This window comes from Microbispora rosea (assembly GCF_044460045.1).
Taxonomy (GTDB): Bacteria; Actinomycetota; Actinomycetes; order Streptosporangiales; family Streptosporangiaceae; genus Microbispora; species Microbispora rosea.
Genome location: NZ_JBITJO010000004.1, coordinates 797,093 through 1,023,833 on the forward strand (window position 1 = coordinate 797,093; position 226,741 = coordinate 1,023,833).

Here is a 226,741-nt window from a genome sequence, read left to right on the forward strand (position 1 = left end):
TTTCGAGCTGCGGAAACGTCTCCCAGACGCGTGGCAGCGACGCGAAGCCCGGTGATAGGGAAGATCACGTGTCCTACGGTGAACCCTCGCCAAGCCAGTCACCGGTGACCTCCACGACGGCGTCGCCCACCGGCTCGGTGAGCGCGACGCCGAGCGTGCCGGCCTCCCCGGCTCCGCCCGCCTCGACCGCACCGCCGACGACCGCACCGGCGTCCACGGCACCCCCCTCGGCGGGGCCGTCCACCATGCCGTCCACCATGCCGTCCACAGCACCGTCGACCGGCGCGCCCACGGTGACGGCGACGGCGACGCCGTCCGTGCCCTCGATGGTCAGCCCGTGCCCGCACACTCCGCCCTGCCCGCCGCCGGGCCCCTGCCTGCCCGACTCGCTGCGCGTACGGCAGGCAGGGACGGCTCAGGCCCCGGCGCCGCCCGCGACTCCGGTCACGTCCCCCGCCGGCCCAGGCGGTGGTACGGGCTCGTCGGGCCTGCCCGGCTACGAGGTGGCCGCGAATTTCATCAGGAAGTTCGCCGGCACGGTGGGCGGCTCCGCCGACGGCGTCCGGCGGCTGGGGGACACCACGCCCCGCTTCCAGGGCTGGAACCTCGCCCCGCTCGCCGGGATCCCCATCGTCGGGCTCACCTTCGTCCACCGGTTCAACGCCGTCTCCGACACCTGGTCGAACGCCGCGGGCATCCTCGGCGACGCCCTGCACAGGGACGGCGAGACGCTGGTCAGGGCCGCCGACAACTACGTCGCGGCGGAGAAGGCGAGCAAGGCGGCCATCCAGCAGACGCGCCCCTGAGAGGACACGCATGTCGACCCCGCCCAGCGAGCCGGGCACGCTGTTCGTTCCCAGCGGGCCCGCGCCGGGCCCCAAAGAGCTCTACATCACGGACTCGAGAGGCAACGTCCAGCGGGCCGTTTCCGTGGCGCCGGCAGACACGGCCGCCGCTTCCGCCGCCACCCGCACCGATCCCGGCTTCTTCAGGAACCTCATCAAGGCGCTGAATCCTTTGCGGCAGCAGACGCGTACGGCATCGGCCATGTCCGGACTGGGAATCGCGGCCCTCGCCCTGGACGTGGCCGCCACGATGAACCTCGGCAACCCCTTCCTCTTCTACGACCGGCGGGAGCTCTGGAAGGAGATGGGCGGCCGGCTGGAGAGCGGCAGGTCCGACATCTGGTTCTCCTACTTCCAGGACGTCAGCCCGAACTGGAAGGGCCAGGCGGCGGACCTGCTCGGGCGGCGGGTCCGCTTCAACACCACGGTCCTGTACGAGAAGCTCCACGGCGTCACCGGCGAGATGAGCGGCGCGATGCACAGCCAGTTCAAGGAGGTCCTGGAGTACGACCTGTCGGTGTTCGGCCTCTACGCGGCCTCGGCGCCGGTCCTCCGCACGCTGGCGGCGATGAGCGCGCACCCGGCCGGGCGGGTCGCGCTGATCTCGCAGGCGGGCGTGTTCGTCAGCGCGCTGGGCAACCTCGTCAAGCAGTTCGCCGACATCTACATGGCCTACGAGAGCGACCTCAACAAGATGGAGCAGAAGCTCAACGACGTGCGGGCCGCCTTCTACGAGCAGGGCGACCCGGCGCGGGGCCGCCGGGACCTCACGCTCACCCCCGCCGTGGCGGACCGCGCGCACATCCACGACTACTGGCAGCCGGCGAGCAAGGACCTTCGATGAAGAACACGGCCGCGTTCAACAACGGCAGGGAGGGCGACGTCGCCGGCCTGGTGCGGGAGGTCCAGGGCCGCGTCGGCGCGCTCGCCGACCTGCTCCACGGGCTGAGCGAGGAGGTGATCGAGGGGACCGACGCCACGGGCGCGGTGGTGGCCCGGGTCAACGGCGCGGGTCACCTGCTCGGGCTGAGCATCGACCCGCGGGCGATGCGCGACCTCGACCACGTCGCGATGTCCGCCGCGATCCGGGGCGCGATCGGCGCCGCGCGGAGCGAGACGGGTGAGCGGCTGGCCATGGCCATGGAGGGCTTCACGGCGGACTCCACAGGGGACTCCACGGCGGACATCACGAGGGACATCACGGGGGACTTCGCCGATTCACCCTCGCCCGGCGACCCGCTCGCCCCCTACGTCCAGGCCCTGCTTCGCGAGGGGTGAGCGTGGACGAGATGCGTGAGCTCCGCGCGCGCATGGAGCGGCTGACGGCCGCGGCCGCCTTGATGGACGAGCTCGCGACCGAATGGAGCACGCGGGAGCACACGGGCAGGGCCGACGAGGGCCGGATCACGGCGACCGTCGACGCCGTGGGCACGCTCCGCGCCCTCGACATCCACCCGCTCAGCATGCGCAGGCTCGACGGCCGCGCACTCGCCGAGGCCGTCCTGATGGCCGTACGGCGGGCCGAGGCGGCCGCGGAGGCGGCGAAGGAGGAGCTGCTGCGCGGCGGGCTGGAGGCGGCGGGAGTGCCGCACGTGGCCGGTCTCCTCGGCGACGCCCGCCGCGCGTTCGACGAGCGGGCGTCGTCCCGAGGCGCCGATCGGCCCTAACCGGCCCGCCGCTCCCGAAGCCGACCCCCGCCCGCGCCGCGGTCATCGGGCCAGGGGGATGATTCTGCGGAACTTGCCGCTGGCCGACTGCTCCGGCGGCTCCTCGGCGCGTTCCAGCGCGATGTGCTCGGCCTTGTGCTCGGCCAGCAGGCGCGAGATCTCCTCGCGCACGCTCCGCCACACGTGATCGGGATCGGCGCCGTCCGCCTGCTGCAGCCGCACCCGCAGCGTGGCCGGCGCGCTCTGCACGACCTGGAACTGCGCGATGCCGGGGACGCGGTCCAGCAGCGTGCCGAACGCCATGGGGGAGATGCGGACGTGCCTGTCGCCGCCGGCGGGGAACTCGAGCAACTCCGCCGCGCGGCCCTGCACCTGGACAGCGGGCAGCGGGCTGCCGCACGGGCAGGCGTCGGGCCGCACCAGGACGTTGTCGCCCAGGTCGTAGCGGAGGATCGGCTGGACCCGGTTGGCGAGATTGCTCAACAGGACGGTGTGCGAGGGCCGCCCCGGCGGGACGGGCCGGTGGTCGGCGTCGACCGGCTCCAGCACCGCCCAGTCGGTGTTGACGTGCAGCCAGTTGTGCGCGCAGCCGTAGGCGAGGAAGCCGCACTCGGTGGCGGCGTAGGCGGAGCGAACCTGGGCGTGGAACGCGGAGGCGATCCGGGCGCGGTTCTCCGCGGTCAGCGCCTCGCCGCCGGCGAGGACCATCCCCGGGTGTATGTGCAGGCGGCCGGCCTCCTGCTCTCCGGCCAGCAGCCCGAGCATGCTGGAGAAGCCGGCGAGCGAGCTGGGCTTGTATCGGTTCAGCTCGGCGACCAGTTGCGGCAGCGGCGTGCGGATGGAGAACTCCCGCAGCATCCATGCGAGCCGCGGGTGGTCGCGCCGGAACCGCGCGGCCCCGGCGACGGTGGAGAAGTGGCCGGGCGGCGCGGAGACGATGGCGGTGCGACCGGCGCCGCGCATGAGGCGCACGAGGTCGCCGAACCCCAGCCCGGCTCGCGCGCGCTGCCCGACCGCGTTGCCCACGGCCAGGCTCCGTTCGTCCTGCAGGAAGATGCCGCGCAGCCCGCTGGTGCCGGACGTGGTGGCCACGAGGTACCGCCCCTGGAAGCGCTCGCCCACGAGGGCGGGGTCGGCGACGAACTGCCGGGCCTTGGCCAGCGTCACGTCCGGGTCGGTGACCCACTCGTCGAAGCGCGCCATGAGCGCCTGCTTGCCGGTGACCGGGAGCCGCGCCGGGTCGTCGATGTCGTCGGGCAGCCCCCGGTACAGCTCGCGGTAGTAGGGCGAGTGGGCGCGGGCGTAGGCCACGGCCCCGGCCAGGCGGTCCCGTTGCCGCCGCGCGATCCCCTCGGGGCCCTCGCGCAGCGCCCGCCGCGCGTCGCGGGCGAGGCTCCGTTCGTTCTCCGTCATGATGGGTCGTTCCCTTCTGCGGCGTGCGCCGGTTCGTCGTCTTCCGCGGCGTTCGCACGGACCGAGAGCAGGCCGCGCGCGGCGACGTCGAGGCCGTGCCGCGCGGCTCGCCACAGCTCGTCCTGTGACCGGCCGAGTTCGACGCTCGCCAGGCTCGCCTGCTGGACGGCGCCGATCAGGGAGCCGATCATGGCGGCGGCGGTGATCGGATCCAGCCGGCCCGGGAACGCCTTGAGCAGTTCGCCGGCCATCCTGCGCTGCAGGTCCAGCATCAGGTACAGCCCCTTGGCCTGCAGCGCCGGCGTCGTCATCATCAGGCGGACCCCCGCCGACAGCTCCTCGGGCTCCTTGCGGGGCACCTCGGGGCGCCGCCGGGCGGCGTACTCCTGCACCGCCCTGGCCAGCAGCTCGCCCGGGCCCTCCTTCGGCCGCGGCGCCGCCAACGCGCCGAGCAGCATGCCGAAGATGTGCTCGGTGTCGGCGAAGACGACCTCGTCCTTGGCGCGGAAGTAGTTGAAGAACGTCTTGGGGTCGACGTCCGCCGCCGCGGCGATCTGCGCCACCGTGGTCTGCTCATACCCCTGCTCGGCGAACAGCCTCATCGCCGTGGCGATGATCCGCTGCCTGGTCAGCCGCTTCTTGCGGTCGCGGCGCGATTCCTCCATGCGCAAAATATACAGAACATAGAATTTTCCAGATACTGGACGAATTTTCGGGTCGGCCGACGTGCCCGCGCGCGGCCCTCGACTCACTTGACCGAGCCCACGACTTCGTGGATCTCCTGATACTCAGGTCGTTGAATAGTCATATCCTTGACTATGGGAGAGCGAAGGGAGCGGTTCATGGCACTGCGGCACGCCGTCCTCGCGGCGTTACTCGACGGGGAGCTCAGCGGCTACCAGCTGGCCAAGGCGTTCGACGTCGGCGTGGCGAACTTCTGGCACGCCCTGCCCCAGCAGCTGTACGCCGAGCTGGCCAGGCTGGAGAAGGAGGGGCTGGTCGCGGGGCGGCGGGTGGTCCAGGAGACCCGGCCCGCCAAGCGCCTCTTCCACGTCACCGACGCCGGGCTCGCCGAGCTGGAGCGGTTCGCGGCGGCAGCGTCGAAGCCGTCGTTCGTCCGCGACGACCTGCTCGTCAAGGTGCAGGCGGCCGACCACGTCGACGCCGGGCCGCTGATCCGGCAGGTCGAGGAGCGAGCCGCCGTGGCGGAGGCCAAAATCGACCTGTTCCGGCGGATCCTGCGGAAGATGCGCGGCGACCTGGGCGAAGAGGAGTTCCTTCGCTCGGGCCGGCGCGTAGGGCCGTACCTCACCTGCCTGCGCGGCCTGGCCTTCGAGGAGGGAAACCGCGACTGGTGCCTGCGAACCGCCGCGATCCTGCGCGACAGGAACGCGGCCGTCGCAGGCGCGGGAACCCCCGCCGTGCCGGGCGAAGGGACCGTACCGGCATCTCGCCGCCCGGAGGTGGCCCGTGCCGAGCGGTGAGCGCCTGCGTTACGTCGCCCTCGGCGACAGCCAGACCGAAGGGCTCGGCGACGGCGACCCCGCCCGCCCACGGGGCTGGGCCGACCGGCTCGCCGAGCGGCTCACGGCCGTGGACCCGGAGGTCACCTACGCCAATCTCGCGGTGCGCGGGCGGCTCGCCGGGGAGGTGCGGGCGGAGCAGCTCGCACCGGCCCTGGCCCTGCGCCCCCATCTGGTCACCGTCGTCGCGGGCGTAAACGACCTGATCAGGCCGCGCTTCGACGCCGCCGGGGTGGCCGGGCACCTGGAGGCGATGTTCGCCGCTCTCACGAGGGCGGACGTCCGCGTCGCGACCCTCACGTTCCCGGACGTCGGGAAGATCGCACCGATCGCCCGGCCGCTCCGGTCGCGGGTGTTCGACCTCAACGACCGCATCCGGGCGGCGGCGGCGCGACACGGGGTCGTGGTCGCCGAGACGGCGCACCACACCGTCTGCACCGACCCCCGGCTCTGGAGCGCCGACCGGCTCCACGCGAGTCCGCTCGGCCACGAGCGCATCGCCGCGGCCGTGGCCCACGCCCTCGGCCTGCCCGGCAGCGACGACGGCTGGACGCTGCCACTGCATCCCCCGATCGACCCGGCCGGCTGGCGTGCCGTGGGCGCCGAGGTGCGCTGGGCAGGCTCGTTCCTCGGGCCGTGGCTGGTGCGGCGCCTCCTCGGCAGGTCGTCCGGCGACGGCCGGACCGCCAAGCGCCCCGATCTGCTCCCCGTACGACCGGCCGCGTGACCCCCGCGTCCCCGCCCCCGCGAGACGGCCCTCAGCGCGGCTCGAGACGGTCAGCCTGACAGGCCGCGCACCCAGGCGTACAGGTCGAGCACGCCCAGCGTGAGCGGGACCAGCGCGACGATCAGCAGCACGTCGAGGATGTCCGCCGCCCGCCCCCAGAACGGCGAGGGCCTGCCCGAGGGCAGCCAGAGGCCGAGGCCGAGCACGAGCAGGGCCGTCCACAGCACCCCGATCGTCACGGCCACCTCGGCGACGGCGTCGGCGCCGGTGCCCAGCGCGAACGCCAGGGTGGCGGCCCCGGCCGCGGCGGTGAGGACCATCCACAGCCGCTGGGCGACTCCCGCGAACACCCGCGCGCGCATGGCCAGCGCCAGCGCCAGCGTCGCCGCCGTGGCGCGGGCGACCCAGCCGCCGTGCTGGACGAGCAGCAGCTCCGCCGCGACGCAGGCGAGCGCGATCGCGATGACCATGCCGGTGGCGTACCGGTGGGCCTGGGCGGTCCGCTGGAGCACCAGCGGGCCGTCGATCCGCTGGTTGTCGCTGCGCAGCTCCTCGGCGCTGGTGGGCAGCGGCGGCAGCGGCACCCTGGCCATCCGGAACGACAGCGTGGGGATGAGCGGGCTCAGCGCCAGCAGGGCCGTCGCGACCACGGCCGCCGCCCCGGCGCCCGATCCCCCGAACACCATCACGCACCCGGCTCCCACGGCCCCGGCGACGGACGCGACCGCCACGCCGAGGAAGCCGGCCACGCCGTCGGCGATCAGCACGCCGCCGACCGTCGCCACCAGCGCGGTGTACGCGAGCCCGGCCAGCAGGTTCGGCGCCCCGAGGACCAGCACGGCGCCCGAGGCGCCGGGCGTGAACAGTCCGGCGAGGAAGGCGTGTGGCAGGGCCGCGTAGCCGACGAGGGCGCCTGCGGTGGGCTGGCCGACGGCCCTCGACACCACGGCCCCGGCGGCGACGAGCAGCACCGCGACGGCTCCCGCCACCCCTGCCGTGAGCCGCGGCGGGGCCGCCGCGAGGGCGAGGACGACGGCGCCGAGCGCGAGCAGCCCGGCGGCCACGCCCATGCCGAGCAGCCTCGTGTGCCGCGGCTCCCACCTGCCGCCGCCCTCCTTGGTCCCGGTGGCGACGACGTCGGCCACGTCGTCGTACACCGCGGGCGGCATGACCGCGTCGCGCGGGCGCAGGTAGAGGACCTCCCCGTCGAGGACGCCCAGCGCCCCCAGGCTCTGGCCGAGGTCGAGCGGCGGCCCGCCGAGACGCTGAAGCACCCAGCCGGGGGCCGCGGCGGCGTCGCCCCCCGCCTCGCCGACCGCGCGGAGCAGGCCGGGCATGACGTGCGGCAGCGGGATGTCCGACGGCAGCGCGAGGTCCGCCTTCCTGCGCGGGGCGACCACGGTGACGTGGCACAGGGGCGGCAGCGGCACGGTCGCCTGCGGCAACGCGCCCTGCTGGGCCGGGCCCTGATGACCTGGGCCCTGATGACCTGTGCCCTGATGGCCCGGGCCGTGGTGAATCATGCCCTGCTGGACGACACCCTGCTGGACGTGAAGGGGGACCGGCGATGACACAGCGGGAATCCTCTCGCGAAGATCTCTCTGACAGCCCGAAAATATCGGCAAACCTGGTAGAAAAGTCAGTCAGATGAGCATTGTCGTGGTCTCGCGTCCCGAGCGCCGCCCGGGCCCCAAGCCACCCCGTGGCGAGATCCTCCTGGAGTCCCCGCCGGAGATTCCCGAGGTCCAGCCGCAGGGTCTGATGTCCATGCTCACGTACGTGCCGATGCTGGCCGGCGGCGCGGCGATGGGGCTGATGTTCACGGCGGGCGGCACCGGCAACCCCCTCATGTACGTGGCCAGCGGACTGTTCGCCGTCTCCATGGTCGGCATGAGCGTCGGCCAGCTCGGGCGCAACGCCGGCGAGCGCAGGAACCGGCTCAACGGGCTGCGCCGCGACTACTTCCGCTACCTGTCGCAGATCCGCAGGAAGGTCCGCAGGGCCGCCGTGCAGCAGCGGGAGGCGCTGGAGTGGAGCGGGCCGCCGCCCGACTCCCTCTGGTGGATCGCGATGGGGCCGCGCCTGTGGGAGCGCAGGCCGCGCGACGACGACTTCGCGACCGTACGGCTCGGCACCGGCGTGCAGAAGCTGGCCATCCAGCTCGTCCCGCCGGACACCAAGCCGGTGGAGGACCTCGACGCCCTGTCGGCCGGGGCGCTGCGCCGGTTCGTCCGCGCGCACGCCACGGTGTCGGGGCTGCCCGTCGCGGTCGCCCTGCACTCCTTCGCCCGCATCCACCTCACCGGCGACCCCACCGCGATGCGCGAGCTGGTGCGGGCGGTGATCGCCCAGCTCGTCGTCTTCCACTCCCCCGACGACATGCGGATCATGATCTGCGCGAGCAAGGAGTGGATGCCCCACTGGGAGTGGGTGAAGTGGCTGCCGCACGCCCTGCACCCGGAGCAGGCCGACGCCGCGGGCCAGGTCAGGCTCATGGCGGAGAACCTCGCCCATCTCGACGCGCTGGTCGGGGAGGAGCTCAGGGAGCGGGCCAGGTTCCGGCCGGGCGCCTCCGCCGAGGCCCTGCCGTACCACGTGGTGATCGTGGACGGCGGGCACGTGCCGCACGACAGCCAGCTCGGCTCCGACGCCATCCAGGGCGTGACGGTGATCGACCTGTCCGCGGCGACCGGACCGGTCCCCGAGGCGATCACGCTCCGGCTGGACGTCCAGGCCGACGGCTTCCACATGGTCAAGATCGACCACACGGGACGGCGGTCGAGCAACCGGCTCGGCGACCCCGACCTCCTCGGCTTTCCCCAGGCGGAGGGCCTGGCCCGGCAGCTCGCGCCGCTGCGCGCCTCCGCCGGCGCCCAGGGCGAGGCGCAGGACGTGCTCGGCGTCAACACCTCGCTCACCGACCTGCTCGGCGTGGGCGACCCCGTCCATCTCGATCCCGGGGTGATCTGGCAGCCCCGCGCCGGGCGCAACCGGCTGCGGGTGCCGATCGGCCTGGGCGCGGACGGGCGGGTCGTCGAGCTCGACATCAAGGAGTCGGCGCAGGGCGGCATGGGGCCGCACGGCCTGGTCATCGGGGCGACCGGCTCCGGCAAGAGCGAGCTGCTGCGCACGCTGGTGCTCGGCCTGGCCATCACGCACTCCTCCGAGATCCTCAACTTCGTGCTGGTCGACTTCAAGGGCGGCGCCACGTTCCTCGGCCTGGAGTCCCTCTCGCACGTGTCGGCGGTCATCACCAACCTGGAGGACGAGCTGCCGCTCGTCGACCGCATGCACGACGCGCTGCACGGCGAGATGGTGCGCCGCCAGGAGCTGCTGCGGGCCGCGGGCAACTACGCGTCGCTGCGCGACTACGAGCGGGCCAGGGAGCAGGGCGCGGATCTCAGGCCGATGCCGACCCTGTTCGTCGTGATCGACGAGTTCAGCGAGCTGCTCAGCGCCAAGCCGGAGTTCATCGACCTGTTCGTGATGATCGGACGGCTCGGCCGCTCGCTCGGCGTGCACCTCCTGCTGGCCTCCCAGCGCCTGGAGGAGGGCCGGCTGCGCGGCCTCGACACCCACCTGTCGTACCGGATCGGCCTGCGCACGTTCTCCGCCATGGAGAGCCGGGTCGTGCTCGGCGTCGCCGACGCCTACGAGCTGCCGCCCGCGCCGGGCAACGGCTACCTGAAGTACGACACCACGGGGATGACCCGGTTCAAGGCCGCCTACGTGTCCGGGCCCCACCACGCCGACCCCGGGCGGTCCACGCCCGGCGACCCCGGCCGGCCGGTGCGCGACGTGGTGGAGTACGGCACCGCCTTCGCGCCCGTCGAGGTGACCGAGACGACCAGGGAGCTGGCGCCCGCCGAGGAGCACGGCGGACCGCGGCACAGCCTGCTCGACGTCGTGGTCGGCCGCCTCACCGGCCACGGCCCGCCCGCGCACCGGATCTGGCTGCCCCCGCTGGCCGAGCCGCCTACGCTGGCCCACCTGCTGCCGCCGCTGTCCGTCACCCCCGAGCACGGCCTGACCACGGCGGGCTGGGGCGGCCGGGGCATGCTCCACGCGGCCGTCGGCATCGTCGACCGGCCGTTCGAGCAGCGCCGCGACCCCTACTGGCTGGACCTGTCGGGAGGCGCGGGCCACGTCGGCGTCGCGGGCGGCACGCAGAGCGGCAAGAGCACGGTGCTGCGGACGCTGATCACGAGCATGGCCCTGATGCACACGCCGCGCGAGGTGCAGTTCTACTGCCTGGACTTCGGCGGCGGTTCCCTGGCCTCGCTGGAGGCGCTGCCCCACGTGGGCGGCGTCGCGAGCCGCCTCGACGCCGACCGCGTCCGCCGTACGGTCGCCGAGATCTCCACGATCCTGGAGCGGCGTGAGGCGGACTTCGCCGAGCACGGCATCGAGTCGATCGCGGCCTACCGGCGGATGCGGGCCGAGTCCGGCCGCGACGGCGACGGCTGGGGCGACGTGTTCCTGGTCGTGGACGGCTGGCTCACGCTCAGGCAGGAGTTCGAGTCCCTCGAACCCGTCGTCACCGACATCGCCGCCCGGGGCCTCGGATACGGCGTCCACGTGGTGGCGGCCACCAACAAGTGGTCGGAGTTCCGGGCGAGCATCCGCGACCTGTTCGGCACCAGGGTCGAGCTCAAGCTCGGCGACGCCTACGAGTCCGAGGTGAACAGGAAGGCGTCGCTGGCGGTCCCCGAGGGCGTGCCGGGACGCGGCCTCACCAAGGACGGGCTGCACTTCCTGTCCGCGCTGCCGCGCATCGACGGCGTGCAGAGCTCCGAGGACCTCGCCGCGGGCGTCCGCGGTCTGGTGCACGCGGTCAGGGAGGCCTGGCAGGGGCCGCCCGCGCCGGCGATCCGGCTGCTGCCGCCGGTGCTGCCCGCGACCGCGCTGCCCGCTCCCGGGGAGACCGGCCCGAAGATCCCCATCGGCATCGACGAGGCGACGCTGTCGCCCGTGCTGCTCGACTTCGACGCCGACCCGCATTTCGTCGTCCTGGGCGACACCGAGAGCGGCAAGTCGAACCTGCTGCGGCTCGTCGCCGAGGGGCTGGTGGCCAGGCGGGAGCCGCACGAGGCGATGATGATCGTCGTCGACTACCGCAGATCGCTGCTCGACTCGGCCGCGACCGCCCACCGCATCGGCTACGCGGCGTCGAGCACCGCCGCCCAGGAGCTGGTCAACGACGTGCGCGGTGCCCTGCTCAAGCGGCTGCCGCCGGCCGACCTCACCCCCGAGCAGCTGCGGACGAGGAGCTGGTGGCAGGGTTCCGACGTCTACATCGTGGTGGACGACTACGACCTGGTCGCCACCTCGTCCAACCCGCTGCTGCCCCTGGTGGACCTGCTGCCGCAGGCGCGGGACATCGGGCTGCACCTGGTGCTGTCGCGCCAGATGGGCGGCGCCGGCCGGGCCATGTACGACCCGGTCATCCAGAAGCTGAAGGACATGGCCAGCCCCGCCGTCATCCTCTCCGGCAACAAGGACGAGGGTTACCTATTCGGCAACGTCCGGGCGCATCCGCTGCCACCCGGCCGGGGCTACCACGTCGACAGGAGGTTCGGCGCGCGGCTCGCCCAGACCGCGTTCCTGCCTCCTCCGGACGGTGAGTGACGGACGGAAAGGAGCAGCACGTGACCGGTTTCGACATCCACTTCCAGGCGCTCGAAAGCTGCCGTACGGCGGTGAGCAAGGCCTGGGGCCAGTACGAGAGCCTGCACGGCGGCCTGCCCGAGACGCCCGGCACCCGCGCGGCCTCCTTCGGGCACGTGGACGGCGCGGCGGCGCTGGCGGCGGCCGTCGACGCGGCCTACTCCGCGCTCACCGCGGAAACGGCCGACGCGAGGACCAAGCTGAAGGGCGTCGAGCGGGCGCTGGAGAGCGTGCAGGACAACGTCCGGACGGCCCACAAGGCCACGTCCACCTCGATGCAGGTATGAGCGGCGTGGCGGACCTGCCGGGGGGTGCGGAGCTGGCCTCCATGGCGCAGAAGGTGAGCGGCGACCCCGGCGCGATCCGCGACATCGCCGGGAAGTGGCGCGGCGCGGCCGGCGACGCGCAGGACTACGCGGGCGGGGTGGGCCGGGCCGTGCGCACCGTGGACGCCGCGTGGCAGGGCCGCTCCGCCGACGCCTTCGTCTCGTACATGAACAGGTACGGCAAGGCGGCGGACGGCCTCCACGACGCTCTGGCCGCGTGCGCGGGCGCGCTGGAGAAGGTCGCCACCGCGCTGGAGAGCGCCAAGTCGAAGATCGACGGCATCTGCGGTGACGTGGTCGCCGAGGCGGCGGCCTACCGGGGCCGGCATCAGGACGCCACGGACAAGGAGCTGGAAAGCGGGCTGCGGGCCATCGTCTCCCGGGGCGTCGAGGACGCCCGGCCGCATCTGGAGCAGGTGACCACGGCCGTCGGCGACGCCACGAAGACGCTGGGCGCCCGCCTCGGCGGTGACTACCGTGACGGCGCGCTCACCTTCGCCAAGATCCCCGACCCGGGCGGACAGGAGTTCGTGCCCCGGCACGGGCACACCGTCGACTGGCAGCGCACCCCCGGCTACACGGGCGCCCCCGGTGACACGGCGCACCCGACGTACGCCTCGTACAACCCGACGAGCCTCAGCGGCGCGAGCGGCCCGGGCGGGAGCGGCGGCTCGGGCGGCTACGGCCCCAGCGGCCCGCCGCCGGCCGGCGGCGGGCCCGCGCCCACGGGACAGGTCAAGGACTGGATCGAGCAGGCCGTCGCGATACTCAAGGCCCAGGGCTACCCCGTCGAGAAGATGAACCGGGACGACATCTGGATGATCATCCGGCACGAGTCGGGCGGCAACCCGCACGCGATCAACAACTGGGACTCGAACGCGGCCGCCGGAACCCCGTCGAAGGGACTGATGCAGACCATCGACCCGACGTTCAGCCGCTGGTCGCTGCCCGGGCACAAGGACATCTGGAACCCGGTGGACAACATCATCGCGGGCGTCCGCTATGCCATCGAGCGCTACGGCTCGGTCTCGGCCGTGCCCGGTGTGGTGGGCATGAAGACCGGCACCGGATACCGCGGATACTGATCGTTCAGGCGGCCGGGAAGTCCGTGGCGGGCGCGGTGCCCGCGGCGGCCTCGACGTTCGCCCGCAGGGCCTCGACCTTGGCGCTGGCGTAGGAGTGGGCGTCCGAGCCGAGCAGCAGCCGCAGCGGGCCCTCCCCCGCCAGGACCCGGCCGATGATCGCGGCGGCGCCCTTGACCGGGTCGCCGAGCTGGCCGCCCTGGAGCTTGAGATGGTCGCGGACCATCGCGCGGATGGCCGGGTAGTGCGCGGTCGTCTCGGCGGGCAGGGCGAGCGAGTCCTCGGTGAGGAAGTCGGTGCGGAAGTAGCCGGGCTCCACGACGGTGACCCCGACGCCGAAGTCCGCCACCTCGGCGGCGAGGGCCTCGCTCAGCCCTTCCAGCGCGAACTTCCCGGCGCAGTAGAGCGCCCAGCCAGGGACGGCGGTCAGGCCCAGGATCGAGGACACGTTGACGATGTGGCCGCCGCGCTGCTCCCGGAGGACGGGCAGGGCGGCGCGCAGCACGTTCCAGACGCCCACGACCTGGACGTCGAGCATGTCGCGGACCTCGCGGTCGCCGGTCTCCTCCACCGCGGCCAGGAAGCCGTAGCCCGCGTTGTTGACGACGACGTCCAGGCCTCCCCACCGTTCGGTGGTCTCCTGGACGGCCCGACCGACCGCCGCCTCGTCGCGCAGGTCGACGGTGAGCGGGAGAAGCCGCGACGGGTCGATCCCGTCGCCGAGCGCGGCGAGCAGCCGCTCGGACGACCGCGTCGTCGCGGCCACCCGGTCACCGCGCGCCAGCACCTGCCTGACCAGTTCGAGGCCCAGGCCGCGGGAGGTGCCGGTCACGAACCATACGGCCGGTCGATCTGTCGGGAAGCTCATGGTCATCCTCTGCATGTCGAAGGCTGTGCTTGTCGAGTGCTGTGCTCGCCGAAGGCTCTGCTTGCCGAAGCCCGTGCTCGCCGAAGCCTGTGCTCGCCGAAGCCCGTGCTTGCCGATTCGGCGGCGGCGCCGGCCGGGAGGTCCCGGTGACCGGCACAGCACCAGCATCCTTCGCCGCGACCGGCTGCGGACGCCCATATCGCGCCCTGTGCGACCGCGCACCGGGCAACCTGGGACGCACAGGACCAGTCAGGATCCGGCGGCGAGAGAGACACTGGATGTCATGGCCGAGACCAACCGCGAACTCGCCGACTTCCTGAGACGCGCCCGGAGCCAGGTCGACCCGTCACGGGCCGGCCTGCCCCCCGACGGCCGCGTGCGGCGGGTCCCCGGCCTGCGTCGCGAGGAGGTCGCCCTCCTGGCCGGAGTCTCGGCCGACTACTACGCCCGCCTCGAACAGGGCCGGCGCATCACCCCCTCGCCGGCGGTCGTCGAGGCCGTCGGCCGCGCCCTCGGGCTCGACGACGCGGGACGCGCGCATCTGCGCGACCTCATCGGAACGACCGCGGCGCCCGTCCGGCGACGCGCCCGCGGCGTCCAGCGCGTACGCCCCGGGCTCTACCAGTTCCTCGACGCCCTCGACGGCGAGCCCGCCCTCGTCCTCGGCCGCCGCACCGACGTGCTCGCCGCCAACCGGATGGCGAAAGCGTTGTTCACCGACTTCGAACGGATGCCGCCCCGGCACCGCAACTACGCGCGGTGGATGTTCCTCGACGACGCCGCCCGATCGCTGTTCGTCGACTGGGACCTCCAGGCACGGGCCGCGGTCGAGAGCCTGCGGCTCGACGCCGGCCGCGACCCGGACGACCAGGCCACCGCCGCCCTCATCGCCGACCTGCGCGACCACAGCCGCGAGTTCGCCCACTGGTGGGAGCAGCACCGCGTCCACCAGCGCACCCACGGCTCCAAGCGGCTGCGTCACCCTCTCGTCGGTGAGCTGACCGTCGAGTACGAGACGCTCTCCCTGCCCGGAGACCCCGACATGACGCTCTTCGTCTACACGGCGGAAGCCGGCTCATCCTCGAAACGCGCCCTGGACCTTCTCGCGAGCTGGACCCTCTCCGGCCATTCACGCAACCCCGAGCACATCAGTCCCTCGTGATGTCGGCGCGGCATCGCAGGCCGTCGAAGAGGAGTGCGGTTATCCGTGCGGCGTCCTCACGCCAGCCTTCCGCGGCGCGCAGGTTGCAGACGCCTCCCATAGCGCGCAGGAGAGTCTTGCCGTCGACGTCGGCACGGATCGTGCCCGCCCCGGAGCCTGCGGCGAGCAAGCGGTCCAGACAGGCGGCCATCTGTGCGCGCGCGTCGACGAAGACCGGCGAGTCCGTCGCCATGATGCTCGCGAGCGCGGCGGCCATTCCCTTGCCGACCGCGGCATGCTCCACGAGCAGGAGCAGGAACTGCCGTAAAGCCTCGTCCGGGGCGTGCTGTTCGAGGAGCGCCGAGGGCGCGGCACACAGCTCGGCGACCTCCTGCCGGTAGACCTCCTCCACGAGGGCCTCACGCGTTTCGAAGTGGCGGTACAGCGTGCCGACAGCGACGCCGGCCCGTCGGGCGATGTCCTCGACGTGCGCATCGGCCTCGCCGGCGAGGAACGCGTCGCGCGCCGCGGCGAGGAGGGCGTCCCGGTTGCGCTGGGCGTCGGCGCGCAGCGGTCGTGACGATGGCAACAGTTGCTCCTTAAGGTGAACCGGGTTCAGTATAGTTCCGGAGTCCGGTTCACCTTACTGAAGGAGCAGTAGTCATGGCAGTACCCGAAGAGGGGCTCCGCGGCTTGCGCGTGCTGGTCACCGGCGGAAGCCGCGGCCTGGGGGCGGCCACCGCGCGCCGTTTCGCCGATGCCGGCGCGCAGGTGCTGACCGCCTCACGCAGTGCGCCCCCGGACGACTTCCCGGCGACGTTCATCCCTGCGGATCTTGCGACCGAGCAGGGCGTGGCGGTGCTCGGCCGACGAGTGATCGACGCTGTCGGCGGGGTGGACGTGCTGGTCAACAACGCGGGCGCGACGACCGGCGCGGTGCCCACGCTGCGCCGTTCCGACGAATCCTGGCGCTCCGAACTCGACATGAATCTGCTCAGCGCGGTGCGCCTGGACCGGGTGCTGGTGCCGGGGATGGTGGAGCGGGGCTCCGGCGTGGTCGTGCATGTTTCCTCGATTGCCAGCCGGGTGCCGCAGCCGTCCGAGGCGCCGTACGCGGCGGCGAAGGCGGCGCTCAACGTCTACAGCCGTGAGTTGGCCACCGACGTGGGCAAGCACGGCGTGCGCGTGGTGTGCGTCCTGCCGGGTTTCGTCGTCACTGAGGGGTCGACGGAGCACCTGCAGAGCATCGCGGACCACCAGGGCACCGGACTGGAGGAGGTCAAACAGCAGATTGTGGACCACCTGAACGTGCCGATGGGGCGGCCGGGCGAGCCCGAGGACGTCGCGGAGATGATCGCCTTCCTCGCCTCGCCGCGCGCGAAGTGGCTCACCGGTGCCGAATTCCGGGTCGACGGGGGCATCATCCCGGCGGTGTGACCGATCACCGCCGGCAGTCCTCGAAGCTCACCCGCACCACGTACGACCACGAATCCCGAAGTGAGGAAGTCATGAAGTTCACCCTGAGCGCGGTGCTCCTGGAGGCTGCCGACCTGGAGCCCGAGAGCGCCTTCTGGCACCAGTTGCTGGGCGGCACCGTCACCCGGACGCAGACCCATCATTTTCTCCGGATCGACGGGTTTCCGGCGTTCGTGATCCAGCTGGCTCCAGAGCATCTTCCACCGCAGTGGCCCGGCGGCCGTTCACAGCAGATGCACGTCGATCTGGCGGTCGACGATCTGGAGGCCGCGGACCGTCTGGCGGTCTCCGCCGGGGCCCGTCGTCTCAGTCCCGTGGGCGATGTCGCCGTCTCACCGCCCACGGGCTCCCGGGTCTACGCCAGCCCCGCCGGGCACCCCTTCTGTCTCCGCGCCGGATGAGACGGCATGACCGCCTCCGGCACTGGCGTGTGCCACTCGCGGTGCCGGGTCTCGTGACCGTCGTCATCGACACCCTGGACGGCTGGACCTCAGTCGGAACGCAGACGAAAGGCCGGGCGGGTGTCCCCGCCCGGCCTTCGTGTGAATCGGTCAGCCGCAGTGTCAGCCGCAGTGTCAGTCGCGGTGTCAGCCGCAGTTGGCCCAGCCGGCGCTGGCGCCGGACGAGCCGACGCTGCCGGAGTACTTGACGCACTTGCCCTTGGCCTGCAGCTTCACCGGACCGGCGTAGTACTCGTAGTTACCGCTGTCGGTCCTGCTTCCGCCGCCCTGGACCTCCAGGGTCGCGGAGACCGGCGTCGCCTTGCCGACGTCGGCCGTCTTGATCGTGACGACGCAGTTCTCCCCCGTGCCGGGGTTGTACAGCTGGTAGGTGGTGCCACCCGCCAGAGCGCTGCTGCGCTGCACGGAGAAGCCCGCCCCGCAGACCTGGACCGGGCTGTAGGGGTTCCGGACCGGCGCCGCGGTCGTCGGCTTCGGGGTCGGCTTGGGCGCCACCGTGGTCGGCTTCGGTGTCGGCTTGGGCGCCACCGTCGTCGGCTTGGGTGCCACCGTGGTCGGCTTGGGCGCCACCGTCGTCGGCTTCGCGACCGGAGTGCTCGGCGCCGGCGTCGCCGTCGTGGGCTTCGCCGCCGGAGTGCTCGGCTGCGCGGACGCCGTCGGCTCCTCGGTGGGCCTCCGGGTGTGCCTGTGGGCGGGCCTCTCGGTGGGCACCCAGGAGGGAACCCAGCTGGGCCTCTCGACCGGCTTGTCTGTCGGCTTCTCTGTGGGCTTCCCCGTCGGCTCCTCGGAGGGCTCGGTGGGCTGTGGGCTCGGCACCTGCTCCTGCCTGTCCGTGGCCGCCGGGCTCGGCGACTGCGTCGGCGGGGGCTCGGGAGTCGGCTGCGTCGGCACCGGGCTGGGCGGCGCGGTGACCGTGGCGGTGGTCGTCACCCGGGCCGTCGGCTGCGTCGTCTGCCCGGGCGGCTGCGCCGGCGGCGGAACCACCGGCTGGGTCGGCACCGGCACGATCGGGCCGGGGGTCGGGACCGAGGTGAGCTCAGGCGTCACCGGAGCGTCCGTCGGCCACTCGCTCGGCAGCACCAGCGGCTGCACCGGCGAGTCGGGGTCCTCGGACGACAGCGCCCACGGCACCGTCACCTGCGGCGCCGCCGTCGGGGCCTGCCCGCCGCCTCCGGTCCCGCCACCCGTGGTCCCGCCACCCGTGGTCCCGCCGCCCGTGTCTCCGCCGTTCGCGTTTCCGCCGTCCGCGAGCACGCGCCCACCGTTCCCGTGCTGGCCCGCGGCGCGCTCGGCGGCGGCCGGCGACAGCTGGACCTGGGAGTAGTGGCCGGCGCCCCACAGACCCACTCCGGAGAGCAGGACCACGGCGCCGACCGCCGCCGCGAGGCCGACGGGGAACGGCCTGCGCTTCACCGTCTCGACCTTGCCCTGGGTGGTCGGCGGCCCCCACGTCTGCTGCTGGGGCTGCTCCTGGGGCATGGCGGGCGGCTGCCAGGAGGCGCCGGACGCCTGCTGGAGTTGCTGCGGGACGGGCGGCGGACCCCACGTCTGCTGCGGAACCGGCGGAACGGGGACTCCCCCGACCGGCGGCTGCGACGGCTGCGCGGGCGGTAGCACCACCGTCGCGCCGGGGCCCGGCGCCGGTTGGGCGCCCGCGGCACCGCCGCCGAGCAGTTGCAGCATCGCGGTGTAGGCGGTCGGCCGCTGCCCCGGCTCCTTTGCCAGCGCGGGCAGCACGACCTGGCGCAGCCGCTCCTCCAGGCCGCCGAGGTCGGGCGGCGCGTTCAGCACCGCCTGCGGCTCCTGCGGGAACGGCGGACGCCCGGTCGCGGCGAAGACCACCGTGGCGGCCCAGGCGAACATGTCCGCGTACGCGTCGTACCGCTCGCCCCTGATCTGCTCAGGAGCCCGGTAGGCCGGCTCGCCCACCGGCGGCCCGACGGCGACGTCGGTCAGCTTGACGCCGTCGTCCGCGACGATGACGTTGTGCGGGGCGAGCGAGCCGTGCGCGAGGTCGGCGAGGTGGACGGCGGTCAGCGCGGTGAGCACGCCCACCGCGACCCGTTCGAGCGCCTCCCCAGAGAGCGCGCCCTCGGCCGCCACGACGGCCGCCAGGCTGCGCCCTTCGACGTGTTCCCTGACGACGTAGGGTCGATCCCCGAGCAGGCCCGCCGTGATCGTGCGGGCCACGTATGAGCTGGACACACGCGTGGCCACAGTGAGCCGGTCGAGGACGGCCTGCCCCGAACCCGGCTCAGCGGCCAACAGCTTGATCACCCGCACAGGGGCGTCGTCGCCGGTCTCCTTGCCGACATAGACGTCGCCGCGGGGCCCCTCGTCCAGCCGTCCCAGGATGGCGTACTCGCCTATCTGCTCGGGATCACCCGGCCGTAAAGGGTGCATCTCAGTCCTTTCTGGAAGTGACCTGATTAGGATCATTCAACCAAGAGGACGCGGAGCAAAGCAGCAGTTTCCGGCAGACCAAAACATTTAACCGTCAATTACCCAAAGCGTACGAGTCAACCTTCACGGCCGGGACGCCACCTTCTCCGCCTGCCCATCGGCACGAACACCCGCACGGCCACGATCAGCCCCACCGCGCACAGCGCCGCCGCCGCGATCGTCAGCGCCAGGTCGATCGCCTCCCGGTCCACCGGGGCCGCCCTGCTCACCGCGTTCTCCGACAGCGGGGCAGGCGCCGGCGGCGCGATGACGGGGGCGTCGGCGGCCTCCAGCGGCAGGATCGCGGTGACGGCGAGCAGCGGATTCACCATCCCGGCGCCCGTGCCCGTCCCCGCGCCGCCGTCCGCCGTGGCGGTGATGCGCCAGCGCACCCGCTCCTGGTTCAGCTCCGGATGGCGGGCACGCACCAGCGCCGCCACCCCCGCGACGTACGGCGCGGCGAAGCTGGTGCCTTCGAGCCCGCTCATGTACGACCGCCCTGGCCAGGTGGAGGTGATGTCCTGGCCCGGCCCCAGGACGGAGACGGGAGTGACGGTGTTGGAGAAGTCGGCACGCCTGCCGTCCGGGGTGGCCGACCCCACGGCGAGCACCCCCGGATAGGCGGCGGGATAGGAGGCCTCCGGCGTGCCGTCTTCCGCGGTCGTGTTTCCCGCCGCCGCCACGATCACCACGTCCTTGCCGAGCGCGTACGCCACGGCCTGCCTGAGCTTCGGGTCGTCGCGGGCGTCGATCGACACGTTGATCACGTCGGCGCCGAAGTCGGCCGCGTCGACGATGGCCCTGGCGAGTATGTCCGGGTCGCCGTGCTCCTCGTTCGTCTGCTTGAGCGAGATCAGCCGCACACCGGGCGCGACTCCGTGGAAGGGGACGCCCTTCAGATACTGGGCGGCGATGACGCCGGCGACCGCCGTGCCGTGCCCGACGCAGTCGCGGTGTCCCGTGCCGGTGTAGTTCACCTCCTTGGCCACCCGGATCTGCGGATGCGTCAGGTCCACCCCGCTGTCGATGATCGCGACCGTGACGCCCTCGCCACTGGTGAGCGGCCACACCCGCTTCGGGTCGAGCCTGCGCTGCGCCCACGGCTCGGCCACCTGCATGCTGCCCTTGCGCGGCGTGCACCGCACCGGCGCGGCCCGCGCCTCGGCGGGCGGCGCGGGCGGTGCCACGAGAAGCAGAGCCAGCACGGTCGCCAGAAGGCCGGATCCCCGCATAAGCGATCAGCCTAACGAACTCCACCGGCAATACCGCTTCACAACATGAAGGTTCAAACCAGACATACCGGCGATGGGGACGGGGGAACGTCGCCGACGAGGCACGACGGCGGTCCCACTCAGTAAGGGGGCGGACGCCGTCCAGCGCCGGCAGGTGCATAAAATCCACCACAGCTCGTAACCCAGGGGCCCGAGGGAAGGATGCACGCGGTGCACAAGGTCCTGATCGCCAATCGCGGTGAGATCGCCGTACGGATCGCCCGGGCCTGCGCGGACGCCGGGATGTCCAGCGTCGCGGTCTACGCGGACCAGGATCTGGACGCGCTGCACGTGCGGGTGGCCGACGAGGCGCACGCGCTCGGCGGGCAGAGCCCCGCCGAGACCTACCTCGACATCGACAAGATCCTCTCGGTGGCGCGGAAGACGGGCGCGGACGCCGTCCACCCCGGATACGGCTTCCTCGCCGAGAACGCCGGCTTCGCCCAGGCCGTGCTCGACGCCGGCCTGATCTGGATCGGCCCGCCGCCCTCGGCGATCACCGCGCTGGGCGACAAGGTCCAGGCCCGGCACATCGCGCAGCGCGTGGGCGCCCCGCTCGTCGCCGGAACCCCCGACCCGGTCTCCGGGGTGGACGAGGTCGTCGCCTTCGCCGAACAGCACGGCCTGCCGATCGCGATCAAGGCGGCGTTCGGCGGCGGCGGGCGCGGGCTCAAGGTGGCCCGCACCATGGAGGAGATCCCCGACCTGTACGAGTCCGCGGTGCGCGAGGCCGTCACCGCCTTCGGGCGCGGGGAGTGCTTCGTGGAGCGCTACCTCGACCGGCCGCGGCACGTCGAGACCCAGTGCCTGGCCGACACCCACGGCAACGTCGTCGTGGTCTCCACCCGCGACTGCTCCCTGCAGCGCCGCCACCAGAAGCTGGTGGAGGAGGCCCCGGCCCCGTTCCTGACCGGCGAGCAGCTCGAACTCCTCTACTCCTCGTCCAAGGCGATCCTGCGCGAGGCGGGCTACGTCGGCGCGGGCACGTGCGAGTTCCTCGTCGGCCAGGACGGCACGATCTCCTTCCTGGAGGTCAACACCCGGCTGCAGGTCGAGCACCCGGTCAGCGAGGAGGTCGCGGGCATCGACCTGGTGCGCGAGATGTTCCGGGTCGCCGACGGCGAGGCCCTGGGCTACGACGACCCGGTGCTGCGCGGCCACTCCATCGAGTTCCGGATCAACGCCGAGGACGCGGGCCGGGGCTTCCTGCCCGCGCCGGGGACGATCACCTCGATGCGCGTCCCGTCCGGTCCCGGTGTGCGGCTGGACGGCGGTTACGAGACCGGCATGAGCGTGCCGCAGGCGTTCGACTCGCTCGTGGCCAAGCTGATCGTCACCGGAGCGACCCGGCAGCAGGCGCTGGAGCGGTCGCGCCGCGCCCTGGCCGAGTATGAGATCGACGGCATGCCGACCGTGCTGCCGTTCCACCGGGCCGTGGTGAACGACCCCGCCTTCACCGGCGAGCCGTTCTCCGTGCACACCCGGTGGATCGAGACCGAGTTCGACAACACGATCACGCCGTACGACGGTGAGGTGGGCTCCACGGAGCCGGCCGAGCGTGAGCGGATCACGGTCGAGGTCGGCGGCAAGCGCCTGGAGGTCGTCCTGCCCGCCGGGCTGGGCTCGTCGGGTCCGACCGGCTCCGGCCCCGCCAGGAAGGCGACGCCCCGGCGGTCCGGCGGCGGCGCCAAGAAGACCGCGGCGAGCGGCGACTCCCTCGTCAGCCCGATGCAGGGCACGATCGTGAAGGTCGTCGTCGCCGACGGCGACACCGTCGAGCCCGGCGACACGGTCGTCGTCCTCGAGGCGATGAAGATGGAGCAGCCGCTGACCGCCCACAAGGGCGGCACGATCACCGGCCTCGCGGCCGCCGTCGGCCAGACGGTCACCGCCGGGGCCGTCCTGTGCGAGATCAAGGACGCCTGAGCCTCACCGCCGGCCGTGGAGGCCGGCGGTCTCCGGTGGCAGGTCTCGCCGGACAGGCGAGATCGCGCGCGGACGGTTCGGCGACCGACGCCACCGTCATTCATCGGCAGGAAGACGCATGCCGGCACCCAGGTGCGGAACGATAGGTGTTCGTGGAGGAACCATCGCGCCCTGCCGTTCGTCCAGTAGGGCGAAGGAGGCTTGAAGCCGTGACCATGAAGACACCGCTCGGCCGGGTGGGGGCCGCCCTGGCGGCGCTGCTCGCCGGACTCATCACTGTGCTCGCGCTCGCGCCGTCCGCCCTGGCGGCTGCTCCCCCGGACCCGGCCACGGTCCTGTCGTCCTGGAAGAGCGGCAATCCGCTGTTCGTGCAGAGCGGCGCCCCGCTGACGTCCGACCAGCAGTCGGGCATGCGCGACGCGCTCGAGAACGCGAACACGAAGATCTACGCGGTCGCGCTGCCGGACGGGACGATCACCTCGTCGCAGCAGGCCGGCGCGTACATCACGCAGCTCGGCAACTCGCTCGCCCAGGCGGGCAGGACCGCGGCGACCGTGGCCGTGATCGACGGCACGAACCTGTTCGCCGGGTCCAGCGCGCTCGGCAGGAACTCCCAGGGCGCCGCCGGCCAGATCGCGAACCTGGCCGCCGCCAACAACAAGGGCGACCCGGTCGCCGTGATGGAGGACTTCGTCCACCGGATCGACCAGTTCGCGGGCGGCAACCGCAAGGAGCCCCTGACCCCGGGCAGCAAGACCGGCGGCGGTGGTTCGGGTGTGCTCATCGGCATTCTGGGCATCGCGGTTGTGGGAGGTGCCGGTTTGTGGATCATCGGACGCCGCAACAAGCGCAAGCGCGAGGAGCGCGAGGCCGCCGAGCTCGCGGCCGTCAAGCAGACGGTCGAGGAGGACGTCACGAAGTTCGGTGAGGAGATCACCGCCCTCGACATGGACGTCAGGATGCTCCCGCAGAGCGAGTCGACGAGCGACTGGCAGCGGGCCCTCGACTCCTACGAGCGGGCCAAGACCGAACTCGTCGCGATCAAACGTCCGGAGGACCTGCGCACGGTGACCTCCACGCTGGAGGACGGCCGCTACGCGCTGGCCTGTGTCAAGGCGCGCGTGAACAACCAGCCGCTGCCCGAGCGGCTGCCCCCGTGCTTCTTCAACCCGCAGCACGGCCCGTCGGTGCGCAACGTCCGGTGGGCGCCCCCCGGCGGCGCGGTGCGCGACGTCCCCGCCTGCGCGGCGGACGCCGAGGCGGTGGAGCGCGGCTTCGACCCGCAGATGCGCGAGGTCATGGTGAACGGCCAGCGCAGGCCCTACTGGGACGCCGGTCCCGCCTACCAGCCCTACGCGTACGGCTACTACGGCGGCTTCGGCGGCGGCGACCTGCTGACCGGCATGCTCGTCGGCACCATGCTCGGCGGCGCGTTCGGCGGCTGGGGTCACGGCGGATACGGCGCCGGATACGACTCCGGTTACGCCGCGGGCGTGGAGTCCGGCGGAGGCGGCGACTGGGGTGGCGGAGGCGACTTCGGCGGCGGAGGCGGCGACTGGGGTGGCGGCGGAGGCGACTGGGGCGGCGGCGACTTCGGCGGAGGGGACTTCGGCGGCGGCGACTGGTGACGCCCGAGCGCATTCGGCGCAGAAGCGCCTGAGCGCTCTCGGCCGGCGCAGAAGCGCGTAAGCGCTTTCGGCAGAGCAGAGCTCTCGGCACAGCTTCGGCACAGCGCGGCTCTCGGCACGGCGCAGCTTGCGGCACGGCGCAGACGAGGGGCGGTGCAGACGAGGGGCGGACCCGAAGGTCCGCCCCTTCGTCGTGTCCGCACCCGGCCCGGCCGGGTCGTCCACCATCGTCCACCACCCTGGAAACGCCGGGATGAGGGCCGGTCAGCGGATTGCAAGTGCGATTAAAGATCGCATGGGAGACTCGGGGCGTTCCCCTCAGGAGGCCCCCCGTGCGTCGCTTCGCCCCCCTGTCCGTCGCTGCCCTGTTCCTGTCGCTCGCGTCTCTGTCGCTCGCGTTCCTCACCCTCGCGTTCCTGGCAATCCCCGCGACCGCCGTGCACGCGGCCTCCGCTCCCTGCAAGCCGGGCAGCGGCGTGAAGCTGCGCGGCAAGGACCTCACCGGCGCCGCCCTGCCCCCCGTCATGCGGTGCGCCGACCTCAGCGGCGCGAAGCTCGACGGGGTGGACCTCACGGGCAAGGACCTCACCGGGGCCGTCCTGCGCAAGGCCTCGCTGAAGGAGGCCGACCTCGGCCAGGCACGTCTCGATTACGCCGACCTGCGCGGAGCCGACCTCAGCGAGGCCGACCTCGGCCAGATGCAGGCCAAGCAGGCGAACCTGCGCGGGGCGGTCCTCACCGACGCCGACGCCGTGCAGGCCGAGTTCCCGCACTCCGACCTGACCGGCGCGGTCCTCACCCGGGCCGTGCTCACCCAGGCCAACCTCACCGACGCGAAACTCGTGGACGCCGACCTGAAGGACGCCACGCTCGGGCAGATCAAGGGCCGCACGGCCGACTTCACCCGGGCCAAGCTCGGCGAGGCCAAGCTCGGCCAGGCCCACCTGGAGCACGCCGTGCTGAGGGACGCCGACCTGTCCGAGGCGGAGTTCACCCAGGCCGAACTCGACGGCGCGGACTTCCACGGGGCGGACGTCGACAAGGCGTCCTTCACGCAGGCCGACGACGTGGACCTGACCGGGGCCCGGGGCACGCCGGAGAACCTCCCCGACGACGCCGTCGCGCCGGGCGCCGCCGGGGACGAACCGGCCGAGGACGCGACGCCCACCTGGGGGCGGGACGTGCCCGGGAACGCCGTCGGCCCGAAGGGCCCGTCCGCCGCGCTCGTCCTCGTCATCGTGTCCGGGCTCGGCCTGAGCCTGACGCTGATCCTGTGGGGCGTCGCCCACCGGCGCAGGGAGCGTTTCGTGGCCGAGATGGCGGTGGCCAGGCACGCCGCCGAGGAGGACGTGACCCGCTTCGGCGAGGAGATCGACGCCCTCGACTTCGAGATGAAGATCAACCAGGTCAGCGGGCCGACGCACGAGTGGCGCGCGGCGCTCGACGCGTACGAGGCGGCCAAGCAGGCGCTGAACGTCGCCCAGACGCCCTACGACCTGCAGGCGGCGGCCACGGCGATCGGGCGGGGACGGCAGGCCCTGCACGTGGTCAGGTCACGGCTGTCCGCCACGGACGGTCACCGCTGACCTCGGCGGGTTCACGGCCGGCCCTGCCCGAAGACGGCGTCGCGGGCGATCGAGAGGGCGGTGGAGACCGCACCCCGGAGGACGGGATTGTCCGGGATGCCGCTCACGCGTACGTGCACGGGCACGGGTGAGACCTCCGCCAGGCGCTCGGCGACCAGGGCCGCCAAGGGCTCGCCGCCCGTCAGGCTGGTGGCGCCGCCGAGGACGACGAGGCCGGGATCGAGCACGGCCACGAGCGTGAAGGCGGCCGTCACGACCCTCTCCGCCAGGGCGGGGAGGTCCAGTCCGCGTACGGCCTGTGTGCCCAGCAGGTCGCACACCCTGATGTCGAGCCGGCCGAGGAAGCCGATCTCGCCGGCTCCGCCGGAGGCGCCCCGGCGGAGCCTGCCGTCCAGCACGACGGCCGCGCCGACGCCGTCGTCCAGCCAGAGCAGGACGAAGTCGTCCCGCCCGGCGGCCGCCCCGGTGGCGTGCTCGGCGACGGCGGCCAGGTTGACCTCGTTCTCCATGCTGACCGGCGCGTCGACCAGGGTGCGCAGGGCCGGGAGGAGCCCGGGCCGCCACGCGGGCTCGACGTTCCCCGCCGCGAGGTCTCCGGTCTGCGGGTCGACCATCCCGGGGGCGCCGACGACGACGGCGTGCAGGGGACGTGAACCGGCCGCCTCGGTGAGCGCCTCCGCGACCAGCGCCGGCAGGTTCTCCCCGATCGGCCGCGTCGCCGCGCCCACGGTGGCGCCGGTGATGTCGGCGACCGTCACGTTGACCACGTCGCGCCGCACGTCCACTCCGCCCACGAAGGCTCGGTCGGCGACGATGCCGTAGAGGCGGGCGTTGGGGCCGCGCCGGTCGCCGCCGCTCTCCCCGGTGACCCGGATCAGTCCGTTCACCTGCAGGCGCTCGATCAGGTCCGACACGGTCGGGCGGGACAGGCCGGTGAGCGCGCGCAGCTGGGGCGCGGTCAGCGGGCCCCGTTCCAGGAGCAGGTCGAGCGCGAGCCGGTCGTTGATGGCCCGTGCGAGCTGGGGTGTCGCGGTCTTCACGAAAAAACCTCTTTTTATCAGGAACCCTGCCTGTTAATTTAGCCGTATGCGAGACAGACATCAACGGGCCATCGCCCTCGTCTTCGCCGTTCACGGAGCGGTGGCGGGCACCCTCGCCACCCGGATGCCGTGGCTCCAGGACCACTTCGGCCTGGGCACGGCCGCCCTCGGGCTCGTCCTGCTCTGCCCGCCGATCGGCTCGTTCCTCACGATGCCGGTGACCGCCCGGCTGGCCTACCGGTTCGGGCCCAGGATCACGACCCGGACCCTCCTCGCCCTGTGGTGCGCCTCCCTGGCCCTCCCCGTGCTGGCGCCGGGCCCCCTGTGGCTGATCCCCGTGTTCCTCACGTCCGGCGCCGCCGCCGGGATGTGCGACCTGGCCATGAACGCCCAGGGCGTGCTCGTCGAACGGCGCCTGGGCCGCTCGGTCATGTCCGGCCTGCATGGCATGTGGAGTGTCGGCAACCTGTGCGGCGCGGGCGTCGGGGCCGCGGCGGCGCAGGCGGGCCTGGACGCGCGTGCGCACCTCGCCCTCATGGCGGCGGCGCTGATCGCCGTGGGTGTCGCGGGAAGCCGCGCGCTCCTCGACGACGGGCCCGCACCGGACGAGAAGCCGCCGTCGCGCTTCACGCTGCCGCCGAGGGCCGTCCTGCTGATCGGCCTGATCGGCTTCTTCGCCACCTTCGCGGAGCGGGCCAGCGGCCAGTGGGCGGCGATCTACCTCACGAACGTCGCGGGGGCGGGAGCGGGCGTCGCCGCGGCCGGCTACGCCGTGTTCACCGCGTGCATGGTCACGGTGCGGCTCGGCGGGGACTTCGTCGTGCGCAGGCTCGGGCCGGTCGCGACCGTGCGCGCCGGGGCCGTCACCGCCCTCCTCGGTGGTGTGGTCGTGGTCGCGTTCCGCACGCCCGCGCCGGTGATCGCGGGGTTCGCGTTGTTCGGCGCCGGTATCGCCGTCGTCGTTCCGCTGGTGTTCGCGGCGGCGGGTCAGGTCGCCCGTACCCCGGCCGAGGGCGTCGCGGGGGTCGCGACGATCACCTGGATGTCGGGGCTCGTGGCGCCGTCCGTCATCGGCTGGCTGGCCGGCACATTCGCCTTCCCGTTCGCCTTCGCCCTGGTGACGTGCACGGTCGGGGCGATGATCTGGCCGGCGCGCGCGCTGAGCCCGCGCACCGCCGCCACCCGCGTTCCCGTGGGCGCGGCGTGCGCGGACTGACCCGGCCGTGGAGAGGGGAGCCGGTCAGATGCCGGCGGTCAGCGGGGACATGAGACGGCGGGCCGCCTCGGTGATCGAGCCCGACAGCGACGGGTAGACGGCGAAGGTGTGAGCGAGCTGGTCCACGGTCAGGCGGTGCTGCACGGCCACCGACACGGCCAGGATCAGCTCCGACGCCCGGGGCGCGACCACCACGCCGCCGAGCACGATGCCGGTGTTCGGACGGCAGAACAGCTTCACGAAACCGTCGTTGAAGCCCTGCATCTTGGCCCGGGCGTTGGTGGCCAGCGGCAGCTTGACGACGTTCGCCTCGATCTCGCCCGCCTCGATCTGCCGCTGCGACACGCCCACGGCGGCGATCTCCGGGTCGGTGAAGATGTTGGCGGCGACGGTGGCCAGCCGGATCGGCTGCACGGCCTCTCCGAGCGCGTGCCAGACCGCGATCCTGCCCTGCATGGCGGCGACCGAGGCGAGCATCAGGACGCCGGTGCAGTCTCCCGCGGCGTACACGCCGGGCGCGGAGGTCCGCGACACCTTGTCGACCTCGATGAAGCCGTTGCGGTCGAGCTTCACGCCGTTGTCCTCCAGCCCGAGCCCGGAGGTGTTGGGCACCATGCCGACGGTCATGAGGCAGTGGCTGCCCTCGGCGGTGCGGCCGTCCTCCAGGGTCACGACGACGCCGTGCTCGGTGCGCTTGACCGAGGCGGCGCGCGAGCGGCCCATGACGTTCATGCCGCGGCGCCGGTAGACACCCTCCAGCACCTCGGCCCCGTCGGCGTCCTCGTTGGGCATCATCCGGTCGCGCGAGGAGACCAGCGTGACCTCCGACCCGAGCGACCGGTAGGCGCCGGCGAACTCGGCGCCGGTGACGCCGGAGCCGACGACGATCAGGTGCTCGGGCAGCTCTTCCAGGTCGTACAGCTGGCGCCAGCTGAGGATGCGCTCGCCGTCGGGCTCCGCCCCCGGCAGCACGCGGGGGTGGGCGCCGGTCGCCACGATGACCACGTCGGCCCGGATCGTACGGTCCCCCGCGCGCACCACCTGGGGATCGACCAGACGGCCCCGGGCGCGGATGACCTCGACGCCCTCGGCGGCCAGCCGGGCGGCGATGTCGTTCGACTGCGCGAGGGCGAGCTCCTTGACGCGTTTGTTCACGTCGATCATGTCCACGCTGACGCCGCCGGTGTCGTGGTCAGGGCCGCCGTCGAAGCGGACGCCCAGCGACGACGCGTCGAGAAGCGCCTGCTTTCTGACAGAGGAGGCGATCAGGGTCTTGGACGGCACGCAGTCGGTGAGCACGCACGCCCCGCCGGGTCCTTCCTCCTCCACGACGGTGACCTGGGCGCCCAGTTGCGCGGCGACCAGGGCCGCCTCGTATCCGCCGGGGCCGCCACCGATGATCACGATCCTTGTCACGTGCTCCATTGTCCCGCATTCTGGTTACGTATTCCCGGCGAGGTGCGCGTAACGGGCCGACTACGCGGATTTTCTCGCCACACCCCCGTACGCGCGTACCCGTCCAACTTTCGGGATCTTGGTTTAGGCTTGTGTGCCGTGCCTGTTTACGCGGCCTACGGCAGCAACATGGACCCCAAGCAGATGGCGGAGTGGGCGCCCCACTCGCCCATGCGAGGAACGGGCTGGCTCCCGGGCTGGCGGCTCACCTTCGGCGGCGAGGACGTCAGCTGGGAGGGCGCTCTCGCCACGATAGTCGAGGACGCCGACGAGCAGGTATTCGTCGTCCTGTACGACGTGCCGGAGTGGGACGAGGCGTCCCTCGACCGATGGACGGGCACCGACCTCGGCCTCTACCGGAAGCTCCGGCTCCGGGTCGCGACACTGGAGGGCGACGTGCTCGCCTGGTCGTACGTGCTGGACTCCTACGAGGGCGGGCTGCCGTCGGCGCGGTACATCGGCATCCTGGCCGAGGCCGCCGAGAAGGCAGGCGCACCCGACGACTACGTCGCCTGGCTGCGCACCCGTCCCTGCAAGAAGCTCGGCGACTGACACGGGCCCGGCACTTATCCGCCGGGTTCATGCTCTTCTGTACCCTCAGCAAAGTGACCCCATATGACCTGGCGGCCGAGGCCGCGACCACGCTGAGGAACCTCACCGGCATCCCTTCCTTCGACGTCGCCCTCGTCATGGGCTCGGGCTGGGTCCCGGCCGCGGACGCGATCGGCGAGACGGTCGCCGAACTCGCGGTGACGAAACTGCCGGGGTTCTCCCCTCCCGCGGTCGCGGGTCACGCGGGAACGGTCCGCGCGGTGCGCACGGCCTCCGGGCTCAACGCCCTGATCTTCCTTGGACGCACGCACCTGTACGAGGGCCGCGGGGTGGAGCCGGTGGTCCACGGGGTGCGCACGGCCGTCGCGGCCGGGGTGCGCACGGTGGTGCTGACCAACGCGGCGGGCGGGCTGCGGCCGGAGACCCAGAAGGTCGGCGACCCGGTCCTGATCAGCGATCACATCAACCTCACCGGCAGCAACCCGATCACGGGTGCGACGTTCATCGACCTCACCGAGGTGTACTCCAAGCGCCTGCGCGACCTGGCCCGCGCGGTCGATCCCTCGCTGTCCGAGGGCGTGTACGTCGCCTTCCGCGGCCCGACGTACGAGACGCCCGCGGAGATCCGCATGCTGCGCACGCTCGGCGGCGACCTGGTGGGCATGTCCACCGTGCTGGAGGCGGTCGCCGCCCGGGAGGCCGGGGCCGAGGTGCTCGGGATCTCCCTGGTCACCAACCCCGGCGCGGGCCTGGTGGGCGAGCCGCTCAACCACGAGGAGGTCCTGGAGGTCGGCCGGGCCACGGCCGCCCGCATGGGCGTCCTGCTCGCCCAGGTCGTCGACAAGCTGTAGGGAGCCCATACGTGATCGACCCAACGACCGACTTCGTACGGCTCGCACAGGAATGGCGTGACCAGGACCCCGACCCGGAGACGCGGGCGGAGCTCGACGCGCTTCTTGAGCACGGGGATCCGGCCGCACTGGAGGACCGCTTCGGCACGAAGCTGGAGTTCGGCACGGCGGGCCTGCGCGGCGCGCTGGGAGCCGGGCCGAACCGGATGAACCGGGTCACGGTGATGCGGGCGGCCGCCGGCCTGGCCCGCGTCCTCGGCCCGGGACGCCACGTGGTGATCGGCTACGACGGGCGGCACAAGTCCGACGTGTTCGCCGCCGACACGGCCCGCGTGCTGACCGGGGCGGGCCTGCGCGCCTCGGTGATGGCCGCCAAGTGGCCCACCCCCGTCCTGGCGTTCGCCGTGCGTCATCTGGGCGCGGACGCGGGCGTCATGGTCACCGCCTCGCACAACCCTCCCCAGGACAACGGCTACAAGGTCTACTGGGGCGACGGCGCGCAGATCGTGCCGCCGATCGACCGGGAGATCTCCGCCGCCATCGACGCGGTCGGCCGGGTGGACGCGCTGCCGCTGGGCGACGACTGGCAGACCCTCGGCCACGACGACATCGTCGTGCCGTACCTGCGGGCCCTCACCGCGCTCCCGATCGGCGACGCCCGCGAGATCGCGGTCGCGTACACGCCGCTGCACGGCGTCGGCGGCGCGACCGTGTCCGAGGCGTTCCGCGTGGCGGGCTTCGAGGTTCCGGTCATGGTGAGCCGGCAGGCGATGCCCGACCCGGATTTCCCCACCGTGGCGTTCCCCAACCCGGAGGAACCGGGCGCCATGGACCTCGCGCTCGAACTCGCCGCCGCGACCCGCGCCGACCTGGTGATCGCCAACGACCCGGACGCGGACCGCTGCGCCGTGGGCACCCCGCTGCCGGGCGGCGGCTACCGCATGCTGACCGGCGACGAGGTGGGCGGCCTGCTGGCCGAGCACGTGCTGCGGCACACCGCGGGCGGCGACCGGCTGGTCGCCACCTCGATCGTGTCGTCGTCGCTGCTCGCCAAGATCGCGGCCGGTCACGGCGTGCGGCACGCCGAGACGCTGACCGGCTTCAAGTGGATCATGAAGACGGGCCCGGGGCTGGTCTTCGGCTACGAGGAGGCGCTGGGCTACAGCGTGGGATCGGACGCCGGCCTGCCGGTCCACGACAAGGACGGCGTGGGCGCCGCCCTCACCGTGGCCGGGATGGCCGCCACGGCCAAGCGGGACGGCAAGTCGCTGCTCGACCTGCTGGACGACCAGGCCCGCCGCTACGGCCTGCACGCGACCGCCCAGCTCTCGGTCCGGGTCGAGGACCTGTCGCTGATAGCCAAGGCCATCGAGCGCCTGCGTACGCACCCGCCGGTGCAGCTCGCGGGCAGGACGGTGGAGTCGGCCGAGGACCTGTCCCAGGAGGTGGCGGGGCTGCCGCCGACCGAGGGCCTGCGCTACCGCCTGTCCGGCGACGCCCGGATCGTCGTACGGCCCAGCGGCACCGAGCCGAAGCTCAAGTGCTACCTGGAGGTCGTCGTGCCGGTCGAGGGCGAGGACGTCGCACCCGCCCGCGCCCGGGCCGCGCAGGAACTGGAGGACCTGAAGAAGGACCTCGCCGTCGCCCTCGGCCTGTGAGCGCGCCTACCGGAAGATCGACTTTCCGGCCGGTCGCTCGCCGGTGACCGGGAACCTGGTGACGGTGCCGTCGCCACAGGCGTCGCCGTCGACCGGGTGGGGACCCGTACCCGCCCGAGTCGACGGCGACCGCGCGCGCCCGGCTCCCCGATGCCTCGCGCATCCGCGGGGCTACCTGTACGGCGTCGCCGGGTCGCGCGGGTGCCGTGTTCACTGGCGGGCGCCGACGGCCTCGGCCGGGCGGGCGCGCAGCGCGAGGCGCGCGGGGAGGCTCGTGGCGGCCAGGGCGAGCGCGGCGACGGCGGCGATCACCAGCGCATAACCGGCCGGGGGGATGTACGGCAGGGCCGACCCGGTCATCCCCCTGCTGAAGGCCGACAGCGTGATCAGTGCGATGCCGGTCCCGGCGACCACGGAGACGATCAGCGCGGTCAGGGTCTCCAGGCGGAGCATGCGCAGCACCTGCCGCCGGGTCGCGCCGACCAGGCGGAGCAGGGCGAGCTCCCGCGATCGGTCCGTGGTGGACATCGCCAGAGTGTTGACCACGGCGATCGCGCTGAACGCGATGATCAGGCCCATGGCCACGTAGTTGACCTCGGCGTTCGGAGTCTCTCCCCCGGCCCCTCCCATCGGCGACACCACCGGCGCCGCGGCGGCCAGGGCCGCAGGCGAGACCGAGGGGGCCTCGACGAGCAGAGCGCCCGACGGATCGTCGACATGACCGGCGACCAGCGCGTACGGCAGAGTCAGGTCGCCGAAGCCGAGGCCGCGGGAGTAGATCGCCAGGACCTCCAGCTCCACAGGGGTCCCGTCGCCCAGGGTGAGCCTGACCGCGTCACCGGTCGACAGCCCGAGCCTGGAGGCCGCCGACTCGCTCAGCGCGGCCGACCGGGCGCCGAATCCGTCGAGCGAGCCGGACACGACCCCGAGGTCCACGGCCTGCCCGATCGGCCGCCCGCCGCCGTCGACGCCCTGCGCGCCGTACTTGTCCAGCCCGATGCGCACGGAGGTGCGCACCACCGAGGTGACCGCCTTCACACCCGGCACCCGGCGCACCGCGTCCGCCGTCGCTCCGCTCACCACGTAGTCGGCGTGGGTGCCTGCGGCCACCTGCGCGGCCGACGCGTGCCCCATCGTGGTCTGGGTGAACAGGATCGTGCAGGTCATGGCCACGAGAAGGGTCAGCGGCGCCATCACGGAGGCCATCCGTCCCGGGCCCGACCGCAGGTTGCGCGCCGCCAGATATCCGGCGCGGGAGGCGCGCAGCGCGACGCCGAGCAAAGCGGTCGCGACACGGGCGAGCACCGGCCCGAGCAGGGTGACGGCCACCGTCCAGACGAGCGCGGTCAGCATCGTCACCGGGCTCGACGCCGCCTCGGTCTCGAGTCCCGAGAGCACCAGCGTCAGCGTGATCCCGGCGGCGACGCAGAGGACGCCCGCGATCGACCGGCCGAGGGGCAGGCCCCCGCCCATGGCGGCCTCGCCGAGCGCCTCGACGGGGCGGATCCGCGCGGTGCGGCGGACCGAGAGGCGGGTCGCGGCCCAGGCCGCCGCCACGGCAGCCATCAGAGCGGCGGCCGCCGGGAACGGGCTCACCACCAGGCGCAGGTTCGCCGGCATGGCGCCCAGCTCGACGAACCGGCCGCGCAGCCAGAACCCGAGACCGACGCCGGCCGCCGATCCGATGACGCCCGCCGCCAGGCCGACCAGCAGCGCCTCGCCGCCCAGCAACCTGCGCACCTGCCCGGGTGTGGCGGCGACCGCGCGAAGGAGGGCGATCTCGCGCCGTCGCTGCTGGACCGCCAGGGCGGAGGTGCCCGTCACGACGAGGATCGCCACCAGCAGCGACGTGCCGCCCAGGGCGCCGCCCATGCTGATCAGCCGCACCCGCGCCTGCTCCGCGTCGAGGAACTCCACCGTGCCGCGCTCGTCCCCGCTGTAGGCCGCAAGACGCTCTCCTGCGGACAGCACCGACGACGCGTCCACCGGCATCCCCACCCGGGGGAACACGCCGATCGCGGTCACCAGCCCGGGACGCCCGGCCAGGCGGCGGGCCTCGGCCGTCGAGAAGAACACCGTGTCCTGGCTCGGCGGAGCCTGCGCGGTGACCCCCACGACCCGGTACGACCGCCCTCGCACGCCGAGAGCCGCGCCCACGGACAGGCCCGAGCGGCCGTCCACGACCACCTCGCCGTCCGCGCGCGGCGGGCGTCCCCGCGCGATCGTGAACGGCGTGAGCCCGGCCGACTCCCACCCGTGGCCGAGAGCGTGTCCGTTCACGGGGAACGTCACCTCGGTCAGCACCTTCGCAACGCCCGGCAGGCCGCGCAGCTTCGCGGCGGTCGCCTCGGGGATCCAGACCCGCTCCGAGAGCGGCTTGGCCTTCGTCTTGACCTTCCCGGAGGACTTGGTCACGGTCTCGTGGACGTTCTGATCGCCGGCGACGATCAGCGGCGCCCCCGCGTAACGCTCCGGCGCGACCCCGCCCCGCAGGCCGGTCTCCAGCAGCATCAGGCACGCGCAGACCAGCGCGGCGGCGCACACCAGCGCCACGAACGCCCCCGCGAACGCCGCCCTGCGGTGCCGCAGGGTCTTCAGTGCGAGTCCCGTGATCATGCCGCGTACGCCCCCAGCCTCGTCATGCGCTCGGCGACCTCCTCGGAGCTCGGCGAGGTCATCGCGTCCACGATCCGGCCGTCGGCGAGGAACAGGACGGTGTCGGCGTAGGAGGCGGCCACCGGGTCGTGGGTGACCATCACCACGGTCTGGCCGAGGCCGTCCACCACCTCCCGCAGCAGCCGGAGCACGTCACGGGCCGTCATCGTGTCGAGCGCGCCGGTCGGCTCGTCGCCGAAGACCACCTGCGGCCGGGTCACCAGCGCCCTGGCGATGGCCACCCGCTGCTGCTGCCCGCCGGACAGCTGGGCGGGGCGGCGCCCGGTGCGGCCCGCCAGTCCCACCCGCCCGACGATCTCCTCAAGCCACGCCCGGTCGACCCGCGCCCCGGCCAGCCGCATCGGCAGCGTGATGTTCTCCAGCGCGGTCAAGGACGAGACCAGGTTGAACGCCTGGAACACGAAGCCGATCCGCTGCCTGCGCAGCTCCGTCAACCGGGTCTCGTCCATGCCGGACAGCTCCGTGCCGCCCAGCCGCACCGACCCGGAGGAGGGCGTGTCCAGCCCCGCCGCGCAGTGCAAGAACGTGCTCTTGCCCGAGCCCGACGGTCCCATCACGGCGGTGAAGCTCCCACCGGGGATGGTCACCGAGACCTCACGCAGGGCGGCCACCGCGCCCTGTCCCTTTCCATACACCTTGCTCACCGCGTCAAGGCGAAGCACCTCTGTCATGTGCTCAAGCCTGCTGATCAGCGGTGTCGCTTCCCAGAGACGGCCTCACCTCGTGACCATGACCTCGTCATGATCCGGACACTGGTAGACATATCTGCGTGATTCGCGTACTCCTTGCCGAGGACCAGCACGTCATCAGGAGCGCCCTCGCCGCCCTGCTCGGGCTGGAGGAGGACCTGGAGGTCGTCGCGACCGCGGAGTCCGGAGAGGCCGCCCTGGCCGCCGCGCTGGTCCATCTCCCCGACGTCGCCGTCCTCGACATCGACATGCCCGGCAGGCTGGACGGTCTGGCCGCCGCGGCCGAGCTCCGTACGCGCCTGCCCGCCTGCCGTGCCCTGATGCTGACCGCGTACGGCAAGCCGGGGCACCTGCGCCGCGCCCTCGGCGCCGGTGTCGCCGGATTCGTGCTGAAGACGGCGCCGCCGGACGAACTCGTGGCCGCCATCCGCAGGGTCGCGGCCGGTGAACGGGTGCTCGACCCCTCGCTCGCGGTCACCGCCTGGGACCTGGCCGACAATCCGCTCACCCCGCGCGAGGCGGACGTGCTCCGCCTCGCGGCCGCGGGCGCGGACGCGGCGGACATCGCCGCGCGGCTCCACCTTGCGGCGGGCACCGTGCGCAACTACCTCACCGGGATCGTCACCAAGCTCAACGCCCGCAACCGGACCGACGCCGTGCGCATCGCCACCGAGGCCGGCTGGATCTAGGGGCCGACGGGATCCAGCGGCGATCGGATCGATCGAGGCGCCGGGCGAGTGTGTGCGAATGGCGGGCTGCCCGATCGGCCTAGGCGGGCACCGGCGCGCGGTGCGGCACGCAGGCCTCCAGCGTGAACCGGTCGCCGTCGACGTGCGAGGTCAGCCGGCCGTCCAGGGCGGCGAGGCGGGTGGTCAGATTGCCGATGCCGGACGACCCCGGCCGCGTCCTCCCTGGGTGAGCACCGGCACTGCTCACCCCGTCGTTGCTGACCCGCAGCAGCAGCCCGCCCTCACCGGCCCGCAGCGTGATCGCGCAGTGGCGGGCCTCGCTGTGCCTGAGCACGTTCGTCACGGCCTCCCTGAGCACGGTGCCCAGCACGGTCTCGACCTCGGCGGGCAGGTTCAGCTCGGCCGGTTCCACGGTCACCCGGATCCCGGCGGCCGACAGCACCGTGCGCGCCGACTCCACCTCGTCCGCCAGGGACAGCTCCCGCTGCTCGCCCGACACCGAGCGCAGGTCCGCCCGCGCGCCCTCCGCCATGGCGACGATCTCCTCGATCCGCTCCCGCGGGCACTTCAGGCGGCGGGCCAGCTCACAGGTGAGAAGGATCGCGGCCAGCGAGTGTCCGAGCAGGTCGTGCAGGTCGCGGGCGGCGCGCAGGCGTTCCTCGACGATCGCGGCGCGCGCCAGGCTCTCCCTCGCGGCCTGGAGCTCCTTCACGATCTGGGCCAGGCGGAGCAGAGCGTAGACCACCAGCCCGGTGACGAGCGTGCTGAGCGTGCTGTTGGCGAGGACGGGGGCCGGCAGGCCGAACAGCATTCCGGCCGCGGCGACGCCTCCCACGATCGCCGCCGTCATCGGCCAGGCGGCCGGCCATGGGAACGCGAGCAGGACCGGCCCGGCGAGGAAGCCCGCCGTTCCCAGCCAGACGGGCCCGAAGACCGGGATGGGCGCGTACGTGAGCACCGCCATCACCCCCAGCGCCACCATGTGACGCCCGTTGACGGAGCGGAGCTGCATGACGACGATCACGGCGAGGCACGCCGCGGCCGGGATGACGAGGGCGCCGGGGAGCAGGAGCAGCGCCTTGACGCTGAAGCCCACGAGGACGGCCGCGAGCACCGCCACCGACACCACGTACGACGCGTCGTGCGTGAGCGTCGGCAGGGGCCGTCGCCGCCTTCGGCCCGCCGGGGGTTCCGGAGCACCTGCGCCGGCCGTGCCCGTCTCACCGGGCAGGGCCGCGGGGGAAGGGCCCCGGGGAAGGGTCGCCTCCACCACGAAGTGTCCGGTGGGGGACAGACCGGCGACGAGGGTGCCGCCCGCCTCCTCCAGCCTGAGTCCGTCGAAGTCGGGGCTCTCGGCGGTGCGGTGGCCGTCGTCGATGACGCGCAGCCGCACCGTGTTTCCTGGCTTGTCTCGCTGCTCGCTCGTCTCGGTGGCTCCCTGCTCGTCTCCCTGCTCGCTCGTCTCGATGACGCACAGCCGGGCGGTGCCCCGCCGTACGACGTCGGTGACGGCCTCGCGCAGCACGTTCGCCAGCAACGCCCCGCCGGGACCGAGGGGCTCGGTGTGGCCGCCGCGCACCTCGACGGCGATCCCCGCGGCGTCGAGCATCACCCGCGCCGTGACGAGCTCCGGCGCGAGGGAGGTGGCTCGGTAGTCGGCGGAGGCGGCGCGGGCGTCGGCCAGTGCCGCACGCGCGGTGGCGGTCACCGAGGCCAGCACCTCGCCCGCGCGGTCCGGCTCCGCGAGCGCGCGGCGGCCGCCCTCGACGATCACCTCCAGGCTCCGCCCGAGGCCGTCGTTCAGCTCGGCGGCGAGACGCAGCCGCTCGGCGGCCACGGCCGCGGCGGCCAGCGAGAGCCGGGCGGCGTGCATCTCGCCCGCGCGCTCCACGAGCCGGGTGAGGCCGAAGACGACCAGCGAGACCAGCACCATGGTGATCGTCGCGTCGGCCGTCGCCCCGCCGCGGGCGGCGTCGATCAGCGCCGCGCTCGCCACCACGAGCGGCGCCAGCACGCGCGCGGTATCACGATGGGCAGGGGTCAGCAGCAGTGAACCGGCCAGGAATCCCAGGATCCCGGTGGAGACGCCGCCGGCGACGCTCGCCGTGTAGACGAGGACGGCCTGCGCGGCGAGCAGCCACCACCTCCTGAGCTTCAGCAGATAGAGGACCTGCACGCCGAACACGGCCAGTGCGATCGGCGCACCCGCGACCACGTAGACGCTCGCGAGCGCGGCGAGCACAACGACGACGATCACTCGCGCCAGACGCACTCAGACCCCTCCGGCAAACGACTGCCGCCTCGACGTCGCACGGGCGCCGCGAGCGGCCCCCGCTCCCGGTCCGTCCAGCTGATCAGGAGACGACGAGAGCGGCCACGACCAGGACGACCGCGGCGGCGACGGCCGCGAGGGCGGACGGCGACCAGGTGACGCGGGTCTCGCCGGAGGAGCTCTCCCGGCGGGACCGGCTCATCTCGGTGAGCTGGTCGGCCACCCAGTCGGCGTGGGTGCGGGCGCCGACGGCCTCGGCCGCCGCCCGCTCGGCCTTGTTCGCCGACTTGGCCGCCTTGGCGGCCCGCCCGGCGGCTCTGACCCGCTCACGGGCCGTCGCCTGGGGCGTCCAGCACCGCACGGTGGTGTCCCCCGACTCGATGACGACGGCGTTGGTCACGGACACGTCGTCCACGGCGTTCCAGGGGACGTAGGCGTTCCTCAGCACGTTGCGCACGCGGACGCCGCCCTCCTCGACGACGACGGCGGGCCGCAGCGCCATCACGAAGACCAGCGCCGTGATGACGCCGAGCACCGCGCCCGCGATCAGCGCGCTCGGCATGTGGCCGTGGGCCGTCAGGTCCCACACGTTCCAGGCGGCGAACAGCATCCAGACCCAGCCGAGGAGCCAGGCCACCTTCGACCTGAAGACCTGCGGCTTCACGCTTGCCACTTCATCTGCGCGTACCCGGGCTTGATCACGCCGTTGATCAGCGCGAGCCGTTCGTCGAACGGGATGAAGGCCGACTTCATCGCGTTCACCGTGAACCACTGCAGGTCGTCCCAGTCGTAGCCGAAGGCGTCGACCAGCGTGGCGAACTCCTGCGACACGCTCGTCCCGCTCATCAGCCGGTTGTCGGTGTTCACCGTCACCCGGAAGTACAGGCGGCGCAGCAGGCCGATCGGATGCTCGGCGATCGACGGGGCCGCCCCGGTCTGCAGGTTCGAGGTCGGGCACATCTCCAGCGGGATCCGCTTGTCGCGGACGTACGCCGCCAGCCTGCCGAGCTTGGCCTCGCCGTCGTCGGACACCGTGATGTCGTCGATGATCCGCACGCCGTGGCCGAGCCGGTCGGCGCCGCACCACTGGATGGCCTGCCAGATGGACGGCAGCCCGAAGCCCTCCCCCGCGTGGATCGTGAAGTGGGCGTTCTCCCGCTGGAGGTACTCGAACGCGTCCAGGTGCCGGGTGGGCGGATAGCCGGCCTCGGCTCCGGCGATGTCGAACCCGACCACGCCGAGGTCCCGGTAGCGTACGGCGAGCTCGGCGATCTCCATCGAGCGGGCCTGGTGGCGCATGGCCGTCAGCAGGGTGCCCACGCGGATCCGCGGCTTCCCGTCCGGCCCGGCCGAGCCGAGCCGGAAGCCTTCGAGCACGGCTTCGACGACCTCGTCCAGCGACAGGCCCTGGGAGGTGTGCTGCTCGGGCGCGTAGCGCACCTCCGCGTACATCACGCCGTCGTCCGCCAGGTCCTCGGCGCACTCCGCGGCCACTCTGACCAGCGCCTCGCGGGTCTGCATCACCCCGACGGTGTGCGAGAACGTCTCCAGGTAGCGCTCCAGCGAACCGGAGTCGGCGGCGTCCCTGAACCAGACCGCGAGCTCAGCGGGGTCGTACGTGGGCAGGGTGTGACCGCAGTCGCGGGCGAGGTCGACGATCGTGCCGCTCCGCAGCCCGCCGTCGAGATGGTCGTGCAGGAGCACCTTGGGCGCCCTGCGAATCTCCTCCAGCGTGGGCAGCCTGGTCATGCCCCCTCCTCGCCGTCGTTCTTCCGGCAATCCTAAGCCTGGCGGTCCTACTCCTCGCGGTTGGCGGTGTCCGGGGAGAACGCGGGCAGGCACACGGCGACGTACTCCGCGCCGGACGGCCCGGAGCTGTAGCGGATCTTCTCGCCGGGCTCGCTGACGAACGCCTGGCCCGCCTCGACCACGGTCGTGCCGCCCGCGTGCTCCACGACGACCGATCCCTTCAGCACGAGCGTGTACTCGGCGAACTCCGGGGTCTGCGCGGGCTCCTCCCAACTGGGCGGGGCCACCATGTGCGCGATGGAGAGCTGCTCGTCACCGCTGTTGACGCGGCCCACGTATTCGTCAATGACCTTGCCGCCCGGCACCGGAATGCGGGTGGGGCCTTCGATCCTCCTGACCATGCCGCCTAGTGTGGCAGTTGATCCGAAATAACGTCATATGAGCACATCCGCACTACGCTTGAGCGGCTGCAGGGGCGGGAGAGACCGCCGGGCCGGGAGTGCGAACGTGAACCAGACACGACGCGGGCCTCGCCGCCGTACGGACGAGGAGCCGCGGTGAGAGATCTGCCGGGATTCGACGCCTTCGCCGCGGATCAGGCGCAGCCGCTCGCCCGTACGGCCCTGTCGCTGACGGGTGACCCGGAGGCCGCCCGCGCCCTCGTGGTGACCGCCCTCTCGGTCGTGGCGGCCAGATGGCGCACCGTACGCTGGTCGTTTCCCACCCACGCCGCCCGCGAGGCGCTGTACGCGGCCTACCTCAAGCGCCCGCGGGCCCGTAGAGCGGCACGCGGGCCCGGCCGCCTCGCTCCCGGCCGCCTCGCTCCCGGCCGTCTCGCTCCCGATACGGACGCGGCGGCCCTCGCGGAGGCGCTGACCGGGCTGACACCGCGGCGCCGCGCCCTCGTCGCGGCCTGCTTCCACGACGGGCACACCACCTGGCAGGCGGCGGGCCTGTGCCGCATGGACGCCCGGACGGCCAACACCGAGACCGTGCTCGCCGTCGCCGAACTGCGCGATCGCCTTCCCGCCTCCTTCGTGACGGGAGGGCCGCCGGAGCCGGGGGCGGAGCCGGCCCCGGACGAGACGCCCCAGGAATCCGACGCGAGTCCCCCGGCCGGCGCGGTTCCGCAGGAAGGACCCGCGCCGGAGGGGCCCGGCCCGGAAGGGTCCACCTCGTGGGCGTCGCCGTCCGCGGCCGGGCCCGCCGAGATCACGCCGTCCGCGGCGCCGTTCGTCCCGCCCGCCGCCTCCGTCTCTCTGCCGGGGAACAGCGGTCCCGGCGACCGCGGCGAGGGTCCGTGGGAGGCGGCGCTGCGCAGGGAGCTGGCCGTCCTGTCCGCGCGGATGCCCGCGCTCGACCCCGTCCCGCTCACCGCCGAGGCCACGCGGATCGGCCGGCGGCAGGGCACACGACGTCGCGCCCTGGTCACCACCATGAGCGTCACGCTCACCGCCCTGGTCGTCGTCCCCCTCGCCTTCGGCGCCGCCGGCCTGTTCGGGCGCGCCGGGCAGAGCGCGAACGGCGGCTCCCTCGGCGTGCTCGACGAGAACGCCGCGGTTCCCACGCTCCCGCCCTCCCTGCCCGCCCCCGTGCGCTTCGCCTACCGGGGGTTCTGCACCGCCGACGACTGGGACGTGCTGGCCGACGAGTTCGCGGGCAGCGGCTGTGCCCAGTGGCGGGTGGTGGCGACCACCGGCGAGCAGTGGCGCGTGGCGGACGTGTCCCCCGTCCTCAGCGACGGCTGGCAGCCCCTTCTCGCGATCAGCGGGGACGGCAACCGCCTGGTCTACTTCAGCGCGGCGTCGTCCGACTTCGTCATGATCGATCGGCTCGACACCACGACGAGGAGGACCGACATGGTCCCGCTCGCCGAGGAGGTCTCACCGGAGGACACCCACGTCGTCATCTCGCCCGGCGGACGCTGGATGGCCGCCGACTTCGGCCCGGCCGCGGACGCGCTCCGCCCTCGGCTGCAGAACCTCACCACCTATCGGGTCAGGACGTTGCCGCGGCGGATGCGGGTCCTGGCCGTCTCGGACGACGGCACGGTGACGGGCACGGCCTCGTGGGACAGCGACGCGGTTCCCGGCCGGATCACCACGACCGTCCTGCTGCGGGTGGGGCCGGACGGGCGCACGCTGAGCCGTACGCCGGTCGACTCCGCGCTGTTCGAGGACGGTGCCGCGGTCTCCCCGGACGGACGGGCCGTGGCCGTGGCGGTCGAGCGCGCCCACCCGGCCAAGGGCGACCACGGCCTGCTGGTCACACTCGACTCCACGACCGGCCGGGTGCTCACCCGGCGCGAGGCGGCCCTTCCCGAGGACGCGCACGTCTTCGCCGTACGCGGCTGGGCGAACGAGCACGAGGTGATCGTGGAGGTGGAGCGGATCCTCGACGACGCGGACGAGGAGGAACCGGCGGCGGAATACTCGGTCCACGCCGTCGACGTGCGCACCGGGGCCGCCCGGCCGATCATGCTGGACCAGGCGGGCGTCGTGCCCGCCCTCTGGGTCCCCGGCACGCTGCGCTGACCCGGACACGCCAGCCGGACACGCGAGCCCGGGCACGCCGCTCCAGGCCGCGCCGCTCCGGACCGCGGGAGGGGGCGCCCCGGCCACACCGGGACGCCCCCTCCTCAGACGGCGGCAGGAGCCGAAGGACGGGTCAGACCGTCTCCAGCGCCGGCTCCTCCCGTGCCTCGACCGGCTGCCGGCCGGACCGGAGCCCGGTGAGGGCGACGGCCAGGCCGACAAGGGCGAACCCCGCCGAGACCACGATCGCGGCCCGGAAGTGGGCGATCGGGTCGCCGCCGTCCGCCCCCGATGTAAGGACGGCGGTGACGATCGCCAGCACCACGGCTCCGCCGACCTGGCCGGAGGTGTTCAACAGGCCCGAGGCGAGCCCCTGTTCCTCGTCGTCGACCCCGGCCGTCGCCTGGATGTTGAGCGAGGGGAACGACAACGCGAACGCGATGCCCAGCAGGACCATTCCCGGCAGGACCATCCAGAGCAGGCTGGGGTGGAGATCCACCCGCAGGAACACCGCGTATCCCGCGAGCAGCGCCACCGAGCCCACCACGATCAGCCGCGCGGTGCCGAAGCGGTCGGCGAACCCGCCCATCGTGGTGGAGGTCAGCGCGACCAGCAGCCCCGCCGGCAGGAATGCGAGGGCGGTCTGCAACGCGCTCCACCCCAGCAGGTTCTGGAAGTACTGCATCGCCACGAACTGGAAGCCGACGTACGAGCCGAACAGGATGACCAGGCCGATGTTGGCCCGTACGAGCGGCGCGGAGCGCAGGATGCCGAGCCGGACCAGCGGGTGCCGCACCCGGCGCTCCAGCCAGACGAACAGCCCGATCAGGGCGGCAGCCCCGGCGAGCGACAGCACGGTGCGCACCACGCTCACCTTGGGCGCCTCGACGACGGCGAAGACCAGGAGCAGCATGGCCGCGGTGATGGTCGCGGCGCCGAGGAGGTCGTGGCCGCCCTCGCCGCGCTCCTCGCTCCGCTGGAGCAGCCGCGTCCCGGCCACGAGGGCGATGATCGCGACGGGCACCGGCATGAAGAACGTCCAGCGCCAGCCGATCTCGGTGAGCAGGCCGGACAGGACCAGCCCGAGCGAGAAACCGCTGGCGCCGCAGGCGGTGAAGATGCTCAGGGCCCGGTTGCGGGCCGGGCCCTCGGCGAAGGTCGTGGTGATGATGGACAACGCGGCGGGGGCGGTGAACGCGGCGCTGACGCCCTTCACGAAACGGGCCGCGATCAGCAAGGTCCCGTCGCTCATCAGCCCGCCGAGCAGCGAGGCGACGGCGAAGACGACAAGCGCGGTCAGGAACACCCGGCGGCGGCCGAGCAGGTCGGCGGTCCGGCCCCCGAGCAGCAGCAGACCGCCGTATCCCAGCACGTAACCGCTCACCACCCACTGCAGCGACGAGGTGGTCATCCCGAGATCGGCCTGGATGGACGGGAGCGCCACCCCGACCATCGACACGTCAAGAGCGTCGAGGAACACGACGGCGCAGAGAACGGTGAGGGCACCCCACAGGCGGGCCCCCCAGCGCTCGTCCTGAATGGAGGAAGTCATGGAACGGGAACTTACATGCACATGCATTCAATGCACAAGCAAATAATGCGTTTGCATCTAATGTGTGCGCATGGTATGGTCGCGGCCGAGAAAGGCGGTCTCGCATGAACGACATCGATACCGGCTTCGTGGTGATGGCCTGGCGCGAGCTGCTGGCCCGGCACGCGGAGGTGTCGTGCGCGCTGGAGCGGGAGCTGAGCGACAGGCACGGGCTCGGCGTGAGCGAGTTCGAGGTGCTGGAGCGCCTCGTGGAGGCCGGCCAGTCCTCCTCCTGCGCCGGGCCGGAGGCGGCCAAGTTCCGCGTGCAGGAGCTCGCCGGCCAGGTCCACCTGAGCCAGAGCGCGCTGTCACGGCTCATCGCCCGGCTGGAGCGTGAGGGTCTGGTCGCCCGCGCACTGTGCGAGGCGGACCGGCGCGGGGTGTTCGTGCACGTCACCGAGGAGGGCCGGCGACGGCACGCGGAGGCGACCCCCACTCACCGGGCCGTCCTGTCCGCGCACCTGTTCCCCCACCTCGTGAACGCCGGCTACGCGCCGCCCGCGCCGGACGAGGCGCCTCGCCCCATCTGACGGAGGGGCGCCGGCCTACGGCACGCGCCGCGCAGGCAGGCCCCCCTCTCCTCGGTCTCGACCGGACGGGACGAATTCCCATGCCGGAGAGGACGGCGGGGTCAGACGATCAGGAGCGGCACGCCGTCCGCGTCCACGAGCACTCCGTCGGCGTCCTTCAGCACACCGTCCGCGGCCATCAGCACAGCGTCCGCGTCCACCGGCACACCGTTCCCTGCCACCCTCACGCCCGCCTCCACGAGCCGGGAGGCCACCTCCTCCGGGTCCTCGGCGGCGATGGCGACACGCCGGAAGCCCCGGCGGCACGGGTCGGGGCTCCACGGGCTCGCGGTCGTGGGAGCGGTGAACGTGAACAGCTCCAGCACCGCGTTCCCGGCCAGCAGGTACGTGATCAGGAAGCCTCGCGGGTCCTGGTCCTGCGATATCTGGCCGATGACCTCGTAACCGAGCCGGTCCCGGTAGACGGCGAGCGCGGCGTCGAGGTCGGCGGACGTGACCGCCACGTGGTCGAAGACCGGCGGCGCCGTACGCGGCCTGCTCAGGGTGGCCTGCCGCTCCCGCTCGGCCAGTTCCGGCGAGGCGACCCGGTGATACCGCAGGTAGTTGTCCGTGATCTCCAGATGGGTGCCGTCCGGGTCCTGGAAGAACGCGATCCGCACACCGCCGACCGCGTCGAGCGGCGGCAGCGTGAAGGGCACCCCGGCGTCGCGCACGCGCTCGGCCCGCAGATCGACGTCGCCGACCTTGAAGCCGATGTGCCGGATGCCGCGCTGGAGGTCGTCGTTCACCCAGCCGCCGAGATCGCCGTCGCCCGTCTCGACCAGTTTCAGCAGTACGGGCCCGGCCGACAGCCACGCGACGCCCGGCCCCACGGCCGGGCCCTCCGCCGGAGCGAGGTCCAGCAGGTCGCGGTAGAAGTCGAGCGAGCGGGCCAGATCGGCGACGCCGATCTCGACGTGCCGGATGCCTTCGTGATGTGACACGGTGCTCAAACCTACTCCCGGCCTCTCCGCGCGCCGAGCGGTCCCGTACGGCGGGACGCGCCGGCGCCCGTGACCGTGGCGGAGCGGACCTCGGTGGCCGTGCCGGCCCGCAGGCCGGGCGCCAGCGCGAGGGTTACCGCGACGGAGGCCACCGCCATCACGCCCATGGCGGCCGCGGGCGAGGTGAACTGGGCCACCGCCCCCGCGATCGCCGCGCCCACCCCCTGCATGGTGAGCACGCCCGACGACTGCAGCCCGAGCGCCTGCCCGCTCATCTCCTCAGGGGTGACGGACATGAGGCGTTCCTGGAGCAGCAGGCTGGCCGAATATCCGGCCGAGGCGAGCACGACGGCGGCGACCGCGACCGGCAGGGCCGGGTGGAGGAGGAAGACCAGGTACGGCACGGCGAGCAGCAACCGCAGCGGAGCGCTCAGCCGCTCGCGCCACCGCTTGGGCACGAACCGCCCCATCAGCGTGTCCCCCGCGAGCATCCCGGCGGCGGCGCAGCCGAACAGCAGCCCGGCGTGCCGGGAGTCGTAGGCGACGTACAGCGACTCGCAGCCCACGATCAGGCCGTTCGGCACCCACAGAGCGAGGTAGAGGCGGCGGCGCAGCCCTGACGACCAGAGCGCGCGGTTGATCCGCCAGGTCTCCGCGGGAGAGGGCCGTCCCTGCGCGCGGGGCGCGCGGGCGGCGAGCCCCCACCGGGCGACGGCCGCGGCGACGAGATACAACCCCGCCCCGGCGATCAGGGTGCCGCGCGGGGACAGCGCGGTCACGAGCACGCCTCCGGCGACGAAGCCGACGATCTGCTGCACGCCGACCGACATGCTGAGCACCGAGCGGCCGAGCAGATAGCCGTCCCTGGGCAGGATCTCGTTGAGCAGCCCGAACCGGACTCCGCCGCCGAGGGAGGCGGCGAGCCCCATGCCGAGGACGGCGGCGAACACCGCCCACAGCGGCAGCCCCGGCACGGCGAGCACGGCCGTGGCGGCGCAGTGGACCAGCGCCAGCGCCGTCATCGCGGCACGCGGGGGAAGCCGGTCGGCGGCCGACAGCAGCACCGTCGCCCCGAACACCTGCGCGAAGGACGCGCCGAACATGCTCAGGGCCGACAGCAGCGGCGACCCCGTCGCCCCGTAGACGAGGGTGCCGAGCGCCAGGCCGCTCACGGTCGAGGCCGCCACCTGCGCGGACGCGACGGTGAACAGAGGTGTGAACTCGGGGGTGCGGAACAGTTCCCCATATGTACGCATGACGGGAGCCTCGATCACCGCCGCGCTCCGCCGTTATTGTTTCGCGGGGAGGCGAAACATGGGCTGGTGGCTGATCAACGCCGACACTCTCGCGGAGAGCAGGTTCGTGATCTCTCCGCTGGCCGAGGCCACCGCATGCCTGTTCACCCTGGAGCGGGCGTCGGCCGCGCACCCGGGCGAGCGGGAGTGGCTCGACGCCCACCTGCCCGCCTACCGGTCCCGACTGGCCGGCGACCCGATCACCGCGCTGCTGCTGAGGGCCGCGCGGGGACGCAACTGGACCGCCGACTTCCTCACGCTCGCTCCGACCGGCGAGGGCGAGCCCGCCTTCGAGGAGGAACTGGCCCGCGTCCGCGCGACCCCGCCCGAGACCGCGCACGCGGACATCGAGGTGGCGCTGCGCGGCCCGTTGCCGGAGCCGCTGCGCCGTCCCGACCTGCCGGAGCGCGCGGCCGACCTGCTGGAGTGGGTGTGGACGCGCACCGTGCTGCCCGACTGGCCGCGCCGCCGGCGGATCATGGAGGCCGACGTCGTCGCCCGCGTGGGTCACATGAGTCAGGGCGGCTGGGCCGCCGCGCTGAACGACATGCGCAAGGGGATGCGCTGGCTCGGCGGCAACCGGCTGCAGATCAACACCTACGACTACCCGCCGAGGCAGATCGGCGGGGCGAGGCTGGTGTTCGTCCCGGTCACTCCCCGCCAGGCGTGGACCGCCTGGACGGCGGGCCGGCACTACGCCCTGATCTACCCCTGCTCGGGAACGCTGGCCGAGCCCGATCGGGCGCCGGTGCCCGAGGCGCTCGGCAGGCTGCTCGGCCCGGCGCGGGCGCGGGTGCTCGTGCTGCTCGCCGCGCCGAAGAGCACGACCCACCTCGTGGCGCTGACCGGCCAGGGCCTGGGGTCGGTGGGCCGCCACCTCAAGGTGCTCCTCGACTCCGGCCTCGTACGGCGGCGCAGGGCCGGGCGGTCGGTCCTGTACTACCGCACGCCCCTGGGCGACGCCCTCGCCGCGAACGACCCGGATAGCCGTTCGGTATAGTGAACGTCTGGTTCCATGTAAGATGCCATCATGAGCGGAGCGGCGGCGGCGATCGGTGCGCAGATCCGGCTGCGCCGGGCACAGCGCGGCATGAGCGCGGCCGAGCTCGCCCGCCGGGCCGGTCTCGGCAAGGCGACGCTGTCCAGCCTGGAAGCGGGCACCGGCAACCCGACGATCGAGACGCTTGAGGCCGTCGCCCTGGCGCTGCACATCCCCCTGACCGACCTGCTGACCAGGGACACCGACGCCGGTCCCGTCCACCTGCCCTCGACGCCCGCGGCCGCCGACGGCCCGACACGCGAACTGCTGCGCCGGATCGGCAGCGGCCACAGCCTGGAGCTGTGGCGGCTGCGCATGCCGCCGCACACCGACCTCGCCGGCGTCCCGCACGCGCCCGGCACGGTCGAGCACCTGCTCGTCGCCGCGGGCGAGGTCACGGCCGGCCCCGACGACGATCCGCGCCTCCTCGGGCCGGGCGATCTGCTGGCGTTCGCGGGCGACCGCCCGCACCGCTACCGCACCGGCGACGGCCCGGCGGACGTCACCGTCGTCATCGCCTCGCCCGTGGCCGGCTGAGCCGTGTTTCCCCCGCCGCCCTGACATCCCCGTCCGCCGCCGCCCGCACATCCCCCGCCTCTCCTGCCGAACCCGTCCACGGCCGGCCGAGCCCGGCCAGGAAGGACCCACCCATGTCGTGGTTGCCGTTGCTTCCCCTGCTCGGCGTCTGGATCCTGGTGGTGATGAGCCCGGGACCGGACTTCCTCATCGTGCTCAGATACTCGGCAGGCGGGTCGCGGCGCAGCGGCGTACGCGCCGCCGCGGGCGTCGTCACCGGCATCGGCGTGTGGGCGGTCGCCGGTCTGTTCGGCGTCACCGTGCTCGTCCAGCGGTACGAGTGGCTCTACACCACCGCCCGCGTCGCCGGCGCCCTGTTCCTCGTCGCGTTCGGCGTGGCCACCATCCGCGCCGCCCGCAGGCAGGCGCCCCCTGCCCACAGCGACACGGCCGACGGCGACACGGCCTCGGCCGACGACGCCGCCCCGGCCGTCAACCCGCACGGTCCGGGCAGGCTGCGCGAGTGGCGCGCCGGACTGCTGACCAACCTCGCCAACCCCAAGGCCCTCGTCTTCTTCGGCGCCCTGTTCGCCAGCCTGCTCCCGCACCGTACGGACCTCGTCATGCGGGCGGTCACGCTCGGCGCGATGCTGGCCGTGGCGTTCGCCTGGTTCTCCGCCGTCGCCTTCCTGGCCGGCAGCCCGTGGATCACCAGGGGCTACCGGCGGCTGAAGAAGCGGCTCGACCTGCTCACCGGCGGCCTGTTCGTCGGGATGGGCGCGTTGTTGATCCCGCGCTGACGCTCAGGCGGTGAGGCGGTCGATGACCAGCGGCAGCAGGTCCGCGCCGCCGTCCTCGCCGATCTCGTACGCGCCCTCCAACGCCTGGAGGGCCCGGTCGAACCTGGCGGCCTCGTCGGCGTACAGGGTCATCAGCGGGGCTCCGGCGCGGACCGTCTCGCCGGGCTTGGCGTGCAGGACGATGCCCGCACCGGCCGACACCGGGTCCTCCTTGCGGGCCCGTCCGGCCCCGAGCCGCCAGGCCGCCACGCCGACCTTGAGCGCGTCGAGTGTGCGCAGCGTGCCCGAGGCGGGGGCGGTGACCACGGCCGACTCGGCGGCCACCGGCAGCGGCGCGTCCGGGTCGCCGCCCTGAGCGGCGATCATGCGCCGCCAGGCGTCCATCGCCGAGCCGTCCTTGAGCGCCTCCTCCGGGTCCCTGGCGCCCGGGACGGCGGCGGCCTCCAGCATCTCCCTGGCCAGCCGCACGGTGAGTTCGACCACGTCGGCGGGGCCGCCGCCGGCGAGCACCTCGACGGACTCCTCGACCTCCAGCGCGTTGCCCACCTTCAGGCCCAGCGGCCGGTCCATCGCGGTGAGCAGGGCGACCGTGCGCACCCCGGCGTCGGTGCCGAGCTCGACCATCGTCCGCGCCAGCTCCCGGGCGTCGTCCACGTTCTTCATGAACGCGCCCGAGCCGGCCTTCACGTCGAGCACGAGCGATCCCGTGCCCTCGGCGATCTTCTTGGACATGATCGAGGAGGCGATCAGCGGGATCGACTCGACCGTGCCGGTGACGTCGCGCAGCGCGTAGAGCTTCTTGTCGGCCGGGGCGAGGCCCGCGCCCGCCGCGCAGACGACCGCACCGGCCGAGCGGATCACGTCCAGCATCTCGTCGTTCGACAGCGACGCCCGCCAGCCGGGGATCGACTCCAGCTTGTCCAGCGTGCCGCCGGTGTGCCCGAGGCCCCGCCCGGACAACTGCGGCACGTACGCGCCGCAGGCGGCGACCAGCGGGGCCAGCGGCAGAGTGATCTTGTCGCCGACCCCGCCGGTGGAGTGCTTGTCGGCCGTGGGCCGGTCGAGGGAGGACCAGTCCATCCGCTCCCCCGACCTGATCATGGCCTGGGTCCAGTCCGCGATCTCCCTGCGGTTCATGCCGTTGAGCAGGATCGCCATCAGCAGCGCCGACATCTGCTCGTCGGCCACCTCGCCCCGCGTGTACGCGTCGATCACCCAGTCGATCTGGGCGGTCGACAGCTCACCCCGGTCACGCTTGACGGTGATGACCTCGATCGCGTCGAACCCCACGCTTCCCCCTCTATCTCGACAGATCGTCGGGCCCGAAGGCGAACGGCAGGAAGTCGGCCATCCGCATCGGCCCGTCGGGCGTCTCCACCAGCAGGTCCCGCCCGCCGTGCTCGAACAGCAGCTGGCGGCAACGGCCACACGGCATCAGCAGCTCGCCGTGGCCGTCCACACAGGTGAAGGCCACCAGCCTGCCGCCGCCGCTCGCGTACAGCGCCGAGACGAGCCCGCACTCGGCGCACAACCCCACGCCGTACGACGCGTTCTCGACGTTGCAGCCGGTCACGACCCGGCCGTCGTCGACGAGCGCCGCCGCCCCCACGGGAAACTTCGAGTACGGCGCGTACGCGCGGGTCATGGCCTCGCGGGCCGCGACCCGCAGCGCCTCCCAGTCGATGCTCATTTCGCCTGCCCCCTTCGATACGGGACGCCGTCGGCCGCCGGCATGCGCAGCCGTTGCGAGGCCAGCGACAGCACCAGCAGCGTGGTCAGGTGGGGGGTGAACGAGGTGAACTGCTCCGGCACGGTGTCCGTCAGGGCGAACACCACGAACACCGCGATCGCCACGACCGCGGTGATCAACGCCGCGCCCCCGCGCCGCTGCCGTACGAGCTGGTAGACCGCCACGGCGACGAGCAGCAGCGCGACGACCAGCAGCAGCGCGTGCACCGAGATTCCGCCCTGCCGGAGCTGGAGCGCGTCGGTGTAACCGAACAGCGCCGCGCCGCCCGCGAGCCCGCCGGGACGCCAGTTGCCGAAGATCATCGCGGCGAGGCCGATGTAGCCGCGCCCGCCCGTCTGCCCGTCGCGGTAGATCCCCGCGGCCACGAGCGACAGGAACGCGCCGCCGAGCCCGGCGAGCACGCCGGAGACGATCACGGCGGCCCACTTGTACGCGTAGACGTTGACGCCCAGCGACTCCGCCGCGACCGGACGCTCGCCGCACGCCCGCAGGCGCAGGCCGAACGGCGTGCGCCACAGGATGTAGAACGACAGCGGCACCAGCAGGATCGCCAGGATCGTGAACCAGGACACGCCCTGGGTGATGCCCCGCAACACGCCCGCGAAGTCCGACAGCACGAACCAGTGCTTGGCCTCGACGGTCCGCAGCGGGTCGTCGAGGAAGCCCAGGCTCACCGTGCCCATCTTGGGCAGCGGCGGCGAGTTCTTCGTCCCGCCGCCCGGCATGCCGTCGAAGACGAGCTGGGACAGATACTGGGTGAAGCCGACGCCGACGATGTTGATCGCCACGCCGGAGATGATGTGGTCGACGCCGAAGGTCACGGTCGCGACGGCGTGGATCGCCGCGCCCAGCGCCCCGCCGACGGCGCCGGCGACCACGCCCGCCCACGGGCTGTGGAACTGGAGGGCGCCCCAGGCTCCGAACCAGGTGCCCAGCACCATCATGCCTTCGAGGCCGATGTTGACCACGCCGGCCCGTTCCGACCACAGGCCGCCGAGACCGGCGAGCCCGATCGGCACGGCGAGGCCGAGCGCGGCGCTGACCGTGCCCGCCGAGGTGATGTCGTTCGCCCCGGTCACCAGCCGCGCGATCGACAACAGCACCACGAGCCCGGCCAGGCCGAGCAGGAGCACCGGCGCCGACAGCCGGAAGCGCCGCGCGGGGGGCGTCTCGACCGGGCGTTCGACCGGGAGGTCCGTCGCCGTCATGCCGTCTCCTCGATTCCGTCCGGCCTCGTTGTCATGCCGCCGCCTCCGCCTTCGGCGCCTCCTGTGGCGCGGCGAGCTCGCGGCTGACCCTGCGCTGCTCCGCGACGATGCGGTAGCGGTGGACCAGCTCGTACGCGATGATCACGGAGAGCACGACGACGCCCTGCATGATCTGGACGATCTCCTTGGAGATGTCGAGCAGCTGGAGCTGGTTGGACGAGTTGTCCAGGAAGCTCCACAGCAGCGCGCCGACCGCCATGCCGACCGGGTTGTTGCGGCCGAGCAGGGCGATCGCGATGCCCGTGAAACCGAGGCCGGCCGGGAAGTTGTTGCTGTACTTGTAGGAGGCGCCGAGCAGCTCCGGCATGCCGATCAGACCGGCGACCGCCCCCGACATGACCATCGTGACGACGATCATCTTCTTCACGCTGACGCCGCTGGCCACCGCCGCGGACTCGGACTTGCCGGTCGCCCGCAGCTCGAAGCCGAACCGGGTGCGGTTGAGCACCACCCAGTACGCGATACCGAGCAGGACCGCGACCACGATGAACCCGTTGACCAGCACCGGCGTGCCGGCGATGAGCGGGATGCCCGGCATGTGCGCGTCGTCGGGGATGGGCCTGGTGCCGAGGTCGTTGCCGGTCAGCACGCCGAAGTGCTCGCTGACCAGCCACGAGCCGAGGCCGGTGGCGATCGCGTTCAGCATGATGGTCGAGATGACCTCGCTCACGCCCCGGTAGACCCGGAGCAGGCCGGCGATCGCGGCCCACAGCGCGCCGACGACCACCGCCACGACGATCACGAGGACGATGTTGAGCACGCCGGGCACCACGGCGGCGCCGCCGAGCCCGGCGGCGACCACGGCCGCGAGCCGATACTGGCCGTCCACGCCGATGTTGAAGAGGTTCATCCGGAAGCCGACGGCCACCGCGAGCGCGGAGATGTAGTACATGACCCCGGTGTTGAGGATCATGGCCATCGACCGCGGCTGGGTGCCGTACTCGGCGAGGGTGGTGAACGCCCCGACGGGATCGCTGCCCGCGATGAGCAGGACCACCGAGGTGATCAGCACCGCGAAGGCGACCGCGATGACCGGCGCGGCGACGGCGAGCCAGCCGCCGAGGCGCACCCGGCCGAGCAGCCGGTCGACGAACCCGTTCATACGCCCTCCCCGGCGCCGGTCATCGCCGAGCCCAGTTGCTCGGGGGTCACGTTCGCGGGATCGACGTCGGCGACGATCCTGCCGCGCAGGATCACCTTGAGCGTGTCGGACAGCCCGATCAGCTCGTCGAGGTCCGCGGAGATCAGCAGCACGGCCAGCCCGGCGGCGCGCGCGGTGCGCAGGTGGTCCCAGATCGCCGCCTGGGCGCCGATGTCCACGCCGCGGGTGGGATGGCTGGCGATCAGCAGCACGGGGTCGCCGCTCATCTCCCGCCCGACGATCAGCTTCTGCTGGTTGCCGCCGGACAGCGTGGCCGCGTCCACGTCGATGCCGGGGGTGCGCACGTCGTACTCCTCGACGATGCGCCGCGTGTCGGCCCGCGCGCCGGCGCGGTCGATCCACGGGCCCTTGACGTTGGGCCGGCGGGTCTGGTGGCCGAGGATGCGGTTCTCCCACAGCGGCGACTCGAGCAGCAGGCCGTGCCGGTGGCGGTCCTCGGGGATGTAGCCGATGCCGCCCGCGCGCCGCTTCAGGGTCGACCACTGGGAGATGTCGGCGCCGCCGAGCGTGAGCGCGCCGGCCTCGCAGGGGCGCATGCCCATGATCGCCTCGACGAGTTCCGCCTGGCCGTTGCCCTCGACGCCCGCGATGCCGAGCACCTCGCCCTTGTGGATGTCGAAGCTCACGTCGTCGACCACCGGCCGCCCGTCGCCGGTGCGCACGGTCAGGTCGCGTACGGACAGGGCGACGACGTCGGTGACGGTCGACTCGCGGGTCTCGGGGCTGGGCAGCTCGCTGCCGACCATCAGCTCGGCGAGCTTGCGGGAGGTCACGTCCTTGGGGTTCACGGTCGCCACGGTGGTGCCGCGCCGGATCACGGTGATCTCGTCGGCCACCCGGAGGACCTCGTCCAGCTTGTGGGAGATGAACAGGATCGTCAGCCCCTCGCGGACCAGGCCGCGCAGGTTGTCGAACAGCTCGTCCACCTCGTGGGGCACGAGCACGGCGGTCGGCTCGTCCAGGATCAGGATGCGGGCGCCCCGATAGAGCACCTTCAGGATCTCCACCCGCTGGCGGTCGCCGACCCCCAGGTCCTCGACCGGCACGTCCGGCCGTACGCCCAGGCCGTACGCGTCGGAGATCTCCTGGATCTTCTTGCGTGCGGCGGCGAAGTCGAGGGCGAGGCCGCCGCGGCGCGGCTCGCTGCCCAGAACCACGTTCTCCAGCACGGTCAGGTTGTCGGCCAGCATGAAGTGCTGGTGGACCATGCCGATGCCGGCGCCGATCGCGTCGGCGGGGGTGTGGAAGCCCACGGGCTTCCCGTTGACGCGGATCTCACCCTCGTCTGGACGCTGCATCCCATACAGGATCTTCATCAGCGTGGACTTCCCCGCTCCGTTCTCGCCGACGAGGGCGTGGATGTGCCCCTTGACGACGCGGAGGTGGATGTCGCTGTTGGCGACGACTCCCGGGAACCTCTTGGTGATCCCGGAAAGTTCTACTGCGGGTTCCGTAACGGTCGCGGCGGTAATGTCGGCCTCCTCCTCGCGGAGTGCCCGGTGACGGTCAAGTGATAGTGAGGGTAGAGCAAAGGGCCCGGGGCGGGTGCCTCCGGGCCCCTCGATTGCGCAGGTCAGGACGTCGGGACCGTGATCTCGCCGTTGATGATCTTCTGCTTGTACTCGTCGATCTTCGACTTGATGTCGTCGATCTTGCCGCCGGTCGTGGAGTAGTCCACGCCGCCCGCCTTGAGGTCGTAGACCGACGGGCCCGACTTGACCGTGCCGGTGGTGTAGTTCTTCAGGAAGTCGAAGACCGCCACGTCGACCTTCTTGATCATCGAGGTGATGATCACGTCCTTGAAGTCGGCGTACGCCGGGAGCGCCGCCTGGTCGGAGTCGACGCCGATCGCCATCGCGTTGGCGGCCTTGGCCGCCTCGAAGACGCCCGCGCCCGAACCGCCGGCCGCCTGGTAGACCACGTCCGCACCGGCGTCGTACATGCCCTGCGCGGCCGTCTTGCCCTTGGCCGGGTCACCGAAGCCGCCGAAGTCCGGGGGCTGGGTGAGGTACTTGCTCTGGATCTTGATGTCCGGCTTGACGGCCTTCGCACCGGCCTCGAAGCCCGCCTCGAACTTGTGGATCAGCGGCACGTCGACGCCGCCCACGAAGCCGACGTTGCCCTTCTCGGACTTCATCGCCGCCGCGGCACCGACGAGGAACGACCCCTGCTCCTCGGCGAACATCAGATTCGTGATGTTGTCGCCCTTGGCCGCGTCGTCGTCCACGATGGCGAACTTGACGTCCGGGAACTCCTTGGCGACCTTCGCCACGGAGCCGGAGTAGGCGAAGCCCACGGCGATGACCGGGTTGTAGCCCCCGGACGCGAGCAGGCGCAGCCGCTCCTCCTTCTGGGCGTCGGTCTCGCCCTGGGTGGCCTCCAGCTCCTTCTTCTCGACCTTGAGCTCCGACTCGGCCTTGTCCAGGCCGGCCGCGGCCGCGTCGTTGAAGGAACCGTCGCCGCGGCCACCGATGTCGTACGCCAGGCCGACCTTGACCTGGGAGGCGGCGGGCGCGCTGGACGCGTCTGCCGAGGCTCCGGTCGTGGTGGTCTCGTCGCTACCCCCACACGCCGCGGCGGCCATGAGCAAGGCGCCGCTCGCTGTGGCGGCGGCCAGTTTGCTAACTCGATTGCGGAGCAAGGTCGTGACTCCCCTTCCGTTCCCCGCCCGTCTGACTCTCGTCGCACGCACGCAGGAACGCACGGCAACCCTGCACGGAAGATAGTTGTTTGACCTGCATAGACCAAACCCGCGCACGAGTCCGCAACATGTCCGTTATTGAGACCAGTCCGCACCGTGACCAGGGGGTCAGCCTGGGGAAACCTTGACCCGGCCGTGGATGATCTCCTGCTTGAGCTGCTCCAGGCGCGGCTGGATGTCGGTGATGTGGCCGCCGGTGAGGCTGTAGTCGACGCCGCCGCGCCTCAGGTCGTACACGACCGGGCCGCTGGTGACGGTGTGGTCGGCGACACTGGCGAGGTAGTCGTAGACCGCGACGTCGATCCTTTTGATCATCGAGGTAAGGATCACGTGGCGCACGGCCGGGTCGGCGCTCTTGGCCTGGTCGTAGTCGACGCCGATCGCCCACGCCCCGGCCTTGTCCGCCGCACGGAACACCCCCGCCCCCGAGGCCCCGGCCACCTGGTAGACCACGTCGGCGCCCGCCCGGTACATGCGCTGCGCGGCCTTCCGTGCCTTGTCCGGCCGATCGAAGCCGCTCAAATCGTGGGGGGCGGTGAGGTAGGCGATCCTGATCCGCGCCCGCGGCTTCACATGCTTCACGCCCTGGACGTAGCCGACCTCGAACTTCCTGACCAGCGGCGAACGGTTGCCCCCGACGAAACCGACGTCCTCGGTTTTCGACTTCATCGCCGCCACCGCGCCCATCAGGAACGAGCCCTCCTCGGAGGCGAACAGCAGGTTCGTGATGTTGGGGCCGGACACCGTCGGCTCGTCGACGATCGCGAACCGGGTCTTGGGGAACCTCGGCGCGATCCGCGCCAGCGCCGGCGCGTACGAGTAGCCGACGGCGATGACCGGGTCGTAGCCGGCCTCGGCGAGCGCCCGCACCCGCTCCACCTTGCGGCCCGCCGGCTCGCCCGGCGCGGCCTCGACCTCCCGCACCCGCAGACCGGTCAGGTTGCGCTTGGCCTCGTCGACTCCGGCCGCCGCGGCGTCGTTATACGACTGGTCGCCCCGCCCGCCGATGTCGTACATGAGCCCGACCTGCAGCGGGCGGGTGCGCGGCGACGTCGTACTCACCACGCCGCCGCATCCCGCGACGACGGTCACGGCGGCGACGACGGCGCCCGCGATCACCGCCCGGAATGTCCGCAATCGGACCCCCAACCCGGAATGACCCCATGTGCGGGATACCCACTGGACGCGCGAGAGAACGCGCCACACAAAGGCCCTGACAGATTTATCCCATTTGAGTCAATTCGTACGGGTAAGGGATCCCGAGTATCGGGCGTCCTGTTCCCCTTCGCGTGTCACCGCGAAGTCGGCCGCGCTCTCGCCCCGCCATGTGATCGAGACGCTTCCGGGATAACAGGCGTCGCCCTTCACCTGGTCGAGGCTCAGCACGAGCACCTCATTCGACCCGCTCGCGGGGGTGAGACGGCCGGAGCAGTGCAGGTCGGCGCCCCACCTCATCCGCGCCGGGGCGGCCAGACGGATCTCGACCGGGAAGACACGGCCGGCCGAGGGATAGCGGGCGACGCCCGTCCACGTGCCGCCGGGCTGCACGGATTCGCGGGCCGTCAGGACCCACGCGGCGCCCGCCGCGACGGCGACCGCGACGAGGGCGGCGAGCGAGGCGATGGCCACGCGCGCTCGCCCGCGACCGCGCCCACGGGTCCCGGCCTGCTCAAGGCCGGTCGGCCCTGGACCGACCGGCAGTCCGGTGGGATCAGGGCCGGTGGGATCAGGGCCGGTGGGATCAGGGCCGGTGGCATCAGGGCTCGTCGGCTCGGTGTCGGCCCCCGGCAACGTGTCCTCCACCTCTCGCCGTGGCCGCGCCGTGGAGCCGGATAAGTTCGGCGCGGTCAGGCCCCGCGCCGCCTGGCCCGGCCGCCCGGCGGACCGGTCGAGCAGGGCGCTCAGCACCTGTCCGGCGTCCGGCCTATCGGCCGGCTCCGCGGCCAGGCACGCCACGACGAGGTCTTTCAGCAGGCCGGTGAGCGGCCCGAGGTCCGGCGTGCCGTACAGGATGCGGGCCATGACGGCCGCGTGCGTGTCACCGGTGTACGCGTGCCGTCCGCTCGCCGCATAGGCGAGCGTGAGCGCCCAGCAGAACACGTCCGCCGCCGGTCCCGCCGGCCGTCCTGCGAGCTGCTCCGGCGCGATGTAGGCCGGGGTGCCGACCAGGCTTCCCGTCGTCGCGGTGGCGTCGGCGAGGCGGGAGATGCCGAAGTCGACGACCCGCAGCCCGTCGGAGCCGAGGAGCACGTTGCCCGGCTTGAAATCACGGTGGACCACCCCAGCCCGGTGGATCGCGGCCAGCGCGGTCGCCGTCCCCACGGCGACCCGGTCCAGGTCGCCGCCCGTCCGCGGGCCCGCCGCCGTCACGTGCTCGCGCAGCGACGGCCCGTCGACGTACTCGCTCACGATGTACGGCCGGTCGCCGTCGAGGTCGGCGTCGAGGACCTGCGCGGTGCAGAAGGGCGCGACCCGGCGCACCGCCTCGATCTCACGGGCGAAGGCGCGCCGGGCGGAGGTGCCGTCGACCCGGGCGTGCAGGAGCTTCACGGCCACCGGCCCGCCCGACCCGGCGGCGCCGCGGAAGACGACGCCCTGGCCGCCCACGCCGAGGCGGCCGTCGAGCCGGTAGCTCCCGAGTTGCCGGGGATCCTCGGGACGCAGGGGGGAGACGTCGGGCACGGCGGCGTACGGCTCAGCGTGCTCGGCCGGTTGGGCGGTCGAGGTTCACCGGGCGCGGGTTCGGTGGGCGCGAGTTCATCAGGCGCGGATCAACGGGCGCCGCCCCACAGCGCGGTCAGCGCGGTGGCGGCCATGACCTTGACGCCGATCCCGATCGCCCTCTCGTCCACGTCGAACAGCGGCCGGTGGATGTCGACCTCGTCGACGACCCCCGGCGGCCGGGTGCCCAGCCGGGCGAGCGCGCCGGGCACCGACTCGAGATACCAGGAGAAGTCCTCGCCGCCGAGGCTCTGCGGCGTGGGCACGGCCGCCCCCTCGCCGATGATCTGGGTGACCGCGTCGTGGAGCATCTGGATGCTGGTGGCCTCGTTCACCGTGGGCGGCGTGCCGCGCCGGTAGTCGATCTCGGCGTCCACGCCGTACGCGCCGGCGACCGAGTCGAGCAGGGCCTTGACCATGTCGGGAGCCTGGTGCCAGGCGTCCTCGTCGAGCGACCTGACCGTGCCCTGAGCCACCCCGACGTCCGGGATCGCGTTCGCCACCGAGCCCGCGGAGATCTGGCCCCACACGAGGCTGAGGCTGGAGCGCGGGTCGACGCGGCGGGACAGCGCGGCAGGCAGCTCGGTGACGATCTTGCTGAGCGCGTAGACGAGGTCGACGGTCAGGTGCGGCCGGGCGGTGTGCCCGCCCGGGCCCGCGACGCGGATGCGCAGGCTGTCGCAGGAACCGGTGATCGGGCCGGTGCGCAGGCCGATGTGACCGACGTCGAGGCGCGGATCGCAGTGCACCGCGAAGATGCGGTCGACCTGGTTCAGGCCGCCGTCGCGCATGACCTCCAGCGCGCCGCCCGCGACCTCCTCGGCGGGCTGGAAGATCAGCCGCACCCGGCCGGGGAGCGCTCCCGCGTCGGCCTGCGACGCCAGGAACAGCCCCGCGCCGAGGACGATCGAGGTGTGCACGTCGTGGCCGCAGGCGTGGCACGCGTTGGGGTTCGTGGAGCGGTAGGGGACGTCCTTCTCGTCCTCCATCGGCAGCGCGTCGATGTCGGCGCGCAGGGCGACCGTGGGCCCCTCGTCGCGGCCGAGGTCCACCCACAGGCCGGTGCCGCGCGACAGCGGGTGCGGGGTGAGCCCGGCGTCCGTCAGCCGCTCAGCGATCTTCTCTGTCGTGCGATGCTCGCTGAAGGCGATCTCCGGATGCGCGTGTACGTCGCGCCGGAACTCGATCAGCTCATCGTTGTGCTCGCGAAGGAATTCCGCCAGCTGCCCGGCCAGGCCGTTGCTTCCTGGCACGGCCGCGTCCGGCGTTGCGAGCTTCGATGAGGTGGCCACGGGGTCTTCCCTTCTCCGGTGCGCCGTCCCGCCACGGATCGCCGGATCGTCCATATGATCACGAAAAGTCACGAAAAAGCCCAAAAGGGTCGCGCGGGCGTGTCTCGCCTCCACCGACCCTTCATTCACAATCCTTCCATGCCGCGACCCTCCGATACGCCGGATTGCCCAGTATTTACACCGGGCACCGCGCGTTGTCAGAACTGAGGCACTGTTACCGGACATATCAGGCCTACCCCGTCAGGTGGCCGATTGTCCGATCTCGCGGTTGGGGTTCGAGGTGACGAACCTGTCCTCGGCGAGCTCGATCACCGTTGCGTCGACCACGTCCTGGAGGGTCCCTCCGTCGGCGAGGATCGCCCGCTGGCGCTCGGATGAGCTCCCCTGCTCCAGCACCTCGGTCACGACCGCCAGTTCGTCGGCACAGCCGAGCCGCTCGGCGACGGGTTCGAGTTCACGCTGAAGTTCATACAATACGTCGCGCATCGGCGCCGTGGAGCCATGGTCGTCGGTGATGACGTCCGCGTCGAGGCCGTAGCGCGTGGCGCGCCACTTGTTGTCGCGCACCACCCACGCCGCGGGGTGCGGCAACTTGTATCCCCGGTCGAGCTGCTGATCGAACTGCTGCACGAGGCACTGGGTCAGCGCGGCCACCATGCCCACCTCGCGCGGCGTCGGGATGCCGTCGAACATCCGCACCTCGATGGTGCCGAAGTCGGGATGCGGCCGGATGTCCCACCACACCTCCTTGATGCTGCGGATCGTGCCCGCCCGCAGCAGCGTGTCCATGTACTCCTCGAACTCGGCCCAGTCGGCCAGCAGGTGCGGCGGCCCGGCCGTGGGCAGCGAGCCGAAGACGATGGCCCGGCTCGACGCCAGCCCGGTGTCCTGCCCTCCCCAGTAGGGGCTGGAGGAGGTGAGCGCGAGGAAGTGCGGCAGGTATGCCGCGAGGGCGTTGACGATCGGAATGACCTTGTCCCGTTCCTTGACGCCCACGTGGACGTGCACGCCGAACGTCTGGATCCGCCAGGCGAGCCACTGCAGGTCCTCGACCAGCTCCACGTAGCGCTGGCTGGGGGCGTAGACCGCGTCGCGCCAGTCGCTGATCGCGTGGGTCCCCGTGCAGGCGAGCGCGATGCCGCGCGGCTCGACGGCCTCGGTCAGCCGGCCGATGCTCTTCTTCAGGTCCTGCACCGCCTCGGCCACGGTGTGGCAGACGTCGGTGACGATCTCGACCTGCGACTGCATGAGCTCGTGCATGGCCTTGGGCCGCTGTCCCTCACTGAGATCGGGAACCGCGCCGAGCACCTCCTTGGCGTCCTGGCGGAGATGACGCGTATGCCGGTCGACGAGCTGAAGCTCCCACTCCACGCCGAGGGTCGCGCCACGCGAGGGGTTGAAGTCGATCGCCAAAGCTTGCCTCCATCACGTTCGGTCCCTGCCGACCTGTGGGTCGCAGCGGACAAGGTCGTTCCAGGCTCAGGCCCTACCCTTCATCCATCCCCGCACGCCGACCGCCCCCAGCGCCAGTGCCAGGAGGATGTTCACCGCGATGAGTACGCCGTGGACGACGTAGAAGGACGTCTCGTGCCCGTCGGCGAGATTGAAGCCGAGGTTGATCCATTCGAAGATCATGAAAACGGCGAGTGCCACAAGAAAGATCGATACACGTCTCGTCATGTCCACAGTATCGGCGGCCGCCTGCGTGGCCCTGTGGCATATGGGGCATATGTCGCTTCATGCGAAGGCAGTCGAGGGCTAGGCTGAGCGACCTGTGACTCCTCCGCTCCCTGAAGGGAGCGGCTTCTCGCTAAGCCGCTTCCGCCGCGTCGCGAAGGGCAAGCCCTGCCCTGAGAATGTTCTTGGCCGCGTTCACGTCGGCGTGCGCCTCGTGGCCGCACACCTGGCATCGGAACTGGGCTTGGGTGAGGCGGTTGTCCTTCGCGCAGTGCCCGCAGCGCGAGCAGGTGCGGGAGGTATTGGCGGGGTTCACTGCGATCAGCTCTCGACCGGCGCTTTCAGCCTTGTGCGCGAGCACACGCAGGAACACCCCCCAACCCGCATCCAGGATGCTCCGGTTCAGCCCCGACTTGGCCGCGACGTTCCGCCCAGGCTGGACGATCGTGCCAGCGGCCGAGCGGGTCATGTTCACGATCCGCAGATCCTCATACACGATCACGTCATAGTCGCGGACCAGCGCGAGCGCCGCCTTGTGCGCGCCGTCCAGGCGCTGACGGCGCACCTTCGCGTGCAGCGCCGCCACCCAAGCAACGGCCTTACGCCGCCGCCTGGACCCCCGCTTCTTGCGGGCGAGAGCCCGCTGGGCCGCCGCCAGACGGCCAGCGGACGCGGCCAGGTGGCGCGGGTTGTCCAGGGGGTCACCGTCACTGGTCGTGGCCAGCGACGCCACGCCCATGTCCAGGCCCACGGCCGCACCCGTCTGCGGAAGCGGCTCGGCAGGCACATCATCGCAGGACAAGATGACATACCAGCGATTGCCTTCCCGCTTGACGCTGATCGTCTTCACCCTGCCGCGCACCGGGCGGTGCCGGTGCACCCGCACGTGGCCGATGCCCTGCAATCGGACGTAGGCCGTGGAGGGGTGTTCGGGCTGGGAGTCCCACCGGCAGCCGTCGCCGTCCTTGGGCCACTCGACTGTGTCGAACCAGCCGCGCCCCTTGAACCTGGGGAATCCCGGCGTGCGGCCCTCGCGGACCCGTGTGAAGAACGCCGCGAACGCCTTGTCCAATCGCCGCAGCGTGGCCTGCTGAGAGGAGAACGACCACCGGCCCTGACCCTCGGCGTCATCGGCACGGATGTGCTTCAACTCTGCGGACTGGTCACCGTACCGAACCGTCACCCCCGCCTTGCGGTAGGCGGTGCGCCGGTGCTCCAAAGCGGCGTTGTAGAGGACCCGGTGATCCTCAAGGCAAGCGGCGAGCGAGGCGGCCTGGTTGCTGGTGGGGCGCAGCAGGAATTTAAACGACCGGCGCACACCCACCCCTCGCTCTCGGTAATCAGATCACCACAGTACTGGAAGGCGCCGACAGCACCAGAGACAGGAAGCGCGGAATCACCGGTCAGCAACAACAGGCCTTCTTCCCGCGCGACTTCGATGGACGTGACCTCCTGGTATCTGGACCAGACCAGCCGGCCTGCAGCCGGGACGGCCGCCCGCAGTCCCCGCACCACGCGGTGGCCGAGGTCACAAACCCCACCGGAGGCGTCGCGCACCTGACGATTCACACAATCATCATGAACGCACCGTCCATCCAAGCCACCGGTGAAAGGCAGCCGCGATGAGCCCAGAGAGAACACCAGACAGGGACGGCATTCCCCCGTCGCCAAAAGACGACGGTCCCCTTGCCGAGGTTCTGTTGGGGATGAACCTGCGGGCTCTCGCCGCGACCGTGACGACGGTGGGAGTGCTGACGACGGCGCTGCTCGGCGCCCCTCCCGCCGCGGGCGCGCCGGCCGCGCCCGGCCTGGCGCCGTGGGAGACCGGCGCGGCCGCGGCCGGCGCCACGGTGGCCGAAACCGCGATGGCCGGAACCGGCAGGGGAAACGGCACCGTGGGCGGAGATCTGCTCGCCGGCCACGGAATCGTCCGGCCCGCCGGGATCAACCCCCCGCCCAAGACCGAGGCCAGCGCGTACGTCGTGGCCGACGCCGACACCGGCGCGGTGCTCGCGGCCAAGGACCCGCACGGGCACTACCTGCCCGCGAGCACGCTCAAGACGCTGACAGCCGTCACGCTGATCCCCAGGCTCGACAAGAACCGCAAGATCAAGCCGAGCGAGGAAGCCTGCAACGTGGAGGGCAGCGCCGTCGGCATCGTTCCCGAGCCGATCTACAAGGTCGACGACCTCATGCGGGCGCTGCTCATGGTCTCCGGCAACGACGCGGCGATCGCGCTCGCCGAGGCCAACGGCGGCGTGAAGAAGACGCTCGCCGACATGAACAAGGAGGCGCGCAAGCTCCAGGCGTACGACACGGTGGCCAAGACGCCGAACGGCCTGGACGCCCCGGGCCAGCGCAGCTCGGCGTACGACCTCGCCCTGATCGCGCGGGCCGGGCTGGCGATCCCGGACTTCCGCGAATACATCAGCACGAAGGTCGCCAAGTTCCCCGCGCCCAAGGAAGACCCGAAGAAGAAAAAGAAGAAGAAGCGCGGTGACGACTCCGAGGCCAGTGAGTCTCCCGCGCCCGCCTACTACGAGATGGCCAACCACAACCGGCTCCTCGGACGCTACAAGGGCATGCTCGGCATCAAGAACGGCTGGACGTCCAAGGCTCTGGGCAGCTTCGTGGGCGCCGCCCGGCGTGACGGCCACACCATCCTCGTCGTGATCATGCATCACCCCGGCGGTTTCTGGGACGAGGTCGCCAAGCTGCTCGACTGGGGCTTCGCCGCGAGGAGCAAGGCGGCCCCCGTGGGCCAGTTGGTCGGCCCGGCGCCCGACCCCAAGCCCTCCTCCTCCCCCCTGGCCGTACGGCCCTCGCCGACGCCGGGCGCGGCCGACGCGGGGGCGGCCAAGGCACGCGGAGAGGACCCGGCCTCCACGGGCGCGACCACCCCCCTGCTGATCGGCGGCGGCGTCCTCGTGCTCCTCGCCCTCGGCGCGTACGGCCTGCGCCGGCGCCGCAGAACGCCCGGCGACTCCTCCGGCTAGCGGGCAGGAGGGGCGGGGATGGCGTGCTCGGCGGCGCGGCTGACCTCCTCCCAGCGTGCCCACGTCTCCATGCGCCGGCGGGAGACGTCGAAGGCCAGGTCGTAGGCCGTGCCACCCAGCAGCAGCCGTAGCGGGGGCTCGTCGCTGCCGACGAGCGTCAGCACGGCCTCGGCGGCCAGCCGGGGATCGCTGTCCACCGACCCCTCGGCCCACTGCTTCTCCAGCTCGGCCCGCAGAGGGGCGTAGCCCGGGATCGGCGTGGTCGCGGTCATGCTCGTGTACAGGTCGGTCCAGTAGCCGCCGGGCTCGACGATGGTGACCTTCACCCCGAACCGCGCGGCCTCCATCGCCAGGGCCTCGCTCATGCCCTCCAACGCGAACTTGCTCGCGCTGTACAGCCCGGTGGTGGGGAAGCCCCCGAGCGCTCCGATGCTGGAGATCTGCACGATGTGACCCGCCCCCTGAGCACGCAGGCAGGGCAGGACGGCCTGGCTGACCCACAGCGCGCCGAAGAAGTTGGTCTCCATCTGGGCCCGGGCCTCGGCCTCGGTGAACTCCTCGATCATCCCCATGGACATGATCCCGGCGTTGTTCACCACGACGTCGAGCCGGCCGAAGCGCTCGGTCGCCCGGTCGACCGCGGCGTGGACCGCCGCGCGGTCGGTGACGTCCAGAGGGAGCACGAGCAGCCTGTCCTCGTGTCCGGCGGCCAGGCCCTCCAGCGGCGCCACGGTCCTGGTCGCGGCGACCACCCGGTCGCCGTTGTCGAGCGCGGCCCTGGTGAACGCCCGGCCGAGCCCCCGCCCCGCACCGGTGATGAACCAGACCCGTCCCGAAGCGGCGGTCGTCGTACGCATGGACACTCCATTCGCTTACCTCAATGAAACGAGACGTATCGTCTCGATTGGCCAATCATGGCGTCGCTCCGAACCCTTGTCAAGACGGATCGTCTCGTCTCGTTTTTGGTAGGTTCGGCGGCATGACGGCACAGCACGGCACGACTCCCGGCACGAAGCGCCGCAGCGAGACCTCACGGCGGGCCATCCTCACCGCGGCGTTCGAGCTCGTCGGCGAGGTCGGCTACGCGAAGCTGAGCATCGAGGGGATCGCCGCCCGGGCCGGGGTCGGCAAGCAGACCATCTACCGCTGGTGGCCCTCCAAGGGGGCGGTGCTCTTCGACGCGTTCCTCATGCTCTCCGAGGGGGAGGACGATTCGGCGGCCCTGCCCGACACCGGCGACCTGGAAGCCGACCTCAAGGCGGTCCTGCGCGCGACGGTCGCCGAGCTGAACGACCCGCGATACGACGAGCCGATGCGCGCGCTCAACACGGAGATCCTGCACGACCCCGCGCTCGCCGCCGCGTACGCGGAACGGCTCGACGGGCCGATGAAGGAGCTGAAGAGGCAGCGGCTGCGCAGCGCGCAGCGGGCCGGGCAGCTGTCCGGCGACCTGGACCTCGACGTCGCGATCGAGATGCTGTGGGGACCGCTGCTCAACCGATGGCTCCAGCGCGGCGGCCCGCTCACCCCCGAGTACGCCGACACGGTCGTGGAGACCGCGCTCCACGGGTTGCGCCCCCGTTAGGGGCGCGTCGGTAGGTCAGGCGGGGCCGGTCGTGGGCGTGATCGCGGGCGACGGCAGCGGGGTGGGCTCGGGCGGCGGGCCGAGCGTGGCCGTCGCCGTCCACGCGGCAGCGTAGAGGATCACCCGGGCCGACAGATTGATCCACAGCAGCAGCCCCACGACCACCGCGAACGTGCCGTACACCGGGTTGCGCAGGGTGAAGGACAGGATCAGCGCCGCGAGCTGCTTCAGCACGCCGAAGCCGACCGCGCCCAGCAGCGCGCCCTTGAGCACGACGAGGAACGGCTGCGGCGGCTTGGCCAGCCAGCCGAGGATGACCAGGAAGAGCAGCAGGTCGGCGACGAGGCTCGCGGCGATCCCGGCGAACCAGACACCGAAGCCGGCCAGTGGCGAGGAGCCAAGGCCGAGCCATCCCGCGACCGTGCTCGTGGCCCCGGTGGCGAACCCGCTCGCGATCACCGAGACCAGCATGGCCAGTCCCATCAGCACGAGCGCGACGAGGTCGCGGAGCTTGCCGACGAAGTAGTTGAGCGGCGGCGCGCAGGTCATCCAGACGGTGCGCAGGGCCTCACGCAGGGCGTTCATCGCGCCGAGCCCGGCGTACAGGAGGCCGAGCAGGCCGATGACCCCGGCCCGGGCCCGGGCGCCGGCGAGCTGGTCGATGTGGAGCTGCCCGGCGAGCCCGGGAAGCTGGCTGTTGATCGCCTCGGTGAGCGTGGCGAGCGCGTCCGGGCGGACCGTCACGACATACCCGAACAGGGCGAACGCCAGCGCGATCAGCGGGAAGAACGACAGGAACGCGAAGTAGGTGATGGCGCCGGCCAGCCGGTCCCCCGTCTGCACCTGGTAGCGCTGCACGGTCCGGAGGAGGTGGTCGAACCAGGGAAAGCGGATCCGGTCACGCTCGATCCGCATCCGGCCCCACGCCCTGACCTCGTCGACCCGCCGCGTGACCTGGCCGACCATCGCCATTCCCATCGGCATTGTGTACCCGGAGGAGGCGTCTCGATGCGTGCGGCGACCGCGGCCCGGGGCGGGGCCGCGGCCTCAGGCGTGGTCTCGGACGCGGCTCAGGCGTGGCTCAGGCGTGGCTCAGTCGAAGTGCGGCGTGGGAAGCAGGCCCAGGCGCTCGCGGACCTGCTCCATCGTCTCGCGGGCCACCGCGCGGGCCTTGGCGGCGCCCGCGACCAGCAACCGGTCGAGCTCGGCCTCGTCGGCCAGCAGCTTCTCCGTACGCTCCCGGATCGGGGAGAACGTCTCGATGACGGCCTCGGCGACCTCCTTCTTGAAGGCGCCGTAACCCTGCCCGGCGAACCGCGTCTCCAGCTCCGGGATCGGCGTGCCGGTCAGCGCGGACAGGATCCGCAGCAGGTTGGTGACGCCCGGCTTGTTCTCCTCGTCGGCGACGACCTCGCTGCCGGTGTCGGTCACCGCGCGCATGACCTTCTTGCGCAGGACGTTCGGCTCTTCCAGCACGTCGAGGATGCCCTGCGGGCTCGACGACGACTTGGACATCTTGGCGATCGGGTCCTGGAGGTCGGTGATCTTCTCGACCTCCTTGAGGATGTAGGGGCTCGGCACCTTGAACGTCTGGCCGTAGCGGCTGTTGAAGCGCTGCGCGAGGTCGCGGCTGAGCTCCAGGTGCTGCTTCTGGTCCACCCCGACCGGCACCTGGTCGGCCTGGTAGATCAGGATGTCGGCCGCCTGGAGGATCGGGTAGGTGAACAGGCCCACGCTGGCCGAGCTCTCGCCGTACCGCGCGGACTTGTCCTTGAACTGCGTCATCCGCCCGGCCTCGCCCATGCCGGTCTGGCAGATCAGATACCAGGCGAGCTCGCTGTGCTCGCGCACGTGGCTCTGCGCGAAGACCGCGGCGCGCTCCGGGTCGAGCCCCGCGCCGAACAGCTGGGCGGCGGCGATCCTGGTGCGCCGGCGCAGCTCCTCGGGCTTGGGCGCGACGGTCAGCGCGTGCAGGTCGGCGATGAAGAAGAAGGCCTCATGGGTGTCCTGCAGCGCGACGTACTGACGGATGGCGCCGAGGTAGTTGCCCAGGTGGAACGAGTCGGCGGTGGGCTGGATACCGGACAGGACGCGAGCAAGAGCCATACCGCAATTCTGTCAGGCGTCGCGGGCTGCCCGCGACAGACGCGGCCATGGCGCGGGCGCCGTCCCCGCCGGGGGACGCCTCCCTCTGGCGCGGCCGTGTGAAGCGCCGCATCGGCCCCCCACACCGGCCCCGCATCGGTCCCCGCACCGCCCGTCGCTCAGCCGATCGCCTGCCCAGCCGCTTGCCTGCTCAGCCGGTCGCCGCTCAGCCGGCCGCCGCGGGCGCCGCGTCTTCGGGAGGAGTGCGGGTGACGCGGACGCGGGAGACGCGGCGGCCGTCCATCTCCGTCACGGTCAGCTTCACGCCCGGCGCCTCGGCGATCTCACCGCGCTGGGGCAGGTGGCCGAGGAAGGCCATGACGTATCCGCCCAGGGTCTCGTACGGCCCGGTGGGCAGCCGCACACCCGTCTGGGTGTGGAACTCGTCCAGGTTGACCAGCCCCTCGACCTCCACGTCCCCGGCGATCACGCGTACGGCGTCGCCGCTCTCGTCGTACTCGTCGCGGATGTCGCCCACGAGCTCCTCGACGAGATCCTCCAGTGTCACGATGCCGTCGGTGCCGCCGTACTCGTCCACCACGATGGCGAGGTGGTGGCCCTCGTCGCGCATCTCCGCGAGCGTGGCCAGGACCCGCTTGCTCGCGGGCACGAGCTTGACCGGGCGGATCGGCACGACCTCGCTGATCGGGTCGAGCCGCCCGGTGCGTACCGGGTCGAGCAGGTCCCGCACGTGGACGAACCCGATGACGTCGTCGTAGGTGTCGCGGTAGACGGGGAACCGGGAGTGCGGCATGGCCGCGGCGAGCACGGCGGCCTCGGCGAGCGGGGTGTCCGCCGCCATGAACTCGACCTCCGTGCGGGGCAGCATGACCTCCCTCAGCTGCCGCTTGCCCGCCGCGAACACCTCGGCGATCACGTCGCGCTCGTCCTGGGTGAGCTCCGAGTGGCCCACCACCATGTCGCGCAGCTCCTCGGTGGTCATGGCCGCCCTGTCGGCGGACGGGTTGCCGCCGAGCAGCCGTACGACGCCGTTGGTCGACTTGGACAGCAGCCAGATCACCGGCCTCGACAGCGTGGCGATCCGGTCGAGCAGCGGGGCGGTCACGAGCGACAGGCTCTCCGCCCGCTGCCGGCCGAGCCGCTTGGGCGCCAGCTCGCCGAGCACCAGGGTCACGTACGAGATGGCCAGCGTGACGGCCACGAACGCGACGGGCGCGGCCACGCTCGGCCGCAGGCCCCACTGCTGCAGGACAGGGGCGAACCGCGGGCCCAGCGCGTCCGCGCCGAGCGCGGCCGACAGCACGGTCGCCACGGTCACCCCGACCTGGATGGCGGACAGGAAGCGGTTGGGGTCGCGGGCGAGCTTCTGGACCCGCGCGCCGCGGCGTCCCTCGTCACGGCTCAGGCGGCGGATCTGGCTCTCCCGCAGCGAGACCATCGCCATCTCGGCCGCGGCGAAGAATCCGCCGATCACGATGAATATCAGGACCAGGGCGATGGTCACCGCGACGTTGCTCAACGTCATCAGTCCGTTCGGGTGTCAGGCAGGCCAGGCCGGTCGTCGCAATCTCCTGCGGCTTGCTGAGATTGCGGTACTGGTGGCATTTAACCCGCTCCTCCTGGGAACCGCGTAAGCTAGGCCCTGGACGTACATAATCAAACAAGTTTGAACAGGAGCAAACAGTGAAGCTGCTGGTTACTGGTGGAGCCGGGTACATCGGCAGTGTCGTGGCGGCGCAACTCCTGGAGGAGGGGCACGAGGTCACGGTGCTCGACGACCTGTCGACCGGGCACGCCGACGCCGTGCCGCCGGGAGCGGCCTTCGTGCAGGCGTCGATCACCGAGGCGGGCGGGGTGCTGTCCGAAGGGTTCGACGCCGTGCTCCACTTCGCGGCCAAGTCTCTGGTGGGCGAGTCGGTGGAGAAGCCGGGGCTGTACTGGTCGCACAATCTCGGCGGCACGCTCGCGCTGCTCGACGCCATGCGGCAGGCCGGGGTGAACCGGATCGTGTTCTCCTCCACCGCCGCCACGTACGGCGAGCCGGAGCGCACGCCCATCCTGGAGACCGACCCGACCCGCCCGGGCAACCCCTACGGCGCGTCCAAGCTCGCCGTGGACACCGCGCTCACCGCCTTCGCCGGGCTGTATGGCCTGGGCGCGGTCAGCCTGCGCTACTTCAACGTGGCCGGAGCGTACGGCGAGTTCCGCGAGCGGCACACGGTCGAGACCCATCTGATCCCCAACATCCTGAAGGTCGCCCTCGGCGAGCGCGAGTCGGTCAGCGTCTTCGGCACCGACTACCCCACTCCGGACGGCACCTGCGTCCGCGACTACGTCCACGTCGCCGACCTCGCCCGCGCGCACCTGCTCGCCCTGGACGCCTGCACACCCGGCGAGCACCGGATCTACAACCTCGGCAGCGGCACGGGCTTCTCGGTCAAGGAGGTCGTGGACGTCTGCCGCGAGGTGACCGGGCACCCCATCCCGACCACCGTCGCGCCGCGCCGTCCCGGTGATCCGGCCGTGCTGGTGGCGTCGTCGGAGAAGATCCAGCGCGAGCTGGGCTGGAAGCCGGCCCACGCGTCGCTGCGGGACATGGTCGCCGACGCCTGGACCGCCTCCACGACCCCCGCCTGAACCCGACGCCCGCCTGCACACAAGGCTGCTTGGCACTCGATGTCCGCCGTCAACGAAGACCGGCCTGAACCCGCTGCTCCGCCGATCTGCGGTGTCCGGGCCGGCCGCCGACCCGGCTGACGGCCCGTCGCCGGGTCAGGCGCGGCGCAGGGCCACCCGTACGCTCGCCTTGTTGTTGGCCGGGCGGCGGTCGCCGTAGCGGCGCGAGTAGACGGTGGCCATCGTCGCCACGGCGTGCGAGGCCCGGGACGGCACCCGGAACACGAGTTCGATCAGCCCCCGCGACCCCGACCTGATCGGCGGCAGCGAGCACCCCACGAACTGGCGGTTTCCCCGGCAGCGCCCGCCTCGCGCGGACAGCAGCCGGGCCTCGCGCGGCTGGAAGAACACGTAGGCGTCCCGCACGACGCGCGGCCCCCGGTTGCGCACCTCCGCGCGTATGGAGAACCAGTGGCCCGGGCGGATGAACCTGGTCGAGGAGCGGAACCGCATCGCCAGGTCGGCCCCCTCGTCGACCCGGGTCACCGCCTCGGCCGTGTTGTCGGCCTCGTCCTTGTCGAGCACCTCGGACGTCAGGTCGGCCCGCGCCCGCAGCGGGCCGTGCGCGCCCGGCGCGATCACTCCGGTGATCGTCATGTCGCCCGAGCCGCCGGGCAGGACATCGTCGGACGAGTGGCAGACGACCCGGTTGCGCGCCTTGCCGGGCTCGCACTCGGCCACGCCCACGTTGACGATCCTGAAGTCCTTCGGCAGCGCGACCCGCAGCGTCGGCAGCACGGCGTCCCCCGGGCCCTTGTTGTGCACGGTGACGTGGTAGGTCAACGGCTGCCCCGGCTGCGCCACCTTCGGTGAGGCGGTGATGCCGACCGCGAGGTCGGTCATGCCCCAATGATCCTTGACCGGCGCCGGCCGGGGTGGCTCCCCGGAGAAGGCGAGTGCCGGATGCGGCGCTCCGGCGACGAACACACAGACCAAACCCGTGACGACCCTACGACCCACTGCCGCTCCCCCGAACGCTTGAGATCAATTCAACCGTGTCGGACGGGCCCCGCGCACCGTCCGACACGCCGCTCGGAGCACCGCTGACGTGCCGTCTCACGCCGCGACGAGGTCCTGCTGCGGCGCGGGCCTGTCGAGCCGCACCCCACCCCGCGGCAACAGGGCGAGCGCGAGGAGGGCGACGACCGCGCCCACGACCCCCAGCCAGGGGATGACGGTCGCGGTCGCGGCGGCGTGGGCGGCGGGCAGGCCGTGCACGGGCGCCTCCCGCGTCACCACGGACGCGTACGCCGTGCCCGCGACGGCCAGCGCGACCGAGCCACCGATCTGCCGGAAGAACGTCAGGTTCGCACTGGCCGTGCCGATGTACCGGGGCGGCACGGAGGTCTGGATCGCCACGGTGAGGCCGGACAGCATGGGCCCCATGCCGAGCCCGATCAGCGCCATCCACACGACGAGCAGCGGAGTCGAGGTGCCGGCCTCGAGGTTCGCGCACAGAGCCGTGCCCGCGACGAGGAAGACCGGCGCGATCACCAGCCAGGGCTTGTAGCGGCGTGTGCGCGAGATGAGGGCGCCGGTGACCGCGCTGCCCACGACCATCGCCAGCATCAGCGGATAGATGTGCAGCCCGGAGGAGGTCGCGCTGAGGCCGTGCGCCTCCTGGAAGTAGCGCGGCAGGAAGACCACCCCGGCGTACATGCAGAACGCCGTGAAGAACGACGCGACGTTGACCAGCGAGTACGTGCCGTTGGCGAACAGGTGGAGCGGCACGATCGGCTCCGCGGCCCGCCGCTCGACGAGGACGAACACCACGAGCAGCGCGAGCGCGGCGCCGATCGGCCCGGCCACCGGCCCGCTCGTCCAGGTGTGGCCGTCGATCCCCTTCTCGGTCAGGCCGACGAGCAGGGCGCTGATCGCGGCGCTGAACACGGCGATGCCCAGATAGTCGGGCCGTGCCCCACCGTGCCCCGGCCGATACGGCAGCCGCCACACGATGATGGCCACGAGGACGGCGCCGATCGGGACGTTCACGTAGAAGGCCCAGCGCCAGCTCGCGTGGTCGGTGAACAGGCCGCCGAGGAACGGCCCGGCGATGTAGCTCAGCGCCATGACGCCGCCCAGGGCGCCCTGCACTCGTCCGCTGCGCTCCGGCGGGAACAGGTCGATCACCAGCGCCAGCGACAGCGGCAGCAGCGCGCCCGCGCCGAGCCCCTGCACGCCGCGGAAGGCGATGAGCTGCCCCATGCTCTGCGCCGCCCCGGACAGGATCGAGCCGAGCAGGAACAGCACCACCCCGACCAGCAGAAGCGGCTTTCGCCCGTACGCGTCGGAGAGCCGGCCGTACAGCGGGACCGTGACGGTCGAGGTGAGGAGGTAGGCGGTCACCACCCAGGTGTAGAGGCCGGAGCCGCCCAGCTCGGTGGTGATCGTCGGCAGCGCGGTGCCGACGATCGTCTGGTCGAGCATCGCCAGGAACATGCCGCCGAGCACGGCGAACAGGAGGAGTCCGTTTCTGGATCGCATATGTCGAAGGTGACATGTAGCGAATGACATGTCAATCCATAGGTATAGTGAGGGGCATGTCCCTGCGCATCGCCCTTCTCGGTCTGCTGACGGCGTACGGCTCGGCGAGCGGCTACGACCTGACCAAAGGGTTCGAGAAGTCGGTGGCCCACGTCTGGCAGGCGGGGCACAGCCAGATCTATCCCGAGCTGGCGAAGATGACCGCCGACGGGCTGGTCACGGTGGAGGCGGAGGGCGCGCGGGGCCGGAAGATCTACTCGATCACGTCGGAGGGCCGCGCGGAGCTGCGCGCCTGGTTGATCGGGCACGACCCCACGGGCCCGGCGCGTAGCGAGGTCGCGCTGCAGGCGTTCCTGCTCCCGCTGCTCGAACACCGCGAGGCGCTCGACGTGCTGGAGCGGCTGAAGACGTACGCGGAACGCAAGCTGGCCGAACTGGAGGCCCTCTGGGCGGCCAAACACGCCTCTCCCGTCCCGGAGGGCGCGTCCGGGGTCAGGTTCGGCGACCTCGCCCTCGATCTCGGCATCCGGCAGTCCCGCACCACCGTGCAGTGGACGAAGGACGCGATCGCTCAGCTCGAACGCCAGGCCTGACCCATCCTGATCCACGGCCGGGGACGGGCGGCAGCGTCAGCCGCGGCCGGGCTCAGTGACAGGGCTCAGTAACACGGCTCAGTTGCAGGCGAGCTTGGGCGGCGCGTCCCGTTCGGGATCGAAGTCGACGTTGCCGAAGTGCTTGCGCAGCAGGTCACGCATCGTGCCGTCGCCGTACATGCGGCTGATCGCGTCATCCACGGCCCGGCAGGTGCGCACGTCGTTCCTGGGCAGGCCGACGGAGTAGCGCTGGTCGGCCAGCCGCAGGCCGAGCACCGACAGCTTGAGGCTCGCCACCCGGTTGGCGAAGCCGGCGATGATGAGGTCGTCCCCCGGGACGGCGTCCACCTTGCCGTATGTCAGCAGATCCATGCACTCGGCGTAGTTGCCCGCCCGGACCTGCTCGACGTCCACCTTGCCGGCGACGAGCCGGGCGGTGCCGCTCCCGGCGGGCGCGCACATCCGGCGCCCGGCCAGATCTTCCAGCTTTTTGATCCGCGAGCCGGAGAGCACCAGCAGGTCGGTGTGGGCCGTGTAATACGGCCCGGCGAAGGTGACCGCGTCGTCGCGGTTGTCGTCATAGGAGTAGGTCGCCACGACCATGTCCACGGTGTGATCGGTCAGCGCGCGCACCCGGTCGTTGACGCCGACCCGGCGGAAGGTGATCCCGCTCGCCGGAACCTTCATGCTCCTGGCGATGGACGTCGCCACATCCACGTCGAACCCGCTGAACCCGCTCGCCTGCTCCAGGCCGACCCCCGGCACGTCCCACCGCACGCCGATCGTCAGCCGCTTGGTCCGCTGCGCCTTCTCGTACACCGATGCGTACGTCGGGCTCGGCCGCGGCGTGACCTCGCCGGTGCCGCCGTCATCGGTCGCGCCGCCGAAGGCGAAGCCGGTCTTGGCGGCGATCAACGCGCCCCCGGCGGCCAGGACGGCGAGCACGGCTGCGAGCGCGCCGACGAGCCCCCTCCCACGACGCCGCACCCGGCCGGTCGTGTCCGGATCCATCCCAGGCAGCCCGGTTCCAGTCAACGCGGTGGCCTGCGACCCGCCACCGCCCGGCGCGGTCCCAACCGACCCGATTCCAGCCGGCCCGATTCCAGGCAGCCCGGTCCCATGCGAGCCGCCACCGCCCGACCACATCTCAGCCGGCCCGGTCCCGCCCGGCACGGGCTCCACCGGCCCGGGTGTGGCCTCGGATCCCCCCGCCCCGGGCCGTACGGCGCCGGGACCGCCGGGACCCGCACCCTCGCGCGGGACGCCGCCGAATCTGAGGTCGGTGGGGACGGAGGACGACAGGACGGACCGGAACGCCTCGGTCGGCACGTCGCTCTCGGGGTGGCCGCCTGTGCCGGCGCCACTCCCGGCCCCCGCGCCGGTTCCGGCTCCCGTGCCAGTTCCAGCCCCCATGCCGGCTCCGGTCCGCGTACCGGCTCCGGCACCCACGCCGCTCCCGGTCCTCTCGCCCGCTCCGGTCCGCGTGCCGTCCCCGGCCCCCGCACCAGTTCCGGTCCGCATGCCGGATCCGGTCCGCATGCCGCTCGCGGGCAGCGGACGCGCGCCGCCCGTCGTCAGGGCACGGTGCGGAGCCGTGCGTGCGAGGCGCGTGGCGTCCGGGTCGGCCGCGTGCGCGGCCCCCTCGGACAGCACGACCGCCGACGCGTCGTCCGACACCGCGCGGCCCAGCAGGCGCAGCAGGATCTGGTCGGCCGCCGGGCGCTCGTCCGGCGACTTGCGCAGGCACGCCCGGACCACTCCGCCGAGCGGCTCGGGAAGCATCCCGGTGTCGATGTCGTGGTTGAGGATGCGGTTGAGCACGACCGCGATCGAGTTGCCGCCGAACACGACGTCGCCGGTCGCGGCGTACGCGATCGTGGAGGCCCAGGAGAACACATCGGCCGGGGGCCCGACCGTGTCGCCGGAGATCTGCTCGGGCGCCATGTAGGCGGGTGTGCCGATCGCCCGGCTGGTGATCGTGGCGGTCGAGTCGAGGATGCGGGCGATGCCGAAGTCCACCACCCGCGGGCCGTCCACGGCCAGCAGCACGTTGTCGGGCTTGAAGTCGCGGTGGACGATGCCCGCCTGGTGGATCGCGGTGAGCGCGGTGGCCGTGCCGACCGCCAGCCGCTCCAGGCCCGAGCCGGTCAGCGGCCCGTTCTCCTCGACGGTCTCGCGCAGCGACCGCCCGTCGATGAACTCGCTCGCGATGTAGGGCGTGTCGCCCTCCAGGTCTGCTGCCAGGACCCGGGCGGTGCAGAAGCTCGCCACGCGCTGGGCGGCGCGCAGTTCCCGGGCGAAGCGGGACCTGGCCGTCGTGTCGCCGGAGAACTTGACGTGCAGCAGCTTGACCGCGGCACGCTCGCCGGCCTGGTCCTGGCCGAAGTAGACCACGCCCTGCCCGCCCTCGCCGAGACGGCCGGACAGCACGAAGGGACCGAGCCTGGTCGGATCCCCCGGTTGCAACGGCGCGATCTGCGGCATCCCGTTCCCCACGATTCGGCAAAGTACCGGCCCAGCAGAACTTTACGGCCCCGGTGCGACGGTTCCGCGGCTCGATACCGCGCCGTGACGTCAGGAAACCGTGACAAAGCAGCGAGCGGTCCCTACCTCCGAGTGACGGGAAAGGGCCGCCCGGAAGTCTCGGACGACCCTGGGTGTGATCGCCCGGCACTCCGGGCCGCCACGCCCTCGCACTCGGCGCGCCGTCTCCCGGGCCCTGCGACGTCTCACGGCCCGCAGACGGGCCGGAAGAGCGGACGGGCCTCTGCCACGGCGGTGAAACCGCAGGCAGAGGCCCCCGTTCCGGCTACAGCGCCATCTTCTTCTTGAGGTTCTCGTCGAGCGCCGCGAGGAAGTCCTGCGTGGTCAGCCACTCGGCGTCGCCGCCGACCAGGAGCGCGAGGTCCTTGGTCATCTGGCCGCCCTCGACGGTCTCGACGCAGACCTGCTCCAGCTTCTCGGCGAAGTCGATGACCTCGGGCTGGTTGTCGAGCTTGCCGCGGTGCTGCAGGCCGCGGGTCCACGCGAAGATCGAGGCGATCGGGTTGGTGGAGGTCGGCTTGCCCTGCTGGTGCTGGCGGTAGTGACGGGTCACCGTGCCGTGCGCCGCCTCGGCCTCGACCGTGCGGCCGTCGGGGGTCATGAGCACGCTGGTCATGAGGCCGAGCGAGCCGAAGCCCTGCGCCACCGTGTCCGACTGGACGTCGCCGTCGTAGTTCTTGCAGGCCCAGACGTACCCGCCCTCCCACTTCAGGGAGGCGGCCACCATGTCGTCGATCAGGCGGTGCTCGTAGGTGATCCCGGCGGCCTCGAAGTCGGCCTTGAACTCGGTCTCGTAGACCTCGGCGAAGATGTCCTTGAACCGGCCGTCGTACGCCTTGAGGATCGTGTTCTTGGTCGACAGGTAGACCGGGTAGCCGCGGTTGAGGCCGTACCGCATGGAGGCGCGGGCGAAGTCGCGGATCGACTCGTCCAGGTTGTACATCGCCAGGGCGACGCCCGAGCCGGGGAAGTCGAAGACGTTGAGCTCGATCGGCTCGCTGCCGTCCTTCGGCGTGAACGTCAGCGTCAGCGTGCCCTCGCCGGGGATCTTCAGGTCGGTGGCGCGGTACTGGTCGCCGAAGGCGTGACGGCCAACGACGATCGGCTTGGTCCAGCCGGGGACGAGCCGCGGGATGTTCGACATGATGATCGGCTCGCGGAAGATGACACCGCCGAGGATGTTGCGGATCGTCCCGTTCGGGGACTTCCACATCTTCTTCAGGCCGAACTCCTCGACGCGGGCCTCGTCCGGCGTGATCGTCGCGCACTTCACGCCCACGCCGTACTGCTTGATGGCGTTGGCGGCGTCGATCGTGACCTGGTCGTCGGTGGCGTCGCGGTGCTCAATGCCGAGGTCGTAGTACTTCAGGTCGACGTCGAGGTAGGGAAGGATCAGCTGGTCCTTGATGAACTGCCAGATGATCCGGGTCATCTCGTCGCCGTCGAGCTCGACGACCGGGCCCGCTACCTTGATCTTGGGCATGCGTGGGGTTCCCCTTCTGAATTAACTGGCCAGCACGTCCTTTTTGAGGCTCACTGGCCGTTGAGGCTATCGGACGGGTGTGGTAAGTCCGCGACGAGGTCGTGTTCCTACGAGTCGTGCAGCCGCAACAGCATGAGCAGCGAGCCGACGAAGAGCGCCGCGCCGAACGCCGCCAGCGTGAGCGCGTCCATCCGTTTGCTGCGGACCGCGAGCGCACCCGCCCGCCGTTCGGAGACCGTCACCCGGACCAGGGATCCGGCGAGAAAGCCACATCCCATGATCGCACCACCCACGGGCACCGACACACCCAGGCCGATCACACCCAGCCCGGCGGCCGCACCCGCCACCACCAGCAGGTACGGCCCCCAGGCCGTACTCTCGCTCGTTCTCACGTCTCTCCCATGCCTGCAACTGCGGTCCCGGCGCGTCCCTCGCTGTCACCGCTCGTCGATGGGCACCCACTTCTGGTCGCGCTCGCCGATGTACTCGCTGTCCGGCCGGATCAGCCGGTTGTCGGCGTGCTGCTCGATCACATGGGCGGTCCACCCGGACATCCGGCTGACCGAGAACACGGGCGTGAACAGGTCCGTGGGGATGCCGAGGTAGTGGTAGACGGTCGCCGCGTAGAAGTCCACGTTCGGATACAGGTGCTTGTCCGCGAAGACGACCTCCTCCATCTCCCGCGACATCCGGTAGTAGGTGTCGTCGCCCGAGGCCTCGGCCAGCTCCTGCGACATCCGCCGCAGGTGCGTCGCCCGGGGGTCCTCGGTCTTGTAGACGCGGTGCCCGAAGCCCATGATCTTCTCGCCCGCCGCCAGCTTGTCCCGTACGGCCTGTGCGACGCCACGCGGGTCCAGCGCTTCCAGCGTACGCATGACCTGCTCGTTCGCCCCACCGTGGAGGGGGCCTTTGAGCGTGCCGATGGCGGCGACGATCGCCGAGTGCATGTCGGACAGCGTTGCGGCGCACACGCGGGCGGCGAACGTGGACGCGTTCATCGTGTGGTCGGCGTGCAGCACCAGGCAGGTGTCGAAGATCTCGACCTCGCGCCGCTCGGGACGGCGGCCGGTGATCTGCAGCAGGAAGTTCGCTGCCGTGCTCAGCTCGGGGTCGGGCGCCGGAATGTCCACTCCCGTCCTGGCCGCGTGGTAGCGGGCGACGAGGATCGGCTGCTGCGCGGTGAGCCTGGCGGCCTTGCGGCGGTTGGCGTCGGCGGAGTTGGAGTCCTTGTCCGGGTCGTCGGCCCCGGCCAGCGAGACCAGGGTGCGCAGCGCCTCCATGGGCGCCTGCCTGCCGGCGATCTCGGCGACGTTGCTCTCGACGAGCGTGCCCAGGGTGCGGCCTTCGGCCAGCTCCGCGCCGTAGTCCGCGAGCTGCCGTCGGGTCGGCAGCGTGCCGCGCTGGAGCAGGTGGGCCACCTCTTCGAAGGTGGCGTGGCCGGCCAGATCGTGGATGTCGTATCCCCGATAGAAGAGACGGCCGGCCTGGCCGTCGATGTCGCTGAGCGCGGTGGACGCGGCCACGACATCGGCGAGGCCTTTGGTGGGCTTGTCCGCCATAAGTGTTTCCTCCACTTATCTCCGCCCGAAGTCTACCCGTGAGCAGGTAAAGCGCCCCTCAAAGGTCCAGACCAATTTCAGGATTGATTCTGCTCCTGGCAAAGGCGATTCCCCCTCGCCACGGGTGGGTAAGCCGCAGCTATAGGGAAAGTAACGGCGGGCTACCTGGGGAGGAACTGCCGTGGAGGGGCCGTTCATACGGATCGAGGACAGCGGCGAGGTGGTGCCGCTGCGCCCCGACGTCACCACGATCGGCCGCGGCCGAGGCGTGGACATCCGGCTGACGGATCCGAGCGTGTCACGGCTGCACGCCGAATTCGTCCGTCGCGGGCCCTACCTGTACGTCGTGGACCTGGGCCTGTCTCGCAACGGCACCCGGGTGAACGGCAGGCCGATCGCCAGGAGGGTGCTGGACGACGGCGACGTCGTCTCCTTCGGGGCCGCCCGGGCCCGGGTCGGTGGGATCCCGCGGGAGGACCTCGCCCCCGAGGTCGAGCTGCGCCGCGCCGCCGCGCCGGAGCTTACCCGCCGGGAGGTCGACGTCCTCACCTCGCTGTGCCGTCCGGCGCTGTCCGACGAGGCGTTCGTGGCGCCCGCGACGGCCCGGGAGATCGCCGACGACCTCGTGGTCACCGAGGCTGCGGTCAAGCAGCATCTGCTGCGGCTTTACCAGAAGTTCCGCATCCCGGAGGGCACCAACCGGCGCACCCGGCTCGCCAACGAGGTCGTCGCCCTCGGCCTGGTGCGGCCCACGCCGGTCGTGCCGCCACAGCGGGCGACCGGACCGGCCGAGCCGGAACCCCAGCCTCGCACCAGCGCGGGCCGCCGGGCCTCCTGAACCAGCGGCACACCGGCCGCCGGGGGCGGAAGCCATTCCACCCCCGGCAGCCAGTGGAGCGTTCCCAACGGCCCGTGGCCGGCGTCCCTCCTTGACACGAGGAGCACGGCGCGGAGCGCGATGAGCGGGCGCACAGCGCTCAGGACATGCCGAGCCACAGCTTCGGCTGCCGGGCCGTTCCGCACGGACGAGCGCGACGTCAGACATCGCCGTGCCCCGGGTACAGGTACGACAGGACGCCGAAGACTGCCGTCTGCGTGAGGGTCAGCCCAGTCCTGTCGGCGCCTTGCAGGACAAGGGCCAGTGCGAGGTCGATGGAATCGGCGGCCGACAGTACGGTCACTCCGACCGTAGATCTGCCGAAGCGATTGCGCTGACGCACGAGCGGGCCGCGTTCGGCGTCACGCAGTTCTTCCTCTCCCGTGCCGATCCGAAGGTATGCGTAGTCACGGTCTCCCAGCCCTATGCGGATGCCACGGCCCTTCTTGCCGAGAGAGCGCCGATTCCACGTGAGGGTCGCCTGGAGCCCGCCCACCCTGAGCCGTGTCCGCTCATCGATGAGGATGAGACCCTGCTTCAACTCGTCCGGATGAGAGACCGACGCCTCAGGCAGCCCTGGTGCGGCGAGCGTGGCCTGCCGGGGAACCGCCCCCACGGTGACGGTCACTTCTCCCTATTGCCCGGCCGTACCGGTCAGGGAGAGGTATGTGCGCTGCCGCTCGGCGGAGCGCGAGGGCATGCGCCGTACGAGATTGAAATCGAACCCGTGCACGTCGTTCACCGTTTCGTCGAAGCGGCCAGTCGATCGAGGCTGGGGAGGAGCTCGGTGATCAGCTCCCAAACGCGCGGCATCTCGATGGCCGACAAGCGCTGCGACTTCTCCGGCAACTGCTAACAGCGCCAACCTCGCAACGGCGCTACATGTTGCCTTGCCCGTTGTTGAACACCGACATAATGCCGGAAACGATCATTCCCGGCACGGTCAGCTGGGTGGTGTCGGTAGCCAGCAAAAGCATGGCCAGGGCCAGGTCGGTGCCATCGGCTGGCGGCAGGACGACCATGACGGCCCTCGATTCGCGAAAGGGGCCGCGCCGCCGCGTGACCGCACCTCGTTCGCTGTCCCGCAGTTCCTCCTCTCCAGAGTCCAGGCGGAGGTAGGTGTATCGGCGATCATCCAGGCTGATGCCAAGCCCACGTCCTTCCTTACGCAAGGCGCGCCGATTCTGAGTGACAGTGGCAGTCACTCCCCCGACAGCCAGTCGCGTCCGGACATCGACGGCGATGAGCCCTTCCGCGGGATTGTCAGGATGAGAGATGGAGCCGTCCGGCAGCCCCTCCGCGAGGAGCGTGGCTTCTTCGGGATAGGTGGTGATTTTCAAAGACACCTCCCCATACGGCCCCGCCGTGCCGGTCAGAAGCAGGAAGGTGGTCTTCCGTTCGGATCGAGAAGGCTTCTGCGGCACAAGCTCGAAGGTGAAACCCGACATGGCACATCACCGTCCCGCAGGAGCAGGAAGTTGATCGAGGCTGGGGAGGAGCTCGGTGATCAGCTCCCAAACGCGCGGAGTCTCGCTGAACACCAACCGGAGCTCGCTGTCGGGCGTCACCGCCCCCGGCATGATCGGCTCGGCGGGACGTTCCCGCAGCCAGTAGCCCAAGGGACCGCAGTCGAACACGGTGATCCCTCGGATGTCGGCGCCCCTGCCCTCGCGGTTGTTCCACGCCGCGGTCATTCGCCAGTTGCCGTTGAGCTGAAGCAGCAAGTGGGTGAAGACCGTCAGCTCGGGGTCGGCGAGCCCACCCTCGGCGGCGAGCGCCGCACGCAACCGCTCGGCGGTCTCCTCCACGTCGTCGGTGTTCGCTGCGGCAAGCGCCACGAATCCCGCGTCCATGAGACCGACCGTCGTGGTGATGGTCGTCGCCGCCGGAGGCTTGGCGCCCCTGTCACGCAGCCCCACCGCCCGCGCGAGTGACCACACGAGGGTGCTGAGGTCGGTGCGGACATACTCCGACTCCAGTTCGCCGGGCCACCCCTCGTACACGTAACAGGCATCGTTGCCGATGACCGCGCCATGGTTCGTCATGCCCTGGCCCCCGGTCATCTCGATTCCGACGAACACAACCGGTACGGCGAGGGCGTCCGCCAGATCGGCAAGTTCGGGGACGACGGCGTCATCGTCATTTATCAAGCCGACTTCCCGCAACTCGTTCCGGGCAGTCACCAGGTCAGCCGTAACCGCCTTCCCCTCGTACAGACAACCCAGGACCCCCAAATGGGCCGGGCCGAGCCGGAACCGGCCACGTGCGCTGTCGAAGGACGGCATCACGATCTCCCTGCGCTAGTCGAACGGATTGAGGCTGCTGAAGACCTTTCTGGCACCCTCGCCGATCGCCTTACCCGCCTTCTTCGCACCGGCCTCGATGTCGTCCCAGTGTTCGACGACCTTCGCACCGACGTAAACAGCGCCCGTGACGACGGTAGCGCCAATGGTGAAGGGATTGGGGCAGACCATCGCGACGGTAAGTGAAGCGTTGAAACCCATCTCGGCAACATCCGCGATATAACCGGCGCCATTGCGTTCGAAGGCCTCTCTGGGATCACCCTGTGAGATGACGTTGGCCACGCTGTAGCCGGTGGAGGCGACCGCGCCCAGGACGCCCAGCGACCGGACGGCGCCGGCGGTCCGGGCCACTGCTCCAAGCCGGGTGAGAGCGGTGGGCTCGACCTTCAAGATTGCGGCGGCGGCCTCCATCTTCTTCGGGTCCGCGGTGGCCGACCAGACCTTGAGCAGGTTCGCCTCTCCGGAAACTTGCACCTTCACACCGGCACGTGTTCTGCCGGCCAGCAGCTCGGCAAGCCGGTTGTCGCCGAAGGCGAGATTGAGAAGGTTGTTCACCCGGGTCCCGGCGAGCGCTCTGCCCGTTGTAACCGCCTTGGCGACGCCGTCCATCTCCAGCTGATGAGGAAGCAGGGACACATAGTCGCGGTAGAGCTTGCTCTTCATGAAGAGCTGCCGAGTGAGACCGGCGAGACCGGTGCCCGGAGCAGCGACAGATCTGGTGCGCGGTATCAGCTTTTTCGCCAGGGCGTTCGCTTTGCCCTGCACGGCTGTGTCGATCAGTGTCCTGAGCGCCGGTTTCAGGACCTGATTGTTAAACAGCACGCGGCTGAGGGATACGGCCTGAGTGGTGACGATCGGGACGGTAGCGGCGACCCCTTTGACATCACCCACGATCTTGAGGATGTTGGCGACCGTCGCCTCGTGCGGCGTGAGGGCCGGGATCGCCTTGCTGATCGCGGCAGCCTCGAGTCGCTTCAGGTAGTCGTCCAGCGACTCACCGGGCTTGCGCTGGAAATCCGAATTTCCAGTCTTGTTCGCCCAGTCCGCGACCGAGTTGACGGAGATGAGAGTCGCCGGGTCGATCTTGTTGCCATTCGCGACGATTTCCAGCGGTGGAAAGCCGGCCCACGCGAGCCCGGCGAACGGGTCACCGGTCTGCAATCGTCCAATAGCCGCCCGCTGCCTCAGGTCCTTGGCCGTGTCACTCCCCCAGCGCGGCATTTCCCCCAGCGGTGTGACGAATTGGGACGCCTGCAGGGGCCAGGCACGCTTAAAAACCTCATCCGCCGACCTGTTCAGGTCGTCCATAAGGCCGGCCAGACGTTCAAGCTCTTCTGGCCTGAAGCTCCGCGTCACGCCTTCCCCCATGCGGCGGGAGCCTACCTGTAACTTATCCTCTGATAAAGCGCTCCGAGAGGAGAAAAGGTGTCGTCTCCGCCCGAGGTGCAGGAACTCGAGAACAGGGCCGCCAAACTTCGGGAATTAGCCGGCGACGTGGAAAAACTGGTCGACGGCGTGAACGGTATGGCGGCCACTATGGAGTGGTCGGGCCCGTTGACCGACCGGGTACGCGGTGAGATCGGAACCTGGAGAACGCGCTGCGGCACGGTGGCGGCTCGGCTTCTCGACGAGGCCGATCGGCTGCAACGCGAGGCCCGCGACCTGGCGAACAGGCGCTGACGGGCGACATGCCAGACAACGTGCAGAACAAAATCTGCGAAGGCCCCGTCGAACGGGACGTCGACCGATCGGCAAGGGAGCATGCGATGCGCAGGGTTCTGACGTCCGTGGCGGCGGCTGCCGCGGTGACGGCTACAGTGACGGGCGCGAGTCAGGCACAAGCGGCGCCAGTCGCGCGCGTGACGGGCACGGCGGCGGACGCGAGCCAGGCGTCCGCTCCGGCCGTGCTACCCAAGGGTTTCCTGCTGAACGAGGCCAAGGTGAACGGCCCGCGCAGGCCGTGGGAGCACCTGAAGCTCACCGACAGCCTGAAGAAGCCCCTTGAGGTGAACCCGTGCGGACGCAGGGCCGCCCGCGACGGCCGCACCGCGAGCCGTACGTTCACCTATGTGGCGGAGACCGTCTACCGCGGCGAGCAGGTCGTGCTCTACCCGTCGGAGCAAGACGCGAAGGCGGCGATGCGGTCCGTACGCGCCGACCTGGCCGAGTGCGCCGCGAGAGGCCGCGGCGCGAACCGTCACTCGTACATGTGGAAGAGCACCGGCATCGGCGACGAGGCCCTCAGGATCGGCGGCTTCTTCTTCGAGAACCGCTCCCGCACCGTCGTCGTCCGCAGGGGAAGCGCGGTGGCGGTATACGTCAGGACCGGTCTGGTGACCAAGAGCCTGCCGGTCTCCCAGTTCCGGCCGCTGATCAAGGACGCCCGGACGATGGCCGCCAAGCTCTGCGGCCTGCCCGGCGTCTGCCGCCGGTGACCACGTCGGAGACGGCCTGCGGGTGGCGCCGCCGTCGGAACAGGCCGCTCCCCCAGCCCAGGCCGGGCAGCGTGAGGAACGCCTCGGCCTGGAGCGCGGAGAGGCCGATGCGCGGCAGATCACGGGCGGTCGGGTAGACCAGGAACCTCGGCTCCCACACCGGCCGGAACTTGGCGTTGAAGCGATACAACGACTCGATCTGGAACCAGCGGGACAGGAAGACGAGGATGCCGCGCCACGCGCGCAGCACCGGCCCCGCCCCCAGGCGCTCCCCCCGCGCCAGCGCGGAGCGGAACATCGCGAAGTTCAGCGACACCCTGGTCACGCCGAAGTCCGGCGCGGCCTGCAGGGCCCGGACGATCAGCAGCTCGTTGAGCCCGGGGTCGGCCTCGCGGTCGCGCCGCATGAGGTCGAGAGAGATGCCGTCGGCTCCCCAGGGCACGAAGTGCAGGACGGCCTGGACGTCCCCGCCCGGCGTCTGCTCGCCCTCGGGCGCCGCCCGGTGGGCGGTGACCACCAGGCATTCGGCGTCGGCGGGGTCGCCGAACCGGCCGAGCGCCATCGAGAAGCCCCGCTCAGTTTCGGTGCCGCGCCAGGAGTCGGCCGCGGTGCGGATACGCTCGCGCTCGGCCTCGCTCAGGTCCCCCGACCGCCGCACCCGGCAGGTGTAACCGAGCCGCTCCACCCGCTTGACCATCTGGCGCACGTTGCGCATGGCCCGGCCCTCCAGCGTGAACCCGGCCACCTCCACGACGGCCTCGTCCCCGATCTCCAATGCGTCGAGGCCGCCTTCCCTGGTCCACACCTCGCCGCCGGTCTCGCCGCAGCCGATGACGGCAGGGACCCACGCGTGCCGCCCGGCCTCCTCCAGGAACCGCCTGATCGCACCGGGCCACGCCTCCGGGTCGCCGATCGGGTCGCCGCTGGCCAGCATCACCCCGGCCACGACGCGGTAGGCCACGGCGGCCTTGCCGCTGGCCGAGAAGAGCACGCTCTTGTCCCGGCGGAGCGCGAAGTATCCGAGCGAGTCCTGCCGGCCGTAACGGTCGAGCAGCGCCCGCAGCCGCCGCTCGTCGTCCCCGGAGAGCGCCGCGACCGGTCGTTCCGGCCGGAGGGCGAGGTAGATCGTGGTGACGGCGGTGAGCGCGCCGAGCCCCGCGAGCGAGAAGTAGACCAGGTCGCCGGTGCGCTCGGACGTGAACACGACCGGCCCCTCCAGGCCGACCAGACCGAGCACGACGTGCCACACCTTGTCGCCGAAGCCGGGGCTGCCCGCGACCGTCCGGTGCTGCGCGGCGACGAGGATCCACCCGATCACGACGTCGAACGCGCCGAGCACCAGCAGGTTCCACAGCGCCCGCCAACGCGAGCGCGGGTCGGACAGGGCGTAGAACTCCCGTCTGCCGACCAGCAGCACCACCCAGAGAAGCAGCGAGACCGACGCGGCGACCGGGTGCCGGTGCAGCACCTCGAGCACGGCGCCCACCGGCAGCAGCACCACGACCGCGCGCCAGGCCCGCGCCTTGCGCCGCCTGAGAGCGTGGGCAAGCATGATCAGCAATATCCCGACCAGCAATGAGGCCGTCTCGGCGAGCGTGGTGACGCCGCCGGGCAGGACGCTCGCGATCTCGCTGATCCTGCTTCCGCGCAGGCGCGGGAACACGCCTTTGGCGATGTCCAGGATGCCGATGAACAGGGCGGCGTACGCTGCCGCCGCGGGCACCCATGGACGCGCTGTCCCGCTGCGGGAGATGTGGGTCCGACGGCTCACGGACGAGACCTTAGATGCTGATATCCGCTCCGGGAGCAGGGATCGCAGTCCTTAACCACTCCCTTACGCCCCCAGAGTACCTTTGCATGAACCGGCACCACGGGGGACTTCAGGAGAGGCCGGATTTGGAACTCACAACGGCATACGTGCAGGTCCTGTTCGTCGCGCTCGCCGTCGGGGGGCTGGTCGCGACGGTCTGGCTGTGGCCCCGGCTGAGCGGGCCGTCCTGGCGCTCCGTCGCCGCGCGAGCGGGCGTGCTGGTCGCCGACCAGACCCTGCTGCTGCTCGCGACCGCCGTCGTCGTCAACGCGTACTTCGGGTTCTTCGGTTCGTGGGGCGACCTGCTGGGCACGGACGCCACCGAGGCGCCGGCGATCATGGCGGGCTCGGCCGGTACGGCGGCCGGCGGGGCGGGCCTCGTCCGGGTGCTCGGCAGCAGGCCGGTGGAGGTCACCAGGCCGAAGGCGGGCCTGCCCGCGGGGCGTCTGGAGCAGGTGACGATCGCCGGGGCGAGGACCGGGCTGAGCTCGCCTGCGTACGTGTACCTGCCGCCGCAGTATTTCGACGCGAAGTACGCCGGTCGGCGCTTCCCTGTGATCCTCGGGCTGACCGGCTATCCGGGAGACGCGGAGAACCTGGTCACCCGGCTCGGCATGCCCGCGCTCACGGCGACCTCGATCCTCACCCACGAGATCGGCCCGACCGTCCTGGTGCTCATGCGCCCCACGGTCGCGCCGCCCCGGGACACCGAGTGCGTGGACGTGCCGGGCGGGCCGCAGGCCGAGACGTACTTCGCGTCGGACGTGCCGCGGGCGGTGGCCGCGGCGTTCCGGGTCGGCACCGAGGCCGCCAACTGGGGCGTTCTCGGCGAATCGGCCGGGGGCTACTGCGCGCTCAAGCTGACCATGCGGCACCCCGAGGCGTTCTCTGCCGCGGTGTCCCTGTCCGGGTATTTCCACGCCCCGGTGGACGTGACGACGGGCGACCTGTTCGGTGGGAACCGGCGGCTCCGGGACGAGAACGACCTGATGTGGCGGCTCGCCAACCTGCCGGCCCCGCCGGTGTCCGTCCTGGTGGCGAGCAGCCGTCAGGGCGAGTCCGGCTACCAGGCGACGACGGACTTCCTGGCGGCGGTGAAGGCGCCGATGAGGGCGTCCTCGTTGATCCTGCCGAGCGGGGGCCACAACTTCGCCACCTGGAACAGGGAGCTTCCCCAGGCCCTGCCCTGGCTCGCCCAGCAACTGCACGCGCCCGCGCAGACGCCGTCCCGGGCTGCGAGCGAAAAGGGAAGCAGGCGCCTCGCCCGCGAATCGCCCCGGCGCCCTCGCCCCGACCGGCACTCCCCCGCCCACAAGGTCGCGAAGAGGAGAGGCCTCAGGCCGGCGGGGAGGGCGTGAGGACGCCGCGGAGCGGGTCCCGGGCCGATCCCGCGCGACCGGCCCTGTAGATCAGCCGCGTCGATCAGCCGCGCTCGGCGGCCTCGACGACGTTGGCCAGCAGCATGGCCCGGGTCATCGGCCCCACCCCGCCGGGGTTGGGGGCGACGAAGCCCGCGACCTCGCGTACGTCGGGGGCCACGTCACCGGTGAGCTTCCCGTCGACCCTGGAGACGCCCACGTCGAGCACGGCCGCGCCGGGCTTGACCATGTCGCCGGTCACGAGGTGGGGCACCCCGGCCGCCGCGACCACGATGTCCGCCCGGCGCACGTGGGTCGCCAGGTCCTGGGTGCCGGTGTGGCAGAGCGTGACGGTGGCGTTCTCCGTCCGGCGGGTGAGCAGCAGGCCCAGCGGACGGCCCACGGTGATGCCCCGGCCGACCACGACGACCTCGGCGCCCTTGAGCGGTACGCCGTACTCCTGGAGGAGGACCACGATGCCGCGCGGGGTGCACGGCAGCGGGGCGTCGACCATGTGGACGAGCCTGCCCAGGTTGACCGGGTGAAGGCCGTCGGCGTCCTTGGCCGGGTCCATGCGCTCGATGAGCGCCTGGGTGTCCAGGTGGCGCGGCAGCGGCAGCTGGACGATGTAGCCCGTGCAGGCCGGGTCGGCGTTCAGCTCGTCGACCGCGGCCTCCACGTCCGCCTGGGTGGCGCTTTCCGGAAGGTCCTTGCGGATGGAGGTGATGCCGACCTCCGCGCAGTCGCGGTGCTTGCCCGCCACGTAGATCTGGCTGCCGGGGTCGTCTCCGACGAGGATCGTGCCCAGGCCGGGGGTGACACCCCGGGTCGCCAGGGCCTTCACCCGCTCCGCCAGCTCACTCTTGATCTTGGCGGCGGTCGCCTTGCCGTCCAGAAGCCGCGCGGTCATGGCTCTCCCTGTCCTTCCGGGGTCCTTCCGATGCTTTACTGTCCCCCCTCGCGCCGCTCGATGATCCGGCGGGTGAAGGGGATGAACTCCACGATCCGCCAGCCGAAGTAGGCGGCCAGCGCGGCGACGGGCAGCAGCGCGATCGGGCTGTTCCACACGCCGTTCATCGTCGCGAAGGAGCTCATGATCGTATCAAGGGGCATGGAGGGACTCCGTGGGGAGGATGGGGTGGGCGCTTCAGGCTAACCGCCCCACCGGGGTGATCGTGCCGTTTTCACCCCATCCATCCCGACAGTTGCCCCTCCGTGCCGGTACGTCGGCCTTCTCGATCAGTGGAAGAAGTGCCGGGTGCCGGTGAAGTAGAGCGTGATGCCCGCCTCCTTGGCCGCCTCGATGACCAGCTCGTCGCGGATCGAGCCGCCCGGCTCGACGATGGCCTTCACCCCGGCCTCCGCCAGCACCTGCAGGCCGTCGGGGAACGGGAAGTACGCGTCGGAGGCGCCGACGGACCCGGCCGCGCGCTCGCCGGCCCGGGAGACCGCCAGCCGGGCCGAGTCGACCCGGTTGACCTGGCCCATGCCGACGCCGACGGTCGCACCGCCGGACGCGAGCAGGATCGCGTTGGACTTCACCGAACGGCAGGCCCGCCAGGCGAAGGCCAGATCGGCCAGCACCTCGGGCGAGGCCGCCTCTCCCGTCTTCAGCTCCCACGTGGACGGGTCGTCACCGGGCGCGTCCACGCGGTCGACCGTCTGCACGAGCAGGCCGCCGTCGATACGGCGGAACTCCGCGGCGTTCTCCGGCCCCTGCGGGCAGGCGAGCAGGCGGATGTTCTTCTTCTCCCTGAGCACGTCGAGGGCGTCCGCCGCGAACGACGGCGCGACCAGCACCTCGGTGAAGATCGGCGCGATCTGCTCGGCCAGTTCGCGGGTCACCTCGCGATTGACCGCGATCACCCCGCCGTACGCGGAGACCGGGTCGCACTCGTGCGCCTTGCGGTGCGCCTCGACGGCGTCGGCGCCCACCGCGATCCCGCAGGGGTTGGCGTGCTTGATGATGGCCACGCACGGCTCGGCGAAGTCCCAGGCGGCCCGCCACGCGGCGTCGGCGTCCACGTAGTTGTTGTAGGACATCTCCTTGCCGTGGAGCTGCTCGGCGTTGGCCAGGCCGTCCTTGCCGCCGGTGTAGAGGGCCGCTCCCTGGTGCGGGTTCTCGCCGTACCGCAGGGCGGCCTTGCGCTTCCACGCCGCGCCCATGAAGGACGGCCAGTCGCCCTCGGGCGCGTACACGTTGGCGAACCAGGACGCGACCGCGACGTCGTAGGCGGCGGTGTGCGCGTACGCGGTGGCGGCCAGCCTCCTGCGCTCGGTCAGCGTGAAGCCGCCCTCGGCGACCGCGGCGAGCACCTCGCCGTACGCCGCGGGGTCGACGACCACGGCCATCGTGCCGTGGTTCTTGGCGGCGGCGCGGATCATCGCGGGCCCGCCGATGTCGATCTGCTCGACGCACTCGGCGTCGGAGGCGCCGGAGTTGACCGTGGCGGCGAACGGATACAGGTTCACCACCGCGAGCTGGAACGCTTCGATCTCCAGCTCCTCCAGCTGCTTGACGTGGGAGGGGTTGGCGCCGTCGGCGAGCAGCCCGGCGTGGACCCGCGGGTGGAGGGTCTTGACCCGTCCGTCCAGGCACTCGGGGAATCCGGTGAGCGACTCCACCTTGGTGACCGGCACGCCGTAGGAGGCGATCGCGGCGGCGGTGCCGCCGGTCGACACGATCTCCACGCCCGCGGCCTCGAGCCCCCGCGCCAGGTCTTCCAGACCCGTCTTGTCGTAAACGGTGATCAGCGCACGGCGGATGGCGATGCGGGTCACTTCGTGATCCTTCCTGGTTTCGGGCCGTCTGCGGCCTGTCCTGCGACTCGTCCCGTCCCCAGGCGCACGGTCCGCCCGGTCAGGGTCCAGCCTTCGCGGGCCATGCGGCCCACCGTCTCGACGAGAAGACGCCGCTCGACCGTCTTGATGCGCTCGTGCAGCGACTCCTCGTCGTCCCCCTCCCGTACGGGCACCGCCTCCTGGGCGATCACCGGTCCCGTGTCCACGCCCGCGTCGACGAGGTGCACCGTGCATCCGGTGACGCGGACGCCGTACGCGAGGGCGTCGCGCACGGCGTGCGCACCGGGGAAGGCGGGCAGCAGCGCCGGATGGGTGTTGACGACGGGAAACGCGCCCAGCACGCGAGGGCCCAGGATCTTCATGAAACCGGCGGAGACCACGAGGTCGGGCTTGTGCTCGGCGATGCGCCCGGCCAGCCTCTCGTCCCACTCCTCCCGGGTCGGATGGTCGCCCACCCTCTCCACGAACGTGGGGACGCCGGCGCGCTCGGCCCGGGCCAGACCCTCGATGCCGGTACGGTCGGCCCCGACGGCGACGACGGCCGCGCCGAACGCGTCGTCGATCGCCGCGTCCAGCAGCGCTTGCAGGTTGGTCCCCGAACCCGAGACGAGGACGACGAGCCGGGCGGACAGAGCGGAACTCCTTTGTGAGCTGCCTTCGTTTTGCAGGTGATTGCCGGGAGATGGTTCCTTAGAGAATGGTCGAGCGTGGAGGACCGTCCCTCGACGCAGCTAAAGCGTATCGGGCGCCGGCCATCACGACTGACGACGGGTTATGCGGAACGCGAGGCGAGGAGACCGTGACAACACCCCTACAGACGCCGACCCCTGCGACCGGAGGTCGCAGGGCTCTCGTGCTCGCCATCATGGCGCTGGTCTTCACGCTGATGCTGCCGGCGGCCGGGCTGGCGCTGTCGATATTCGCGATCGTCATCGCGATCCGTGACATCCGCCTGCTCAACCGCGAACGACGCGGGATCGGGATGGCGACCGGGGCCGTCGTGCTCTCGTCGCTCGCGTTCGTCCTGGGGATCGTGACCACGGGATTCCAGCTCTACTTCTCCGACGAGCTCAACGCGTACAACGAGTGCCGCAAGGGCGCGGGCACGGTAGCGGCCCAGCAGGACTGCTCCGAGCAGCTGATGCGGGCGTTCGAACGGAAGATGGGCGTGGCCTGGCCCGCCGGAGTCCCGGCCCCCGCCTGACGGCACGACCGCAGGTGAGCCGTCCGCGCCGTCGCGGACGGCTCACTGGTCTTGCCCTTGACGCGCGGGTCAGGGGTTAGCGTCGCGGGGCCGTGCGGCCGTGCCTGGTCGAGACGCCGCACGAGCGTCCCCTGTCCCGACACCGTGGGAGTTCCCATGCCCCCGACCCTGCCCCGCACCGCACGGGAGATCCGGCTCGCCGAGGTTCCGTCCGGCCTTCCCGGCCCCGAGCATCTGACCGTCGCCGAGGTCCCACTGCCCGTGCCGGGGGCCGGTGAGGTCCTGGTGCGCAACCGCTGGTTCCAGGTCTTCCCTTCGCTGCGCACGCTCATCGCCGGGGGCGTGCCCGGCACGCCCTTCCCTCCGCTCCGCCCCGGAGACGCGCTGTTCGGCCCGGCCGTCGGCGAGGTCGTCGCGGCCCCTGCCGGCGGCGATCTGCGGCCGGGCGACCTGGTCGCGCATTTCCAGGGCTGGCGTGAGTACGCCGCGGTTCCCGCGGCCGCGCCGCTGGGCGACGCCCTGCCCGACCCGGCCGCGCACCTCGCGTCCGGTGCGACCGCGTACGCCGCCCTGACCCGGGTCGCCCGCCTGCGCGCGGGCGAGACGGTGCTCGTCACCGGGGGCGCCGGAGGCGTCGGGTCGCTCGCCGGCCAGATCGCCCGGCTGCTGGGCGCGGCGCGCGTGATCGGCACCACCGGCTCGCCGGCCAAGGCCGGGCGCATGACCGCCGAGCTCGGCTACGACGCGGCGGTGCTCCGCGACGGCGGCCCGATCGGCGGGCGCCTGACCGAGGCGGCGCCCGACGGCGTCGACGTGGTCGTCGACACCGTCGGCGGCGAGCAGCTCCAGGCCGCGGTGGCCGCGGCGCGGCCCGGCGCCCGGCTCATCGTGGTCGGCACCCTGGCCGCCCAGCTGTCGCCCGCGTCCGGCGGCACGACGGCCCCGGTGGAGCTGGACGCCTTCCAGCTCATCGCCAAGAACATCACCCTGCGCGGCCTTACCGGCGTCGACGACGAGATCCACACGGAGTGGACGGAGCGCTTCGGCTCCTGGCTGCGCTCGGGCGCCGTCACCTTCCCGCACACGCGGATCGCGGGCATCGAACGCGCGCCGCTGGCGTTGCGTGAGTTGTTCGAGGGGCGGCACGTGGGGACGGTCGTCGTAGAGACGTGAAATGAAAGCAGCCGGGAGGTCTCATGCGGATCGGCGACGCCGCGGCGGCGGCCGGGACCACGCCACGCGCCCTGCGCCTGTACGAGCAGCGCGGATTGCTCCTGCCGCCCCCGCGGACCTCGTCGGGCCAACGGGAGTACGGCCCGCGGGACATCGCCCGCATCCGCCTCGTGCGCCGGCTGCTCGCCCTCGGCCTGACCATCGAGGACGTCGCCCGCTGCGCCGACCGGCTGGACCTGCTGGAGGGCGACGCGCTCCCGCCGTACGGCAGCCCCGGCTGCACCGGCGGCGGCAGCGGCAGCGGCAGCGGGGTCGTGCAACGCCGGATCGCCGCCCTGGACGCCGAGATCGCCCGCCTGACGGACCTGCGGGACCGGCTCGCCTCGGCCGTCGCCGAGCCGGACCGGACGGATCAGTCGCGGTCCCAGGCGTAGGGATCGACGTAGATGACGTGACCCCCGCGGTCGTCGGTCTCGTCCACGATGTCCTTGCGCGGCGTCGGCGGGGGGCTCGGGGCGCGACGCTTCGCGGCCGGTTTGCGTGGTCTGTCGGAGACCGGAGAGGGAGCCCCGGTCCGCGGCGCGCCCATGTCGTCGAAGGTCTCCGCCGCCGCCGCGGCGTGTTCGTCGGTCCAGTCGTCCCTGATGACCGGGATCGGCTGGGTGTCCGCCTCGGTGGCGTCCAGCCAGTGGCCGGGCAGGTGGGCGCCGCGGGCGGGCCGTACCCGCCCGGCCGCCTTGGCGATCACGGCGCCGGCCTTCCGCACCGGCTCGGGCGGGGTGGCAGGCCGCCGGGAGATCAGCCACCAGTTGGCGATGCCGGCCGAGATGCCGGCGGCCACGCCGACCTCCAGCGTGACCGACAGCGCCACCTCCCAGGGGGACGGCCCCACCGCGGCCAAGCCCGCCCCGCCGAGGGGGCCGCCCGACAGCGCGGCGAGCGTTCCCGCGACGAGGCCGGAGGTGATCCCGCAGACGAATCCCCACAGCGGCGCGGCCTCGATCGAGGGGGTCGGCGCGACCCGGGCCGTCACCACTCCGGCGACCGCGCCGGCCGCGAACGGCACCGCGATCACGCCCATGACCCAGGGGGGCGCGGCGCCGGACGGCGGCAGCGCGCCCAGCAGCGGCAGCATGGGCACCGCGCTCAGCTTGACCCCGGTGGGCGCGACCAGCGTCCCGGCGCCCACCGCGAACCCGGGCCCCGAGATGTAGGCCAGGCCCCAGACGACAGCGTTGAAGAAGTAGAGGACCTCCAGGAGCAGGAGCAGCAGGCCGCCGACCACTCCGGGGCTGAGGACCTCCGACATCTGCTGGATCCGGGCGAAGTTGACCGCAACGGCCCCTAGGACAAGCACGGCCCCGGCCACGAGCATCAACGCGGTCGCGACGGCCGTACCGGCCACGAGCGACCGCGGTCGCTCGGGCAGCAGCCGCAGCATCGACCGCCACGGCCCGATCGTGCGTGCGGTGGCCACCGACCCGGTGACGAAGGCCAGCAGCAGGTGGCTGACCAGCGCCTCTCCGAGGAACGGCTCCATGATCTCGTTGCCGGAGACGAGGGCGATCACCCCGGCGAGCAGCGCGTACGGCGCGGCCAGCGAGATGCCGGCCTGGGCGAAGAGCGCGAGCTGGGCGCGGCGCCGGGCGTTCTCGATGTCGCGCGGCGTGCCCTTGGGCAGCCGGGCCGGCATCCGCACCCGCAGGTCGGCGTCCCGCGCCATCCACAGACCGGCCCGGTAGAGCAGCACCCCCGGCAGGATCATCAGGCCGATGGGCAGCAGGCCCACCCGGCCGCCGGGGATCGCGAAACCGGCGTGGTGGGCGGCGAGCCAGAGCTGGCAGGCCGTACGGAAGACCCCCGGCAGGCCCTCGCCGAACGGCCCGCGGGGCGCGGCCATCCAGCCGATGAGGGTGAGCGTGGTGAGCACGGCGAGGCCGACGCCGAGCGTCCCGACCGCGGCCAGCATGCCGGAGACGGGCAGCGGACGGCGGGTCTCCTCGTCGTCGCCCGCCCCCATGCGGCCGAGCACGACACGGGGAGCGGTCCTGAATTGATCGAGAAGGCCCGTCACGCTACCGCATCATCCCAGCCCCACGGCCTCCCTCCACGTCGCCACGCCGTCCACCCCCCAAATCGCCGTGATCTTGTAGTTTGTTGCACATCAGCCGCCCAAGCTGGGCACGGAGCATCCGTGATCTTGCAGAAAAATCGCGGGCACCGCTGCGACCTGGGCTCATACGCATCGTGACCTTGCACTTCATCGAGAAGTGCAAGGTCACGAACGACGAAACCGCTGGCAGGAGCGCCGATCGCCCGGCGACTGCATGATCACCAACGGTGGTGGCGCAGGCCAAAGGGCCGCCTGCGACAAACTACAAGATCACGCGGACATGATGTCGCGCATCAGGCGGGCGGTCTCGCTGGGCGTGCGGCCCACGCGGACGCCGACCTTCTCCAAGGCCTCCTTCTTGGCCTGGGCGGTGCCGGCGGAGCCGGACACGATCGCGCCGGCGTGGCCCATGGTCTTGCCCTCGGGCGCGGTGAACCCGGCCACGTAGGCGACGACCGGCTTGGTCACGTGCTCGTCGATGTAGGCCGCGGCACGCTCCTCGGCGTCGCCGCCGATCTCGCCGATCATCACGATCGCGTCGGTCTCCGGGTCGTCCTGGAACGCCTGGAGAGCGTCGATGTGCGTCGTCCCGATGACCGGGTCGCCGCCGATGCCGACGCAGGTGGAGAAGCCGATGTCACGCAGCTCGTACATGAGCTGGTAGGTCAGCGTGCCGGACTTCGACACCAGGCCGACGCGGCCCTTGGTGGTGATGTCGGCCGGGATGATGCCCGCGTTGGAGGCGCCGGGCGAGGCGATGCCGGGGCAGTTCGGGCCGATGATGCGGGTCTTGTTGCCCTTGGAGACGGCGTACGCCCAGAACTCCGTGGTGTCGTGGACCGGCACGCCCTCGGTGATGACCACGCACAGCGGGATCTCGGCGTCGATGGCCTCGCGGACGGCGGCCTTGGTGGCTGCCGGGGGCACGAAGACGACGGACACGTCGGCGCCCGTCTGCTCCATGGCCTCCTTGACCGTGCCGAAGACCGGCAGGCCCTCGTGCGTGATGCCGGCCTTGCGGGCGTTCACGCCGCCCACGACCTTGACGCCGGCGGCGAGCATGCGGCGGGTGTGCTTGGTGCCCTCACCACCGGTCATGCCCTGAACGATGATCTTGCTGTTCTCGGTGAGCCAGATAGCCATTACGCACCTACCGCGGCGAGCTCGGCGGCGCGCTTGGCCGCTTCGTCCATGGTGTCGACCAGCTCGACCCGCGGCAGCGCGGCGTCGGCCAGGATCTGCCGCCCCAAGGCGGCGTTGTTGCCGTCCAGGCGGACGACCAGCGGGTGGGTCACTTCCTCGCCCCGGCTCTGCAGGAGCTGGAAGGCCGAGACGATGCCGTTGGCGACCGCGTCACAGGCGGTGATGCCGCCGAAGACGTTCACGAAGACCGACTTCACCGACGGGTCGGACAGGATGATCTCCAGGCCGTTCGCCATGACCTCGGCCGAGGCGCCGCCGCCGATGTCGAGGAAGTTGGCCGGCTTGGGCTGGCCGGGGAACTCCTCACCCGCGTACGCCACCACGTCGAGCGTGGACATGACCAGACCCGCGCCGTTGCCGATGATGCCGACGTTGCCGTCCAGCTTGACGTAGTTGAGGTGCTTCTCCTTGGCCCGGGCCTCCAGCGGGTCCTCCGCGGCCTTGTCGACGTACGCGGCGTGCTCCGCCTGGCGGAAGTTCGCGTTCTCGTCGAGGGTGACCTTGCCGTCGAGCGCCTTCACCTGGCCGTCGGCCGACAGGATCATCGGGTTGACCTCGACGAGCGAGGCGTCCTCGTCGACGAAGACCGCCCAGAGCTTCTCGATCAGCTCGGCGGCGCCGTCCAGCGCCTGCTGCGGCAGGCCGCCCGCCACCGCGATCTCGCGGGCCGTGGCGCGGTCGACGCCCGTCAGCGGGCTGACCGGCACCTTCGCCACCTTCTCCGGCGCGGTGTGCGCGACCTCCTCGATGTCCATGCCGCCGGAGGCGGAGCAGATGGCGAGGAAGGTGCGGTTGGCGCGGTCGAGGAGGAAGGAGAAGTAGTACTCCTCCGCGATCTGGCTGGCCTCCTCGATCAGGACCTTGTGGACCGTGTGGCCCTTGATGTCCATGCCGAGGATCTGCGTCGCCTTCGCGTGCGCGTCGGCGGCGTCGTCGGCCACCTTCACGCCGCCGGCCTTGCCGCGCCCGCCGGTCTTGACCTGGGCCTTGACGACAACGCGTCCGGTGAGCTGCTCGGCAGCCGCCCGCGCCTCCTCCGGTGTGTGCGCGACGATTCCGCGCGGCACCGGGATGCCGTACTCCGCGAAGAGCTCCTTCGCCTGATGTTCGAACAGGTCCACGAGGGTCCGTCCCTTTTGATGTCCGAGGCCGGGCGCCGTCGTCCCGCCCGGCGTTTCCGCGCATGAAGCCTAGTCCCCGTACGAGCGTGACCGCGTCGTCGGGTCCCACCGGAGCCTTGTCAACAACCCTGCAGTACGGCAGGGTTGGGCAAAATGCCTAAACGGTGGCTGGAACCGCCGAACGCACCCATTCCACGATCTCCTGCGTCGTGGAGCCGGGCGTGAAAATCCGGGCGACTCCCATCTTCGCCAGTTCGGGGATGTCCGCCTCCGGAATGATGCCCCCGCCGAACACGACGATGTCCTCGGCGCCCTCTTCCCGCAGGACCTCGAAGAGCCGGGCGAACAGCGTCATGTGGGCGCCGGACAGGATGGACAGCCCGATCGCCGCCGCGTCCTCCTGGATCGCCGTACGGACGATCTGCTCGGGCGTCTGGTGCAGCCCCGTGTAGATGACCTCCATGCCCGCGTCGCGCAGCGCCCGCGCCACCACCTTGACTCCGCGATCGTGCCCGTCGAGCCCCGGCTTCGCGACGACGACCCGAATCCTGCCTGCCATGAAGACCTCCCGCAGATGGTGCTCGCTGCCCGAAGCGTAACCGCCGCCCGGGGCACGGCCCCGGAACGCCCCCATACGTCAGCCGCCCATCGGCCGTTCCCGTCTTCATCTCCTGAGGGGTCATCCGCGTGCGAGTTCGGGGGGAACGCGTCCGGCCTTTTACCGCGGAATGGCAGTCGGCCGCATACCGCATCACAAATTGAAAACTCACAGGAGATGCTGATTTTCGTGACACTCCCGTGATCATGAGTCGCAATGATTTCCGGGCTGCCCTCCTGATCATGAGGGCACCTACGGGAGGAATCACTGTGAAACGAGCATTCTTGGCGCTGGCGTGCGCCGCGACGGCCGCGCTCGTGGCGCCCGCCGTCGCCGCCCCCGCGCAGGCTCAGACCTCTACTCGGGCCCAGGCCCCCGCCGCCGACCCCGTGGCGGCACTGCGCAAGCAGTTCGTCGCCGGCCACGGCGTACGGTTCGTCTCCACTGGCACGCTGAGCCTGGCAGGCGTCACGGCCATCAAATACACCTCGAACGGCGGCTACGCCTTCGGCCGGTCCGGCGTCGTCGCCTCGGACAGCACCCAGAAGTCCAAATACAGCGAGCTGCTGAAGGACGAGGACGACGACCTGAAGGACGCGGAGAAGCCTCTCCGCATGATCGTCATCGGCTCGACCGGCTACTTCTCGGGCGGGGTCTACACGAGCCTGCTCCCCGAGGGCAAGACCTGGCTGCGGCTCCCCGGGCTGCGGCCGAACTCCTCGGCGAGCCCGCTGAACCCCCTCGACTGGCACAACCTCAAGGCGGTCCTCGCCACCACCAAGGCCAAGGGCCCCGGCGGCAGAGTCAACGGCGCGAAGACCACGCTCTATCGCGGCACCATCACGCTGGGCCAGCTCATGAAGGCCAACCCGGGCGCCAAGGACAGCCTGGCCGCCATTGGGTCCAACCCCGCCAAGAACGTGGTGTCCTGGAAGCTGTGGATCGGCTCCGACCAGCTCGTCCGCCGCGCCTCGGCCAGCGTCGACCTGAAGCTGAAGTCCGAGGGCGAGTCCTTCACCTTCAACCTGTCCACCGACAGCACGTTCGCCGGCTGGGGCAGGAAGGTCACGGTCAAGGCGCCGCCGAAGAGCAAGGTCGCCAAGCTGTCCGACCTCGACGGCGACGTGCCGGAGACGTCGGGCACCGTAATCCTGCCCAACTGAACCGGGCGAGGCCGATCAGGCACTGAACCGTGCGGCCGAGCCCCTCGCACGGCGTGGCACAGCGGCGGCCGGCTCCTGGGTGATCATCGCCCGGGGACCGGCCGCTCCGTTCGTTCCGGCCGGGCGCGCGCCGCCCGTACGCCCGCCCGGCCACCCGACCGGCCGCCGCACTAACTGCGGGCGGGCGTGGGCGATCCGGCCCCTCGTGACAGCGGGAGCACGGGGATGCGCAGGGTGATCGTGCCCGCGGTGGGGAAGCGGAACGTGACGTCGATGGGAGTGGCGCCGAGCGGGCGGTGGATGCCGACGAGCTCCAGGTGCGGGCGGTCGTGGCCTTGCTGGAGGGAGACGGCCCCGTGAGGGGGGATCGTCACGTTGACGGCCTGCTGCGGAGAGGACGGCCCTTGCCGGTAGACGACCCGCTCGGCGTGGACGGTGCTGACGCCGTCGAGCGTCTGCGGTCTGTCGCTGTTGTTGACCAGGGTCAGGTACAGCCCCAGGTCGTCGCCGGCCTTCTGCTCGTTCATGGGCGGGGCGAGGATATGGACGTGCAGCAGCCGCACCTGGCCGACCTGCCCGTCGACCAGACCGCTCCTGCTCCAGGTGGCGTGGGGCCTGGCCCGCTGCTGCGGGGAGTCGCAGGCCTGTAGCGCCAACGCCAGGCAGGTCGCGAGCAGGATGCACAGCGCCGCTACTCGCCGGTGATCCGTACGACGACGGTGAGATGACGTGTTCATGCGGCGCTCCCTGGTCAGGCAGCCGAGAATGCGGCGCTGCGGGTCGTCCACCTGGCATGCGGTCCGATGACGTGAAATAAGCCGAATGCAATCGCCGGCTGCGTCGCCCACGGTGATCCCGCCGAGTTGGCCGCTGATCGCCCCCGCTTCGCGGGTCTTGCCCGGGCCCGGAAAAGCCTCCACGCGCTCCGAGAATGCCCCGTCACGATCACACGGCGACGAAGCGGCGTTCGTACGTGGCCATGGCGCATGCGCGCCAGGCCTCCCCGCGCGCGAGTGACACCGCCCACCCCGCGCGCGTGTGACATCGCTCCACGCCAGTATGCGACCGGTCCCGCGGCGGTCGCAAGACAACGGAAACGCCCGTGACCTGGGCTCTTACCTGCTCTCCAACGCGCGGGCTGCGGCCTGGCCGCGTTTCCCGCCACCTCCGCCCCCCGGGGCATGGCACCGGGGGGCGGGGCTCAGAGCTCGTCGATCAGAGCTTGTCGATGGGGGCGTAGGCGAGCAGCAGGGTCTTCTCGCCCTCGCTGCCGAAGTCGATCTTCACGCGCGTCTTCTCGGCCTGACCGTCCACCGCCACCACGGTGCCGAGCCCGAACGTGTCGTGGGTGACCCGGTCGCCCGGCGACAGGTTCGGGATCTGCCGGCCGCCGGTCTTCTGCGCGGGAGCCGTACGGGCGGCCGGGCGCGAGGTCGCGGCGGACCAGGCGGTCTTGCCCGGATCGCCGCGCCACTCGATCAGGTCGCCCGGCACCTCGGACAGGAAGCGCGAGGCGGGGTTGAACGACGGCGCGCCCCACGCCGAGCGGACCGCCGACCTGGACAGGTAGAGCCGTTCCATCGCCCGGGTGATGCCGACGTACGCCAGCCTGCGCTCCTCCTCCAGCTCCTTCGGGTCGCTCAGCGAGCGCATGTGCGGGAAGACGCCGTCCTCCATGCCGGTGAGGAACACCACGGGGAACTCCAGGCCCTTCGCGGTGTGCAGGGTCATCAGCGTGACCACCCCGCCGTGGTCGCCCCCGTCCGGGGCGCGCTCCCCCGGGGGGACGACCCCGCCAGACCCTCCCGGGATCTGGTCGGCGTCGGCGACCAGCGAGACCTGCTCGAGGAAGTCGACGAGCGTGCCCTCCGGATTGGCCTCCTCGAACTCGGCGGCCACCGCGATCAGCTCGTTGAGGTTCTCCAGCCGGCTCTCGTCCTGCGGGTCGCCCGAGGTCTCCAGCTCCGTCCGGTAGCCGGTGACGCTCAGCACCTCCTCCGCCAGGTCCGGCAGTGGAAGCTCCTTGGCGCGCAGCTCGTCGAGCATCGCGACGAAGTCGCGGATCGCGTTCAGCGAGCGGGTGGCCACCCCCGGCGCCTCGTCGGCCCGGCGCAGCGCGTCCCAGAAGGCGATGCGCTCCCGGTTGGCGAACGCCTCGACCATCGCCTCGGCACGATCGCCGATGCCGCGCTTGGGCACGTTGAGGATGCGCCGCAGCGACACCGTGTCGTTGGGGTTGGCCAGGACCCGCAGGTAGGCGAGCAGGTCCTTGACCTCCTTGCGCTCGTAGAACCGCACCCCGCCCACGACCTTGTACGGCAGGCCGGTGCGGATGAAGATCTCCTCGAACACGCGGGAGGCGGCGTTCGTGCGGTAGAAGATCGCCACGTCGCCGGGGGTGACGCCGTGGTCGTCGCTGAGCCGGTCGACCTCCTGCGCGACGAACATGGCCTCGTCGTGCTCGTTGTCGGCCGCATAACCGATGATCTTCGGACCCGCCCCCTGGTCGGACCACAGGTTCTTGGGCTTGCGGCCCTCGTTGCGGGAGATGACCGAGTTGGCGGCGTTCAGGATCGTCTGGGTGGAGCGGTAGTTCTGCTCCAGCAGGATCGTCCGCGCGTCCGGATAGTCGCGCTCGAACTCCAGGATGTTGCGGATCGTCGCGCCACGGAAGGCGTAGATCGACTGGTCGGCGTCGCCGACGACCACCAGCTCGGAGGGCTCGACGCCCTCCCGCACCACGTCGCCGTCGGCGGTGCGCACCTCGGGCCGCCCGACCAGCTCGCGGATCAGCGTGTACTGCGCGTGGTTGGTGTCCTGATACTCGTCGACCATCACGTGCCGGAACCGCCGCCGGTAGTGCTCGGCCACGTCCGGGAAGAGCTGGAGCAGCGTGACCGTCAGCATGATCAGGTCGTCGAAGTCCATCGCGCCGGCCTCGGTGAGCCGCCGCTGGTAGGTGCGGTACGCCTCGGCGAGGGTCCGCTCCAGATGGGTCGAGGCCCGGTCGGCCGCCGTCTCGTAGTCGATCAGCTCGTTCTTGAAGTTGCTGACCTGGGCCGAGAAGGACCGCGGCGGGTAGCGCTTGGGGTCGAGGTCGAGCTCGCGGCACACCATCGCCATGAGCCGCTGCGAGTCGGCCTGGTCGTAGATCGAGAAGCTGGAGGAGAAGCCCAGCCGCTTCGCCTCGCGCCGCAGGATCCGCACGCAGGCGCTGTGGAACGTCATGACCCACATGGCCCTCGACCGCGGCCCGATGAGCTTGTCGACCCGCTCCTTCATCTCGCGGGCTGCCTTGTTGGTGAAGGTGATCGCGAGGATCTCCCCCGGCTGGACGCCGCGCTCCGCCAGCAGGTAGGCGATGCGGTGCGTCAGCACCCTGGTCTTTCCGGAGCCGGCCCCGGCGACGATCAGCAGCGGGCTGCCCTGGTGGGTGACGGCGTCCCGCTGCTGCGGGTTGAGGCCGTCGAGCAACGGATGAGTGGCGGCTCGGGTGGACACTCTCCTTAGGTTATGGCCGCGCACCGACATCCGGAGCCCACTCGCCCGGCAAGTCACGTTTAAGGTGATGTGCCGGACCATGAGGAGGCTGCTCGTGCTGGACGAGGCGGATATCAAGAAGGTGCTGGTGGTCGTCGCACACCCCGACGACATCGACTTCGGCGCGGCGGGCACGGTCGCCCGGCTGACCGAGGCGGGAGCCGAGGTGACGTACTGCCTGGTCACGGACGGCGACGCGGGCGGGTTCGACCGTGCGGTGGACAACGGCGGCATGGCCGCGCTGCGCCGGGCCGAGCAGACGGCCGCCGCCAAGTGCGTGGGCGTGAGCGACCTGCGCTTCCTCGGCTACCAGGACGGCGCGGTCGAGCAGACGCTCGGCCTGCGGCGGGACATCGCCCGGGTGATCCGCCAGGTGCAGCCGGACCTGGTCATCACCTCGACCCCTGAGCGCAACTACACGCGGATCAGCCCGAGCCACCCCGACCACCGCGCGGTCGGCGGCGCCACCCTCGACGCCGTCTACCCCGACGCCCGCAATCCCTACGCCTTCCCCGAACTGCTCGCCGACGAGGGCCTGGAGGCCTGGACCGTCCGCGAGGTGTGGCTCACCGGCGGCATGACCCCCGACCACTACGTCGACGTCACCTCCACCGTGGACCGCAAGATCGCCGCGCTGCGCGCGCACGAGAGCCAGACCTCGCACATCCCCGATCTGGACGGCATGATCAGGGGCATGCTCTCCGGTCACGCCGCCGCCGCGGGCCTCCCCGAGGGCTCGTACGCGGAGGCGTTCCAGCTCGTGATCACCGCCTGAGCCGGGCGGACCGGGTCCTCCACCCCCGGGTGGAGATCGCCTGATCTCCACCCCGGTTTTCCACCCTCGCGCCGATCCGGTGCGCGCCCGATATTCCTACCGTCGAGCGCATGGAAACCACACAGATCGTCGCCCTCGCCCTCGTCGTCGTCGCCTTCGTGATCTACCGGCAGATGAGGCCGAGGCCCGTCGCCAGGCCTGTGGCGTTGATCATCGCCGCCGTGATGGTCCTGGCCGGTCTCAGCGGCGGCGGGCTCGTCGACGCCGGCCACGCGTCGCTGAGCATCGCGGTGCTCGTCGCGGAACTCCTCGTGGCCGCCGGTCTCGGCGTGCTGCGGGCCATGACGACGCGCGTGTGGCGTGACCAGCACGGCGTGGCGTGGTCGCAGGGCGGCGTCCCGACCCTCATCGCCTGGGTGGGCTCCATCGCGGTCCGGGTCGCGATGATGGCCCTGACCTCCTTCCTCGGCCTCGCCTCGTCGCAGAGCTCCGTGCTCCTGTTCGTCGGGGTGACCCTCGGTGTGCAGTTCCTCGTCGTCGCCCGGCGGGCGAACGCCCTGCCCATCGGCCCCGCATCGGGCATCCAGACGGCCCGCTAACGTCGGGATGTGCCCAGTCGTGACGGACATGTCCAGGCCGGCCCGGAGTCCAGCCGCAGGAACGCGATCGCCGGCGCGTTTCTGCGGCTGGCTGTGATCGCCCTGCTGGTCGGCGGGCAGGCGACCGGCCCGCCGGGGTTCGGCCTGACCGGCGACCGGCTCGCCATCACCGCGCTGACCGCCGCGATCGCCGTGACGCTGTCCCTCATGGTCGTCATCCGGCTGCGGCCGATCCTGCCGGGACGCTGGAACGACGGGCCGGCGGAGGCCGTCCTCGTCGGGCTCACCATCGTGGCGGCCATCGCCCTCGACATGGTCTCGGACAGCGGCCCGGCCGTCGCCGTGCTCATGTTCGCCGTCGGGGCCGCCGCCGTACGGCATCCGCTGAGATGGTCGCTGCCGCTCCTGCTGCTGGCGCTCGCGGGTCTGGGATCGAGCGTCGCGGGACTGCTGCCGCCGCCGTTGACCCCCGAAGCGCAGCAGCGCGACCTCAGCCTGTGCGTCTCGATCTGCGTGGTCTTCGCGGTCGCCTTCGCCATCAGGCAGCGCAGGGCCGCCACCGCCGCCCAGGCGGGCGAGGCCGTGCTGGCCGAGCGCGCCCGGATCGCCAGGGAGATCCACGACATCCTCGCGCACTCCCTGTCGGCGCAGATCGTGCATCTGGAGGGCGCCCGGCTGCTGCTGCGCGCCGACCGGTCCCAGGAGGCCCTCGACCGGGTCGAACGCGCCCGTGAGCTGGCCAAGCAGGGCCTCGACGAGGCGCGCAGGGCCGTCGCCGCGCTCCGCGACGACGCCCAGCCGCTGCCCGCCGCGCTGGACGCGCTCGCCGGGGAGTTCCGCGACGCGACCGGCAGGGAGTGCGCCGTCGTCGTCTCCGGTCACGAACGCCGGCTGCCGCCCGAGACCGAGCTGGCGATGATCCGCACCGCCCAGGAGGCCGTCACCAACGTGCGGCGGCACGCTCCGGGCTCCCCCGCCACCGTACGGCTGAGCTTCGGCGACCGGACGTGCGAGCTGGAGGTCGTCAACCCCCCGAGTGACGCGCCGGGGACGCCAGGAGGAGGATACGGACTCGTGGGCATGCGCGAACGCGCCGAACTCCTGGGCGGCACCCTGGAGGCCGGCGAGACCGAGGACGGTTTCCTGGTCCGGCTGCGGGTGCCGGCATGACCGCCCGCGTGCTCGTGGTGGACGACCAGGCCGTGGTGCGCGACGGGCTCGTCCTGCTGCTCGGCCTGCTGCCGGGCATCGAGGTGGTGGGGTCGGCGTCCGACGGCGAGACCGCGCTCCGCCTGGTCGCGGACGAACGGCCCGATGTGGTGCTGATGGACCTGCGCATGCCCCGCATGGACGGGGTCGAGGCGACCCGGCGGATCCGCGCCGGATTCCCGGACACCCAGGTCGTCGTGCTCACGACCTACACCGACGACGAGTCGGTCTTCGCCGCGCTGCGCGCCGGCGCGCGCGGCTTCCTCACCAAGAGCGCCGACGCCGAGGAGATCGCCCGCGCCGTGACCACGGTGATGAACGGCGACGCGCAGCTCGACCCCGGCGTGCAGCGCCGCCTTCTGAACACCGTCACCGGCACGGGCGGCGGCGTCGGCACCGCGCCGCCCGCCGAGACGCCCGCCCCGGCCGCCGCGCCGGCTCACCGGTCACGGTTCTCATCGCGCCACGCCCGCGAGGCACGGCGAGCGGGCCGGACGCCCGGGGCCGGGACGCAGCCAGACGCCGGAACAGCGGGAAGCACCGGAAGAGCAGGAAGCACCGGGACTGCGGGAAGCGCCGGCATACCGCCCGACGGGCTGACTCCGCGCGAGGCGGAGGTCCTGCGGCTCATCGCGCGCGGCCTGTCGAACGCCGAGATCGCCGCCGCCCTGTTCATCGGCGAGGCCACGGTCAAGACGCACATCAACAACCTCTTCGCGAAGGTCCGGGTGCGCGACCGCGCCCAGGCGGTCGCGTACGCCTACCGGACCGGCCTGGCCGACCCCCGCGAGGGCTGATCCAGGCGGCGGCCCACACGGGCGGCGGCGTAGCCGAGGGAGTTGGTCGCCAGGTGGAGCAGCGCGGGCGCGAGCAGCCCGGCGCGGTGACGCAGGGCGTGGAACGCGAGCCCGGCGACCGCGGTGGACGCCACCGTCCCCGCCACCAGCCGTCCCGTCTCCGCCGGCCGTCCAGCCTCGGGCCGTCCGTCCTGCACTGGCCCTCCTGTCTGCACGCCGCGTCCGGCCTGCGCGCGTCCTGCCTGTACGGGCCGTCCCGGCTCGACCGGGTCGCCTGCCTCGGCCGGGGTCTCCCCCGCGGTCAGCCGGCCGAGGGCGGGGTTGGCCCCGGCCATGTCCATGGCGGGCAACACGTGCCACAGCCCGAACAGCGCGGCCGAGGCGGCGACGGCCGCACGCGGCGGGAGCGAGCGGCCGAGCAGGGCGGGCAGCACGCCGCGGAAGCCCACCTCCTCCAGCAGCACGGTCCCGAAGGGCACCTGGACCAGGGCCTCCTCCAGCACCCGGCGGCGCGACAGCGCGAGCGCGCGCTCGTCGTGGAAGAGCACGCGGGTGCGAGGATGGGCGACGCCCGCCGCGTAGACGGCCGCGACGCCGGCCGCGAGCGCGCCTCCGGTCAGGGCCCCGGCGCGGGCGCGACGGAAGCCCAGCTCCCGCCAGGTGATCCCCTCCCTGCGGGCGACCAGCACCAGAGCGCCGGTCGCAACCGCCGAGGTCACAGGCGCCCACCGCCGCGCGACCCGGTTGTTGAGCACGTTCGCGGCCATGAGCACGCCGAGAGTGCCGCCCAGCGCCCCCGCCCGCCTCGTCCGGTTCGTCGTCACGCCGGCCATGTTCCCATCGCCGGGACGTGCGAGGCCCCCGCCGAGCACCGCCTCAGCAGGTTCCCACCCCCTCGGTGTAACCGTGGGCGAAATGCCCCTGGCGCTGCTGTGGAGTGCCGTGGGCGTCCGGAGCCCACCAGACGTCGGTGGGGTCGCCCGCCGCCTGGAGGTTCGTGAGCAGTTCCTCCTCGTCCCCCTGCTCCGCGTTCAGCGCGCCCACCCGGATGAGACCGCTCAGCGCGGCGCCCGCGTAGCAGTCGGCCTGGAGCTCCCGCTGCACGTTGAAGCCGAAGTCCTCGACGAGCTGGGCCTGCACGGCGTGGCCCAGCTCGTGCGGGATCACGACGTAGACCGCCCCATCGCCCATCTGGTCGTACATCGCCTTTAGCCAGACCGCGTCGTAGGCGATGAAATGGCCGTACGGGCAATAAAAGGCGTTTTCCGGCACCGCCGCCTGTCCGCCGCAGTCGGGACCGTCGGCGCCCCGATAGGCCACGAATCGGGTGATCGGGCGATAGGCCCCGCCGCTCTCCTGGAAGCGTTGCGACCAGAACCATTCGGTGAGGCACCGGGCGAGTTTGACGTCGCCGGGGAAGTCGTCGCCGGTGCCCTCGCACGGCGTTCCCCGGGACGCCGCGTCCCCCGGCTGTGCCCGGTCGGGCGGGGAGCCGGTGAGCGTGCCGCAGGAGGCGACGAGGACCGCCGCCAAGAGCAGAAGCACGGCGAGTGTTCGGCGAGTCATTTCCATATGAATACCCATTTAGGCGGCAACAATTTGCACTGCTGCCGAAATGGGGGAATTCACATGCCCCAGGTGTGAACGGGCTCGTTGGTGTGCATGTGCTCCAGATAGCGCAGGGTCATGCGGCGCAGCGCCTCATGGTCGCCGCCGAACGCGCGGGCCGTCCTGACCTGCCAATCCGCCCCCGTACGGCCGGTCACGCAGCGCCGCTCGATGATGCCGAGCAGGCGGTCGCGCTGGACCGGGTCGACCTCCCACAGGTCGAGCCCGTGGTAGGCCATGGGCAGCAGCCTGCGCAGGATCAGCTCGGAGGCGGGCACCTCCCCCAGGCCCGGCCAGTAGAGGCGGGCGTCGAGGCCGTACCGCGCGGCGTTGCGGAGGTTGTCCTCGGCGGCGGCGAAGGACATGCGCGTCCACACGGGCCGCTCGGCCGCCGGGAGCACCCGCATCAGCCCGTAGTAGAACGCGGCGTTGGCGGCGATGTCGGCCACCGTCGGCCCGGCGGGCAGCACGCGGTTCTCCACGCGCAGGTGGGGGACCCCGTCGGACACGTCGTAGACGGGCCGGTTCCATCGATAAACGGTGCCGTTGTGCAGACGCAGCTCGTGGAGCTCGGGCACCCCGCCCTCGTTGAGCACCCGCCTCGGGTCCTCCTCGTCGCACAGGGGAAGCAGCGCGGGGAAGTAGCGGACGTTCTCCTCGAACAGGTCGAAGACCGACGTGATCCACCGCTCGCCGAACCAGACGCGCGGCCGCACGCCCTGCGTCTTCAGCTCCTCGGGCCGGGTGTCGGTGGCCTGCTCGAACAGGCTGATCCTGGTCTCGCGCCACAGCTCCTTGCCGAACAGGAACGGCGAGTTGGCCGCGACCGCGACCTGCGGACCGGCGATGACCTGGGCCGCGTTCCAGTGGTCGGCGAACGTCTCCGGGCTGACCTGCAGGTGGAGCTGCACGCTCGTGCACGCCGCCTCGGGGGTGATGCTGTCGGCGTAGGTGTCGAGCCGGTCCACCCCCTCGATCACGAGGTGCAGGTCCTCGCCCCTGGCGGCGAAGATCTGCTCGTTCAGCAGCTTGTAGCGGGGGTTGGCCGACAGCGTCCCCTCGTGGACGTCGCTCTCGCGCAGCGTCGGCAGGATTCCGACCAGCATGAGCTGCCCGCCGACGCGCGCCGCCCGCTCCTGCGCCCGGTTGAGGCGCAGCCGTATGGACTCCTCCAGCAGGCGGCCGCCCTCGCCGGACAGCACCTGGGGCGGGATGTTGATCTCGACGTTGAACTGGCCCAGCTCCGTCGCCCAGTCGGGCTCCGCGATGGCGGCCAGCACCTCGGCGTTCTTCATCGCCGGCTCGCCCCGGGAGTCGACGAGGTTCAGCTCGATCTCCAGGCCCGTCTGGGGCCGGTCGAACCCGAACCGCGACTCCCGCAGCATCTCGGCCAGGACGTCCAGCGACAGTTTCACCTTGTCCCGGTAGCGACGGCGGTCCTCCCGGCTGAAGGAGACGGAGGGTACGTCACGGCCCATTCACCGAGCGTCGCATGCCGAGGGGCGATCGCACCAGACGGATCCGCCCAGACGGATGCGCAGACGGGGTCAGACCAGCCGTCTGGCGGTGGCCCAGCGCGACAGCTCGTGCCGGTTGGACAGCTGCAGCTTGCGCAGCACGCTCGACACGTGCGTCTCGACGGTCTTCACCGAGATGAACAGCTCCTTGGCGATCTCCTTGTAGGCGTAGCCCCGGGCGATCAGCCGCAGCACCTCGCGCTCCCGCTGGGTGAGCGAGTCGAGCTCCGGGTCGATGGGCGGGGCCTCCGTCGAGGCGAACGCGTCGAGGACGAACCCGGCCAGCCGCGGGGAGAAGACCGCGTCGCCCTCGGACACCCGGATGATCGCGTCGGTCAGCTCCGCGCCGCTGATCGTCTTGGTCACGTAGCCGCGGGCGCCGCCCCGGATGACCCCGATCACGTCCTCGGCCGCGTCCGACACCGACAGCGCGAGGAAGCGCACCTGGGAGCCGGAGCCGAGCACGCGCCGCAGCACCTCCTGGCCGCCGCCGCCCGGCATGTGCACGTCGAGCAGCACCACGTCGGGCTGCAGCTCGCCGATCGCCGTCACCGCCGACTCCACGTCCTCGGCCTCGCCGATCACCTGGATCGACGGTCCGAGCTCGGCCCGTACGCCGGACCGGAACAGCCGGTGGTCGTCGACGATCAGCACGCGTACGGTCTTCATTGCTCCCTCTTCATGGTCAGCATGACCTCGGTTCCGTCGCCCGGCTCGGTCCTGACCCGGGCGCTTCCCCCGTTGCGCTCCATCCTGCCGATGATCGACTGGCGGATGCCCATCCGGTCACCGGGGACGTCGTCGAGCACGAAGCCCTTGCCCCGGTCCCGGACGAACACCGTCACCTCGTCGGGCTCGACCTCGGCATAGACGGAGACGACCGGAGCCCCACTGTATTTGCACGCGTTGACCATCGCCTGCCGGGCGGCGTGCAGCAGGGCCACCAGGCCCTCGTTCAGCTCGCAGTCGCCCACGCAGACCACCTCGATCTGCACCCCGTGGGCGTCCTCCTCCTCGGCCGCGACCCGCCGTACGGCCGCCGCGAGGCTGGCGTCGGCGTCCTGCTTGGGCTGGTAGAGCCAGTTGCGCAGCTCCCGCTCCTGCGACCGGGCGAGCCGGGCGACCTCCCGCGCGTCGTGGGCGTTGCGCTGGATCAGGGTCAGCGTGTGCAGCACCGAGTCGTGGACGTGAGCGGCCACCTCGGCCCGCTCCTCCTGCCTGATGCGCTCGGTGCGCTCCCGCTGCAGCTCCTTCACGAGCGTGGCCAGCCAGGGCGCGGCGATCATCAGCATGCCGCCGACGACGACCGCGGTGAACACGAGCCCGGTCCTCGCCTTGGCCAGCTCGCCGCTCGCGGCCAGGAAGCCGATCGCGCCCACGACGACGAGCAGCGCCCCTATGCCGGTGCGCACCCAGGTCGTGCTGACCTGCTTGACCGCGCCCGACATCCACCGTTGCCGCCGTCCCGGGTCGGCCTGCTGCCACAGGATCAGCGCGCCGATGCCGCCGACCGCGATCGGCCACGTGCCGAACCCTCCGCTGGAGGCGCCCGTCATCCACGCGAAGCCCGCCAGCACCAGCCACAGCACGCCGTACGAGGCGAGCTGGCCCCACTCACGGGCCGGCTCGCGGCCCTTCACCTCCTCCTTGGGGGTGAACATCCACAGTGCGGCGTACGCCACGACACCCAGTCCGTCGACGACGGTGAGCAGCACGAACGCGAGGCGCAGCACGACGGGGTCGAGCCGCAGCTGGGCGGCGGCACCCTGGGCGACGCCCGCGACCACCCGGCCCGTGGCGGGCCGGACCATCCGGGGATACGCCGCGGGGGCGTTAGGCATCTCAGACATCTCGGAAAGCATCGTCACACGTCGCAAAGCATGAGCGCATCAGGGCATGCCCTGACACCACCCCTGAGGGGTCGGGGACGAGTCAGGGGTTCCCCCGATGGCAGGGATATGGCGCGCGAGGCCAGGATGGGACCATGACCGAGGCACCACCGACACCCACTCCCGACTCCGCCGGCGCGCCCGAGCCCGAGAAGGTGCTGAGCCGCTCCAGGGACGGGCGCATGATCACGGGCGTCTGCGCGGGCCTCGGCAGGTTCACCGGCATGGACCCCGTGCTCTTCCGGGTCGGCTTCGCCGTGCTCGTCCTCGCCTCCGGCATCGGCGTCCTGCTGTACGTCGCGGCGTTCCTGTTGATGCGCCAGCCGGGCGGCGGCCCCGGCCATCTGGAGCAGTGGACCCGGCGGCTGTTCGACGCCGAGACCGTGCTCGCGCTGCTGGCCGCGGTCTTCGCGTTCGGCCTGATCATCAACGTCGCGTCCGGAGGGATCAACCGCGGCACGATCGTGGTCGGCACGCTGCTGGCCATCGTGCTGATGGCGGCCCACGCGCGCGGCGTCGACCTGCTGACGATGGCCAAGTCGATGCCCGAGCGGGCGACCGGACGGCGCGGCATGACCCGGGCCACCCCGAACTTCGCGCCGTTCGCGCCGTTCACTTCGCCGCCCGCGCGGGAGCCGTACGAGGCGGGAGCGCCGATGACGGAGACACCGCTGCGGGAGACACCGGCGCCGCAGGCTCAGGCACAGCCGCCCGCTGCGGACCCGGCGGAGACGGCGAGGACGGCGGACAACGGCCCGGCCGCGGACACCGCGGCCCCCGCCGCGGAGGCCTCCACGCGCGCCGACACAGCTACGGAGAGCGCGGCGGACGACACCGCGGCCCACGACACGAAGATCCGGGCGGCGGCAGCGGACGACACCGCGGTCCACGACACGATCGTCCCGGACCCGGCGGCGCCCCCGAAGGCCGTGGACGACACGCTCGTCCAGGAGGCCTTCTCCGGGGACCCGGCGGCACCGGCGGGGCGGCCCGGCGGCGACCCGCCGACCCGGCCCTTCGAGTCCGTCGCCCGGCTGGCCGCGGAGCCCGCTCCCGGCACGCCGTACAGCCCGGATCCGAACGCCCCCGACCCGAACGCCCCCGGCTCGAACGTCCTGGGCCCGAACGCCGCGGGCCCCACCCCCCTGGGACCGGACGCGCCCGGGACGCCGGCCGGCTGGGCTCCTGGAGCGCCGGGGCCCTCCGTCTCCGCGCCTCCGGCCGGCGACGGCTACCGGCGGCTGTCCGACCTGGCCCGCGAGGCGCGGGAGGGCGCGTACGGGGGCAGCGGCGCCAGGGACGACCGGCACGGCGCGCGGGGACATGGAACGCCGGGACACGGAACGCGGGGACACGGCGCCGGAGGGCACGGCTACGGAGCCGGAGAGCCCTTCGCTCCCCACGGCCCCTATACGAGGCGGGAACAGCCGCACCAGCCCTACGGGGCGCCCTATCCCCCGCCGAGCCCCTATGCCCCGCCCGTGCCGCCACCCCCGAGGCCGGCGAGGCCCAAGCGGCCCAGGTCGTTCGTCGGCGGCCTCACCATCTGCCTCGCCCTGATCGTTGGAGGGATCATGGTCACCATGCAGCGGACCGGCTCCGGCTCGGTCGGCCTGCCGGTCGTCGGCGGGGCGGTCCTCGTCACGATAGGGGCGGGCCTGCTGGTCGCGGCCTGGTTCGGCCGGGGCGCCGCGCTGATCGCCGCGGGGACGATCGTGGCCCTCGTGCTGGTGGGAAGCTCGACGGTGAACGGCATCCCCCGCAAGGTCGGCAGCTTCGTCTGGCACCCCGTCGGCACTGTCCAGTCGCCCGGCGCCTACGAACTGGGCATCGGCGAGGGCAAGCTCGACCTGAGCGACGTGACGATCAAACCGGGCGTCCGGGTCAGATTCGACGCCTCGGTGTCGATCGGACAGCTCACGGTGATCGTGCCGACGACCGCCCGCGTGGAGGTGCACGGCTCCGCCAAGCTGGGCGAGGTGAGGATCGACCACAAGGTCGAGGACGGCAGCGACGTGCGCTTCGACCGCGTCCTCGAGCCCGAGGCGCCCGTCGAGGGCGACGTGCCGACGATCGAGCTGCACGTCAAGGCCGGGGTCGGCGACGTGGAGGTGCGCCGTGGTGCCTGAGTCGCAGCCCGAGCGCCCGCGCCGGGTGCACCGTACGAACTGGATGTCCCTGCTGTGCGGCCTGCTGTTCATCGGCATGGGGATCCGCTATCTGACCGGGCCCGAGCCCGACGCCGTCGTCATGGCGCCCGTCCTCGTGGGCGGGCTGGGCTTCGCGGCCTTCGTCGCCATCCTCGCCAAGGCCATCCGCCGCTGACACCCCTCCAGCCTCCCGATCTCACGGGCACACCCGGCCGACCGCGTTAGACTGAGCCGATGTCCTCGCTGCTGGCCCTGGAATTCGTGAGCACCATCCGGGCGAACCGGTCCGGCCCGGTGGACGCGCTGGAGGATGTCGGCGGCCTCACCGCCTGGGTCGGCGACCACGCGCCCGAGCTCGGCATCGACCCCGCCGCGTTCGTCGTCACCGCCGAGATGCGTGAGGAGGTCGTGGCGCTGCGGCAGGCGATCCGCGCGCTGTTCGCCCGGGCCGTGTCCCCCGGGCCGGCGAGCGCCGCGGACGTGGCCCGGCTGCCGGCCTTCGAGCCCTCCCTCGATCTCGTGAACGCCACCGCGGCGGCGGTGCCCGTCGCCCCCCGGCTCGAATGGCCGCAGGACGAGGCGCCCCACGCCCGGACCCTGCCGGCCCTGGCCGCCGGCGACTCCGCCCGCCTGCGGGCGACCCTCGCGTCCGCCGCCGTCGACCTGCTGGGCGGGCCGCACCGGGAGCAGCTCCGCGCCTGCCCCGCGCCCCGGTGTGTGCTGTATTTCGTCAGGGAGCACCCGCGCCAGGAGTGGTGCTCGGTGGCCTGCGGCAACCGCGCACGCGCGGCCCGGCACTATCGCCAGCACAAGAACGCCTGAACCCCGGGGCGTTCGCCCTCCCGATCGAACGGCCGCCCGAATCCCACCGGTCGCGCTCGCGCCGTCTCCATGGTCACTTCTGCCGCTCTCCCGGCGCGAGCGGCCCACTTTCTAATGGACTTCAACGGAGAAGTCCGTTAGCCTTTTCTCCATCTTCTAACGGGGCAGTCCGTTAGAATTTGCGACGAGGGGGCGGCTATGAGCTTCACCACGGGGCACGTCGGACTGAACGTCTCGGATCTCGACAGGTCGGTCGGCTTCTACCGGAAGATTTTCGGCTTCGATCTCGCCGGCGAGTCGGCCGACGAGGCGCACCGCTACGCGTTCCTCGCCCAGGACGGCACCCTGGTGCTGACGCTGTGGCAGCAGAGCGAGGGCACGTTCGCCCCCGGCCTGCCGGGGCTGCACCACCTGTCCTTCCAGGTGCCGGACATCGACGCCGTACGCGGGGCGGAGGCCGTCGTCCGGGAGACCGGGGCGACGATCCACCACGGCGGCATCGTCCCGCACCGCGAGGGCGGCTCATCTGGCGGTCTGTTCTTCGAGGACCCTGACGGGATCCGGCTGGAGATCTACGCGCCGAGCGGCGCCGACGACCGCCCCGCTCCCAGGTCCGACGTTCCGACCTGCGGATTCTTCTAGAGATGCGGCACACGGGAGAGATCGCGGTTCAGCGCCGCGCGGGCGTCCGGCTGGCGGAGCACGGATCGGCCCGCGTACGGGCCGAGATACCGGAGGCCGCCGCACGGTTCCTGGAAGCCCAGCGCATGATCGTGATCGGCGCGGAGGACCGTGAGGGCCGCGTGTGGTCCGCGCCGCTCACCGGCCGGGCGGGCTTCGTCGCCCCGGCCGGCGACCGCACGATCCTCGTGGACGCGGTGCCCGGCGCGCCGCTCGCGGGAGTGTTCGACGACGAGCACGACATCGGCATGCTTGCCCTCGAGCCGTGGACCCGCCGGCGGATGCGGGTCAACGGCCGGGCCCGGCGGGACGGCGACCACCTGGTCGTACGGACCGAGCAGGTCTACTCCAACTGCCCCAAATATCTGCAGAAGCGGACGATCGCCGAGGACCTGGAGCCCCGTGAGCGGACGTCGTCGTCCGGGGACCGCCTCTCGGAGGCCCAGCGGGAGTGGATCAAGGCCGCCGACACCTTCTTCGTCGCGACGCACGCGCCCGGGCTCGGCTCGGACGTCTCGCACCGGGGCGGCAACCCGGGATTCGTCGAGGTGGTGGACGCCGGGCGGCTCGTCTGGCCCGACTACGCGGGCAACCTCATGTACATGACCCTCGGCAACCTGGAGCTGAACCCCGCCGCCGGCCTGCTCTTCCTCGACTGGGCCACCGGGGACGCGCTGCACCTGACCGGCAGGGCGCGGGTCGACTGGGACCCTCGCGAGGTGCCGGGAGCCCAGCGGCTCGTGGAGTTCGACGTCGAGCGCGTGCTCCAGGTCGGCGGCGCGAGCCCGCTGCGCTGGGCGTTCGAGGAACACTCCCGGTTCAACCCGCCCGTCAGGGGTGCGTGAGGGACGCCCCCACAGCGGACGTGGTCGCCTACTCCAGCATCCTGAAGCGATAGCCAGGAGCATACTCAGTATGCATACTGAGTATCCATGTCGGTACGACACGGCCTGCTCGCCCTGCTGAGCCGGGGCCCGCGCTACGGCTACCAGCTCAGGGCCGAGTTCGAGGCGTCCACGGCGACGACCTGGCCCCTGAACATCGGGCAGGTCTACACGACGCTGTCCCGCCTCGAACGCGACGGCCTGGTGTCCCGCGACGACCAGGGCGGTCAGGACGGTCAGGACGAGCAGGGCCGGGTCCGCTACGCCATCACCTCCGAAGGCCGCGACGAGCTCGACCGGTGGTTCGCCAAACCCGTCTCCCGGGCCGACCGGCCCCGAGACGAGCTCGTCATCAAGCTCGCGATGGCGGTCACCACGCCCGGCGTGGACGTCGCGGCGGTCATCCGGGCCCAGCGCTCCGCGACCATGCGGAGTCTGCAGGAGCTCACCCGTGCCCTGCGGACCCTCGACGCGTCCACCGAGGCCGCCCAGCGCCTGGTCGTCGACTCGATGATCTTCCATGCCGAGGCCGAGCAGCGCTGGCTCGACCACTGCGAGGCCGTCCTCGCCCGTCCCTCCGAGGAGAACCCGTGACCGAAACCCGACCTCCGGACCGGTTGCCCGCACCGGACGGCGAGCCGGTCGTGCGCATGACCGGCGTCGTACGCGTCCACGGCGAGGGGACCGGGGCCGTCCACGCGCTGCGGGGCGTCAGCCTCGACGTCGCCGCCGGAGAGCTGGTCGCGGTGATGGGCCCGTCCGGGTCCGGCAAGTCCACCCTGCTCAACCTCGCGGGCGGGCTCGACCGGCCGACGGAGGGATCCGTCGTCCTCGAAGGCCGGGAGCTGCGGGATCTGTCCCAGAAACAGCTGGCGGAGCTGCGCCGCAGGAGCGCCGGATACGTCTTCCAGGATCTCAACCTCATCCCGTCGCTGACCGTCGCCGAGAACGTCGCGCTCCCGCGCGAGCTGGACGGCGTCCGTACGGCGAAGGCCGGAGCGGAGGCAGAAGCGGTGTTGGAGGAGGTCGGGCTCGCCGACCTGGGCGACCGGTTCCCCGACGACCTGTCGGGCGGCCAGCGTCAGCGGGCCGCCATCGCCCGGGCGCTCGTCGGGCGGCGGAGGCTGCTGCTGGCGGACGAGCCGACCGGCGCCCTCGACACCCGGGGCGGCGACGAGATCATCCAGGTGCTCCGGCAGCGGGCCGACGCGGGAGCCGCCGTGCTGCTGGTCACCCACGAGCCCCGTTACGCGGCCTGGGCCGACCGCGTCGTCTTCCTCAAGGACGGGCAGGTCGTCGACTCGTCCGACGCGGGGACGGAGACCGCCCGATGAGCCCGATCCGAGCGAGCGGGGTGCGAGCGGCGTTGCGGATCTCCCGCCGCAACGCCCTGCGGTCGAAGTGGCGCAGCGCGCTGATCCTCGCGATGATCGGGCTTCCGGTCGCCCTCGCCGTCTTCGCGCTGACCGCCCTCTTCCCTCCGGCGGGAAGCGACCGCCAGCACTTCCCGATCGGACAGGCCGACGCGGTGGTGACCGGCGCCCACGAGTGGGCGGGCCTCACCCAGGACGCGTGGGGCAACGGCGTCTCCGCACAGCCCGGCGACGTGCCGTTCACGCAGGCCGAGGTCACGGCGCTGCTCGCGCCCGGCAGCCGGGTCATCCCGGTGGCGCGGGGGACGTTCCGCTACCTGACCCCGCAGGGGTACGACACGGGAGAGATCCGTCAGGTCGATCTGCGCGATCCGATGTCCCGGGGCACCTTCCGGCTGACCGAGGGCAGGCTGCCTGCCGCTCCCGGCGAGGCGGTGATTTCCGCCGAGCGGTTGAACAGGGACGACGCTCCGGCCGTAGCCCTGGGAGCGACGCTCCTCGTCGGCGACGAACGCCGCCCGGTCCGGGTCGTCGGCGTGGCCCTGTTCGCCATGGCGGGAATCGAGCCCGCACTTGCGACCTTCCCCGGCAGCCTGCCGGCCGACGCCTTCGGGCCGGTCGACCCCGAGCTGATGTCACGCGCCTGGCTCGTGGACTCTCCACGGCCGGTGACGTGGGCCGACGTGCGGCGGTTCAACGCGCAGGGCCTCGTGGTCGTCAGCCGCGCCGTCATCGACGGGCTCCCGGCGGACGAGTCGTACGCGCGCGTGTCCGACCTCGTGCGGACCGTGCCGTGGATCGCGATCATGCTGCTCGAGGTCGTCCTGCTGGCCGGGCCGGCCTTCGCCGTCGGGCGGCTGCGCAGGTCGCGCGAGTTCGCGCTGGTCGCCGTCCAGGGCGGCTCCCCCGCCCACCTGCGGACGATCGCGCTCGCCGACGGCCTGCTGTTCGGCGTCGCCGCCTCCGCCCTCGGCGCGGCGCTGGGCGTCGTCGCGGCCCGGCTCGCGACGCCGCTGCTGGAATGGCGGGCCGGACGCCTGTTCGGCCCGTTCCAGGTCCCCTGGGTCGCGGTCGCGACGGTCGCGGTGCTGGGCGTCGTCGCGGGACTGCTGGCCGCGCTCGCCCCGGCCGTCGCGGCCGGCCGTACGGACCCCGTCGCCGTGCTGTCGGGCAGGCGCGAGCGGGGTCGTGAGCGGGCGGGCCGTCCGCTGCTGGGAATCGTGCTCGTCGTCGCGGGCACGGCGGCGACGATCGCGAGCGCGGGTCACGACATCGCCTGGACCGCGACCTCGGCCCTGGTCACCCAGCTCGGCCTGGTCGCCCTGACGCCGGCGATCATCGCGGCGGTGGCCCGGCTCGCCGCCCGGCTTCCCCTGCCGCTCCGGTTCGCCGCCAGGGACGCCGTGCGCAACAGGGGCCGTACGGCGCCCGCCGTCGCGGCGGTGATGACCGCGGTCGTGGCGCTCATGGCCGTGGGGGTGGCGGGGGACAGCGAGGTCGCGCGGAGATCGGTGTTCGACTACGCGCAGGCTCCGGCCGGAGCTCTCCGGGTCAGCGGGCCGGACCTCACTCCCGAACTCTGGGACCGCGTGCGCTCCGCCGTACGCGAGGAACTGCCCGCCCGCGTGCCGCTGATCGAGGCGCGGACGCTCACGACCGGCTCCGGTGCCCCGCTGAACACCTTTGTCCCGGACGACGCCTCGGGAACCAGCAGGGTGGAATGGTACGACGCGACCGGATCCGGCGGGCTGCTGGTGGGCGACGAGAACCTGCTCCGCTACGTGCTGCGGCGCGATGACCCAGGCGCGGTGGCGGCGCTCCGCGAGGGGAAGCTGGTCGTGCTCAACCCGGACGTGATCCGCCAGGGGCGGGTGCGCATCGAACTGACGCCCGTCGCCGGACGGGGAGACCTGCCGGCGCTCACCCTTCCCTCCGCCGGCGTGCGGGCGACCGGGCAGGGCTGGGCCCGCGCGGTCATCTCACCCGAGGCGGCGGCGAAGAACGGGTACGGCACCGTCACCTCCATGCTCGTGGTGGATCCCGCGGACTTCCGCACTCCGAGCGCGACGGCGGACCGGATCGCCGCGAAGGTGGAACGGATCACCGGCATGGCAACCGTGCGGCTCGAGACTCCCGAGGTGCCCGACGACACGCTCTTCCTGGTGGTGCTGGGCATCGCCGCGGCCGTGCTCGTGCTGGGGATGACATCCGTCGCGACCATGCTGGCCGCCGTCGAGGCGCGTCCCGACCTGGAGACCATGTCGGCCGTGGGGGCGGCGCCGCGCGTGAAGCGGGCCGTGGTCGCGGGGCAGGCCCTGGTGATCGCGCTGCTGGGCTCGGTCACCGGCGTGCTCGCCGGCCTCGCTCCGGGCGTTGCCGCGGCCCGGCGGCCCGTCTCCTACCCGACCGTGTTCCTGCGCGCCGACGGAGTGACGACGATCATGCCCGCGGACACCCCGGCGATCGCGATCCCCTGGGCGCTCATCGGCCTGCTCGTCGTGGGGCTCCCCCTGCTGGCCGCCCTCGGCGGCGCCGCGTTCACCCGGTCGCGCCTGCCGCTCCCCCGGCGCAGGGCGACCTGACGACGTCATGAACCCGGCATGAGCGCGGCGGGCCCGGGGTGTCCTCGACGTCGCGGAGGGGGCCGAGACCGGCCGCGAGACGCACACGCTCCGCTCGCGCCTCATCGTGCGGTCGTCGGTCGGCCCCCCACCGGGCGCCTGAGATCTTCGAGAGAGGGTTTCAGCGGGGGAGCAGTTCGTAGGAGCGCTGCTGGGGCAGGCCGGCGAGCTGCCGCTGCCCGTCCGTCAGCAGCGCGGCGATCGGACCGGGCTCGCGCAGCCGGGTGAGCCGGTCGCGGTTGTACTTGCGCAGCCGCGCCGCGCGGCGCTTGGCCGCCGCCGCCTTGAACGCGGCGACCTGGTCGCGGTCGGGCTTGCGCGCGCCGCTCAGCTCGTAGCCGTACGCGGTGAGCCGCTCGCCGAGCACCTCCTCGCACAGCGAGATCTCCCAGGGCTCCAGCCGGGAGGCCCACTTGCCCGAGTGGGCAGTGGTCACGTCCTCGTGCGTGTTGCTGTGCCACACCTTGTGCTTGGGCACGGCGAGTTCGGCCACGTGGCGCGGCTCGCACATCGCCGGGTCGTAGTCCTCGCCGAGGAACACGCACAGCTTCTTCAGCTCGGTCTCCGGGTCGGAGGTGAGGTCCTCGTAGCGCAGCTCGTAGAAGCTGTCGGCCGGCAGCTTGCGCGCGTGCCGGCGGCCGAAGTCGACCGCCTCGGCCCAGTTGGCCATGGCGTGCACGGCGTCCGCCTTGTACCAGGGCATCTGCTTGAGCGAGGCCACGCAGTCGCGGCCGTCCCTGACGAGGTGGACGAACTGCGCGTCCGGGAACATCCGCATCAGCATCTCGACGTGCCGGTAGTAGCTGGGCCGCTTGTCGCCCCAGCGCGGCTTGCCGAAGCGCTCGGCGTAGCACTTGAAGACCATGCCGATGACCGACCCGAAGCTGCCCGGGCCGAGCATGGCCGCCTGGACGAACTCGGGACGGCTCAGCCCGAGCTCATGGAACTTCGTGGTCCGGCCCTCGGCGATCCAGGTCGCCAGCCTGCGCCTGTTGTCGGCCAGCCGCATGTCGCCGTACGCCCGCCGGGAGAAGTAGGCCGGGACGAGGAACCGCGTCTCGGGCGGGACCGCGATGCGCGGGTGCGAGTGCAGCATGAGCTGCAGCATGGTGGTGCCGGAGCGCGGGCAGCCGACGACGAAGACAGGTCTGTCCGAATGCATGAGTTCTATCCCCCGTGGTGAAATTTCCGGACGTCAGGCCGCCGCCCGCCCCCGGGCGCGGCTCGTGACGCGGGTCCTACGGCGTCACGCCGTACAAGTTGGTGGATCGGGCCGAGAAGGCCGGTCAGACGAGGACCTTCTCTCTCTCGGCGGCGGTGCTGGGCACCTGGCGCGACGCCAGCCAGACCCGGTAGACCAGGCTCATCTCGAACGCCAGCAGCAGCGCGCCGGACACGGCGGCGACCGGCACCATGGCCCTGGGACCGAACAGCGGGCCCACGACGAAGACCGCGGCGTGGAACTCGATGCCGCTCACCACGTGGGTGCGCACCCGGTGCCGGGTCAGGAAGACGCGGAACCGGTCATACCAGGGGAAGCGGGCGTGGAACGCCTTCTGCAGGTCGACCACCGGGCGGTCGGTGCGGTCGGTGCGGTCGGTGTCGTCGGTGTCGTCGGCGGTGGTCTGGCCGAACTCCGCGGCGGCCTGCCCCAGCTCGGTCCGCGGCCTGGAGCGCAGGACGCTCTCCGCGAGGACGAACTGCCCCTCCAGCCGCGCCTCGAGCAGCGCGCGGGTGGCGTCCTTGACCCGCTTGAGCTGCGGGCCGTTGATGTAGCGGAACAGGTCGAGCACCACGACGCCGACCGCGGCGAGCACCACGTCCGTGTCGCCCGTGCGGGTGTACTCCCCGAACCCCCACCCGAAGGCGCAGCAGACCACCCGCACCCGGTCGCCGACGTAGTCGAGCCACAGGCCGAAGGGCGTCCCCGTGCCCTTGAGCCTGGCGATCTTGCCGTCCATGCAGTCGACCGTGAAACTGAGATAGAACAGCACCGCACCGGCGACGAGCATGCCCTCCGTGAAGGCCGCCGCCGAGGCGAAGCCGATCAGCATGGACAGTCTGGTCAGCCCGTTCGGGGTGATCGAGGTGTGATTGGCCACGAGCAGCGCGAGCCGGCAGGCGAGCGGATCGACCATGAAGACGGTCCACCACGAGTCTCTCGGCTTGCGCGTCGCGAGTATGTCGTCCAGCGTGAAGCCTCCCATGCAGGCAAGAATGACTACAACGGGTAGCCGTTGGCCTGCTCTTCGGTAACAGGGAGGGCATCTCATTGCCGCTTCTTGACCGTCCTCCCCATCTACGTAAACCATCCGCCAATCCGGTGGCCGATCGGTTACAGTCCGTGTTCGAGGGGGAGACCATGCCCGTTGTCACGTTGTACCGGCGGCTGCAGGGGCGGCTGCCGTCATGGGAGCCCGCACCGCGTGCCGCTCTCATCCGCGCGGACGCGGGTCCGCTCCAGGCCCAGCGCGAAACGCTGGACGTGGTGTGCGCGCTGCTGGGCGAGGCGGATGTGCCGTACTTCTGCGTGCGCCCGCTGCCCAACCGGCCGCCGGTGATCGCCGTGCCCGAGGACGACCGCACGCGCGCGCTCGCCGCGCTCGCGGCCGGCCGTCATCCGCTGTTCGCGGCGCGGCAGCCGTACGGCAGGCAGGGCGCGCGGGCACGCCAGGCGGACGCGGGCCGGATGCGCCCGGTGCGGCGCGCGGCCGCGCTGCTCGGCGACGCCAAGGTCGTGCGGCTGGCGATGTATTTCGCCAGTCCGTCGCGCACGCTGACACTCGGCCCGGAGCACGGATGCGACCTGGAGTTCTGGGCCCGGGAGGGTGACGAGCTGGTCGCCCCGAGGCCGAACCCCGCCTGCGACCGCGTCCCCGCCGACGGCCCTGACGTGGACGGCGGCGAGGAGCTGTTCACTCCGCTGGCGTGCGCCGCCCGCAGGGCCCGCGCCTACCGCACCCGGCCCGAGTTCGTCCGGCGGCTGCTGGACGACATCGACTTCCCGATCGACGTCGTCTACACGTGGGTGGACGGCGCCGACCCGGCCTGGCGGGCGCGCCGGCACCAGGCCGAACGCGCCGAGGCGCTGCGCACCGGCGCCGCGCCGAGCGAACTGGCGACCACGGAGGCCCGGTTCACCAGCAGGGACGAGCTGCGTTACTCGCTGCGCTCCCTGCTGATGTACGCCCCCTGGATCAACCGGATCTGGATCGTCACCGACGGCCAGACGCCGCCCTGGCTCGACACCACGCACCCGATGGTCGCGGTGGTCGACCACAAGGAGATCTTCACCGAGCCGTCGGTGCTGCCGGTGTTCAACTCCCACGCCATCGAGACGCAACTGCACCACATCGACGGGCTCAGCGAGCACTTCCTGTATTTCAACGACGACTTCTTCCTGGGCCGGCCGCTCGCTCCCCGGACGTTCTTCGAGGGCAACGGGATCACCCGCTTCTTCCCCAGCACGGTCCACGTACCCTTCGGCATGCCGGAGACCGAGGAGTCCCCGGTGCACGCCGCCGGCATGAACAACCGGCGCATCCTGGAGAACCTGACCGGCCGCACCATCACGCAGAAGCTCAAGCACGTGCCCTACGCGCTGCGCCGGTCGGTCATGTACGAGCTGGAGGGGCGTTTCGCGACGGAGTTCACGGCGACCGCCCGCAGCAGGTTCCGCACGTCGCGGGACATCTCGGTGGTGTCCTCACTGGCGCACTACTACGGCTACCTGAGCGGGCGGGCGGTCCCCGGCACGGTCGACTACACCTATGTGGACCTGTCGCTGCCGAAGACGCCGGTCAAGCTGCGCCGGATGCTGGCCCGGCGCAGACACGACGTGTTCTGCCTCAACGACACCGCCCCCACGACGATCGAGCAGGACGCGCTGCTGGCGCGGTTCCTGGAGGCCTACTTCCCCACCCCGGCGCCGTTCGAGCGGTGAGCGGGCCGCAGGTCGTACCTGTCCACGAACAGGCCGCGGAAGGTCCAGCGGCCTGCCGGGGCGAACGAACGGGCGACCAGGGCGCGCCTGCGGGCGGGCAGCGCGTTCTTGCCCGTGTGGCCGACGACCCAGAGCGTGTGCAGCCCGTCGAGGCGGGCGGCGAGCACCCGGGGGCCCACCTCGCGGCCCGGGAAGCTGCCGTCCCGCTCGGGTGACCGGGCCAGCGCCACGTCGCGGAGCCTGCCGAGAACCGACGGGTAGACCGCTTCGTACTTCCTGACCTTGGCGGGGACGAACAGCACCCCGTCCCCCGGCTTCGCCTCCGCCGCCAGCAGCGCCATGACCGGCCGCGGATCGTCCTGCCTGCCGTCGGGCCCCCGTGTGGCGAGCTGTCCGGGAACCGACAGGCCGAGCCAGGCGGTCAGCACGGCGGCGGCGAGACCGGGGGGCAGCGCGGCCAGGCCCGCCCCGGCGAGCAGCGCCGCCGCGGGGACGCAGCAGAAGACGTAGCGGAACACGTACACGGGATGGACGGCCCACGAGGCCGCGAGCAGCACCAGAGCGGGCACGAGCAGCCACGGCAGCGTCAGCCGCACGAGCGTGGCCGGCGTCTGCGCACGCTCTTCAGCGGGAGCCTCGGCACGCTTCGCAGCGGGCCCTTCTGCCGGGTTGTCCGCGGGGCTTTCGGCACGGCGGGCCGCGTGCGCCCGGCGGACGCCCACGATGGCGGCATACCCGAGGCCGAAGAGCGCGAGCGCCCAGGTCAGGGGGGCCACTCCGGGTCCCGTCGCCCCGCCGATGTCGCCGGACAGCTGGACGGCGAGGCCGCCGACATCGGCCGCGTCCGGCCGGGGAATCCACCCCACCTGCGCGCTCTGCCGGGAGCCGAGCCAGGCCAGCGGCGCCACGGCCGCCAGGGCCGGTGCCGCCGCGCACGCCCACCGCAGCAGCGGGCCCCTCGACAGGATCACGGCGAGGCCGTGCGCCCCCACCAGCAGGAACGCGAACAGGTTGAGGTAGGCGAGCACGGTCACCGCCGCCGCGTACGCCGCCAGGACCGCCGACGTGGGCGAGCGCAGCAGGCGCAACAACAGCAGGGTCACGCCGACGGCCGCCGCCGCCGTCATCGCGTACGGACGGGCCTCCTGGACATACCTGGAGAAGATGGGCATGAGGGCCAGCAGCGCACCGCCGTACAGGCCTGCCCGGGGCGCGCCGAGCGCGCGGCCGATCGCGCCGGTCCCCGCGGCGGCCAGCGCGCCCGCGACGACCGACGGGATCCGCAGCGCCACCTCGGCGGTGCCGGACAGCCCCGCGACGACGTGCATCAGCGCGTAGTACAGGCCGTGCACCGCGTCGACCGACTGCAGCAGGTGCGCCAGCTGGGGAAGGGTGCGGCCGGCCGCGCTGACGGTGGCCGCCTCGTCCCGCCACGGCGGCGGCCCGCCGAGGTCCCACAGCCCGGCCGCCAGCGCGAGAACGGCGGGCACGACGATCACGACGGAGGGCCGGTCCAGCCGGGAGGGCCGCTCGGGCGCCTCCGCGGGACGCCCCGCGGCTGTCGCGGGCGCGACGCGCCGCGACGGCGCCTCGGCCGTACGGCGGAGCGGACGGCCGCCGGCGGCCTGCCGGGCAGGGCGGGTCATGGCCGCAGGCGCGCGACCACGCGCGCCGAGGCGTGCCCGTCGTCCCAGGGGCAGTATCTGCGGGCGAACCGCTCGTAGCGCGCCGCGAACTGCCCGAGGTCGCCGTGCCGCAGCACGTCGAGCACGTCGTCGCCGGTCCTGAGCACGGGCCCGGGGGCCTCGGCCTCGAAGTCGAAGTAGAAGCCGCGCACCTCGTCGCGGTAGCGCTCCAGGTCGCGCGCGAAGAACACCATGGGCCTGCCGGTGCACGCGAAGTCGAACATCGCCGACGAGTAGTCGGTGACCAGCACGTCCGCGGCGGCCAAGAGATCCGCCATGTCCGGAAATGTGGAGACATCGTGAATGCGGTCGCCGTCCGGGATCCTCATGTCCCGCGCCACCAGATAGTGCGTCCGCACGAGCAGCACGTCGTCGTCGCCCAGCGCCCCGGCCGCCCTGACCGGGTCCAGCGCGAGCCGGCCGGTGGTGTCGTCGTCCCGCCAGGTCGGCGCGTAGAGGATGACCCGCCGGCCGTCCGGCAGGCCCAGCCGCCGCCGGACGGCGCGGCCACGTGCGGGATCGAAGAGCACGTCGTTGCGCGGGTAGCCCGACTCCAGGACCTCCCCCTCGTAGCCGAACGCGCCGCGCAGCGCGGAGGTGGCGAACGGGCTCGGCGACAGCAGCAGGTCCCAGGTCGCCACCTGCCGCGCCAGTTCGTCGCGCGGCACCCGCTGCGCGTACGGCATGTCGTCGAGGTCGAGCCCCAGGCGCTTGAGCGGCGTGCCGTGCCAGGTCTGCACGACCGTCTGCCCGCGCGGCTTGCGATACCAGCCCGGCTGGGTGCGCCGGTTGGCCACGACGAAGCGGCTGGTGCGCAGCGCCTCCTCGTGCTCGCGCGAGCCGAACAGGACCAGGCGCACGCCCGGCGGGACCGTGAACTGCCCGTCCCTCGTGACCCAGACGATCTCCATGTCAGGGTGGCGGCGCGCCAGCTCCTCCGAGACGGCCCGGGGATTGCACGAGTACTGCCCGCCGCCGTAGCTGTCGAACACCGCCGCGTTCCGCAGGGCCGTGCGTCGCGGCGCCGCCGCCCGCCGCCTGCGCGTCGCGTACGGCCCGCGCTCGTGCGGGCCGAGCGCGGGGCGCACGGCGAGGCTCAGGTCGCCGTCGCGCGAGGTGCGGACCGCTGTCTCGTGGAACCCGGTGACCCGCGGCCTCGGCGGGTCGGCGATCAGCGCCGGGCTGACGCGCACGCGCTCGTCCCCGCCCGCGGGTGACAGGGCGAGCACCCGCCAGGTGCCGCTGCGGAGCGGAAGTCCCTCGGCCGTCCTGCCGATGACGGCCGTCCACATCGCCTCGTCTCTGCGCACCGGCCAGGAGTGCCGCTCCGCGCCGCACTCGAGGACGATCCGGTCCGCCGGGCACCGGCCCGTCCCCTCCAGGACCAGCTCGCCGGACTCCGTCCACCGGACTGCGCTTATTGCGCCGCCGGACTCCGTCCGGCCGACCGTGCTCACGAGGCCGACGGGATCGGGCTGCGGGCCGACGGGATCAGGTTGCGGGCCGCCGCCGGCGCGGGGGCCGAGCGTGAGCCCGCGGTCGCGGGTGAGGGAGACCCGGACGTTCCCGGCGTCGAAGACGCGCTCGCCCGGGGCTCCGATCACCCGGCCCGCCCGGATCACGCCCCGCGCCCGGACCCGCGCGTGCAACGCCCACCGGCCGGCGGGCAGGGCGTCGAGGGCGATCACGGTCTCGAAGCCGGAGTCGTCGTGGCAGGCGACCGACTGACGGGAGTCCGCGGTCACGTCGGGCCTGCGGGTCCGCTGCACCGGCAGAGTGATCCGCTCCTCCCCACGCTGGAGCCACAGCTCGATCCGGCTGCGCCCGCTGTCCAGGTGGGCGATGTACGCGTGGCCGGTCAGGGCGAGCCTGCCGTCCGCGTGCCGTACGTCGTCCACACAGGCGACGAGCCGCAGGTCGCGGGTGGCGTCGAACAGCGAGCGCGGGAGCCGGGGGTCGCGGCGGAAGGGGTAGTCGAGATACCAGCGGCGGGGCCGCAGCCCCCGCCGGAGCACGCCCCGGTGCCTGATCTCCGACGCGGCGAACGTCCGCAGCTCCGACAGCTCGCCGGTCATGCCGTGCGCGGCGAAGTGGATCTGGAGCCTTCTCAGGACCGGCAGCCGTTCCACCGCGCCGGGGTCCAGGCGGCCCAGGCGGCCCAGGACCTCGGCGAGCCGGTCGGGCACCCGGTCGCGTACGGCCTCCAGCACGGCCGCGAGGTCCGGCCCCTCCGCCAGGCGCAGGTCGTAGGCCGTGCGCAGCTGCGGCGCGCGCCGTGCGAGCAGGTCCGACACCTCCAGCATCGCCTCCAGGCGGCGCAGCGGGTCGGCCGACGTCCGGGAGCCGCGCGTGAGGCAGACCACGTCGCCGAGCACGTCGGCCGAGGTGGACAGCACGTGCGCGGGAATCGTCACCGGGAAGTCCTCGCCCAGGCCCGCCGTGAAGGCGAAGCCGTGCCGGTTCCAGAACTCCCGGCGGAACACCGTGCCACCCGCCCGCGGCTCGTCCAGCAGCTTCTGGTGCCGGGTGATGTGCGTGCGCAGCCTGGCCTTCTGCGCCGGGACGGGCGTCCGGTCCCACGCATCGGGCGTCCAGGTGCGGATCCGGCCGCAGGCGAGGTCGGAGCCGGTGTGGTCGAGGGCGCCGACCAGCGCACGGTAGGCGTCCGCGGGGACGACGGAAACGGGGTCGGCGAAGGCGAGGTAGCGCCCGGTGGCGAAGGTCGCGCCCGCGTTGCGCGCCGTGCCGGGGTCGTCGCCGCCGTCGCCGAGCGTGAGGAGAGTGAACCTGTGGTCGGGCGGGCGAAGGCCCTGCGGGCGGCCGACGAGGATCACCTCCAGGTCGTCCAGGGTCTGGTCGCGCAGGGATTCGAGGCACTCCTCGGCGTGTTCCTCCCCGCCATGCAGGGGGACGACAACCGAGAGCCTGACAGGCACCGTCACGCCGTCAGGATGCCGACGGGCGGTGTCGCGCCACCGGTCCATCCCCATGGCCTTACCGTCGCTTGGGCAGCTCTTGACCTACCAGGGCGGCACGCGCGCGGCGGTCAGCCGAACAGGGCGTCCACCACGCGGCGGGCGGCCTGCCCGTCGGCCATCGGGCGATACCGCGCCAGGAACGCGGCGTACGCGTCCCGGTGCTTGTCCACGAGCTCGTCGAGGTGCGCGAGCGCGTCGAGCACCTGCCCCTCGCGCGGCAGCACCGGCCCCGGCGCCTCGGGCAGGAACCACAGGTCCCGCGGCCGGCCGGCGTGCAGGAGCACCGGGCGTCCTGTCACGGCGAAGTCGAACACCGCCGCCACGTCCCCGGCGATCAGGACGTCGGCGGCGAGGTACAGCTCGTGCGGGTCCGGATGGCCGGTGAGGTCGCGGAGCCGGGCGTCGTCCGGCCCGGCGTCCGTGAGACGGCGGACCAGCAGGACGTGGTCCTCCGGAAGCCCGGCCGCCAGGCGCGCGGCGTCGAGCGTGTCGTGCTCCCCCGCGACGTACAGCAGGACGCGGGCGCGCTCAGGCAGGCCGAGGCGGCGCCGCACCACGGCGGCGCGCTCCCGGGCGCCGGGCCCGGTCAGCAGGTCGTCGCAGGGCAGGCCGGTCTCCAGCGCCTCTCCCTCGAAGCCGAACGTCCGCCGCAGCAGCGGCGTCCACCACGGTCCCGCGGAGACGAGGTGGGTCCACTGACTCGCGCGGAAGCCGCCCGCCGCACCGGTCGCGGAACCGCCGGCAGAACCGGCGCCAGAACCGGCAGCAGGGCGCTCGCAGGAACCGCGCGCCGAGATGCCGGCCGCGTATACGGGCTGCTGCCAGGTCTGCACGACCACCTGGCCCGGCCTGCGCTCGAACCACGGCGGCAGCGGCGCGTCGGTGACGACGTAGCGGCACCGGGCGAGGGCCTCGTAGTGCTCGCGTCCCAGCATGCGCACCGATTCGACGTCGCCGGGCAGGGCGACCTGGCCGTCCCGCACGTTCCACAGCAGCGACAGGTCGGTCCCCCGACGGCGCAGTTCCTCGCAGACCGCCCTCGGGCTGCCGCCGAAGCGGGTGCCCGCGCCGCCGTCGAACAGGACGGCGTCGCGCAGCGGCCTGTCCCTCATCTGGGGGTAGGTCCTCGTGCGCAGCGCCCGCTGGGCCTTCCTGCCGCGCTCGTCGGCGGTCAGGTCGCCGCTCACGGTCAGCACGGCCCGGCCAGGACCCGACATGACGACCCCGAACGTGCGGCGGGCCGTCTGATGCGCCGCCGGCAGGTCCGTGTCGAACTCCAGCGGCAGGTCCGTCCACTCTCCTCCGGCGGCGCGCGCCCGGATCGCCAGGGCGTACCGGCCGCGCGGCAGCGGCAGCCGCCCTGAGGGCGAGGCGACCTGCTCGGGCGTCAGCCTCGTCCGGAAGCGGGTTCCCGCTCCCTCGATCGGCAGCAGCCACTCCTCGCGCCGGGCGGGGGCGCGGGTCGCGGGGTCGATGGCGGCCACGACCAGCGCCGACAACTCGTGGGGCGCCGCGATGCCGCCCTCGATGAGCAGCTCGCCGCCTCCCCCCCGGCGTGCGGGCAGCCATTCGGCGAGGTCGGCGTAGGCCGCGACGGGCTGGTCCCGCAGCACCAGGCCGCCGGTGCGGTCGCGGGTCACGACGATCTCCCGGCCGGCCAGGCCGTACCGGCCGGTGGGCACGTCCTCGGCGACGGTCACGGGCGTCACGGCGCCGTCGGCGGCCCGCACCTCGACCTCCCACCACGTCTCGGGCGCGGCGACCTCGTCCGGCACGGCGACCTGCGGGGCCGGGGACGCGGGCAGCAGGTCGCGCAGGTCGACGGCGGCCTCGAACGTACGCCGGTCGACGTGCACGGGATAGGTGCGGGGGACGCCTCCCGGACGCCGGGTGACCTGGAGCACCGGGCTCGGGCCGAGGTCGTTGACGACGTGACCCACCAGGCGCAGGCGGCCGTCCCGCACCTCCCCGGTGACGACCCGGGCGGTCTCCCGCTCGGCCCTCAGCACGAGGACGCCGGTCTCCCCGAGCAGCGGGGCGACGTAGTGGTCGGACCCCACGGCGCGATACCCCGCCTGCTCGACGGTCGAGGCGGCGGCGCGCGGGTCGGTCAGCCGCCCGCGCCGCAGGACGCCCCGGTGGAGCACGCGCAGCTCGACGTGCCACCGTCCGAGCCGGCCCGGCCTGGCCAGTGCCGCGGGGTCGACGGCGATCCGGAAACCGCCCCAGTCGCGCTCCTTCGACTTCGTGGACACCCGGGACCTGGTGACCGAGGCCGGCACCCGGACGCGCCGTCCGGTCCGCTCGTGGACGAGGGTGGCGAAGACCTGCTGATGGACCCGCCGGGTGGGGCGCAGGAACGGCGGGGCCGCGCGTCCCTCCACGACGAGCACGCCGTCCTCCCAGCGGACCGCGTCGATGCGATGGCGCGGGACGAGTTCGTCCCTGGCCCTGGTCACGGCGGCGGGGAACTCCCGGTCGGCGGAGCGGGCGAGGGGCACGTTCAGGTGGTGGCCGCCCATCCTGCGGACGAGCCGCCGGTCGGGCGTCACCTCCCGGTCCCAGGCCAGGACCTCCAGCAGATCGGCCATGCGGCGCAGGCGCACCAGGTGCCACTGGACGCGCCGCAGCGCGGGCAGCCCGTCGAGCACGGGGGACGCCACGTCCTCCAGATAGAGGCCGGCGAGGTCGACGAAGCGCTCCCGGAACGCCGGGGATGCCTGGTCGAGCACGTCGAGGAAGTTCGTGAGGTCGCCGTCGAGCACGGCGTGGTCCCAGGCGTGGATGTGCGCGGTGAAGTTGTGCTCGCTGAGGAAGCGGCGGACCCCGGTGACGGCGGCGAACCGGTCCTCCAGGTGCGCGGCCCGCGTCTTGTCCTGGGTGATGGAGCGGCCGCCGTCCTCACGCCGCCGCCACAGGTAGACCGGCGTGGGCAGCACGTCCACGGCCCGCGCCAGGAAGTGGGCGCGCAGGGCCACCGCGATGTCCTCGTACAGCACGCCTTCGGGGAAGGCGAACCCGTGGGCGTCCCAGAACGAGCGGCGCCACAGCTTGTTGGTGACCAGGCGGTCGCGCAGGAGCGCGTGCGTCCGGGTGATGTGGGTGGCCGACGCGGCGTCGGTGAAGACGGCCCGGTGCAGGGCCGACTGGCGGGCGCCGCGCCCGTCGAGGCGGAGCACGTTGCCCGTGGCGAGGTCCGACCCTGTCCGCTCCAGGGACGCCAGGAGGCATTCGAGGGCGTGCGCCGGCAGCAGGTCGTCGCTGTCGAGGAACATCAGGTGCTCCCCGGTCGCGTGCCGCACGCCCGTGTTGCGCGCCGCCCCGAGCCCCGCGTTGGCCTGGCGGACCAGCCGGAACCTGCCGTCGCGCGCCGCGAAGGCGGCGGCGATCTCGGCGCTGCCGTCGGGCGAGCCGTCGTCGACCATGACGACCTCGATGTCCTGCCAGGTCTGCGCCGCGACCGAGGCCAGGCAACCGGCGAGGTACGGTTCCACGTCGTAGATCGGGATGATCACGCTGAGGCGGGGCACGGGCGCTCCTTAGGGTCGGCGAAACGGCGGACGGAGACACGAGCGATCCGGAGGGGCGCGCCGCCGGTCTGGAGTGAGGAGCGAGCGGGGAGCGAGGAACGAGCGACTCCGAGCGACGAATGAAGACGGCGGGTGTAAGCGCCCCGATGGTGAGCGGGAAACACAGCGGCTCAGGCCGGGCGCACGAGCACGCGCAGGCGCCTGCGGAGCAGCCGGGCGGTGCGGCGCAGCGGCCGGGCGCCGGACCGGCCCTGGCGGCGGGAGCGGCGCGCCGCCCTCACGCCTCCGGCTTCGCCGGTGGCGTCCGTCACTGCGCGGCCGGGCACAGGTGGCGCGGTGGTCGCGGCGAGCGTGGCGGGCAGGAACCCCCATTTGTCGCCGGCGTCCCACACCGTGCCGTACATCTCGTGGACGAGGTCGCCGAGGTCGTCCCCCGGCCCGGCGCAGTGGCGGGCCCGGCTCATCGCGGCGGTGCGCTCCAGCCGGGCGTGCACGACGCGGCCGTCCTCGCGCTCGTCCAGCGCGAGCGAGACGATCCCGAGCCGCTGCCGGTCGGCGTGCTTGACCACCGCACCGATGGTGCCGCGCGACGGCACCCAGCCGGGCGGGCAGTGGAAGCGGAACGGCATGGGGAAGCAGTCGTCCGGCACGGCCTCGCGGAACCGCACGCGCGGCTCGCCCTGATAGCAGGCGAGCACCAGGCGCAGGTCGAGCGAGGGGTCGCCGAGCGGGTCGCGCCGCCCTCCGCCGAGCCGTCCCCACGGCCCGACGACCGTCACCCGCACGTCGGGCAGCCGCCCGGCGAGCACGGCGTCGACGGTCGCCCTGACCTCCTCGAACGACGCGTCCCCCACCTCGACCACGACCTCCACGTACGGCACGAGGTAGGTGCGGTGGGGGTGCCTGCGCAGCCAGCGGAAGCTCGGGACGCGCTCGGCGAGGTGGGGCCAGTTGTGCCGCTTCACGTCGGGCTCGCGGCGCATGACCGTGGACCGGCCGAGGTGCCAGCACCGGCTGCGGCGGTCGGGCACGAACACGGCCCCCGCCTGGGCCAGCCGGTAGCCGAGCTCGGTGTCCTCGCCGAGGACGAGCGAGCCGTCGAGCCCTCCGGCGGCGCGCAGCAGGCGTGCGGGCAGCGACGCGGTGGCCCCCACCATGACGGAGAACGCGCTGAAACCGGCCGTCCGCAGGTCGTCGGTCTGGTCCCAGCGCCGCTCGGTCCACTGCGGCGTGGCGTCCTCCTCCGAGAAGAGCTTGGGCACCGCGCCCGCCTCGACGGCCGCGAGCACCTCGCTCGCCGGGATCTCGTCGATGCCGGGCGCGAACCGCAGGTGCCCGAGCACGACCAGGTAGTCGGCCAGGTGGTGCCAGCGCATCTGGGCCTCCACGTGCTCGGGGAACAGCACGAGGTCGGCGTCCAGGTAGAGGATCACCTCGCCCTCGGCCGCCTCGGCCCCCGCCGCGCAGGCGCTCGCCCTTCCCCACGCCCCGCCGCGCGGGCGGACCACCCGCAGCCGCTCCGGCAGCGGCCCGGCCGACGACTCGGCCGGCGGCTCCATGGGCCGCTCGCCGTCGTCCACCACCACGACCTCCATGAGGTGGGCCGGGTAGGTCTGCCGGGCCAGGCTGGCCAGCGTCAGCGGCAGCGTGCGCTCCGCGCGGTACGCGGGGATCACCACGCTCACCGTGAGCGTCGGGGTCCACTCCCCCGGCGCGGGCGGCTCTCCGAGCACCCCGTAGTCGTTGAGCGGGATGCGCGCAGCCCCCGTCACGTCCTCACGTCCGCGCGCCATCGGGCACCGTCCTCCATCAGTTCGTTGAAGACCAGCCCACGCCACTGCTCCTGATAGGACGCGAGGAACGACTGCACGGGCTGGCGCCAGGTGTGGCCGTACGCGCTGCGGCGGCGCAGCACGTAACCGAGGCCGTGGGTGCGGTAGATCCGGCCGCCGACGGCCTCCACCGCCTGCAGCAGCTGGCCGTCCACCGTCCTCGCCAGGGGCCGGAAGCCGCCGGCCGCCTCGAACGCCGCCCGGGTGACCAGCATCGTGCCCCCGGCCACCAGCGGAACGAACCGCTCGGTGCCGATGCACCTCCTGATCGTCACGTCGAGCGGCTCCAGGTAGACGAACTCGGCGGCCGAGCCGACGAGGTCGGCCCCGCTGTAGCGCCGGGCGAGCAGGAGGTCGGCGAGGTGGTCCGGCCCGTACCAGTCGTCGTCGTCCACCTTGGCGAGGTACGACCCGGAGGCGGCGGCCGCCATCCGGTTCAGGACCTCACCGAACGGCGTCGCGGCGGGGGCCTCGATCACGGTGATCGGCGACCGCGTGCGGGGGATCGCCGCCTCCCGCGCGGTGAAGCCGTGGAGCCCCACGATCAGCTCGGCGCTCACGCCGCGCTGGCGCTCCATCTGCTCGACCGCGAACGGCACCATCTCCGGGCGTCGCGTGCACAGCAGGATCGAGACCCTCGGGTCCGGCGGCACCGGCAGACCGGCGCTCAGGGCCAGACGCCGCCAGCGGGCGGCGGCCCCGTGCTCGCGCAGCGCGGCCCTGCGCAGCCGGATGCTCAGCTCCTCGCGGCGCAGGTCGGACGCGAGCGCCTCGCCGGTCACGGCGGCGAGCGCGGCGGCGAGGGCGGGGCCCAGCGCCCGGTCACGGGCGGGATCCGGCGCGGCGAGCACCGGGATCCCGGCGGCCGAGAGGGCGGCCACGACGCGGGCGACCCCATTCGCCCGCCCTTCCCCTGCCTGCGGGCCGGGCACCTCGATGCCGCGCACGTCCCGCAGGCGGGCGATGTCCACGTCGGTGACCCGTCCGGAGGCCGGGAGCCGTACGAGCCGGTCCGCGCCGAGGGTGACGGCGAACCCCTCGCGGTGTGCGGCGAGCGCCGCGATCCCCTGCGCGGGATTCCGGCGGAATCCGATGGGGTTGACCACGGCCTCGTCCAGCGGCGGCAGCAGGCCGTCGACCACCGCACCGGCGACGCCAGAACCCGTAAACACAGCGCCCGTAACCACAGCGTCCGTAACCACAGAGCCGGCGACAGGGCCGTCCGGCTCTGCCCGGCGCAGCGGCAGGTCGCAGCCGGGGGCGTCGCGACGGTCCGGCACCGGCCCGCCGGGCTGCGACAGCGTGACATTGGGGTCGCCGGGCCGCCAGTCGGCCGTGGCGCCGCCTTCCAGCCCCGCCACAGGAGTGGCCGCCTCGCAACCGCCGAACAGGCCGTTCACGACGTGGGCCACGACGTCACCGGCCGGCACCGGCTCGGTGAAGGCGGCGTCCAGGTGCCAGCCGCGGCCCCGGCGGGCCACCCGCATCTCCGTCAGGTGCCGCCAGCAGGCGCCCGGCGCGGCGACCGGCAGCGGCTGGGCCGCCCAGGACGGCACGTCGGCGACGGCGATCCGCACCCGCGTCGCCGCAGGCAGCAGGCCGCGCAGCGGCACCGCCCTGCGCAGGTCGGCCGGGGAGCGCGCGGCGAGCAGGACGCATCGGATCGCGCCGGTTCCGTCCGGCGCCGCACCCTGTGCCGCACCCTGTGCCGCGTCCGCGTCGTTCGCCGGGACCACCGGCATACCGGGGACGGGAACGTCCTCCAGCGGGATCCAGGGGCCGGCGAAGCCCTCGACGAGGCGGCCGAGCAGCGCGGGACAGGACTCGAACCCGATCCACGTCCCCCATGCCGACCGGGTGGCGGTTCGCGTCACCCGCCCTCCTCACGCTGCCCGGTTCCTCTTCCGACCGGCCCAGCATCGCGAACCCCACTCGTGCGGGGGCAGCCTTAGTCCCTTCCTTGGCCGAAGGTTTAATCGCTCCCGTCCCAGGTGGACGAAGGTTTCTGGCCCGTACGAAACCGGACTGAAGAGGAGGAAGCAACCCGAAGCGCGTTACGATGCCGCGTTATAGATCCCCCCGAGGAGTACCCCATGGCTGTACGTCGTCTGATCCCTCTGGCCGTCGCGTGCGTTCTCGCCGCGGCCGCCGCCACTCCTGCGCAGGCTCGCGGGACCGATGAGCCGTACTGCGCGACCCACAAATGCATCGCCCTGACCTTCGACGACGGTCCGGGGCCGTACGTGCAGACGCTGCTGAAGACCCTCTCCGAATACAAGGCGAAGGCGACGTTCTTCGTCATCGGCTCGGAGGTGAAGAAGCACCCGAAGCTCACTCAGCTGATCGCCAAGTCGGGCCACGAGATCGGCAACCACTCGTGGGACGGCACCTATCTGACCTCGCTCAAGTACGCCGATATCAACAAGAAGATCGGCGACACCCAGCGGCTGATCCAGAAGACGACGGGCAAGGCGCCGAAGCTCTTCCGCGCGCCCGGCGGGCTGCGCAACGGCGGCGTGGAGGAGATCACCGCCAAGCTCGGGCTCATCCAGGTGCCCGGCACGACCGCCACGAAGGACTACATCAAGGACTACCGGCATGTGGACTTCCTCACCAACCGGGCCCTGGACGTGGCCGGCGAGGGCGAGGTCGTGCTGATGCACGAGACGGTCAAGGAGACCGTGGAGTCGATGCCCGAGGTGCTCCAGATGCTGACGGCGGAGGGCTACAGCTTCGTCACGGTGTCCACCCTGCTCGAAGGCCAGGAGCTCACCCCGGGACAGGTATATCCCGACCAGCCGGGCGTGGAGACGACAGCCGTCCACTGATCCGGCGGCCCAGCGCCTGGGCCGGCGCCTCCACGAAGCGATAGGTCAGCCAGCTCAGCGTGAGCAGCGCGACGAGATAGCCGAGCGCGGCGGCCGCCTGACCGAGCGGCGTGAGCGACCGCAGGTCGCCCGCGAACGCGTTCAGATACTTGAGCAGCGGGTGGTGCACCAGGTAGACCGAGTAGCTGATCAGGCCGAGCCAGGTCAGCACGCCGGGGACGCGCCGCCCGCGCAGCGCCATGCCGAGCGCGAACGTCCCGCCGGCGAGGACGATCGTGGTGATCCACACGTCGGGCTGCACCCACCACCAGCCCGCCTGGATCGACCACACCGGCGCGGCGGCCACCAGGGCCGCCGCGGCCACGACCGGGCCGAGCCCGCCCGTGCCCCGCTCCCAGCGGTACAGGGCCGTCCCGGTGAACATCACCGCGAGGATGGCCGCCCCGAACCACGGCACGAAGCTGCCGAACATGAGCAGCACGAGCGCCATCAGGCCCAGCGCGTACGCCGCGACCCTGCGGAACCGGCCGGTGATCAGGCAGGCCAGCCCCGCCACGAACAGCACGCAGGCGGCGATGGCGGGCCACGGTCCCGGCAGCAGCGGCGCCGACAGCACCAGCCCGGCGGCGACCGCCACGACGCCGAACGCGATCGCCAGCGTCCCGCTGCGCCGGTGCACCCCGCCCACGAACAGCGCGGTCACCAGCAGGTAGAACACCATCTCGTAAGACAACGTCCACATCGGATCGGCGAGGGCACCGGTGTGGACGACGTCGAGCAGCATGCTCACGTGCGCGGCCACGGCCGACGGGTGCCGGGGCACCTCCTGACGCACCGGAACCCAGAACGCCATCGCGAGCACCAGGGCGATGACCAGCAGATACAGCGGATACAGCCGGAACACCCGGCTGACCCAGAACGCCCCGACCTCGCCCCTCTTCTCCAGGGACGCGGGGATGATGTATCCGCTGACCAGGAAGAAGACCAGCACGCCGTACATGCCGAGGCTGAACCAGTAGGGGCGCAACGACGGCATGAGCCAGGGCAGCGCGTGCTCGGCGACCACCGCCATCGCGCCGATCCCCCGCAGGGCGTCGAGCCAGGCGAGCCTGGTGGCCTTCGCTCCGGACCGAGCGGTGACGGGCTGAGTGGCAATCACCGCGTTACCCTATCCAGCACGGCCGGGATCAATCCGGTTGATCCCCGCTCACATCGCCGCTCGGTGGTCCGGAGTCAGTGATGCGGGGTCACTCCCACTCGATGGTGCCCGGCGGCTTGCTCGTCACGTCGAGGACCACCCGGTTGACCTCGCGGACCTCGTTGGTGATCCGGGTGGAGATGCGCGACAGCACGTCGTACGGCACCCGCGCCCAGTCGGCGGTCATGGCGTCCTCGGAGGTCACCGGCCGCAGGACGACCGGGTGGCCGTAGGTGCGGCCGTCGCCCTGCACGCCGACCGAGCGGACGTCGGCGAGCAGCACGACCGGGCACTGCCAGATGTCGCGGTCGAGACCGGCGCGGGTGAGCTCCTCACGGGCGATGGCGTCGGCCTCGCGCAGCAGGTCGAGGCGCTCGCGGGTGACCTCGCCGATGATCCGGATGCCGAGGCCGGGCCCCGGGAACGGCTGGCGCCAGACCATCGCCGCGGGCAGGCCCAGCTCCTCGCCGGCCCGCCGCACCTCGTCCTTGAACAGCGTGCGGAGCGGCTCGACCAGGTCGAACTTGAGGTCCTCGGGCAGCCCGCCCACGTTGTGGTGCGACTTGATGTTCGCGGTGCCGGTGCCGCCGCCGGACTCGACCACGTCCGGGTAGAGCGTGCCCTGCACGAGGAAGTCCACCGGCCCGTCGGCGAGGATCGCGCGCTGCTCGTCCTCGAAGACGCGGATGAACTCCCGGCCGATGATCTTCCGCTTCTCCTCCGGGTCGGTGACGCCCGACAGCGCCTTGAGGAAGCGCTCGGAGGCGTCCACGACGCGCAGCTTGACGCCGGTCACCTCGACGAAGTCGCGCTCGACCTGCTCGGCCTCGCCCTTGCGCAGCAGCCCGTGGTCGACGAAGACGCAGGTCAGCCGGTCGCCGATGGCCCGCTGCACGATCGCGGCGGCCACCGCGGAGTCGACGCCGCCCGACAGCGCGCAGATGGCCCTGCCGTCGCCCACCTGGGCGCGAACGGCCTCCACAGCGTCCTCGACGATGTTGAGCATGGTCCACGAGGGACGGCAGCCGGCCGCCTCCAGGAAGTGCTTGAGCACCTGCTGCCCGTGCTCGGAGTGGAGCACCTCGGGGTGGAACTGCACGCCGTACAGGCCGCGTGAGGGGTCCTCCATCGCGGCGACCGGGGTGGCGGCGGTGGCCGCGGTGACGGCGAACCCGGCGGGGGCGCCGACCACGGAGTCGCCGTGCGACATCCAGACGGTCTGCGCGGCGGGCAGGCCGGCGAACAGCAGGCCCTCCTGGAGAACCTTGAGCGCGGTCCCGCCGAACTCGGCGGAGTCGGTCCTGGCGACCTCGCCCCCGAGCGCCCGGGCCATGGCCTGGAAGCCGTAGCAGATGCCGAAGGTCGGCACCCCGGTCTCGAACAGGCCGTCGGGAACCGGTGGGGCGCCCTCGGCGTACACCGACGAAGGGCCGCCGGACAGGATGATCGCCTTGGGCTTCCTGGCCAGCATCTCCGACACCGGCATCGACGATGGGACGATCTCGGAGTAGACGTGGCACTCACGCACCCGTCGGGCGATCAGCTGCGCGTATTGCGCGCCGAAGTCCACGACGAGAACCGTGTCGAACTCAGACACTGGAAAGGACCCCCATGAAGGCAGCGAGGCGGTAACGCCAGTCTATCGGCGCGGTGATGCTGCCCGCCCGGACGTGCCGCCGCGGGGGACCGATCCCGTCAGGCCCTCCGGCGGGCGTGGGTGATCACCGAGATCCCGCTGCCGGCCAGGGCGTCCGCACGGTCCCGGAGGACGGCGCCGGCGGCGTCGCACTCCGGCGCCTGCTCGACCACCTCGAAGCCGTGCTCCTCCAGCAGGTCCGCCGCCTCTCGCGGGGTCAGGAACGTCAGCCAGGGCTCACCGCTCTCGGCCACCAGCGGCATCAGGGTCTCCGCGTACGCCCGGGCACGCGGGCCGCGCAGGGCCTCGGGCAGCAGGTGGTCCATGACGATCTCGCTGCCGGGGGCGAGGCGGCCGAGCCCGGCCAGTGTGCGCGCGACGGCCTCGCGGGTGAGATAGACGGTCACGCCGAGCCAACTCGCGAACGCCGGACGAGCGAGGTCGAACCCGTGCGCGACGAGCCGGTCGACCGGGCACTCCCCGGCCTCCATGTCCGCGGGGACGTACGTGAGGCAGGGCGGCGCAGGAAGGCCCGCGCGCGCGATCGCCTCCCGTTTCCAGTGCTGGGTGCCCGGGTGGTCCACCTCGAAGACCTCCACGGGAGCGCCCCGGGAACTCGCGGCCGACCTGCAGGCGTAGGTGTCCAGCCCCGCGCCGAGGATCACGTACTGGCGGACGCCCCGCCGTACGGCGGCGGCCAGGCGGTCCTCGGTGTAGCGGCTTCGCGTGACGACGGCCGCGCGCAGCCCGGCGAGGACGGGATGGCCGGCCGTCTCGCGGTGCGCGCGCACGTAGTGCTCGGCGCACTCCCCCAGCAGGGCGTACGCGAACGGGTCGCGGAAGACCACCGGCTCCCCGTCGACGATCAGGTGGGCGGCGCGTGCCGCCGCCGCGTGGAGCGCGGTCCTGCTGGGCCCGTCGGTCTGCACCCGTCGAGCGTAGACCGCCCCAGCGATCTTGGCGATGGGTCACAGACCGTGCGCCCGCGCGCCGTGCCGCAGCAGGTCGAAGGCGGTGCCGGCGGCGGCGACGGCCTCGCCGTGCACCTCGCCGGCCGTCCGGCCGGACGCCAGCGCCGCGTAGTTGTCCCTGGCCAGGATCTGCCGGACGGCGACGTACTGCGCGGCCACCAGGCGCGACGTCAGGCGCGGCACGGGACCGGGCGTGCTCGCGGGAGCGCCGGGCGCGGGGCCCACCGCCCCGCCCATCCCGCCCATCCCGCCCGTCTCGCTCATCTCGCTCACCGGCTCACTCATGGGCTCGCTCATCGCCTCCGCCAGCGCCTCGGTGTCCGCCGCGGCGTACTCGGCCACGCGGGACGCCAGGCTGGGGGTGTCGAAGACGAGGCGGTGGTAGGCCATCACCGCGGGGTGGTCGCACAGGCCGGTGGTCGGCTCGCGGGCGTCCAGCCCGGCCATGAAGGCGTCGTGCAGCGCGTCCAGCGGGGTCCGCCCGGCCGGGCGGGCACGCACCACGGCCGCCGCCTCTCCCCTGTGGTCGGAGATCCGGTCCAGGACCAGATCCTCTTTCGAGGGGAAATACCGGAACAGCGTGGGCTTGGAGACCTCCGCCGCGGCCGCGATCTCGGCGACGCCCACCTGGTCGAAGCCGTGTTCCAGGAACATCGCGATCGCGACCTCGGAGATGGCCCGGCGGGTCCGTTCCTTCTTCCGCGTCCGCAGCCCCTCGACCATGCGCACAGGCTAGCAGCCCTGCCGAGAAAAGTTAACCCGGTTGCATTTTTAACCGAGTTGCTGTTCCATGCCCGTACGGCGACCGGGGGAAGGAGACGGCGGATGACCCCGCTGGAGGAGGAGCAGGCGTACGTCGAACGCTGCAGGGAGGGCCTGCGCCGGATGCTGGACGGCGCCCGGCACAACGTGATCACCGGGGAGACCGTGGCGGGCGACCGCTACAGCGCCGAGCGGCTGGGCCGCCATCTGAAGAGCCTGGCGAAGGAGCTCGGCGAGGACGACGGAGGGCCCCCGTTCTTCGGGCGGCTCGACTTCGGCCCGGACGTGCGCGAGCACGCCGGGCAGCGCTACCACATCGGCCGACGCCACGTCTCCGCCGGCAGCGGCGGCCGTCCTCTGGTGATCGACTGGAGGGCGCCGGTCTCGCGGACGTTCTACCAGGCGTCGGCCCGGGATCCGCGGGGCGTGACCGTACGGCGGCGCTTCGGCTGGGCAGGCGGCAAGCTGACCGGATTCGAGGACGAACACCTCGATCGCGGGCCGGTCGTCGGGATCGGCTCCGGCGGCGCGGGCCGCATCCTGACGGCCGAGATCGAACGCCCCCGGGTCGGGCCGATGCGCGACATCGTCGCCACCATCCAGCCGGACCAGGACGACCTGGTCCGCGCCGGCCTGGAGGAGTCCCTGTGCGTCCAGGGCGGGCCGGGCACCGGCAAGACCGCCGTCGGCCTGCACCGCGCCGCCTACCTGCTCTACGCCCACCGCAAGCGGCTGTCGCGCGGCGGTGTACTCGTGCTCGGCCCCAACCGGGCCTTCCTCGGCTACATCTCCGCGGTGCTGCCGGCCCTGGGCGAGGTCGACGTCGAACAGACCACGCTGGACGCGCTCCTCGCCCGGGTCCCGGTCAAGGGGACCGACGGCCCGGACGCCGCCGTGGTCAAACACGACGCGCGCATGGCCGAGGTGCTGCGCAGGGCGCTCCACGGGCGCATATGCGAGCCCCCGGAGCCGCTCGCCGTGGCCGACGGCTCCTTCCGGTGGCGGGTCTCGCAGGACGAGCTGCGCCGCGTGGCCGAGCAGACCCGGCGCGAGGCGATGCCGTACGGCGTGGGCCGCGAGCGCGTCATCGCCCGCGTGGCGTCACTCGTGCGGACCCGGGCGGAGGCCCGCGGCCGCACGATCGACACGGCGTGGACGCGCCTGACCGCCCGGGCCGTCACCGCCGCCGTGGACGCCTTCTGGCCGGCCGTACGCCCGGAGGAGGTGCTGTTCGAAGTGCTCGGTGACTGCTCGGAGGCCGCCGAGGGCGTGCTCACGACGGCCGAGCGGGCGGCGATCACCTGGGCGAGACCGCCTCGCACCTATCGGAGCGCCGCCTGGACGGCGGCCGACCTGATCCTCCTCGACGAGCTCGCCGGGCTGATCGAGCGCCCGCAGGGATACGGCCACGTGATCGTCGACGAGGCGCAGGACCTGTCGCCGATGCAGTGCAGGGCCGTCGCCCGGCGCAGCGAGCACGGCTCGCTCACCGTGCTCGGCGACCTGGCGCAGGGGACGACCCCGTGGGCCGCCCGCGGCTGGGGCGAGCAGATGGCGCACCTGGGCAAGCCGGACGCCGCGATCATGTCGCTCACCACCGGTTTCCGCACGCCCGCCGCCGTCGTGGAGCTCGCCAACCGCCTGCTGGCCGAGCTCGCGGTCGACGTGCCGCCCTCCCGCTCCTTCCGGCGCGACGGACGGCTGCGCGTGCTGCGCGGGGACGACCCCGCGATCGTGACGGCGGTGCTGGAGGCGCTCGGCCACGAGGGCTCGATCGGCGTCATCGCCGCCGACGCGTCGGCCGGCCGCCTGCGCGCCGCGCTCACCGACGCCGGCCTGACCGTCGCCGACGGCCCCACGCCCGATCCGTCCGTGCGGATCTCCGTGGTGCCCGCCACCCTGTGCAAGGGCCTGGAGTACGACCACGTCGTGCTGGCCGAGCCCGCCGAGATCGTCGCGGCCGAGGAGCGCGGGCTCGGCCGGCTCTACGTGGCGCTCACCCGGGCGGTGTCCCGTCTCGACGTGGTGCACTCCCGTCCGCTGCCCGCCCCCCTCACCGGGGACGCCGTCTAACCGGCGCGCCCTTCCGCGTCCGGGGTGGGGGCGGCGCCGTGGGTGACGCCCACGATGGGCAGGCGCAGCGCGCCCGGCGCCGACGCGGGGACGACCGGCCGCACGGGCGCGACCGGCCGGAGCCGCACGTACGCGGAGCCGAGGGCGGGGCGCGGGTCCTGCTCGCCCTTGTTGGGCCACAGCGCCATCGCGCGCTCGGCCTGGGCGGTGATCGTGAGCGAGGGGTTCACGCCGAGGTTGGCCGACACGGCCGAGCCGTCCACGATGTGCAGGCCCTCGTAGCCGTAGACCCGGTGGTAGGGGTCGATCACGCCGGTCTCCGGCGAGTCGCCGATCGCGCAGCCGCCGAGGAAGTGCGCCGTCGCGGGGATGTCGAACAGGTCGAGCCAGGAACCGCCGGGAAGACCGCCGATCTCCTCGGCCGCCAGGCGGACGGCCTCGTGTCCCGCAGGGATCCAGGTGGGGTTCGGTTCGCCGTGGCCCGGGCCCGCCCGCAGTTTCCCGCCCTTCAGCGAGAGCGTGATCGAGTTGTCCTTGGCCTGCATGACGAGGGCGATGACCGCGCGCTCCGACCACCTGCGGTGGTTGAACAGCCGGGGCAGCAGGTGGGGCCGCCGCAGAGCCGCGCCGATGAACTTCAGCCAGCGCGGCGCCCGTCCGCCCCCGTCCACGAGCAGCGTGCGCAGCAGTCCCATGGCGTTGGAGCCGTCGCCGTACCGGACCGGCTCGATGTGCGTCTCGGCGTCGGGGTGGATCGAGGAGGTGATCGCCACGCCGCGGTTGAGTTTGACGCCCTTGGCGGTGAGGCGCTCGAAGCCGAGCAGGGCCTCGGAGTTCGTCCTGGTCAGCGTGCCGAGCCGGGGCGAGATCCCGGGCAGCGTGGTCGCCCTGAGCCGGTGGAGCAGGTGCTGCGTGCCGTACGTCCCCGCGGCGAAGACCACCTGCCCTGCGGTCAGCGTGCGGGTGGGGCCGAACGGCCCCGTCCGCTTCACCGTGATCTCGTAGCCGCCCTCGACGGGCCGCACGCCGGTGACGGTGGTCTCCGGGTGGACCTTCGCCCCGGCCTTCTCCGCCAGGTAGAGGTAGTTCTTGATCAGCATGTTCTTGGCGCCGTGGCGGCAGCCCGTCATGCACTCGCCGCACTCGGTGCAGCCGCGGCGGCGCGGCCCCAGGCCGCCGAAGTAGGGGTCGTCGACCTCAACACCCGGCTCGCCGAAGAACACCCCGACGGGGGCGAGACGGAAGGTGTGGGCGGCGCCCATCCGCTCGGCCACCTTCTTCATCACCTCGTCGGCCGCGGTCACCGTCGGGTTGTCCACCACCCCGAGCATCCGCCTGGCCTGGTCGTAGTAGGGCGCGAGCTCGGCCTTCCAGTCGGTGATGTGCGCCCACTGGGGATCGCTGAAGAACGGGTCGAGCGGCTCGTAGAGGGTGTTGGCGTAGACGAGCGAGCCGCCGCCCACCCCAGCACCGGCCAGCACCATCACGCCGTCGGAGCCGCGCAGGACGTGGATGCGCTGGATGCCCTTCAGGCCGAGCGCGGGCGCGAACACGAAGTCCCTGGCCCGCCAGGAGGTCTTCGGCAGGGTCGTCTCGTCGAACCGCCGGCCTGCCTCGAGGACGGCGACCGAATAGCCCTTCTCGGTGAGCCGCAGCGCGGTCACGCTCCCGCCGAACCCCGACCCGATCACCGCGACGTCGTAGTCCAACGCCCCGCCTTCCTTCTCACTTGAGGTGCAGGCGCTTCATCGTCTTGAGCAGCCCCGCGAGCGTGTCGGCGTACTTGTCGTAGGTCATGCCGAGGATCGGCTCGAAGCCCAGCCACGTGGCCTGGCTGGCCACCGTCTGGACCTCCGTGTACTTCAGCAGGCCCTCGGTCCCGTGCCGGCGGCCGAGCCCGGACGACTTCATCCCGCCCATCGGCGCGTCGTAGGAGGCGTACGCCGAGCCGTACCCCTCGTTGATGTTGACGGTGCCCGCCTTGATCCGGGCGGCGAGGCGGCGGCCCCGCGCGACGTCCCTGGTCCAGATCGAGGCGTTCAGCCCGTACGCGGTGTCGTTGGCCGCGTGGACCGCCTCGTCCTCGTCCCTGAAGCGGTAGAGCGACACGACCGGCCCGAACGTCTCGTCCCTGCAGACGGCCATGTCCTCGCCCACGCCGTCGAGGACGGTCGGCTCGTAGAAGAACGGGCCGAGGTCGGGGCGCGGCCTGCCGCCGGTCAGCACCGTGGCGCCCTTGGCCACGGCGTCCTCGACGTGCGCCGTCACCCCGTCGAGCTGCCGCTGCGAGGTGAGCGAGCCCATCTGCGGGTCCCAGTCGAGACCGGGACCGATCCTCATGTTCTCCACCGCCCGGACGAACTTGTCGCGGAAGGCGTCGGCGACCGCCTCGTGCACGTAGAGGCGCTCGATCGAGATGCACAGCTGGCCCGCGTTGGTGAAGCAGGCCCGGATCGCGCCCTGGGCGGCCACGTCGAGGTCGGCGTCGTCGAGCACGATCATCGGGTTCTTGCCGCCGAGCTCCAGCGAGCAGCCGATGAGCCGCTTGGCCGCCTCCTCGGCGATCCTGCGCCCGCCGCGCGTCGAACCGGTGAACGCGACGTAGTCGGCGCCGTCGATCAGCGGGTCGCCGACGTCCTCCGGATCGCCGAGCACGACCTGCCAGATGTCGCGCGGCATGCCCAGCTCGGCCAGCAGGTCGATCGTCCACAGCGTGGACAGCGGGGTCTGGGTGTCGGGCTTGTGCACGACCGCGTTGCCCGCGATCAGGGCGGGGACCACGTCGGTGACGCCGAGGGCCAGCGGGTAGTTCCACGGGCTGATCACCGCGACGACGCCCTTGGGATGGCGCAGCTCGGCGGTGCGGGTCGCGACCGGGAAGATGCCCTGCCTGCGCTGCGGCTCAAGCAGGCCGGGCGCCCGCCGCGCGTAGAAGAGCGTGCAGCCGGCCACGTCCACCACTTCCTCGTACGCGTGGCGCCGCGCCTTTCCCGTCTCCCACTGCACGATGTCGAGCAGCTCCTGGCGGCGGTCGAGCATCGCGTCGTGGAGCCGCAGGAAGGGCGCGATCCGCTCCCGGACCGGCAGCGCCGCCCAGGCCTCCTGCGCCGCCCTCGCCCGGGCGTACGCCGCGCGGACGTCCTCGGGGGTGGAGATCGGGACCTCGGCCAGGACCTCGCCGGTGAACGGCGCGACGATCTCCCGCGTCTTGCCCTCGGAGGAGACGTGCGTGACGATCCGGTCGACCATGGCCGCGTCGAGCGTCCGATTCATGGCACCCATGCCGGAAGAATATTCCGGTGCCCCGCTCGTGGCTACCGGTAAGTAATGCCGGAGCCCCAATCGGCCGCGGGCGTCGAACCGGGGCGGGGCGTGAACCGTCGTGGGGGCATGAGGACATCGATCCGTACGGCGGGCGTTCTCGCCGCGCTGCTGGCCATGGCAGCCACGGGCTGCGCGGGGGGCCGTACGACCCAGGAATTCCCGTCCGCTCCGGCGAACCTGACCGACAAGGTCCGGCTCGTCGCGTACGCCGACTGCGACGAGATGACGGAGGGGCTGCGGCAGGCGGCCGCGCGGAACGTGACCCCCTGGGGCTTCGGGGACGCCATGCTCTTCGCGGCCCGCTCCGACGTCGCCACCGCCAAGCGGGCGGTGCCCGACCAGCAGTCGCACTCGACCACGAACACGCACGAGGCGGGCGTGGACGAGCCCGACCTGGTCAAGACCGACGGCGACCGGGTGATCACGGTCGCCCGGGGCGTGCTGCGCGTCGTGGACGTCAGGACCCGCGAGGTCACCGGGACGCTGCGGCTGGTCTCCGAGGATCAGGCGTGGGCCCAGGCCGACCTGCTGGTCCACGGCGACCGCGCGCTCGTGCTGTTCCAGGGCGGCGGGATCATCCCGTTCGGGGCGACGGCCAGGGCCCAGGCCGGTCCCGGCGGCCCGAGGTACGTGCTCGTCGACCTGTCCGGCGAGCCGCGCGTCCTCGGCGCGATGACCGTGCACGGGCAGCACGTCGACGCCCGGCAGACCGGCTCCACGGTGCGGCTCGTCGTCCGGTCCCAGCCGGAGATCGCCTTCCCCACCCCGAAGCAGGACGAATCGGAGAAGGAACTCCTCGAAGGCAACCGCAGGGCCGTGCTGTCCGCCCCCGGCGACGCGTGGCTGCCGTCGTACGACGTCGAGTCGGGCGGCGCGAGCCGCACGGAGCGGGTCGGCTGCGACCGGGTCAGCCACCCCGACCAGTTCACCGGCACCTCGATGCTGACCATCCACACGATCGACCTGGCCGCCGCCACGCCGTTCGGCTCGCTCACGCCGATCGCGGTCGCGGCCGACGGCGACACCGTGTACGGCACGGCGGGCAGCCTCTACGTCACCAGCAATCCCCGCTGGTGGGAGGCGCGCCCGATCGACGTGGTGCCGCTGCCCGATCCGTCGGCCGCCGCGCCTGCCCCGAAGACGCCGCCCGAGCGCACGGAGGTGCACCGCTTCGACGTCTCGGCCCCCGGCGTCCCCCGCTACGCCGCGTCGGGATCTGTGCCGGGACGGCTGCTCAACCAGTACTCCCTGTCGGAGTACGACGGGCACCTGCGGGTCGCGACGACCAGCGGCGCCGAGGTGCCCGGCGCGGGCCCGGGCGCGAGCGAGAGCGGCGTGTACGTGCTCGACGCCGGCACGCTCGCCCCGGCCGGATCGGTCACGGGACTCGGCAAGGGCGAGCGGATCTACTCGGTGCGGTTCATGGACGCCCTCGGCTACGTCGTGACGTTCCGCCAGACCGATCCCCTCTACACGCTGGACCTGCGGGACCCGGCCGCGCCCAAGGTCACCGGCGAACTGAAGATCACCGGCTTCTCCGCGTACCTCCACCCGGCGGGCGAGGGGCGGCTCGTCGGCGTCGGCCAGGAGGCGAGCGAGGCGGGCCGCGCGCTCGGCACGCAGATCTCGCTGTTCGACGTCTCCGACCCGGCCGCGCCCGCGGTGCTGTCGCGGTTCCACCAGAAGGAGTCCGGCTCGGAGGCCGAGTGGGACCCGCACGCCTTCCTCTACTGGCCCGCCACCGGGCTGGCCGTGCTCCCGCTCCAGACCTGGACCGGCGGCGGAATCGGGGGCAGCGCGGCGCTCGTGCTGCGCGTCGGCGATCGGGAGATCACCAAGCTCGGCGTCGTGACCCACCCGCGGCCCGCGGCCACGGGTGGCTTCGCCCCCGCCGACCAGGGCATCCGCCGTTCCCTGGTCATCGGCGACGAGCTGTGGACCGTGTCCGGCGCCGGCCTCAAGGTCAGCGACGCCGCCACGCTGGCCGAGCGGGCGTGGATCCCCTTCGTTTGACGGTCAGCCCGCGTCCCCGCCGGTCGTGGCGAGATCACGCGGGGGCGCGACGGGGACGATCTCCGGCGCGCCGAGGCGGATCGCGTCGGCCTCCTGGTCGGTGTCCTGCTCCTGGGAGGCCCGCTCCGCCTCGACCCGCTTGGTGTAGTACTCGACCTCGCGCTTGACCTGGTCGGCGTCCCAGCCGAGGGGGCCCGCCATGAGCTCGGCGGCCTCCTGGGCGACCGCGGTCCCCCGGTGGAAGGTCTCGATCGAGATGCGGGTGCGCCGCGTCAGCGCGTCGTTGAGGTGCCGGGCTCCCTCGTGCGTCGCCGCGTACACGATCTCGGCGCGCAGGTAGTCGTCCGCGCCGTCGAGAGGGCGCCCGAGCGAGGGATCGCGCTCGACGATCGCCAGCACCTCGTCGATCAGCGAGCCGTACCTCTCCAGCAGGTGCTCGATCCTGGCCACGTGCAGCCCGGAGGCGCGCGCCATGCGGTGGCGGGAGTTCCACAGGGCCTGGTAGCCCTCCGCGCCCGCGAGCGGCACCTGGTCGGTGCAGGACGGCGGCACACGCTGATCGAGGCCGTGCGCGACCGCGTCGACGGCGTCGGCCGCCATGACCCGGTACGTCGTGAACTTCCCGCCGGCCACCATGACCAGCCCGGGCACGGGATGCGTGACGACGTGCTCGCGCGAGAGCTTGGAGGTCTCCTCGGACTCCCCGGCCAGCAGCGGCCGCAGCCCGGCGTACACGCCCTCGACGTCGTCCCTGGTCAGGGGCACCGAGAGCACCGAGTTGACCCGGTCGAGCAGATAGTCGATGTCCGCCCGCGAGGCGGCGGGGTGGGCCTTGTCGAGGTTCCAGCGGGTGTCGGTGGTCCCGATGATCCAGTGCCGGCCCCAGGGGATGACGAACAGCACCGACTTCTCGGTGCGCATGATGAGCCCGCTGAGCGAGTGGATGCGGTCGCGCGGCACCACGAGGTGGATGCCCTTGGACGCCCGCACGTGGATCTGCCCCCGGCCGCCGACGAGCTGCTGGATGTCGTCGGTCCACACGCCGGTCGCGTTCACGACCTGACGGGCCCGCACGTCCAGCTCGGCGCCGGTCTCCAGGTCGCACACGCGCACCCCGGTGACCCGCTCCCCCTCGCGCAGGAAGCCGACCGCCTGCACCCGGGAGGCGACGTGCGCGCCGTACGTGGCGGCGGTGCGCAGCGTGGTCATCACGAAGCGGGCGTCGTCGACCTGGGCGTCCCAGTACTGCACGGCGCCGGTGAAGGCCGACCTGCGCAGCGAGGGGACGACCCGCAGCGCCTGGCGGCGGGTCAGGTGGCGGTGCCCCGGCACGCCCCGGGTGAGGCCGAAGGACAGCCCGAGCGTGTCGTAGAGCGCGAGGCCCGCCCCGATGTACGGCCGCTCCCAGCCCGCGTGCGTGAGCGGATAGAGGAACGGCACCGGCCTGACCAGGTGCGGGGCGATCCGCTTGAGCAGCAGCGACCGCTCCCGCAGGGCCTCCCTGACGAGGTCGAAGTTGAGCTGCTCCAGATAGCGCAGCCCGCCGTGGATCAGCTTGGACGACCGGGAGGACGTGCCGGAGGCGAAGTCGCGCGCCTCGACCAGGCCCACCGAGAGCCCGCGGGTCGCGGCGTCGAGCGCGACGCCGGCGCCGACCACGCCGCCGCCGATCACGACCACGTCGAGTTCCTGCGCCTCCATCCGTGCCAGGGCGGCGGTACGTTCTGCCGGACCGAGCCTCGCCGTCCCCATCCTCGCCGTCATATGGCTCCTTCTGTACCGCTTTCGCCTGGTCCGAGTAAATCTACCCGTGAGTAGTCACCCGCGAATCCAGCTTTTCCGTCGCCTTTCCCAAGGATCTCCTCAATAGTCGGTGAACATGCGGGTGCGCCCCGCGCCGTCCGGCGACGGCGAGGAACGCCGCCACACCTGCGGCGCGCGCACCAATCGGGACGGTGCGCGATCAGAGCGCAGCGCTGAGGACGTCTTCGCCGCCGAACGCGGCCGGTTCGACGGGCCGTCCCCGGCCGGCCCCTGATCTCAGGGACGCCTGCAGGCGACCATCGACGTACGGGCGTGCGGCCCGCCGTACCAGAAGCGCCAGCCGAGGTCGTAGACCTCAACGTCGGCGGCGCCGCACTCCGTGAGCACCTCGGCGTATCGCCGGGGGTTGCGGAAGTCGGCGATCCGCAGCCGGCCGCCCGGCCTGAGCACGCGGAAGGCCTCGCGCACCGCCTCCGCGCGGCCCTCCTCCTGGGGGATGTTGTGGATCGCGAGGCTGGAGACGACGAGGTCGAACGCGGCGTCGTCGAACGGAAGGTCGCGCATGTCCCCGGTGACCAGGTCGACCCGGTCGGCGACCCCCTCCGCGCGCGCGTTGGCCCAGGTGGCGTCCTGGCTGTTGCCCGACTGGTCTCTGGTCGACCACAGATCGATGCCGGTCGCCCTGCCGGACGACAGCCGCGCCGCGGCCTTGAGCAGCACCAGGCCGCGCCCGCAGCCCAGGTCGAGGACCTGCTCGTCCCCCTTCAGCCCGAGCCGGTCGAGCTCGGCGTCCCACACCGCGAACTTGCCGCGAAGAGTGGTGTGCGCGAACAGCGCGCCACCCACCACCAGCATGATCCCGCCCACGAGGAGCACGACGCCCGGAATCGTCCAGCCGATCGCGAAGAGCACGGCGGCGAGTGCCAGCTCGGCGATGCCGCCCACAATCAGTCCGGCCAGCACGCCGGGGGCGTCCACACCGTAGTTGGCACGCGGATCGATCACCGTTAGTTCTTACCGCTGACTTACGTGTCATGTACAGGTTTCTCGGGTGATGATCCGGATTTTCGGTGGATGCGCCGTGACACGTGCAGGAGCGCCGCGGCGGGCCGCCCTCGGGGGCGTGACGTGCTGTTTCTGCTTCCCTGATAGGGAGCCATAACTTTTCGACCGTTGTTCACCTCAATTGAGGACATGCCAATCCGACGGGCGCTTTCTGCTGCGATGCCCGCCCTTCCGGCGCCCACCCCGCGTCCGGCGCAGCCACCGGACCCGGAGCGGCGGGCACGCGCCGGACGCGGGAGGATGGCGGCATGAGCGTGACTCTCTCCGATGCCCGCATCGTCACTCCCGACGGCGTCCACGACGGCTGGCTCACCATCGAGGACGGCAGGATCACCCACATCGGGCGCGGGCAGGCCCCGCGCGACGGGCTCGGCCTGGGCGGGCGCGCCGTCGTCCCCGGCTTCGTCGACATCCACAGCCACGGCGGCGCCGGCGGGAGCTTCCCTGACGGCGACCCGGAGAGCGCCGCCGCGGTCGCGGCCTTCCATCGGGGCCGCGGCTCGACCACCCTCGTGGCGAGCCTCGTCACCGCCGCGCCCGACACGCTCGCGCGGGCCGCCGCGACGCTCGCCGACCTGTGCGAGGAGGGCCTGCTCGCCGGCATCCATTTCGAGGGGCCCTACATCGCCAGGTCGCGCTGCGGCGCGCACGAGCCCACGCTGCTGCGCGATCCCGACGTGGCGGAGTTCCGGGCGCTGGTGAAGGCCGGGCGGGGCCACGTCCGGATGCTGACCATCGCGCCCGAGCTGCCGAACGCGCTCGACGTGATCAGGGAGGCCGCCGCCGAGGGCGTCGTCGCCGCGCTGGGCCACAGCGACGCGACCTACGAGCAGACGATCGAGGGGATCGACGCCGGGGCGAGCGTGGCCACCCACCTCTACAACGCGTTGCCGCCGCTCGGCCACCGCGTGCCCGGACCGATCGCCGCCCTGCTCCAGGACGAGCGGGTGACCGTCGAGCTGATCAACGACGGCGTCCACGTCCATCCGGCGATGCTGCGCCTGGCCATGCACGCCGCGGGCGCGGGCCGCACGGCCCTGATCACCGACGCGATGGCGGCGGCGGGCATGGGCGACGGGCGCTACCCGCTCGGCCCGATGACCGTCGACGTCGTGGACGGGGTGGCCCGGCTCGCCTCCGACGCGCCCGGAGGCGGCTCGATCGCCGGCAGCACGCTCACGATGGACGTCGCCTTCCGCCGCACCGTGCGGGAGGTCGGGCGCTCACTGGTGGACGCCGCGCTGATGGCCTCGCTCACCCCCGCCCGCGTCCTCGGGCTGGACGGCGAGATCGGCTCGATCACGGTCGGCAAGTACGCCGATCTCGTGGTGCTCGACGACGACCTGAGCGTCGGCGGCGTGATGAAGCGCGGCGCCTGGGTCCGCCACCCCTGACCGATCCCCGGAAAGTCGAAAGCCGAAAGCCGAAGGCCGGGCCCGCCGGGCCCGGCCCTCCCTGGGTCGTGTCAGTGGCTCAGCGCTGCGGCGGGGCGACGACCACCTCGACGCGCTGGAACTCCTTGAGGTCGGAGTAGCCGGCGGTGGCCATCGTGCGGCGCAGCGCGCCGAGCAGGTTCATCGAGCCGTCGGCCAGCGACGACGGGCCGTGCAGGATCTCCCGCAGCGTGCCGATCGTGCCGAACTCCACCCGCTTGCCGCGCGGCAACTCGGGGTGGTGGGCCTCAGAGCCCCAGTGGAACCCGCGGCCGGGGGCCTCGGTGGCCCGCGCGAGTGGCGAGCCCACCATGACGGCGTCGGCGCCGCAGGCGATCGCCTTGGCGATGTCGCCGGAGCCGCCCATGCCGCCGTCGGCGACGACGTGGACGTACCGGCCGCCCGACTCGTCCATGTAGTCGCGGCGGGCCGCGGCCACATCGGAGATCGCGGTGGCCATCGGCACGACCACGCCCAGCACGTTGCGGGTGGTGTGGGAGGCGCCGCCGCCGAAGCCGACCAGCACGCCGGCCGCGCCGGTGCGCATGAGGTGCAGCGCCGCCGTGTACGTCGCGCAGCCGCCCACGATCACCGGGACGTCGAGCTCGTAGATGAACTGCTTGAGGTTGAGCGGCTCGGCCCGGCCCGACACGTGTTCTGCGGAGACCGTCGTGCCGCGGATCACGAAGATGTCCACGCCCGCGTCGATCACGGCCTTGTGGTGCTGCACGGTGCGCTGCGGCGACAGCCGTACGGCGGTCGTGACACCGGCGGCGCGGATCTCCTCGATGCGGCGGCCGATCAGCTCGTCCTTGATCGGCGCGGTGTAGATCTCCTGCAGCCGCGCGGTCGCGGCCGCCGTGTCGAGGGTGGCGACCTCCTCGAGGAGCGGCGCCGGGTCCTCGTAGCGGGTCCACAGCCCTTCGAGGTCGAGCACGCCGAGGCCGCCCAGGCGCCCGATCTCGATGGCCGTCTGCGGCGACACGACGCTGTCCATCGGGCTCGCCACGAGCGGAGAGTCGAACCGGTAGGCGTCGATCTGCCAGGAGATCGACACCTCCTCCGGGTCACGGGTGCGCCGGGAGGGCACGATGCCGATCTCGTCCAGCGCGTAGGCACGCCGCCCGCTCTTGCCGCGCCCGATCTCCACCTGTGTCATATCGCCTGTTCTTTCCGTTTCTTCCGGTACGAGCTAGCGCCCGTGGTAGTTCGGAGCCTCGACCGTCATCTGGATGTCATGCGGGTGGCTCTCCTTGAGCCCGGCCGCGGTGATCGGCATGAGCTGCGCCTTCTCGTGCAGCTCCTCGATCGTCCGGGAGCCGGTGTACCACATGCCCTGCCGCAGTCCGCCGACGAGCTGGTGGGCCACCGCGGCGACCGGGCCGCGGTAGGGCACCTGGCCCTCGATGCCCTCGGGGATGTACTTGTCCTCCCCCGACACCTCGGCCTGCGCGTACCTGTCCTTGCTGAACGACGCGCCGCCGCGCTCGCGGTTGCGCACCGCGCCCAGCGACCCCATGCCCCGGTACGACTTGAACTGCTTGCCGTTGATGAAGATCAGCTCGCCGGGCGACTCCTCGCAGCCGGCCAGCAGCGAGCCGAGCATGACGGTGTCGGCCCCGGCGGCCAGCGCCTTGGCGATGTCGCCCGAATACTGCAGGCCGCCGTCGCCGATGACCGGGACGCCGGCCGGGCCGCACGCCAGCGCGGCCTCGTAGATGGCGGTGAGCTGCGGGGCGCCCACGCCGGCGACGACCCGGGTGGTGCAGATCGAGCCGGGCCCGACGCCCACCTTGACCGCGTCCGCGCCGGCGTCGACCAGCGCCTGCGCGCCCGCGCGGGTGGCGACGTTGCCGCCGATGACGTCCACCCGGCCGTTGGCCTTGATCTTGGCGATCATGTCGCACACGCCGCGCGAGTGCCCGTGCGCGGTGTCGACGATGATGACGTCCGCGCCCGCCTCGATCAGCGTCATGGCGCGTTCCTCGGCGTCGCCCGCGACGCCGACCGCCGCGCCGACCATCAGGCGGCCGTCGGCGTCCTTGGTCGCGATCGGGTACTGCTCGCTCTTGGTGAAGTCCTTGACCGTGATGAGGCCCTGCAGGCGACCGGCCTCGTCCACGAGCGGGAGCTTCTCGACCTTGTTCTGCCGCAGCAGCCGGAACGCCTCGTCGCGGTCGACCCCCACCGGCGCCGTCACCAGCGGCATCGGGGTCATGACGTCGCGCACGGCCCGGCTCTGGTCGCTCTCGAACCGCATGTCGCGGTTGGTGACGATGCCCACGAGCACGCCGTCCGCGTCGGTGACCGGGACCCCGGAGATCCGGTAGGTCGCGCACAGCCGCTCGACGTCGGCGAGGGTGTCCTCGGGAGAGCAGGTGACGGGGTTGGTCACCATCCCCGCCTCCGATCGCTTGACCAGGTCGACCTGCTGCGCCTGCTCCTCGATGGAGAGGTTGCGGTGCAGGATGCCGATGCCGCCCTGCCGCGCCATGGCGACCGCCATGCGCGCCTCGGTGACCGTGTCCATCGCGGCCGACATCAGCGGGATCCGCAGCGTGATGGTGCGGGACAGCCGGGTCGTCGTGTCCGCGTCCCCCGGCTGCAGGTCCGAATAGGCGGGAACGAGGAGCACGTCGTCGAACGTGAGTCCCGGTTCGGTGAACTTGGCCATCTGCTGCACCCCTCCTGCGCTGTGGGTCCCTCGCGCGTAGGTCCCTCGCCAGACCCGAGGTCAGTCTAATGGCCGCCCCAAACCTCTTCCGGCCGACCTGTCAAGAGGGAGGGCACAAAAAGTGGGGGGACCGGCTTCCGGTCCCCCCACTTCCCCGCGTCGCGCCCGCCACGCCCGTCGAGCCCCCCTCCGCGCCCGGCAGACGCGGCGTTCCCGGCTAACGCTGGGTCAAGAATGCGTCACGCAGCGTCCGTGCGCAATGGCGTAACGTGCAACTGCACAAAGATGCATTTCCTGTCTCCCGGAACCGGGCCGGAAACAAATGCGAACCCTCACGTCCATACAAAAGCCGCCACCGCCGGCCGTGCCAAATGTGGGAACGGCACGGACAGCGCGGAAAATCCGAGCTATTCTCGCGACTCAGAGCGAGGGGGTGGGGCGGAAGTCGGCGCGCCGGACGCCGGGAAACGTTTTCGCCCAGCTAATCAGCGCGTGGATCAGCGCGCCCGATGCGATCGGCACGCCGCGACCGGCACGACGCGACCCGGCGGCGCGATTGACGCGGCGCGACCAGTGCGGTGCCGCAGGCGCCGCGCGACCAGTGTGACCACCCCGACGGAGCGAGCATGAGTACGACGCACAACGCCGCCTTGCAGACCGACCCGTTCGAGAGCCTCGGGCTCTCCTCCGACCAGGCGGCCCTCTACACGGCCATGCTGCGGCTGCACCGCGCCACGCTGACCGAGCTGGCCGAGGCCGTCGACCGGCCCGCAGAGGACGTGCTCGACGCCCTGGACGGGCTCGTACGGCTCGGCGCGGTGAACCGGCAGCGGGAGGAGTTCCTCGCCCGGCACCCGGCCGCGACGATCGGGCGGCTGGTGGCCGAGAGGCTGGACCGCGTGGCCCGGGAGACCCGTCAGATCGACGAGGTGCTCGCGGCGGCCGGCCGCCTGACCCACCACTACGACGCGGGCCGCGACTGGCGCAGCGGGCGGTTCTCGGTCGAGCCGCTGAGCGGCGCCGACGAGCTCTGCGAGAGCGTGATCGGCCTCGCGCTGCAGGCGCCCCCCGCCGAGCTGGTCATGGCCGTGCCGGACCGCCGCACCATGGCCAGGTTCGCGGACGGATACGGCGGCCAGTGGATCCAGGCCGCCGCGGACGGCATCCTGCGCCCGCGGATGGTCGTCGCGCTCGACGCCGTGTCCGCGCCCGCCATGCGGGAGGTGTGCGCGCGATTCTCCGCCGCGGGCGCGGGGCTGCGCGCCCTCGACACGGTGCCGAGCTGGTTCTTCGCGCTCGGCGACGGCACCGCCGGGCTGCCCGCCGAGTGGGGCGTCCCACTGCCTGAACACTCCTACAACTGCTACCTGGTCCACGCCCCGGTCGTGGTGGGGGCGCTGCGGGCGCTGTTCGAGGAGCTGTGGGCCCGGGCCGCGCCGATCTCCCCGCACAACAACGCGCAGCAGGTGCTGCGGCTGGCCGCGCACGGCCTGTCCGACGACGCCATCGCCCGCCACCTCGGGGTCTCCGTGCGCACGGTGCGGGCCAGGTTCGCCGAGGCGATGTCGGAGCTGGGGGCCCAGTCCCGTTTCCACGCCGGAGTGGAGGCGGCCCGCCGCGGCTGGCTGTGAGGCCCGCGCCCCGGATCACGGCCCGACGAGCAGTTGGGGCGCACTTTCGCTCGTGGAGGGGGCCGTGGTCATAAGGTGGGATGCGTGCTGGAAGACGTCCCCCGCGACCCGTTCGCGGATGACCCCAACGACCCCGCGGCGGAGCTTGGAGCGCCCGACGACGTGGAGCCGCTGACGCTCGCGGAACGCGACGAGGCGCTGACCGACCTCGCCGACGTGGAGGTCTTCCGTTCTCTGCTCGAGCCCCAGGGCGTGCTCGGGCTGGTCCTCGACTGCCCGGAGTGCGGCGAACAGCACTACTTCGACTGGGACCTGCTGCGCGGCAACCTGCGCCAGATGATCGACAACGGCCGGCCGCAGGTCCACGAGCCGGCCTACCAGCCCGACCCGGCCGACTACGTCAGCTGGGAGTACGCCCGGGGCTACGTGGACGGCGTGATCGACACCGAGGAGAGCCGCTGACTGTCCACGTCGGCGACGAGCGCGCCGAGCAAGCGGATGGCGGCGTCCGCGCCGCCGACCGGCTCACGGCGGGCGAGCGCGTCGAGGAGGGCGTCCGTCCGCAGTACTTCGCCCTCCACGTCGGCATCGCCGTACGACCCGAGGTGGCGAGCCGTACGACGACGTTTCGTGGTCACGCAATCGACTCCAGCTCGGCCAGCTGCCGGAGCCTGGCGAGCGCACGATGCTGCGCGACCCGGACGGCACCTGGTGACATGCCGAGTACATTACCCGTCTCCTCGGCGGACAGTCCCGACACCACCCGCAGGATGAGGAGCTCGCGCTGGGTGTCCGGGAGCCGGGCGAGCAGGTCGCGGGCGTGCTGCGCCTCGATGTAGCGCACCACCGTCTCCTCCGGCCCGGGGCCCTCGTCGGGCCCGTCCGGCAGGTCCTGCGTCGGCACGGCCGAGCGGACCGAGCTGCGCAGGGCGTCGGCCACCTTGTGGGAGGCGATGCCGAAGACGAACGAGGCGAACGGGCGGCCCATGTCGCGGTAGCGCGGCAGCGCCGACAGCACCGCGATGCACACCTCCTGGGCCACGTCGTCGGCGATGTGGTATTGACCGGACACCCTGCCCAGTCGAGCTCTGCAGTAGCGAACCACCATCGGGCGCAAATGTCCCAGCAGTGATTCGATCGCGGTGCGATCTCCCTGTACGGCAAGGCTGGTCAGTTCCCTGAGGTCGGGCTCATCCGATCTCGTCGCAAGCCTTACCCCAGTTGCGGCGTCGGCGACGCATCCCTCGGTCACGTTAGGCATGATGCCCGTCGCGATCGTTCATGTCGTCATGGTTAACGGCTACGGATTGGTCACATTGACGCGTCGATAACGGTCCGTAATCATCTGATCACTAGTCCGTTGGAACATTCCAACCGGAATGCCGAAAACAAGGGATATACGCCTGATGACTTGACAGGGAAAAAGAAGCGTGCGTCGTTCGCATTGGCCGCGATCCGGCTTCGTCCCCAGCGGCCCGCCCCGCCGCGGAAGGGGCAAGGGGCGCAAAAAGCGATGCGCCCCGCGGCCCACCCTTGCGGGCGAGCGCGGGGCGCGAGGCGCGGAAGGCGCGGGATCAGTGGCCGTGACCGTGGCCGTGACCGTGACCGCCGTTGGCGGCCGGAGCCTCCTCCTCGGGCTTGTCCACGACGAGGGCCTCGGTCGTGAGCAGCATGCCGGCGATGGACGCGGCGTTCTGCACGGCCGAACGGGTCACCTTGACGGGGTCGATGACGCCCTGGGCCACCAGGTCGCCGTACTCACCGGTGGCGGCGTTGAGGCCCTCACCGGCGTTCAGGTCGGCGATCTTGGTGGTGACGACGTAGCCCTCCATGCCCGCGTTCTCGGCGATCCAGCGGGCGGGCTCGATCAGCGCCTTGCGGACGATCGAGACGCCGGTGGCCTCGTCGCCGGTCAGGCCCAGGTCGTCGAGCTCCTTGGACACGTGCACGAGCGCGGAGCCACCGCCGGAGACGATGCCCTCCTCGATCGCGGCGCGGGTCGCGGAGATCGCGTCCTCGAGGCGGTGCTTCTTCTCCTTCAGCTCCACCTCGGTGGCGGCGCCGACACGCAGCACGCACACGCCGCCCGCCAGCTTCGCGAGACGCTCCTGGAGCTTCTCACGGTCCCAGTCGGAGTCGGACTGCTCGATCGCGACCTTGATCTCGCGGACGCGGTCCTCGATCGCCTGGGCGTCGCCGGCGCCGTCCACGACCGTGGTGGTGTCCTTGTTGACCACGACGCGGCGGGCCGTGCCGAGCACCTCGAGGCCGACGTGCTCCAGCTTGAGGCCGATCTCCTCGCTGACGACCTGGCCGCCGGTGAGGATGGCGATGTCCTGCAGCATGGCCTTGCGGCGGTCGCCGAAGCCGGGGGCCTTGACGGCAACCGAGGTGAAGGTGCCCCGGATCTTGTTGGTCACCAGGACGGCCAGGGCCTCGCCCTCGACGTCCTCGGCGATGACCAGGAGCTGGCGCTTGCTCTGGGCGACCTTCTCCAGCAGCGGCAGGAAGTCCGCGATGGAGGCGATCTTGCCCTGGGTGATGAGGATGTAGGGGTCCTCCAGGACCGCCTCCATGCGCTCGGAGTCGGTCACCATGTAGTGCGACAGGTAGCCCTTGTCGAACTGGAGGCCCTCGGTGAACTCCAGCTCGAGGCCCATCGCGTTGGACTCCTCGACGGTGATGACACCGTCCTTGCCCACCTTGTCGAACGCCTCGGCGATCAGGCCGCCGATCTTCGCGTCCTGCGCGGAGATCGTCGCGACGTTGGCGATCTCCTTCTTGTCCTCGACGTGGCGGGCGCTGCCGAGCAGCCGCTCGCTGACGGCCTGCGCGGCCTTGTCGATGCCGCGCTTGAGCCCCAGCGGCTGCGCCCCGGCGGCCACGTTGCGCAGGCCCTCGCGGACCATGGCCTGGGCCAGGACGGTCGCGGTGGTGGTGCCGTCGCCCGCGATGTCGTTGGTCTTGGTCGCCACTTCCTTGGCGAGCTGGGCGCCCAGGTTCTCGTACGGCTTGTCCAGCTCGACCTCGCGAGCGATGGTGACACCGTCGTTCGTGATCGTCGGGGCACCGAACTTCTTGTCGATGACGACGTTGCGGCCGCGGGGGCCGAGCGTCACCTTGACGGCGTCGGCGAGAGCGTTGACACCACGCTCGAGAGCGCGCCGCGCGTCCTCTTCGAACTCCAGGATCTTCGGCATTCAGGTCTCCTTGTGAGCGCGCGGAGCCCCGGGCGCATGGTCCCGGGGCTCCACAAGCCGGCGCGGCCTACTTCTCGATGATGGCGAGCACGTCGCGGGCCGAGAGCACCAGGTACTCCTCGCCGCCGTACTTGACCTCGGTGCCGCCGTACTTGCTGTAGAGGACGACGTCGCCCTCCTTGACGTCGAGCGGAATGCGCTTCTCGCCGTCCTCGTCCCAGTTGCCCGGGCCCACAGCGAGGACGCGGCCCTCCTGCGGCTTCTCCTTGGCGGTGTCCGGGATGACCAGGCCGGAGGCGGTGGTCTGCTCGGCCTCAAGCGGCTGGACCACGATGCGGTCGCCAAGCGGCTTAACGGGAACCTTGGTGGCGGTCGTCACGATCGGACCTCCCCTTCAGATTGCGATGAATGAGCTGAAGAGGCGACCAGCGGCCTGCCGTCGCGGGTGTCAGACCTGTCTCGTCGCTATTGGCACTCTCGATGGGAGAGTGCCAACACGAAACAGTATGCAAGTGGCGCGTGACAGTCAACACGAACCGGCATCGCAGGTCAGACGCATCCGGCGGCAACGTGCCCGCGATCACACGTTCAGGCGCCCGCCGCGCCGGCGTCACCGTCGCCCCTTCCGGCGGACCCGCGCCCCCTGCGGAGATCGTCAGGCGCGGGAGGCGTACGAGCCGGAGCGGACGTCGTCGAGGATGCCGGGGCGGCTCGGCCGCCAGCCGAGGACCTTCCTGGCGAGGTCGCCGCTCACCACCTGGCTCAGGGCCAGCCCCTCGGCGAAGGGACGCCCGAGCACCTCGCTCGCCTCGTCGATCGGCCACGGCACGGCCCTCCCCGTGCGGCCCGCGGCCGCCGCCACGTCGGCGACGCTCACCGCCTCCTCGGCGACGGCGTGGAAGAGACTCCCCGGCGCCGCCCTCTCGATCGCGAGCACGAGCAGGTCCGCCAGGTCGTCGACATGGACGGTCGCCCAGGTCGGCACCGGGCCGCCCGCGTGGACATACCGGCCGTCCTCCTGCCCGGGGACGGCGAGCACGGTGGGGATTCCGGCGCCCCGGCCGTACACGATGCCGGGCCTGACGACGACGCCGCCCGCGTCGAGCACGAGCCTCTCCACCCGCGGACGGTAGCGGGAGGGAGTGATGGGGTTCACCGGCGCGTCCTCGCCCGCCGCCTCGGTGGTGGCGCCGAGCACCCAGACGCCGCTGATGTAGACGAGCCGCGCGCCTCCTCCGGCCAGCGCCTCGATAACCGCGACGTCCACCTCCTCGTCCCCGGTGGGGTTGGCGGCGTGGACGACGACGTCGATGTCCGGCGTCACCGCGCTCTTGAGGGTCTCGGGTTCGTACAGGTCGCCATGGCGGACCTCGCCCGGTACGGCGGTCTCGCGGGCCTTCGGCCGGACGAGCGCGACCACCTCGTGGCCGCCTCCGGCGAGGCGCTCCGCCAGCGCCGAACCGATGTATCCCGTCGCGCCGAGCAGCAGGATCTTCATATTTCCACCTCAAACATTTCGATGTCTTACTGTTCGATACAGAAGGTAGCGCGCCTCCCGCAGATATTTCAACGTCGAAGTGTCGGCTACGATGGCTGATGGAGGAGGAGCGGCGAGGAGAACCCAGACCGCGCGCGCCATGAACGACACCCTCACGAACGAGACGCCCGGGAACGACACCCTCGCGAACGGCACCCCCGCGAACAACACCGCCGCGAACAACACCGCCGGCGACTACGCTCCCGGCAACGACGCCGTCGACCAGATCCTCGGTCAGTGGGCCCGGGCACGCCCGGACGTGGACTGTTCGGCGATGGGGGTGGCCGGGCGGATCTCCCGCGCGTCCCGCCTGATGGAGAAGGGCATCAAGGAGTACTTCACCGGGCACGACCTCGAACCGTGGGAGTTCGACGTGCTCGCGACTCTCTTCCGGTCCAACTCCGATCACCGGCTCTGCATGAGCGATCTCGCCACGGCCGCAATGGTCAGTTCCGCCGCGCTCACCAACCGGGTGGACCGCCTCGTCGCCCGGGGCCTGGTGCACCGGGAGGTCTCGCCGACCAATCGCCGCATGGTCCTGATCACCCTCACCGACGAGGGCCGGGCGGTGGTCGACACCCTGCTGGAGGGGCACGTGGCCAACGAGGAGCGGATGCTGTCCGGCCTCACCGCCGAGGACCGGGAGCGGCTGTCCGGGCTGCTCTGCAAGCTGCTCACCTCGCTCGGCGACGTCGGCTCCTGCTGACCGCCGGCCGACGTGCTGGTCCGGCAGGCGGTAGCGTCGCGAGCGTGGACCTGGACGCCTTCCGCACGCTGCTCACGCCCGCCGGGCGCGGGGCCCTGGACGAGGCCGTGAAGATACTCGCCGACGGCGCCGATCCCGTGGCCGCCGCGAGCGCGATGCGCCGCGGCCACCCGGCCGACCTGGCCGCGGCGGCGCTCACCCAGGCGTCGCTGCGGCGGCGGGCCGAGGCGAAGTTCGGCCCCGACGCCGCCGTCATGTACTTCACCCCCCACGGGCTGGAGCAGGCCACCCGTCCTGAGGTCGCCGCCCACCGTGCCGCCAGAATCCGGGCAACCGGAACCCGCGCAACCGGAATCCGCGCCGCCGGAGAGCCGGAGGGCGGCCCTGCCGTGCTGGACGTCTGCTCCGGGATCGGCGGGGACCTGGTCGCGCTGGCGAGGGCGGGCTGTCCGGTGCACGCCGTGGACCTCGACCCGCTGACCGTGGAGATCGCCCGCGCCAACGCGGCGGCGCTCGGCCTGTCCTCCCTGGTCGACGTCCGCACGGGCGACGCCGCGCTGGCCGACCCCGCCGGATACGGCCTGCTGTTCGCCGATCCCGCCAGAAGGGGGGCGAGGGGACGGACCTTCGATCCGATGGCGTACTCCCCCACGTGGCCGGTCGTGCTCGACCTGGTGGCCCGCGCCCCGGCGGCCTGCCTGAAGGTGGCCCCCGGCATCCCGTACGAGTTCATCCCGGAAGGCGCCGAGGCCGAGTGGGTGTCGTACCGCGGCGAGGTGAAGGAGGCGGCGATCTGGACCGGCCTGGGGCCGGGCGTCCGGCGCGCCACCCTGCTGCCGTCCGGGGCCACGCTCACGGCGTCCGGCGCGGAGGCGGAGACCGGGCCGGTGTGCCGCTATCTCTACGAGCCCGACGGCGCCGCGGTGCGGGCCCATCTGGTCGGCGAGGTCGCGGCCCTCATGTCGGGCCGTCTCCTCGATCCGCGGATCGCCTACATCACGAGCGACCGGCTCGTACGGACGGAATGGGCGTCCTGCTACGAGGTGACCGACGTCATGCCGTTCTCGCTCAAACGGCTGAGGGCGGCGCTGCGCGAACGGCGCGTCGGCGTGGTCACCATCAAGAAGCGCGGGTCCGCCGTCGACGTCGAACGGCTGCGCAAGGATCTGCGGCTTTCCGGCGACAATTCCTGCGTGATCGTGCTGACCCGCATCGAAGAAAGGCCGTTCGCCCTGCTCTGCCGGCCCGCTACCAGCACAGACGGGTAAAACCGGAACAATACACTGGCAATTACCGCCTTTCTCATTCCACGCCTGATGGCCGCGGGTCAGGGCCTAAAGTTGGCCGTCGGGCGTGCCGCCTGTTCGTTCATCTGCGCGAGACGGGCCGAACCGACGTTTCGGCGAGTGAAGGAGCATTCTCGGTGGAGCATTCCAGCCACAACCTCCTCCAGGCGGGCAGCCAGACCGCCATCTCCGACCGGATGCGTGAACTGCTCGCCCGGGCGGCCCAGGACCACGTCTACGAGCAGCGGACGCAGGGCGCCGTGCTCGACGAGATCCGCCAGCGGCTGGAGGGCATGGAGTGGCTCCTGCGCGAGGTGCGCGAGCGTGAGCTGGGCGGCCTCGGCGTCGCGCTTGAGGCGATCACCCAGCGGCTCGACGACATGACGGTCAGGCCGCCCGCCTGGGCGGAGGGGCTGGCCCAGCACATGGAACTGCTGCGCGACCACGTGGACGAGGTCGGCGGCCGGACCCAGGGCCTCGCCGACCGGATGGCGGACGTCTCGCATCGGCTCGGCAAGTTCCAGGGGAGCATGGAGGCCGCCGCCGGGCGGTTCACCCGGATCGACAAGGTCCTCGCCGCGCTCACCGAGCGCACCGAACGGCTGGAGGCCGTCGTCGTCGAACGGCTGGACTCGGTCGGGGGCCGGATCGAGGCGGTGGAGAGCGGGGTCGAGGCGGTCGGCGAGCGGGTCGGGAGCCTGCCCGCCGATCTCGGCATCGGGGAACTGCGCGGCACCGTGGCCGGGCTCGGAAACGCCGTCGAGGGCATGGACGCCAGGGTGACCGCGCTGGGCGCCGACGTCGGGGACGTCGCCGCCGGCGTGGACGAGATGAGCACCACCATCGCGGGCATGAACGCCGACCTCACCCTGGCGGCGGGGGCCGTGGTGCCCCTCGCGGACGCGGTGCGCAGCCGGCCCGACCGCGAACAGATCGCCGAGACCATCTCGGACGCGGTCACCCGCGCCATGGAACCGGCCCGGGGCGACGTGGCCCGGCGGCTCGCCGCACTTGAAGAGACCATGCTGGCGCTCGCCGAGGTCCTCCTGCGCCCCGCCCGCGGCCACACCGACTGAGAACCGCCCCCGGCCACCCGACCGAGAACCGCCCCGGCCACGGCCACGCCTGCCGAGAACCGCTCCCACCACCCCGTCGCCGTGACGGACGACGGAGGCGAGCGCGAGGGCGGCGCTAGACGTTGACGACGGTGATCGGAAGCGACGAGTCTGCCGGGATATCCAGAGTGGAGGGCTTCGCGCCCGCCGCCACCAGGTTCGCGCCGAGCGCCGCCACCATCGCGCCGTTGTCGGTGCACAGGCCGGGCCGCGGCACCCGCAGGCGAACCCCGGCCGCGTCGCAGCGCTCCTGGGCCATGGCCCGCAGCCGGGAGTTCGCGGCCACGCCACCCCCGATGAGCAGGTCCTTCACGTCGTAGCGGGCGCACGCCTGCAGGGCCTTACGGGTGAGCACGTCCACGACCGCCTCCTGGAACGACGCGGCGACGTCGGCCACGGGCACCGCCTCGCCCGCCGCCTCACGCGCCTCGACCCACCGCGCCACGGCCGTCTTCAGCCCCGAGAAGGAGAAGTCGAGGGTGCCGTCGTCGTACTTGCCGCGCGGGAACGCCACCGCCGTGCCCGAGCCCTCACGGGCGGCCCGGTCGATGTGCGGCCCGCCGGGGAACGGCAGCCCGAGCACCCGGGCCACCTTGTCGAACGCCTCCCCGGCCGCGTCGTCCACGGTCGACCCGAGCGAGATCACGTCCTGCGCCACGTCGGGCACCAGGAGCAGCGAGGAATGCCCTCCCGACACCAGCAGCGCGACCGAGGGCTTGGGCAGCGGTCCGTGCTCCAACTGGTCCACGGCGACGTGCGCGGCGAGGTGGTTGACCCCGTAGAGCGGGACGCCGAGCCCCAGCGCGTACGCCTTGGCGGCGGCCACGCCGACGAGCAGCGCACCCGCGAGACCGGGACCGGCGGTGACGGCGACCGCGTCGATGTCGGAGAAGCGCAGCCCTGCGGCGGCCAGCGCGCCTTCGACCGTGGGCGTCATCGCCTCCAGATGAGCCCGCGACGCCACCTCGGGCACCACGCCCCCGAAGCGGGCGTGCTCGTCCATGCTGGAGGCGATGGTGTTGGCCAGCAGCGTGTGGCCGCGGACGATGCCCACGCCCGTCTCGTCGCAGGACGTCTCGATCCCCAGCACGATCGGCTCGTCACGCCTGCTCATGCCACCTCCTCGCCTTGCGGCTCGGAGTCGCATTCGCGAATTGCACTGTGTTCACTGATTCGCTCACTACGCTCACTCATGCCACCTCCTCGCCTCGCGGCTCGGAGTCGCATTCGCGAATTGCACTGTGTTCACTGATTCGCTCACTACGCTCACTCATGCCACCTCCTCATGCCCCGTCCCCCGGGTCTCCGTGTGGTGGCCCGAGGTCCTTCACCATGGTGATGGCGTCGGTGCCGTCTTCGTAGTAGCGCCGTCGCAGGCCCAGCCGCCGGAAGCCGAACCGCTCGTACATCGCCTGTGCGGGCGGGTTGTCGGCGCGCACCTCCAGGAACACCGAGACCGCGCCGCGGCGGGCGGCCTCGGTGAGCAGCGCGTCCATCAGCGCGGTCCCGACGCCGGCGCGCCGGTGATCGGCGAGGACCGCGATCGTCTGGACGTCGGCCTGGTCGCCCGCCGCCGCCAGGCCCGCGTACCCCACGACGCGGTCGCCCACCTCGGCGACGACGTAGTGCCGGGTGCGCGGCTGGTCGGCCAGCTCGCCGCGCATCATGGCCTCGCTCCAGGCGTCCGCGGGGAACGTGGTCCGCTCGATGTCCATCACGGCGGGCAGATCCTCGTGGGTCATCCGGCGCAGCACGACCTCGGCCTGCCTCACGACGTGCCCCCGAGGCGGATCACGCCGTCACCCGCTTCGGCGCCCCGGGCACCTGCGCGTCGGGACGCCGCAGATAGATGGGCCGGGGCGGGCCGAGCACGGCCAGCTCCCGCGCCTTCTCGACCGAGTCCACGCGTCCCTCGGGCACCCGGGCGAGCTCCGCCGCCTCCTCCTCGCTCAGCGTCGCGAGGTGTTCGGCCGCGAGAGCCGCGAGGGCTCCCGCCGAGGGATGTTCGGGACCGCGCACCCGGTCGGCGCCGATCACGTCGGCGTACATGGCGCCGCCCGCGCCGATCACGGGCAGTTCCCCCGGCAGGTCGTGCGGCCGGTCCACGCGCGGCCCGTCGAGCCGCGTGCGCGGGTCGCCGTACCGCGCCCAGAAGACCTCCTTGCGGCGCGCGTCGGTCGCGACCAGGAAGGGGCCGCTCTCCCGCGCGGCGTACGCGAGGGCGTCGAGCGTGCACATCCCGAACGCCGGAACACCGGCGGTCATGGCCAGCGCCGTCGCCGTCATCAGGCCGACCCGCAGGCCGGTGTAGGGCCCGGGGCCGGTCCCGGCGACGATGGCGGTGACGTCCTTGATCGTCGCGCCGGACTCGCGCAGGACGTGCTCGACGGCGGGCGCGAGGAGTTCCCCGTGCCGCCGCGCGTCGATCGTCGTCGACTCCGCCACCACACGCGCGCCGTCGTGCAGCGCGGCGGTGACGGCGGGAGTGGCGGTGTCGAAGGCCAAGACAAGCACGAAGGTCAGCGTAGTCGCTGTGCGAAGGCGGACGACCACGCCCGGGACCGGTTCCGGGCCGCCCGGTCCTCGTCGCGGTGACCGCCCCGGCCCGCGCGCCCCGCTGGCGTCGTCAGTGGGCGTCAGGCGGCGCGCATGAGGGAGGCGTAGACGATGACGTTGTCGCGGTATTCGTGCCGCGACCAGTCGAAGTCGCCGCCGCAGGTGATCAGGCGCAGGCCGTCCTCGGTGTAGACGCGCTCGGCCGGAAAATCGTCCTTCGGCACGCGCTCCACGGAGTCGACCCGGTAGGAGACGGTCTTGCCGTCGCTGCGCACCACCTTCACGACCTCTCCCCTGCGCAGGTCGCGCAGCCGGTAGAACACGGCGGGAGCGGTCTTGGTGTCCACATGACCGATGATCACGGAGGCGCCGGGGTCGCCCGGCACGGCGCTTCCCGTGTACCAGCCCGCGGTGGTCGGCTTGTCGAACGGCGGCAGTTCGACGTCGCCCTCGTCGGACAGGCCGAGCTTCATCAGGGGGGCCTTGAGGTGCAGCGCCGGGATGTCGATCCGCTTGGGGACCACGGACGATCGGGCGGCGGGCTGGTCCGTCATCCCTTTGCCGCCGGCGACGGCGGCGAACGCGAGACCGGTGACCACCCCGGCGATGATCACCCCCCGGGTGGACATCGCCAAGGTCAGGCTCCGGAGCGCCTGCGGGCCACGCCGATGCCGACGCCGAGCGCGGCCAGCAGCACGACGACGGTCACGCCCGTCGGCAGGCCGGACTCGTCTTCGGGGCCCCCGGCCGCCGTGCCGCCGCCGCCCGCGTGCGGCGCCCGGGTGGGAATCCTCGTGTGCTCCTCGGTGTGCTCCGGCTCCGGCGCGACGATCCTGAACGACGCGCTGCCGATGTCGTTGGTGGCCTCACAGCGCACCTGCACGCGGTAGCCGCCCGCCTTGGCCCCGGCCCTGATGGTCGCGCTGCCGCGCACCATCGGCACGGTCGCGGGCGGGGTGGCCGACGGCGGTGCCGGGGCGACCAGCGTGACCAGCCCGGTGAAGGCGTCGGAGCGGGCCGTCGCCCGATATTCCGTGCCGCCCTGCGGCAGCGGGCACCTGGCGGTGATGTGGATGCTCTTGGTCGACCCGCCGACGATCCGTTTCGGATCGACCTCCACCCGCACGTCCTGCCGCGAGACCGAGACGAGCGGCGTCGGCAGGGCGGGGGTCGGTGTCATCGTGAGGTCGGCGGAGACCGTCTCGGCCGACGCGGTGCAGCCCAGCGCGCCGAACAGTAAGGCTCCCCCGACGGCGACCTGCGTGATCCTGCTCAACGGCACACCTCTTCCACGCCGGTCCCTTACCCAGAAAATCCTTACCGACTCATGACCGAGGATCTCCCTTGGCCTTGATGATCCACAGGAACGCGGACAGACGTCAAGGACTGCGCGGCGGACCGGTCTGGATCGCACAAGGACGGCGCCCGGCTTGTCCCAGCAGGTCCTTGTCGCACGTCAGAGTCCGGGTTGCGGCCTTTTATGCCGCCCAGGGCGGCTCGGGGGGACCGGGGCGGCTCGGGGGGACCAGGGCGACGATGCGGCCCCGGCGACTCCGCGGGGGCTCCGGGCGGGAGGGCGGCTCGGGGGGACCAGGGCGACGATGCGGCCCCGGCGACTCCGCGGGGGCTCCGGGCGGGAGGGCGGCTCAGGCGAGGGAGAGCTCCGACCAGCGCGGGCCCACGCCCGTCACCCGTACGCGGCGATCCTCGTCCTCGGCGCCCCGCTCGACGTGGATCTCCAGGCGGCCCTCGGACAGGCCCTCGACCAGGCCCTCGCCCCACTCGACCACGGTCACCGACTCCGCCAGCGACTCCTCGAGGTCGAGGTCGTCCACCTCCAGCGTGCCGCCCAGCCGGTAGGCGTCCGCGTGCACGAGCGCGGGCCCGCCGGACAGGGACGGGTGGACCCGGGCGATCACGAACGTGGGGGACGTGATCGGCCCGCGCACCTTCAGGCCCTCCCCGATGCCCTGCACCAGCGTCGTCTTCCCCGCGCCCAGCGGCCCGCTCAGCACGACCAGGTCTCCGGGGGCGAGCAGCGCGGCCAGCCGCGCGCCCAGCGCCCGCGTCTCCTCCGCGGTCGCGGCCCGGAACTCGGCCGTGGTCACGCGTTCCCCCTCTCGGCACGCTTCAGCAGTTCGCGGAGCGCCTCGTTCACGGCGTCGGGCCGTTCGAGCTGAACGAGATGCGACGTCTCCGGCACGATGGTGAGCTGCGCGGTCGGCACCGCCGCCGCGATCGCGGTGCTGTGGTCGAGCGGCGTCAGCCAGTCGCGGTCCCCCACGATGATCGCGGTCGGCACCTTGTTGAGCACGTCGAGCGCGGTGAGCTTGTCGTGCGTCATCAGCGCCGGATAGAAGTCGGCGATCACCTCGGAGGGGGTCGCCCTGATCATCGACTCGACGAAGTCCACGACGGTGGGGCTGACGTTCCTGGAGTCGCCGAAGCCGAGGTGACGCAGCGCGAGGAAGGACAGGTCGGTGCCGGCCTCACGGCCCCGGTCGACCAGCGCGCCGCTCCTGCGCATGATCGAGACGGCCGGCGGCACCGCGAGGTTGACGAGCTTGGAGACCAGGGCCGGCAGGCCCAGGGTGATCTCGGCGAGCTTGCCCGCCGAGGTCGCGACCAGCGACACACCGCGGATCTTGTCGCCGAACAGCTCGGGCCGCCGCTCCGCCAGCGCCATGACCGTCATGCCGCCCATGGAGTGGCCCACCACCACGCACGGCCCGGGGACGAGCTCGTCCAGCACCAGCGCGAGATCCTCGCCGAGGCGCTCGATCGTGCAGTCGCTGGCCATAGCGCGGGCGGAGTGGCCGTGGCAGCGCTGGTCCCACAGCACGAGCCGGTAGGAGTCACGCAGGTCGCGCCGCTGGTAGTGCCAGGAGTCCGAGGACAGGCAGTAGCCGTGGCACAGCACCACGGTCAGCGGCGCGTCCTCCACACCGTCGATCTCGGCATGGATCTGCACGCCGTCCGAGGTCGTGAGCGTCACCGAACGTCCGTGCAGCTCGCCGAAGGGCTCACTCGCCTCCAGGTCCGGCCGCAGACGGATGCGGCCGACGGCGTACCGCTTCGCGAGCGTGGCCGCCGCCACTCCCGCCGACGCCGCACCGAAGACCGCTCCGGCGATCCCGACCTTGCGACGTGTGCTCATGCCTGCCCTCCTCGCAGCCGCGGCTCAGCGTCCGTCCGTATGGACGCGAGGCACGCGGGATCCGATCCTCGTCACGATCTCATGGGTAATCGTGCCCAGGGAATCCGCCCATTCCTGACATGTGGGCTCACCGTTGTCCCCGGGACCGAAAAGGATCACCTCGTCCCCCGATTCCGCAGGATCGTCACCGAGGTCGATGACGAACTGGTCCATGCACACCCGCCCGGCGATTCGCCGCCGCCGGCCCGCTGCCAGCACCTCCGCCCGGTTGGTCCCGTTTCGCAGGATGCCGTCCGCATACCCGAGAGGAACGAGGCCAAGCGTGGTCTCACGTTCCGTGACGTACAGGTGCCCGTACGACACGCCCGAGCCCGGGGCGGCCCGCTTGACCTGTGCGAGCCTGGCCGTCAGCGTCATGGCGGGGCGCAGCCCGAAGTCGCCGAGCTCGGGGATCGGGCTCAGGCCGTAGATCGCGATGCCCGTACGGACCATGTCGTACCTCGCCTGCGGCAGCGTGACGGTCGCCGCCGAGTTGGCGAAGTGACGGATCGCGTCGCTCGGCACGCCCGCCTTGTCGGCGACGGCGAGCGCCTCCTCGAACGTCGCGAGCTGGCTCTCGATCGAGGGGTGGCCCGGGATGTCCGCGCAGGCGAAGTGCGACCACAGCCCGGCGATCTCGACGGCCCCGCTCGCCCGCGCGGCGAGCGCGTGCTCGACCAGCGACGACCACTCCGAAGGCGTCGCGCCGCCGCGGGAGTTGCCGGTGTCGACCTTCAGGTGCACGCGCCCGGTGCGCCCGGTGCGCCGGGCCGCCTCGACGATCTCGTCCACGACCCACGTCGCCCCGGCCGACAGCTCGACGTCCGCGAGCAGCGCGGCGTCCAGCGGCTCGCCGGGGGTGATGAGCCACGACATGACCGGCGCGGTGACTCCCGCCTCACGCAGCGCCAGCGCCTCGCGGACGAGGGCCGTGCCGAGCCGGGTCGCCCCCGCCTCCAGGCACGCCTTCGCCACCGGAGCCGCGCCGTGACCGTACGCGTCGGCCTTGACGACGGCCATCATCTGGGCGCCGGCGGCCGACTCCGCGAGCAGCCGCACGTTGTGCGTGATGGCGGACAGGTCCACGCGTGCCTCGGCCGGGGTGGCGGAGTGCACGGTTGAGAAGCTCATTTTTCCAGTGTGTCAGGTGGACCCGGGTGACTGCGCCCATCCTGACACCGCACGTCAGAGCGTGCGCAGGGCCTCGGGCAGCGCCTGGGCGACGTCGAGGGCGGCTATCGGCGCCTGTCCGCGTCCCATGACGCCGCCTCCCGCGGCCGTCCGCGCCGCCAGCCCGTGGACGTACGCCGCGCACGAGGCCGCGTCGTAGCCCGTCAGCCCGGCGGCGAGCAGGGCGCCCGCGATGCCCGACAGGACGTCGCCCGTGCCGCCCGTCGCCAGCCAGGGCGTCCCCGTGGTGTTGACCCGCACCGGCCTGTGCTCCTCCGCGACGAGCGTGGTCGAGCCCTTGAGCAGCACCGTCGCCCCGAGCTCCGCGGCGGCCCTGCGCACGTGTTCGAGCCGCCCGGCCTCGATGTGCTCGCGCGGCACGCCGAGCAGCCGTGACAGCTCCCCCGCGTGCGGCGTGAGCACGGTCGGAGCGGCCCGGCGCAGCAGCGTGCGGTCCTTGGCGACCAGCGTGAGCCCGTCGGCGTCCACCAGCACGGGCACCCCGGTGGACAGCACCGCGCGGGCCACCGCGTGCGCCTCCGGCCCTGTCCCGAGCCCGGGGCCGAGCACCCACGCCTGCACCCGCCCGACCTCGTCGAGCGAGCTCTTCAGCACCAGCGACGGGTCGAGCACGGTCGTGACGGCCTCCGGCCAGCGGGCCCTGACCAGCCGCACCGGCTCCGCTGAGCTCGCGAAGCGGACCATCCCCGCGCCGGTGCGTACCGCGCCGCCGACCGAGAGGACCGCGGCCCCGGTGTACCTGTCGCTGCCCGCGGCGATCCCGACGACGCCCCGCCGATACTTGTCGCTCTCCGCGTCCGGGCGGGGCAGCAGGTCGGCCACGTCGTCGGCGGTCAGCGCGGCCACCTCGGGGTCCGGCAGGAAGGGCCCCAGGCCTATGTCCACCAGTTCGACCGCGCCCGCGTGGGAGGCGCCGGGATCGACCAGCAGACCGGCCTTGTAGGCGCCGAACGTGACCGTCAGGTGCGCGCGGATCGCCGGTCCCTCGACCCGCCCGCTGCTCGCGTCCACTCCGCTCGGCACGTCGACGGCGACCACCAGGCCGCCGGTCTCGCCGGTCAGCTCCGCGAGCGTCGCGTACGGCTCCCGCAGCGCCCCGCTGCCGCCGATGCCGACAAGACCGTCCATCACGAGGTCGGCGCCGGCCAGCAGCTCGCGCGCCCGCGCGGCGTCGTACGGATGCGCCCGGCCGCCCGCCTCCCGCAACGCGGCCAGGCCGCCCTCGTGCGTGCGCGAGCCGGCGAGGACCGCCTCCACCCGCGCTCCCCTGCGGGCCAGCCGGGCTCCGGCGTACAGGGCGTCGCCGCCGTTGTCGCCACTGCCGATCAGCAGCGTCACGCGGGAGCCGTACACCCGGCCGCAGGAGCCGGCGAGCAGGTGCGCGCAGACCGCGGCGAGCCCGGCGGCGGCCCTGCCCATCAGCGTTCCCTCGGGGAGCCGCGCCATCAGCGCGCGCTCGGCGGAGCGGATCTGGTCGGAGGTGTAGGCGGTCCGCATGCGTCCGACGGTAGCCTGCCGGGTCGGCGATGGCGATCACCGGACGCCGGGCATCGGCGGGGGAACGCCGCCGATGCACAAGCCGCCACTGCACAAGCCGCCGCCGCACAGCCGCCGCGCAAACGGCGGTCTTCCCCGCGGCCGGGCCGTGCCGCCGTACCGTGCCGTGCCGCCGTACCGTGCCGGGCCGCCGTACCGTGCCGGGCCATGCCGCGCCTACAGCCCGTGCCGCTCCGTCCATGCGTCGATCGCCGCGGCGATGGCCTCCGGCCGGTCCTCCGGCGCGTGATGGCCGGCCGGTCCGCAGTGCTCGACCTCCAGCCCCGCGATGTTCGCCGCGCACCAGGCCGCCATCTCCGGCCCGATGAGCAGGGTCGGCGACGCGTCGAAGGTGAGCAGCAGCTTGGGGACGTCGTGGCTGCTCGCCAGCCACCCGGCGTACGCGCCGACGCGTTCGGTGACGTCGGCGGGCTCACCGTCGAGCGGCATCGAACGCGCCCACTCCAGCAGCGGGCGGCGGCTGTCGCGCGTGGGGTACGGCTCCAGGTAGGGCCGCATGTCCTCCCCGCCGAGGGGCGTCAGCACCCCTCCGGTGAAGGCGGTCTCCACCATGAAGTTCCGGTCGAGCACGAGCGGCTCGCCCTCGGGGCCTCGGATGGCCTCCGCGCGGGCGCGCGGCGCCTCGCCCAGTTCGCTCCACGACATCGTGCGGACGATCGTCTCGAAGAACGCGACTCCGCGGACGCGGCCGGGATGGCGGGCCGCCCAGTCGAAGGCGAGCGCCCCGCCCCAGTCGTGTCCGACGAGCACCACGTCCTCCAGCTCCAGCCGGTCGAACCAGGCGTCGAGGTATCGGGCGTGATCGGCGAACCGGTAGGGCACGTCGGGCTTGCCCGAGCGGCCCATGCCGATGAGGTCGGGGGCGAGCAGGCGGGCGTCGGCGTGGATCCCGGGCAGGACCTTGCGCCACAGGTGGGAGGAGGCGGGGTTGCCGTGCAGGAAGACGAAGGGAGCACCGCTGCCGGTCTCCTCGTAGTACATCTCCGAGTCGAGCACGTCGATCGAAGGCATGGGAGGTCCTCACATTTCGTTGGTCCAACTAACGTTAGTGACACGAACAAATTAGACCGTTAGTCGGACTAACGCAATCGGTAGGATGGCGGAATGAGCAGCAGCGAGCCCGGCACGTCCCCTCCCGCGGCCCCCCGGATGGACGAGAGGACCGGAGCGGCCCGGTTGCGGAGCCTGCCGACCCGGCTTCTGTCACTGGCGGCGACGCACTCCGACCGCCTCGTCAACGAAGGGCTCGCCGCCGCCGACGCCCGCAAGTGGCACTTCGCGGTGCTCGCGACGCTGGAGGAGTCGGGCCCGGCCAGCCAGGCGGAGCTGAGCCGCCGCACCGGCATCTACCGCAGCGACCTGGTCTCCGTCATCAACGAGCTGACCGATCGGGGCCTGGTGGAGCGCGCGCCGGACCCCGCGGACCGGCGCCGCAACGTCATCACGATGACCGAGCGGGGGCGCGCCCGCTTCGCCAGGCTCGACGAGCTGGTCACCGAACTGGAGGACGAGGTGCTCGCGCCGCTCGGCCCCGCCGAGCGCGACCAGCTCGCCCGGCTGCTCGCCCGCCTCGTGGACCACCACGCGCGCCGGGACGGCTGACTCCCCGGGACCCTCGCCCGGCGTTCCCGCTCAGGACTCCCTTCCCGCTCAGGACTCCCTTCCCGCTCAGAACTCCGTTCTGCTCAGGACTCGGCGACGACGTAGGCGACCGCCATGCCGCCGTCGTGGGACAGGGAGACGTGCCATCTGCGTACGCCGAGGTCGCGGGCCACCTCGGCCGCCCGGCCGGTGACCCTCAGCTCGGGCCGGCCCTGTCCGCCGCGCACGATCTCCGCGTCGAGGTGCCGCAGTCCCGGCGGAACCCCGAGGGCCTTGGCCACGGCCTCCTTCGCCGCGAACCGCACGGCCAGCGACTCCAGCGGCAGCGCGCCCTCGGCATCGGTGAACAGGCGGTTGCGCAGTGCGGGCGTGCGCTCCAGGGCCGCGCCCAGGCGCGCCACCTCGACCACGTCCACCCCGATGCCCACGATCACACGGCCAGCGTACGGGCCTTGCGTTGTTCCCCGTCGCGCGCCGAAGTAATCCATCGATTTCTGTCCACAGGCTGTGCACGACCCCGGATGGGGCCGGGGAAAGGCCATGGCTACGCTTGCCGTCGTGGCAGATGGGGACGCGTACGTCGAGCTGAGCCGGGAGCAGTGGCGTGACCTGCGCAAGAACACACCGCTCACGCTCACCGAGGCGGAGCTCGAAGAACTGCGCGGCGTCCACGACCCGATCGACCTGTCCGAGGTCACCGACATCTACCTGCCGCTGACCCGGCTGCTGAACCTGCACTTCACCGGTTCACGGCAGCGCGGCGCGGCCGTCGGCGCGTTCCTCGGCGAGCAGGACGCGCCCCCGCCGTACGTGCTGGGCATCGCGGGCAGCGTCGCGGTCGGCAAATCGACCACGGCGCGGCTGCTGCACACGCTGCTCGCCCGCTGGCCCGAGCACCCCCGGGTCGACCTGATCACCACCGACAGCTTCCTGTACCCCAACAAGGTCCTTGAAGAGCGCGGGATCATGCACCGCAAGGGCTTCCCGGAGAGCTACGACCGGCGGGCCCTGGTGAGCTTCGTGGCCGACGTCAAGGCGGGCCGTCCCTCGGTCGAGGCGCCGGTCTACAGCCACCTGGAGTACGACATCGTGCCCGGCGCCGCGCAGACGGTGGACCGGCCGGACATCCTCATCGTCGAGGGGCTCAACGTCCTGCAGCCCGCGCCGCCGGACGCCCTGGCGGTCTACGACTACTTCGACTTCTCCATCTACGTGGACGCCCGGATCGAGGACGTCCGCACCTGGTACGTGGAGCGCTTCCACAAGCTGCGCCGCACGGCCTTCTCCGACCCGAAGTCCTACTTCCGGCACATCGCGGCCCTGTCGCAGGAGGAGGCGACCACGTTCGCCGAGAACGTGTGGCGGGAGATCAACGAACGCAACCTGGTGGAGAACATCGCCCCCACCCGCCACCGGGCCGGACTGATCCTGCACAAGGGCTCCGACCACTCCGTCGCACGGGTGCGGCTGCGCAGAACTTAGGATGCGGCCGTGCTGCATCTGCGGGTCATCGCCCCGTTCCAGCGGACCGAGCAGGTCGTCGAGGTCTTCGACCGTACGCCGGGGGTCACGAACGTCGTGCTCCTGCCCAAGGCGGCCAGGAAGCCGGAGGGCGACGTCGTGCTCGCCGACGTCGCCAGGGAGGCGGCCAACACGGTCATCGACCGGCTCAAGGCGCTCGGCCTGGAGCGGGACGGCTCGATCACGGCCGAGGACATCGAGCTGTCGATCTCCCGGGGCGCCGCCGAAGCGGAGGAGCGGGCGCCCGGCGAGGGCGACGACGCGGTCGTGTGGGACCAATTCGAACAGCGTGTGGCCCTCGACAGCCGCATCACATGGGCGTTCCTTGCGTTCCTCGCCATCGCCACGCAGATCGCCGCGATCGGCGTGCTCATCCCCTCGCAGATCCTGATCGTCGGCGCGATGGTCCTGGGGCCGGAGTTCGGCGCGGTGGCGGCCGTCTCGTTCGGCCTGCTCCGCCGCAGGTGGCGACTCGTCGGCGGCGCGGCCCGCACGCTCGCCCTGGGTTTCGCGGCCGCGATCGCCGTTACCCTGGCCTGCGCCCTCGTCTCGCGCGGCCTCGGCTGGATCTCCCCCGACAGCCTGCGGCACCACGACGAGGTGCGCTTCATCGTGACGCCCGACCGGTGGTCGTTCATCGTGGCGCTGCTCGCGGGCGCGGCGGGGGTGCTGTCGATCACGGCGGGCAAGTCCTCCGCGCTGGTCGGCGTCTTCATCTCCGTCACCACCGTCCCCGCGGCCGGCTACATGGCCCTGGCCCTGGCGCTGTGGCGCTGGGACGAGGTCGGCGGCTCCGCGCTGCAGCTTCTCGTCAACATCGCCGGGATGGTCGTCGCCGGCACGCTGACGCTGTTCCTCCAGCGCGCGCTGTGGTCCCGCTACAGCGGCGGTCGGGGGAAGGGCGCGAAAGGCATACCTGAGGCGTAGGCGGGTTCCTCCATCAGGCGGAGGCCCGGCGAACGCCCCGCCCAGTAGGGTCGGGTCATGACAGCGAGCGCGACCCCATGCTTCGCGACCGAGGGGCTGACCAAGCGCTTCCCCCGCGTCACGGCGCTCGACGACCTCACGGTCACCGCCGGAACCGGCGTGACCGGCCTGGTGGGCGCCAACGGCGCGGGCAAGTCGACGCTGATCAAGATCCTGCTCGGCCTGCTCCCCCCGACCTCCGGGCGTGCCTCGGTGCTCGGCTACGACACGGCCACCCAGGGCCTGGAGATCCGGCGCGCCGTCGGCTACATGCCCGAGCACGACTGCCTGCCCCCGGACATGTCCGCGACCGAGTTCGTGGTGCACATGGCCCAGATGTCCGGGCTGCCGCGTACGGCCGCTCGCGAGCGCGCCGCCGACACCCTGCGCCACGTCGGGCTGGACGAGGAGCGCTACCGCCCGATGGGCGGCTACTCCACCGGCATGCGGCAGCGGGTCAAGCTCGCCCAGGCCCTCGTCCACGACCCGAAACTGGTCTTCCTCGACGAGCCGACCAACGGGCTCGACCCGCAGGGCCGCGACGACATGCTCGCGCTGATCCGGCGCGTCGGCACCGAGTTCGGCATCAGCGTGCTGGTCACCTCCCACCTGCTCGGCGAGCTGGAGCGGGTGTGCGATCACGTCATCGTCATCGACGGCGGGCGGCTGCTGCGCTCCTCGGCGATCCGGGAGTTCACCCGGGCCGAGCAGACCATCGCGGTGGAGGTCGAGGAGGGGCAGCAGCGGCTGGCCGAGCGTCTGACCGCCGGCGGCGAGACGGTCGCGGCGCAGGGCAGGCTGCTCACGGTCCAGGTGTCCGCGGACGACCCCGGCCGCACCTACGACGCCGTACGCGACGCCGTCTGCGACCTCGGCCTCGGCCTCCTGCGGCTGGAGCAGCGCCGGGGCCGCATCGAGGATGTGTTCAAGGAGCCGGTGGCATGACGACAGAGCCGACCGCGGTCATCCACGACATCGGATACCGCCACTACGACGGCGTACGGCTGGGGCGCGGCCGGGCGACGCTCGCCCTCGGCGTGCAGAGCCTGCGCGGCGTGTTCGGGCTCGGCCGCACGGTCCGCGCCAAGATCATGCCGCTGCTGCTGGCCGCGATCATGCTGATGCCGACGGTCGTGTCGATCGGCGTGATGGCGCTCGCCAAGCAGTTCGTCATCCCCTATCCGAACTACGCCGTCATCATGCAGGCGGTGATCGCGGTCTTCCTGGCCGCCCAGTCGCCGTACCTGGTCGCGCCGGACCTGCGCTTCCGCGTGCTGCCGCTGTATCTGTCCCGCCCGCTGACCGTGACCGACTACGTCCTGGCGAAGCTGGCCGCTCTGGCGGTCGCGCTGTTCGGGCTGCTGGCCGTGCCGCTGACGATCGAGTATGTCGGCGAGCTCCTGGTCGACCTGCCCGGGCCGCCGCACACCGCCGACTATCTCGGTGCCCTGGGCGGCGCGGTCCTCCACGCGGTGCTGCTGTCCTCCGTGGGCATCGCCCTGGCGTCGTTCACCCCGCGCCGCGGTCTCGGCGTCGCGTCGGTGATCGCCTTCTACATGTTCACCGCCGCCGTCTCCGGCATCTTCACCGGCGTGCTGATCTCGTCGGGACGCGACGATCTCGCCGGGTGGGCCCTGCTTCTCAACCCGTTCTTCCTCGTCGACTACGCCCAGTCGACCCTGTTCGGCACCGCGCCCGTCAACATCGAGGCCGCTCCGCCCGGCGTCGCGTCCTGCCTGATCCTGCTGGCCGTCGTCGCCCTGGCCGTGACGGGCGTTCTCCTGCGCTACCGGAAGGCGGCGTCGTGACCACCACCACAAGCTCCCCCGTGACCACCCGCCGGGGCGTGGTCGAACTCGCCCAGGTGTCCCGCTGGTACGGCAACGTCGTGGCGGTCAACGACGTCACGATGACCATCGGGCCCGGCGTCACCGGCCTGCTCGGGCCGAACGGCGCGGGCAAGTCGACGCTGCTGCACATGATGGCCGGGTTCCTCGCGCCGTCCAGCGGCACGGCGACCCTCGACGGCGGGCGTATCTGGCACAACCACGAGATCTACCGGCAGATCGGCCTGGTCCCCGAGAAGGAGGCCGTCTACGGCTTCCTCACGGGATGGCAGTTCGTGCTGTCGTCGGCCCGGCTGCACGGCCTGCCCTCCCCCGCCGACGCGGCCCGGCGGGCCCTCGACCTGGTGGAGATGACGGACGCCTCCGGCCGCCGCATCGAGACGTACTCCAAGGGCATGCGGCAGCGCGTCAAGGTCGCCGCCGCCCTCGTCCACGACCCCCAGGTGCTGCTCCTGGACGAGCCGTTCAACGGCATGGACCCCCGGCAGCGCCTCCACCTCATGGACCTCGTGCGCCGCATGGGCGAGGAGGGCCGGACGATCCTGTTCAGCTCGCACATCCTCGAAGAGGTCGAGCGGGTGGCCCACCACATCGAGGTCCTGGTCGCGGGACGGCACGCCGCGTCGGGCGACTACCGCGAGATCCGGCGCCGCATGGCCGACCGGCCGCACCTGTTCCGGGTCAGGTCGAGCGACGACCGGCGCCTGGCCGCCGCGCTCATCGGCGACCCCTCCTCCAGCGCGGTCTCACTGACCGAGCAGGGCGTCGAGGTCCAGGTGACCGACCACGCGCGCTTCACCGCGCTGCTGCCGCGGATGGCGCGCGACCTCGCCGTGCATCTGTGGCAGGTCTCCCCCACCGACGAGGACCTGGAAAGCGTCTTCTCCTACCTCATCTCCGGGAGCTCGCGATGAACACGGTGGTGGCGGACATCACCTACCGGGCCATGCTCGGACGCAAGCGGATCTGGCTGCTGGTCCTGCTGCCGGTGGCGCTGGTCGCGCTCGCCGCGCTGCTCAGGCTGGTCAACGGCCAGGACGAGCAGACGGCCGTGCTGCTGATGAAGAGCTTCGCGATCGGCACGATGCTACCGCTGCTCGGCCTGATCGCCGGGACGGGCGTGATCGCGCCGGAGATCGAGGACGGCACGATCATCCACCTGCTGGCCAAGCCGATCTCGCGCCCGATCATCGCGGTGACGAAGTTCGTGGTCGCGGCCTCCCTCGTCGCGGTGCTCGCGGCCGTCTCGACCTACGCCGCCGCCTACCTCCTGGCCGGCTCGGAGTCGGGCGTCGCGACCGGCTTCACCCTCGGGGCGCTGTTCGGCGGCGTCGCGTACGCCGCGGTGTTCCTGCTGCTGGGTGTGCTCACCCGCCACGCGGTCGCGGTCGGCGTCATCTACGCCCTCGTGTGGGAGGGCGTGGTCGGCGGTTACGTGCCCGGCGCGCGGAAGTTCTCCATTCAGCAGTGGGCCCAGTCGCTCGCCGACCACGTCTCCTCCTCGCCCTTCTTCTCCACCGAGGTGACACTCGGCTTCGCCATACCGGCGATGGTCATCGTCACCATCGGCGCGGTCGTCTGGACCGGCCAGCGCCTGCGCTCCCTCTCCCTGACCGGCGACGACTAGCTCTCCTCTGCCGGACGATCCGCTCGCAGGACCCGGGTGAGCCACTCGGTGCGCGTCCTGCGGGCGGTGGCCGAGATCCGCGCCTGCGGATACAGGGCGTCGAATCCGTGGAAACCGCCCGCCCAGACGTGCAGTTCGGCCTGGCCCCCGGCCGCCCAGATGCGGGTGGCGTAGTCGGCGTCCTCGTCGCGGAAGACCTCGGCGGACCCGGTGTCGATGTAGGTGGCCGGCAGGCCCGACAGGTCGTCCGCCAGCGCGGGCGAGACGTACGGAGGCACGTCGTCGCCGGTGAGGCCGCCGAGGACGGAGCTCCATCCGAACTCGTTCATCTCCCGGGTCCAGACGCCGGGCCCGCCGGAGAACTGGCGGCTCGACGTGCTGGTGTTGCGGTGGTCGAGCATGGGGCAGATCAGCATCTGCGCGGCGATCGGCGGTGTGCAGCGGTCGCGGGCCAGCAGGGCGACGCCGGCGGCGAGGCCGCCGCCCGCGCTGGCGCCCGCGACGACGATCCTGGCGGGGTCGACGCCGAGTTCCGCGGCGTGTTCGGCGACCCAGAGCAGGCCCTGGTAGCAGTCGTCGACCAGGGCGGTGCCGGTGGCCTCCGGTGCGAGCCGATACTCGACGGAGACCACGACCGCGCCGAACCGGTCGAGCCACTCCAGCGGGATGTCGATCTGGGAGAAGCGGTCGCCCATGACCATTCCGCCCCCGTGCATCCAGTAGACACAGGGCGCGGCGGTGGCGTTCTCGGGAGTGAAGATCGAAAGGGGAATCGGGGCGCCGTCCGTGGCGGGCACGGTGACCTCGCGCCGGTCGGCCCGCCGGTGGGCGAGGAGGGAGTCGACGGGTGTCGACGGGAGCCGGCGCAGGTGCGCGAGCACTTCCGGGTCGAGCTGCGGCATGAGGGGCATGCCGGCCAGCAGCTCACGCAGTTCGGGGTCCAGGGCGGGTCGTGCGGGGGTCATGGTCGCTGCCTTTCGCAAGGGAAGGTCTTTGGGTGGTGGGCGGGGTCAGAAGGCGGCCTTGCCGCGCACCGGGACGTGGTCGGCATACTCGGACTCCTTGGCCAGCAGCCCGCCGATCCGCGCCACGATGGCCTGGGCGGCCTCGCCCGCGAAGACCCGGTGGTGGTCCTCCTCACTGGTCCAGCCCTCGATGACGTGGACGACGTCGGGGTCGGACGCGGAACGGGAGACCAGATAGACGACGCAGTGCTCGCTCGCGGCGGGGCTGCCCTCGTCCAGGCCGGTCAGCAGCACGTCGACCAGCCGATCGCCCATTCCGGGCCTGGCGGTCAGGGTTGCGGCAAAGCCGTGGTTGACGGTCATGGATTCCCTCTTCTTCTTCATCGATGGAGTGAGGTGATTCCATTGAACCGCTTTGACCTGCGTAAACGTTAGAACGATGCTCGCCGCTATTTGCACGATCCTCTCATGCTCGGGAAACCGGGCCGGGAATCGTGCTGCAATGGCCGCATGTGCCTCGAAGAGCTCCGCGCCCTGCTGGCGCGGCATGCCCGGCCCGACGGGACCACCGCCATCGACGGCGTGCTCGTCTCGAAGGTCGATCGGTCGGATCCGCCGGCGCCCTCGATGTCCGGCACCGTGCTGGCGGTCATCGCCCAGGGCGCCAAGCGCCTCGCGCTCGGCGACCGGATCTTCGAGTACGGCGCCGGGCAGTATCTGGTCGCCTCGGTCGACCTGCCGGTCACCGGGCAGTTCACCCAGGCGGACCCCGAGCGGCCGGCACTGGGCTTCGGTCTCGTCCTGGAGCCGTCAGCCGTCGCCGAGTTGCTGCTGCGGGCCGCGCCCGGAGACACTCCCCCAACGAGCGGAGGCGCGGCACCGGGGATCGTCGTCACCGACGCTCCGGCGCCGCTGCTCGACGCGGTGGTCCGGCTGCTGCGCCTGCTCGACGAGCCCCGCGACCGGGCCGTGCTGGCCCCGCTGGTCAAACGCGAGATCCTGTGGCGCCTGATCACGGGCGAGCAGGGCGCCACGGTTCGCCAGCTCGGCCTCGCCGACAGCGGCCTCAGCCACATCTCCAGGGCCGTGCGCTGGATCCGCGAGCACTACGCGCGGCCCTTCCGCGTCGAGGACCTCGCACGGTTGTCCGGCATGAGCGTCTCCGCCTTCTACCGAAACTTCCACGCGGTGACCGCGATGAGCCCCATCCAGTTCCAGAAGCAGATCCGGCTGCAGGAGGCCCGGCTGCAGCTCGCCACCCACCCGGGCGACGTCATCGGAGTCGGCCACCGCGTCGGCTATGACAACCCGTCACAGTTCAGCCGGGAATACCGCCGCCAGTTCGGCGTGCCGCCGAGCCAGGACGCCGCCCGCCTGCGTCAGAGCGTCCGCGGCCCCGCGGGGGTCCTCTCCTGAGCCCGGCACCTCGGCCTCCTGGGCGTCATGCCGCCGGATGGTCCGTGCCCGGACAAGGGCGTACGGACGGCCGCCGTGGACCGGGCGGCCGTCCGTACGCCGATGAGAGGTCAGAACGGGCAGGTGCTGCGGTATTCCTCGACGGTCAGACCGCGGTCGGGGCCGGGGCAGAGGAACCCGTCATAACGGGTGTCGTCGTCGATGAACCGCTTCATCCAGGCCACGGCGTACTTGCCGATGGTGGTGTTGGTCGTGTTCGGCGCGAAGTGGGTGGCGTTGTTCAGTTCCAGGTACGCCTTGTCGAGCGACGAGGGCAGGCTGGTGTAGAAGGGCACCGCGTGCGAGGCGACCGGCGCGACCGTGTCGTTGTCCGCACCGATGATCAGCGTGGGGGTCCGCACGCCCGACCAGGTCTTGTCGAGGTTCCACGGCGTCAGCGGGACCGCGGCCCGCAGGGACGGCCGGTCGTCGACGGCCTCCAGCGTGCCGCCGCCGCCCATCGAGTGGCCCATGACGCCGAGCCTGGTCGCGTCCACCCGGCCGCGGACCGAGCTGCGCTGGGTCAGGTAGTCGAGGGCGGCCAGCAACTGCCGGCCCCGGCTGTCGGGCTGGTCGAGCCGCGTCAGCGTGTCGATGTTGAACACCACGAATCCGTGCGAGGCGAGCCGGGCGGCCAGCCACGCGAGGCTCGACTTGTCGGCCGTGTAACCGGGGGCGATGGCCACCCCGCCGAACGTCCCCTCGGACGTGGTGGCCGGGTAGTAGATGGTCCCGCCGCCGAAGCCGCTCACCAGCAGCGACGACACGTCGACCTGCGCGGTCGCGTACGGCCCGCGCGACGCCTCCAGCAGCGCGTCGGTGGGGTCGGGGCCGTGTACGGCGGCGTGGGCGGCGGGAGCGGCGAGGCCGCCGGCCAGTGCGAGCAGCACGACGAGCGCCAGCGTCGTGACCGCGGAGGACAGGCGTCGCAGGAGTGGGGTTGGGGGGTGTGTCGGCACGTCAGTGCACTCCTCGGGGGTAGGAGTGGGAACGACCACGCGGGCCGGTTCCCGCGAACGGTTTGACCGCCGTCACTGTCGCGCGGTCGCAGCCGTACGCGCATCGGTGAAATCACCGGTGCCCCCGACTCGTCTGCCTCAGGACAGGAGGCGGGTCAGTTCGACCCGGGAGCGCACGCCGAGCCTGGCGAAGATGTTCCTCAGGTGGTGCTCCACCGTGCGCGGGCTGATGAACAGCCGGGCCGCCACCTCGCGGTTCGTCGCGCCCTCCGCCACCAGGGTGGCGATCTGGAACTGCTGCGCCGTGAGCAGCCGGCCGGCGTCGGAGCGGGAACCCGAGGGCCGCACCGACTCCCCGGCCGCGCGCAACTCCGCGCGGGCGTGCTCGCTCCACAGGCGGGCGCCATACCGCTCGAACGTCTCCAGGGCGCTGTGCAGGTGCTCGCGAGCCGCACCGGGGCGGCGCGACCGCCGGAGCATGCCGCCGTACAGCAGCCGCGTGCGCGCGGTCTCGAACGCGCACGCCCCCTGACGGTGCAGCTCGAGCGCCTCGGCGAAGCGCTCCGCCGCCTCGGCCGGGGGCGCGAGCAGCGCGTGGCACCGCGCCGCCAGCGCCAGCCGGTCGGGGTCGCGGGTGCTGTCGGCCCAGCGGTCCAGCACGACCAGCGCGTCCCTCGCCTGCGCGATGTCCCCGGTGCGTACGGCGCTCTCGACGAGCAGCGGCGTCGCCATCACCCGCACGACGAGGGGGTCTCCGGTGCGGGCCACCGCGCGCAGCCGGTTCACGGCGTCGCCGTGACGGTTCGCCGCGACGTCCAGATGGGCCAGGGCCAGCGTGCCGAGCGCCTCGGCCACGCTGACGCCGTGGGCGGCGGCCAGCTCGACGGCCCGCGCCGCCCGCAGGACGCAGGTCTCCTCGTCGCCCGCGACGGCGGCGGTGAACGCGAGCCAGGCGAGATGCTGCGCGCCGCTGGTGGCCCGGCCCGTCTCCTGCGCCAGGCGCAGGCCGTCCATGGCGTTGGCCGCCACCGCGTCGTAACGGCCGCTCCAGAGCTGGGCCTGGATCAGGATCTCCAGCATCTGCGGCATGCTGGCGACCGCGCCGTGGGCACGCGCCATCTCGACCGCCCGCGACGCCAGCGTGAGCGCCTCGGCGCCGTTGCCGAGCAGGAGGTTCGCGACGCCGCCCCACACGAGCGTCGAGGGGCTGCCGGCCGAGGGCGGCGCGATCACCCCGGTGGCGACCCGGCGCAGCGAGGCGGTCGCCTCACGGTGCCGTCCCCGGAAGGTGGCGGCCATGCCCGCGAGATACTCCAGCGCCAGGCGCGTGACGTGGTCGTCGCCGGGCCGCCGCAGGGTCTCGGCCCGCCGCGCGATCGCCAGGAACCGGCGATTGTCCCCCGCCAGGTAGCTCGCCTCCCCCGCCCGGACGAGCGCGCGCACGGCCTGCTCGCGATCGGTGCGCAGCAGCCGCTCCGCGGCGGCGAGCAGCGTGTCGCAGGCGCTGCCGGTCGTGCCGGCGCGCAACTCCAGGCTGCCCCTGACCAGCTCGGCGCGCCCGCGCACCTCGACGCCGGCCGCGAGCGTGTCTATCCGGGACAGCAGCGACCTCGCCCGCTGCGGCTGCCCCGCCTGCCAGGCGTGCCGGGCGGCGGCGGCCAGCCGTGCGGCCTTGGCCTCGCCCTGCCCGGTGAGCTCGGCCGCCCGTTCGAGGACGCGGAACGGCTCGGGGAAGGCCGCCGCCGCCCTCCGCGTCGCCGCGAGCGCGCGTACGAGTTCCTCGGCCAGTTGCCCGGGGGGCCCGTCGAGGGCGGCGGCGCGGTGCCAGGCCCGCCGCAGCCGCTGGTGCTCCCCGTCGGAGACCCCGTCGAGAAGGCTCGCCAGCAGGCGGTGGGCGGCCCGCCGCCGGGCAAGGGACGCCTCGGCGTACGCCACGTGCCGCAGGATCGGGTCGGCGAGGTCGAAGCGGCCGCCCGGCGATTCGACGACGACGCCCGCGTTCTCCGCCGCCTCAAGGGGCGCCAGGCCGGACCGCGCCTCGGCCGCGCGCACCAGCGTGACCGCGTCGATGCCGGGGTCGGCCGCGATCAGCAGGACGAGGTCGGCGGTGTCGGCGGGCAGGCCACGGAGCCGGTCGGCGTACGCCCGCCACAGCCGCCCGCCGCGCGGCGGCGTCTCGGGCGGCGGAGCCGAGCCCTTGTGGTGCGCGTCCGTCAGCGCGCCGGCGAGTTCGGCCAGCGCGAGCGGGTTGCCGCGGGCCGCCCGGACCAGCGCCGCGCGCAGGTCACCCGGGAGACCTGCGGGGACGAGGTCGTCGAGCACCTGAAGGGACGCCCGCTCGTCGAGCGGGGCGAGCGGCAGCGGCGGCAGGCCGCCGGAGGCCGTGCCGGGCTCCGCGGAGGCGAGCAGCACGGCGACGGGGACCGTGACCGCTCGGCGGGCCACGAAACAGATCGCCTCCCGGCTGGGGGCGTCGAGCCACTGGAGGTCGTCGGCGCACACCAGCACCGGACGCCCGGCGGTCTGCAGGAGCCGCAGCAGCGCGGCGGGCAGCGCCAGGCCGTCCGCGGCGACGCCGGTCCGCAGCGCCTCGGCGAGCATCCGCGACCCCGCCGCCGCCGGATCGGCGTGCGGCCCCGTGCCGGCCGCCTCCAGCCGGTCGGCGAGCGGGCGGAGCAGGGCGTGCAGCCCGGCGTACGGCAGGTGGGTCTCGCCCCTGACCCCCTGGGTGCGGAGTACGAGGAACCCCTGCTCGTCCGATGCGCCGGCGGCCGCGTGCGCGACGGCGAGGTCGAGCAGCGCGGTCTTGCCCGCACCCGGACCGCCGAGGAGGAGCAGGCACCCGCCCGCACCGGCCCCGGCCTGGTCGACGAGCGCGCGCAGCGCGTGCGACTCCTTGTCACGACCCCTTAACGCCCCCGACCGACCACCGGTCAAATCACACATAAACCAGTGTTACGCGCACATTTCGCAATTGAGAAGGTCCTCCAATAAGGAACCCCGCCGGGCACGTTGCCCGGCGGGGTCCTCATGAGTGGTGACGCGGGGGCGTCAGGTGCAGACGGTGCGGACGACGTCCGCCAGGCGGTCCGCCACGGCCTTGGCCTGGTCGTGCGACTCGGCCTCGACCATGACCCGGATCATCGGCTCGGTGCCGCTCGGGCGGATCAGCACGCGGCCGGTCTCCCCGAGCTCGTCCTCCGCCTCGGCCACGGCCGCCCGCAGTTCGGGGGCGGAGGCCTTCGCCTTCACCACGTCCCTGACGTTGACGAGCACCTGCGGCAGCTTCGTCATCACCGACGCGAGGTCGGCGAGGGAACGGCCCTGCCGGGCCACCTCGGCCATCAGGTGGAGCGAGGTCAGCAGGCCGTCCCCGGTCGTGGCGTGATCCAGCATGATCACGTGACCGGACTGCTCGCCGCCGAGGGTGTAGCCGCCGTCCTGCATCGCCTCCAGGACGTACCGGTCGCCGACCGCGGTCTCCACCACGGACAGGCCGGCCTCCCGAAGGGCGAGCTTGAACCCCAGGTTGGACATGACCGTCGCGACGACCGTGTCCTTGGCGAGGCGGCCGTCGGCCTGCATCGACAGGGCCAGGATCGCCATGATCTGGTCGCCGTCGATCTCCTCGCCCGTGCCGGTGACGGCGAGGCAGCGGTCGGCGTCGCCGTCGTAGGCGATGCCGAGGTCCGCGCCGCTTCCGACGACGGCCTCCCGCAGGGCGGCCAGGTGGGTCGAGCCCACGCCGTCGTTGATGTTCAACCCGTCCGGGGCGGCGCCGATGGTCTCCACGGCGGCGCCTGCGCGCAGCAACGCCTCCGGAGCGACCATGTGCGCCGCGCCGTGCGCGCAGTCGACGACGACCCGCAGCCCGTCGAGGCTGTGGGGCAGGGTGGTCAGCAGGTGCGAGACGTATCGATCGGCCTCGCCGTACGCCTCGCGGACCCGGCCGACGGACTCGCCGACCGGACGGTTCCACTTCTCCCCGAGCCGCTGCTCGATCTCGTTCTCCACCGCGTCGGGCAGCTTGTAGCCGCCACGGGTGAAGAACTTGATGCCGTTGTCGGGTGCGGGGTTGTGCGACGCGGAGAGCATGACGCCGAGGTCGGCGCCCAGCGCGTTGGTCAGATACGCGACCGCGGGGGTGGGCAGCACGCCGAGCCGCAGGACGTCCACACCAGACGACGCGAGGCCGGCGACCACGGCGGCCTCCAGGAACTCTCCTGAAGCTCGCGGGTCCCGGCCTACGACGGCGATCGGGCGGCCGCGCCGCCCGACACTGGCGTAGAACGCCCCGGCGTCGCCGAGCACGTGCGCGGCGGCCACGGACAGGTCCATGGCCAGCTCCGCGGTGAGGTCGCGTCCGGCGACCCCACGTACCCCGTCGGTGCCGAAGAGGCGCCCCCGGGAGGGGGCGCCCACGGGGTTCCGCGACATTAACGCTTGCTGTACTGCGGAGCCTTACGGGCCTTCTTGAGGCCGTACTTCTTCCGCTCCGTGGCGCGGGCGTCACGGGTGAGGAAGCCGGCCTTCTTCAGCGGCGGGCGGTTGACCTCGGCGTCCAGAGCGGCGAGCGCGCGGGACAGGCCCATGCGCAGCGCACCGGCCTGGCCGGTCACGCCGCCGCCGTCGATGCGGGCGATGACGTCGAACGCGTCCTCGGCGCCGAGCACGACGAACGGCTCACTGATCAGCTGCTGGTGGACCTTGTTCGGGAAGTAGCTCTCCAGCGAGCGGCCGTTGATCGTCCACTTGCCGGTGCCCGGCACGATGCGGACACGGGCGATGGCCTCCTTGCGGCGGCCGGTGCCGTACGAGTTGCCCGTGGTGACGGGCTTGCGCGCGGCGCCCTCGCCGGCGGGAGCCGACTCGGTGGTGTACTCGGAGGGGAACTCCTCCGCAGTGAAGTCTTCCGGCTCGCCCTCGACGAGCGTCTCGATACCGGTGGGCTCGGCCACGGTTCTCCTCTTAACTTTCCTGGCTCGCGATTACTGGGCGATCTGGGTGATCTGGAAGGGCACCGGCTGCTGGGCCTGGTGCGGGTGCTCGCCGCCGGCGTACACCTTGAGCTTCTTGGCCATCTTCCGGCCCAGGGCGTTCTTGGGAAGCATGCCGCGGACGGCCTTCTCCACAGCCCGGTCCGGACGCTTCTCCATGAGCTCGCCGTAGGAGACGGCGCGCAGACCGCCGGGGTAACCCGAGTGGCGGTACGCCTTCTTCTGCTCGAGCTTGTTGCCGCTCAGGGCGATCTTGTCGGCGTTGATGACGATGACGAAGTCACCCGTGTCGACATGCGGAGCGAAGATCGGCTTGTGCTTCCCGCGGAGCAGGGTCGCCACCTGGCTGGCCAGCCGGCCGAGTACGACGTCGGTCGCGTCGATGACGTACCACTGACGTTCGACGTCGTTGGGCTTCGGTGAGAACGTGCGCACGGCAGTGCCTTCTGTCGGAATGTGAACTCTCGGTAGGTTGCGCAGGCACGGCGACAACCTCCGTCTCCACATGTACGGGAGAAGACGCCGGACGCGCCGTGCACCGGTCTGCGGACAGACCGATCCACACACAACGAACTAGCAGACTACCGACCCGATGCCGCCTGGTCAAAACAGCGAGAGGCGCGGGTGTTTGGAACGACTCATTTGAACGTTCATCAAATCCATACCCATTCGCCCCTTCTTCCCCATGGCGTGTATCCCTATATTTGACTGCGGTATGTGGCAGACCCCTCACAAAAAACACACCTTCCGTGGCCCCCTACGGGGGACTCAGATGGGTCTGCTGGCGTGCGCGGTGGCCATCCTGCTCACCGGCGTCGTAATCGGCAGGATGAGCGCCAGATCGAGCGTGGTCGACGGCGTCTATCTGCGCGAGGCCGAGCCGTCCCCGTCGTCGAGCGTGATGGCGGCGGGCGCGGAGCCGCGCGACCGGCCCACCCTCGACCACGTGCTGGGCACCGTGGCTCCGGTCACCCCCCGGCAGGTGCCGCAGCGCCGCCCCCGCAAGGAGAAGCCGCCCTCCACGCTGATCGACGGCTCCGACAGCGGCTCGCGGCACACCGTCATCACTCCCGGAGGGGACGGCGGCGGCGACGAGTACGACGCCGACTCGATGCGGGCCGCCTCGATGGAGGCCGAGGTCGTGCGCCTGGTCAACGCCGAGCGCCGCAAGCACGGCTGCCGGCCGCTGCGCGTGGACCCGCGCCTGGTGGAGTCCGCCCGCGCGCACTCGGACGAGATGGCGTCGAGCAGGCTGTTCCGGCACAGCTCCCCCGGCGGCGCCTCCCCCTGGGACCGCATGGGCGCGGCGGGCTACTCCGAGGGCGGTGCCGAGACGATCGCGAGGGGCTATCAGACCGCCCAGACGGTCGTACGCGGCTGGATGGCCGGGCGCAGCGACCGCGCCACGCTGCTCAACTGCGGCCTGGTCGCGACCGGGGTCGGAGTGAGCATGGGCGAGGGCGGTCCATGGTGGACCGAGGACTTCGGGTATTCCTGACCCTTCCTCATCTGTCCAGATAGCCGACTAATCTCAGCGCCATGGGTTATCCCGGCGACCAGCAACCACCTCCGCCGCATCATCCCCCGGATCCCCGCAGGCGGGACCTGCCGCCGTACTCCGGGTGGGACGACTCGCCTCTCGCCGGCCGTCGCGACGTGCCTCCCTACGGCGGGGGGCAGCCGCCGTACCAGCGCGAGCCGTCACCGTACGCCCGCGAGCAATCGCCGTATGAGCGCTCGCCGTACGAACGCTCGCCACATGAGCGCTCGCCGTACGAGCCCGAGCAGGCGCCGTCCCAGGCCTACCAGCAGCAGGCCTACCAGCAGCAGCCCGAGCAGCCGCCGTACACCGGGCGCGGGCCCTTCGAGCAGGACGGCCCCCGCGGTGCGGAGGAGCTCGCCTCCGGCCCGTACGGGGCCCCCTCCGGGGCGTACGCGTCCTCCTCGGGCGGCCAGACGGGCGGCCAGGCGGGCGGCGACTGGGATGCGCGGCGACGGCAGCCGACGGCACCGCGGGTGCCTGCGCCGCCGGAGCCCGTGTGGGATCCGGACGCGAAGGGCCCCTGGTGGCGTCGCCCCTGGGCGCTCGGCCTCGCCCTCCTGCTCTTGATCGGGGCGCTGTTCACCGGTCTGTGGTACGCCGCGCGCACCGAGAAGCCGCCGGTCGCCGCCCCGACGCCCACCGTCCGCCCCTCGGAACCGCTCGTCTCCGAGGGGCCCCCCGGCAAGTTCGGCTACACCGCCTCACGGACGACCGACAAAAGCCCGCTGTCGCTGCGAGAACTGTTCGCGAAGAGCAAATTCGTCAAGAACAAGCGTTCATACGTCCGCACCGCGTACCGCAAGGAGAAAAAGTGTGCGGACGGCGTCACCGGCGACAAAATCACCAAGGCGCTCAAGGCGGGCGGGTGCACGCAACTGCTGCGGGCGAGCTTCGCGGACTCCAAGGGCACGGTCATCGGCACCGTGGGTGTCGCCAACCTCAAGACCTCCGCCACGGCGAAGAAGGTCGCCTCCGCGGGGGGCGGCGGCGAGCGCAAGGACTACCTCAAGCCGCTGCCGGGCAAGGACGAGGCCACCAAGCACCTCGGCACCGGTGAGGCGTACGCGGGCGGCTGGACCCACGGCCACTACGCGGTGCTGCTCTGGTTCCAGTTCAAGGATGGCCACAAACCAGCCAAGAACGAGCTGAAACGGCTCTACCAGACAGCGGTGGACGTCACCGACGCGACTGTTTTCCCTGCCCTCGACACCCGTTCTTTGAACGGTGGCCCCAGATGAGGCCAGCCGTTCCCTGAGGTGGAGGACGGTGGGCGACCTGGGGCGGCACGGACCGAAACGCCCATAGGGGCACGCCGATCGCGCCCGCGCCGTTACGCTTCCGGCTATGCGTGGCAAGGATTCCGGTTCCGAGCACGAACACGAAACGGCGTGGGCCCGCCCCGAGGCGGACGCCGAGGGCTCGGCGACACCTCCGACGCCACCTCCGAGCTTCGGCCAGACCCCGCCCGGGTTCGGTCAGCCCCCGGCGGACGACGGGACGGCCTGGGCCCCGGACGCCGCGGGTGCGGCGGACCGGTCTCCAGCCGTGCCCTACCCGACCAGGTTCGGGCTGCCCGGCGGTCTCGGGGCGCAGGAACCCCCCGACAACGACCCGGAGAGCACGAACAGGTTCAGAGCCGTTCCGGCGTACGGCCCTCCGCCCGCCGCCCCCGCCGCCCCTGGAACGCCGGGGGCACCGGGAGACGCCGGGATGCCCGGCGATGCCGGCATGCCGGGGGACGCCGGAGCATCCGGTGACCACGGGGTATCGGGGGACGCCGGGAACCTTCCCGCGCCGCGCCGCCCCGGCGACGAGGCCCTCGGCCTGCCCGGCCCCGGCGAGCCGCATCCCGGCGCCGGTCACGAAGCCGGTCACGGAGCCGGTCATGGGGCCGGTCCCGGCGTCGTGCCTCCGCAGCCCGCATACGGCGCCGGCACGCCCACCTGGCAGCAGCCGGAGGGCCAGGGCATCCACTCGTGGCAGCCGCCGGGCCCAGGCGACTGGCAGCAGCCCGGCCACGGCGCCCAGGGACATCCCGGGTATGGCCCGCCCGCCTGGCAGCCCCCGGCTCCGGTCACGCCTCCATGGCAGCCTCCGGCGGAACACGCCGCCCATCCCCAGCCGCCCGCGCCGGGCCCGGGCGGGCCCTCGTGGCAGCCCGAGGGCCAGGGCGTCCACGCGTGGCAGCCTCCGGCCGACCCGAACGCCGCGCACTGGGAGCACCCGCACCAGCCCCCGCAGCACCCGCACCAGCCCCCGCAGGGCCCGGGCGAGCCCTCGTGGCAGCCCGAGGGCCAGGGCGTCCACACGTGGCAGCCTCCGGCCGACCCGAACGCCGCACGCTGGGAGCACCCGCAGGGCCCGGGCGCGCCGCCCTGGCAACCCGCGCAGAACGCGGGCGGCCCGGCGTACCCGCAGGTTCCCCCGCCTCCGGGCCCGCAGCAGCCCGTCCACGGCCCCGGGACGCACGCATGGCAGCCGCCCGCGCAGGGGCCGAACCCGGCGTGGCAGCCACCGGCCGACCCGGGAGCGCAGCCCTGGCCTCCGCAGGGTCCGGGAACGCAGGCCTGGGAGCCGCCCCCGGGCTCGGCCCCGCAGCCGTGGCAGCAGGAGCCGCCCTCGGCGGGCGGGGGAGGTCCGCAGATGTGGCCGGCCCCCGTCGGCGATCCCGGCGCGCAGCCCGGTCCTCAAGCCGGTCCCCAACCCGGTCCTCAAGCCGGCGCGCAGCCCGGCGGCGTCACCTCCTGGCCCTACTCCGGCAACGAGTCGCAGTGGCCGCAGGGATCCCCCCAGGCCGGGACGGGTGACACCGTCCCCGCACCCTGGACGGCCCCGCCGGGCGGCGCACCGGCCGGGCCCGGCGCCTTCGGCGCGTCCCCCTCGCCCTACGACGACGGATCTCAGGGCGGGGCGTGGCAGGGCCCGGCCGGGTCCCCCGCCTGGTCGCAGCCCGGCGGCCCGCCTCCGGCACCGGCCGCGTACGGGCCGGATCAGCAGAACGCCGGTGGTCCCTGGGCCGCCCAGCCCGGCGAGACGGCGCCCGGCGTGCCGACGTTCGGCGAGTGGGGGCCTGCCCCCGCCTCGGGCCAGCCGTCCGGCGGGGAGGCCTGGTCCCAGGCCCCGGCGCCCCACCAGGGGTATCCACCCGCCGCCCCGCCGCAGTACGGGCCCCAGAACGGGCCGCAGTACGGGCCCCAGAACGGGCCCCAGTACGTGCCGCAGCCCGGCCAGGACTTCGCGCCCGCGCATCCGGAGGCGTACGGGCAGGGAGCCGTGCCCCCGGAGGCGATCCGCCCCGGGGAGCCCGGAGACGTGCCCGTGTGGCCGCCGCGGCTGCCGGGCGAGCCATACCCGCAGGGGGAGCTGCCCGCAGGCACCTCCTGGCCCCCCACGAACGCCTATCAGGACGAGCCCGGCACCCTGCAGGCGTCCGAGGGCCCGTCCGGCGACAGGGCGGGCGCGCCAGGCGGCACGCCCGGCGACGCGCGCACTCCCACCGGCACGCCCGAGCACCCCACCGCATCCGACGACCCCACCGCGCCGGGCCATCTCAGCGCGCCCGACGACCCCACCGCGCCCGGCCACGTCGCCGTGCCACAGCACACCGGCGCACCCGGGGACGCGCCGCGTCACGCCGGCATGCCTGCCGACGGCGGCTCGCCCGCCGGAGGACCGGGACAGCCGGACGCCCTCGCATCGGGCGGTTCCGGGCAGGACGCTACGGCGTCGTATCCCGCCGCACCGGATCAGACGGATCAGACCGTGCCGGGTCACGCCGGGCCGGGTCACGCCGGGCCGGGTCATGCCGGGCCGGGTCATGCCGGGCCGCCCGAGGGCTTCGGGGCCGAGATCGCCCATGCGGTGACCCCCGTCGAGGGGCTCCCGCTGCCCGGCACACCGTACGAGCCCGGCCAGGCCTTCACGCATTCAGAACAGAGCACTCCGCACAGCGAACCGCAGCACCCGGCGCACGACAGGACCACGCAGCCGCTGCTCCCGCCGCAGCACGAGGAGCCGTTCCGACCGCCCACGCAGACATCGATCGCGCCTGGTCAGGCGCAGGACAGCGCACCGTACGGGACACCACTGGGGAGACAGGACGAGGCGCAGGGTCAGACCGCGTCTCCGTCACCGTCCCAGTCGCCGTCCGCGGCGTCCCCCTCGGATGTCCCGCCATCCGCCGCGCCCCCGGGTGCGGCGCCATCCGACACGCCGCCACCGGGCCCGTCCGCGAGCGACGGCGCCATCGGGGCGGACTCCCCCGACCCCAGTTCAGGACAGATGGCGACAACCTCTCCCACGACCGGTTCGCCCTCGCAGCCGACCGGTGAGACTCCGTTCGCGTTCACGCCGGTGACCCCGGCCAAGGCGGGCAAGCCGACGCCTCCACCCGGATTCGGGCCCGATCCCTCCACCCCCGGCAACCTCCCGGCGAGGCTGGACTCCGCCGGCTCTCCCCCCTCCGGCGGAAAGGTCAAGCGGATCCTGATGGCCGCCGGCGCGGTCGTCGTCGTGGGGGCCATCGGCACCGCGGCCTACTTCGCCTACGCGGGCGAGCCGGACGGCGACCAGGCCGCCCGTACGCCGGCCGCCACCACCGCCGCCCCGCCCCCCTCCGACGAGCCGACGCCGGCCTCCACGGTCTCCTCGGCCATCCTCGACTCCGAGCAGACCGATCCCAAGACCCTGAAGCCGACAGAGGCGTTCCCGGACGAGAAGGTGACGCTTGCGGGCCGGACGTACCGCCGCGTCACGGTCGACGTGACCGACGACTGCGGGAAGGCTGCGGTGGGCGCGTTCGCGCAGGCCCTCGCCGAGCAGCAGTGCCGCAGGGTGCTCAGGGCCACCTACGTGGACGGCAAGCACCAGTACGCGGTGACCGCGGGCATCGCCGTGCTGCCCGGCAAGACCGAGGCCCTCGCCGTGGACCAGGCCAAGGATCTCGGCACGAACGTCTGGTTCCGCGGCCTCGACGGCGACAAGAAGAGCCGGGCGGACAAGGTGACGATCTCCGGCGGCTACGCCGCGGGCATGGTGTGGGGACGCTACATCGTGTTCAGCTACGCCACCTACGCCGACGGGCACACCCCGGACGCGAACGACAAGAACCTCGCGCCGATCAGCGGCGCCTTCCGGGACAACATGGCGAAGGTGATCGAGAAGCGCGCCTCACGCTGACGATCACGGCGCGTGGCCTCCCGTCCGTACGGGGGTCACGCGCCGCGGGGCGGCTCCGGCCGGCCCCGGCGACCTCCACGACCGACGGTCAGGTGCTCAGAGTTCGCACGCGGCGGGTGGCGGCGGCCCGCCGCGCCAGTTCCTCCGCCCCGGGGTAGCGCACCTCTTCGAGCGTGAGACCGTGCGCGGGCGCGACGTGCACACCCGAGTCCCGTACGGCTCTCCCCAGCACCTCGGCGGGCCACTCGACGGGCCGCCTGCGCTCCCCCACGGTCAGCAGCGAGCCGACCAGCGCCCGGACCATCGAGTGACAGAAGGCGTCGGCCACCACGGTCGCGAGGAGGATCCCGTCCTCGCCCCTGACCCAGTCGAGCCGCTGCAGCTCGCGGATCGTGGTGGCGCCCTCGCGCCTGCGGCAGAAGGCGGCGAAGTCGTGCTCGCCCAGCAGGCGGGCGGCCGCCGCGTTCAGCAGGTCCACGTCAAGCGGCCGGGCGTACCACAGCACCTCACGCCGCCGCAGCGGGTCCACCCCGCCGGGGGCGTCGCCGACGCGGTAGCCGTACCGGCGCGACAGCGCGGAGAACCGGGCGTCGAAGCCCGCGGGCGCCACGCTGACGGCGTGCACCCGCACGTCGAGGGGCAGCACACCGGCCAGCCGCCTCGTCAGCACAGCGAGCCACTCAGCGCCGCGCTCCTCCCACGCCCGTTCCGGCTCCTCGGGGACGGGGGCGCGCCCGGACGACGCGGCGGCCAGCGCGGCGAGCGGGACGTCGACGTGCGCGACCTGTCCCCTCGCGTGGACGCCCGCGTCGGTGCGGCCCGCGACGGTGAGCGACGGCGGGGCGTCCAGCCGGAGGACGCGGCCCAGCGCGTCCTCGATCTCCCCCTGCACGGTGCGCCGCCCCGGCTGGCGCGCCCAGCCGGAGAAGTCCGTGCCGTCGTAGCCCAGGTCCAGCCTCAGCCGCAGTTCTCGCTCCACGCCATCCCTCGTACGGTGCCTCGTACGGTGCACAAACGAAGAGCGGGCCCAGCATCCCCGGAAGGGAAACTGAGCCCGCTCACAGAGCCTGGGATCAGGCCTCGTCCTTCTTGTCACCCTCCGCCGGAGCGGCCTCGGGGGCCTCGGCGGTGGTGCTCTCGGCGGCCTCGTCCTGCGCCGCCGGCGTCTCCTCGGCCTCCGCGGCGGCCGGAGCGGCCTCGGCGGCGGGCGCGGCCTGAGCCGTGCGGGAGACCCTGACCGGGTTCAGCTGCTCGGTGACCAGCTCGATGACCGCCATCGGAGCGGCGTCGCCCTTACGCGGGCCGAGCTTGGTGATCCGGGTGTAGCCACCGGGACGCTCGGCGTACGTCGGGGCGATCTCGGTGAAGAGGTGGTGGACGACGCCCTTGTCGCGGACGACCGTCAGCACCTGGCGACGGTTGTGGATGTCGCCCTTCTTCGCCTTGGTGATCAGCTTCTCCGCGAGCGGGCGGAGACGCCTGGCCTTGGCCTCGGTGGTGGTGATCCGGCCGTTCTGGAACAGCGCCGTGGCGAGGTTCGCCAGGATCAGCCGCTCGTGGGACGGGCTGCCACCGAGACGGGCGCCCTTGGTGGGCTTGGGCATTTCATGCTCCTCATGGATAACCCGCTCCGGCCGTGTCAGGTACCGGGGTCGGGCCGACCGGCGTACCGGTCGTGACTTGTCATCGCCGCCTCATGCCGCCCTGGACGGGCGGCACGAGACGGTGGTGCCGCTGCTCGGAGACGGGCGATCAGTACTGCTCGGTCTCGATGAACCCGCCGTCCTCGTCGTCGTACCCGCCGCCGGCGACGGCGGAGGGGTCGAACCCGGGCGGGGAGTCCTTGAGAGCCAGACCCATCTCGTGCAGCTTCTGCTTGACCTCTTCGATCGACTTGGCGCCGAAGTTGCGGATGTCCAGCAGGTCCTGCTCGCTGCGGGCGACGAGCTCACCCACGGTGTGGATGCCCTCGCGCTTGAGGCAGTTGTACGAACGGACGGTGAGGTTGAGCTCCTCGATCGGCAGCGCCAGGTCGGCCGCGAGAGCCGCGTCCGTCGGCGACGGGCCGATGTCGATGCCCTCGGCCTCGACGTTGAGCTCACGGGCCAGGCCGAACAGCTCGACCAGGGTCTTGCCGGCCGAGGCCACCGCGTCGCGGGGCTTCATGGACGGCTTGGTCTCGACGTCGAGGATCAGGCGGTCGAAGTCCGTGCGCTGCTCGACACGGGTGGCCTCGACCTTGTAGGTGACCTTGAGGACCGGAGAGTAGATCGAGTCGATCGGAATCCGGCCGATCTCCTGGCCAGGCTGCTTGTTCTGGGCGGCGGAGACGTAGCCGCGGCCGCGCTCGACGGTCAGCTCCATCTCCAGCTTCGCCTTGCCGTTCAGCGTGGCGATGTGCAGGTCGGGGTTGTGCACCTCGACGCCGGCCGGAGGCGCGATGTCGGCGGCGGTGACCTCACCCGGGCCCTGCTTGCGCAGGTACATCACCACGGGCTCGTCGTGCTCGGACGAGACGACCAGCGACTTGAGGTTCAGGATGATGTCGGTGACGTCTTCCTTGACCCCGGGCACGGTCGAGAACTCGTGGAGCACGCCCTCGATACGGATGCTGGTGACCGCCGCCCCCGGAATGGAGGACAGCAGCGTGCGCCGCAGCGAGTTGCCGATGGTGTAGCCGAAGCCCGGCTCGAGCGGCTCGATGATGAACCTGGACCGGTGCTCCTCGAGCGACTCCTCCTGGAGGCTCGGGCGCTGTGCGATGAGCATCAGGATCTCCTGGATCCGGGACGCCCCCGTCACGATGGACGAGAGGTCCCTAGGTTACGGCGACGCCCGCTATTTGACGCCGCTCGCCTACAACCATGATGCCGTACGGCCGGGAGTGTACCGGCCGTACGGCGTCATTTAATGCCGGGGCCCTACTACTTGGAGTAGAGCTCGACGATCAGCTGCTCCTGGACCAGCGTGTCGATCTGCTGGCGGACCGGGAGCTGGTGCACGAGGATGCGCATGTTGTCGGCGGAGACGCCCAGCCAGGCCGGAACGGTCTTGTCGCCGGCGGTCGCGCGGGCCACCTCGTACGGAAGGAGGTTGCGCGACTTCTCGCGGACCTCGATGATGTCGTGCTCGCGCACGCGGTACGACGGGATGTCGACCTTCTTGCCGTTCACGAGGAAGTGGCCGTGGCGCACCTGCTGGCGGGCCGCGTCACGCGACTCGGCGAAGCCGGCGCGGTAGACCACGTTGTCGAGACGGCTCTCCAGGATCTGGAGGAGGTTCTCACCCGTCTTGCCCGCCTTGCGGTTGGCTTCCTCGTAGTAGTTGTGGAACTGCTTCTCGAGGACGCCGTAGATGCGGCGGGTCTTCTGCTTCTCACGGAGCTGGAGCTGGTACTCCGACTCCTTCGGACGGCCGCGGCCGTGCTCACCCGGCGGGTACGGGCGGATCTCGATGGGGCACTTGGCGGACTCGCACTTCTTGCCCTTGAGGAAGAGCTTGGTCTTCTCACGGCGGCAGAGCTTGCAGTCCGGACCCGTGTAACGAGCCATTTCTCTCTACTCTCCTGAGCTCAGACGCGACGGCGCTTGGGCGGACGGCAGCCGTTGTGCGGGACCGGGGTCACGTCCTGGATGGACCCGACCTCGAGGCCGGTCGCCTGCAGCGAACGGATCGCGGTCTCACGGCCGGAGCCGGGACCCTTGACGAAGACGTCGACCTTGCGCATGCCGTGCTCCATGGCGCGGCGGGCGGCGTTCTCGGCAGCCATCTGCGCGGCGAACGGGGTGGACTTGCGGGAGCCCTTGAACCCGACGTGGCCGGCGCTGGCCCAGGAGATCACGTTCCCGTTCGGGTCGGTGATCGAAACGATCGTGTTGTTGAACGTGCTCTTGATGTGGGCGTGCCCGTGAGCGACGTTCTTCTTTTCCTTGCGGCGCACCTTCTTCGGTGCGCCCTGGCGGCTCTTCGGCGGCATTGAAGCGCTAACTCCTGGAAATGTGGCTGCTAAGGACTACTTCTTGCCCGGCTTCTTCTTGCCGGCGACGGTCTTCTTCTTACCCTTACGGGTGCGCGCGTTCGTCTGCGTCCGCTGACCGTGGACAGGCAGCCCCTTGCGGTGCCGGATGCCCTGGTAGCAGCCGATCTCGATCTTGCGACGGATGTCGGCCTGAACCTCGCGGCGGAGGTCACCCTCGATCTTGTAGTTCGCCTCGATGTAGTCACGCATCGGGACGAGCTCGGCGTCCGTGAGCTGGTGGACGCGCAGGTCGGGGCTGATGCCGGTCGCGTCAAGGATCTCCTTGGCGCGGGTGCGGCCGATTCCGAAAATGTAGGTGAGAGCGATCTCCAGCCGCTTGTCGCGGGGGAGGTCGACGCCAACCAGGCGGGCCATGGTCGGGCATTCTCCTTCAGTGTGGCGGAGGTCTGGCGCCACACTTCCCCTCCCATGCCCGGGCGAGGGCCCCGGCCTCCGACCGGGGGTCTCCCGCGTGGTACGGACTCCTCGCGGAGGCCGCCTGCGCGGGCGTGTGGCGCGATTTCGTTGTTCCGGCCCGCACGCGGTCGAGCCCGCCACAGGGGCGGACTCAGCAGGGGCCTGGTGGCGACGTACTGAGAGCTGGGCTCAGCCCTGGCGCTGCTTGTGGCGCAGGTTGTCGCAGATCACCATGACGCGACCGTGCCGGCGAATCACCTTGCACTTGTCGCAGATCTTCTTGACGCTCGGCTTGACCTTCATAGTCCTTATTCGTTCCGCATACGGCCCGTCCCCGCTGGCGGGGGGGCTACTTGTACCGGTAGACGATCCGTCCGCGACTCAGGTCGTAGGGGCTCAACTCCACGACCACCCGGTCGTCGGGCAGGATCCTGATGTAGTGCATCCGCATCCGCCCACTGATGTGGGCCAGGACCTTGTGACCGTTGTCGAGTTGCACCCGGAACATGGCGTTCGGGAGCGACTCAATAACAGTGCCCTCAATCTCGATGGCGCCGTCTTTCTTGGCCATGGCCCTCGCGTTTCACAGATCGGATCGTCAGAGGCTTCGGAACACTAAGCAGCCGCGACCTTCGGGCGCTTCCAGAGAGCGGCGACCAGCAAGGCCGCCTAGGCGCAAAGGTCATAGTGAACCGACAAAGGAGTGTACGACAACCCGGGCCGAATTGCGAAACGACGGCAGGGGTCCCGACACAACCAGATCACAGGGTACCCCCCGCGGGGGTATTAGGCGAATGCGGCGCCCGGCCGTTCCTCGTGCCGGCTTCCGGGGGGAAGCCGCCGCACCCCCCGCCCGGCACCGCCGAAATGCCGGGGCGGGTGGGTGCGGACTGAGCACCGCGGGGGGCACGGCCCGAGCGGGCCGTGCGTCGCGACACCGGACATCTACCCGCCCGAGGCTCCCGCGACGGCGGTCCGCCGGCAAAGAACGCTCAGGCGCCGCCCCGGGATCGCCCGCCCGCACTGGCGATCGTGTTGATGAGGAGGATGACGCCCCAGGGGCCCATGACCCACATCGGCCACGGAGGAATGAAATGACCTGAAGCGACGGTGGTGATGAGCCAGATCATCCAGCTCACGCCGCTGGCGGCCGCCCAGGCGCTCCACGCGCCCTTCAGGCTGCGGGCCTTGTCGTCAGGCCGGGCGGGATGGGGTCGTTGCACGGACTCTGTCGCGGCGGGCAGCCGGTGCAGGTCGATCTCCGGCAGATCGTAGGTGAGCCTGGCCAGTTCCCCGTACGTACGGCTCTGGTAGACCTGCTCCAGCCGCTCGTTGAACTCGTCGATGGTGAGCCTGCCCTCGGCCACGTGCTCGCGCAGTGCCGCGGCGACCCGGTCACGGTCGCCGTCGGAGGCCCGCATCTCCGGCGCTGCCGCCATCACCATCTCCTGGTCTTTCGAGCGATACGACCATTATCGTTCACGCGCCGCCGGAACGGGCGCCGGTTCAGGAGGCGCTCTCACCCGCGTCCACGGCGACGCCGGGGAAGCGGGAGGCTCCGCCGTCGAGCGCCGTGAGGACCAGGGGGCCGTTCTCCGTCACCGCGACGCTGTGCTCGAAGTGGGCCGAGGCGCGGCCGTCGAGCGTCACGACCGTCCAGTCGTCGGCCAGCACCTTGGTGCGGTCGGTGCCGAGGTTCACCATCGGCTCGATCGCGAAGCACATGCCGGCCTCGAAGCGGGGGCCGCGCCCCGGCCTGCCGTGGTTGGCCACCCAGGGGTCCATGTGCATCTCGGTGCCGATGCCGTGGCCGCCGTACTCCTGAGGGATGCCGTAGCGGCCCTGAGAGCGCACGTACTGCTCGATCTGGTGGCCGATGTCGGACAGGTGCCCCCCGACCCGCAGGGCGGCGATGCCGCGCCACATGGCCTCCTCGGTCACCCGCATGAGCTCGGTCAGCGCGGGGTCGACCTCGCCGATCCCGACGGTGATCGCCGAGTCGCCGTGCCACCCGTCGAGGATCGCGCCGCAGTCGATCGAGATGATGTCGCCCTCGCGGAACGGGCGACGGTCGGTGGGGATGCCGTGCACGACCTCATCGTTCACGGAAGCGCAGATCGTGGCGGGGAAGCCCTGGTAGCCCTTGAAGGACGGGATCGCGCCCTCGCCCCTGATGGCCTCCTCGGCGATGGCGTCGAGGTCGAGCGGCGTCATCCCGGGCCGGACCGACGTCCGGAGCAGCTCCAGCGTCCGGGCGACGACCAGGCCGGCCGCACGCATCTTCTCCAGTTGCTCGGCGCCTTTGATCTGGATTCCGTGCCGGTTCTTCTTGAACACGTGTCGCACCCCCTCTCGAAATTGTCCCATATAAGCCTGAACGCCACCCCATGCACTGGAGTGGCGTTCCCGGCTGCGGTAATGAATCAGTCGGCGAACCGCCGCAGCGCCGACATCGCCCGCTGAGTGATCTCCTCGACCGGCCCGGTCGCGTCGACCCCCTGCAGAATCCCCTCGTCGGCGTAGAACGAGATCAGCGGCGCCGTCTGCTCCTGGTAGACCTCCAGGCGCCGCCTGATGGTCTCCTCACGATCGTCGTCCCGCTGGAAGAGCTCCCCGCCGCAGGCGTCGCAGACACCCTCCACGGCGGGCGGGTCGAACACGACATGCCACACCTTGCCGCAGGAACGGCACGTACGACGGCCCGCCAGCCGCCGGACGACCTCGTCGTCCTCGACGACCAGGTTGAGGACAACGTCGAGCGCCGTGCCGAACTCGGCCAGCATCTTCTTGAGGACCTCGGCCTGGGGCACGTTGCGGGGAAAGCCGTCCAGGAGGAAGCCCTCCTGCGCGTCGTCCTCCGCCAGCCGGTCGCGGACCATGGCCACGGTCACCTCGTCGGGGACGAGGTCACCGCGGTCCATGTACTCCTTGGCGAGCTTGCCGAGCTCCGTGCCGCCCGAGACGTTGGCACGGAAGATGTCGCCTGTCGAGATTTTCGGGATCGACAGGTGCGAAGCGATGAACTGGGCCTGCGTCCCCTTACCCGCTCCGGGGGGCCCAACCAGGACGACGCGCACTATCTCAGGAAGCCCTCGTAGTTGCGCTGCTGAAGCTGGCTCTCGATCTGCTTGACCGTGTCCAGACCAACACCAACCATGATCAGAATGCTGGTCCCTCCGAACGGGAAGTTCTGGCTCGCACCGGCCACCGCCAGCGCGATGATCGGGATGAGCGAGATCACACCCAGATACGGAGCGCCCGCGGCCGTGAGCCTGTTGAGCACGTAGCTCAGGTACTCAGCGGTCGGCCGGCCCGGACGGATGCCCGGGATGAACCCACCGTACTTCTTCATGTTGTCAGCCACTTCAGGGGGGTTGAAAGTGATGGACACGTAGAAGTACGTGAAGAAGACGATCAGCAGGAAGAACGTGGCCATGTAGATGGGGTGGTCGCCCCTGATCATGTTCTGGGCCAGCCACTCGACGACCACGTTGGGCTTCTGGCTGTTGCCGAACAGCGTGACCAGAAGCTGCGGCAGGTAGAGCAGCGACGAGGCGAAGATGACCGGGATGATGCCGGCCTGGTTCACCTTGAGCGGGATGTAGGTCGAGGTGCCGCCGTACATGCGACGGCCGACCATCCGCTTGGCGTACTGCACAGGGACCCGGCGCTGCGCCTGCTCGATGAACACGACGACGCCGATCATCACGACGCCGACGACCATCACGACGACGAACTTGAACGGGCTCTGCCGGAAGATGTTCACGAGCTCCGACGGGAACACCGCGATGACCTGGGTGAAGATCAGGATCGACATGCCGTTGCCGACGCCGCGGTCGGTCACCAGCTCGCCCAGCCACATGATCACGGCGGTGCCGGCGGTCATCGTGACGACCATGGTGATCAGCGGGAAGACGTCCTGGCTGAGCAGGATCTCCTGGTTACAGTTCTGGAAGAGCTGCCCGCTGCGGGCCAGCGCGACGAACGCGGTGGACTGCAGCACCGCCAGCCCGATGGTCAGGTAACGGGTGTACTGCGTAATCCTCGCCGTACCGGCCTGGCCCTCCTTCTTGAGGGCCTCGAGCCGCGGGATCACCACCGTCAGCAGCTGCAGGATGATGCTCGCGGTGATGTACGGCATGATGCCGAGCGCGAACACTGAAAGTTTCAACAGGGCGCCGCCGCTGAAGAGCTGCACCATCCCGTAGATGTTGGCAGCGTCTCCCGCCTGGGCCTGCTCAAGACACAGGGCCACGTTCCGGGCGTTCACGCCCGGGGTGGGAAGCACCGAGCCAAGCCGGAACAGCACGATGATGCCCAGTGTGAAAAGCAGCTTCTTGCGCAGGTCAGGCGTTCGGAACGCCCGGGTAATCGCGGTCAGCACGGTCCCTCCTGCGCGCCAGTGACGCGGTAACGGTCGGCGATGGCCCGCAAGGCGTCCATCGACATGTCTTCCTGCCAGAGTGCTTGGTCGGACACGGGTGGACCCCCGTGCCAGGCGAACTCTAACGCACTACGGGCGCGGAGGCTCATAACGAACCTCCGCGCCTCGCGCAGCGTCATGCCTACAGCTCGGAAACCGAGCCACCGGCCGCGGCGATCTTCTCCTTCGCACTGGCGGAGAAGGCGTGCGCCTGCACGTTCAGCGCCACGGAGATCTCGCCGGTGCCCAGCACCTTGACGGGCTGGTTCTTACGGACCGCACCCTTGACCACCAGGGCGTCGAGCGTGACGTCGCCGCCCTGGGGGAACAGCTCCCCGAGCCTGTCCAGGTTGACGACCTGGTAGGTCGTCTTGAACAGGGCGTTGGAGAAGCCCTTCAGCTTCGGCAGCCGCCGCTGGAGCGGGACCTGGCCACCCTCGAAGCCCGGCATCACAGCCGTACGGGCCCTGGTGCCCTTGGTGCCCCGGCCGGCCGTCTTGCCCTTGGAGCCCTCGCCACGGCCCTTGCGGGTCTTGGCCTTGTTGGAGCCGGGGGCCGGACGGAGGTCGTGGATCTTGAGCGGAGCGTTCTCGGTCATGACTAGTCGACCTCCTCAACCACGACGAGGTGCGACACCTTGGCGACCATGCCCCGGATCTCCGGGCGGTCCTCCTTGACGACGACGTCGCCGATTCGCTTCAGACCCAGCGAACGCAGCGACTCACGCTGGTTCTGCTGGCCACCGATCTTGGACCGGGTCTGGGTGATCTTCAGACGAGCCATCACTAGCTCACCGCCTTCGCGGCCGCCGCAGCCTCGGCCAGGCCCTCCGCGCGAGCCTTCAGCATCGCCTTGGGAGCGACGTCCTCGATCGGCAGACCACGACGGGCGGCGATCTCCTCGGGCCTGCTGAGGCCCTTCAGAGCGGCCACGGTGGCGTGCACGATGTTGATCGGGTTGTCCGAGCCGAGCGACTTGGACAGCACGTCGTGGATCCCGGCGCACTCCAGGACCGCGCGAACCGGGCCACCCGCGATGACGCCCGTACCGGGCGAGGCCGGACGCAGGAGGACGACGCCGGCGGCGTCCTCGCCCTGCACCGGGTGCGGGATGGTGCCCTGGATGCGCGGAACCTTGAAGAAGTGCTTCTTGGCCTCCTCGACGCCCTTGGCGATCGCCGCGGGCACCTCCTTGGCCTTGCCGTAGCCGACCCCGACGAGACCGTTGCCGTCGCCGACGATGACCAGCGCGGTGAAGCTGAAGCGCCGACCGCCCTGGACGACCTTGGCCACTCGGTTGATCTTTACGACGCGCTCGATGTACGAGACGCCCTTGTCTGCGGCGCCACCGCGGCGGTCATCACGACGGTCACGCCGCTCGCCACCGCCGCCGGCACCGCGACGCGGAGCTGCAGCCATCAGTGGTTCCTCTTCTCGTTGCTCTTTGGATGGGCCGTCAGTCGCGACCCATGGGCCGGAGTCATCAGAACTCCAGCCCGCCTTCACGGGCGCTGTCCGCGAGAGCGGCGATGCGCCCCGCGTAGCGGTTGCCACCGCGGTCGAACACGACAGCGGTGATCCCGGCGGTCTTGGCCCGCTGAGCGAGAAGCTCGCCGACCTTCTTCGCCTTCTCGGTCTTGTCACCCTCGGCACCGCGCAGCGAGACCTCCATGGTGGAGGCGCTCACCAGCGTGTGGCCCTGAGTGTCGTCGACGATCTGCACGAACAGGTGACGGGTCGACCGGTTGACGACCAGGCGCGGACGCTCGGCAGTGCCGAAGACGTTCTTGCGGACACGGTGGTGCCGGCGAGCCCGGGAGACCGTGCGGGCGGCCGTGTGCTTGCCGAACGCAGTCTTTCCAGCCATGCCTACTTACCAGCCTTTCCGACCTTGCGGCGGACAACCTCGCCCTGGTAGCGCACGCCCTTGCCCTTATACGGGTCCGGCTTGCGCAGCTTCCTGATGTTGGCGGCGACCTCGCCGACCCGCTGCTTGTCGATGCCGTCCACGTGGAACAGGGTCGGCCTCTCGACGCGGAAGCTGACGCCCTCGGGAGCCTTGATGATCACCGGGTGGCTGAAGCCCAGCGAGAACTCCAGCTCCGTCGGGCCCTTGGCCTGGACGCGGTAACCGACGCCGACGATCTCGAGCGTCTTCGTGTAGCCCTGCGTGACACCCGCCACCATGTTGGAGATAAGCGTGCGGGACAGCCCGTGCAGCGCACGAACCTTGTTCTCGTCGTTCGGGCGGGTGACGGTGATAGTGCCGTCCTCGCCGCGCGAGACCTCGATGGGCTCGGCGACCGTGTGAGTGAGCGTGCCCTTGGGCCCCTTGACCTGGACTTCCCGGCCGTCGATCGTGATGTCGACACCCGCCGGTACGGGGATGGGCAGCCGTCCGATTCGCGACATGCTGAGTGCCTCCCCTCGTTACCAGACGTAGGCGAGGACTTCCCCGCCCACTCCACGCTTGCTCGCCTGCCGGTCCGTCATCAGACCGCCGGACGTCGAGATGATCGCGACGCCCAGACCGCCCAGAACTCGGGGCAGGTTGTCCTTCTTTGCATAGACCCGCAGACCGGGCTTCGACACCCGGCGCAGGCCTGCGATGGCGCGCTCGCGGCTGGGGCCGAACTTCAGCTCCATCACGAGGTTCTTGCCAACCTTCGCGTCCTCGACGCTCCAGCCCTGGATGTAGCCCTCCTGCTGGAGGATCTCCGCGATGTGTGCCTTGATCTTGGAGTAAGGCATGCTCACGGTGTCGTGATAGGCCGAGTTCGCGTTACGCAGACGCGTCAGCATGTCTGCGATCGGGTCGGTCATCGTCATGGCCGGTGGCCTTCCTCACCGCGGTTTCCCGATGGGACCTTCGGTGTGGTCGTGGGCGCTGCGATCAGCGCCCGGTTGATATGACTTCTGTACGGCTGGCCCGCGGAGGGCTTACCAGCTCGACTTCGTGATGCCGGGCAGCTCGCCCCGGTGCGCCATCTCGCGGAAGCACACCCGGCACAGCCCGAACTTGCGGTAGACAGCGCGGGGACGACCGCAGCGCGAGCACCGAGTGTACGCCCGGACCTCGAACTTCTGCTTGCGCGCTGCCTTGACCTTCAGCGACGTCTTCGCCATGATCAGGCCTCCTTGAAGGGGAAACCGAGGAGCTTCAGCAGCGCCCGGCCCTGCTCGTCGTTCTTCGCGGTGGTCACGACCGTGATGTCCATGCCCCGCTGCCGGTCCACCTTGTCCTGGTCGACCTCGTGGAACATGACCTGCTCGGTGAGGCCGAAGGTGTAGTTGCCGTTGCCGTCGAACTGCTTCGGCGACAGACCACGGAAGTCCCGGATACGCGGCAGCGCCAGCGACAGCAGGCGGTCGAGGAACTCCCACATGCGGTCGCCGCGCAGCGTCACGTGCGCGCCGATCGGCATGCCCTCGCGCAGCTTGAACTGCGCGATGGACTTGCGGGCGCGGGCGACGGCCGGCTTCTGGCCGGTGATCGCGGTCAGGTCGCGAACGGCGCCCTCGATGAGCTTCGAGTCGCGGGCGGCCTCACCGACACCCATGTTCACCTTGATCTTGGTGATCGTGGGCACCTGCATGATGTTCTCGATGCCGAACTCCTCGCGCAGCTTCGCGATGATCTCCTCGCGGTAGCGCTGCTTGAGGCGCGGAACGGTGCGCTCTTCAGTCGTGGCGGTCATCAGCTGTCCTCACCCGTCGCCTCGGCGTCGCCCTTGTCGGCGGCCTTCTTCTCGGGCTTCTTCTCGTCATCCTTGAGCTTCTTCACGTTGCTCACGTGGATGGGAGCCTCCATGGTCTGCACGCCGCCTTCCTTGGCGCCGCGCGGTCCCTGGTTGGTGACCTTGGAGTGCTTCTTGATCATGTTGACGCCCTCGACCACCACGCGCTCGTCACGCGGGTAGGCGGCGATGATCCGGCCCTTGGCGCCCTTGTCCTTGCCGGCGATGACCTGGACGAGGTCGCCCTTCTTCACGTGCAGCTTCGGCATCACAGCACCTCCGGCGCGAGCGAGATGATGCGCATGAACTTCTTGTCGCGCAGTTCACGGCCCACCGGGCCGAAGATGCGGGTGCCCCGGGGGTCACCGCTGTCCTTGATGATGACCGCGGCGTTCTCGTCGAAGCGGATGTAGGAGCCGTCGGGGCGGCGGCGCTCCTTCACGGTGCGCACCACGACAGCCTTGACAACGTCGCCTTTCTTAACGCCTCCGCCGGGAATGGCGTCCTTCACCGTGCCCACGATGATGTCGCCGATTCCCGCGTAGCGCCGACCCGAGCCGCCGAGCACGCGGATGCAAAGAATCTCCTTGGCACCCGTGTTGTCGGCGACCTTGAGCCGCGACTCCTGCTGGATCACGTCTACTCCTGTGTGTCGTGCCGGTTCTCACCCTCACGGTGAGCCTGGCCGAACCTGATGTGGTCTTTTTCCCTCGGCGACAGCCGTACGACCGCCGCCGCGGGCGGACGGGACCGATGGTCGGCCCCGCCCCTTGGACACCATCATGGGGGGCGGTCTCCCACCCCCCACGAGGCGCGTCTGTGGTGTTACTTGGCCTTCTCGAGGATCTCGACGACCCGCCACCGCTTGGTGGCCGACAGCGGCCGGGTCTCCATCAGGAGGACACGGTCGCCGACGCCGCAGGTGTTCTGCTCGTCGTGGGCCTTGTACTTGGTCGTACGGCGGATGACCTTGCCGTACAGCGGGTGCTTGACGCGGTCCTCGACGGCGACGACGACGGTCTTGTCCATCTTGTCGCTGACGACCAGGCCCTCGCGGGTCTTGCGGTAGTTCCGCTGAGTCTCCGCGGTCGTCTCAGTGGTCGGGGTCTCGGTTGCTTCAGACATCGCTCGGCTCCTTCTCGACCGTGACGATTCCGAGCTCGCGCTCGCGCATCACGGTGTAGATGCGGGCGATCTCGCGGCGGACGGCGCGCAGCCGCCCGTGGCTCTCCAGCTGACCCGTCGCCGACTGGAAGCGGAGGTTGAACAGCTCCTCCTTGGCTTCCTTCAGCTTCTGGACCAGCACCTCCTGGTCCTCGACACGCAGCTCCGCGGCGGTCAGACCCTTAGCCATCACGCCTCACCCACTTCACGCTTGACGAAACGGCACTTCATGGGGAGCTTGTGCATCGCGCGCCGCATGGCCTCACGGGCCACGGGCTCGGCGACACCGGACAGCTCGAACATGACACGGCCGGGCTTGACATTGGCGATCCACCACTCCGGAGAACCCTTACCGGAACCCATGCGGGTCTCGGCCGGCTTCTTCGTCAGGGGGCGGTCCGGGAAGATGTTGATCCACACCTTGCCGCCACGGCGGATGTGCCGGGTCATGGCGATACGCGCGGCCTCGATCTGGCGGTTGGTCACGTAGGAGTGCTCAAGCGCCTGAATGCCGAACTCGCCGAAGACGACCCGGGTGCCGCCCTTGGCGGCGCCGCTGCGGTCGGGCCGGTGCTGCTTGCGGTGCTTGACCCTGCGCGGGATCAGCATGGTCAGCTCCCTTCAGCACCCGGCTGCTCCGCCGGGCCGGTCTCGGGGGCGGCCTGCGCGGCCGCCTCAGTCCTGGGTGCACGGTCGTTACGGCCCGCGCCGCCACGACGCGGACGCTCGCCGCCACGACGCGGACGCTCGCCCGCGCCACCGCGACGGTCGTCGCGCTCACGACGCTGGCTCGCGCGGGCGCCGGCCGCGGCCGCCTCCCGCTCGGAACGGCTGGTCGGAGCCTCGCCCTTGTAGATCCACACCTTCACGCCGATGCGGCCGAAGGTGGTGCGGGCCTCGTAGAAGCCGTAGTCGACGTCCGCGCGGAGCGTGTGCAGGGGCACGCGGCCCTCGCGGTAGAACTCCGAGCGCGACATCTCGGCGCCGCCCAGACGGCCGGAGCACTGGACACGGATGCCCTTGGCCCCGCTCTTCATGGCGGACTGCATGGCCTTACGCATGGCCCGGCGGAACGAGACGCGGCTGGACAGCTGCTCGGCCACGCCCTGCGCGACGAGCTGCGCGTCGATCTCGGGGTTCTTCACCTCGAGGATGTTCAGCTGGACCTGCTTCTTGGTCAGCTTCTCCAGGTCGCCGCGGATGCGGTCGGCCTCCGCGCCGCGACGGCCGATGACGATGCCCGGCCGGGCGGTGTGGATGTCGACCTGGACGCGGTCGGTCGTGCGCTCGATCTCGACCTTGGAGATGCCGGCCCGCTCCATACCCTTCTGCAGCATGCGGCGGATCGACACGTCCTCGGCGACGTACGACTTGTACAGCTTGTCGGCGTACCACCGGCTCTTGAAGTCGGTCGTGATGCCGAGGCGGAACCCGTGCGGGTTAACCTTCTGGCCCACTAGCGGGTCCTTCCCTTCGGCTCGCGGGACTCCACGATCACGGTGATGTGGCTGGTCCGCTTGTTGATCCGATAGGCACGACCCTGGGCGCGCGGGCGAAAACGCTTGAGGGTCGGACCCTCGTCTACCCATGCGCGGCTCACGAAGAGCGTCTCCCGGTCGAGCTTGAAGTTGTGCTCAGCGTTCGCGATCGCGCTCGAGAGCACCTTGTAGACGGTCTCGCTCGCCGACTGGGGAGCGAACTGCAGCACGGCCTGCGCCTCCGAAGCGGGCAGCCCGCGAATGAGGTCCACCACACGGCGGGCCTTCCGGGGCGTGTGGCGCGCGTACCGCGCCTGTGCCCTGGCTTCCATCGCTTTCTCCTCTAACTGCTGGCTTGAAGGCGCTTACCGCCGGCTGCGGCGGTCTTCCTTGACGTGGCTGCGGAACGTCCGCGTGGGGGCGAACTCACCGAGCTTGTGACCGATCATCGATTCGGTGACGAACACCGGAACGTGCTTGCGGCCGTCGTGCACGGCGATCGTGTGACCAATCATGTCGGGCACGATCATGGAGCGCCGCGACCACGTCTTGATGACGTTCTTGGTGCCCTTCTCGTTCTGGGCGTCCACCTTCTTCTGCAGGTGGTCGTCCACGAAGGGACCCTTCTTAAGACTACGTGGCATATCGGCTGCTCCTACCGCTTCTTCCTCTTGCTCCGACGACGGATGATCAGCCGGTCGCTCGGCTTGTTCGGCTGCCGCGTGCGGCCCTCGGGCTTGCCCTTCGGGTTCACCGGGTGGCGACCACCGGAGGTCTTGCCCTCACCACCACCGTGCGGGTGGTCGACCGGGTTCATGGCGACACCGCGGACTGTGGGGCGCTTGCCCTTCCAGCGGTTGCGGCCGGCCTTGCCGATGTTGATGTTGGCCTGCTCGGCGTTGCCCACCTGGCCCACCGAGGCCCGGCAGCGCACGTCGACCTGGCGCATTTCTCCGGACGGCATACGCAGCGTGGCGTACATGCCCTCCTTGGCGAGCAGCTGGATCTGCGCACCGGCGCTGCGGCCGAGCTTGGCGCCGCCACCGGGGCGCAGCTCCACCGCGTGGATGAAGGTACCGGTCGGAATGTTGCGCAGCGGCAGGCAGTTGCCCGGCTTGATGTCGGCCGTGGGGCCGTTCTCGATCCGGTCCCCCTGCTTGAGGCCGACCGGGGCGAGGATGTAGCGCTTCTCGCCGTCGGCGTAGTGGAGCAGCGCGATGCGGGAGGTCCGGTTCGGGTCGTACTCGATGTGCGCGACCTTGGCCGGGATCCCGTCCTTGTCGTGGCGGCGGAAGTCGATGATCCGGTAGGCGCGCTTGTGCCCGCCTCCCTGGTGCCGGGCGGTCACCCGGCCGTGGACGTTACGGCCGCCCTTGCTGTGCAGTGGGGCAAGCAGCGACTTCTCCGGGGTGCTGCGCGTGATCTCGGCAAAGTCCGAGACGCTCGCGCCGCGCCGACCCGGAGTCGTCGGCTTGTACTTACGGATGCCCATCTTTTTCGTTCATCCTTCGTCGGTTCGTACCGGTCGGGGTCCGCCTCACGGCGGTCCCCCCGGTGCTCTCTTCCTCGGGGCCGGTCCCTCGCACGATGGCGAGGGGCCCCTCTCCCCGCTGCGGCAGGTGCTAGCCGATCTGACCGAAGATGTCGATCCGCTCGCCCTCGGCCAGGCTCACGATCGCGCGCTTGGTGGTCGGGCGCTGGCCGTAACCGAGCTTGGTCCGCTTGCGCTTGCCCTGGCGGTTGATCGTGTTCACGCCGGTCACCTTGACACCGAAGATCTGCTCGACGGCGATCTTCACCTGCGTCTTGTTGGCACCCTTGCGCACCAGGAACGTGTACTTGTTGTGCTCATCGATCAGGCCGTAGCTCTTCTCGGAGACGATCGGCTTGAGGATGATGTCGCGCGGGTCGGCGATCTTCTGCATCAGGCCTCTTCCTTCCCGCTGTTCGCCAGCCGGGCCACGACCTGGTCGTAGGCCTCACGGGTGAAGACCACGTCGTCGTGACACAGCACGTCGTAGGTGTTCAGCTGTCCCGCGTCCAGCAGGTGGACCTCGGGCGCGTTGCGCAGGCTGAGCCAGGTCAGCTCGTCGTTCTCGTCGACCACGACGAGCACGCTGCGGGCCTGCGTGATCTTGCGCAGCGCCTCCAGGGTGGCCCTGGTCTTGGGCGTGTCACCCGTGACGAGGCTGTCCACCACGTGGACGCGGCCGCCGCCGGCCCGGTCGGACAGCGCGCCCTTGAGGGCGGCCGCCTTCATCTTCTTGGGCGTCCGCTGCTCGTACGAGCGCGGCTGCGGGCCGTGGACGGTGCCACCGCCGGCGAACTGCGGCGCGCGGGTCGAGCCCTGGCGGGCGCGGCCGGTGCCCTTCTGCCGGTACGGCTTCTTGCCGCCGCCGGAAACGGCGCCACGGGTCTTGGTGGCGTGGGTCCCCTGCCGGCGAGCGGCGAGCTGGGCGACGACCACCTGGTGGATCAGCGGGACGTTGACCTTGGCCCCGAAGACCTCCTCGGGGAGGTCGACGGTCCCCGTCTTGGCGCCGCTGGCGTCGAGGACGTCAATGGTCGTGGTCACTTCGCAGCAACCCCCTTCTTGGCAGCGGTGCGGAGGAGAACCAGGCTGCCGTTGGCGCCGGGGATCGCACCCTTGATCAGGATGAGGCCCTTCTCGGCGTCCACGGCGTGCACCTTGAGGCTCTGGACCGTCGTGCGGACGTTGCCCATCCGGCCGGCCATGCGCAGGCCCTTGAAGACGCGGCCCGGGGTGGCGCAACCGCCGATGGAACCCGGGGAGCGGTGCTTGCGCTGGGTACCGTGCGAAGCGCCCAGACCACGGAAGTTGTGGCGCTTCATGACACCGGCGAAGCCCTTGCCCTTGCTCTTGCCAGTGACGTCGATGTACTGGCCGGCCTCGAAGGTGTCGGCGAGGAGCTCCTGGCCGACCGTGTACTCGGAGGCGTCGTCGGTGCGAACCTCGGCGAAGTAGCGGCGCGGGGTGATGTCGTGCTTGCGCAGGTAGTCGCCCAGGGGCTTGTTCACCTTGCGCGGGTCGATCTGCCCGTAGCCGAGCTGGACGGCGGAGTAGCCGTCCTTCTCCGGAGTGCGGACCCGGGTCACCACGCACGGACCGGCCTCGACGACGGTGACCGGGATCACCCGGTTCGCCTCATCGAAGACCTGGGTCATGCCGAGCTTCTTGCCCAGGACGCCCTTGATCTGCTTAGCCATGTCAGTGCGTTCCTTACAGCTTGATCGAGATGTCCACGCCGGCGGGAAGGTCGAGACGCATGAGCGAGTCAACCGTCTTCGGCGTCGGGTCGATGATGTCAATCAGCCGCTTGTGCGTACGCATCTCAAAGTGCTCGCGGCTGTCCTTGTACTTGTGCGGCGACCGGATGACGCAGTACACGTTCTTCTCGGTCGGCAGCGGCACCGGGCCAGCGACCTTGGCGCCGGTCCGCGTCACCGTCTCGACGATCTTCTTGGCCGAGCTGTCGATGACCTCGTGGTCATACGCCTTAAGCCGGATGCGGATCTTCTGTCCCGCCATAATGGCCTCGGTGTCCTTCGCTGTCGTCCTATAAAGCTTCGCGCGGCCTGTTGCCGCAGGTCTGTTTCCACATGACCGACGCCCGGATTCGGTCCGGTGTTCCGTGATCTGGCAGTGACTTCGGTCGAAGTGCGGCCGAAAGCACTGCGAGATCACGGTCTCGTCGTCCGTGGGGGGGCCGTCGCCGGCCCCTGCGCGGTGCGGCGGTCAGGCCCGGTGGACCCGACCGCCGCCCAGCGGTGCTGCTACTTGATGACCTTCGTGACGCGACCGGCGCCGACGGTGCGGCCACCCTCACGGATCGCGAACTTGAGGCCTTCCTCCATCGCGATCGGCTGGATGAGCTGGACGGTCATCTCGGTGTTGTCACCGGGCATGACCATCTCGGTGCCCTCCGGCAGGTTCACGACGCCCGTCACGTCAGTCGTACGGAAGTAGAACTGAGGACGGTAGTTGTTGAAGAACGGCGTGTGGCGGCCGCCCTCGTCCTTGGACAGGATGTAGACCTGCGCCTCGAACTCGGTGTGCGGGGTGGTCGTGCCCGGCTTGATGACACACTGGCCGCGCTCGACGTCCTCACGCTTGATGCCGCGGAGGAGCAGACCGACGTTGTCACCGGCCTGGCCCTCGTCGAGGAGCTTGCGGAACATCTCGACGCCGGTGACGGTCGTCGTGGTGCTCTTCTCCTTGATGCCGATGATGTCGACGGTCTCGTTGACCTTGACGACACCGCGCTCGATACGGCCGGTGACGACGGTGCCACGACCGGTGATCGAGAACACGTCCTCGATCGGCATGAGGAACGGCTTGTCGGTGTCACGAACGGGCTCGGGGACGTTCTCGTCCACGGCGTTCATGAGCTCGATGATGGAGTCGCCCCACTTCTCGTCGCCCTCGAGCGCCTTCAGCGCCGAGACGCGCACGACCGGCAGGTCGTCGCCCGGGAACTCCTGGGCGGACAGCAGCTCGCGGACCTCGAGCTCGACGAGCTCCAGGATCTCCTCGTCGTCGACCATGTCGGCCTTGTTGAGGGCCACGACGATGTAGGGGACGCCGACCTGGCGGGCCAGGAGGACGTGCTCCTTCGTCTGCGGCATCGGACCGTCGGTCGCCGCGACCACCAGGATCGCGCCGTCCATCTGGGCGGCACCGGTGATCATGTTCTTCACGTAGTCGGCGTGACCGGGGCAGTCCACGTGGGCGTAGTGGCGCTTCTCGGTCTGGTACTCGACGTGCGCGATGGAGATGGTGATTCCGCGAGCCTTCTCCTCGGGCGCCTTGTCGATCTTGTCGAACGGGGTCGCCTCGTTGAGCTGCGGGAAACGGTCGTGAAGCACCTTGGTGATCGCCGCGGTCAGAGTGGTCTTGCCGTGGTCGATGTGCCCAATGGTGCCGATGTTCACGTGCGGCTTGTTCCGCTCGAACTTGGCCTTGGCCACTGGTCTGTCTCCTTAGAGATTCTGACTTGACTTTCGTCTTCTACCTCAGGCTGTGCACGGCGGGAGCACTCCCCCGCCGTGCACCGAGCGGAACTATTCGTCCCGAGCCCCTCTGGCTACGGGGCGACGATCTCTACGGCGCCCCGCCACAGTGGTGCGGAACTATTCGCCCCGAGCCTTCGCGACGATCTCCTTGGCGATGCCCGGGGGCACCTCCGCGTAGGAGTCGAACTGCATGCTGTAGCTCGCCCGTCCCTGAGTGCGGCTGCGCAGGTCGCCCACGTAGCCGAACATCTCGGAGAGCGGAACGAGCGCCCTGATCACACGGGCGCCGGACCGTTCGTCCATTGCCTGGATCTGTCCGCGACGACCGTTAAGGTCGCCGATGACGTCTCCCATGTAGTCCTCGGGCGTGGTGACCTCGACGGCCATCATCGGCTCGAGGAGTACGGCGTCTGCCCTGCGCGCGGCCTCCTTGAAGGCCATCGAGCCGGCAATCTTGAAGGCCATTTCCGACGAGTCGACCTCGTGGAAGGCACCGTCCTGAAGCGTGACCTTGACGCCGACCATCGGGTAGCCGGCGAGCACGCCGAACTCGGCCGCCTCCTGCGCGCCCGCGTCCACCGACGGGATGTACTCCCGCGGGATGCGGCCACCGGTGACCTTGTTCTCGAACTCGTAACCGTCGTTGCCCTCGCCCAGCGGCTCCAGGTTGATGATCACGCGCGCGAACTGGCCGGAACCACCGGTCTGCTTCTTGTGCGTGTACTCGACCTTCTCCACCTTGCGGCGGATGGTCTCGCGGTAGGCGACCTGCGGGCGGCCGACGTTCGCCTCGACCTTGAACTCGCGGCGCATCCGGTCGACGAGGATCTCCAGGTGGAGTTCGCCCATACCCCAGATGACCGTCTGACCGGTCTCCTCGTCACGGCGGACCTGGAAGGACGGGTCCTCCTCGGCCAGCCGCTGGATCGCGGTGCCCAGCTTCTCCTGGTCGCCCTTGGTCTTGGGCTCGATCGCGACGTTGATGACCGGCGCGGGGAACGTCATCGACTCGAGGACGACCTGCTTGACCGGGTCCGACAGAGTGTCGCCGGTGGTGGTGTCCTTCAGGCCCATGACGGCCACGATCTGACCAGCGGTCGCGGACGGGCGCTCCTCGCGCTTGTTCGCGTGCATCTGGTAGATCTTGCCGATCCGCTCCTTCTTGCCCTTGACCGAGTTCACCACGGTGGTGCCGGTCTCGAGCGTTCCGGAGTAGACGCGGATGTAGGTGAGCTTGCCCAGGTGCGGGTCGCTCATGATCTTGAACGCCAGCGCCGCGAAGGGCTCGTTCGGGTCCGCGTGGCGCTCGATGGCCTCCTCCTCGTTGCCCACCGCGTGGCCCTTGAAGGCCGGAATGTCGGTGGGAGCGGGGAGGTAGGCGACGATCGCGTCGAGCAGGGGCTGCACGCCCTTGTTCTTGAAGGCGGTGCCGCACAGGACCGGGTTGATCGCGCTGCTGATGGTCGCCCGGCGGATGGCCGCGACGAGCTGCTCCTCGGTGGGCTCGACGCCCTCCAGGAAGAGCTCCATGAGCTCGTCGTCGTTCTCGGCGACGGTCTCGACGAGCTTGTCGCGCCACTCACGGGCGGCGTCGGCGTGGTCGGCCGGGATGTCGACGGTGTCGTACATCTCGCCCTTGGCCGCCTCGGCGCTCCAGAGCAGGCCCTTCATCTTCACCAGGTCGATGACGCCCTTGAAGTCGGCCTCGACGCCCCAGGGAAGCTGGATGACCGCCGGCGTGGAACCCAGCCGGGTGATCATCATGTCGACACAGCGGTGGAACTCCGCGCCGACCCGGTCCATCTTGTTCACGAAGCAGATGCGGGGCACGCCGTACCGGTCGGCCTGGCGCCAGACCGTCTCCGACTGCGGCTCGACGCCGGCGACGCCATCGAACACCGCGACCGCGCCGTCGAGAACACGCAGCGACCGCTCGACCTCGATGGTGAAGTCCACGTGTCCGGGCGTGTCGATGATGTTGATCGTGTGATCAAGCCAGCTGCAGGTGGTCGCGGCGGAGGTGATGGTGATGCCGCGCTCCTGCTCCTGCTCCATCCAGTCCATGGTGGCAGCGCCCTCATGAACCTCACCGATCTTGTAGTTGATGCCGGTGTAGAACAGGATGCGCTCAGTCGTCGTGGTCTTGCCCGCGTCGATATGGGCCATGATCCCGATGTTGCGGACCCTGGCCAGGTCAAGAGCGGTCGTGGTGGCCACTTCTTCGCGTCCTTAACTCGTCGTCGGTGCTCACTACCAGCGGTAGTGGGCGAAGGCCTTGTTGGACTCGGCCATCTTGTGCGTGTCCTCGCGCCGCTTGACGCTGGCGCCGAGGCCGTTGCTCGCGTCGAGCAGCTCGTTCATGAGCCGCTCGGTCATGGTCTTCTCGCGGCGTGCGCGGGAGTACTGGACGAGCCACCGCAGCGCCAGCGTGGTGCTGCGCGAGGCCTTGACCTCGACCGGCACCTGGTAGGTGGCGCCACCGACGCGGCGGCTCTTCACCTCGAGCGTCGGGCGGACGTTGTCGAGAGCGCGCTTGAGGGTGACGACCGGGTCGTTGCCGGTCTTGTCCTTGCAGCCCTCGAGGGCGCCGTAGACGATCGACTGCGCGAGGGAGCGCTTGCCGTCCAGGAGAACCTTGTTGATCAGAGCGGTGACCAGCGGCGAGTTGTGCACCGGGTCAGCGACCAGCTGGCGGCGGCCAGGGGAACCCTTGCGCGGCATGTCAGCTCTTCTCCTTCTTCGCGCCGTAGCGGCTGCGGGCCTGCTTGCGGTTGCGGACGGCCTGAGTGTCCAGCGAACCACGGATGATCTTGTAGCGAACACCCGGCAGGTCCTTCACACGACCACCACGCACGAGCACCATCGAGTGCTCCTGGAGGTTGTGGCCCACCCCGGGGATGTAAGCCGTGACCTCGATGCCGTTGGTGAGCCGAACACGGGCCACCTTGCGCAGCGCCGAGTTGGGCTTCTTGGGGGTCGTCGTGTAAACGCGGGTGCAAACGCCGCGCCGCTGCGGGCTCCCCTTGAGGGCAGGAGTCTTGGTCTTGCTGACCTTGTCCTGCCGGCCCTTACGGACCAACTGCTGAATGGTGGGCACCGCGTCTCCGTTTCGTGCCTAGCCGGTGATACGTAGGACCCGGTCGAGGTGGCGACGCCGCCTCTCACAGGCTTGCAGGTACTGCCGGTGTCATGACCTGCTGGTTTTCCATCCCCTTCGACCCCCGCGGTCGGGCGTGTCGCGCGCTGGTCGCATCACACCCGGGCAGATCCGGTCGATCTGGAGGAGTCACGCGGCGCCCCCCGCACGCCCCTCTCATCGAGAAGCGGCATTTGAGCGCACGCATGCGAGCCCATAGACGGGCACGGTGGTAAAGCCTACCCGCCCCCGTACAACACGTCAAAACAGAGGAGGACGACCACGGAGGGACGTGCACCGCTGTTCGACATGCCACGACACCGACGGCCCAAACCAGACCGCCGAAGGACTCGGCCTCCCATCATACCGTCCCCACGAGCGGCTTCTCACGCTTTCCGCGCCGTCCGCACCCGGCGCCGCGCGCGTACGCGGAACACGGACAACGGAAAAGCGGCCCGGGGCGGGATGCCCCGGGCCGCTTCCGTACGTCCCCGCCGCGGCGATCGCTCACCGCGGCGACCTGTCAACGGCCGTACTGGCCGAAGTCGTACTCCTCCAGCGGGACGGCCTCGCCGCTGCCTGAGCCGAAGGTGTAGTCCGCCGCGGAGCCGTCGTAGCCGCCGACCGTGTACATCGCGGCCTTGGCCTCCTCGGTCGGCTCCACCCGGATGTTGCGGTACTGGGGCATGCCCGTACCGGCCGGGATGAGCTTACCGATGATGACGTTCTCCTTGAGGCCGAGCAGCGAGTCCGACTTGGCGTGGATCGCCGCGTCGGTGAGGACTCGCGTCGTCTCCTGGAAGGACGCCGCCGACAGCCACGACTCGGTGGCCAGCGACGCCTTGGTGATACCCATCAGGACCGGACGACCGGAGGCCGGCTGGCCGCCCTCCGCCACGGTCTGACGGTTCATCGCCTCGAAGCGCGGCCGCTCGACCAGCTCGCCGGGCAGCAGCTCGGTGTCGCCGGACTCCAGCACGTTCACGCGCTTGAGCATCTGGCGGACGATGACCTCGATGTGCTTGTCGTGGATCGACACACCCTGCGAGCGGTAGACCTGCTGCACCTCGTCCACCAGGTGGAGCTGGACGGCACGCGGGCCGAGGATGCGCAGGACCTCGTTGGGGTTGCGCGCACCGGCGATCAGAAGCTGGCCGACGTCGACGTGCTGCCCCTCCGAGACCAGCAGCCGCGACCGCATCGACACCGGGTAGGCGACCTCGTCGGAGCCGTCGTCCGGAGTGACCACGATCTTGCGGGTCTTGTCGGTCTCGTCGATCCGGATCCGGCCGGCGACCTCGCTGATCGGGGCCACACCCTTGGGGATGCGGGCCTCGAACAGCTCCTGGACACGCGGCAGACCGTGGGTGATGTCGGCGCCCGCCACACCACCGGTGTGGAAGGTACGCATGGTCAGCTGGGTGCCGGGCTCACCGATGGACTGGGCCGCGATGATGCCGACGGCCTCGCCGACGTCCACGAGCTTGCCGGTGGCCAGCGAGCGGCCGTAGCAGGTCGCGCAGACACCGATCTTGGCCTCGCAGACGAGCGTGCTGCGGGTCCTGACCGTCTCGATGCCGGCGTTCACCAGCGCCGTCACCACGTCGTCGTTGATGTCGACGCCCGCCGACGCGATGAGCTTGCCGTCCACCTCGACGTCCTCGGCCAGGATGCGGCCGTGCACGTTGCTCTCGGCGTTCTCGGCCTTGGCCAGGTTGCCCTGGGCGTCGCGCTCGCCGACGTGCAGCGGGACGGCCCGGTCGGTGCCGCAGTCGATCTCGCGCACGATGACGTCCTGCGCGACGTCGACCAGACGACGGGTCAGGTAACCGGAGTCGGCGGTCCGCAGCGCGGTGTCCGCCAGACCCTTCCGCTGGCCGTGGGTGGAGATGAAGTACTCCAGCACCGACAGGCCCTCACGGAAGGAGGACTTGATCGGACGCGGGATCGTCTCACCCTTGGTGTTGGACACCAGACCACGGATACCGGCGATCTGCCGCACCTGCATGCGGTTACCGCGGGCGCCGGAGTTGACCATCATCCAGACCGGGTTGGTCGCCGGGAACGCGTTGACCATGTCGGTCTCGACATCCGCCGTCGCGTGGGTCCAGATCTCGATGAGCTCCTGACGGCGCTCCTCGTCGGTGATCAGACCGCGGTCGTACTCCCGCTGGACCTTGTCGGCCCGCCTCTCGTACGACTCCATGATCTCGGCCTTGTTCGGCGGCGCCACGACGTCCTCGATGGAGATCGTGACACCGGCGCGGGTCGCCCAGTAGAAGCCGGCGTCCTTCAGCGAGTCGAGCGCGTTGGCCACCTCCACCTTCGGGTACCGCTCGGCCAGCTCGTTGACGATCGCCGAGAGCTGCTTCTTGCCGACCTGGTAGTTCACGAAGGGGTAGTTGGCGGGCAGCGTCTGGTTGAACAGGCACCGGCCCAGCGTGGTCTCCAGCCGGATCGGGTCGCCGGACTCCCAGCCCTCGGGGGCCTCCCAGCCCCGCGGCGGCGGGACGTCCTTGAGCCGCACCTGGACCTTGGCCTGGATGTCCAGCTCGTGGCGGTCGAAGGCCATGAGAGCCTCCGACACCGTGGCGAACACCCGGCCCTCGCCGCGGCCACCCTCCTTCTGGGTGGTCAGCCAGTACAGACCGATGACCATGTCCTGGGTGGGCATCGTCACCGGCTTGCCGTCCGCCGGCTTGAGGATGTTGTTGGTGGACAGCATCAGGATCCGGGCCTCGGCCTGGGCCTCGGCCGACAGCGGCAGGTGCACCGCCATCTGGTCGCCGTCGAAGTCCGCGTTGAACGCGGTGCAGACGAGCGGGTGGATCTGGATGGCCTTGCCCTCGACGAGCTGCGGCTCGAAGGCCTGGATGCCCAGGCGGTGCAGGGTGGGCGCACGGTTGAGCAGCACCGGGTGCTCGGTGATGACCTCTTCCAGCACGTCCCACACGACCGGCTTGGACCGCTCGACCATCCGCTTGGCGGACTTGATGTTCTGCGCGTGGTTGAGATCCACCAGGCGCTTCATCACGAACGGCTTGAACAGCTCCAGCGCCATCTGCTTGGGCAGGCCGCACTGGTGGAGCTTGAGCTGCGGGCCGACGACGATGACCGAACGGCCGGAGTAGTCGACACGCTTGCCGAGCAGGTTCTGCCGGAAACGACCCTGCTTACCCTTCAGCATGTCGCTGAGGGACTTCAGCGGACGGTTGCCGGGGCCCGTGACCGGGCGGCCGCGGCGGCCGTTGTCGAACAGGGCGTCGACGGCCTCCTGGAGCATCCGCTTCTCGTTGTTCACGATGATCTCGGGCGCGCCGAGGTCGAGCAGACGCTTGAGGCGGTTGTTCCGGTTGATGACCCGTCGGTACAGGTCGTTCAGGTCCGAGGTGGCGAAGCGGCCACCGTCGAGCTGGACCATCGGCCGCAGGTCCGGCGGAATCACCGGGATGCAGTCGAGGACCATGCCGCTCGGCGAGTTGCGGGTGTTGAGGAACGCCGCGACGACCTTGAGCCGCTTGAGGGCGCGGGCCTTCTTCTGGCCCTTGCCGCTGCGGATGGTCTCCCGCAGGTTCTCCGCCTCGGCCTCCAGGTCGAAGCTGGCCAGCCGCTCCTGGATGGCCTGGGCGCCCATGCCGCCGCGGAAGTAGCGGCCGAACCGGTCGCGCATCTCGCGGTAGAGCAGCTCGTCGCCCTCCAGGTCCTGGACCTTGAGGTTCTTGAAGCGGCTCCAGACCTCCTCGAGCCGGTCCAGCTCACGCTGGGCACGGTCGCGGAGCTGACGCATCTCGCGGTCGGCGCCCTCACGCACCTTGCGGCGGGCGTCGCCCTTGGCGCCGCTGGCCTCCAGCTCGGCCAGGTCGGCCTCGAGCTTCTTCTGGCGGGCCTCGATGTCGGCGTCACGGCGCTGCTCGATGTGCTGCCGCTCGACGGAGATCTTCGCCTCCAGCGACGGCAGGTCGCGGTCACGCATCTCGATGTCGACATGCGTGATCATGTACGCCGCGAAGTAGATGACCTTCTCCAGGTCCTTCGGGGCCAGGTCGAGCAGGTAACCGAGGCGCGACGGGACGCCCTTGAAGTACCAGATGTGGGTGACCGGAGCGGCCAGCTCGATGTGGCCCATCCGCTCGCGGCGCACCTTGGCGCGCGTGACCTCGACGCCACAGCGCTCACAGATGATGCCCTTGAAGCGGACGCGCTTGTACTTGCCGCAGTAGCACTCCCAGTCCCGGGTCGGACCGAAGATCTTCTCGCAGAAGAGCCCGTCCTTTTCCGGCTTGAGGGTCCGGTAGTTGATGGTCTCCGGCTTCTTCACCTCGCCGTGCGACCACTGCCTGATGTCGTCGGCGGTCGCGAGGCCGATGCGCAGCTCGTCGAAGAAGTTGACGTCGAGCACTAGATAATCCCCTTTTGAATCAGACCTCGTCGACGGTCATCGCGCCCTCGTGGGGACGCCGGGACAGGTCGATGCCGAGCTCCTCGGCCGCGCGGAAGACGTCCTCGTCGGTGTCCCTCATCTCGATCGACATGCCGTCGCTGGAGAGGACCTCGACGTTCAGACAGAGCGACTGCATCTCCTTGATGAGGACCTTGAAGGACTCCGGAATGCCCGCCTCGGGGATGTTCTCGCCCTTGACGATGGCCTCGTAGACCTTCACCCGGCCCAGGACGTCGTCGGACTTGATCGTCAGCAGCTCCTGCAGCGCGTAGGCCGCGCCGTAGGCCTCCAGGGCCCACACCTCCATCTCGCCGAAGCGCTGGCCGCCGAACTGCGCCTTACCACCCAGCGGCTGCTGGGTGATCATCGAGTACGGACCGGTCGAGCGAGCGTGAATCTTGTCGTCGACCAGGTGCAGCAGCTTCAGGATGTAGATGTAGCCGACCGAGATCGGGTGCGGGAACGGCTCGCCGGAGCGGCCGTCGAACAGCCGCGCCTTGCCGTTCTCCCCCACCATGCGGGAGCCGTCCCTGTTGAGCAGGGTGTTGTCCAGCAGGCCGACGATCTCACCCTCGTGGGCGCCGTCGAACACCGGCGTCGCGACCTTGGTCCAGGGCTCGACCCTGTCCAGGCCCTTGTCGCGCAGGCGCTCGGCCCAGGCCTCCTCGACCCCGCTGACGTCCCATCCGCGGGCGGCGATCCACCCCAGATGTGTCTCCAGCACCTGGCCGACGTTCATCCGGCCGGGCACGCCCAGCGGGTTGAGCACGATGTCGACCGGCGTGCCGTCCTCCAGGAACGGCATGTCCTCCACCGGCAGGATCTTGGAGATGACGCCCTTGTTGCCGTGACGGCCGGCGAGCTTGTCACCATCGGTGATCTTGCGCTTCTGCGCCACGTACACGCGCACCAGCTCGTTGACACCCGGGGGAAGCTCGTCGCCCTCCTCACGGCTGAACACCCGCACACCGATGACCTTGCCCGACTCACCGTGCGGCACCTTCAGCGAGGTGTCACGCACCTCACGCGCCTTCTCACCGAAGATCGCACGCAGCAGCCGCTCCTCGGGAGTCAGCTCCGTCTCACCCTTGGGCGTGACCTTCCCCACCAGGATGTCGCCGGTCACGACCTCGGCGCCGATCCG

At 71.7% G+C, this 226,741-nt stretch carries 211 protein-coding genes; 71 read left to right on the forward strand and 140 right to left on the reverse strand.

Annotated elements, in window-relative coordinates; translation table 11 throughout:
* Positions 1-73: 73 nt before the first annotated feature.
* Complete coding sequence (locus tag ACIBK1_RS20925; protein ID WP_396737018.1) at positions 74-268, reverse strand: hypothetical protein; 195 nt, start codon at positions 266-268, stop codon at positions 74-76.
* On the opposite strand from ACIBK1_RS20925, the gene ACIBK1_RS20930 reads away from it, so the two are divergent.
* The 4 genes from ACIBK1_RS20930 to ACIBK1_RS20945 are packed head-to-tail and all read left to right on the forward strand — an operon-like array spanning position 258 to position 2,512.
* Positions 258-806, forward strand: a complete 549-nt coding sequence (locus tag ACIBK1_RS20930; RefSeq protein WP_396737021.1) for a hypothetical protein — start codon at positions 258-260, stop codon at positions 804-806. The genes ACIBK1_RS20925 and ACIBK1_RS20930 overlap by 11 nt on opposite strands.
* A gap of 10 nt (positions 807-816) precedes the next feature.
* Positions 817-1,689: a hypothetical protein gene (locus ACIBK1_RS20935; protein ID WP_396737024.1), complete on the forward strand. Its 873-nt coding sequence runs from the start codon at positions 817-819 to the stop codon at positions 1,687-1,689.
* On the forward strand, positions 1,686-2,123 hold the full coding sequence (locus ACIBK1_RS20940; protein WP_030508510.1) for a YbaB/EbfC family nucleoid-associated protein: 438 nt from the start codon (positions 1,686-1,688) through the stop codon (positions 2,121-2,123). Before ACIBK1_RS20935 ends, ACIBK1_RS20940 begins: the two co-directional genes overlap by 4 nt.
* 11 nt (positions 2,124-2,134) lie before the next feature.
* Positions 2,135-2,512: a YbaB/EbfC family nucleoid-associated protein gene (locus ACIBK1_RS20945; RefSeq protein WP_231513922.1), complete on the forward strand. Its 378-nt coding sequence runs from the start codon at positions 2,135-2,137 to the stop codon at positions 2,510-2,512.
* A 42-nt stretch (positions 2,513-2,554) separates the two neighbouring features.
* On the opposite strand, the gene ACIBK1_RS20950 is transcribed toward ACIBK1_RS20945, so the two are convergent.
* Both ACIBK1_RS20950 and ACIBK1_RS20955 read right to left on the reverse strand, forming a co-directional pair.
* Positions 2,555-3,925, reverse strand: coding sequence for a coenzyme F390 synthetase (locus ACIBK1_RS20950; protein ID WP_030508508.1), 1,371 nt, complete (start codon positions 3,923-3,925; stop codon positions 2,555-2,557).
* Positions 3,922-4,590, reverse strand: a complete 669-nt coding sequence (locus tag ACIBK1_RS20955; RefSeq protein ID WP_036406775.1) for a TetR/AcrR family transcriptional regulator — start codon at positions 4,588-4,590, stop codon at positions 3,922-3,924. The genes ACIBK1_RS20950 and ACIBK1_RS20955 overlap by 4 nt, the downstream gene beginning before the upstream one ends.
* Positions 4,591-4,767: 177 nt before the next feature.
* Here ACIBK1_RS20955 and ACIBK1_RS20960 point away from each other — a divergent pair, with 177 nt between their 5' ends.
* Both ACIBK1_RS20960 and ACIBK1_RS20965 read left to right on the forward strand, forming a co-directional pair.
* Positions 4,768-5,409, forward strand: coding sequence for a PadR family transcriptional regulator (locus ACIBK1_RS20960; RefSeq protein ID WP_396737029.1), 642 nt, complete (start codon positions 4,768-4,770; stop codon positions 5,407-5,409).
* Positions 5,396-6,175, forward strand: coding sequence for an SGNH/GDSL hydrolase family protein (locus tag ACIBK1_RS20965; protein WP_396737032.1), 780 nt, complete (start codon positions 5,396-5,398; stop codon positions 6,173-6,175). Before ACIBK1_RS20960 ends, ACIBK1_RS20965 begins: the two co-directional genes overlap by 14 nt.
* A gap of 50 nt (positions 6,176-6,225) precedes the next feature.
* On the opposite strand, the gene eccD is transcribed toward ACIBK1_RS20965, so the two are convergent.
* Entirely contained in the window at positions 6,226-7,749 is a 1,524-nt protein-coding gene (gene eccD / locus ACIBK1_RS20970; RefSeq protein WP_396723974.1) for a type VII secretion integral membrane protein EccD, read from the reverse strand.
* Positions 7,750-7,822: 73 nt separating this feature from the next.
* On the opposite strand from eccD, the gene ACIBK1_RS20975 reads away from it, so the two are divergent.
* From ACIBK1_RS20975 to ACIBK1_RS20985, 3 genes are read left to right on the forward strand one after another with little or no spacing between them, the layout of a single operon-like run.
* Positions 7,823-11,803, forward strand: a complete 3,981-nt coding sequence (locus ACIBK1_RS20975; RefSeq protein WP_030508503.1) for a type VII secretion protein EccC — start codon at positions 7,823-7,825, stop codon at positions 11,801-11,803.
* 20 nt (positions 11,804-11,823) lie between these two features.
* Positions 11,824-12,129, forward strand: a complete 306-nt coding sequence (locus ACIBK1_RS20980; protein WP_030508502.1) for a hypothetical protein — start codon at positions 11,824-11,826, stop codon at positions 12,127-12,129.
* Positions 12,126-13,253 carry a WXG100 family type VII secretion target gene (locus ACIBK1_RS20985; RefSeq protein ID WP_030508501.1) on the forward strand — a complete coding sequence of 376 codons (1,128 nt, stop codon included), beginning with the start codon at positions 12,126-12,128 and terminating at the stop codon, positions 13,251-13,253. The genes ACIBK1_RS20980 and ACIBK1_RS20985 overlap by 4 nt, the downstream gene beginning before the upstream one ends.
* A gap of 4 nt (positions 13,254-13,257) precedes the next feature.
* Here ACIBK1_RS20985 and ACIBK1_RS20990 read toward each other — a convergent pair whose 3' ends face one another.
* Entirely contained in the window at positions 13,258-14,118 is an 861-nt protein-coding gene (locus ACIBK1_RS20990) for an SDR family NAD(P)-dependent oxidoreductase (RefSeq protein ID WP_030508500.1), read from the reverse strand.
* 283 nt (positions 14,119-14,401) lie between these two features.
* Here ACIBK1_RS20990 and ACIBK1_RS20995 point away from each other — a divergent pair, with 283 nt between their 5' ends.
* Positions 14,402-15,280: a helix-turn-helix transcriptional regulator gene (locus tag ACIBK1_RS20995; protein ID WP_396737037.1), complete on the forward strand. Its 879-nt coding sequence runs from the start codon at positions 14,402-14,404 to the stop codon at positions 15,278-15,280.
* On the opposite strand, the gene ACIBK1_RS21000 is transcribed toward ACIBK1_RS20995, so the two are convergent.
* Positions 15,267-15,848, reverse strand: a complete 582-nt coding sequence (locus ACIBK1_RS21000) for a TetR/AcrR family transcriptional regulator (RefSeq protein WP_396737039.1) — start codon at positions 15,846-15,848, stop codon at positions 15,267-15,269. The two genes, ACIBK1_RS20995 and ACIBK1_RS21000, sit on opposite strands and share 14 nt — an antisense overlap.
* A 74-nt stretch (positions 15,849-15,922) precedes the next feature.
* Between ACIBK1_RS21000 and ACIBK1_RS21005 the strand changes: the two genes are divergently transcribed.
* Together ACIBK1_RS21005 and ACIBK1_RS21010 are read left to right on the forward strand one after the other, a co-directional pair.
* Entirely contained in the window at positions 15,923-16,696 is a 774-nt protein-coding gene (locus tag ACIBK1_RS21005) for an oxidoreductase (protein WP_030508497.1), read from the forward strand.
* Positions 16,697-16,767: 71 nt separating this feature from the next.
* Entirely contained in the window at positions 16,768-17,136 is a 369-nt protein-coding gene (locus ACIBK1_RS21010; protein WP_030508496.1) for a VOC family protein, read from the forward strand.
* Between the two features lie 186 nt (positions 17,137-17,322).
* Here ACIBK1_RS21010 and ACIBK1_RS21015 read toward each other — a convergent pair whose 3' ends face one another.
* Together ACIBK1_RS21015 and mycP are read right to left on the reverse strand one after the other, a co-directional pair.
* The gene (locus tag ACIBK1_RS21015; protein ID WP_396737043.1) at positions 17,323-19,599 is read right to left on the reverse strand and encodes a serine/threonine protein kinase; all 2,277 of its coding nucleotides are present in this window, start codon (positions 19,597-19,599) and stop codon (positions 17,323-17,325) included.
* Positions 19,600-19,715: 116 nt separating this feature from the next.
* Positions 19,716-20,870, reverse strand: coding sequence for a type VII secretion-associated serine protease mycosin (gene mycP, locus ACIBK1_RS21020; protein ID WP_396737046.1), 1,155 nt, complete (start codon positions 20,868-20,870; stop codon positions 19,716-19,718).
* Positions 20,871-21,080: 210 nt separating this feature from the next.
* Between mycP and ACIBK1_RS21025 the strand changes: the two genes are divergently transcribed.
* The 3 genes from ACIBK1_RS21025 to ACIBK1_RS21035 all read left to right on the forward strand — a co-directional run bounded on the left by ACIBK1_RS21025 (position 21,081) and on the right by ACIBK1_RS21035 (position 26,049).
* Positions 21,081-22,835, forward strand: a complete 1,755-nt coding sequence (locus ACIBK1_RS21025) for an acetyl/propionyl/methylcrotonyl-CoA carboxylase subunit alpha (protein ID WP_396737049.1) — start codon at positions 21,081-21,083, stop codon at positions 22,833-22,835.
* Between the two features lie 215 nt (positions 22,836-23,050).
* Positions 23,051-24,463: a hypothetical protein gene (locus tag ACIBK1_RS21030; protein ID WP_030508492.1), complete on the forward strand. Its 1,413-nt coding sequence runs from the start codon at positions 23,051-23,053 to the stop codon at positions 24,461-24,463.
* A gap of 332 nt (positions 24,464-24,795) precedes the next feature.
* A complete protein-coding gene (locus tag ACIBK1_RS21035; protein ID WP_396737052.1) occupies positions 24,796-26,049 on the forward strand; it encodes a pentapeptide repeat-containing protein in 1,254 nt (417 codons plus the stop codon).
* Positions 26,050-26,060: 11 nt separating this feature from the next.
* Here ACIBK1_RS21035 and ACIBK1_RS21040 read toward each other — a convergent pair whose 3' ends face one another.
* The gene (locus ACIBK1_RS21040; protein ID WP_030508490.1) at positions 26,061-27,089 is read right to left on the reverse strand and encodes an ROK family transcriptional regulator; all 1,029 of its coding nucleotides are present in this window, start codon (positions 27,087-27,089) and stop codon (positions 26,061-26,063) included.
* A 46-nt stretch (positions 27,090-27,135) separates the two neighbouring features.
* Between ACIBK1_RS21040 and ACIBK1_RS21045 the strand changes: the two genes are divergently transcribed.
* Positions 27,136-28,305, forward strand: a complete 1,170-nt coding sequence (locus ACIBK1_RS21045) for an MFS transporter (protein ID WP_396737055.1) — start codon at positions 27,136-27,138, stop codon at positions 28,303-28,305.
* Between the two features lie 24 nt (positions 28,306-28,329).
* Here the strand turns inward: ACIBK1_RS21045 and ACIBK1_RS21050 are convergent, their stop codons facing one another.
* Positions 28,330-29,721 (reverse strand): NAD(P)H-quinone dehydrogenase, encoded by a 1,392-nt coding sequence (locus tag ACIBK1_RS21050; RefSeq protein WP_030508488.1) that lies wholly within the window; start codon positions 29,719-29,721, stop codon positions 28,330-28,332.
* A gap of 138 nt (positions 29,722-29,859) precedes the next feature.
* Between ACIBK1_RS21050 and ACIBK1_RS21055 the strand changes: the two genes are divergently transcribed.
* The 3 genes from ACIBK1_RS21055 to ACIBK1_RS21065 are packed head-to-tail and all read left to right on the forward strand — an operon-like array spanning position 29,860 to position 32,821.
* Positions 29,860-30,312 carry a gamma-glutamylcyclotransferase gene (locus ACIBK1_RS21055; protein WP_030508487.1) on the forward strand — a complete coding sequence of 151 codons (453 nt, stop codon included), beginning with the start codon at positions 29,860-29,862 and terminating at the stop codon, positions 30,310-30,312.
* A 53-nt stretch (positions 30,313-30,365) separates the two neighbouring features.
* Positions 30,366-31,163, forward strand: a complete 798-nt coding sequence (locus ACIBK1_RS21060) for a purine-nucleoside phosphorylase (RefSeq protein ID WP_373320529.1) — start codon at positions 30,366-30,368, stop codon at positions 31,161-31,163.
* A gap of 11 nt (positions 31,164-31,174) precedes the next feature.
* Positions 31,175-32,821, forward strand: coding sequence for a phospho-sugar mutase (locus ACIBK1_RS21065; protein ID WP_396737059.1), 1,647 nt, complete (start codon positions 31,175-31,177; stop codon positions 32,819-32,821).
* A 210-nt stretch (positions 32,822-33,031) separates the two neighbouring features.
* On the opposite strand, the gene ACIBK1_RS21070 is transcribed toward ACIBK1_RS21065, so the two are convergent.
* On the reverse strand, positions 33,032-35,437 hold the full coding sequence (locus ACIBK1_RS21070) for an FtsX-like permease family protein (RefSeq protein ID WP_396737062.1): 2,406 nt from the start codon (positions 35,435-35,437) through the stop codon (positions 33,032-33,034).
* Complete coding sequence (locus ACIBK1_RS21075) at positions 35,434-36,168, reverse strand: ABC transporter ATP-binding protein (RefSeq protein WP_030508483.1); 735 nt, start codon at positions 36,166-36,168, stop codon at positions 35,434-35,436. Before ACIBK1_RS21075 ends, ACIBK1_RS21070 begins: the two co-directional genes overlap by 4 nt.
* Positions 36,169-36,266: 98 nt before the next feature.
* Between ACIBK1_RS21075 and ACIBK1_RS21080 the strand changes: the two genes are divergently transcribed.
* The gene (locus ACIBK1_RS21080) at positions 36,267-36,875 is read left to right on the forward strand and encodes a response regulator transcription factor (RefSeq protein WP_076432688.1); all 609 of its coding nucleotides are present in this window, start codon (positions 36,267-36,269) and stop codon (positions 36,873-36,875) included.
* 79 nt (positions 36,876-36,954) lie between these two features.
* Here ACIBK1_RS21080 and ACIBK1_RS21085 read toward each other — a convergent pair whose 3' ends face one another.
* The 4 genes from ACIBK1_RS21085 to ACIBK1_RS21100 all read right to left on the reverse strand — a co-directional run bounded on the left by ACIBK1_RS21085 (position 36,955) and on the right by ACIBK1_RS21100 (position 41,297).
* Complete coding sequence (locus ACIBK1_RS21085) at positions 36,955-39,147, reverse strand: sensor histidine kinase (protein ID WP_396737066.1); 2,193 nt, start codon at positions 39,145-39,147, stop codon at positions 36,955-36,957.
* Between the two features lie 82 nt (positions 39,148-39,229).
* Positions 39,230-39,811, reverse strand: a complete 582-nt coding sequence (locus ACIBK1_RS21090) for a PH domain-containing protein (protein WP_396737069.1) — start codon at positions 39,809-39,811, stop codon at positions 39,230-39,232.
* Positions 39,808-40,896, reverse strand: a complete 1,089-nt coding sequence (locus ACIBK1_RS21095) for an adenosine deaminase (RefSeq protein WP_030508479.1) — start codon at positions 40,894-40,896, stop codon at positions 39,808-39,810. The genes ACIBK1_RS21090 and ACIBK1_RS21095 overlap by 4 nt, the downstream gene beginning before the upstream one ends.
* 47 nt (positions 40,897-40,943) lie before the next feature.
* A complete protein-coding gene (locus ACIBK1_RS21100) occupies positions 40,944-41,297 on the reverse strand; it encodes a cupin domain-containing protein (RefSeq protein ID WP_030508478.1) in 354 nt (117 codons plus the stop codon).
* Between the two features lie 156 nt (positions 41,298-41,453).
* Here ACIBK1_RS21100 and ACIBK1_RS21105 point away from each other — a divergent pair, with 156 nt between their 5' ends.
* Positions 41,454-43,430, forward strand: coding sequence for a hypothetical protein (locus ACIBK1_RS21105; protein ID WP_396737072.1), 1,977 nt, complete (start codon positions 41,454-41,456; stop codon positions 43,428-43,430).
* A gap of 133 nt (positions 43,431-43,563) precedes the next feature.
* Here ACIBK1_RS21105 and ACIBK1_RS21110 read toward each other — a convergent pair whose 3' ends face one another.
* Positions 43,564-44,982, reverse strand: a complete 1,419-nt coding sequence (locus tag ACIBK1_RS21110) for an MFS transporter (protein ID WP_036406766.1) — start codon at positions 44,980-44,982, stop codon at positions 43,564-43,566.
* Between the two features lie 104 nt (positions 44,983-45,086).
* Here ACIBK1_RS21110 and ACIBK1_RS21115 point away from each other — a divergent pair, with 104 nt between their 5' ends.
* Positions 45,087-45,551, forward strand: coding sequence for a MarR family winged helix-turn-helix transcriptional regulator (locus ACIBK1_RS21115; RefSeq protein ID WP_051761804.1), 465 nt, complete (start codon positions 45,087-45,089; stop codon positions 45,549-45,551).
* A gap of 101 nt (positions 45,552-45,652) precedes the next feature.
* Here the strand turns inward: ACIBK1_RS21115 and ACIBK1_RS21120 are convergent, their stop codons facing one another.
* Together ACIBK1_RS21120 and ACIBK1_RS21125 are read right to left on the reverse strand one after the other, a co-directional pair.
* Complete coding sequence (locus ACIBK1_RS21120; RefSeq protein WP_396737075.1) at positions 45,653-46,534, reverse strand: VOC family protein; 882 nt, start codon at positions 46,532-46,534, stop codon at positions 45,653-45,655.
* Positions 46,535-46,545: 11 nt separating this feature from the next.
* Entirely contained in the window at positions 46,546-47,790 is a 1,245-nt protein-coding gene (locus tag ACIBK1_RS21125; protein ID WP_396737078.1) for an MFS transporter, read from the reverse strand.
* A 58-nt stretch (positions 47,791-47,848) separates the two neighbouring features.
* Between ACIBK1_RS21125 and ACIBK1_RS21130 the strand changes: the two genes are divergently transcribed.
* The 3 genes from ACIBK1_RS21130 to ACIBK1_RS21140 all read left to right on the forward strand — a co-directional run bounded on the left by ACIBK1_RS21130 (position 47,849) and on the right by ACIBK1_RS21140 (position 50,184).
* Positions 47,849-48,829 carry an ArsR/SmtB family transcription factor gene (locus ACIBK1_RS21130; protein ID WP_030508474.1) on the forward strand — a complete coding sequence of 327 codons (981 nt, stop codon included), beginning with the start codon at positions 47,849-47,851 and terminating at the stop codon, positions 48,827-48,829.
* A gap of 30 nt (positions 48,830-48,859) precedes the next feature.
* Positions 48,860-49,405: an XRE family transcriptional regulator gene (locus ACIBK1_RS21135; RefSeq protein WP_030508473.1), complete on the forward strand. Its 546-nt coding sequence runs from the start codon at positions 48,860-48,862 to the stop codon at positions 49,403-49,405.
* Positions 49,406-49,518: 113 nt separating this feature from the next.
* A complete protein-coding gene (locus tag ACIBK1_RS21140) occupies positions 49,519-50,184 on the forward strand; it encodes a LysE family translocator (protein ID WP_396737082.1) in 666 nt (221 codons plus the stop codon).
* 3 nt (positions 50,185-50,187) lie between these two features.
* Here ACIBK1_RS21140 and ACIBK1_RS21145 read toward each other — a convergent pair whose 3' ends face one another.
* The 12 genes from ACIBK1_RS21145 to ACIBK1_RS21200 form a co-directional block, all read right to left on the reverse strand.
* Positions 50,188-51,474, reverse strand: a complete 1,287-nt coding sequence (locus ACIBK1_RS21145) for a thymidine phosphorylase (RefSeq protein ID WP_030508471.1) — start codon at positions 51,472-51,474, stop codon at positions 50,188-50,190.
* Between the two features lie 10 nt (positions 51,475-51,484).
* A complete protein-coding gene (locus tag ACIBK1_RS21150) occupies positions 51,485-51,874 on the reverse strand; it encodes a cytidine deaminase (protein WP_030508470.1) in 390 nt (129 codons plus the stop codon).
* Positions 51,871-53,142 carry an ABC transporter permease gene (locus ACIBK1_RS21155; protein WP_030508469.1) on the reverse strand — a complete coding sequence of 424 codons (1,272 nt, stop codon included), beginning with the start codon at positions 53,140-53,142 and terminating at the stop codon, positions 51,871-51,873. The genes ACIBK1_RS21150 and ACIBK1_RS21155 overlap by 4 nt, the downstream gene beginning before the upstream one ends.
* Before the next feature lie 31 nt (positions 53,143-53,173).
* The gene (locus tag ACIBK1_RS21160; protein ID WP_030508468.1) at positions 53,174-54,304 is read right to left on the reverse strand and encodes an ABC transporter permease; all 1,131 of its coding nucleotides are present in this window, start codon (positions 54,302-54,304) and stop codon (positions 53,174-53,176) included.
* A complete protein-coding gene (locus ACIBK1_RS21165; RefSeq protein ID WP_396737275.1) occupies positions 54,301-55,836 on the reverse strand; it encodes an ABC transporter ATP-binding protein in 1,536 nt (511 codons plus the stop codon). Before ACIBK1_RS21165 ends, ACIBK1_RS21160 begins: the two co-directional genes overlap by 4 nt.
* Positions 55,837-55,937: 101 nt before the next feature.
* Positions 55,938-57,005 carry a BMP family lipoprotein gene (locus ACIBK1_RS21170; protein ID WP_030508466.1) on the reverse strand — a complete coding sequence of 356 codons (1,068 nt, stop codon included), beginning with the start codon at positions 57,003-57,005 and terminating at the stop codon, positions 55,938-55,940.
* Between the two features lie 168 nt (positions 57,006-57,173).
* Positions 57,174-58,184, reverse strand: a complete 1,011-nt coding sequence (locus ACIBK1_RS21175; protein ID WP_051761799.1) for a BMP family lipoprotein — start codon at positions 58,182-58,184, stop codon at positions 57,174-57,176.
* A gap of 117 nt (positions 58,185-58,301) precedes the next feature.
* The gene (locus tag ACIBK1_RS21180; protein WP_396737087.1) at positions 58,302-59,747 is read right to left on the reverse strand and encodes a serine/threonine-protein kinase; all 1,446 of its coding nucleotides are present in this window, start codon (positions 59,745-59,747) and stop codon (positions 58,302-58,304) included.
* 89 nt (positions 59,748-59,836) lie between these two features.
* The gene (locus ACIBK1_RS21185; protein ID WP_396737090.1) at positions 59,837-61,078 is read right to left on the reverse strand and encodes an amidohydrolase; all 1,242 of its coding nucleotides are present in this window, start codon (positions 61,076-61,078) and stop codon (positions 59,837-59,839) included.
* A gap of 240 nt (positions 61,079-61,318) precedes the next feature.
* Positions 61,319-62,491 (reverse strand): glutamate--cysteine ligase, encoded by a 1,173-nt coding sequence (locus ACIBK1_RS21190; protein WP_030508462.1) that lies wholly within the window; start codon positions 62,489-62,491, stop codon positions 61,319-61,321.
* A gap of 66 nt (positions 62,492-62,557) precedes the next feature.
* The gene (locus ACIBK1_RS21195; RefSeq protein ID WP_239104746.1) at positions 62,558-62,758 is read right to left on the reverse strand and encodes an SCO4848 family membrane protein; all 201 of its coding nucleotides are present in this window, start codon (positions 62,756-62,758) and stop codon (positions 62,558-62,560) included.
* A 130-nt stretch (positions 62,759-62,888) separates the two neighbouring features.
* On the reverse strand, positions 62,889-64,079 hold the full coding sequence (locus tag ACIBK1_RS21200) for an RNA-guided endonuclease InsQ/TnpB family protein (RefSeq protein ID WP_396737093.1): 1,191 nt from the start codon (positions 64,077-64,079) through the stop codon (positions 62,889-62,891).
* A gap of 382 nt (positions 64,080-64,461) precedes the next feature.
* Here ACIBK1_RS21200 and ACIBK1_RS21205 point away from each other — a divergent pair, with 382 nt between their 5' ends.
* Positions 64,462-65,751, forward strand: a complete 1,290-nt coding sequence (locus ACIBK1_RS21205) for a D-alanyl-D-alanine carboxypeptidase family protein (protein WP_396737096.1) — start codon at positions 64,462-64,464, stop codon at positions 65,749-65,751.
* Here the strand turns inward: ACIBK1_RS21205 and ACIBK1_RS21210 are convergent.
* Entirely contained in the window at positions 65,748-66,608 is an 861-nt protein-coding gene (locus ACIBK1_RS21210) for an SDR family oxidoreductase (protein WP_396737099.1), read from the reverse strand. The genes ACIBK1_RS21205 and ACIBK1_RS21210 overlap by 4 nt on opposite strands.
* Positions 66,609-66,730: 122 nt before the next feature.
* Here ACIBK1_RS21210 and ACIBK1_RS21215 point away from each other — a divergent pair, with 122 nt between their 5' ends.
* Positions 66,731-67,336 carry a TetR/AcrR family transcriptional regulator gene (locus ACIBK1_RS21215; RefSeq protein WP_396737102.1) on the forward strand — a complete coding sequence of 202 codons (606 nt, stop codon included), beginning with the start codon at positions 66,731-66,733 and terminating at the stop codon, positions 67,334-67,336.
* A 15-nt stretch (positions 67,337-67,351) separates the two neighbouring features.
* Here ACIBK1_RS21215 and ACIBK1_RS21220 read toward each other — a convergent pair whose 3' ends face one another.
* The 3 genes from ACIBK1_RS21220 to ACIBK1_RS21230 all read right to left on the reverse strand — a co-directional run bounded on the left by ACIBK1_RS21220 (position 67,352) and on the right by ACIBK1_RS21230 (position 70,967).
* Positions 67,352-68,314 carry a YihY/virulence factor BrkB family protein gene (locus ACIBK1_RS21220; protein ID WP_396737105.1) on the reverse strand — a complete coding sequence of 321 codons (963 nt, stop codon included), beginning with the start codon at positions 68,312-68,314 and terminating at the stop codon, positions 67,352-67,354.
* A 114-nt stretch (positions 68,315-68,428) separates the two neighbouring features.
* On the reverse strand, positions 68,429-69,442 hold the full coding sequence (gene trpS / locus ACIBK1_RS21225) for a tryptophan--tRNA ligase (RefSeq protein WP_030508456.1): 1,014 nt from the start codon (positions 69,440-69,442) through the stop codon (positions 68,429-68,431).
* 205 nt (positions 69,443-69,647) lie between these two features.
* Positions 69,648-70,967, reverse strand: coding sequence for a hemolysin family protein (locus tag ACIBK1_RS21230; protein ID WP_081903585.1), 1,320 nt, complete (start codon positions 70,965-70,967; stop codon positions 69,648-69,650).
* A gap of 158 nt (positions 70,968-71,125) precedes the next feature.
* Between ACIBK1_RS21230 and galE the strand changes: the two genes are divergently transcribed.
* On the forward strand, positions 71,126-72,079 hold the full coding sequence (gene galE / locus ACIBK1_RS21235; RefSeq protein WP_030508454.1) for a UDP-glucose 4-epimerase GalE: 954 nt from the start codon (positions 71,126-71,128) through the stop codon (positions 72,077-72,079).
* Positions 72,080-72,214: 135 nt separating this feature from the next.
* On the opposite strand, the gene ACIBK1_RS21240 is transcribed toward galE, so the two are convergent.
* Both ACIBK1_RS21240 and ACIBK1_RS21245 read right to left on the reverse strand, forming a co-directional pair.
* Positions 72,215-72,961 carry a CARDB domain-containing protein gene (locus ACIBK1_RS21240; protein ID WP_030508453.1) on the reverse strand — a complete coding sequence of 249 codons (747 nt, stop codon included), beginning with the start codon at positions 72,959-72,961 and terminating at the stop codon, positions 72,215-72,217.
* A 213-nt stretch (positions 72,962-73,174) separates the two neighbouring features.
* Complete coding sequence (locus tag ACIBK1_RS21245) at positions 73,175-74,602, reverse strand: MDR family MFS transporter (protein ID WP_231513909.1); 1,428 nt, start codon at positions 74,600-74,602, stop codon at positions 73,175-73,177.
* Positions 74,603-74,658: 56 nt separating this feature from the next.
* On the opposite strand from ACIBK1_RS21245, the gene ACIBK1_RS21250 reads away from it, so the two are divergent.
* Positions 74,659-75,195, forward strand: coding sequence for a PadR family transcriptional regulator (locus ACIBK1_RS21250; RefSeq protein WP_030508451.1), 537 nt, complete (start codon positions 74,659-74,661; stop codon positions 75,193-75,195).
* A 78-nt stretch (positions 75,196-75,273) separates the two neighbouring features.
* On the opposite strand, the gene ACIBK1_RS21255 is transcribed toward ACIBK1_RS21250, so the two are convergent.
* The 4 genes from ACIBK1_RS21255 to ACIBK1_RS21270 all read right to left on the reverse strand — a co-directional run bounded on the left by ACIBK1_RS21255 (position 75,274) and on the right by ACIBK1_RS21270 (position 80,781).
* Positions 75,274-77,691: a serine/threonine-protein kinase gene (locus ACIBK1_RS21255; RefSeq protein WP_396737110.1), complete on the reverse strand. Its 2,418-nt coding sequence runs from the start codon at positions 77,689-77,691 to the stop codon at positions 75,274-75,276.
* A 313-nt stretch (positions 77,692-78,004) separates the two neighbouring features.
* On the reverse strand, positions 78,005-79,222 hold the full coding sequence (locus tag ACIBK1_RS21260) for an NADP-dependent isocitrate dehydrogenase (RefSeq protein ID WP_030508449.1): 1,218 nt from the start codon (positions 79,220-79,222) through the stop codon (positions 78,005-78,007).
* Between the two features lie 107 nt (positions 79,223-79,329).
* The gene (locus ACIBK1_RS21265) at positions 79,330-79,614 is read right to left on the reverse strand and encodes a DUF3017 domain-containing protein (RefSeq protein ID WP_030508448.1); all 285 of its coding nucleotides are present in this window, start codon (positions 79,612-79,614) and stop codon (positions 79,330-79,332) included.
* 45 nt (positions 79,615-79,659) lie between these two features.
* A complete protein-coding gene (locus ACIBK1_RS21270) occupies positions 79,660-80,781 on the reverse strand; it encodes a citrate/2-methylcitrate synthase (protein WP_396725085.1) in 1,122 nt (373 codons plus the stop codon).
* 181 nt (positions 80,782-80,962) lie between these two features.
* Between ACIBK1_RS21270 and ACIBK1_RS21275 the strand changes: the two genes are divergently transcribed.
* Complete coding sequence (locus tag ACIBK1_RS21275) at positions 80,963-81,619, forward strand: FHA domain-containing protein (protein ID WP_030508446.1); 657 nt, start codon at positions 80,963-80,965, stop codon at positions 81,617-81,619.
* A 199-nt stretch (positions 81,620-81,818) separates the two neighbouring features.
* Here the strand turns inward: ACIBK1_RS21275 and ACIBK1_RS21280 are convergent, their stop codons facing one another.
* From ACIBK1_RS21280 to ACIBK1_RS21295, 4 genes are all read right to left on the reverse strand, one after another.
* Complete coding sequence (locus ACIBK1_RS21280; RefSeq protein ID WP_030508445.1) at positions 81,819-82,286, reverse strand: hypothetical protein; 468 nt, start codon at positions 82,284-82,286, stop codon at positions 81,819-81,821.
* 250 nt (positions 82,287-82,536) lie between these two features.
* Positions 82,537-83,106, reverse strand: a complete 570-nt coding sequence (locus ACIBK1_RS21285; protein ID WP_396737114.1) for a hypothetical protein — start codon at positions 83,104-83,106, stop codon at positions 82,537-82,539.
* Between the two features lie 6 nt (positions 83,107-83,112).
* Complete coding sequence (locus ACIBK1_RS21290; RefSeq protein WP_396737116.1) at positions 83,113-83,808, reverse strand: hypothetical protein; 696 nt, start codon at positions 83,806-83,808, stop codon at positions 83,113-83,115.
* A 150-nt stretch (positions 83,809-83,958) separates the two neighbouring features.
* Positions 83,959-85,329, reverse strand: coding sequence for a hypothetical protein (locus ACIBK1_RS21295; RefSeq protein WP_396737119.1), 1,371 nt, complete (start codon positions 85,327-85,329; stop codon positions 83,959-83,961).
* 57 nt (positions 85,330-85,386) lie between these two features.
* Here ACIBK1_RS21295 and ACIBK1_RS21300 point away from each other — a divergent pair, with 57 nt between their 5' ends.
* The gene (locus tag ACIBK1_RS21300) at positions 85,387-85,641 is read left to right on the forward strand and encodes a hypothetical protein (protein WP_030508441.1); all 255 of its coding nucleotides are present in this window, start codon (positions 85,387-85,389) and stop codon (positions 85,639-85,641) included.
* Between the two features lie 179 nt (positions 85,642-85,820).
* Positions 85,821-86,396: a hypothetical protein gene (locus ACIBK1_RS21305; protein WP_396737122.1), complete on the forward strand. Its 576-nt coding sequence runs from the start codon at positions 85,821-85,823 to the stop codon at positions 86,394-86,396.
* On the opposite strand, the gene ACIBK1_RS21310 is transcribed toward ACIBK1_RS21305, so the two are convergent.
* Entirely contained in the window at positions 86,335-88,167 is a 1,833-nt protein-coding gene (locus ACIBK1_RS21310) for a phosphatidylglycerol lysyltransferase domain-containing protein (protein ID WP_396737125.1), read from the reverse strand. The genes ACIBK1_RS21305 and ACIBK1_RS21310 overlap by 62 nt on opposite strands.
* Positions 88,168-88,292: 125 nt before the next feature.
* Between ACIBK1_RS21310 and ACIBK1_RS21315 the strand changes: the two genes are divergently transcribed.
* Positions 88,293-89,564: an alpha/beta hydrolase gene (locus ACIBK1_RS21315; protein ID WP_396737128.1), complete on the forward strand. Its 1,272-nt coding sequence runs from the start codon at positions 88,293-88,295 to the stop codon at positions 89,562-89,564.
* Positions 89,565-89,628: 64 nt separating this feature from the next.
* Here the strand turns inward: ACIBK1_RS21315 and ACIBK1_RS21320 are convergent, their stop codons facing one another.
* The 4 genes from ACIBK1_RS21320 to purN form a co-directional block, all read right to left on the reverse strand.
* A complete protein-coding gene (locus ACIBK1_RS21320; protein WP_396737131.1) occupies positions 89,629-90,474 on the reverse strand; it encodes a bifunctional methylenetetrahydrofolate dehydrogenase/methenyltetrahydrofolate cyclohydrolase in 846 nt (281 codons plus the stop codon).
* 35 nt (positions 90,475-90,509) lie between these two features.
* The gene (locus ACIBK1_RS21325; protein ID WP_167538689.1) at positions 90,510-90,677 is read right to left on the reverse strand and encodes a hypothetical protein; all 168 of its coding nucleotides are present in this window, start codon (positions 90,675-90,677) and stop codon (positions 90,510-90,512) included.
* Between the two features lie 126 nt (positions 90,678-90,803).
* The gene (gene purH / locus ACIBK1_RS21330; RefSeq protein WP_396737134.1) at positions 90,804-92,345 is read right to left on the reverse strand and encodes a bifunctional phosphoribosylaminoimidazolecarboxamide formyltransferase/IMP cyclohydrolase; all 1,542 of its coding nucleotides are present in this window, start codon (positions 92,343-92,345) and stop codon (positions 90,804-90,806) included.
* Positions 92,342-92,998, reverse strand: coding sequence for a phosphoribosylglycinamide formyltransferase (purN, locus tag ACIBK1_RS21335; RefSeq protein WP_036406759.1), 657 nt, complete (start codon positions 92,996-92,998; stop codon positions 92,342-92,344). The genes purH and purN overlap by 4 nt, the downstream gene beginning before the upstream one ends.
* A 167-nt stretch (positions 92,999-93,165) precedes the next feature.
* On the opposite strand from purN, the gene ACIBK1_RS21340 reads away from it, so the two are divergent.
* The 3 genes from ACIBK1_RS21340 to ACIBK1_RS21350 all read left to right on the forward strand — a co-directional run bounded on the left by ACIBK1_RS21340 (position 93,166) and on the right by ACIBK1_RS21350 (position 95,177).
* Positions 93,166-93,570: a DUF4190 domain-containing protein gene (locus ACIBK1_RS21340; RefSeq protein WP_063754621.1), complete on the forward strand. Its 405-nt coding sequence runs from the start codon at positions 93,166-93,168 to the stop codon at positions 93,568-93,570.
* A 156-nt stretch (positions 93,571-93,726) separates the two neighbouring features.
* Positions 93,727-94,743, forward strand: coding sequence for an MDR family NADP-dependent oxidoreductase (locus tag ACIBK1_RS21345; protein ID WP_396737137.1), 1,017 nt, complete (start codon positions 93,727-93,729; stop codon positions 94,741-94,743).
* Between the two features lie 23 nt (positions 94,744-94,766).
* Positions 94,767-95,177: a MerR family transcriptional regulator gene (locus ACIBK1_RS21350; protein WP_396737140.1), complete on the forward strand. Its 411-nt coding sequence runs from the start codon at positions 94,767-94,769 to the stop codon at positions 95,175-95,177.
* Here ACIBK1_RS21350 and ACIBK1_RS21355 read toward each other — a convergent pair.
* The 4 genes from ACIBK1_RS21355 to ACIBK1_RS21370 form a co-directional block, all read right to left on the reverse strand.
* Positions 95,156-96,817 carry a cell division protein PerM gene (locus ACIBK1_RS21355; protein ID WP_396737143.1) on the reverse strand — a complete coding sequence of 554 codons (1,662 nt, stop codon included), beginning with the start codon at positions 96,815-96,817 and terminating at the stop codon, positions 95,156-95,158. The two genes, ACIBK1_RS21350 and ACIBK1_RS21355, sit on opposite strands and share 22 nt — an antisense overlap.
* Before the next feature lie 309 nt (positions 96,818-97,126).
* Complete coding sequence (gene sucD / locus ACIBK1_RS21360) at positions 97,127-97,999, reverse strand: succinate--CoA ligase subunit alpha (protein WP_030508430.1); 873 nt, start codon at positions 97,997-97,999, stop codon at positions 97,127-97,129.
* Complete coding sequence (gene sucC / locus ACIBK1_RS21365) at positions 97,999-99,180, reverse strand: ADP-forming succinate--CoA ligase subunit beta (RefSeq protein ID WP_030508429.1); 1,182 nt, start codon at positions 99,178-99,180, stop codon at positions 97,999-98,001. The genes sucD and sucC overlap by 1 nt, the downstream gene beginning before the upstream one ends.
* 157 nt (positions 99,181-99,337) lie before the next feature.
* Complete coding sequence (locus tag ACIBK1_RS21370; RefSeq protein ID WP_076433118.1) at positions 99,338-99,739, reverse strand: cobalamin B12-binding domain-containing protein; 402 nt, start codon at positions 99,737-99,739, stop codon at positions 99,338-99,340.
* Positions 99,740-100,047: 308 nt separating this feature from the next.
* On the opposite strand from ACIBK1_RS21370, the gene ACIBK1_RS21375 reads away from it, so the two are divergent.
* Positions 100,048-100,941: a hypothetical protein gene (locus ACIBK1_RS21375; protein WP_357312617.1), complete on the forward strand. Its 894-nt coding sequence runs from the start codon at positions 100,048-100,050 to the stop codon at positions 100,939-100,941.
* 170 nt (positions 100,942-101,111) lie between these two features.
* On the opposite strand, the gene ACIBK1_RS21380 is transcribed toward ACIBK1_RS21375, so the two are convergent.
* Both ACIBK1_RS21380 and pcrA read right to left on the reverse strand, forming a co-directional pair.
* Complete coding sequence (locus tag ACIBK1_RS21380; protein ID WP_156080937.1) at positions 101,112-101,678, reverse strand: copper chaperone PCu(A)C; 567 nt, start codon at positions 101,676-101,678, stop codon at positions 101,112-101,114.
* A gap of 478 nt (positions 101,679-102,156) precedes the next feature.
* The gene (gene pcrA, locus ACIBK1_RS21385) at positions 102,157-104,472 is read right to left on the reverse strand and encodes a DNA helicase PcrA (protein WP_076432613.1); all 2,316 of its coding nucleotides are present in this window, start codon (positions 104,470-104,472) and stop codon (positions 102,157-102,159) included.
* A gap of 49 nt (positions 104,473-104,521) precedes the next feature.
* Here pcrA and ACIBK1_RS21390 point away from each other — a divergent pair, with 49 nt between their 5' ends.
* From ACIBK1_RS21390 to ACIBK1_RS21405, 4 genes are all read left to right on the forward strand, one after another.
* Positions 104,522-105,256 (forward strand): PIG-L deacetylase family protein, encoded by a 735-nt coding sequence (locus tag ACIBK1_RS21390; protein ID WP_387069579.1) that lies wholly within the window; start codon positions 104,522-104,524, stop codon positions 105,254-105,256.
* Between the two features lie 110 nt (positions 105,257-105,366).
* Positions 105,367-105,855, forward strand: a complete 489-nt coding sequence (locus ACIBK1_RS21395; protein ID WP_076432610.1) for a hypothetical protein — start codon at positions 105,367-105,369, stop codon at positions 105,853-105,855.
* Positions 105,856-105,864: 9 nt separating this feature from the next.
* Positions 105,865-107,025 carry a sensor histidine kinase gene (locus tag ACIBK1_RS21400; RefSeq protein ID WP_076432608.1) on the forward strand — a complete coding sequence of 387 codons (1,161 nt, stop codon included), beginning with the start codon at positions 105,865-105,867 and terminating at the stop codon, positions 107,023-107,025.
* Positions 107,022-107,861 (forward strand): response regulator, encoded by an 840-nt coding sequence (locus ACIBK1_RS21405; protein WP_387069576.1) that lies wholly within the window; start codon positions 107,022-107,024, stop codon positions 107,859-107,861. The genes ACIBK1_RS21400 and ACIBK1_RS21405 overlap by 4 nt, the downstream gene beginning before the upstream one ends.
* Here the strand turns inward: ACIBK1_RS21405 and ACIBK1_RS21410 are convergent.
* The 5 genes from ACIBK1_RS21410 to ACIBK1_RS21430 form a co-directional block, all read right to left on the reverse strand.
* Positions 107,825-108,685, reverse strand: coding sequence for a CPBP family intramembrane glutamic endopeptidase (locus ACIBK1_RS21410; protein WP_387069574.1), 861 nt, complete (start codon positions 108,683-108,685; stop codon positions 107,825-107,827). The genes ACIBK1_RS21405 and ACIBK1_RS21410 overlap by 37 nt on opposite strands.
* 52 nt (positions 108,686-108,737) lie before the next feature.
* Complete coding sequence (locus tag ACIBK1_RS21415) at positions 108,738-109,427, reverse strand: neutral zinc metallopeptidase (protein ID WP_076432603.1); 690 nt, start codon at positions 109,425-109,427, stop codon at positions 108,738-108,740.
* 59 nt (positions 109,428-109,486) lie between these two features.
* Positions 109,487-110,947, reverse strand: a complete 1,461-nt coding sequence (locus ACIBK1_RS21420) for a glutamate--cysteine ligase (protein WP_396737152.1) — start codon at positions 110,945-110,947, stop codon at positions 109,487-109,489.
* Positions 110,948-111,016: 69 nt separating this feature from the next.
* Positions 111,017-111,655: a response regulator gene (locus ACIBK1_RS21425; protein WP_076432599.1), complete on the reverse strand. Its 639-nt coding sequence runs from the start codon at positions 111,653-111,655 to the stop codon at positions 111,017-111,019.
* Positions 111,652-112,827, reverse strand: coding sequence for an ATP-binding protein (locus ACIBK1_RS21430; protein WP_396737278.1), 1,176 nt, complete (start codon positions 112,825-112,827; stop codon positions 111,652-111,654). Before ACIBK1_RS21430 ends, ACIBK1_RS21425 begins: the two co-directional genes overlap by 4 nt.
* Before the next feature lie 143 nt (positions 112,828-112,970).
* On the opposite strand from ACIBK1_RS21430, the gene ACIBK1_RS21435 reads away from it, so the two are divergent.
* The 8 genes from ACIBK1_RS21435 to ACIBK1_RS21470 all read left to right on the forward strand — a co-directional run bounded on the left by ACIBK1_RS21435 (position 112,971) and on the right by ACIBK1_RS21470 (position 121,367).
* Positions 112,971-115,004 carry a PspC domain-containing protein gene (locus ACIBK1_RS21435; protein WP_036406750.1) on the forward strand — a complete coding sequence of 678 codons (2,034 nt, stop codon included), beginning with the start codon at positions 112,971-112,973 and terminating at the stop codon, positions 115,002-115,004.
* A complete protein-coding gene (locus tag ACIBK1_RS21440; protein WP_143734057.1) occupies positions 114,997-115,200 on the forward strand; it encodes a hypothetical protein in 204 nt (67 codons plus the stop codon). The genes ACIBK1_RS21435 and ACIBK1_RS21440 overlap by 8 nt, the downstream gene beginning before the upstream one ends.
* Before the next feature lie 59 nt (positions 115,201-115,259).
* The gene (locus ACIBK1_RS21445; RefSeq protein WP_030508414.1) at positions 115,260-115,847 is read left to right on the forward strand and encodes a CGNR zinc finger domain-containing protein; all 588 of its coding nucleotides are present in this window, start codon (positions 115,260-115,262) and stop codon (positions 115,845-115,847) included.
* Between the two features lie 198 nt (positions 115,848-116,045).
* Positions 116,046-116,489, forward strand: a complete 444-nt coding sequence (locus ACIBK1_RS21450) for a VOC family protein (RefSeq protein WP_396737155.1) — start codon at positions 116,046-116,048, stop codon at positions 116,487-116,489.
* Positions 116,490-116,491: 2 nt separating this feature from the next.
* Positions 116,492-117,373 carry a pyridoxamine 5'-phosphate oxidase family protein gene (locus ACIBK1_RS21455; protein ID WP_396737158.1) on the forward strand — a complete coding sequence of 294 codons (882 nt, stop codon included), beginning with the start codon at positions 116,492-116,494 and terminating at the stop codon, positions 117,371-117,373.
* A gap of 87 nt (positions 117,374-117,460) precedes the next feature.
* Positions 117,461-118,006: a PadR family transcriptional regulator gene (locus ACIBK1_RS21460; RefSeq protein WP_387069565.1), complete on the forward strand. Its 546-nt coding sequence runs from the start codon at positions 117,461-117,463 to the stop codon at positions 118,004-118,006.
* Positions 118,007-118,062: 56 nt separating this feature from the next.
* Positions 118,063-118,746, forward strand: coding sequence for an ABC transporter ATP-binding protein (locus ACIBK1_RS21465; RefSeq protein WP_051761819.1), 684 nt, complete (start codon positions 118,063-118,065; stop codon positions 118,744-118,746).
* Entirely contained in the window at positions 118,743-121,367 is a 2,625-nt protein-coding gene (locus tag ACIBK1_RS21470; RefSeq protein ID WP_396737161.1) for an FtsX-like permease family protein, read from the forward strand. The genes ACIBK1_RS21465 and ACIBK1_RS21470 overlap by 4 nt, the downstream gene beginning before the upstream one ends.
* A 160-nt stretch (positions 121,368-121,527) precedes the next feature.
* Here the strand turns inward: ACIBK1_RS21470 and ACIBK1_RS21475 are convergent, their stop codons facing one another.
* A complete protein-coding gene (locus tag ACIBK1_RS21475) occupies positions 121,528-122,568 on the reverse strand; it encodes a sulfotransferase family protein (RefSeq protein WP_036406747.1) in 1,041 nt (346 codons plus the stop codon).
* 124 nt (positions 122,569-122,692) lie between these two features.
* Positions 122,693-123,613, reverse strand: coding sequence for a CDP-alcohol phosphatidyltransferase family protein (locus ACIBK1_RS21480; RefSeq protein ID WP_396737164.1), 921 nt, complete (start codon positions 123,611-123,613; stop codon positions 122,693-122,695).
* A gap of 155 nt (positions 123,614-123,768) precedes the next feature.
* On the opposite strand from ACIBK1_RS21480, the gene ACIBK1_RS21485 reads away from it, so the two are divergent.
* Positions 123,769-125,349 (forward strand): stealth family protein, encoded by a 1,581-nt coding sequence (locus tag ACIBK1_RS21485; RefSeq protein WP_363527483.1) that lies wholly within the window; start codon positions 123,769-123,771, stop codon positions 125,347-125,349.
* On the opposite strand, the gene ACIBK1_RS21490 is transcribed toward ACIBK1_RS21485, so the two are convergent.
* From ACIBK1_RS21490 to ACIBK1_RS21510, 5 genes are all read right to left on the reverse strand, one after another.
* The gene (locus ACIBK1_RS21490) at positions 125,316-126,995 is read right to left on the reverse strand and encodes a hypothetical protein (RefSeq protein WP_396737167.1); all 1,680 of its coding nucleotides are present in this window, start codon (positions 126,993-126,995) and stop codon (positions 125,316-125,318) included. The genes ACIBK1_RS21485 and ACIBK1_RS21490 overlap by 34 nt on opposite strands.
* On the reverse strand, positions 126,992-129,976 hold the full coding sequence (locus ACIBK1_RS21495; protein WP_396737170.1) for a CDP-glycerol glycerophosphotransferase family protein: 2,985 nt from the start codon (positions 129,974-129,976) through the stop codon (positions 126,992-126,994). The genes ACIBK1_RS21490 and ACIBK1_RS21495 overlap by 4 nt, the downstream gene beginning before the upstream one ends.
* Positions 129,977-130,080: 104 nt before the next feature.
* Positions 130,081-133,542: a bifunctional glycosyltransferase/CDP-glycerol:glycerophosphate glycerophosphotransferase gene (locus tag ACIBK1_RS21500; protein WP_396737173.1), complete on the reverse strand. Its 3,462-nt coding sequence runs from the start codon at positions 133,540-133,542 to the stop codon at positions 130,081-130,083.
* 170 nt (positions 133,543-133,712) lie between these two features.
* Positions 133,713-135,335, reverse strand: coding sequence for a glycosyltransferase (locus tag ACIBK1_RS21505; protein WP_396737176.1), 1,623 nt, complete (start codon positions 135,333-135,335; stop codon positions 133,713-133,715).
* Positions 135,311-137,248, reverse strand: coding sequence for a glycosyltransferase (locus tag ACIBK1_RS21510; protein WP_396737179.1), 1,938 nt, complete (start codon positions 137,246-137,248; stop codon positions 135,311-135,313). The genes ACIBK1_RS21505 and ACIBK1_RS21510 overlap by 25 nt, the downstream gene beginning before the upstream one ends.
* A gap of 219 nt (positions 137,249-137,467) precedes the next feature.
* On the opposite strand from ACIBK1_RS21510, the gene ACIBK1_RS21515 reads away from it, so the two are divergent.
* Positions 137,468-138,202, forward strand: a complete 735-nt coding sequence (locus ACIBK1_RS21515; RefSeq protein WP_051761786.1) for a polysaccharide deacetylase family protein — start codon at positions 137,468-137,470, stop codon at positions 138,200-138,202.
* Here ACIBK1_RS21515 and ACIBK1_RS21520 read toward each other — a convergent pair.
* From ACIBK1_RS21520 to ACIBK1_RS21535, 4 genes are all read right to left on the reverse strand, one after another.
* Positions 138,144-139,361, reverse strand: a complete 1,218-nt coding sequence (locus ACIBK1_RS21520) for an acyltransferase family protein (RefSeq protein WP_231513908.1) — start codon at positions 139,359-139,361, stop codon at positions 138,144-138,146. The two genes, ACIBK1_RS21515 and ACIBK1_RS21520, sit on opposite strands and share 59 nt — an antisense overlap.
* An 88-nt stretch (positions 139,362-139,449) precedes the next feature.
* Positions 139,450-140,997, reverse strand: coding sequence for a glutamine-hydrolyzing GMP synthase (gene guaA, locus ACIBK1_RS21525; RefSeq protein ID WP_143734055.1), 1,548 nt, complete (start codon positions 140,995-140,997; stop codon positions 139,450-139,452).
* 98 nt (positions 140,998-141,095) lie between these two features.
* A complete protein-coding gene (locus tag ACIBK1_RS21530) occupies positions 141,096-141,965 on the reverse strand; it encodes a class I SAM-dependent methyltransferase (protein ID WP_396737184.1) in 870 nt (289 codons plus the stop codon).
* A gap of 39 nt (positions 141,966-142,004) precedes the next feature.
* Positions 142,005-142,730, reverse strand: coding sequence for a TetR/AcrR family transcriptional regulator (locus ACIBK1_RS21535; RefSeq protein WP_030508397.1), 726 nt, complete (start codon positions 142,728-142,730; stop codon positions 142,005-142,007).
* Positions 142,731-142,832: 102 nt separating this feature from the next.
* On the opposite strand from ACIBK1_RS21535, the gene ACIBK1_RS21540 reads away from it, so the two are divergent.
* Positions 142,833-144,842 (forward strand): HelD family protein, encoded by a 2,010-nt coding sequence (locus ACIBK1_RS21540; RefSeq protein WP_396737187.1) that lies wholly within the window; start codon positions 142,833-142,835, stop codon positions 144,840-144,842.
* Here the strand turns inward: ACIBK1_RS21540 and ACIBK1_RS21545 are convergent.
* Together ACIBK1_RS21545 and ACIBK1_RS21550 are read right to left on the reverse strand one after the other, a co-directional pair.
* The gene (locus tag ACIBK1_RS21545; RefSeq protein WP_396737190.1) at positions 144,839-146,551 is read right to left on the reverse strand and encodes an FAD-dependent oxidoreductase; all 1,713 of its coding nucleotides are present in this window, start codon (positions 146,549-146,551) and stop codon (positions 144,839-144,841) included. The genes ACIBK1_RS21540 and ACIBK1_RS21545 overlap by 4 nt on opposite strands.
* A gap of 16 nt (positions 146,552-146,567) precedes the next feature.
* The gene (locus tag ACIBK1_RS21550; protein WP_363420263.1) at positions 146,568-148,124 is read right to left on the reverse strand and encodes a succinic semialdehyde dehydrogenase; all 1,557 of its coding nucleotides are present in this window, start codon (positions 148,122-148,124) and stop codon (positions 146,568-146,570) included.
* Positions 148,125-148,232: 108 nt separating this feature from the next.
* On the opposite strand from ACIBK1_RS21550, the gene ACIBK1_RS21555 reads away from it, so the two are divergent.
* A complete protein-coding gene (locus tag ACIBK1_RS21555) occupies positions 148,233-150,179 on the forward strand; it encodes a beta-propeller domain-containing protein (protein ID WP_396737193.1) in 1,947 nt (648 codons plus the stop codon).
* A gap of 3 nt (positions 150,180-150,182) precedes the next feature.
* On the opposite strand, the gene ACIBK1_RS21560 is transcribed toward ACIBK1_RS21555, so the two are convergent.
* Positions 150,183-151,943: a glycerol-3-phosphate dehydrogenase/oxidase gene (locus ACIBK1_RS21560; RefSeq protein ID WP_030508392.1), complete on the reverse strand. Its 1,761-nt coding sequence runs from the start codon at positions 151,941-151,943 to the stop codon at positions 150,183-150,185.
* A 109-nt stretch (positions 151,944-152,052) separates the two neighbouring features.
* Between ACIBK1_RS21560 and ACIBK1_RS21565 the strand changes: the two genes are divergently transcribed.
* Positions 152,053-152,217, forward strand: coding sequence for a hypothetical protein (locus ACIBK1_RS21565; protein ID WP_396737196.1), 165 nt, complete (start codon positions 152,053-152,055; stop codon positions 152,215-152,217).
* A 2-nt stretch (positions 152,218-152,219) separates the two neighbouring features.
* Here the strand turns inward: ACIBK1_RS21565 and ACIBK1_RS21570 are convergent, their stop codons facing one another.
* Positions 152,220-152,948: a class I SAM-dependent methyltransferase gene (locus ACIBK1_RS21570; RefSeq protein ID WP_030508391.1), complete on the reverse strand. Its 729-nt coding sequence runs from the start codon at positions 152,946-152,948 to the stop codon at positions 152,220-152,222.
* A 308-nt stretch (positions 152,949-153,256) separates the two neighbouring features.
* On the opposite strand from ACIBK1_RS21570, the gene nagA reads away from it, so the two are divergent.
* Positions 153,257-154,402 carry an N-acetylglucosamine-6-phosphate deacetylase gene (nagA, locus tag ACIBK1_RS21575; protein WP_030508390.1) on the forward strand — a complete coding sequence of 382 codons (1,146 nt, stop codon included), beginning with the start codon at positions 153,257-153,259 and terminating at the stop codon, positions 154,400-154,402.
* 79 nt (positions 154,403-154,481) lie between these two features.
* On the opposite strand, the gene ACIBK1_RS21580 is transcribed toward nagA, so the two are convergent.
* Both ACIBK1_RS21580 and guaB read right to left on the reverse strand, forming a co-directional pair.
* Entirely contained in the window at positions 154,482-155,600 is a 1,119-nt protein-coding gene (locus ACIBK1_RS21580) for a GuaB3 family IMP dehydrogenase-related protein (RefSeq protein WP_030508389.1), read from the reverse strand.
* Positions 155,601-155,633: 33 nt separating this feature from the next.
* Positions 155,634-157,115 (reverse strand): IMP dehydrogenase, encoded by a 1,482-nt coding sequence (guaB, locus tag ACIBK1_RS21585; protein ID WP_030508388.1) that lies wholly within the window; start codon positions 157,113-157,115, stop codon positions 155,634-155,636.
* Positions 157,116-157,741: 626 nt separating this feature from the next.
* Between guaB and ACIBK1_RS21590 the strand changes: the two genes are divergently transcribed.
* The gene (locus ACIBK1_RS21590; RefSeq protein WP_030508387.1) at positions 157,742-158,746 is read left to right on the forward strand and encodes a helix-turn-helix transcriptional regulator; all 1,005 of its coding nucleotides are present in this window, start codon (positions 157,742-157,744) and stop codon (positions 158,744-158,746) included.
* 84 nt (positions 158,747-158,830) lie between these two features.
* The gene (locus ACIBK1_RS21595; RefSeq protein WP_030508386.1) at positions 158,831-159,208 is read left to right on the forward strand and encodes a DUF5319 domain-containing protein; all 378 of its coding nucleotides are present in this window, start codon (positions 158,831-158,833) and stop codon (positions 159,206-159,208) included.
* Here the strand turns inward: ACIBK1_RS21595 and ACIBK1_RS21600 are convergent.
* From ACIBK1_RS21600 to ACIBK1_RS21620, 5 genes are all read right to left on the reverse strand, one after another.
* Entirely contained in the window at positions 159,169-159,384 is a 216-nt protein-coding gene (locus tag ACIBK1_RS21600; RefSeq protein WP_143734054.1) for an anti-sigma-D factor RsdA, read from the reverse strand. The two genes, ACIBK1_RS21595 and ACIBK1_RS21600, sit on opposite strands and share 40 nt — an antisense overlap.
* Positions 159,381-160,007, reverse strand: coding sequence for a sigma-70 family RNA polymerase sigma factor (locus ACIBK1_RS21605; RefSeq protein WP_030508385.1), 627 nt, complete (start codon positions 160,005-160,007; stop codon positions 159,381-159,383). Before ACIBK1_RS21605 ends, ACIBK1_RS21600 begins: the two co-directional genes overlap by 4 nt.
* Positions 160,008-160,320: 313 nt before the next feature.
* A complete protein-coding gene (gene groL, locus ACIBK1_RS21610; protein ID WP_030508384.1) occupies positions 160,321-161,946 on the reverse strand; it encodes a chaperonin GroEL in 1,626 nt (541 codons plus the stop codon).
* 67 nt (positions 161,947-162,013) lie between these two features.
* Positions 162,014-162,325, reverse strand: a complete 312-nt coding sequence (groES, locus tag ACIBK1_RS21615; protein ID WP_030508383.1) for a co-chaperone GroES — start codon at positions 162,323-162,325, stop codon at positions 162,014-162,016.
* A 276-nt stretch (positions 162,326-162,601) separates the two neighbouring features.
* A complete protein-coding gene (locus ACIBK1_RS21620) occupies positions 162,602-163,444 on the reverse strand; it encodes an NAD-dependent epimerase/dehydratase family protein (RefSeq protein WP_396737200.1) in 843 nt (280 codons plus the stop codon).
* Between the two features lie 139 nt (positions 163,445-163,583).
* Here ACIBK1_RS21620 and ACIBK1_RS21625 point away from each other — a divergent pair, with 139 nt between their 5' ends.
* The 3 genes from ACIBK1_RS21625 (at position 163,584) to ACIBK1_RS21635 (ending at position 166,551) form a co-directional block, all read left to right on the forward strand.
* Positions 163,584-164,189 carry a MarR family winged helix-turn-helix transcriptional regulator gene (locus ACIBK1_RS21625; RefSeq protein ID WP_396737203.1) on the forward strand — a complete coding sequence of 202 codons (606 nt, stop codon included), beginning with the start codon at positions 163,584-163,586 and terminating at the stop codon, positions 164,187-164,189.
* Between the two features lie 44 nt (positions 164,190-164,233).
* Complete coding sequence (locus ACIBK1_RS21630; RefSeq protein ID WP_396737206.1) at positions 164,234-165,457, forward strand: class I SAM-dependent methyltransferase; 1,224 nt, start codon at positions 164,234-164,236, stop codon at positions 165,455-165,457.
* Positions 165,458-165,612: 155 nt separating this feature from the next.
* Complete coding sequence (locus tag ACIBK1_RS21635) at positions 165,613-166,551, forward strand: hypothetical protein (RefSeq protein ID WP_051761784.1); 939 nt, start codon at positions 165,613-165,615, stop codon at positions 166,549-166,551.
* Between the two features lie 115 nt (positions 166,552-166,666).
* On the opposite strand, the gene tsaD is transcribed toward ACIBK1_RS21635, so the two are convergent.
* The 10 genes from tsaD to ACIBK1_RS21685 all read right to left on the reverse strand — a co-directional run bounded on the left by tsaD (position 166,667) and on the right by ACIBK1_RS21685 (position 176,101).
* On the reverse strand, positions 166,667-167,704 hold the full coding sequence (gene tsaD / locus ACIBK1_RS21640; protein ID WP_030508378.1) for a tRNA (adenosine(37)-N6)-threonylcarbamoyltransferase complex transferase subunit TsaD: 1,038 nt from the start codon (positions 167,702-167,704) through the stop codon (positions 166,667-166,669).
* Positions 167,705-167,873: 169 nt separating this feature from the next.
* Positions 167,874-168,362, reverse strand: a complete 489-nt coding sequence (gene rimI / locus ACIBK1_RS21645; RefSeq protein ID WP_030508377.1) for a ribosomal protein S18-alanine N-acetyltransferase — start codon at positions 168,360-168,362, stop codon at positions 167,874-167,876.
* Between the two features lie 19 nt (positions 168,363-168,381).
* Positions 168,382-169,104 carry a tRNA (adenosine(37)-N6)-threonylcarbamoyltransferase complex dimerization subunit type 1 TsaB gene (gene tsaB / locus ACIBK1_RS21650; protein WP_030508376.1) on the reverse strand — a complete coding sequence of 241 codons (723 nt, stop codon included), beginning with the start codon at positions 169,102-169,104 and terminating at the stop codon, positions 168,382-168,384.
* A 122-nt stretch (positions 169,105-169,226) separates the two neighbouring features.
* On the reverse strand, positions 169,227-169,775 hold the full coding sequence (locus ACIBK1_RS21655) for a class F sortase (protein ID WP_036406796.1): 549 nt from the start codon (positions 169,773-169,775) through the stop codon (positions 169,227-169,229).
* An 8-nt stretch (positions 169,776-169,783) separates the two neighbouring features.
* Positions 169,784-170,422 (reverse strand): hypothetical protein, encoded by a 639-nt coding sequence (locus ACIBK1_RS21660; RefSeq protein WP_156080934.1) that lies wholly within the window; start codon positions 170,420-170,422, stop codon positions 169,784-169,786.
* A gap of 370 nt (positions 170,423-170,792) precedes the next feature.
* The gene (gene tsaE / locus ACIBK1_RS21665; RefSeq protein WP_030508373.1) at positions 170,793-171,254 is read right to left on the reverse strand and encodes a tRNA (adenosine(37)-N6)-threonylcarbamoyltransferase complex ATPase subunit type 1 TsaE; all 462 of its coding nucleotides are present in this window, start codon (positions 171,252-171,254) and stop codon (positions 170,793-170,795) included.
* Positions 171,251-172,303 (reverse strand): alpha/beta fold hydrolase, encoded by a 1,053-nt coding sequence (locus tag ACIBK1_RS21670; protein ID WP_036406741.1) that lies wholly within the window; start codon positions 172,301-172,303, stop codon positions 171,251-171,253. Before ACIBK1_RS21670 ends, tsaE begins: the two co-directional genes overlap by 4 nt.
* 24 nt (positions 172,304-172,327) lie before the next feature.
* On the reverse strand, positions 172,328-173,473 hold the full coding sequence (gene alr, locus ACIBK1_RS21675) for an alanine racemase (RefSeq protein WP_030508371.1): 1,146 nt from the start codon (positions 173,471-173,473) through the stop codon (positions 172,328-172,330).
* A gap of 54 nt (positions 173,474-173,527) precedes the next feature.
* On the reverse strand, positions 173,528-175,030 hold the full coding sequence (locus ACIBK1_RS21680) for a bifunctional ADP-dependent NAD(P)H-hydrate dehydratase/NAD(P)H-hydrate epimerase (protein ID WP_030508370.1): 1,503 nt from the start codon (positions 175,028-175,030) through the stop codon (positions 173,528-173,530).
* Between the two features lie 216 nt (positions 175,031-175,246).
* Positions 175,247-176,101, reverse strand: coding sequence for a haloalkane dehalogenase (locus ACIBK1_RS21685; RefSeq protein ID WP_030508369.1), 855 nt, complete (start codon positions 176,099-176,101; stop codon positions 175,247-175,249).
* Between the two features lie 93 nt (positions 176,102-176,194).
* Between ACIBK1_RS21685 and ACIBK1_RS21690 the strand changes: the two genes are divergently transcribed.
* The gene (locus ACIBK1_RS21690) at positions 176,195-176,692 is read left to right on the forward strand and encodes a MarR family winged helix-turn-helix transcriptional regulator (RefSeq protein WP_081903578.1); all 498 of its coding nucleotides are present in this window, start codon (positions 176,195-176,197) and stop codon (positions 176,690-176,692) included.
* 83 nt (positions 176,693-176,775) lie between these two features.
* Here the strand turns inward: ACIBK1_RS21690 and ACIBK1_RS21695 are convergent, their stop codons facing one another.
* Positions 176,776-177,126 carry a holo-ACP synthase gene (locus ACIBK1_RS21695; RefSeq protein WP_030508367.1) on the reverse strand — a complete coding sequence of 117 codons (351 nt, stop codon included), beginning with the start codon at positions 177,124-177,126 and terminating at the stop codon, positions 176,776-176,778.
* Positions 177,127-177,232: 106 nt separating this feature from the next.
* On the opposite strand from ACIBK1_RS21695, the gene coaA reads away from it, so the two are divergent.
* The 6 genes from coaA to ACIBK1_RS21725 are packed head-to-tail and all read left to right on the forward strand — an operon-like array spanning position 177,233 to position 182,653.
* Complete coding sequence (gene coaA, locus ACIBK1_RS21700; protein ID WP_051761783.1) at positions 177,233-178,174, forward strand: type I pantothenate kinase; 942 nt, start codon at positions 177,233-177,235, stop codon at positions 178,172-178,174.
* Between the two features lie 9 nt (positions 178,175-178,183).
* Positions 178,184-179,140, forward strand: a complete 957-nt coding sequence (locus ACIBK1_RS21705) for a DUF389 domain-containing protein (RefSeq protein ID WP_030508365.1) — start codon at positions 178,184-178,186, stop codon at positions 179,138-179,140.
* Between the two features lie 57 nt (positions 179,141-179,197).
* Positions 179,198-180,124 carry an ABC transporter ATP-binding protein gene (locus ACIBK1_RS21710; RefSeq protein WP_030508364.1) on the forward strand — a complete coding sequence of 309 codons (927 nt, stop codon included), beginning with the start codon at positions 179,198-179,200 and terminating at the stop codon, positions 180,122-180,124.
* Positions 180,121-180,987, forward strand: a complete 867-nt coding sequence (locus ACIBK1_RS21715) for a hypothetical protein (protein ID WP_030508363.1) — start codon at positions 180,121-180,123, stop codon at positions 180,985-180,987. Before ACIBK1_RS21710 ends, ACIBK1_RS21715 begins: the two co-directional genes overlap by 4 nt.
* Positions 180,984-181,940 (forward strand): ABC transporter ATP-binding protein, encoded by a 957-nt coding sequence (locus tag ACIBK1_RS21720; RefSeq protein WP_231513907.1) that lies wholly within the window; start codon positions 180,984-180,986, stop codon positions 181,938-181,940. Before ACIBK1_RS21715 ends, ACIBK1_RS21720 begins: the two co-directional genes overlap by 4 nt.
* A complete protein-coding gene (locus ACIBK1_RS21725; RefSeq protein WP_030508361.1) occupies positions 181,937-182,653 on the forward strand; it encodes an ABC transporter permease subunit in 717 nt (238 codons plus the stop codon). The genes ACIBK1_RS21720 and ACIBK1_RS21725 overlap by 4 nt, the downstream gene beginning before the upstream one ends.
* Here the strand turns inward: ACIBK1_RS21725 and ACIBK1_RS21730 are convergent.
* Positions 182,650-183,618, reverse strand: a complete 969-nt coding sequence (locus tag ACIBK1_RS21730; RefSeq protein WP_396737216.1) for an alpha/beta hydrolase — start codon at positions 183,616-183,618, stop codon at positions 182,650-182,652. The two genes, ACIBK1_RS21725 and ACIBK1_RS21730, sit on opposite strands and share 4 nt — an antisense overlap.
* A 45-nt stretch (positions 183,619-183,663) precedes the next feature.
* Positions 183,664-183,981, reverse strand: a complete 318-nt coding sequence (locus ACIBK1_RS21735; protein WP_030508359.1) for a putative quinol monooxygenase — start codon at positions 183,979-183,981, stop codon at positions 183,664-183,666.
* Between the two features lie 147 nt (positions 183,982-184,128).
* Here ACIBK1_RS21735 and ACIBK1_RS21740 point away from each other — a divergent pair, with 147 nt between their 5' ends.
* Positions 184,129-185,034 carry an AraC family transcriptional regulator gene (locus tag ACIBK1_RS21740; RefSeq protein ID WP_363534844.1) on the forward strand — a complete coding sequence of 302 codons (906 nt, stop codon included), beginning with the start codon at positions 184,129-184,131 and terminating at the stop codon, positions 185,032-185,034.
* A 110-nt stretch (positions 185,035-185,144) separates the two neighbouring features.
* Here the strand turns inward: ACIBK1_RS21740 and ACIBK1_RS21745 are convergent, their stop codons facing one another.
* The 5 genes from ACIBK1_RS21745 to rplM all read right to left on the reverse strand — a co-directional run bounded on the left by ACIBK1_RS21745 (position 185,145) and on the right by rplM (position 191,464).
* On the reverse strand, positions 185,145-186,032 hold the full coding sequence (locus ACIBK1_RS21745) for an alpha/beta hydrolase family protein (RefSeq protein WP_030508357.1): 888 nt from the start codon (positions 186,030-186,032) through the stop codon (positions 185,145-185,147).
* A gap of 138 nt (positions 186,033-186,170) precedes the next feature.
* On the reverse strand, positions 186,171-188,978 hold the full coding sequence (locus ACIBK1_RS21750; protein ID WP_396737220.1) for a helix-turn-helix transcriptional regulator: 2,808 nt from the start codon (positions 188,976-188,978) through the stop codon (positions 186,171-186,173).
* A 105-nt stretch (positions 188,979-189,083) separates the two neighbouring features.
* On the reverse strand, positions 189,084-190,469 hold the full coding sequence (gene glmM / locus ACIBK1_RS21755; protein ID WP_396737223.1) for a phosphoglucosamine mutase: 1,386 nt from the start codon (positions 190,467-190,469) through the stop codon (positions 189,084-189,086).
* A complete protein-coding gene (rpsI, locus tag ACIBK1_RS21760; RefSeq protein WP_030508354.1) occupies positions 190,469-190,990 on the reverse strand; it encodes a 30S ribosomal protein S9 in 522 nt (173 codons plus the stop codon). Before rpsI ends, glmM begins: the two co-directional genes overlap by 1 nt.
* 30 nt (positions 190,991-191,020) lie before the next feature.
* The gene (gene rplM, locus ACIBK1_RS21765; protein ID WP_030508353.1) at positions 191,021-191,464 is read right to left on the reverse strand and encodes a 50S ribosomal protein L13; all 444 of its coding nucleotides are present in this window, start codon (positions 191,462-191,464) and stop codon (positions 191,021-191,023) included.
* Between the two features lie 337 nt (positions 191,465-191,801).
* Between rplM and ACIBK1_RS21770 the strand changes: the two genes are divergently transcribed.
* From ACIBK1_RS21770 to ACIBK1_RS21780, 3 genes are all read left to right on the forward strand, one after another.
* Complete coding sequence (locus tag ACIBK1_RS21770; protein WP_396737226.1) at positions 191,802-192,527, forward strand: CAP domain-containing protein; 726 nt, start codon at positions 191,802-191,804, stop codon at positions 192,525-192,527.
* Between the two features lie 41 nt (positions 192,528-192,568).
* Entirely contained in the window at positions 192,569-193,810 is a 1,242-nt protein-coding gene (locus ACIBK1_RS21775) for a hypothetical protein (protein ID WP_396737229.1), read from the forward strand.
* A 106-nt stretch (positions 193,811-193,916) separates the two neighbouring features.
* Positions 193,917-197,750, forward strand: coding sequence for a hypothetical protein (locus ACIBK1_RS21780; RefSeq protein WP_396737232.1), 3,834 nt, complete (start codon positions 193,917-193,919; stop codon positions 197,748-197,750).
* Between the two features lie 88 nt (positions 197,751-197,838).
* On the opposite strand, the gene truA is transcribed toward ACIBK1_RS21780, so the two are convergent.
* The 39 genes from truA to ACIBK1_RS21975 form a co-directional block, all read right to left on the reverse strand.
* A complete protein-coding gene (truA, locus tag ACIBK1_RS21785) occupies positions 197,839-198,729 on the reverse strand; it encodes a tRNA pseudouridine(38-40) synthase TruA (protein WP_396737235.1) in 891 nt (296 codons plus the stop codon).
* 94 nt (positions 198,730-198,823) lie between these two features.
* The gene (gene rplQ / locus ACIBK1_RS21790) at positions 198,824-199,354 is read right to left on the reverse strand and encodes a 50S ribosomal protein L17 (RefSeq protein ID WP_076432516.1); all 531 of its coding nucleotides are present in this window, start codon (positions 199,352-199,354) and stop codon (positions 198,824-198,826) included.
* 148 nt (positions 199,355-199,502) lie between these two features.
* Positions 199,503-200,519 carry a DNA-directed RNA polymerase subunit alpha gene (locus ACIBK1_RS21795; RefSeq protein ID WP_030508347.1) on the reverse strand — a complete coding sequence of 339 codons (1,017 nt, stop codon included), beginning with the start codon at positions 200,517-200,519 and terminating at the stop codon, positions 199,503-199,505.
* 155 nt (positions 200,520-200,674) lie between these two features.
* Positions 200,675-201,301 (reverse strand): 30S ribosomal protein S4, encoded by a 627-nt coding sequence (gene rpsD, locus ACIBK1_RS21800; RefSeq protein WP_030508346.1) that lies wholly within the window; start codon positions 201,299-201,301, stop codon positions 200,675-200,677.
* A gap of 20 nt (positions 201,302-201,321) precedes the next feature.
* Positions 201,322-201,726 carry a 30S ribosomal protein S11 gene (gene rpsK / locus ACIBK1_RS21805; RefSeq protein ID WP_020542285.1) on the reverse strand — a complete coding sequence of 135 codons (405 nt, stop codon included), beginning with the start codon at positions 201,724-201,726 and terminating at the stop codon, positions 201,322-201,324.
* Positions 201,727-201,762: 36 nt separating this feature from the next.
* Positions 201,763-202,143, reverse strand: coding sequence for a 30S ribosomal protein S13 (gene rpsM / locus ACIBK1_RS21810; RefSeq protein WP_030508345.1), 381 nt, complete (start codon positions 202,141-202,143; stop codon positions 201,763-201,765).
* Between the two features lie 231 nt (positions 202,144-202,374).
* On the reverse strand, positions 202,375-202,488 hold the full coding sequence (rpmJ, locus tag ACIBK1_RS21815) for a 50S ribosomal protein L36 (protein ID WP_003956441.1): 114 nt from the start codon (positions 202,486-202,488) through the stop codon (positions 202,375-202,377).
* Positions 202,489-202,534: 46 nt separating this feature from the next.
* On the reverse strand, positions 202,535-202,756 hold the full coding sequence (infA, locus tag ACIBK1_RS21820) for a translation initiation factor IF-1 (protein WP_030508344.1): 222 nt from the start codon (positions 202,754-202,756) through the stop codon (positions 202,535-202,537).
* Between the two features lie 421 nt (positions 202,757-203,177).
* Entirely contained in the window at positions 203,178-203,624 is a 447-nt protein-coding gene (locus ACIBK1_RS21825) for a DUF1707 SHOCT-like domain-containing protein (RefSeq protein WP_036406737.1), read from the reverse strand.
* 67 nt (positions 203,625-203,691) lie between these two features.
* Positions 203,692-204,522, reverse strand: a complete 831-nt coding sequence (gene map / locus ACIBK1_RS21830; RefSeq protein WP_030508342.1) for a type I methionyl aminopeptidase — start codon at positions 204,520-204,522, stop codon at positions 203,692-203,694.
* An 86-nt stretch (positions 204,523-204,608) separates the two neighbouring features.
* Positions 204,609-205,262 (reverse strand): adenylate kinase, encoded by a 654-nt coding sequence (locus ACIBK1_RS21835; protein ID WP_030508341.1) that lies wholly within the window; start codon positions 205,260-205,262, stop codon positions 204,609-204,611.
* Entirely contained in the window at positions 205,262-206,569 is a 1,308-nt protein-coding gene (gene secY / locus ACIBK1_RS21840; RefSeq protein ID WP_030508340.1) for a preprotein translocase subunit SecY, read from the reverse strand. The genes ACIBK1_RS21835 and secY overlap by 1 nt, the downstream gene beginning before the upstream one ends.
* A 181-nt stretch (positions 206,570-206,750) precedes the next feature.
* Positions 206,751-207,206 (reverse strand): 50S ribosomal protein L15, encoded by a 456-nt coding sequence (gene rplO, locus ACIBK1_RS21845; RefSeq protein WP_396737240.1) that lies wholly within the window; start codon positions 207,204-207,206, stop codon positions 206,751-206,753.
* Between the two features lie 2 nt (positions 207,207-207,208).
* On the reverse strand, positions 207,209-207,391 hold the full coding sequence (gene rpmD / locus ACIBK1_RS21850; protein WP_030508337.1) for a 50S ribosomal protein L30: 183 nt from the start codon (positions 207,389-207,391) through the stop codon (positions 207,209-207,211).
* Positions 207,392-207,393: 2 nt separating this feature from the next.
* Positions 207,394-208,026, reverse strand: coding sequence for a 30S ribosomal protein S5 (gene rpsE / locus ACIBK1_RS21855; RefSeq protein WP_030508336.1), 633 nt, complete (start codon positions 208,024-208,026; stop codon positions 207,394-207,396).
* A gap of 64 nt (positions 208,027-208,090) precedes the next feature.
* Positions 208,091-208,474 (reverse strand): 50S ribosomal protein L18, encoded by a 384-nt coding sequence (gene rplR, locus ACIBK1_RS21860; RefSeq protein ID WP_030508335.1) that lies wholly within the window; start codon positions 208,472-208,474, stop codon positions 208,091-208,093.
* Positions 208,475-208,476: 2 nt separating this feature from the next.
* On the reverse strand, positions 208,477-209,019 hold the full coding sequence (gene rplF / locus ACIBK1_RS21865; RefSeq protein ID WP_030508334.1) for a 50S ribosomal protein L6: 543 nt from the start codon (positions 209,017-209,019) through the stop codon (positions 208,477-208,479).
* An 18-nt stretch (positions 209,020-209,037) separates the two neighbouring features.
* Positions 209,038-209,436, reverse strand: coding sequence for a 30S ribosomal protein S8 (gene rpsH, locus ACIBK1_RS21870; protein WP_030508333.1), 399 nt, complete (start codon positions 209,434-209,436; stop codon positions 209,038-209,040).
* Positions 209,437-209,547: 111 nt separating this feature from the next.
* The gene (locus ACIBK1_RS21875; RefSeq protein WP_030451489.1) at positions 209,548-209,733 is read right to left on the reverse strand and encodes a type Z 30S ribosomal protein S14; all 186 of its coding nucleotides are present in this window, start codon (positions 209,731-209,733) and stop codon (positions 209,548-209,550) included.
* Between the two features lie 2 nt (positions 209,734-209,735).
* Positions 209,736-210,305, reverse strand: a complete 570-nt coding sequence (gene rplE / locus ACIBK1_RS21880; RefSeq protein WP_030508332.1) for a 50S ribosomal protein L5 — start codon at positions 210,303-210,305, stop codon at positions 209,736-209,738.
* Positions 210,305-210,604, reverse strand: coding sequence for a 50S ribosomal protein L24 (gene rplX, locus ACIBK1_RS21885; RefSeq protein ID WP_143734084.1), 300 nt, complete (start codon positions 210,602-210,604; stop codon positions 210,305-210,307). The genes rplE and rplX overlap by 1 nt, the downstream gene beginning before the upstream one ends.
* Before the next feature lie 8 nt (positions 210,605-210,612).
* Positions 210,613-210,981, reverse strand: coding sequence for a 50S ribosomal protein L14 (gene rplN, locus ACIBK1_RS21890; RefSeq protein WP_030508330.1), 369 nt, complete (start codon positions 210,979-210,981; stop codon positions 210,613-210,615).
* Positions 210,982-211,169: 188 nt separating this feature from the next.
* Entirely contained in the window at positions 211,170-211,469 is a 300-nt protein-coding gene (gene rpsQ, locus ACIBK1_RS21895) for a 30S ribosomal protein S17 (RefSeq protein ID WP_030508329.1), read from the reverse strand.
* Positions 211,462-211,698: a 50S ribosomal protein L29 gene (rpmC, locus tag ACIBK1_RS21900; RefSeq protein WP_030508328.1), complete on the reverse strand. Its 237-nt coding sequence runs from the start codon at positions 211,696-211,698 to the stop codon at positions 211,462-211,464. The genes rpsQ and rpmC overlap by 8 nt, the downstream gene beginning before the upstream one ends.
* Complete coding sequence (gene rplP, locus ACIBK1_RS21905) at positions 211,698-212,117, reverse strand: 50S ribosomal protein L16 (protein WP_030508327.1); 420 nt, start codon at positions 212,115-212,117, stop codon at positions 211,698-211,700. The genes rpmC and rplP overlap by 1 nt, the downstream gene beginning before the upstream one ends.
* Before the next feature lie 2 nt (positions 212,118-212,119).
* Positions 212,120-212,965 carry a 30S ribosomal protein S3 gene (gene rpsC / locus ACIBK1_RS21910; RefSeq protein WP_030508326.1) on the reverse strand — a complete coding sequence of 282 codons (846 nt, stop codon included), beginning with the start codon at positions 212,963-212,965 and terminating at the stop codon, positions 212,120-212,122.
* A complete protein-coding gene (gene rplV, locus ACIBK1_RS21915; protein WP_030508325.1) occupies positions 212,965-213,318 on the reverse strand; it encodes a 50S ribosomal protein L22 in 354 nt (117 codons plus the stop codon). The genes rpsC and rplV overlap by 1 nt, the downstream gene beginning before the upstream one ends.
* A gap of 33 nt (positions 213,319-213,351) precedes the next feature.
* Entirely contained in the window at positions 213,352-213,630 is a 279-nt protein-coding gene (rpsS, locus tag ACIBK1_RS21920; RefSeq protein WP_030508324.1) for a 30S ribosomal protein S19, read from the reverse strand.
* An 11-nt stretch (positions 213,631-213,641) separates the two neighbouring features.
* Entirely contained in the window at positions 213,642-214,478 is an 837-nt protein-coding gene (gene rplB / locus ACIBK1_RS21925; protein ID WP_030508323.1) for a 50S ribosomal protein L2, read from the reverse strand.
* A 130-nt stretch (positions 214,479-214,608) separates the two neighbouring features.
* A complete protein-coding gene (gene rplW / locus ACIBK1_RS21930; protein WP_030508322.1) occupies positions 214,609-214,911 on the reverse strand; it encodes a 50S ribosomal protein L23 in 303 nt (100 codons plus the stop codon).
* On the reverse strand, positions 214,911-215,561 hold the full coding sequence (gene rplD, locus ACIBK1_RS21935) for a 50S ribosomal protein L4 (protein ID WP_076432503.1): 651 nt from the start codon (positions 215,559-215,561) through the stop codon (positions 214,911-214,913). Before rplD ends, rplW begins: the two co-directional genes overlap by 1 nt.
* Complete coding sequence (rplC, locus tag ACIBK1_RS21940) at positions 215,558-216,214, reverse strand: 50S ribosomal protein L3 (RefSeq protein WP_030508320.1); 657 nt, start codon at positions 216,212-216,214, stop codon at positions 215,558-215,560. Before rplC ends, rplD begins: the two co-directional genes overlap by 4 nt.
* Positions 216,215-216,227: 13 nt before the next feature.
* Entirely contained in the window at positions 216,228-216,536 is a 309-nt protein-coding gene (gene rpsJ, locus ACIBK1_RS21945) for a 30S ribosomal protein S10 (protein ID WP_012887830.1), read from the reverse strand.
* A gap of 245 nt (positions 216,537-216,781) precedes the next feature.
* Positions 216,782-217,975 carry an elongation factor Tu gene (gene tuf, locus ACIBK1_RS21950; RefSeq protein WP_030508319.1) on the reverse strand — a complete coding sequence of 398 codons (1,194 nt, stop codon included), beginning with the start codon at positions 217,973-217,975 and terminating at the stop codon, positions 216,782-216,784.
* A 162-nt stretch (positions 217,976-218,137) separates the two neighbouring features.
* Positions 218,138-220,186: an elongation factor G gene (fusA, locus tag ACIBK1_RS21955; protein ID WP_051761814.1), complete on the reverse strand. Its 2,049-nt coding sequence runs from the start codon at positions 220,184-220,186 to the stop codon at positions 218,138-218,140.
* Between the two features lie 84 nt (positions 220,187-220,270).
* Positions 220,271-220,741, reverse strand: a complete 471-nt coding sequence (gene rpsG / locus ACIBK1_RS21960; RefSeq protein WP_030508317.1) for a 30S ribosomal protein S7 — start codon at positions 220,739-220,741, stop codon at positions 220,271-220,273.
* A 1-nt stretch (position 220,742) separates the two neighbouring features.
* The gene (rpsL, locus tag ACIBK1_RS21965) at positions 220,743-221,117 is read right to left on the reverse strand and encodes a 30S ribosomal protein S12 (RefSeq protein ID WP_030508316.1); all 375 of its coding nucleotides are present in this window, start codon (positions 221,115-221,117) and stop codon (positions 220,743-220,745) included.
* 562 nt (positions 221,118-221,679) lie between these two features.
* On the reverse strand, positions 221,680-225,555 hold the full coding sequence (locus ACIBK1_RS21970; RefSeq protein WP_357319269.1) for a DNA-directed RNA polymerase subunit beta': 3,876 nt from the start codon (positions 225,553-225,555) through the stop codon (positions 221,680-221,682).
* 19 nt (positions 225,556-225,574) lie between these two features.
* A partial coding sequence (locus tag ACIBK1_RS21975) for a DNA-directed RNA polymerase subunit beta (protein ID WP_449566887.1) occupies positions 225,575-226,741 on the reverse strand: 1,167 nt, incomplete at its 5' end.

Bases quoted from the DNA above. Each gene is read 5' to 3' on its own strand.
- ACIBK1_RS21750 (WP_396737220.1), bottom strand. From the start codon at position 188,978: ATGTGTGATTTGACCGGTGGTCGGTCGGGGGCGTTAAGGGGTCGTGAC.
- ACIBK1_RS21795 (WP_030508347.1), bottom strand. From the start codon at position 200,519: ATGCTCATCGCACAGCGCCCGAGCCTCCAGGAGGAGTCGCTCGAGGAG.
- rpsS (WP_030508324.1), bottom strand. From the start codon at position 213,630: ATGCCACGTAGTCTTAAGAAGGGTCCCTTCGTGGACGACCACCTGCAG.
- ACIBK1_RS21445 (WP_030508414.1), top strand. From the start codon at position 115,260: ATGTCCTCGCTGCTGGCCCTGGAATTCGTGAGCACCATCCGGGCGAAC.
- groL (WP_030508384.1), bottom strand. From the start codon at position 161,946: ATGCCGAAGATCCTGGAGTTCGAAGAGGACGCGCGGCGCGCTCTCGAG.
- ACIBK1_RS21140 (WP_396737082.1), top strand. From the start codon at position 49,519: ATGTCGTGGTTGCCGTTGCTTCCCCTGCTCGGCGTCTGGATCCTGGTG.
- ACIBK1_RS20955 (WP_036406775.1), bottom strand. From the start codon at position 4,590: ATGGAGGAATCGCGCCGCGACCGCAAGAAGCGGCTGACCAGGCAGCGG.
- ACIBK1_RS21115 (WP_051761804.1), top strand. From the start codon at position 45,087: ATGAACGACATCGATACCGGCTTCGTGGTGATGGCCTGGCGCGAGCTG.
- rpsE (WP_030508336.1), bottom strand. From the start codon at position 208,026: ATGGCTGCAGCTCCGCGTCGCGGTGCCGGCGGCGGTGGCGAGCGGCGT.
- infA (WP_030508344.1), bottom strand. From the start codon at position 202,756: ATGGCCAAGAAAGACGGCGCCATCGAGATTGAGGGCACTGTTATTGAG.
- ACIBK1_RS21240 (WP_030508453.1), bottom strand. From the start codon at position 72,961: ATGACCGACCTCGCGGTCGGCATCACCGCCTCACCGAAGGTGGCGCAG.
- ACIBK1_RS21370 (WP_076433118.1), bottom strand. From the start codon at position 99,739: ATGGCAGGCAGGATTCGGGTCGTCGTCGCGAAGCCGGGGCTCGACGGG.
- ACIBK1_RS21320 (WP_396737131.1), bottom strand. From the start codon at position 90,474: ATGACCGCGCGGCTTCTGGACGGCAAGGCGACCGCCGCCAAGATCAAG.
- ACIBK1_RS20990 (WP_030508500.1), bottom strand. From the start codon at position 14,118: ATGAGCTTCCCGACAGATCGACCGGCCGTATGGTTCGTGACCGGCACC.
- rplQ (WP_076432516.1), bottom strand. From the start codon at position 199,354: ATGCCCAAGCCCACCAAGGGCGCCCGTCTCGGTGGCAGCCCGTCCCAC.
- pcrA (WP_076432613.1), bottom strand. From the start codon at position 104,472: ATGTCGGTGCGCGGCCATAACCTAAGGAGAGTGTCCACCCGAGCCGCC.
- ACIBK1_RS21690 (WP_081903578.1), top strand. From the start codon at position 176,195: ATGAGCAGCAGCGAGCCCGGCACGTCCCCTCCCGCGGCCCCCCGGATG.
- ACIBK1_RS21100 (WP_030508478.1), bottom strand. From the start codon at position 41,297: ATGGTCAGGAGGATCGAAGGCCCCACCCGCATTCCGGTGCCGGGCGGC.
- ACIBK1_RS21490 (WP_396737167.1), bottom strand. From the start codon at position 126,995: ATGACCCGCCCTGCCCGGCAGGCCGCCGGCGGCCGTCCGCTCCGCCGT.
- ACIBK1_RS21655 (WP_036406796.1), bottom strand. From the start codon at position 169,775: ATGTCCACCCGGGGGGTGATCATCGCCGGGGTGGTCACCGGTCTCGCG.
- rplC (WP_030508320.1), bottom strand. From the start codon at position 216,214: ATGGCTAAGCAGATCAAGGGCGTCCTGGGCAAGAAGCTCGGCATGACC.
- rplO (WP_396737240.1), bottom strand. From the start codon at position 207,206: ATGACCGAGAACGCTCCGCTCAAGATCCACGACCTCCGTCCGGCCCCC.
- ACIBK1_RS21725 (WP_030508361.1), top strand. From the start codon at position 181,937: ATGAACACGGTGGTGGCGGACATCACCTACCGGGCCATGCTCGGACGC.
- ACIBK1_RS20935 (WP_396737024.1), top strand. From the start codon at position 817: ATGTCGACCCCGCCCAGCGAGCCGGGCACGCTGTTCGTTCCCAGCGGG.
- rpmC (WP_030508328.1), bottom strand. From the start codon at position 211,698: ATGGCTAAGGGTCTGACCGCCGCGGAGCTGCGTGTCGAGGACCAGGAG.
- ACIBK1_RS21405 (WP_387069576.1), top strand. From the start codon at position 107,022: ATGACCGCCCGCGTGCTCGTGGTGGACGACCAGGCCGTGGTGCGCGAC.
- ACIBK1_RS21345 (WP_396737137.1), top strand. From the start codon at position 93,727: ATGCCCCCGACCCTGCCCCGCACCGCACGGGAGATCCGGCTCGCCGAG.
- ACIBK1_RS21825 (WP_036406737.1), bottom strand. From the start codon at position 203,624: ATGGCGGCAGCGCCGGAGATGCGGGCCTCCGACGGCGACCGTGACCGG.
- ACIBK1_RS21475 (WP_036406747.1), bottom strand. From the start codon at position 122,568: ATGCATTCGGACAGACCTGTCTTCGTCGTCGGCTGCCCGCGCTCCGGC.
- ACIBK1_RS21390 (WP_387069579.1), top strand. From the start codon at position 104,522: ATGAGGAGGCTGCTCGTGCTGGACGAGGCGGATATCAAGAAGGTGCTG.
- ACIBK1_RS21460 (WP_387069565.1), top strand. From the start codon at position 117,461: ATGTCGGTACGACACGGCCTGCTCGCCCTGCTGAGCCGGGGCCCGCGC.
- ACIBK1_RS21680 (WP_030508370.1), bottom strand. From the start codon at position 175,030: ATGCGGACCGCCTACACCTCCGACCAGATCCGCTCCGCCGAGCGCGCG.
- glmM (WP_396737223.1), bottom strand. From the start codon at position 190,469: ATGTCGCGGAACCCCGTGGGCGCCCCCTCCCGGGGGCGCCTCTTCGGC.
- ACIBK1_RS21625 (WP_396737203.1), top strand. From the start codon at position 163,584: ATGAACGACACCCTCACGAACGAGACGCCCGGGAACGACACCCTCGCG.
- nagA (WP_030508390.1), top strand. From the start codon at position 153,257: ATGAGCGTGACTCTCTCCGATGCCCGCATCGTCACTCCCGACGGCGTC.
- ACIBK1_RS20950 (WP_030508508.1), bottom strand. From the start codon at position 3,925: ATGACGGAGAACGAACGGAGCCTCGCCCGCGACGCGCGGCGGGCGCTG.
- ACIBK1_RS20930 (WP_396737021.1), top strand. From the start codon at position 258: ATGCCGTCCACAGCACCGTCGACCGGCGCGCCCACGGTGACGGCGACG.
- ACIBK1_RS21135 (WP_030508473.1), top strand. From the start codon at position 48,860: ATGAGCGGAGCGGCGGCGGCGATCGGTGCGCAGATCCGGCTGCGCCGG.
- ACIBK1_RS21045 (WP_396737055.1), top strand. From the start codon at position 27,136: ATGCGAGACAGACATCAACGGGCCATCGCCCTCGTCTTCGCCGTTCAC.
- ACIBK1_RS21590 (WP_030508387.1), top strand. From the start codon at position 157,742: ATGAGTACGACGCACAACGCCGCCTTGCAGACCGACCCGTTCGAGAGC.
- ACIBK1_RS21205 (WP_396737096.1), top strand. From the start codon at position 64,462: ATGAACCTGCGGGCTCTCGCCGCGACCGTGACGACGGTGGGAGTGCTG.
- ACIBK1_RS21130 (WP_030508474.1), top strand. From the start codon at position 47,849: ATGGGCTGGTGGCTGATCAACGCCGACACTCTCGCGGAGAGCAGGTTC.
- rplW (WP_030508322.1), bottom strand. From the start codon at position 214,911: ATGCAGAAGATCGCCGACCCGCGCGACATCATCCTCAAGCCGATCGTC.
- rplB (WP_030508323.1), bottom strand. From the start codon at position 214,478: ATGGGCATCCGTAAGTACAAGCCGACGACTCCGGGTCGGCGCGGCGCG.
- ACIBK1_RS21730 (WP_396737216.1), bottom strand. From the start codon at position 183,618: ATGACCCCCGCACGACCCGCCCTGGACCCCGAACTGCGTGAGCTGCTG.
- ACIBK1_RS21715 (WP_030508363.1), top strand. From the start codon at position 180,121: ATGACGACAGAGCCGACCGCGGTCATCCACGACATCGGATACCGCCAC.
- ACIBK1_RS21285 (WP_396737114.1), bottom strand. From the start codon at position 83,106: ATGTCGGGTTTCACCTTCGAGCTTGTGCCGCAGAAGCCTTCTCGATCC.
- rpsQ (WP_030508329.1), bottom strand. From the start codon at position 211,469: ATGTCTGAAGCAACCGAGACCCCGACCACTGAGACGACCGCGGAGACT.
- ACIBK1_RS20940 (WP_030508510.1), top strand. From the start codon at position 1,686: ATGAAGAACACGGCCGCGTTCAACAACGGCAGGGAGGGCGACGTCGCC.
- ACIBK1_RS21430 (WP_396737278.1), bottom strand. From the start codon at position 112,827: ATGCCTAACGCCCCCGCGGCGTATCCCCGGATGGTCCGGCCCGCCACG.
- alr (WP_030508371.1), bottom strand. From the start codon at position 173,473: ATGAGCTTCTCAACCGTGCACTCCGCCACCCCGGCCGAGGCACGCGTG.
- ACIBK1_RS21450 (WP_396737155.1), top strand. From the start codon at position 116,046: ATGAGCTTCACCACGGGGCACGTCGGACTGAACGTCTCGGATCTCGAC.
- ACIBK1_RS21425 (WP_076432599.1), bottom strand. From the start codon at position 111,655: ATGAAGACCGTACGCGTGCTGATCGTCGACGACCACCGGCTGTTCCGG.
- ACIBK1_RS21780 (WP_396737232.1), top strand. From the start codon at position 193,917: ATGCGTGGCAAGGATTCCGGTTCCGAGCACGAACACGAAACGGCGTGG.
- ACIBK1_RS21455 (WP_396737158.1), top strand. From the start codon at position 116,492: ATGCGGCACACGGGAGAGATCGCGGTTCAGCGCCGCGCGGGCGTCCGG.
- ACIBK1_RS21770 (WP_396737226.1), top strand. From the start codon at position 191,802: ATGGGTCTGCTGGCGTGCGCGGTGGCCATCCTGCTCACCGGCGTCGTA.
- ACIBK1_RS21095 (WP_030508479.1), bottom strand. From the start codon at position 40,896: ATGACCAGGCTGCCCACGCTGGAGGAGATTCGCAGGGCGCCCAAGGTG.
- ACIBK1_RS21580 (WP_030508389.1), bottom strand. From the start codon at position 155,600: ATGACACAGGTGGAGATCGGGCGCGGCAAGAGCGGGCGGCGTGCCTAC.
- ACIBK1_RS21775 (WP_396737229.1), top strand. From the start codon at position 192,569: ATGGGTTATCCCGGCGACCAGCAACCACCTCCGCCGCATCATCCCCCG.
- ACIBK1_RS21270 (WP_396725085.1), bottom strand. From the start codon at position 80,781: ATGGCGGACAAGCCCACCAAAGGCCTCGCCGATGTCGTGGCCGCGTCC.
- rpsM (WP_030508345.1), bottom strand. From the start codon at position 202,143: ATGGCCCGCCTGGTTGGCGTCGACCTCCCCCGCGACAAGCGGCTGGAG.
- ACIBK1_RS21435 (WP_036406750.1), top strand. From the start codon at position 112,971: ATGACCGAGGCACCACCGACACCCACTCCCGACTCCGCCGGCGCGCCC.
- rpsJ (WP_012887830.1), bottom strand. From the start codon at position 216,536: ATGGCGGGACAGAAGATCCGCATCCGGCTTAAGGCGTATGACCACGAG.
- ACIBK1_RS21560 (WP_030508392.1), bottom strand. From the start codon at position 151,943: ATGACGGCGAGGATGGGGACGGCGAGGCTCGGTCCGGCAGAACGTACC.
- ACIBK1_RS21670 (WP_036406741.1), bottom strand. From the start codon at position 172,303: ATGAGCACACGTCGCAAGGTCGGGATCGCCGGAGCGGTCTTCGGTGCG.
- ACIBK1_RS21010 (WP_030508496.1), top strand. From the start codon at position 16,768: ATGAAGTTCACCCTGAGCGCGGTGCTCCTGGAGGCTGCCGACCTGGAG.
- ACIBK1_RS21480 (WP_396737164.1), bottom strand. From the start codon at position 123,613: ATGGGAGGCTTCACGCTGGACGACATACTCGCGACGCGCAAGCCGAGA.
- sucD (WP_030508430.1), bottom strand. From the start codon at position 97,999: ATGGCTATCTGGCTCACCGAGAACAGCAAGATCATCGTTCAGGGCATG.
- coaA (WP_051761783.1), top strand. From the start codon at position 177,233: ATGGCTACGCTTGCCGTCGTGGCAGATGGGGACGCGTACGTCGAGCTG.
- ACIBK1_RS21245 (WP_231513909.1), bottom strand. From the start codon at position 74,602: ATGCGATCCAGAAACGGACTCCTCCTGTTCGCCGTGCTCGGCGGCATG.
- trpS (WP_030508456.1), bottom strand. From the start codon at position 69,442: ATGGCTCTTGCTCGCGTCCTGTCCGGTATCCAGCCCACCGCCGACTCG.
- ACIBK1_RS21735 (WP_030508359.1), bottom strand. From the start codon at position 183,981: ATGACCGTCAACCACGGCTTTGCCGCAACCCTGACCGCCAGGCCCGGA.
- ACIBK1_RS21395 (WP_076432610.1), top strand. From the start codon at position 105,367: ATGGAAACCACACAGATCGTCGCCCTCGCCCTCGTCGTCGTCGCCTTC.
- ACIBK1_RS21535 (WP_030508397.1), bottom strand. From the start codon at position 142,730: ATGGTCGAGGGGCTGCGGACGCGGAAGAAGGAACGGACCCGCCGGGCC.
- rplV (WP_030508325.1), bottom strand. From the start codon at position 213,318: ATGGAAGCCAGGGCACAGGCGCGGTACGCGCGCCACACGCCCCGGAAG.
- rpsD (WP_030508346.1), bottom strand. From the start codon at position 201,301: ATGGCTCGTTACACGGGTCCGGACTGCAAGCTCTGCCGCCGTGAGAAG.
- ACIBK1_RS21515 (WP_051761786.1), top strand. From the start codon at position 137,468: ATGGCTGTACGTCGTCTGATCCCTCTGGCCGTCGCGTGCGTTCTCGCC.
- ACIBK1_RS20985 (WP_030508501.1), top strand. From the start codon at position 12,126: ATGAGCGGCGTGGCGGACCTGCCGGGGGGTGCGGAGCTGGCCTCCATG.
- ACIBK1_RS21250 (WP_030508451.1), top strand. From the start codon at position 74,659: ATGTCCCTGCGCATCGCCCTTCTCGGTCTGCTGACGGCGTACGGCTCG.
- ACIBK1_RS21505 (WP_396737176.1), bottom strand. From the start codon at position 135,335: ATGGCGCGCGGACGTGAGGACGTGACGGGGGCTGCGCGCATCCCGCTC.
- ACIBK1_RS21160 (WP_030508468.1), bottom strand. From the start codon at position 54,304: ATGAACGGGTTCGTCGACCGGCTGCTCGGCCGGGTGCGCCTCGGCGGC.
- ACIBK1_RS21380 (WP_156080937.1), bottom strand. From the start codon at position 101,678: ATGAACACGTCATCTCACCGTCGTCGTACGGATCACCGGCGAGTAGCG.
- ACIBK1_RS21155 (WP_030508469.1), bottom strand. From the start codon at position 53,142: ATGACGGCGACGGACCTCCCGGTCGAACGCCCGGTCGAGACGCCCCCC.
- ACIBK1_RS21350 (WP_396737140.1), top strand. From the start codon at position 94,767: ATGCGGATCGGCGACGCCGCGGCGGCGGCCGGGACCACGCCACGCGCC.
- ACIBK1_RS21075 (WP_030508483.1), bottom strand. From the start codon at position 36,168: ATGACAGAGGTGCTTCGCCTTGACGCGGTGAGCAAGGTGTATGGAAAG.
- rpsG (WP_030508317.1), bottom strand. From the start codon at position 220,741: ATGCCGCGCAAGGGTTCCCCTGGCCGCCGCCAGCTGGTCGCTGACCCG.
- ACIBK1_RS21110 (WP_036406766.1), bottom strand. From the start codon at position 44,982: ATGACTTCCTCCATTCAGGACGAGCGCTGGGGGGCCCGCCTGTGGGGT.
- ACIBK1_RS20945 (WP_231513922.1), top strand. From the start codon at position 2,135: ATGCGTGAGCTCCGCGCGCGCATGGAGCGGCTGACGGCCGCGGCCGCC.
- ACIBK1_RS21015 (WP_396737043.1), bottom strand. From the start codon at position 19,599: ATGCACCCTTTACGGCCGGGTGATCCCGAGCAGATAGGCGAGTACGCC.
- rplR (WP_030508335.1), bottom strand. From the start codon at position 208,474: ATGGCTGGAAAGACTGCGTTCGGCAAGCACACGGCCGCCCGCACGGTC.
- ACIBK1_RS21295 (WP_396737119.1), bottom strand. From the start codon at position 85,329: ATGGGGGAAGGCGTGACGCGGAGCTTCAGGCCAGAAGAGCTTGAACGT.
- ACIBK1_RS20975 (WP_030508503.1), top strand. From the start codon at position 7,823: ATGAGCATTGTCGTGGTCTCGCGTCCCGAGCGCCGCCCGGGCCCCAAG.
- ACIBK1_RS21710 (WP_030508364.1), top strand. From the start codon at position 179,198: ATGACAGCGAGCGCGACCCCATGCTTCGCGACCGAGGGGCTGACCAAG.
- rpmD (WP_030508337.1), bottom strand. From the start codon at position 207,391: ATGGCTCGTCTGAAGATCACCCAGACCCGGTCCAAGATCGGTGGCCAG.
- ACIBK1_RS21470 (WP_396737161.1), top strand. From the start codon at position 118,743: ATGAGCCCGATCCGAGCGAGCGGGGTGCGAGCGGCGTTGCGGATCTCC.
- ACIBK1_RS21685 (WP_030508369.1), bottom strand. From the start codon at position 176,101: ATGCCTTCGATCGACGTGCTCGACTCGGAGATGTACTACGAGGAGACC.
- rplE (WP_030508332.1), bottom strand. From the start codon at position 210,305: ATGACCGCCACGACTGAAGAGCGCACCGTTCCGCGCCTCAAGCAGCGC.
- rpsH (WP_030508333.1), bottom strand. From the start codon at position 209,436: ATGACGATGACCGACCCGATCGCAGACATGCTGACGCGTCTGCGTAAC.
- mycP (WP_396737046.1), bottom strand. From the start codon at position 20,870: ATGCGGGGATCCGGCCTTCTGGCGACCGTGCTGGCTCTGCTTCTCGTG.
- fusA (WP_051761814.1), bottom strand. From the start codon at position 220,186: ATGGCCCATATCGACGCGGGCAAGACCACGACGACTGAGCGCATCCTG.
- ACIBK1_RS20995 (WP_396737037.1), top strand. From the start codon at position 14,402: ATGGCCGAGACCAACCGCGAACTCGCCGACTTCCTGAGACGCGCCCGG.
- ACIBK1_RS21215 (WP_396737102.1), top strand. From the start codon at position 66,731: ATGACGGCACAGCACGGCACGACTCCCGGCACGAAGCGCCGCAGCGAG.
- ACIBK1_RS20960 (WP_396737029.1), top strand. From the start codon at position 4,768: ATGGCACTGCGGCACGCCGTCCTCGCGGCGTTACTCGACGGGGAGCTC.
- ACIBK1_RS21195 (WP_239104746.1), bottom strand. From the start codon at position 62,758: ATGACGAGACGTGTATCGATCTTTCTTGTGGCACTCGCCGTTTTCATG.
- ACIBK1_RS21620 (WP_396737200.1), bottom strand. From the start codon at position 163,444: ATGAAGATCCTGCTGCTCGGCGCGACGGGATACATCGGTTCGGCGCTG.
- ACIBK1_RS21125 (WP_396737078.1), bottom strand. From the start codon at position 47,790: ATGCGTACATATGGGGAACTGTTCCGCACCCCCGAGTTCACACCTCTG.
- rpmJ (WP_003956441.1), bottom strand. From the start codon at position 202,488: ATGAAGGTCAAGCCGAGCGTCAAGAAGATCTGCGACAAGTGCAAGGTG.
- guaB (WP_030508388.1), bottom strand. From the start codon at position 157,115: ATGGCCAAGTTCACCGAACCGGGACTCACGTTCGACGACGTGCTCCTC.
- ACIBK1_RS21220 (WP_396737105.1), bottom strand. From the start codon at position 68,314: ATGGGAATGGCGATGGTCGGCCAGGTCACGCGGCGGGTCGACGAGGTC.
- ACIBK1_RS21030 (WP_030508492.1), top strand. From the start codon at position 23,051: ATGAAGACACCGCTCGGCCGGGTGGGGGCCGCCCTGGCGGCGCTGCTC.
- ACIBK1_RS21325 (WP_167538689.1), bottom strand. From the start codon at position 90,677: ATGCCCCTTGATACGATCATGAGCTCCTTCGCGACGATGAACGGCGTG.
- ACIBK1_RS21150 (WP_030508470.1), bottom strand. From the start codon at position 51,874: ATGAGCATCGACTGGGAGGCGCTGCGGGTCGCGGCCCGCGAGGCCATG.
- ACIBK1_RS21540 (WP_396737187.1), top strand. From the start codon at position 142,833: ATGACCCCGCTGGAGGAGGAGCAGGCGTACGTCGAACGCTGCAGGGAG.
- ACIBK1_RS21605 (WP_030508385.1), bottom strand. From the start codon at position 160,007: ATGCCTAACGTGACCGAGGGATGCGTCGCCGACGCCGCAACTGGGGTA.
- ACIBK1_RS21260 (WP_030508449.1), bottom strand. From the start codon at position 79,222: ATGCCCAAGATCAAGGTAGCGGGCCCGGTCGTCGAGCTCGACGGCGAC.
- ACIBK1_RS21005 (WP_030508497.1), top strand. From the start codon at position 15,923: ATGGCAGTACCCGAAGAGGGGCTCCGCGGCTTGCGCGTGCTGGTCACC.
- rplP (WP_030508327.1), bottom strand. From the start codon at position 212,117: ATGCTGATCCCGCGCAGGGTCAAGCACCGCAAGCAGCACCGGCCCGAC.
- ACIBK1_RS21485 (WP_363527483.1), top strand. From the start codon at position 123,769: ATGCCCGTTGTCACGTTGTACCGGCGGCTGCAGGGGCGGCTGCCGTCA.
- rpsK (WP_020542285.1), bottom strand. From the start codon at position 201,726: ATGCCGCCGAAGAGCCGCCAGGGCGCACCGAAGAAGGTGCGCCGCAAG.
- tsaD (WP_030508378.1), bottom strand. From the start codon at position 167,704: ATGAGCAGGCGTGACGAGCCGATCGTGCTGGGGATCGAGACGTCCTGC.
- ACIBK1_RS21465 (WP_051761819.1), top strand. From the start codon at position 118,063: ATGACCGGCGTCGTACGCGTCCACGGCGAGGGGACCGGGGCCGTCCAC.
- ACIBK1_RS21070 (WP_396737062.1), bottom strand. From the start codon at position 35,437: ATGATCACGGGACTCGCACTGAAGACCCTGCGGCACCGCAGGGCGGCG.
- ACIBK1_RS21740 (WP_363534844.1), top strand. From the start codon at position 184,129: ATGTGCCTCGAAGAGCTCCGCGCCCTGCTGGCGCGGCATGCCCGGCCC.
- rplF (WP_030508334.1), bottom strand. From the start codon at position 209,019: ATGTCGCGAATCGGACGGCTGCCCATCCCCGTACCGGCGGGTGTCGAC.
- ACIBK1_RS21210 (WP_396737099.1), bottom strand. From the start codon at position 66,608: ATGCGTACGACGACCGCCGCTTCGGGACGGGTCTGGTTCATCACCGGT.
- ACIBK1_RS21875 (WP_030451489.1), bottom strand. From the start codon at position 209,733: ATGGCGAAGACGTCGCTGAAGGTCAAGGCAGCGCGCAAGCAGAAGTTC.
- ACIBK1_RS21415 (WP_076432603.1), bottom strand. From the start codon at position 109,427: ATGACTCGCCGAACACTCGCCGTGCTTCTGCTCTTGGCGGCGGTCCTC.
- ACIBK1_RS21550 (WP_363420263.1), bottom strand. From the start codon at position 148,124: ATGGGTGCCATGAATCGGACGCTCGACGCGGCCATGGTCGACCGGATC.
- ACIBK1_RS21555 (WP_396737193.1), top strand. From the start codon at position 148,233: ATGAGGACATCGATCCGTACGGCGGGCGTTCTCGCCGCGCTGCTGGCC.
- ACIBK1_RS21420 (WP_396737152.1), bottom strand. From the start codon at position 110,947: ATGGGCCGTGACGTACCCTCCGTCTCCTTCAGCCGGGAGGACCGCCGT.
- ACIBK1_RS21230 (WP_081903585.1), bottom strand. From the start codon at position 70,967: ATGACGTTGAGCAACGTCGCGGTGACCATCGCCCTGGTCCTGATATTC.